136 protein-coding genes and 5 tRNA genes (1 of these 141 only partly in view) are annotated in these 180,315 nt (G+C 61.8%); 62 read left to right on the top strand and 79 right to left on the bottom strand.

Annotated elements, in window-relative coordinates; genetic code table 11:
• Nucleotides 1-214: 214 nt before the first annotated feature.
• The gene (locus KUV86_RS01465) at nt 215-1,249 is read right to left on the bottom strand and encodes a TRAP transporter substrate-binding protein (RefSeq protein ID WP_206939470.1); all 1,035 of its coding nucleotides are present in this window, start codon (nt 1,247-1,249) and stop codon (nt 215-217) included.
• A gap of 315 nt (nt 1,250-1,564) precedes the next feature.
• Here KUV86_RS01465 and KUV86_RS01460 point away from each other — a divergent pair, with 315 nt between their 5' ends.
• The 3 genes from KUV86_RS01460 (at nt 1,565) to KUV86_RS01450 (ending at nt 6,302) form a co-directional block, all read left to right on the top strand.
• Nucleotides 1,565-3,385, top strand: a complete 1,821-nt coding sequence (locus KUV86_RS01460) for an IlvD/Edd family dehydratase (protein WP_224852112.1) — start codon at nt 1,565-1,567, stop codon at nt 3,383-3,385.
• Nucleotides 3,386-3,458: 73 nt separating this feature from the next.
• Nucleotides 3,459-5,261, top strand: a complete 1,803-nt coding sequence (locus KUV86_RS01455; protein ID WP_222483356.1) for an IlvD/Edd family dehydratase — start codon at nt 3,459-3,461, stop codon at nt 5,259-5,261.
• A gap of 114 nt (nt 5,262-5,375) precedes the next feature.
• Complete coding sequence (locus tag KUV86_RS01450; protein ID WP_222483355.1) at nt 5,376-6,302, top strand: Gfo/Idh/MocA family protein; 927 nt, start codon at nt 5,376-5,378, stop codon at nt 6,300-6,302.
• An 88-nt stretch (nt 6,303-6,390) separates the two neighbouring features.
• Here KUV86_RS01450 and KUV86_RS01445 read toward each other — a convergent pair whose 3' ends face one another.
• On the bottom strand, nt 6,391-7,599 hold the full coding sequence (locus KUV86_RS01445) for an ROK family transcriptional regulator (RefSeq protein WP_261397505.1): 1,209 nt from the start codon (nt 7,597-7,599) through the stop codon (nt 6,391-6,393).
• Nucleotides 7,600-7,969: 370 nt separating this feature from the next.
• On the opposite strand from KUV86_RS01445, the gene KUV86_RS01440 reads away from it, so the two are divergent.
• From KUV86_RS01440 to KUV86_RS01430, 3 genes are all read left to right on the top strand, one after another.
• Nucleotides 7,970-8,752 (top strand): SDR family NAD(P)-dependent oxidoreductase, encoded by a 783-nt coding sequence (locus KUV86_RS01440; protein WP_222483353.1) that lies wholly within the window; start codon nt 7,970-7,972, stop codon nt 8,750-8,752.
• 86 nt (nt 8,753-8,838) lie between these two features.
• Nucleotides 8,839-10,266 (top strand): sugar porter family MFS transporter, encoded by a 1,428-nt coding sequence (locus KUV86_RS01435; RefSeq protein ID WP_222483352.1) that lies wholly within the window; start codon nt 8,839-8,841, stop codon nt 10,264-10,266.
• Nucleotides 10,267-11,230: 964 nt separating this feature from the next.
• Nucleotides 11,231-20,632: an immunoglobulin-like domain-containing protein gene (locus KUV86_RS01430; RefSeq protein ID WP_222483351.1), complete on the top strand. Its 9,402-nt coding sequence runs from the start codon at nt 11,231-11,233 to the stop codon at nt 20,630-20,632.
• A gap of 10 nt (nt 20,633-20,642) precedes the next feature.
• On the opposite strand, the gene KUV86_RS01425 is transcribed toward KUV86_RS01430, so the two are convergent.
• From KUV86_RS01425 to KUV86_RS01335, 19 genes are all read right to left on the bottom strand, one after another.
• Complete coding sequence (locus KUV86_RS01425; protein ID WP_222483350.1) at nt 20,643-22,115, bottom strand: phosphatase PAP2/dual specificity phosphatase family protein; 1,473 nt, start codon at nt 22,113-22,115, stop codon at nt 20,643-20,645.
• Nucleotides 22,112-23,887, bottom strand: a complete 1,776-nt coding sequence (locus KUV86_RS01420) for a bifunctional alpha/beta hydrolase/class I SAM-dependent methyltransferase (protein WP_222483349.1) — start codon at nt 23,885-23,887, stop codon at nt 22,112-22,114. The genes KUV86_RS01425 and KUV86_RS01420 overlap by 4 nt, the downstream gene beginning before the upstream one ends.
• Nucleotides 23,884-24,597: a CDP-alcohol phosphatidyltransferase family protein gene (locus KUV86_RS01415; protein ID WP_222483348.1), complete on the bottom strand. Its 714-nt coding sequence runs from the start codon at nt 24,595-24,597 to the stop codon at nt 23,884-23,886. The genes KUV86_RS01420 and KUV86_RS01415 overlap by 4 nt, the downstream gene beginning before the upstream one ends.
• Before the next feature lie 103 nt (nt 24,598-24,700).
• Nucleotides 24,701-25,465, bottom strand: a complete 765-nt coding sequence (locus tag KUV86_RS01410) for a FadR/GntR family transcriptional regulator (RefSeq protein WP_222163727.1) — start codon at nt 25,463-25,465, stop codon at nt 24,701-24,703.
• Nucleotides 25,466-25,554: 89 nt separating this feature from the next.
• Nucleotides 25,555-27,762 carry an HlyD family efflux transporter periplasmic adaptor subunit gene (locus KUV86_RS01405; RefSeq protein ID WP_222483347.1) on the bottom strand — a complete coding sequence of 736 codons (2,208 nt, stop codon included), beginning with the start codon at nt 27,760-27,762 and terminating at the stop codon, nt 25,555-25,557.
• 2 nt (nt 27,763-27,764) lie between these two features.
• Nucleotides 27,765-29,132 carry an HlyD family efflux transporter periplasmic adaptor subunit gene (locus KUV86_RS01400; RefSeq protein ID WP_222483346.1) on the bottom strand — a complete coding sequence of 456 codons (1,368 nt, stop codon included), beginning with the start codon at nt 29,130-29,132 and terminating at the stop codon, nt 27,765-27,767.
• Nucleotides 29,129-29,998 (bottom strand): efflux RND transporter periplasmic adaptor subunit, encoded by an 870-nt coding sequence (locus tag KUV86_RS01395; protein ID WP_222483345.1) that lies wholly within the window; start codon nt 29,996-29,998, stop codon nt 29,129-29,131. Before KUV86_RS01395 ends, KUV86_RS01400 begins: the two co-directional genes overlap by 4 nt.
• Entirely contained in the window at nt 29,988-31,580 is a 1,593-nt protein-coding gene (locus KUV86_RS01390; RefSeq protein ID WP_222483344.1) for a TolC family protein, read from the bottom strand. Before KUV86_RS01390 ends, KUV86_RS01395 begins: the two co-directional genes overlap by 11 nt.
• Before the next feature lie 29 nt (nt 31,581-31,609).
• Nucleotides 31,610-41,491, bottom strand: a complete 9,882-nt coding sequence (locus KUV86_RS01385; RefSeq protein WP_222483343.1) for a VCBS domain-containing protein — start codon at nt 41,489-41,491, stop codon at nt 31,610-31,612.
• A 767-nt stretch (nt 41,492-42,258) separates the two neighbouring features.
• On the bottom strand, nt 42,259-42,999 hold the full coding sequence (locus KUV86_RS01380) for an ABC transporter permease (RefSeq protein ID WP_222483342.1): 741 nt from the start codon (nt 42,997-42,999) through the stop codon (nt 42,259-42,261).
• 1 nt (nt 43,000) lies between these two features.
• Nucleotides 43,001-43,714: an ABC transporter permease gene (locus tag KUV86_RS01375; protein ID WP_222483341.1), complete on the bottom strand. Its 714-nt coding sequence runs from the start codon at nt 43,712-43,714 to the stop codon at nt 43,001-43,003.
• A gap of 81 nt (nt 43,715-43,795) precedes the next feature.
• Nucleotides 43,796-44,638: a transporter substrate-binding domain-containing protein gene (locus tag KUV86_RS01370; protein WP_222483340.1), complete on the bottom strand. Its 843-nt coding sequence runs from the start codon at nt 44,636-44,638 to the stop codon at nt 43,796-43,798.
• 30 nt (nt 44,639-44,668) lie between these two features.
• Nucleotides 44,669-45,481 (bottom strand): amino acid ABC transporter ATP-binding protein, encoded by an 813-nt coding sequence (locus KUV86_RS01365; protein WP_222483339.1) that lies wholly within the window; start codon nt 45,479-45,481, stop codon nt 44,669-44,671.
• A gap of 7 nt (nt 45,482-45,488) precedes the next feature.
• Nucleotides 45,489-46,697, bottom strand: coding sequence for a pyridoxal phosphate-dependent aminotransferase (locus tag KUV86_RS01360; RefSeq protein WP_222483338.1), 1,209 nt, complete (start codon nt 46,695-46,697; stop codon nt 45,489-45,491).
• Nucleotides 46,694-47,431: a class II aldolase/adducin family protein gene (locus tag KUV86_RS01355; protein WP_206939423.1), complete on the bottom strand. Its 738-nt coding sequence runs from the start codon at nt 47,429-47,431 to the stop codon at nt 46,694-46,696. The genes KUV86_RS01360 and KUV86_RS01355 overlap by 4 nt, the downstream gene beginning before the upstream one ends.
• Nucleotides 47,431-48,354, bottom strand: a complete 924-nt coding sequence (locus KUV86_RS01350; RefSeq protein ID WP_409996336.1) for an ABC transporter substrate-binding protein — start codon at nt 48,352-48,354, stop codon at nt 47,431-47,433. The genes KUV86_RS01355 and KUV86_RS01350 overlap by 1 nt, the downstream gene beginning before the upstream one ends.
• 247 nt (nt 48,355-48,601) lie before the next feature.
• Entirely contained in the window at nt 48,602-50,305 is a 1,704-nt protein-coding gene (locus KUV86_RS01345; protein ID WP_222483337.1) for a 5-guanidino-2-oxopentanoate decarboxylase, read from the bottom strand.
• Nucleotides 50,302-50,952, bottom strand: a complete 651-nt coding sequence (locus KUV86_RS01340) for an HD domain-containing protein (RefSeq protein WP_222483336.1) — start codon at nt 50,950-50,952, stop codon at nt 50,302-50,304. The genes KUV86_RS01345 and KUV86_RS01340 overlap by 4 nt, the downstream gene beginning before the upstream one ends.
• Nucleotides 50,949-52,073, bottom strand: a complete 1,125-nt coding sequence (locus KUV86_RS01335) for a TauD/TfdA family dioxygenase (protein WP_222483335.1) — start codon at nt 52,071-52,073, stop codon at nt 50,949-50,951. The genes KUV86_RS01340 and KUV86_RS01335 overlap by 4 nt, the downstream gene beginning before the upstream one ends.
• A 150-nt stretch (nt 52,074-52,223) precedes the next feature.
• On the opposite strand from KUV86_RS01335, the gene KUV86_RS01330 reads away from it, so the two are divergent.
• On the top strand, nt 52,224-53,303 hold the full coding sequence (locus KUV86_RS01330; RefSeq protein WP_222483334.1) for a GlxA family transcriptional regulator: 1,080 nt from the start codon (nt 52,224-52,226) through the stop codon (nt 53,301-53,303).
• Nucleotides 53,304-53,320: 17 nt separating this feature from the next.
• Here the strand turns inward: KUV86_RS01330 and KUV86_RS01325 are convergent, their stop codons facing one another.
• Nucleotides 53,321-54,619 carry a TauD/TfdA family dioxygenase gene (locus KUV86_RS01325; protein WP_222483333.1) on the bottom strand — a complete coding sequence of 433 codons (1,299 nt, stop codon included), beginning with the start codon at nt 54,617-54,619 and terminating at the stop codon, nt 53,321-53,323.
• Between the two features lie 152 nt (nt 54,620-54,771).
• Nucleotides 54,772-55,755: a GlxA family transcriptional regulator gene (locus KUV86_RS01320; RefSeq protein WP_222483332.1), complete on the bottom strand. Its 984-nt coding sequence runs from the start codon at nt 55,753-55,755 to the stop codon at nt 54,772-54,774.
• 550 nt (nt 55,756-56,305) lie between these two features.
• On the opposite strand from KUV86_RS01320, the gene KUV86_RS01315 reads away from it, so the two are divergent.
• Nucleotides 56,306-57,274 carry a GlxA family transcriptional regulator gene (locus KUV86_RS01315; RefSeq protein WP_222483368.1) on the top strand — a complete coding sequence of 323 codons (969 nt, stop codon included), beginning with the start codon at nt 56,306-56,308 and terminating at the stop codon, nt 57,272-57,274.
• A gap of 35 nt (nt 57,275-57,309) precedes the next feature.
• On the opposite strand, the gene KUV86_RS01310 is transcribed toward KUV86_RS01315, so the two are convergent.
• Both KUV86_RS01310 and KUV86_RS01305 read right to left on the bottom strand, forming a co-directional pair.
• Nucleotides 57,310-57,984: a Fe2+-dependent dioxygenase gene (locus KUV86_RS01310; protein ID WP_222163741.1), complete on the bottom strand. Its 675-nt coding sequence runs from the start codon at nt 57,982-57,984 to the stop codon at nt 57,310-57,312.
• Nucleotides 57,985-58,114: 130 nt separating this feature from the next.
• Nucleotides 58,115-58,612 (bottom strand): hypothetical protein, encoded by a 498-nt coding sequence (locus KUV86_RS01305; protein WP_222483331.1) that lies wholly within the window; start codon nt 58,610-58,612, stop codon nt 58,115-58,117.
• Between the two features lie 6 nt (nt 58,613-58,618).
• Between KUV86_RS01305 and KUV86_RS01300 the strand changes: the two genes are divergently transcribed.
• Nucleotides 58,619-59,404 (top strand): hypothetical protein, encoded by a 786-nt coding sequence (locus KUV86_RS01300; protein ID WP_222483330.1) that lies wholly within the window; start codon nt 58,619-58,621, stop codon nt 59,402-59,404.
• Nucleotides 59,405-59,615: 211 nt separating this feature from the next.
• Here the strand turns inward: KUV86_RS01300 and KUV86_RS01295 are convergent, their stop codons facing one another.
• Together KUV86_RS01295 and KUV86_RS01290 are read right to left on the bottom strand one after the other, a co-directional pair.
• Nucleotides 59,616-60,989 carry a BCCT family transporter gene (locus KUV86_RS01295; RefSeq protein WP_224907620.1) on the bottom strand — a complete coding sequence of 458 codons (1,374 nt, stop codon included), beginning with the start codon at nt 60,987-60,989 and terminating at the stop codon, nt 59,616-59,618.
• A gap of 150 nt (nt 60,990-61,139) precedes the next feature.
• A complete protein-coding gene (locus KUV86_RS01290; protein ID WP_224907621.1) occupies nt 61,140-61,850 on the bottom strand; it encodes an alpha/beta hydrolase fold domain-containing protein in 711 nt (236 codons plus the stop codon).
• A gap of 201 nt (nt 61,851-62,051) precedes the next feature.
• Between KUV86_RS01290 and KUV86_RS01285 the strand changes: the two genes are divergently transcribed.
• Entirely contained in the window at nt 62,052-62,225 is a 174-nt protein-coding gene (locus KUV86_RS01285; RefSeq protein WP_222483370.1) for a hypothetical protein, read from the top strand.
• Here KUV86_RS01285 and KUV86_RS01280 read toward each other — a convergent pair.
• The 5 genes from KUV86_RS01280 to argF all read right to left on the bottom strand — a co-directional run bounded on the left by KUV86_RS01280 (nt 62,212) and on the right by argF (nt 66,730).
• The gene (locus KUV86_RS01280; protein WP_222483327.1) at nt 62,212-62,664 is read right to left on the bottom strand and encodes a thioesterase family protein; all 453 of its coding nucleotides are present in this window, start codon (nt 62,662-62,664) and stop codon (nt 62,212-62,214) included. The genes KUV86_RS01285 and KUV86_RS01280 overlap by 14 nt on opposite strands.
• Entirely contained in the window at nt 62,664-63,617 is a 954-nt protein-coding gene (locus tag KUV86_RS01275) for an L-carnitine dehydrogenase (RefSeq protein ID WP_222483326.1), read from the bottom strand. Before KUV86_RS01275 ends, KUV86_RS01280 begins: the two co-directional genes overlap by 1 nt.
• Nucleotides 63,614-64,522: a 3-keto-5-aminohexanoate cleavage protein gene (locus KUV86_RS01270; RefSeq protein WP_206939378.1), complete on the bottom strand. Its 909-nt coding sequence runs from the start codon at nt 64,520-64,522 to the stop codon at nt 63,614-63,616. The genes KUV86_RS01275 and KUV86_RS01270 overlap by 4 nt, the downstream gene beginning before the upstream one ends.
• Before the next feature lie 616 nt (nt 64,523-65,138).
• Complete coding sequence (locus tag KUV86_RS01265) at nt 65,139-65,429, bottom strand: hypothetical protein (RefSeq protein ID WP_222483325.1); 291 nt, start codon at nt 65,427-65,429, stop codon at nt 65,139-65,141.
• A 380-nt stretch (nt 65,430-65,809) separates the two neighbouring features.
• Nucleotides 65,810-66,730, bottom strand: a complete 921-nt coding sequence (argF, locus tag KUV86_RS01260; RefSeq protein WP_206939374.1) for an ornithine carbamoyltransferase — start codon at nt 66,728-66,730, stop codon at nt 65,810-65,812.
• Nucleotides 66,731-66,987: 257 nt separating this feature from the next.
• Here argF and grxD point away from each other — a divergent pair, with 257 nt between their 5' ends.
• Nucleotides 66,988-67,338 (top strand): Grx4 family monothiol glutaredoxin, encoded by a 351-nt coding sequence (gene grxD, locus KUV86_RS01255; protein ID WP_206939372.1) that lies wholly within the window; start codon nt 66,988-66,990, stop codon nt 67,336-67,338.
• Between the two features lie 221 nt (nt 67,339-67,559).
• Here grxD and rnt read toward each other — a convergent pair whose 3' ends face one another.
• Nucleotides 67,560-68,225: a ribonuclease T gene (gene rnt / locus KUV86_RS01250; RefSeq protein ID WP_222238575.1), complete on the bottom strand. Its 666-nt coding sequence runs from the start codon at nt 68,223-68,225 to the stop codon at nt 67,560-67,562.
• A 202-nt stretch (nt 68,226-68,427) separates the two neighbouring features.
• Between rnt and KUV86_RS01245 the strand changes: the two genes are divergently transcribed.
• The 6 genes from KUV86_RS01245 to KUV86_RS01220 all read left to right on the top strand — a co-directional run bounded on the left by KUV86_RS01245 (nt 68,428) and on the right by KUV86_RS01220 (nt 73,536).
• Nucleotides 68,428-69,645, top strand: coding sequence for an argininosuccinate synthase (locus KUV86_RS01245; RefSeq protein WP_206939363.1), 1,218 nt, complete (start codon nt 68,428-68,430; stop codon nt 69,643-69,645).
• Between the two features lie 36 nt (nt 69,646-69,681).
• Nucleotides 69,682-69,984: an HlyU family transcriptional regulator gene (locus tag KUV86_RS01240; protein ID WP_206939361.1), complete on the top strand. Its 303-nt coding sequence runs from the start codon at nt 69,682-69,684 to the stop codon at nt 69,982-69,984.
• A 68-nt stretch (nt 69,985-70,052) separates the two neighbouring features.
• On the top strand, nt 70,053-70,727 hold the full coding sequence (locus KUV86_RS01235) for a glutathione S-transferase (RefSeq protein ID WP_222483324.1): 675 nt from the start codon (nt 70,053-70,055) through the stop codon (nt 70,725-70,727).
• A gap of 192 nt (nt 70,728-70,919) precedes the next feature.
• Nucleotides 70,920-71,885: a sulfurtransferase gene (locus tag KUV86_RS01230; RefSeq protein WP_224907622.1), complete on the top strand. Its 966-nt coding sequence runs from the start codon at nt 70,920-70,922 to the stop codon at nt 71,883-71,885.
• Nucleotides 71,886-72,163: 278 nt separating this feature from the next.
• A complete protein-coding gene (locus KUV86_RS01225) occupies nt 72,164-73,327 on the top strand; it encodes a YeeE/YedE family protein (protein WP_224852108.1) in 1,164 nt (387 codons plus the stop codon).
• A 14-nt stretch (nt 73,328-73,341) separates the two neighbouring features.
• Nucleotides 73,342-73,536 carry a hypothetical protein gene (locus KUV86_RS01220; protein WP_206939357.1) on the top strand — a complete coding sequence of 65 codons (195 nt, stop codon included), beginning with the start codon at nt 73,342-73,344 and terminating at the stop codon, nt 73,534-73,536.
• Between the two features lie 200 nt (nt 73,537-73,736).
• Here the strand turns inward: KUV86_RS01220 and KUV86_RS01215 are convergent, their stop codons facing one another.
• The 11 genes from KUV86_RS01215 to KUV86_RS01165 form a co-directional block, all read right to left on the bottom strand.
• Nucleotides 73,737-74,027 (bottom strand): hypothetical protein, encoded by a 291-nt coding sequence (locus tag KUV86_RS01215; RefSeq protein ID WP_224907623.1) that lies wholly within the window; start codon nt 74,025-74,027, stop codon nt 73,737-73,739.
• A gap of 106 nt (nt 74,028-74,133) precedes the next feature.
• Nucleotides 74,134-74,769, bottom strand: a complete 636-nt coding sequence (gene nth / locus KUV86_RS01210; protein ID WP_206939354.1) for an endonuclease III — start codon at nt 74,767-74,769, stop codon at nt 74,134-74,136.
• Between the two features lie 295 nt (nt 74,770-75,064).
• A complete protein-coding gene (locus KUV86_RS01205; RefSeq protein WP_222483323.1) occupies nt 75,065-75,841 on the bottom strand; it encodes an electron transport complex subunit E in 777 nt (258 codons plus the stop codon).
• Nucleotides 75,834-76,412 carry an RnfABCDGE type electron transport complex subunit G gene (locus KUV86_RS01200; RefSeq protein ID WP_222483322.1) on the bottom strand — a complete coding sequence of 193 codons (579 nt, stop codon included), beginning with the start codon at nt 76,410-76,412 and terminating at the stop codon, nt 75,834-75,836. The genes KUV86_RS01205 and KUV86_RS01200 overlap by 8 nt, the downstream gene beginning before the upstream one ends.
• Nucleotides 76,409-77,410, bottom strand: coding sequence for an RnfABCDGE type electron transport complex subunit D (locus KUV86_RS01195; RefSeq protein WP_222483321.1), 1,002 nt, complete (start codon nt 77,408-77,410; stop codon nt 76,409-76,411). Before KUV86_RS01195 ends, KUV86_RS01200 begins: the two co-directional genes overlap by 4 nt.
• Nucleotides 77,407-79,149 carry an electron transport complex subunit RsxC gene (gene rsxC / locus KUV86_RS01190; protein ID WP_222483320.1) on the bottom strand — a complete coding sequence of 581 codons (1,743 nt, stop codon included), beginning with the start codon at nt 79,147-79,149 and terminating at the stop codon, nt 77,407-77,409. Before rsxC ends, KUV86_RS01195 begins: the two co-directional genes overlap by 4 nt.
• Nucleotides 79,136-79,702 carry an electron transport complex subunit RsxB gene (gene rsxB / locus KUV86_RS01185; protein ID WP_222483319.1) on the bottom strand — a complete coding sequence of 189 codons (567 nt, stop codon included), beginning with the start codon at nt 79,700-79,702 and terminating at the stop codon, nt 79,136-79,138. Before rsxB ends, rsxC begins: the two co-directional genes overlap by 14 nt.
• The gene (gene rsxA / locus KUV86_RS01180; protein WP_222483318.1) at nt 79,699-80,289 is read right to left on the bottom strand and encodes an electron transport complex subunit RsxA; all 591 of its coding nucleotides are present in this window, start codon (nt 80,287-80,289) and stop codon (nt 79,699-79,701) included. Before rsxA ends, rsxB begins: the two co-directional genes overlap by 4 nt.
• A 63-nt stretch (nt 80,290-80,352) precedes the next feature.
• Nucleotides 80,353-82,395, bottom strand: coding sequence for a methionine--tRNA ligase (gene metG / locus KUV86_RS01175; RefSeq protein ID WP_222483317.1), 2,043 nt, complete (start codon nt 82,393-82,395; stop codon nt 80,353-80,355).
• 129 nt (nt 82,396-82,524) lie between these two features.
• Nucleotides 82,525-84,021, bottom strand: coding sequence for a tRNA uracil 4-sulfurtransferase ThiI (gene thiI / locus KUV86_RS01170; protein ID WP_222483316.1), 1,497 nt, complete (start codon nt 84,019-84,021; stop codon nt 82,525-82,527).
• Nucleotides 84,022-84,155: 134 nt separating this feature from the next.
• The gene (locus KUV86_RS01165) at nt 84,156-84,437 is read right to left on the bottom strand and encodes a hypothetical protein (protein WP_206939306.1); all 282 of its coding nucleotides are present in this window, start codon (nt 84,435-84,437) and stop codon (nt 84,156-84,158) included.
• 389 nt (nt 84,438-84,826) lie between these two features.
• On the opposite strand from KUV86_RS01165, the gene KUV86_RS01160 reads away from it, so the two are divergent.
• From KUV86_RS01160 to KUV86_RS01140, 5 genes are all read left to right on the top strand, one after another.
• Complete coding sequence (locus KUV86_RS01160; protein ID WP_224907629.1) at nt 84,827-86,770, top strand: TolC family outer membrane protein; 1,944 nt, start codon at nt 84,827-84,829, stop codon at nt 86,768-86,770.
• A gap of 183 nt (nt 86,771-86,953) precedes the next feature.
• Entirely contained in the window at nt 86,954-89,143 is a 2,190-nt protein-coding gene (locus KUV86_RS01155; RefSeq protein ID WP_222163756.1) for a type I secretion system permease/ATPase, read from the top strand.
• The gene (locus KUV86_RS01150) at nt 89,143-90,561 is read left to right on the top strand and encodes an HlyD family type I secretion periplasmic adaptor subunit (protein ID WP_222163757.1); all 1,419 of its coding nucleotides are present in this window, start codon (nt 89,143-89,145) and stop codon (nt 90,559-90,561) included. The genes KUV86_RS01155 and KUV86_RS01150 overlap by 1 nt, the downstream gene beginning before the upstream one ends.
• Nucleotides 90,561-91,160: a response regulator transcription factor gene (locus KUV86_RS01145; RefSeq protein ID WP_222163758.1), complete on the top strand. Its 600-nt coding sequence runs from the start codon at nt 90,561-90,563 to the stop codon at nt 91,158-91,160. Before KUV86_RS01150 ends, KUV86_RS01145 begins: the two co-directional genes overlap by 1 nt.
• A 388-nt stretch (nt 91,161-91,548) precedes the next feature.
• Nucleotides 91,549-101,820: a retention module-containing protein gene (locus tag KUV86_RS01140; protein ID WP_222483315.1), complete on the top strand. Its 10,272-nt coding sequence runs from the start codon at nt 91,549-91,551 to the stop codon at nt 101,818-101,820.
• Between the two features lie 145 nt (nt 101,821-101,965).
• On the opposite strand, the gene mtnN is transcribed toward KUV86_RS01140, so the two are convergent.
• Nucleotides 101,966-102,673 (bottom strand): 5'-methylthioadenosine/S-adenosylhomocysteine nucleosidase, encoded by a 708-nt coding sequence (gene mtnN / locus KUV86_RS01135; protein ID WP_222483314.1) that lies wholly within the window; start codon nt 102,671-102,673, stop codon nt 101,966-101,968.
• Between the two features lie 178 nt (nt 102,674-102,851).
• Nucleotides 102,852-103,724 carry a bifunctional methylenetetrahydrofolate dehydrogenase/methenyltetrahydrofolate cyclohydrolase FolD gene (gene folD, locus KUV86_RS01130; protein ID WP_222483313.1) on the bottom strand — a complete coding sequence of 291 codons (873 nt, stop codon included), beginning with the start codon at nt 103,722-103,724 and terminating at the stop codon, nt 102,852-102,854.
• Between the two features lie 202 nt (nt 103,725-103,926).
• On the opposite strand from folD, the gene KUV86_RS01125 reads away from it, so the two are divergent.
• The 11 genes from KUV86_RS01125 to KUV86_RS01075 all read left to right on the top strand — a co-directional run bounded on the left by KUV86_RS01125 (nt 103,927) and on the right by KUV86_RS01075 (nt 114,649).
• A tRNA-Pro gene (locus KUV86_RS01125) sits at nt 103,927-104,003 on the top strand.
• Between the two features lie 68 nt (nt 104,004-104,071).
• A tRNA-Arg gene (locus tag KUV86_RS01120) sits at nt 104,072-104,148 on the top strand.
• Between the two features lie 53 nt (nt 104,149-104,201).
• A tRNA-His gene (locus KUV86_RS01115) sits at nt 104,202-104,276 on the top strand.
• A 96-nt stretch (nt 104,277-104,372) separates the two neighbouring features.
• Nucleotides 104,373-104,447 (top strand) — tRNA-His (locus KUV86_RS01110).
• 321 nt (nt 104,448-104,768) lie between these two features.
• Complete coding sequence (tig, locus tag KUV86_RS01105; protein WP_206939052.1) at nt 104,769-106,109, top strand: trigger factor; 1,341 nt, start codon at nt 104,769-104,771, stop codon at nt 106,107-106,109.
• 72 nt (nt 106,110-106,181) lie between these two features.
• Nucleotides 106,182-106,802 (top strand): ATP-dependent Clp endopeptidase proteolytic subunit ClpP, encoded by a 621-nt coding sequence (clpP, locus tag KUV86_RS01100; RefSeq protein ID WP_206939051.1) that lies wholly within the window; start codon nt 106,182-106,184, stop codon nt 106,800-106,802.
• Nucleotides 106,803-106,878: 76 nt separating this feature from the next.
• On the top strand, nt 106,879-108,168 hold the full coding sequence (gene clpX, locus KUV86_RS01095; RefSeq protein WP_206939049.1) for an ATP-dependent Clp protease ATP-binding subunit ClpX: 1,290 nt from the start codon (nt 106,879-106,881) through the stop codon (nt 108,166-108,168).
• Between the two features lie 316 nt (nt 108,169-108,484).
• Nucleotides 108,485-110,893: an endopeptidase La gene (gene lon, locus KUV86_RS01090; RefSeq protein WP_222483312.1), complete on the top strand. Its 2,409-nt coding sequence runs from the start codon at nt 108,485-108,487 to the stop codon at nt 110,891-110,893.
• Nucleotides 110,894-111,069: 176 nt separating this feature from the next.
• The gene (locus tag KUV86_RS01085) at nt 111,070-111,342 is read left to right on the top strand and encodes an HU family DNA-binding protein (RefSeq protein ID WP_206939045.1); all 273 of its coding nucleotides are present in this window, start codon (nt 111,070-111,072) and stop codon (nt 111,340-111,342) included.
• A gap of 184 nt (nt 111,343-111,526) precedes the next feature.
• Nucleotides 111,527-113,347, top strand: coding sequence for a SurA N-terminal domain-containing protein (locus KUV86_RS01080; RefSeq protein ID WP_222483311.1), 1,821 nt, complete (start codon nt 111,527-111,529; stop codon nt 113,345-113,347).
• A 285-nt stretch (nt 113,348-113,632) separates the two neighbouring features.
• The gene (locus tag KUV86_RS01075) at nt 113,633-114,649 is read left to right on the top strand and encodes a CobW family GTP-binding protein (RefSeq protein WP_222483310.1); all 1,017 of its coding nucleotides are present in this window, start codon (nt 113,633-113,635) and stop codon (nt 114,647-114,649) included.
• Between the two features lie 111 nt (nt 114,650-114,760).
• Here KUV86_RS01075 and KUV86_RS01070 read toward each other — a convergent pair whose 3' ends face one another.
• Nucleotides 114,761-115,540 carry a UDP-2,3-diacylglucosamine diphosphatase gene (locus tag KUV86_RS01070; RefSeq protein ID WP_222483309.1) on the bottom strand — a complete coding sequence of 260 codons (780 nt, stop codon included), beginning with the start codon at nt 115,538-115,540 and terminating at the stop codon, nt 114,761-114,763.
• 58 nt (nt 115,541-115,598) lie between these two features.
• Nucleotides 115,599-116,099 (bottom strand): peptidylprolyl isomerase, encoded by a 501-nt coding sequence (locus KUV86_RS01065; RefSeq protein WP_206939037.1) that lies wholly within the window; start codon nt 116,097-116,099, stop codon nt 115,599-115,601.
• A gap of 173 nt (nt 116,100-116,272) precedes the next feature.
• Between KUV86_RS01065 and KUV86_RS01060 the strand changes: the two genes are divergently transcribed.
• Together KUV86_RS01060 and cysS are read left to right on the top strand one after the other, a co-directional pair.
• On the top strand, nt 116,273-117,952 hold the full coding sequence (locus KUV86_RS01060; protein WP_222483308.1) for a glutamine--tRNA ligase/YqeY domain fusion protein: 1,680 nt from the start codon (nt 116,273-116,275) through the stop codon (nt 117,950-117,952).
• Nucleotide 117,953: 1 nt separating this feature from the next.
• Nucleotides 117,954-119,363 (top strand): cysteine--tRNA ligase, encoded by a 1,410-nt coding sequence (cysS, locus tag KUV86_RS01055; protein ID WP_222483307.1) that lies wholly within the window; start codon nt 117,954-117,956, stop codon nt 119,361-119,363.
• Nucleotides 119,364-119,386: 23 nt separating this feature from the next.
• Here cysS and KUV86_RS01050 read toward each other — a convergent pair whose 3' ends face one another.
• Entirely contained in the window at nt 119,387-120,514 is a 1,128-nt protein-coding gene (locus tag KUV86_RS01050; protein WP_222483306.1) for a DUF1853 family protein, read from the bottom strand.
• Nucleotides 120,515-120,602: 88 nt separating this feature from the next.
• On the opposite strand from KUV86_RS01050, the gene KUV86_RS01045 reads away from it, so the two are divergent.
• The 8 genes from KUV86_RS01045 to KUV86_RS01010 all read left to right on the top strand — a co-directional run bounded on the left by KUV86_RS01045 (nt 120,603) and on the right by KUV86_RS01010 (nt 130,533).
• Entirely contained in the window at nt 120,603-121,517 is a 915-nt protein-coding gene (locus KUV86_RS01045) for a glycine betaine ABC transporter substrate-binding protein (RefSeq protein WP_222483305.1), read from the top strand.
• 42 nt (nt 121,518-121,559) lie between these two features.
• Nucleotides 121,560-122,690 (top strand): ABC transporter permease, encoded by a 1,131-nt coding sequence (locus KUV86_RS01040; protein WP_315900951.1) that lies wholly within the window; start codon nt 121,560-121,562, stop codon nt 122,688-122,690.
• Nucleotides 122,687-123,631: an ABC transporter ATP-binding protein gene (locus KUV86_RS01035; protein ID WP_222483304.1), complete on the top strand. Its 945-nt coding sequence runs from the start codon at nt 122,687-122,689 to the stop codon at nt 123,629-123,631. The genes KUV86_RS01040 and KUV86_RS01035 overlap by 4 nt, the downstream gene beginning before the upstream one ends.
• On the top strand, nt 123,624-124,349 hold the full coding sequence (locus KUV86_RS01030) for an ABC transporter permease (RefSeq protein ID WP_206939025.1): 726 nt from the start codon (nt 123,624-123,626) through the stop codon (nt 124,347-124,349). The genes KUV86_RS01035 and KUV86_RS01030 overlap by 8 nt, the downstream gene beginning before the upstream one ends.
• A gap of 335 nt (nt 124,350-124,684) precedes the next feature.
• On the top strand, nt 124,685-125,893 hold the full coding sequence (locus KUV86_RS01025) for a thiamine pyrophosphate-dependent dehydrogenase E1 component subunit alpha (protein WP_222483303.1): 1,209 nt from the start codon (nt 124,685-124,687) through the stop codon (nt 125,891-125,893).
• A 1-nt stretch (nt 125,894) separates the two neighbouring features.
• On the top strand, nt 125,895-126,872 hold the full coding sequence (locus KUV86_RS01020; protein ID WP_222483302.1) for an alpha-ketoacid dehydrogenase subunit beta: 978 nt from the start codon (nt 125,895-125,897) through the stop codon (nt 126,870-126,872).
• A 23-nt stretch (nt 126,873-126,895) separates the two neighbouring features.
• Complete coding sequence (locus tag KUV86_RS01015; RefSeq protein WP_222483301.1) at nt 126,896-128,554, top strand: dihydrolipoyllysine-residue acetyltransferase; 1,659 nt, start codon at nt 126,896-126,898, stop codon at nt 128,552-128,554.
• A 74-nt stretch (nt 128,555-128,628) separates the two neighbouring features.
• A complete protein-coding gene (locus KUV86_RS01010; RefSeq protein WP_222483300.1) occupies nt 128,629-130,533 on the top strand; it encodes a protein kinase domain-containing protein in 1,905 nt (634 codons plus the stop codon).
• Here the strand turns inward: KUV86_RS01010 and KUV86_RS01005 are convergent.
• The 4 genes from KUV86_RS01005 to KUV86_RS00990 form a co-directional block, all read right to left on the bottom strand.
• Nucleotides 130,500-130,712: a hypothetical protein gene (locus KUV86_RS01005; protein ID WP_222238538.1), complete on the bottom strand. Its 213-nt coding sequence runs from the start codon at nt 130,710-130,712 to the stop codon at nt 130,500-130,502. The two genes, KUV86_RS01010 and KUV86_RS01005, sit on opposite strands and share 34 nt — an antisense overlap.
• 301 nt (nt 130,713-131,013) lie before the next feature.
• A complete protein-coding gene (gene csiR / locus KUV86_RS01000; RefSeq protein ID WP_206939004.1) occupies nt 131,014-131,700 on the bottom strand; it encodes a DNA-binding transcriptional regulator CsiR in 687 nt (228 codons plus the stop codon).
• A gap of 134 nt (nt 131,701-131,834) precedes the next feature.
• A complete protein-coding gene (locus KUV86_RS00995; protein WP_222483299.1) occupies nt 131,835-133,547 on the bottom strand; it encodes a SulP family inorganic anion transporter in 1,713 nt (570 codons plus the stop codon).
• A gap of 80 nt (nt 133,548-133,627) precedes the next feature.
• Entirely contained in the window at nt 133,628-134,740 is a 1,113-nt protein-coding gene (locus KUV86_RS00990; protein ID WP_222483298.1) for an NAD(P)/FAD-dependent oxidoreductase, read from the bottom strand.
• 305 nt (nt 134,741-135,045) lie between these two features.
• On the opposite strand from KUV86_RS00990, the gene KUV86_RS00985 reads away from it, so the two are divergent.
• Nucleotides 135,046-137,529 carry an EAL domain-containing protein gene (locus KUV86_RS00985; RefSeq protein WP_222483297.1) on the top strand — a complete coding sequence of 828 codons (2,484 nt, stop codon included), beginning with the start codon at nt 135,046-135,048 and terminating at the stop codon, nt 137,527-137,529.
• Here the strand turns inward: KUV86_RS00985 and rarD are convergent.
• Nucleotides 137,505-138,407, bottom strand: a complete 903-nt coding sequence (gene rarD, locus KUV86_RS00980) for an EamA family transporter RarD (RefSeq protein ID WP_222483296.1) — start codon at nt 138,405-138,407, stop codon at nt 137,505-137,507. The two genes, KUV86_RS00985 and rarD, sit on opposite strands and share 25 nt — an antisense overlap.
• A 150-nt stretch (nt 138,408-138,557) precedes the next feature.
• Here rarD and KUV86_RS00975 point away from each other — a divergent pair, with 150 nt between their 5' ends.
• Nucleotides 138,558-139,370, top strand: coding sequence for an amidohydrolase (locus tag KUV86_RS00975; RefSeq protein WP_206938995.1), 813 nt, complete (start codon nt 138,558-138,560; stop codon nt 139,368-139,370).
• Nucleotides 139,370-140,065 (top strand): pseudouridine synthase, encoded by a 696-nt coding sequence (locus KUV86_RS00970; protein WP_222483295.1) that lies wholly within the window; start codon nt 139,370-139,372, stop codon nt 140,063-140,065. Before KUV86_RS00975 ends, KUV86_RS00970 begins: the two co-directional genes overlap by 1 nt.
• A gap of 22 nt (nt 140,066-140,087) precedes the next feature.
• Here KUV86_RS00970 and KUV86_RS00965 read toward each other — a convergent pair whose 3' ends face one another.
• The 7 genes from KUV86_RS00965 to gloB form a co-directional block, all read right to left on the bottom strand.
• Nucleotides 140,088-142,370 (bottom strand): GGDEF domain-containing protein, encoded by a 2,283-nt coding sequence (locus tag KUV86_RS00965; protein ID WP_222483294.1) that lies wholly within the window; start codon nt 142,368-142,370, stop codon nt 140,088-140,090.
• 371 nt (nt 142,371-142,741) lie between these two features.
• Nucleotides 142,742-144,343: an ABC transporter ATP-binding protein gene (locus KUV86_RS00960; protein ID WP_222483293.1), complete on the bottom strand. Its 1,602-nt coding sequence runs from the start codon at nt 144,341-144,343 to the stop codon at nt 142,742-142,744.
• The gene (locus KUV86_RS00955) at nt 144,340-145,404 is read right to left on the bottom strand and encodes an ABC transporter permease (RefSeq protein ID WP_409995523.1); all 1,065 of its coding nucleotides are present in this window, start codon (nt 145,402-145,404) and stop codon (nt 144,340-144,342) included. Before KUV86_RS00955 ends, KUV86_RS00960 begins: the two co-directional genes overlap by 4 nt.
• A gap of 2 nt (nt 145,405-145,406) precedes the next feature.
• Nucleotides 145,407-146,480: a microcin C ABC transporter permease YejB gene (locus tag KUV86_RS00950; protein WP_222483292.1), complete on the bottom strand. Its 1,074-nt coding sequence runs from the start codon at nt 146,478-146,480 to the stop codon at nt 145,407-145,409.
• 144 nt (nt 146,481-146,624) lie between these two features.
• Nucleotides 146,625-148,451 carry an extracellular solute-binding protein gene (locus KUV86_RS00945; RefSeq protein WP_222483291.1) on the bottom strand — a complete coding sequence of 609 codons (1,827 nt, stop codon included), beginning with the start codon at nt 148,449-148,451 and terminating at the stop codon, nt 146,625-146,627.
• Between the two features lie 45 nt (nt 148,452-148,496).
• Nucleotides 148,497-149,705, bottom strand: a complete 1,209-nt coding sequence (locus tag KUV86_RS00940) for a transglycosylase SLT domain-containing protein (RefSeq protein WP_222483290.1) — start codon at nt 149,703-149,705, stop codon at nt 148,497-148,499.
• 83 nt (nt 149,706-149,788) lie between these two features.
• Nucleotides 149,789-150,571, bottom strand: a complete 783-nt coding sequence (gene gloB / locus KUV86_RS00935; protein ID WP_206938963.1) for a hydroxyacylglutathione hydrolase — start codon at nt 150,569-150,571, stop codon at nt 149,789-149,791.
• A 178-nt stretch (nt 150,572-150,749) separates the two neighbouring features.
• Between gloB and KUV86_RS00930 the strand changes: the two genes are divergently transcribed.
• Genes KUV86_RS00930 through nudC form a run of 4 tightly spaced genes read left to right on the top strand, consistent with a single transcriptional unit; the run spans nt 150,750 to nt 153,589 of the window.
• Complete coding sequence (locus tag KUV86_RS00930) at nt 150,750-151,526, top strand: class I SAM-dependent methyltransferase (RefSeq protein ID WP_224852104.1); 777 nt, start codon at nt 150,750-150,752, stop codon at nt 151,524-151,526.
• Nucleotides 151,527-151,532: 6 nt separating this feature from the next.
• Nucleotides 151,533-151,994, top strand: a complete 462-nt coding sequence (gene rnhA / locus KUV86_RS00925) for a ribonuclease HI (RefSeq protein WP_206938954.1) — start codon at nt 151,533-151,535, stop codon at nt 151,992-151,994.
• Between the two features lie 39 nt (nt 151,995-152,033).
• Complete coding sequence (gene dnaQ / locus KUV86_RS00920; protein ID WP_206938950.1) at nt 152,034-152,810, top strand: DNA polymerase III subunit epsilon; 777 nt, start codon at nt 152,034-152,036, stop codon at nt 152,808-152,810.
• The gene (gene nudC / locus KUV86_RS00915; RefSeq protein WP_222163779.1) at nt 152,810-153,589 is read left to right on the top strand and encodes an NAD(+) diphosphatase; all 780 of its coding nucleotides are present in this window, start codon (nt 152,810-152,812) and stop codon (nt 153,587-153,589) included. The genes dnaQ and nudC overlap by 1 nt, the downstream gene beginning before the upstream one ends.
• A gap of 175 nt (nt 153,590-153,764) precedes the next feature.
• On the opposite strand, the gene KUV86_RS00910 is transcribed toward nudC, so the two are convergent.
• Entirely contained in the window at nt 153,765-154,070 is a 306-nt protein-coding gene (locus KUV86_RS00910; RefSeq protein ID WP_222163780.1) for an SCP2 sterol-binding domain-containing protein, read from the bottom strand.
• Between the two features lie 157 nt (nt 154,071-154,227).
• On the opposite strand from KUV86_RS00910, the gene sohB reads away from it, so the two are divergent.
• Nucleotides 154,228-155,253 (top strand): protease SohB, encoded by a 1,026-nt coding sequence (gene sohB, locus KUV86_RS00905; protein WP_222483289.1) that lies wholly within the window; start codon nt 154,228-154,230, stop codon nt 155,251-155,253.
• Nucleotides 155,254-155,404: 151 nt separating this feature from the next.
• Here the strand turns inward: sohB and KUV86_RS00900 are convergent, their stop codons facing one another.
• Nucleotides 155,405-155,734, bottom strand: a complete 330-nt coding sequence (locus KUV86_RS00900; protein WP_206938942.1) for an ArsR/SmtB family transcription factor — start codon at nt 155,732-155,734, stop codon at nt 155,405-155,407.
• Between the two features lie 742 nt (nt 155,735-156,476).
• Between KUV86_RS00900 and KUV86_RS00895 the strand changes: the two genes are divergently transcribed.
• Nucleotides 156,477-157,163, top strand: a complete 687-nt coding sequence (locus KUV86_RS00895; protein ID WP_222483288.1) for a 7-cyano-7-deazaguanine/7-aminomethyl-7-deazaguanine transporter — start codon at nt 156,477-156,479, stop codon at nt 157,161-157,163.
• A gap of 124 nt (nt 157,164-157,287) precedes the next feature.
• On the top strand, nt 157,288-158,064 hold the full coding sequence (locus KUV86_RS00890; protein WP_222483287.1) for an alpha/beta fold hydrolase: 777 nt from the start codon (nt 157,288-157,290) through the stop codon (nt 158,062-158,064).
• Nucleotides 158,065-158,199: 135 nt separating this feature from the next.
• Here the strand turns inward: KUV86_RS00890 and KUV86_RS00885 are convergent, their stop codons facing one another.
• Nucleotides 158,200-159,501, bottom strand: coding sequence for an ABC transporter substrate-binding protein (locus KUV86_RS00885; protein ID WP_222163783.1), 1,302 nt, complete (start codon nt 159,499-159,501; stop codon nt 158,200-158,202).
• 147 nt (nt 159,502-159,648) lie between these two features.
• Here KUV86_RS00885 and KUV86_RS00880 point away from each other — a divergent pair, with 147 nt between their 5' ends.
• Both KUV86_RS00880 and KUV86_RS00875 read left to right on the top strand, forming a co-directional pair.
• Complete coding sequence (locus tag KUV86_RS00880; RefSeq protein ID WP_206938927.1) at nt 159,649-161,355, top strand: potassium/proton antiporter; 1,707 nt, start codon at nt 159,649-159,651, stop codon at nt 161,353-161,355.
• A gap of 244 nt (nt 161,356-161,599) precedes the next feature.
• Nucleotides 161,600-162,400, top strand: coding sequence for a M48 family metallopeptidase (locus tag KUV86_RS00875; protein ID WP_222483286.1), 801 nt, complete (start codon nt 161,600-161,602; stop codon nt 162,398-162,400).
• 129 nt (nt 162,401-162,529) lie between these two features.
• On the opposite strand, the gene KUV86_RS00870 is transcribed toward KUV86_RS00875, so the two are convergent.
• Nucleotides 162,530-162,730, bottom strand: a complete 201-nt coding sequence (locus tag KUV86_RS00870) for a hypothetical protein (RefSeq protein ID WP_206938923.1) — start codon at nt 162,728-162,730, stop codon at nt 162,530-162,532.
• Between the two features lie 631 nt (nt 162,731-163,361).
• Nucleotides 163,362-163,451, bottom strand: a tRNA-Ser gene (locus KUV86_RS00865).
• Nucleotides 163,452-163,782: 331 nt separating this feature from the next.
• Between KUV86_RS00865 and KUV86_RS00860 the strand changes: the two genes are divergently transcribed.
• The 6 genes from KUV86_RS00860 (at nt 163,783) to KUV86_RS00835 (ending at nt 166,942) form a co-directional block, all read left to right on the top strand.
• Nucleotides 163,783-164,454, top strand: a complete 672-nt coding sequence (locus tag KUV86_RS00860) for a Bax inhibitor-1/YccA family protein (RefSeq protein WP_206938901.1) — start codon at nt 163,783-163,785, stop codon at nt 164,452-164,454.
• A 134-nt stretch (nt 164,455-164,588) separates the two neighbouring features.
• Nucleotides 164,589-164,981, top strand: a complete 393-nt coding sequence (tusD, locus tag KUV86_RS00855; RefSeq protein ID WP_222163787.1) for a sulfurtransferase complex subunit TusD — start codon at nt 164,589-164,591, stop codon at nt 164,979-164,981.
• Nucleotides 164,982-165,024: 43 nt separating this feature from the next.
• The gene (locus tag KUV86_RS00850; protein ID WP_222483285.1) at nt 165,025-165,414 is read left to right on the top strand and encodes a DsrE family protein; all 390 of its coding nucleotides are present in this window, start codon (nt 165,025-165,027) and stop codon (nt 165,412-165,414) included.
• A 131-nt stretch (nt 165,415-165,545) separates the two neighbouring features.
• Complete coding sequence (tusB, locus tag KUV86_RS00845) at nt 165,546-165,836, top strand: sulfurtransferase complex subunit TusB (protein WP_222238508.1); 291 nt, start codon at nt 165,546-165,548, stop codon at nt 165,834-165,836.
• A 153-nt stretch (nt 165,837-165,989) separates the two neighbouring features.
• The gene (locus KUV86_RS00840) at nt 165,990-166,343 is read left to right on the top strand and encodes a TusE/DsrC/DsvC family sulfur relay protein (protein ID WP_206938885.1); all 354 of its coding nucleotides are present in this window, start codon (nt 165,990-165,992) and stop codon (nt 166,341-166,343) included.
• An 8-nt stretch (nt 166,344-166,351) separates the two neighbouring features.
• Nucleotides 166,352-166,942, top strand: coding sequence for an ACP phosphodiesterase (locus tag KUV86_RS00835; protein WP_222483284.1), 591 nt, complete (start codon nt 166,352-166,354; stop codon nt 166,940-166,942).
• On the opposite strand, the gene glp is transcribed toward KUV86_RS00835, so the two are convergent.
• From glp to KUV86_RS00780, 11 genes are all read right to left on the bottom strand, one after another.
• Entirely contained in the window at nt 166,928-168,151 is a 1,224-nt protein-coding gene (glp, locus tag KUV86_RS00830; RefSeq protein ID WP_222483283.1) for a gephyrin-like molybdotransferase Glp, read from the bottom strand. The genes KUV86_RS00835 and glp overlap by 15 nt on opposite strands.
• Nucleotides 168,141-168,668 carry a molybdenum cofactor biosynthesis protein B gene (gene moaB / locus KUV86_RS00825; protein ID WP_206938882.1) on the bottom strand — a complete coding sequence of 176 codons (528 nt, stop codon included), beginning with the start codon at nt 168,666-168,668 and terminating at the stop codon, nt 168,141-168,143. Before moaB ends, glp begins: the two co-directional genes overlap by 11 nt.
• Nucleotides 168,665-169,006: a DUF1244 domain-containing protein gene (locus KUV86_RS00820; RefSeq protein WP_206938875.1), complete on the bottom strand. Its 342-nt coding sequence runs from the start codon at nt 169,004-169,006 to the stop codon at nt 168,665-168,667. The genes moaB and KUV86_RS00820 overlap by 4 nt, the downstream gene beginning before the upstream one ends.
• A gap of 159 nt (nt 169,007-169,165) precedes the next feature.
• A complete protein-coding gene (locus KUV86_RS00815; protein WP_222483282.1) occupies nt 169,166-170,251 on the bottom strand; it encodes a formate dehydrogenase subunit gamma in 1,086 nt (361 codons plus the stop codon).
• A 9-nt stretch (nt 170,252-170,260) separates the two neighbouring features.
• Nucleotides 170,261-170,884 carry a formate dehydrogenase FDH3 subunit beta gene (gene fdh3B, locus KUV86_RS00810; protein ID WP_206938871.1) on the bottom strand — a complete coding sequence of 208 codons (624 nt, stop codon included), beginning with the start codon at nt 170,882-170,884 and terminating at the stop codon, nt 170,261-170,263.
• Nucleotides 170,885-170,957: 73 nt separating this feature from the next.
• Nucleotides 170,958-173,813 carry a formate dehydrogenase subunit alpha gene (locus tag KUV86_RS00805; protein WP_222238504.1) on the bottom strand — a complete coding sequence of 952 codons (2,856 nt, stop codon included), beginning with the start codon at nt 173,811-173,813 and terminating at the stop codon, nt 170,958-170,960.
• A gap of 18 nt (nt 173,814-173,831) precedes the next feature.
• Nucleotides 173,832-174,050 (bottom strand): twin-arginine translocation signal domain-containing protein, encoded by a 219-nt coding sequence (locus KUV86_RS00800; protein ID WP_206938867.1) that lies wholly within the window; start codon nt 174,048-174,050, stop codon nt 173,832-173,834.
• On the bottom strand, nt 174,047-174,727 hold the full coding sequence (locus tag KUV86_RS00795; protein ID WP_222483281.1) for a molecular chaperone: 681 nt from the start codon (nt 174,725-174,727) through the stop codon (nt 174,047-174,049). The genes KUV86_RS00800 and KUV86_RS00795 overlap by 4 nt, the downstream gene beginning before the upstream one ends.
• A complete protein-coding gene (locus KUV86_RS00790; RefSeq protein ID WP_222483280.1) occupies nt 174,724-176,463 on the bottom strand; it encodes a 4Fe-4S binding protein in 1,740 nt (579 codons plus the stop codon). The genes KUV86_RS00795 and KUV86_RS00790 overlap by 4 nt, the downstream gene beginning before the upstream one ends.
• Nucleotides 176,464-176,593: 130 nt before the next feature.
• Nucleotides 176,594-177,394: a DUF3306 domain-containing protein gene (locus KUV86_RS00785; RefSeq protein WP_222483279.1), complete on the bottom strand. Its 801-nt coding sequence runs from the start codon at nt 177,392-177,394 to the stop codon at nt 176,594-176,596.
• Nucleotides 177,391-177,822, bottom strand: coding sequence for a DUF3305 domain-containing protein (locus KUV86_RS00780; RefSeq protein ID WP_315900950.1), 432 nt, complete (start codon nt 177,820-177,822; stop codon nt 177,391-177,393). The genes KUV86_RS00785 and KUV86_RS00780 overlap by 4 nt, the downstream gene beginning before the upstream one ends.
• Nucleotides 177,823-177,970: 148 nt before the next feature.
• Here KUV86_RS00780 and KUV86_RS00775 point away from each other — a divergent pair, with 148 nt between their 5' ends.
• Entirely contained in the window at nt 177,971-178,855 is an 885-nt protein-coding gene (locus KUV86_RS00775; RefSeq protein WP_222483278.1) for a formate dehydrogenase accessory sulfurtransferase FdhD, read from the top strand.
• 70 nt (nt 178,856-178,925) lie between these two features.
• Here the strand turns inward: KUV86_RS00775 and KUV86_RS00770 are convergent, their stop codons facing one another.
• Both KUV86_RS00770 and KUV86_RS00765 read right to left on the bottom strand, forming a co-directional pair.
• Nucleotides 178,926-179,561, bottom strand: a complete 636-nt coding sequence (locus tag KUV86_RS00770; protein WP_222483277.1) for a helix-turn-helix domain-containing protein — start codon at nt 179,559-179,561, stop codon at nt 178,926-178,928.
• A 159-nt stretch (nt 179,562-179,720) separates the two neighbouring features.
• Nucleotides 179,721-180,315 carry the 3' portion of a histone deacetylase family protein gene (locus KUV86_RS00765; protein WP_222483276.1) on the bottom strand. Its footprint extends 353 nt past the window's final position, so 595 of the gene's 948 nt are visible here — the last part of the coding sequence; its start codon lies off the right edge, out of view — the gene reads right to left on this strand; its stop codon occupies nt 179,721-179,723.

Below are 180,315 nucleotides of genomic sequence, written 5' to 3'. Positions count from 1 at the left end.
CCTTGACCACGCCCTGGTCAAAGCGGCTGCGCACCACGTCGGGTGCGCGTTCGGGCGCCTTGTCGGCGTCCTGTCCCGGCAGGTCTGTCATGGGACTTCCTCGACGGCTTGAGGATCGCACCAGGGCACGATCCGGAAATGAGGGGGCGGTGCCGTGGCACCGCCGCAAGGGTGGGTGGAGGTGAGGTCCTGGCGTTGTGCCAGGGCTCCCCGTTTACAGCTGGCCGCGGGCGGTCAGGAAGGCGGTGACCGAGTCGTAGATCTTCTGGGTCATCTCGTTCTTGCCTGACCACTCCTGCCATTCCTGTTCGGCAGCCTGACGGAACGCCTTGCGCTCGCTATCCGGCAGGTCGAAGGGGTGCACCTCGGGGTCGGCCTGAAGACGTGCCAGGGTCTCGATGTCCTGGGCCTTGAGCCGTGCGATCAGGTCATAGGACATGGCGTCGAAGGCGGTTTCCAGGGTGGTCTTGAGATCGTCCGGCAGGCCGTCCCAGATGTCCTTGTTCAGTGATACCGCAATCATCGGCATGGAGTGGAAGCCGGGATACAGCGGGTAGGGGGCAAAGGCGTGCAGGCCCTGGGCGTCGTTGTTCGACAGCACGGTGGAGTCAGCCGCGTCGATGACGCCTTTCTCCAGGCCGGTGTACACCTCGGAGCCCGGCAGGTTCACCGGGGTCGCGCCGACGCGCTCGAAAATGTTGTAGACCATGCCCTGGGGCGCGCGAATCTTGAGGCCCTGGAAATCCTCGAGGGTCTCGATCGGCACGGTGGAGGGAATCGACTCCAGGGTAAAGGTGGCCGCGCTGATCAGGTGGGCGCCATAGGGTTCGACCAGCTCGTTGTAGAGCTCTTCGCCACCAGCGTTATGCATGAACTCGAGAAAGTCGTAGGAGTCGTTCCAGGCGCCTACCAGGTTACCGATCATGCCGAAAGCAGGGTTCTGGCCCGAGAAGTAGCTGGGATCGGTCATGTGGCCTTGAAGAATACCGGAGCTGACCGCTTGCAGGGTCTCGGTCGGGCCGACCACCGCGTTGATCGGCAGTACCTCGATGGCGACGCGTCCATCGGTCATGGTCTGAATGCGTTCTGCCCACTCCTGCTTGATTTTGAAGCTGGGCTCGCCTGCGGTCTCCGACGCCTGGAAGGTCCACTCGTATTCTGCCGCCTGAGCGGTGCTCGCGGCGCCGATGGCGAGGGTCGCGACGCCGACGGCGGCGGCCAGACGAGAAAGCGTGAGGGGTGCTGACATGGTCGATCTCCCTGATGAGAGCGTGATCGTTATTGGTGTGGCGGCAATTCTTGCTCGCTCTCTTTAAATGTTCAACATAGACTTTTGTATGTGTGTACTTTGCCGCCCCTGCTCCGTAAGGTGTCGTCTATCTCGACGCCGCCTTGGCTCGGCACAGCTTTCGTCTCGTCACCGCCCTTGTTGTTTCGACAGGCGCTTTGCGGACAGAGCCGTGGCCGTTGAAGCCGTCGTCGTGCGCGCTGAACTCGCCGGCAACAGGCGCCAGTGCCACCACCACCCTTATTGCTATCCGTGACTGACCCGAGGAACCGACCCATGGCCAACCGCGACCAGGATCTCCCTGCCGACTCTTGTACCGACGCCTCAGGCGACCAGGCGACCCGCTCGGACTCCTCCGACAGCAAGGTCTCGCTGCGTAGCCATCAATGGTTCGGTACCGCCGACAAGAACGGCTTCATGTATCGCAGCTGGATGAAGAACCAGGGGATTCCGGATCATGAGTTTGATGGCCGTCCGATCATCGGGATCTGCAATACCTTTTCCGAGCTGACACCGTGCAATGCGCATTTCCGCAAGCTGGCGGAACACGTCAAGAAGGGCGTGCTGGAAGCGGGTGGCTATCCGGTGGAGTTTCCGGTGTTCTCCAATGGCGAGTCGAACCTGCGCCCGACGGCCATGTTTACCCGTAACCTGGCGAGCATGGACGTGGAGGAAGCGATTCGCGGCAACCCCATCGACGGGGTGGTGCTGCTGACGGGCTGTGACAAGACCACGCCTGCGCTGCTGATGGGGGCGGCGAGCTGTGATATTCCCGCCATCGTGGTGACCGGTGGGCCCATGCTTAACGGCAAGCACAAGGGACGCGATATCGGTTCCGGTACCGTGGTCTGGCAGCTATCGGAAGAGGTCAAGGCCGGCAAGATCTCGATGCACGACTTCATGGCGGCGGAGGCGGGCATGTCCCGTTCGGCTGGTACCTGCAACACCATGGGCACGGCCTCCACCATGGCCTGCATGGCAGAATCTCTGGGCGTTTCGCTGCCTCACAATGCCGCTATCCCGGCGGTGGACTCGCGTCGCTACGTGTTGGCCCACCTGTCCGGCAACCGCATCGTCGATATGGTCAAGGAAGACCTCAAGCTGTCCAAGGTGTTGACCAAGGAGGCCTTCGAGAACGCCATCCGTACCAATGCGGCCATCGGCGGTTCCACCAACGCGGTGATCCACTTGAAGGCCATCGCCGGGCGCATGGGGGTCGAGCTTGCGCTGGATGACTGGAACCGAGTCGGTCGCGGCACCCCGACCATTGTCGATCTGCAGCCATCGGGCCGTTTCCTGATGGAAGAGTTCTACTATGCGGGTGGCTTGCCCGCCGTGCTGCGCCGCCTGGGCGAGGCAGACCGTCTTCCCCACAAGTCGGCACTGACGGTCAACGGCAGGACCCTGTGGGAGAACGTTCAGGATGCGCCTCTGTATAACGATCAGGTCATTCGCGCCCTGGACAACCCCCTTGTCGATGATGGCGGCATGTGCGTATTGCGCGGCAACCTGGCGCCCAAGGGCGCGGTGCTCAAGCCTTCCGCTGCCAGCCCTGAACTGATGCGCCACCGGGGTCGCGCCGTGGTATTCGAGAATTTCGATGACTACAAGGCGCGCATCAACGACCCGGACCTGGAGGTGGACGCCAGCAGTGTTCTGGTCATGAAGCACTGCGGTCCCAAGGGCTATCACGGCATGGCGGAAGTCGGCAACATGGGGCTACCCTCCAAGCTGTTGGCCCAGGGCGTTACTGATATGGTGCGTATCTCGGACGCACGCATGAGCGGCACCGCCTACGGTACCGTGGTGCTCCACGTGGCGCCGGAAGCCGCTGCCGGTGGCCCCCTGGCCGCCGTGGAAAACGGTGACTGGGTCGAGCTGGATGCCTACGAAGGCCGTCTGCACCTGGATGTCAGCGAGGAAGAGCTCAGCCGCCGGCTGGCGGCCAGCGATCCCACCGCCGCGTCGCGCGAGATCGCCTCAACCGGCGGTTATCGCCAGCTCTATATCGAGCACGTGCTGCAGGCCGATGAGGGCTGTGACTTTGACTTCCTGGTGGGCTGCCGTGGCGCCGAGGTGCCGCGTCACTCTCACTGAGGCAAGCACCAACAAGGGCCCACATTCATCTTTGGCCGGTGGTGCGCCACCGGCCTTGGCAGGAGCTGTTGTCATGTCCCATCGTCCACGTCTGACACCCGACCAGCTGCGTTCACGCTGGTGGTTCGACAACCCTGATCATCCGGGCACCACGGCGCTGTGCATCGAGCGCTACATGAACTATGGGGTCACCCTCGATGAGCTGACCTCGGGCAAGCCGATCATCGGGATCGCCCAGTCTGGCTCGGATCTTACCCCCTGCAACCGCCACCACATCGAGCTGGTAAAGCGCGTCAAGGATGGCATTCGTGCCGCCGGCGGGGTGCCGTTCGAATTCCCGCTGCACCCGATTCACGAGAACGTGCGCAGACCCACCGCTGCCCTGGACCGCAACCTGGCCTATCTGGGGCTGGTGGAAGTGCTGCATGGCTACCCGCTGGACGGGGTGGTGCTGACCACTGGCTGCGACAAGACCACCCCGGCCTGCCTGATGGCCGCAGCCACCGTGAACATTCCCGCTATCGTGCTGTCCGGCGGCCCCATGCTCAACGGTTGGCGGGGCAACGAGCGGGTGGGATCGGGCACCATCATCTGGGAGTTGAGAAAGCGTCTGGCCGCAGGTGACATCGACTACACCGAGTTCCTGGCTCGGGCCACCGATTCGGCGCCTTCGGTGGGGCACTGCAACACCATGGGTACCGCATCTACCATGAACTCCATGGCCGAGGCACTGGGCATGAGCCTGCCGGGGTCGGCGATGATCCCAGGGCCCTACAAGGAACGCTCCATGGTGGCCTATCAGACCGGCGAGCGGGCGGTGGAGATGGTCTGGGAAGACCTGCGTCCGCTGGATATCCTGACTCGCCAGGCGTTCGAGAATGCCGTGGTGGTGTGCTCGGCGCTGGGTGGCTCATCGAATGCGCCGATTCACGTCAATGCCATCGCCCGCCATGCCGGTGTCGAGCTCGACAATGACGACTGGCAGCGTCTTGGTCACCAGGTGCCGCTGCTGGCCAACGTGATGCCCGCAGGGGCGTACCTGGGTGAGGAATTCCATCGCGCCGGCGGCGTGCCTGCGGTTCAGCGCGAGCTGCTGGATCGCGGCCTGCTGCACGGTGAGGCGCTGACCATCAATGGACAGAGCCTGTCCGACAATGTCAGCGGCCAGCAGACGCTGGACGAGGAGGTCATCCGCCGCTTCGATAATCCGCTGGTCCAGCATGCGGGCTTCTTGAACCTGAAGGGCAATCTGTTTGAGTCGGCGCTGATGAAGACCAGCGTCATCTCGCCGGATTTCCGCCGTCGCTTTCTCGAGAATCCCGACGATCCCGAGGCCTTCGAGGGCCGGGTGGTGGTCTTCGATGGCTCGGAGGATTATCACGCGCGGATCGATGACCCAGCGCTCGAGATTGATGCCAACACCATCCTGATCATGCGCGGCGCCGGTCCAGTGGGGCATCCAGGCGGTGCCGAGGTGGTCAATATGCAGCCGCCCGAGGCCTTGATTCGCCAGGGTATCGATTCCCTGCCATGCCTGGGTGACGGGCGACAGTCCGGCACATCGGGCTCGCCATCGATCCTCAATGCCTCGCCGGAAGCGGCTACCGGCGGCCCACTGGCACTGGTCCAGACAGGGGATCGCCTGCGAGTGGACCTGGCACGCTGCGAGGTCCGGCTGATGGTGGATGAGCAGGAGCTGGCCGCACGACGCCAGCAGCTTGAGGCCAACGGTGGCTATCCCTATCCGCGTCACCAGACCCCCTGGCAGGAAATTCAGCGGACCCTGATCGAACCGCTGGACCGTGGCATGACTCTGCGCGGTGCCGATGCCTATCGAGATGTGGCGCGCCAGAGTCCGCCCAGGGACAATCATTGAGGGTGTGGTTGCCCGCGAGGGTGATAGCTGACTGGCGAGTCGCGCCTGCCATGGCGTATGCTGAGCGGCTTTTCACCCACGCGGAGGCATTGGCCTCCGCTGCAGGAGTCAGCCATGGGGCACTTCCGACTTGGCGTGGTAGGCGCCGGCAAGATCGTCAGGGATCAGCATGTTGCGGCGATTGCCGCCACGCCGGGACTTGAACTGGTCGCCAGCGCCGACCCTCACGCTCGGTTGGAGGGCATCCCTGGCTATGCTGACCTCGGCGCCATGCTGGAGGCAGATTCGGGCATCGATGCGATCGCCATCTGCACCCCGGCCCATCTGCGCCATCGGCTGGCCCGCCAAGCGCTGGCTGCGGGCAAGGCGGTGCTGCTGGAGAAGCCGCCGGGAGCCACTCTGGCCGAAACCCGTCAGTTGAAGGCGGAGGCTGAAGCACGCGGCCAGGTGCTGTTTGCTGCCTGGCATTCCCGTTTTGCGCCTGGCATCGCCAGGGCGCGGGAATGGCTAGCCGAGCAGCATATCGAGCGGGTGGACATCCGCTGGCACGAGGATGTCAGGGTCTGGCACCCGGGCCAGCCGTGGCTGTGGGAGGCCGGCGGCATGGGGGTGTTCGACCCTGGGATCAACGCGCTGTCGATACTCACCTGCCTAGTGTCGGACCCTTTGCTGCTGGTCCAGGGCGAGCTCGAGATACCGGCCAACGCCCAGACGCCCATCGCGGCGCGTCTGCACTGGCGGACCTTGACGGAGACAGCCGTCAGCGCCGACTTCGATTTTCGTCATGAAGATCCCCCTTGCTGGGAAATGAGCTTCGCCACCACGGCGGGCCGTCTTGTGCTGTCCTGTGGTGGCGCTCGGCTGTCCCTCGATGGCGAGATCCTTGTCGATGCCCCTGAGCGGGAGTATCTGGGCGTCTACCGGCATTTTCACGAACTGCTGACAACCGGTGACAGCGACATGGATCTGGCGCCGCTGGAACAGGTGGCCGACGCCCTGATGTTGAGCCATCGCCGGGTTACCGAGCCGTTTGTCGAGTGACCTGCCTGGTGCCGCAGCTGCTGTCTTATGCGCCGCGGCTGCTGTTTTATGCGGCGCAGGCATTTATGTCGTGTTTCTTAGGGGCGGACTAGGCCGAGACAGTCACGTCATAATGACGGGCCAACGCCTGGCACAGGACCTGGGCTGCCATGCCTCTGGAGGCGATGGAGCGGCTATCTTCCAGAACCTGGACCGTCACCGTCGAGGCCTGGGGCAGTAAATGCTTCTGATGATCGGCGAAGAACCTGAGGGCGGGATCAAGCAGCCGCGGGCCCAGCGATACCAGCGAGCCACCAATGATGATGCGGCCTGGATTCAAGGTGTGGTGGAGGTTCAGCAGCAGCAGGCCGAGGGCCTTGCCGGCCTGGTCAAGGCAGTCCGCCACCGTTGCCTGGTCGGGATGCTGGCCGATGCCCTGGTGAAGCTCGGTATGGTCGTCGATGGCCAGTCGTTCGCGCAGCGCCCAACCCGATACCAGCGTCTCCGCGCAGCCGCGGTTGCCGCAGTGGCAGGCCTTGCCATCCGGTACCAATACCGTGTGTCCAATTTCCCCGGCCAGCCCGTGCACGCCGCGAATCACCCTGGGCGGAGAGCCGTCTTCCACCAGACCACTGCCGATGCCGGTGCCGGCGCTGACATAGAGCAGTGACGCAGGCGTTTCGTCAGTGGCCGATGATCGTGCCAGATACAGCTCGCCGAAGGCGGCGGCCTTGGCTTCGTTGTCCATGGTCCAGATGCCGGCAAGGCCCGGCAGTCGTTGCTTCAACATGTCGAGCAGGGGCAGATCTCGCCAGCCCAGGTTGGGGGCAAGGCTGAGGCGGTGCTGTTGCGGCGAGGTGGGGCCGGGCACGGCCAGTCCGACGCCCAGCAGCTGGCGAGTGCCAAGGGCGTCGTCGATCAGCTCGCGAACCATCTCCGCCAGCGTGTCCAGAGTTGTATCGGGCTGCGACGGGGAAAAGCGCTGATGTCGTTGTGCCAGAATGGCGCCGGAGAGGTCGATGGCCAGCGCGTGAAGGCCGTGCACGCCGATTTCCAGCCCCAGCACCGCATGATGACCAGGATGCAGTGACAGCGCCTTTCCGGGTCTACCGCTGCCGCCGCGAATCGGCGCGCCTTCCCACAGCCATCCGTGTTCCAGCAATTCCTGCACCGCCGCCCCCACGGTGACCTTTGTCAGCTTCGAGCGTTGTGCCAGTTCGGCACGGGTCAGCCCCGGGGTTTGCCGCAAGAGCTCCAGCAGCGAGGCGCGATTGTGCTGTTTAAGAAACCCCAGGTCTCCTGCGGGGCGTGTCGTCATGGCGAGCATCCGGGTTGTTAACCGTCAGTTTTTGTTGGCGTCAGTGTATCAGTCGGCGCGGTGCTTGACTGGAGTTTCCGGCCCCGGGACAGCGCCCGGAATGAGATCCGTCGCCGCCGCGATACAGCAGTGTTTGCTGATAGGTTCGACATAAGTGCAATGGCGCTCCGGTGAGGATTCTACAAGACTCGGCTTTAAGTAAGTTCTGTTAACTAATGGCTCGCACAACCTCGCCTGTAAGGCGCATCCGGATTCTCGTTGCGCATGGCGGGGTGTCTGGTTGCCGTCGGCAAGACCGCCGCAAAGGGCCGGGGGACAGCTAGTCAGACGTATCGCCACTCACTCAGACGATCCGCACCAGAGGACCAACATGAGCAACACGCAAAGAGCAGACGGTATCGCCTATTACCCGGGACTCGCCGGCCAAAGAGTGGTCGTCAGCGGTGGAGGCACAGGCATTGGCGAAGGTCTGGTCACGGCATTCGCCGAGCAGGGCGCCGAGGTGCATTTTCTCGATATCCGCAAAGCCCCGTCCGAGGCCCTGGTTGAGCGTCTGGAAGAGCGTCTTGCCGCGCGGCCCCCTGGGCGGGTGAGCTTTCATGCCTGTGACATCACCGATACCGAGGCGCTGAAGGGAGTCCTTGGCCAGATTGGCGATATCGATGTGCTGGTCAACAATGCGGCCAACGATGATCGCCATCGCCTGGCGGACATCACTCAGGACTACTTCGATGAGCGCATGGCGGTGAATCTTCGCCATCTGGTCTTCGCCAGCCAGGCGGTGGCGCCGGGAATGGCGCGACGGGGCGGAGGGTCGATCGTCAACCTGGGGTCCATCAGCTGGCACCTGGGCCAGCCAGGCCTAGCGCTATACGAGACCGCCAAGGCCGGGATCGAAGGCCTGACCCGGGCGCTGGCCAGCGAACTGGGCGCAGAGGGTATTCGAGTAAACTGTGTCATTCCCGGCAACGTCAAGACCGAGCGGCAGTCCCGCTGGTACAGCGCTGAAGACGAGGCGCAGATCGTTGCCGAACAGGCGCTCAAGGTGCGCATCCAGCCGCACCATATAGCGGCCATGGTGGTGTTCCTGGCCTCTGACGCCGCAGCAGCATGTACCGCACACAACTATTGGGTCGACGCCGGCTGGCTGTAGCCAATGCAGCCAGCCGCAGAGACCCCAGCCACGCCAGCAGTATCGGGGCTCCATCACAACCTACAATAAGATGCCGGGAGGTACCCATGAACGAACATTCCACCACGCCAGACCAGCTCGCTGAGCTCAAGCGACAACGCTATATCCTGGCGATTTGCAGTGTTGCCGCCATCGGCGGTTTCCTGTTTGGCTTTGACAGTGGTGTCATCAATGGCACCGTCGACGGCCTGCAGAGTGCCTTTGGCTCTGACAGTGTCGGTACCGGCTTTAACGTGGCCTCCATGCTGTTGGGGTGCGCCATTGGGGCCTTCTTTGCCGGTCGCCTGGCCGACCGCTTCGGTCGCAAGTCGCTGCTGATCGTGTCCGCGGTGTTCTTCCTGGTCAGCGCCTGGGGCTCCGGCGTGGCCACCGGCTCCCTCGAGTTCGTCGTCTATCGGGTACTGGGCGGCATGGCTGTCGGCGCTGCCAGCGTGATGACGCCCGCCTATATCAGCGAGGTCGCACCGGCAGACCGGCGTGGGCGCTTGGCGACCATTCAACAGGTGGCGATCATTTCTGGTCTGTTCATCGCCTTTCTCAGCAACTACCTGCTGGCCAACCTCGCCGGGGCTTCCACTGCCAGTCTGTGGCTGGGGTTCGATGCCTGGCGCTGGATGTTCTGGATCGAGATCCTGCCTGCCGCGGTGTTTCTGGTGGCACTGCTGGGGATCCCCGAGAGCCCGCGCTTCTTGATCAGTCGCGGTCGCGATGACAAGGCGATACGGGTGCTCGGGCTGTTGATGGGCGAGGCTGAAGGGCGCGCCAAGGCGGAGGATATCCGGGCGTCGCTGGCGGCGGATCACAGCCCCAGTCTGCGGGACTTGATCAACTCGGCAACGGGGCGGGTGCACGGCATCGTGTGGGTTGGTATAGGGCTGGCGGTGTTTCAGCAGCTGGTCGGCATCAACGTGGTCTTCTATTACGGTGCGGTGCTGTGGCAGGCGGTGGGCTTCTCCGAAGGGGATGCTCTGTTGATCAATGTGATCAGCGGTGCGGTGTCCATCGGCGCCTGTCTGATCGCCATCGCGCTGATCGATCGAATTGGGCGCAAGCCGCTTTTGTGGGCGGGATCGGTGGGCATGGCGTTGACCCTGTGCCTGGTGGCCTACGCCTTCTCGACGGCCACGATGGTGGATGGCCGTCTGTCACTGGCCGGGGATATGGGGATCGTCGCCTTGCTGGCCGCCAACGCCTATGTGCTGTTCTTCAATCTCTCCTGGGGGCCGGTCATGTGGGTCATGCTCGGCGAGATGTTCCCCAATCAGGTGCGTGGCTCTGGGTTGGCGGTGGCTGGACTGTTCCAGTGGCTGGCCAACTTCTCGATCACCATGACCTTCCCGATCATGCTTGGCGGCATTGGCTTGGCGGGTGCCTATGGTGTCTACGCCTTCTTCGCCGCCTGTTCGGTGGTGTTCGTGATGAAGTGGGTCAAGGAAACCCGTGGACGGGAGCTCGAGCAGATGGCCTACGAATAGCCCGTATCGCCTCAGCGGTCACGCCTGATAGGCCCACTACCTCGGTAGTGGGCCTTCTTTTTGATGCCACTCCATGTCGCTCCCTTGTTGGAACCTGAACCTCTGTCATGGGCCTCAAGTCGTTGGCGTGTGTCCCTGTCATCTACCGTACCTCGTAACTCATGGCCACTCAGAAGAGGTAGAAAACGGTGCTTCGATGGCACCTTTTCATCTCAATGGAAGCGTGGGAAATGTAAGTCAGTTAGTGGACTGGGCGGTCAGCAGAAGATCGATAAAGCAGAATGTTTTTATATGCAATTATTCGCAATATCTGTTTTGTCTAACACCTCTGGTGGTTAGACATTGCGCAAAGGAGGGAGAGCGTTATTGCCTCTGGTGCTTGCTTTTTCTGCGGCCAGAATTTTCAAGAGAATGATGAGTATGCTGTCTAATTTCTGATCAAGACGCTAGCCATTAAGAGGTAGAAAAATGCAGCTCTCTTATTTTTTTGGTGAGGCATTTCATACTCGCAGTATGTTGTTATTTCTCATGACTTAGATGATGGTGCTTCATTATATCAGGTCAATGACGTGCCCCTACGCCTGCGAGTGAGTCGAGGGTCAACGCCTATAACAATCCTAAACTATCGCGTTGACGTCCCTCGTTATTTATCGAAATCCGATCTTGTCTATCGCTCAAGGCCTTATGCAACACAGTCAACGTCGTACAGAAGGGGTCCTGCACGGATCTTCGGTCGAGGCAATGGTCGATGGCGCTGCTGGCGCTTTTCTCGGCTATTCCTCCATCGTTGTCACTTCTTATCACTTCGCGATGTGGTCCTTATAAGGCGTTGATCGCCGTTGCAAAGGCCGGCCAGTGGCGCAATGCCTTCTTCGACTGTTGCTAGTGACGCAGTGGTGGGGAGGCGAAGCGCGCGGTCGGGCGACAGAGGTGGGACGGGCTTTCCCTTTGCAGGAGGGGCGTCATGGGTGCCTTGGGAAGAATTGTCGAAGTCAACGGTGAGATCTGGGTCCGCGATGAGTCAGGACAGCCCCATCGTTTGACATCAGGGGAATGGGTGTCGACGTCGAGTGTGCTTTCGGCAAGTACTCCTTCGACCCTGGTGCTGGAAGATGCCCCCACGCTGAGGTGGGCGGTGGATCCGAGTGACAGACTGGAAGTGGCCAAGATGCTGGCGCTGTTGTCCAGTGTCGAGGCATTGGGCGACGCGGCCAACAGGGATGTGCAGGGCTCGCCAGACCACACTGGAATAGAGGATGAACCGCGGCCGCCAAGCGTCGATGTGCAAGCCGCGGAAAGCGTTGACGCTGTTGGCGACAGCGATGAATTTAGTGCTGGCGCTGCTAGTGGTCAGTTGGCGGAGTCCGCAGGGGTGGCAGACGTGGTGATCGACAGCGATACCCTTGACGCGCTGTTGGCGAATCTTGAGTCCGAACCGCCGGCCAGCGGTCCAGGGCTCAGCGTGGGCGCAGGGAATGAGGGGCACCCCTTCGTGCGTCTTTTGCGCATCGTCGAGGCGGTGGACCCGCTAGCCTTTTCGTTCGATCAAGCGACGACTGATGATGACGAGACGATCCCCGATGGTGCGATAGGCATCGATGGTGCGATAGGTCTTGATGGCGCCCCGGTCGATCCGCTACCCAGCGTCAGCGTGACCCTCCTGGGGTCGGGGCCTGAAGGCGTCTACTCGCAGAGCGAGATTGGTGCGGACAATAGTGTGACCGCCAGGGTGGTGCTGGGCGGGGACGCTGCGGTGGGCGATCGCCTGCTGGTGGCCGATGGTGTCGGCCGGGTGCTGCTGGATCGACTGCTGACCGCGGTTGACATTGCTGGTGGGCTGGAGCTCGAAGTGCCCACCGGCGGCGTGTCTGACGTCAGTGTTCAAGCGACCCTGCTGGCGGCCGACGGTGACACCGCCAGTGACAGTGACGCCAGGCCCCTTGACCTGCAGGCACCCACGCTGACGGTGACCCTGCTGGGTGCCGGCGAGGACGGGATCTATAACCAGCGTGAGATCGGCAGCGACAACAGCGTGGTGGCGGTGGTCACGCTGGGTCCTGGAACCGAGGTGGGCGACAGACTCGAAGTCACCGATGCACAGGGAGAGCTGCTGCTTGAACGCACCGTCACGGCGCTGGACCTGATCAATGGTGTCGAGGTCACGGTGCCGGTCATCCCCGGTAGCGACAGCGTCAGCGTGACCGCCAGCGTGACGGATCCCTCCGGCAATCGCGGCCGCGACCAGGACAGCAAGGCGGTGGAGGCTCAAGTGCCTGGAGTCGAGGTCGCGCTGACAGGTCACGGTGACGACGGGGCCTTCAGCCAGGGTGAGATTGGGGGTGATGGTCAGGTCACGGCGACGATAGCGCTGACCGCCCAGACCGCTGTGGGCGATATCCTTAGCGTGGTCGATGGCAACGGCACGCTGCTGCTGAGGCGTCCCGTGACCGAGGTTGATCTGGCCGAAGGGATTGAGCTCGGCGTGCCCGTGCCCGCGGGCCAGACTGATGTCCTTGTCGCGGCGACGGTGGTGGATGCGGCAGGCAATACCGCCAGCGCCAGTGATACTGCGCCGGTGGTGTTGGGCATCACGCTCAGCGCCAGCGGGCCAGTGATCGAGGGCGAGCCCATCACCGTGACCGCCACTATCGACAATGTCCTGGATCGTGACGTCGTGCTGACGCTGAATGATGGTTCGACTATCACCATTGTCGAAGGCCAGCAGCAGGGCAGCACCCAGGTGGCCAGTCGTGACGACGATGACGTGATTCAAGGCAGTAACGATCAGATCATTCGTCTGACCGCGGTGTCCCCCACGGGCTTTGATCGGGTCGATACCAGCGGTACCGCCAGTGCCGTGGTCACCGACGATAGCGATCCACGTCACTTGCTGCTCACGGCCAGCCCGCGGGTGGACGAAGGGGGAACCATTACCTACAGCCTGGAGTTGCGCGATGCCGAGGGCCAGCTGCGCGCCGCGACAACGGCGATCAACGTCACCCTGGCCAATGGCGAAACGCTGACGCTGGCTCCGGGCCAGGCCACAGTCTCGCTGAGCGTGGCGGCGCCCGCGGACGATGTGTACGTGGACGCTGGTACGATCGTCAATCGCATCCTCGCGGCTGAACAGGACCAGGCTGGCAGCCCAGGCAGCCTCGAAACCCTGGTAGTCGATACCGCCAGCGTCACCACCCTGGTCGATGACACCCTGGATAGCACCCTGGTGTCACTGCGTCTGCCTGACCAGGTCGCCGAAGGCGGGGCCGTGGAAGTGACTCTCAGCGTCAACGACGCCCCCCGTGGCGGCCCCTTGCAGATCACCTTGAGTGATGGCACATCGGTGCTGATTGCCGAGAACACCACCAGCGCTACCGTCACCCTGCAGGCGCCAAACCACAGCGAAGCGCTGGGAGCGGGCGCCAGCACCGAGAGCAGTTCCGCTTGGACGGTGGGTATCGTCGCGCTCGAAGGTGGCGGCTATGAGCGGCTGGTGGCGGGGGTCGACCAGACCATCAGGGTGCTCAACGATAGTCCTGGGCTGGTGATCGGTGATGACAACGGTCCCACCGTATCGGGGGACAACAGTGTCAGTGAAGCGGGTCTCGACAGTGGATCCCTGGCAGATGGCAGCCATCGAACCGACGGCGTGATATCGCTGGGGTCGGGAGCGGTGGATGACCTGGCGAGGGTGATTTTCGGCAGCCAGACCCAGACACAGACCCAGACCCCAGCGCAACTGAACGCGGCCAGTGTCAGTGATCCCATCGTGATTGATATGAACCACGGGCGGCTATTCATCACCGGCTACGATGCGTCCGCTGGCCAGCTCTCTTATCGCTACGAGCTGACGGCGGCCGTTGATCACTCCGCAGGAGAGGTACTGGACTCCCTGGCGCTGACCGTGGTGGATGGGTCAGGAGACAGTCGCCAGGATGTGCTTGATATTCTGATCACCGACGATACCCCCTCCGCTACCAGCGGCGCACCACTGGTGACCGTCGAGGGCGAGGCGCTACGTGTTGGCGCGAACCTGCTTGGCAATGACGTCGAGGGTGCTGATCAAGCACGAGTTGCCGGTATTCTCTACCTGGATCGTCAAGGCAACGACGCACGGGCTGATATCGAGGCGGGCAGCAGCGTAAGCGTCGACACACGCTATGGGCACCTGAGCGTCGACAGCGAAGGCCGCTGGAGCTACCAGCCGGTGGACAGCGCCGCTCATCCGCCACCCACCGCCGATGATAGCGGCGATATCCTCCACGATGATTTTCACTACCTCCTGGTGGATGGCGATGGAAGCCTTGCCACCGCTGCCTTGCAGACCATCGTGGTGAACGATACCCATCACAGCATTGGCGAGCCGGTCGACGGCCGTCTCGAGGAGCGCCACCTGCCGTCTGGTACAGCGCCTGACAGCGCCAGGCAGGTGGTGTCGGAAAGCCTGGATATCAGTGTGGCCCAGGACAGCACCCAGGCGAGCTTCACCGGCGATACGCTGGCGGCACTGGAAGCACTCAACCTGACCTCGAGTGGCCAAGCGTTGAGCTATGGCCTGTCGGACGCCAACCGCCAGGTGACAGCGCTGGCGGACGACGGCAATGGGGCCGTCTTTGAGGTGTTTACCGTCACCTTGACGTCGCCGGACAGCGCGCATCCCGAGGGGCGCTACCTCTTTACGCTGAGACAGCCCCTGGATCACACCGCGGCGCAAGACACGCTGGCGATCGATCTTCCCTTCCAGGTGGTCGACAGCGACGGTGACAGGGAGGTGGATAGTGTCACTGTCAGCGTGGTCAATGACATCATCGCAAGCGACGTTGAACTGACGGTGGTTGAAGATGGCAGCCAGACGCTGTTCACCCAGGCCAACGCCACCGGAGGGACGCTGTCGATCAGTGCGGCCCCGCAATTTGGTGCGGTCACGATCGATGCAGACGGCAGGATCACCTACACCCCTGATCGTCACTACAGTGGTGCAGACCGCTTCAGCTACACCTTCACAGAAGGTGGTCGGGTGACCGCGGTAGACGTCGACGTCACGGTCATACCGGTGGCGGATGCGCCCTCACTGGAGGCGGTCAGTGTGGTGACCGACGAGGATAGCGCGGTGGCCCTTGGCCTTACGCTACCGGTTCCGACGGATGATCGAGACCTCAATGGTTCCTCGGATGCTGACTCTCCGGAACGGCTGGGAGCGATCACCCTGTCGGGGCTACCCCAGGGTGCCAGGCTGCTGGTTGACGGCGCCGATGACATCCTGGGAGTGGATGGGCGCGGGATCTCGATCAAGATCCAGGGGGGGGCGCACCTGTCCACGTTGGCAGATACCGACGTCGATGTGGTGCTGACCGCTGCGCAGTTCGAGAGCTTGAAAGTGCTGCCAGCGGAGCACGATGGCGGGAATCTCTCGTTGACGCTGGCGGCCACCAGCTTCGAGGTCGATGATGCCGGCGCCCCCCTGGCGGGAGTTGCCGGGGCGACGACCAGCGTCAAGGTTGACGTAGGGGTCAAGTCAGTGACGGATGGCGTGACGCTGACCTTTGATGACGGCACCGACCATCGTGAATTCACGATCGATGAAGATGGAAGCCTCGATCTGAGCGCACGTCTCAAGGCGGCCTTTGGCGATCTGGATGGCAGCGAAGTGCGCGCGCTGCTGATTCAGGGGCTACCGCCAGGCAGCGTGGTGGTGGTCGATGACAGCCGCCGCATCACCGTCGGGGACGGTACTGGGGGCAATAGCGGCGAAGTGAGCATCACGGCTCCTGGATTGAGTAGCGCTATCGGCGGTTTTCCCAGCATCAGCGTGACGCCTCCGCCGGACTTCAGCGGAGTCATCGAAGACGTCATCGTCACCCTGGTGGGACAGGATACCGACGCCGATGGCCCCGCCGGAGCGATTGCCCAACAGCAGGACAGCGTCAGCCTCGACCTGGTGGTATTGCCGGTGGTCGACACCCCGACGCTTGCCGCAAGCGGTATCGAGGACCAGGCCTTTGCCTTCCTCAGCGGGCTGCGGCTGGGTGACAACGATGGCAGCGACGCTGGTGGCTCCATTTCCAGCGAATCGATCACCTCGATACGACTCACGTCCCTGCCCTCTGGCTGGAAGATCTTCGATGCCCGGGGCGTTCTGGTACACACCGGCAACGGCGTCGACGGCTTCAGCCTGCCCGCGACGGACGTTGAGAGTGATGACTTCCGTCAGTACAGCCTGCTTGGCCCTGCCCACGACAGCACGGATCCGACCATCGGGATCGAGGTAGGCATCCGCGATGTCGCCAGCATCCATGGCACCGACGTAGCGAGCTCATCGGTCACGCTGCTGGAGCTCAAGCCCAGCATATCCCCCAAGGCGGAGGTGATCGCCTCGGCGGTGGGCGCACCTGTGCCAGGGGGGGCGGGCGACACCGACCAGGATGGGCTGCCCGATCTGACCATGACGGCAGGGCATGTGTACGGGCCGGACGATGCCGTCGCCGAGGATGGCTGGTTTGCCTTGACCAACGCGGATTTCGACCTGGCCCAGGGCTGGTCGAATCAAGACGCTGATGGGTCCGAGGAAACCTTCGCCCTGCTGACGCCGGAGCGGGTGGCGGGCCAACCGGGGGGACTGGAAGGGTCGAGCTTTCGCTATCTCGACGGGGCGGGCCAGTGGGTGGAGGTGAGCTTCGATGGCCGTCCTGTGGAGGTCCCGGTGGCGTTTCTCTCGTCGCTGGAATTTCGCGCTCCGGAGAATCGCAAGGGCACCTTCCAGCTGAGGGTGCAGGCGAAAACGGTGGATCGTGATGCCGAGGGCAATCTGGATACCGCGGTCTCGGGGGAGGCGCTGTTGCAGGGCATCGTGGTGGACGATCCCCAGGCCGACCGCGTGTCACTGGGCTTTGAGCCTGTGGTGGCGACGGCGGAAGATGTGGCCGTGGCGCTGGATCTGTTCCCCCAGAGCGATGATCCCACCGAGACCTACCGACTTTCCTTTTCCGGCGTGCCGCAAGGCGCGGTGCTGCACTACGATGGCGAGGTGGTGGCCAGGGGCAGCGATGGTCTGTATGTCATCGACGACTTCGACAGTCTGCGCCCGCTGACGCTGACGCCGCCACCCGACAGCAACGAGAACTTCTCGATTCAGGTAACGCCCACCAGCGTCGACACCTTTGGCGGCGGGGTCGACGAATTTATCGGCGATCCGCAGACGATCCTGGTGGTGGTGGGGGGAGTGGCCGACAGGCCGAACATCGACACCCAGGTGGTCAGCCAGCCGGAACGACTGCTGGATGACGGTGCACAGTTGACGGTGCTGGCTGACCTGATTCAGGTCACCAGTGGCGACCGTGACGACTCCGAGTCCCTGGCCTACCGCATCACCGGACTGAGCGCTGACTTTGCGCTGGCCGGGGCGGTCGAGCTCACGGCGCCTGGAACGCTGGGAGAACAGCGGGTGTGGGTGGCCACCTCGTTGGCGGGTATCACCATCGACGGCCCCGCCAACTTCAGCGGTCGCGTCGAGTTGCAGGTGATGTCGGTGGTGACCGAGAACGACGGCAACGCGCGGGAGGTGGTCGAGGTCGTCGCCTTCGAGGTGACCCCGAGCCCCGAGGCGCTGCTGCAGACCACATCGCTGCTGGTGGAAGATGTGGCAGGGCTGCTGGATCTTGGGCTGCTGCCCCAGAACGATGATCTCAACGAAGTCATCTCGGCGGTATGGCTGAATGCGGCCGACCTGGCGGCGGCACCGCTGACCGTGCTCGGTCTGGAGGGGCCAGACGTTATCGACGAAGGCGACTACATCAAGCTGATCAACGGCGCCTGGGACAGCGTGCGTGTGCTGGGAGACCCCAACCTGGGCGATGCGGGAGTCGACATCCGGGTGCGCTATCAGATCACCGACAGCCCCAATGACGGCTTCGAGGGTAACGTGGCAAACACCACCTCCGCACCGATCGACGCCATCCATCATATTGCCTTCCAGGCCATCACCGACCTGCCCACCATCAACATCGCGGCGATTGCCAATAGCGCAGGAAGTCAGGCCGATATCAGCGCTACCCAGGTCACGGCGGCGACTGGGGATAGCGTCCGGATCACGCTGAGGGTGGGCCAATCCCTGGATGCCAATGCCGCTGGCCTGGCCGATGAGGATGGCAGCGAGTCATTGGTGGAGTTGCTGGTGGCGGGGGTGCCCGAAGGCGTGGTGGTGGAAGGCGCCGAGTTCGTCGGTGTGTTGCCGGGAGCCGGCACCGACAGCGGCGGGCATTGGAAGGTGCTGCTGCCATCCTCCCAGAGTTTCCAGGGCGCCGAGCTGACCCATGAACTGGTCTTCACGGTGCTTGAAGGCGGCCTGCACGACGATGACCAGGCTCAGCCGATCACCATCACGGCGGTGACCCAGGATGCCGGCATCGAGGTAGCGCTGCAGAGTGCCAGCACCGAATGGTCGCTGACGACCCTGGGTGCAGGTGGAGGGGGCATCGGCGGGGGCCAGGTCAGCATCGACTGGGAGGACCGGGGCGCGGCGCTGAGTGAAGATACGCAGGCGTCGCTCAGCGAGCTGGTCGGCGGCCGGGTCTTTGGTGCTACCGCTGACAGCACCCTGACCCTCACGCTCTCGGGGCTGCCCGAGGAGACCCTGGTGACGGGTATGCAACTAAGCAACGTCGGCGGGCAACAGGTGTGGTTTGCCAGCGTGCCCAACAGCGGCCCGAATGCCCTGGATGAACTGCTGGCATCGATCACGCTGACCGCGCCGCCGAACAGCAACGATAACAACGCCATGTTCAGCGTCGATGCCAGTCTGACCGTTCGTTCCCCCTCCGGGCGGCTTAGCTCAGCAAGCCTGGCCTTGGCGCCGCCGGTGTCGCCGGTCACCGATGCCATCGAGACGCAGTTGGTGGCCGCAGTGGCCGAGGACGCCCAGAGCATCGAGTTCTCCCTTGCCGTGGCGACGCCTGACGATGCGCCCCACGGGGAGATCGATGGACGTCAGCTGTACCTCAGCCTGCAGGAGGATCAGGTCAGGGATGCCAGCGGACAGCGCACCCCCGGTGGCACGCTGTGGTTCAACGGGCACGAGCTGATCGCCCAGGACGATGGACGCTTTCGCCTTGATGAGGTGAGCCTGGAGGCTCCCCTGAAGCTTGTCTATCAACCTGCCCGGGGCACCTGGGGACAGGTGAGGCTGACGGTGGAGGGGGGGGTGAGGGAAACCGGTGCCGACAATGTGGTCGAGCTAAGCGCAAGCACGGTGGGCGATGTGCCGCCGCCTCCCCCCGAGATCAGTATTGCCGACCTGAGCGGGGAGGAGGACACGCTGATTGTCCTGGAAGGGCTGACGGTGACCTTGCTGGACCCGAACCAGAGTCTTGCCGCCGTGCTGGTCGAGAATGTGCCTGATGGCTGGGTGGTGGTGGCCGGGGATTCGGCGGCGTCGGCCCGTCCTGTCAGTGCCATTGGGCAGGGAGGCTGGTGGATCCTTGGCGAAGACGGCATCTTGCCCGGCTTTGTCGGCCTCATGCCGCCTGCTCACTGGAGTGGTGAACTGGTGGGGGCAGATCAGCTGTCGCTGACGGCGATCGCGAGTCTTGGTGAGGATACGTTCATCAGTCGTGAGTCCTTTACGACCTCGGTGCAGCCCGTGGCCGATCGGGTCAGTGCCGAGCCGCTGCTCAGTTTCGGCGACGAGGGGGAGCGTATTCCCCTGAATTTGAATGTTGCCGTGCTGGACCGGGATGGTTCCGAGACGGTCACGCTCACGCTAGAGGGGCTAGGGCCACATGCCTCGTTCTTCGCCGCCGACAGTCTGCTGTCCGCTGCCTACGACGCCGAGCTTGATCGCTATACCCTGGAGGGCCTGGGGGCCCGCCAGGTGAACGATCTGTCGCTGGTGCAGAAGGCGACCAACGGCAGTGTGATGCTGGATATCAGCCTGATGAGCGTGGATGGCAACGACGTCTCCCCGGTCTTTCAGACTCAGGCGCTACTGGATATTCGCAGCGTAGCGGCGACGACCGGAGACGATATCCTGCTCTACAGTGGCGTGAACATCGACGGGCTCGATGGCTTCGATGTGGTCAGGCTGCGTCTGGATGAGCCACTGGATGTCTCCAGGGTGCAAAACGTCGAGGCAGTGGATCTGGGCGTCATCGGTCAGGACCACAGCCTGACCCTCAGCGCCCAGGATGTGCTCGACGTGGCCGGAGGCGAGGAGCTGTTCATCTTCGGTGATGCCCAGGATCGTGTCAGTCTGGTGGGCGAGCAGTGGTCGGCGACCGATGTGACGGTGGAGCGCGACGGCGTGGTGTTCAACGTCTACGAAGGAGCGAATCACGCGGTGCTGAATATCCAGCAGGATGTCGATGTGGAGATCTGACGATCCCGTCTCACCGCCTGGTGATCGGCTCTTGTAGGGCAGCGCCGTCTTTATCTTCGTTTTCGTTTAACGGCCATGGCGTCTTGTATGGCGTCTCGTATGACGTCTCGTATGGCGTCTCGTCGGCCCGTTCGACCAGCGCCTTGAGCGCTTGCCGGTGGGGGGCTCGCAGCACGCAGATGGGACGGGCCCCCCTGACGATCGAGATAGCGTCATCGACGCTGGCCGCCCGTCCACTGAGGAGCAACCAGGCGGCCACGGCGCTGGCGCTGCGCGATACCCCCAGGGCGCAGCACACCAGCACCGGTCCGTGGTGGCGATGCTGTTCGATGGCCTCTGCCGCCCGGCGCAGCTCGACAGCCGAGGCCACGGTCAGGTCAAGTACTGCCACAGGGGTGTAGGCCCGTCGCTGTGTGGGCGCCGACAGTTCAGCGCACAGATCGACCAGCGCCATGTCGGCAGCGGGCATCTGCCGCAGCGGTAGGCGGCCAATAAAGACCCCATCGCAGACCTCGTCGGGATGGGGCCGCCGCCGGGTCCACAGCCGTGAGTTGATCCAGGCGCCGACCAGATAAGGCGCCAGTAACAGTCGCGCCGCCAGCGACAGGCGGCCATCGTTGTCCTTCTGAAAGCCTGCCACGCCCAGCCACAGGTAGTTGAGGGCCACCAGCGAGAGCGACAGCGCCGGCCACTCTAGCCACCATGCCCAACCGTCCAGCGTACCTGTTCCCAGCGAACTTGTGCCGAGCAGGACCGCCAGTGCAGCGATCACGCCCGCGCCGATGGCGTAGCGTGCCGCCAGGCGTCGACGGGTCCGGTCATGGCTGAGCCTAGCCCGTTGCAGGGGGCCAGCGCCGCGGGATGGCCATAGCCACAGGCTGATGGCGCCGACGAGTGCCCCCGTGGGCACATCGATGAAGTGGTGCTGCCAGGTGGTCAGCACCGACAGGCCGATCAGCACGCACCAGCCGTGCAGCAGCCAGCGCCAGGCGGAGCTCCCCAGGCGCTGGGTGTAGGCGTGCCAGAGCACGACCAGCAGGGCGATGTGCAGCGACGGCGCCTGGTTGTAGGGCTGATCAAAGCTCATCAGCACATCGAACAGGGTGCCAAAGACGCCCTCCAGGGGTGGCCGCTCGAGACTGAAAGTCAGCGGGCAGGCCAGAAAGCCCAGTACGCACAGGGCCTGCACCGTCAGCAGGCGTCGCACCAGAGAGCTGAGCTGGCGGCGATCTTGAGGCAACAGCAGCACGCCCGCGGCGTACATCAGATCGATGGACCAGTAGGGCACGATGGTCCAGGGCAGCAGAGGGATTCCCCGTTCCCAGTCGAACATGATGCTGGGCAACGGCGCGCGCAGAGCGCTCAGGTGGTTGGTGAGGGCGTAGCTCGAGAAGAACACGACGCCCAGCAGCAACAGCCACAGGCCGGCTCTGACACGCAGACCCCAGCCGCTGGGAGCTCTCTGGCAATGTGGGGCGTTCATGGCGATATCCGGCGCGCCAGGATGACCGAGAAGATGCCCCAGGGATCGATCCGCTGGGTGACGATGGCAAAGCCGCAGGCGGCCAGCAGCTGGCGCATTTCGACCTGGCTACGACAGCGCATGACCCAGGGCTGTCCGTCCCGGTGGGAAGACAGCGCCCGGGCAATGAAGGACAGCTGCGGGTGCCAGGGCTGGTTGGTCACCACCAGCAGCGCCCCCGGCGCCATGGCCTCGGCAAGACCGCTGAGGGAGGCTCGCACCCTGGCGTTATCTGGGTACAGCTCGTACAGACCCGATACCACCGCCAGGGTCGGGGCGGGGGTCAGGCTGGCCAGACTGGCGCGGTCGAAGGCGTCGCCAGCCTCGAAGCGGACCCGTTGGGCCAGGGGCTGAGATGGGATCATTTCCTTGATCAGCGCCTGGCCGGCCGCGACATTGGTGGCGCTGTAGTCCCGCAGCAGGACGCTATCTGGCGCCTCGGACGCGTTTGCCAGGGCCGCCAGGGCCGACAGGATGTAGCGCCCGTGACCTGCCGCGATATCCACCAGGTGGACCTGCTGGCCGTTGTGGCGCAGCTCCCGGACGGCCTGCTCGATCAGCGCCTCCAGATGGATACGTCGCTGCCGGATGCCGCGCCAGCCGATGGCGTTCAGGTACACCCGGTCGATCAGCCGGCCCAGTCGGCTCGGGCTATCCGGGCGGTTGCGATAGACCTGGTCGAGCATCGAGCCTGAGTCGAAGCCGTGGTCGACGCCGACCTTGAGACTGTTCGATAGCCTTGCGCCTTGCTGCAGCGCCTTGCGCAGCAGCTGCCAGTAGCCGTGCTTGATCCCGCTCTTGGGCAGCGGTCGAGCGAGGGCCTCCGCCTCGGCGCAGCCGTTGCCGCCGAGATCGGCGTCCAGCCGGCTAAGGGCCTGTGACGGGCGGCTGAACTGGCGGCGAATGAAGCGCTGCATCGGCGCCAGGGCCAAGTGGCGATCCCGCTCACCCAGGGTATCGTGGAAGAACCCCTCTAAGCGGTGACACTCCTTGTCCGGATGGGGCAGGCGGGCGAAGAAGCGTTGTTGAACCTTGCGCTCGACCACCACATCGCGACCCGACAGCAGCAGCTGGATCGGGGTGTCGATGGTGGCGGCATCGGCGACCAGGCGATCGGAGGTGTCGCGCAGCCCGATCAGGATGCGTGCCGAAATCTGGCGGCTGATCAGGGGATCACTGTCGTAGCCTCGGCGACGTTTCAGATCGTGGGTGAGCAGGATTGAGCGAACATAGCTCTTGACGAAGACCCTGTCGCGAAAGCGGGTCGCCAGGCGCAGCGCGGGAAGCGCCAGGGGCACATACAGCTTCACCCGAAAGGCGGGGGCTGCGAGGATCGCGCCGCGCACCGGGGGAGCGTAGTCGTGCAGCCAGCAGGTGGCGACCACCGCGCCCACGCTCTGGGCGACCACCAGCAGATCGGCCACCGGGGTGCCGTGCTGGTCCTCGATATGCTCGACAAGGCTCTGCATATCTCGTGCGTAGGTAGCAAAGTCGGGGGCGTCGCCCCGCTCGCCATCGGACAGGCCGTGACCGCGGGCGTCCCAGGCAAAGAACGCCAGATCCGGCAGGTCGAGCTCCTCGACCAGGTGTGCCATACGCCCGCCGTGCTCGTGGCCCCTGTGAAACAGCAGCACCGCACCCTTGGACACTTCCCCGGTCGCTGGCCAATGGCGGTAGGCGATGCGCTGGCCATCATGGGCGACAAAGGCATGGGACTGTGCGGGGCGGCTCATTGGGCATGACCTTGACGGTCACTGCCTATACGGTCATTGCCTTTACGGTCATCGCCCTGACAGTCATCTGCCTGACGCTTATCAGCTTCGCCGGCGTTTGCCTCGGCGATTCCGCGGCGCACCCGGTGGCTGAGCGATACCAGCATCAGCGCGCTCATCAGCCAGAACACCGTAGCCACGACCCAGGGGGTGGTGAGCCCCAGGGCGATGGCCAGGGCAAGCAGGCCGATGACCAGCGCGCGATCACTCTTGCCCATGGGGCCATCGTAGCGGCGACTGGCGCCTACCAGCGGCCCCATGACGCCGGCGTATTCCACGATCAGGGCCATCACCAAGGCCACCAGCACCGGCAGCGGATGGGCGTCGGGGAGAAGGGCGAAGGGGACGAACAGGGCGGCGTCGGAGACAAGATCGCAGAGCTCGTTGAGGTAGGCTCCCAGGCGCGTCTGCTGGTGGTGTTCCCGGGCCAGCATGCCGTCCACCGCGTTGAAGGCCATGCGCAGCGGCAGCCATAGCGCGATCAGCAGGAACCAGCCCCGCGAGGCGTCGGGCTCTGCCGCCGTCAGGGCAACCACGCCCGCCACCAGCAGCGACAGCAGGGCGGCGGTTAACGTCACCTGGTTGGCGCTGACGCCGCGACCCTGCAGGCGGCGTACCAGCGGGCGCAGGAGCCCCTGAAAGCGGGGCTTCAAATCGTAGACCGAGGCCATGTCAAAGATCCTTTTGACGAAGCGGTGCTACCGGGTTTGGCAGCGTGCCGCGACCGCTTGCCAGCTTAGCATGGAGAGGCCTGGCCGGGGCCGGGGCGCGTGCTCAATCTAGTGGGGGAGGTTCCTGATCGCTGCCCAGTACGCTGTCGCCCGGCTGGATGCCAAGGGCGTCAGCGGTGCCGGCCAGCACTGCCTGGGCGGCACGGAAGGCGGCGTGGGGCTTGCGTGCACGAATCGCTTCCATCAATTCGCGGTGGCGCTCGAGGCTGGCCTCGGGGTCGCTGGCACTCTCGTTGGAGGATTCGATCAGCAGGTAGATCGATGGCCGCAGGATGTGCGACAGCTGGGACCATACGATATTGCGGGTGGCCTTGAAGATGGCCACGTGGAAGGCGATGTCATGGTCGCTGTGCAGCCGTTTGGCATCACCTTCCGCGGCATTCATGGCCCGTTCCATGCCCTCGAAGGCCTCCTCGATCGCGACCAGATCCCGGGCAGTGGCGCGCTTGGCCGCGGTCATCGCCACATAGGGCTCCACGTCCAGGCGGAAGCTCAGGATCTCGCGCTGGATCTCGGGGCTCGGCGAGGCGTAGCGGGTCATCCAGTCGGTGACCAGCGGATCAAGGATGTTCCACTCCTCGACGCTACGCACCTTGGAACCGTGACCTGAGATGCGCTCGATGATGCCGACGTCGACCAGCTGACGAATATCGCTGCGAACCGCTGAGCGGTTCAAGGCGAACTGCTCGGCCAGATCGACTTCCTTGGGCACGAAATCTCCGGGTCGATACTGGCCCGAGAAAATCGCTTCGGCCAGGTAGTCTGCCACGCTGGGGCGCTTGGGGGTGGTGCGGGATGTGACGGCCACAGGGTGACTCCTGGCGAATGTGCTGCTGATCCTAGCGAATGTACAACATAGTGACAATGTCGACGAAGGGCGGAGGGGCTTCTCCGTGCCTAGAATCCGCTCTCGCGAATCGCCACCGCCGCAAGCCAGGTGAAGAACTGGCCGGCCAGGCTCTCTCGTTCGGCGTCGACGTGGACCTGAGCCCGGCTGCGCCTGGCCTCGGGCCAGGGAGAAAGCAGGCGCACCTTTACCGCCACCCGACCATCGGCCAGGCGCAGGGTGTCCTGGGTCTGGTCAGTGGCGGGTTGAGTGCTCAGCGGTCCCCCATGGCGGGCCGCCAGGGACGGATGGGCGAGTTCCGTGGCGCGGGTTGCCCCGACACTCACCAGCTCTCCCTCGAGTGGTGTGAGCTGTCCTTCGGCAAAGATCCGCACCTTGGCGCCAGGGGTCAGCCGGTGGGCGTCATCCTGGGGCAGGTAGGCATCGACGAGCCAGCGGGAAGGATCCAGCAGCAGGCCCAGCGGCTGCTGGGGGGCGACCCACTGTCCCGGCGCCTGTTCGAGGTCGTGGCGTTGCCACACGCCGCTGAACGGTGCCCGCAGGGTGAGGCGAGACAGCTCTTGGCTGGCGGCTGCCTGATGACTCTCGTTGACGCGGTGCTGGGCCAGGGTTGCGGCGTCGCGGTCGAGCCCGTCGTCGGCGGCGAGCAGGCCGGCCAGTTCGGCATCCAGCCAGGCCATGGCCTGTTCACTGGAGCGTAGCTGGTGCTGGATATCCGGCTCCACCAGGCTGGCCAGCGCGGTGCCCTGGCTGACAGCACCTTCCGTCATAAGGCGCTCCAGGCGAGCGGGAAAGGGGGAATACACGGTCAGTTCGTGCTCGGCGTGAAGCAGTCCGGGACCGCTGACGCGAGTCTGCCAGGGCAGGCAAACCAGCACGACGGCCAGCGCCAGCGCCAACAGCCAGCCGAGGCGATGGCGGCGAGGGACGGCGCGGCGAGACGCCCACCAGTGAGAGAGTTCGCGAGACACGGGCATCAGGATAAACCAGGCAATTTCCACGGCGAAAAGGGCAATGCCCAGAGCCTTGAAGAACAGATGATAGACCGCCAGCGCAATCCCCAGGAACAGCAGCAGACGATAGATCCAGGTGGCGAAGGCGAACAGGATCAGGGCGCGGCGCTGGTGGGGCATGAACGGCTCAGGCCAGTCTTCGGACAGACCCAGCAGCCGGCGTCGTAGCCAGGTCCTGGCCTGGCCTCCGGCGCGCTCGTGCAAGTTGGGAAAGTCGAGCAGGTCGGACAGTACGAAATATCCGTCGAAGCGCATGAACGGGCTGGCATTGATCGCCAGTGACAGCACCCAGCTGGTGGTCGCCAGATACAGTAGCGCGCTGTTGAGTGGGCCGGGCTCGGTCAGCACCCAGCCGAGGGTGGCAACACCGGCCAGGCCCAGTTCCACCAGCATGCCCGCCGATGAGATCGCCAGACGCGAGCGACTGCGCCTGAGCTTCCAGCTCTCGCCGGTATCGGTATAGAGCATCGGCCAAAGCACAATGAAGGCGACCCCCATATGCGCCACCCTGACCCCCAAGCGGGTCGCGACCAGGGCGTGGCCGAGCTCGTGACAGGCCTTGGCCACCACCAGGGCCAGGGCGAAGCTGACGATACCGGAGAAGGAAAAGGCGTCCATCACCGCATGGGTGAACAGGTCCCAGCGCTTGATCACCAGGATCAGCCCGATCAGGCTCAGGATAAGCACGGCGCCGACCATGGCTCGGGTGAACAGCCACGGCAGCCGTCTTACCATGGCCTCCAGGAAATGCTGTGGGCGCACCAGCGGCAGGCGAAAGAACAGGTAATGATGCAACCACCAGGACAGGCTTTGCCAGGCGGCGCCGCGTTGCGCCTGCTGGGCGAGGCGTTGGCTGACCTCCGCCGTCGCCCGCAGTAAACGATGGTGATCCAGGAAATCGACCAGCGCCAGGACATCGCCTACCTCGGGCGAGAGCGCCGTGGCGGCGTCGATCTCATCGCAGAGACGACGAGGGCTGTGGCCCCAGCGAGTCAGGCATTCGAACTCCAGCCAACCGATGCGATAGAAGCGATTGGTGACGGGGTCCTGGATCGACCACTGTGGCTCGCCCTGGGCGTCTCGACCAGCGTCGTGCAGCTGCAGATCGTCGCGCAGGGGTGGCACCGGCTGGTGCTCGCGAGGATCTGCAGCCGACAGGCCCGGCGCGGTGGTGCTGAGCGTCACCGCAGCGGCCGAAGGCGTTCCGGCTGGGGCGGCTCCGCTGAAGGGCGGCGATGGGTGCATGACTACCACCCGGTCCAGGCCCGCAGGGTGGCCAGCGGCCGCCTCAGCAGGTAGTAACCCAGGCTGACGCGTTCACCATAGACCTTGGCCGTGCCGTGCAAGCCCAGGCGCGCCGGTGTGGCGTCGGCGTCGTCGAGACGCGCCAGCAGTCGGTAGGCATCGATGCCGTCGGCGTCCGGCTGGGTGGCGTAGCTGGTGCGTGTCAGCGTCGCCTTGAGCGGTGTCAGCGGCTGGGCACTCAGGAATACGGTGACTTCGGCACCCGGCGCCAGCGCGATGGCATCGGCCGCCGCCAGCTGAATCTCTACCGCCGGCTGAGCGGGGTCTGCCAGACGCAAGATGCGCTCGCCGGTGGTGACCGGGCGTCCCTCCCAATCGTCGCGGTCAGAGTAGACGGCGACCCCCGCTGCGGGGGCAACGACAAGGGTGCGTTCGAGGCGGGCCTCGATGGCTGTCAGCTCGGCCTGGCGCTGAGCCTGTTGCCCGCGTAAACGGGTCATGTCAGCCAGTCGGCTCCGATCATCGAAGGCCAGGTTGCCGGCGGCATCGAGCTCGGCCCTGGCGACGTCAAGCTGGCGTCTGAGCACTTCTGCGCGACTCTCCAGCTCGCTGCGGTCCAGGCGCAGCAGTGGCGTGCCGGCGTCGACGGCCTGGTTGGGCTCCACCAGCATGTCAGCGACCACCCCATCCAGCGGGCTGGTAATGGCGGTACTGTCGAGGGAGATGATCTCGGCCGGTGCCAGCGCGGACAGGCGTACTGGCAGCAGCAGGATGGCCACCACCGCCATCAGCACCAGCCACCACAGACGTCGTCTTGGCAGGCGCAGCGCCCGTCGGCGCGGTGCCAATGCTTGCCAGCAGTAGCGCCAGCTGTGGGCGAGCCCGGCCAGCTGCGGCCGCAGCGGTTCAGGCGGGGCCTGCTCGAGCAGAAACAGTGCCCAGGCGCGACCTGCAGGTCCTCGCGAGGTGGCAGGGTCGGCGGGGCTCAATGGCACCAGCCACAGCACCTCAGGCCACCACTGGGCCCAGCCCTCTGCCAGCGATGGAGGAAGGTCCAGCTGCTCGCGCAGCAGCAGCCTGGCCTCACTGGGCGAATAATGCTGGTCGACCCACACGCCCAGTGGCTCGACCCAGTTGAGAAAAGGCGTGCGCTCCTTGGGTGTGGCCAGCCCCGATACGCAATGGACTTGTACCTTGCTGGCGCTGCGCCGCTCCACCACCAGGGCCTGGCGAAAGCGCAGCAGGGGGTAGCTGTCGTTGGCGATGGAAAAGGCTAACTCCGTGCGCGTCGCGGCGGTCATGGCGCGGTCGCGCAGAGCCAGGACCAATGCCGGAAGCGACGCAGGTCGAGGCGTCTCGCTGGCACTCATGGGTTGTCCTGTGGCTCGGGAGTGGTGCTTTCCTGGGTGCTTTGATCGAGGGGGCTCTGGTCTAGAGTGCTCTGGTCGAGGGTGCTCTGGTCAGGAATGTTCGCGTCGGGGGCGTCCAGCAGGGCTCGCCCGGTCATGCCCGCCACCAGTTCCGGGTGGGCCTGGTCAAGCTCGGCTTCCAGCTCGACGGTCTGGGCGACAGCATCGATCCGGGCATTGATGGCGCTGAGAGTGGCGGCGTAGTGCTTGCCGGTCTCGCTGATGTTGAGGGTCAACGGCTGGCCGACGCTGAGCGAGGCCAAACTCGAGGACGGAGCGTTAAGGCGTACCTTGAGCGGCCCGTCGGCTACCAGGTCCAGAATCGGTGTGCCTGCCGACATGGTCTGAAACGGCTTCACATGCACCGCCGCGATGCGACCGCTGAACGGCGCGGTCAAGGTGCAGCGATCGCGCTGTGCAGCGGCCAGGTTGAGGGTGCTCTGGGCCTTCTCCACCTCGGCGCGGGCCAGGGCCACCTCCAGATCACCCACCGCGTCCAGTCGCCGCAGGCGGTCCTTGGCCTGGCTGTTGAGGCGGGCCACGCCCAGCTCGGTATTGGCCACGTTGACTCTGGCTTGCTCAATCCGACAGTCAAAGCGGGCCAGGGTATCGCCCTTCGCGACCTGGACGCCCAGGCTGACCGGCAGCTCTGACAGGGTACCTTCCATCTGGCTGGACAGGGTGGCATCGGTGTGGGGCGCGAGCAGGGCGCGCATGGCGCCCTGGTTGTCACTGGGCTGGGCCCAGGCGCCGCTGACGGTGGTACCCGCCAACAGGGCCGTGGTGATGAGCGCTGACAGCCGCGAGGGATGTCGTCTATACCGCATCGGTGGCACCTCCCTGGCCGTCGACAGCGGGTGCCGGACGCGGCTCGAGGGTCGGCCCCGGGGTGGTCGCCGCGGGTTGTCCTGGATGGGGCGCAATGATGCCCTGGCGCTCATGGGTGGTCATGGTGTTCTCGATCTCTCGCGCCAGGGTCTGAATGTCATGCTGGGCGATGGTCTCGGGCATCACGTCCAGTCCTACCGAATTGAACAGCCGACCCCAGGCCGCCTGGGCACGGGAATAGGCGGCTTCACGCTGATACTGGGACAGCAGGTAGCGGCTCTCGGCGCGGATAACCTCCAATTCGGAGCCGATGGATGAACTGGCGGCTGCCTTGGCGTAGGCCAGCAGATCCTCGTCTACGTCCAGGCTTTCATCGCTGTACTGGAGTTCTTCGCGGGCCAGGTGGTAGCGCAGGGCGCCAACGCGAACCTGGGTCAGCACGGCCATGGACAGCGCGGTACGCCTGAGATCATCGACACCGCCCTGGGTTTGCTGGGCATTGTCCAGATCCGGGTAGGACAGCAGCTTCAACAGATTCAGCGAGACGTTGACGCCGGTCTCGGTCCAGTCGTTGTTGTACAGGTAGTCGTTGGAATCGTACTGCACCCCAGCACTGACGGTGACATTGGGCCACAGGCGCAGCTTGGCCGCCTCCAGATCGTTCTGGTTGACCCGCTTGCGATACCACTCTTCCATGATCTCAGGACGGTGCTGCAGCGCCAGTTGTTCGAGACGCTCGATGTCGGTGACCTCGGGAGGCAGCGGCATCTCTGGCTCGTCGGCCAGGATCAGGCGAGTGCCAGGAGGCAGCGACATCAGCGCCGCCAGCTCGGTCTTGGCCAGCTCCAGGTCCTGGCGGCGTGCGGTCAGCAGGGTGGTGGAATCGAGCAGCGCTCGCTGGTAGGCCAGCACCTCCTGGCGGGGCAGCAGCCCCTGCCGCTGGGCTTCGCGGGCGGCGTCCAGGGCCACCTCGGTGCGCGCCAGCAGGACGTTCAACTGGGGAATCAGGCGCTGGGCGGCCAGCGCTCGCCAGTAGGCGTTGCGCACGTCGCGCAGCACATTCTGGGCGACCTTGCGGCGACGCTCCTCGGCCATCAGCATCTGATCGGCCTTCTGCTGGTTCTCGTAATAGGCCAGGCCGAAATCCAACAGGCTCCAGGACAAGCCGAGACCCGCGGTAGAGCGGTAGCGCTCCTCGGAGGTCGAGGGGCGCAAGCTTTCTTCGCCATCCTCGATACCGATGGAGGTGCCCCCTGAATCGTTGCTGCGGTCGCTGTACCCGGCTTCGGCAACGATCTGCGGCAGCAGCTCGTGACGCGATACGTCCCGCAGGTTCGACGCCAGCGCACTCTCCATCAGCTTGAGGCGATAGTCCAGGTTGTACTTCAGCGCGCGGGCGGCGGCTTCATAGAAGGTGACCGGCTGGTTCAGCGGCTCCTGCAAGCGATACATCTGAGCCTGATCGCTGATCGCCCGCTGGCGGATCTGATCGGCGTCGTAGGGCTGTGGCTCAAGGTTTGCACAGGCGCTGAGACCCAGGCCGGCGGTGACCGCCAGCGCCGGGAGGGTGAGTCGGTACATGCCGTTTCCTTGTCGTGACACTGTCATTGTTACGGGTCTCCGCGCAGTGGCGCAGTGGTGTCCGCCATGGCCAGCAGCTGCTGGCGGAAGCCACTGGCGGTCGCCGGTGCGGCCTCCTGCCGCTTGTCGGTGGCGTCGATGGGGTCGCTAGCCAGAGGAGTGTCGGCCAGCCATTGTGCTCCCTCGGGCAACGGCGGGCGACCGTCGAAGCGCTGTTGTTCGGTGGCTTGCGTGGGCGCTTGCTGTGCTTCCCCGGTGGCAGAGGCAGTGGCCGTGGTAGAGGGTGCGGCCGTGGCAGAGGAAGCGTCGGCATTGCCCAGTAGCTGCTCTCGCGTGGGGGCATACAGCGAGGGATCGGCCAGCAGTCCATCGGCGGTGAGGTCGGTACGGCCGTGTCGGCCCAACAGCTTGATCTGGTCGAGCTCGGCGAAGGCCCGACTGAGCGCCACGCCATAGGACACGTACTGGCCTTGAACCTGGCCCAGGCCTTCTGCCAAGGATGCAATACGCGTCTCGAAGGGGCGCACCAGCAGCGGCTGGCCACCATGGGACAGCCGCAGGTAGTCGGTGACCTGGCGATTGTTACGCTCGACCTCTGGGGTGACAAAGACCACCGGATCCAGGTCACCGAGCCCCTGGGTGCTAGGGGTGAGGCCTTCGCGATGCTGAAAATGGGGCCCGATATCGCCGCTCTTGATCGGGATGTAGGGGGCCGCAATGTCCAGGGTTAGCGTCAGGGTCGCGGTGTCGGTGGCTCCGGCGCGGTCCACCAGGGTGTAGACAAACGCCTCTTCAAGCACCGGGCCAAGGCCGCTGGCCCGCAGTACATCGGGGTTGGTGCGATCAATGAAGTAGCGATAGCTGCCATCGGCCTCGATGATCAGGGTGCCGTAGCGACCCTGCAGCGGCTCGCCGGCCTGGGCCGATACGCCTTGCTGGGAGACCGAGGCGACACGCTGGGTCTCGCCGTTCGCCGTGGCGTCAGGGTCGCTGTCGTTGGGCAGCACATTGCCGACGGCATCAGGTCGGCCAGCCCCACCTCCCGTATCGATGGCCTGACCGGCGTCATCGCGGGCGGTGGGGTCGTCATTGCGACCGTCGATTGTGATGGTCAAGGTGGCACTGCTGGCGCCTCCCCAGCGATCCGTCAGGGCGTAGGTGAAGCTTTCACTCAAGCTCTGGCCGCTGACACGCAGGGCCTGGACCCGTGGATCATCGTCGTCGACCGCATAGCGATAGCTGCCGTCGGCATTCATGATCAGACTGCCGTAACGTCCCTTGAGGGCGTTACCCAGGCTGCCCTCGGTGCCGTCGCCCGTCGCCACACCGGTGACGCTAAGGTTGGGGCCCAGCAGGTCGATGCCCAGATTGATATCACCGTCCACGTCGATATCGTTGGTCAGCACGTTGCCCACCGCATCCTGACCGGTCGTGGCGTTGTCGCGACCGCCGGCTTCCACCGCCAGGCCGCTGTCGTTGACCGGGTCCGGTGCCTGATTCTGGCCGCGCACGAAGACGGTCAGCTCTGCCAGGTCGGTCAGGCCAGCCAGGTCGCGGGCCTGATAGGTGAAGATATCGCGACGGAACTCCAGCGGGCCGAGACCGAGGATCTCGGCGTTGTTCTGGTCCACCTCGTACAGATAGCTGCCATCCCGGTTCAGGGTCAGGGTGCCGTACTGGCCCACCAGCACCACGCTGCCCCCGCTCAAGGCCGCCAGGCTGCCGCCGGAGGCCTCGCTACCAGGGCGGCCGCCGCTGACCGCCAGCCGGTCGCCGGCATCGATATCGCTGTCATTGGTCAGCACATTGCCGCTGGGGTTGCGCGCGCTGCCGTCTTCGTTGCGGGCCACCGCCAGGGCGATGTTATTCGACGCCACCGGGGCGTCGTCGCGGCCCTCGATGGTGATGGTCAAGCGGGCCGAGGTGGTCGCGCCGAGCGGATCGACCGCACGGTAGATGAACACGTCGGTGAGGGTGTCGTTGGCGGTCCTGAGGGCCTCCACCTGCGGGTTGCTGTTGTCGACGACGTAGCTGTAACTGCCGTCGCTATTGAGCGTCAGCGTACCGAAGCGACCCGCCAGCGCCTGCCCGGCAGACACCGTTGTGGTAGCGAAGCGCACCTGATCGACCGTGATGGCCTGGCCGTCGACATCACTGTCGTTGGTTAGCACGTTGCCGCTGGGGTCGGTGCCCAGGGTGCCATTGGCGGTGCCGCCGGCTTCTACCGCAACGGCCTTGTCGGCGACCAGGGTGGGCGGGTCGTTGGCACCCACCACGGTGACCACCAGCTCTGCCAGGTCGGTATTGCCCGCACTGTCACGAACCTGATAGGTGAAGGTCTCATTCAGGGTGTCGCCCACGGCCAGAGCCTGGACAGCGGTGTTGGCGCCATCGACCACGTAGCGATAGCCGCCATCAGCGGTAACGATCAAGCGACCGTACATGCCGTTCACGCTGGCACCGGCGCTGCCGACGACGCTGAGGCTGCCGCCAGCGCTCTCGCTGCCCGCGCGAATCCCGGCCACGCGCAGGGCGCCCTGGTCGACCGTGTCCACGTCACTGTCGACTTCGTCGCCGTCGTTGTCAGTGATCAGGTTGCCGCGGCCATCCACCGCCGCGGTCGACCCGTCGGTGGATGGCGCCTGAGCGCTGGTGCTGTTGTCGGTGGCGATGGGGGCGTCCTGAGCGCCGCGAATGGTGATGGTCAGCACCGCGGCGCCATCCAGGCCCAGGGCATCGGTGACCCGGTAGGTGAAGGTCTCCGACAGGGTGTCGCCGCTTGCCAGCGCCTCGACAGCCGGGACAGTATCATCGATGACGTAGGTGTAGCTGCCGTCGGGGTTGATGGTCAGGATGCCGTATTCACCCTCGATGTCGGTCGCGCCGCCGACGTCCACGAAGGAGCCCAGGATAGTGTCGCCGTTACGGATACCGGTGACGACTTTCGTCTCACCGAAGGCGTCCACGTCGGTATCGTTGTCGAGCACATTGCCTTTGCCATCCTGCCCGCCGGTGGCATTGGCGACGCCGCCTTTTTCGATGGCCACGGCGTTATCATCGACACCCACGGGAGCGTCATTGGCGCCTTCGATGGTGATGGTGATCGTGGCCTGGGACGACACCCCCGCGCGATCGCTGATTTTGTAGACGAAGATTTCGGGGTCGGGCAGCGGATCACCGCTCTGCCTCAGTGCCTCGACGGTGGGGTTGTCGTTGTCCAGCAGGTACTCTGCTGATCCATCGGCCCCGATCACCAGGGTGCCGTAGCGCCCCTGAATGCGGGTGGGCTGGGTCGGGTCGTCGCTGACCGCTTGCAGGGCACCGCCACTGACGCCTGCCTGAACCACCGTCAGCACGTCGGGGTCGGCATCGTTCAGGTCCACGTCGGTATCGTTGGCGACCACAAAGCCGTTGGGATTTACCCCATTGGTATTGAAGCGCCCCCCGGCCTCGATGGCGATGGCGGCATCATCTTTGGCGGTTGGGTCGTCATTGACCGCCAGCACCCTCAGGGTCAGGCGGTCGGTGGTAGTGAGGGCGTCCTCGGGGTCCTCGCCCGGGGTGCCGTTGGGACTGTCAGGGCTGTCTCCGGTGTTGGCGTTGTCGTCTGTGGTGATGGTCAGCGTCACGTCGCCGTTGGCGTCGGTGGCGCCCTGATAGCTCAAGGTGGCAAGGGCCGCGTTGATATCAGCCAGGGTCCCCTCGATGGTGATCGTGGTGCTGCCACTGCCGCTGATATTGGTGCTGATAGTGGCGTTCCCGCCGCCCTGATTCAGGGTCAGAGTGCCAGCGGGTACGCTCAGGGTCGTGGTCAGTACGCTGGCGGCGAGGGCGTCCGGGTCGCTGACGCTGATGCCGGGGATCGCGAACTCGGTGTCTTCATTGCCACTGACCGGCGAGGCCGGCAAGGTGTGCACAGGACCGTCGTTAAGGCTGACGTAGCCGATGTCCGCAGCGCGATTGTTGCTGCCACCGGCGCTGATGCTGACGTCGACCCGGGACAGAGTGCCGTCGCCGAAGCTGCCGTCGTCGGAGTCGATGCGCGCCCGTAGTTCGCCCAGGTCATCGTCGGTCAAGCGCTCGCTGGCCGAGATGCGATAGTTGCCCGAGGGCAGCACCCCGAAGGAGTAGTTGCCGTTTGCATCTGTCAGGGTGGTAAAGGTGAGGTCATCGACGTCGTCGAAGTCGCCGTCGTTGTTGCCATCCCAGGTAAGGGTGACGGTGACGCCAGCCAGGCCGGTACCGTCGGGTGTGGTGCTGGTGTCGGCACTGAGGGTGTCATCCCACAGGGTGCCGCTGATCACGCCTAGGCTGGCGCTGGCCGTCAGCACATAGTCATTGAGTCCACCGCTGCCGTCATCGCCGGTGCGCTCGCCATCTGCCTCGCTGTCGGTACCCACGCTGCTGCCGCCGAAGTCGGTAAAGGCGCCGCCGTCCGCCTCGGCGGCGTCGGGTAGGCTCGACCAGATCAGCTGTGCCTGGGCATCGACGACCTGCGTGTTATTGGGTACCTCGACACGATAGACGATGCTGACCTCGGTGCCCGGATCGAGCTGGGCAAAGGTCACACTGATGCCTGACCCCGAGGCGGTGGCGGTGACGCCATCCGGCAAGTCGGACAGGGAATAGGTCTGGCCGTCGATGACGATGCGGTCGATGACGTAGTTGCTGCCCCATGGAAAGGCGTCGGTCAGCACCACGTCGTAGGCCGGCATGCCGCCGTCCTGCTCGAAGCTGACCTGGACGGTCGCCGAGCCATCACCGCCGCCAATGCTGGGATTGAACGCCTCCACGGTCTTGGTCATGTCGGTAAAGGAAGGCTCGGCGATCACCTGGGTCAAGGTCTGGGAGCCGAAGGCTGCGTCGTCGCGGTTCTCGGTGACGGTCAGACCGAGTTCCGTGCCTGTCTGGTTGGCACTGGCGTTGTCGACGCGGACATTAAACTCCAGCGAGATGCCCTCCCGGTCGCTATCGTTGCCATCATTGATGAGCAGGTTCCCTAGGCTGATCGTCAGGGTGCGTCCACCATTGGTGATGGCATAGAGGCCGCTGGCTAGCTCAGTGTTCAGTCCATTGGAGAGGTCCGGATTGATCAGTCCAGCCTCGGGAGATTGTCCGTTGCCGCTGATCGCATAAGGACTCAGGTCGATGGGGTCGCCGGTGGTGGGATCGGTACTGGTAATGCTGCCATTGTTGGAGAGGACCGCCATCAGGATGTTGTTGGCGGTTTCGGGAAGAATGGTCAGTCCCTCATCGACCTCAATAACGAGCTGATAGTTGGTGATGGAACCTTCCGGCAGCAGCGCCACGACCCGATAGCGGATGATCTCACCTACTGCGACATCTTCGAACTCGGCGTTGGTGGGATCCGCGGCATCTGTGCCCTGCATGCCGCCAACTCTCGACACCAGCAGCGTCTGGGCAATGGGAATTTCCAGGGTATCGACGTTACGGTAATCGTTGATCACACCGGTGAAGATGGCGCCGTCACTGCCGTCGCGCTCTTCCCCGGCGCTGGTGGTGGTCTCGTCATTCAGGCTGGTCCAGTCGACCCGCGCTACCGAGGTCAGGTTGGCCAGGTTGACGGCGGTAGCGCTGGCGGTGCCCTGAATGACCAGGGTGATGGTCTGTGACGAGCGCAGGTCGACGTCACTGCCGGCCTTTAGGCGCAGGCTGGTGCCGATGATCTCGAAGTCGGCGAGACTTGGGCCCGTAGCGTCGCTGAAGCTGACCGAGGCCAGGCTCGGGCTGTCCAGCTCCGTCGGCAGGGCGACCGACAGGTCGAGGTCGAAGGCGCCGAAAATGGAAACGTTGGTCAGCACCACGGTGTACTCGATGGCGTCGCCGGCATCGATACCGAGGCCTGGGTCGGCCGGTATCGTCAGCGTCTGCTCGACGGTGACGGCGGGCTCCACCAGGGTGGTGGTGGGACCTTCACCAGACTGGCTGACGTTGCGCTCCACGGCGGTGCTGCCGTTGACCTCGTCGCCGTCGGCGTCCTGATAGCTCAAGCTGGCCTTGTGCTCGTGGGTAAAGTTGGGGTTGCTATTCTCGCTGTTGTCCTGGTTGTTAAGGGTGTTGGTGGCAATCAGCCGCACGCGCAGCACAAAGGTATTGTTGCCGGCATCGTTATCGGCGCTGGCACTGGCGGCGGTGAAGGTAAACAGACCATCGATACCTTCGCCGCCCAGGGTTCCGCCATCACCGGTGAACCCGCTGATGGTCAGGCTGCCGGCAAAGTCGGCGCTGAGATTGCCGCTGCCGGCGGCGTCGGTGATCAGCAGATAGCCGGCATCGCCATTGAAGGTGGTGTCCAGCGCCATGCCCGGCGGGATCAGGTCGGAGATGCGCAGGTTCTGGGTGCCGCCCTCCGGCAAGGTGACGACGATGTCATAGAGCATGGACTCGCCAACCACCAGGTTGGCGCCGCCGGTGTGGGACTCGCTGGAATCGTCGGCGGTGGCGCTGCCGCCGTCGGCAAAGGTGGTAGTGATGGTCGGTGCCGCCACCTGCTGGGTAGCGTCGTCACTCAGATCGGTGGCGGTGAAGTCGGGACCGCCGTTGGTGCTGGCGTAGTAGTTCAGGGTGGCGGTGGTGCCGAGGGTACGGCTGGCGGCCACCGCCGAGGCCACGATCACATCGTAGGTGATGACGATGATGTTACGGCCGGCGGCGTCGCTGGCGCTACCATCGCGCCCCGCCTGGAGCGTTGCCTGACCTCCGGCGTCCAGCAAGGTAATGGTAGTGCCACTGACGCTGTAGTCCGTGCCTTCGGTAAGCACCGTGCCATCGCCCAGGGTCAGGATCAGATTGGCGGAGGCCAGGCTGCCGCCCACGAATGCCAGGTCGGCGGGGAGCTCGATCGAGGTCGCCACATCGAAGGCGCCGCCGCCGCCGGTGTTTTCCAGCAGGGTGGCCAGGCGCAGGGTGTCACCGGCGTCGATGTCGGTGACGTCGCCGTCCACCGCCGCGGGATCAGTGATGCTGCCGGTGAACGGCGCCCCCGAGGTGCCCGGGGCATTCCAGCTGCCGCTGGTGCCGCTGACGCTGCCGTTGGTCGAGGACACCACTCCGTGGGTGATGGAGACGACCGGCTCGGCCACCGACTGCACCTTCACCACGTCCTGGGAGATCAGTTCGGTCTTGTCGATTGTGGTGGTCTGGCGCGATTCGGCCAGCACATCCAGCGAGCGGCCATCGGCGAAGGGCTGGTTGCCTACCGTCATGGTAAAGCTGACGGCGATGGTGCTGGCCTGGGTGGCGCTGAGATCGTCGAAGGTAAAGATGATCGAGTTGCCAGGGCCACTTTCGACACTGGCGATACTGCCCGTCCAAGTGTTGTCCGGGTGCATAGACCAGGAACCCGGAGGGTTGAGGCCGTTCCAGTCGGTGCCGACCACGCCGGTGTCCAGCAGCGGCAGCGGCAGGTAGGCGATAAGCTGGAATCCCTCGTGGTCGCCGGTGATCAGGTCATAGCTAAGGGTGAAGGTGACCTCATCGCCGGGGGCCAGCTCGGTCACGCCTCCTTCAATGGCAATGTCCACGTCGCTGACCGGAACGGTCAGGTTGGTGCTGGAATTATCGGCTTCACTGAAGCCCGTCAGGTTATTGGCATCGTAGAGCAGGGTGGCATTTACCTGCGCCGAATTGCCGATGCTGTCCCCTTCGTTAATATCTGGATGATCGGTCACGCCGACGTAGGCCTGATCCACCACCGCCCGATAGCCGATGACGGCCCGGGTCGCACCGGCATCGATCACATTGTCGAAGGCCGCGTCGCCCGCCAGCCAGGCCTGGTCGCCAAGGGCCTTCCGGATCGACTCGGCGATATCGAAGACCAGGGTGGTGGTGCCGTCGGTGTTGGTGGTGGAGGTGACGTCCAGCTCGATGGTGGTGGCATTGGTGCCGCTATATAGCGTCAGGGTCGGAGCACCGGTCAGCGTCTGTCCGTCACCGAGTGAGTCGGTCACGATAAACTGACCTTCCAGCTGGGTGTCCTTGCCGAAGGCGAAGTAGTCTGACAGCGCCACCTCCAGCTGGTATTCCAGGGTATCGCCAGGGGTCAGACCGCTGGACCCGGTATCCACCACCACTGACGCACTCTTCTCTACGGTCAGCGACTTGGCGACAAAGCTGATCTCATCGCCGGTACCCGCAAAGCTGACCTTGCCGTCAGGATCGTTGGGGTCCCTGTCTCGGCTATCCAGGGGAAGCCAGACACCGGCGCCGCTGGGGGCGCCGAAGGTGATGGTCTCTTCATTGCCGTTGGCCGGATCCAGGATAGCGTTACCGTCGGCATCGTACTCCGGCACGAAGAAGTCCACCCGACTGGATTGGGCCTCGGTGAGACTGTCGTAGGTCACGGTGTAGGAGGTGATAAAGGCATCGCCATCGATGGCCCGCTGGATCAGGTCAGGACGCACCAGCGTCAGTCCACTCGCCAGGGTGATCGAGGTCAGGGTGCCAGCGCCGGGGTCGATGGCGGTGACTTGCACATTGGTCGGGATCGGCTGGGTGATGACCACGTCGGTCAGGGTCTGAGCGGTAATACCGGCGCCGGCCGGCCGCACCGTGGTGACCAGGCTGTGAGGATAGTTTTCACCGGTGGTGGTATCGCCCTCGCTCATGTTGAGGGTCTGCTCCACCGCGATCACCGTGGGGGTGATGGTAAAGGCGACCGCGCTGCCAAGCAGGGTGGGATCCTGCTCGGGGTTCGACTGGGCATCATTGCCAAGCTCGAAGCCAGCCAGGGCCTGGATCACCAGATCCGGACTGCCATTGGTCTGGGCGGTGTCGGCCAGGGCGCTCAAGCGGCCGGTAAAGGTCACCTCGATATCGGGCTGCTCGGCGGTCAGACTGGCAAAGGGAAGGGCGACGACGATAAGGGTATCGCCGGCGCGAGCACCGAAGTCTGCCGCATTGATGACCAGCGGCTGGCCGTCACTGCCGCGGGCCAGAGGATGCTCTGCCTGGCCGTTGGCGTCGAAGGTGACGCTCAACAGATCCAGCTGGCCTCCCAGGTAACTCGCTGAGGTGATGGTGATCCCGTCATCCACCGCGGCGCCAGCGCCGTCCTTGCCGGTGGCTGGCACCACCAGCTGAACGAAGGGCGCATAGCCTTCCTGGGCACTGGAGGCGTTGGATACGTTGACGCTGAACTCGAAGGTTTCGCCGAGGGGCACCTGAGCGCTGGAGGCCGGTAGGTCGGCCACCGGCTGCGCATCCGCCAGCAGGCCATCGAGGCTTGCGAGGGCCGCGACCGCCACCCCACGGTCGTCGTCTAGTTCGCCCAGCTGACGCTCGAGGACCCAGTCGCCTCCCTCCAGCGCACTGCCGGTATTGTCGCTGGAGGCGCCGACGTCCATGCCGGTGGCCTCGGACAGATTCTCGAGAAAGGCTACGCCATGGTCGCTGGCCGCGACCCGGCAGCCGTACAGCAGCAGGTCAGCGTCGGCGCTGAGGGCATCGCGCCACTGGCCAAGCTGTTGGTTGAAGTCCGACAGGGTCTGGCTGCTGATCAGGGTATTGCCAAGCTGGAACTGGCCATCGCTACCGTGACTGAAGATCTCGATGCTCTGCACCTGATCCATACCGGCCAGGGCGGAGGTGATGGCGGCCACGCCGTTCTCATCGCTATCTACCACGATCCATTCGGCGTCATCGGCAAGGCCGTTGCGAATCGCCTGGCGCTGCTGATCGCTAAGACGGGCATCTAATACCACCAGATGTCGCGCATTCGTGCTGCGTGCCCCCTCGCCATCGCTTTGACTCGCAGGAGTGACGGCGACCTTGTCCTTGTCGCCAGTGTCCTGCTGCTGGTCGCTGTCAGCGTGATCGGCGCTGGCGGCCATGGCGCCGTCGAACAGCAGGCGTGGCTCCAGCGCGATACGTCGTGTACGAGATCCCTTCATACGGTCTCCTGCCGTCTTGGCTGGTCATCTTGCACACTAAAGATGACCATTATGGTGCAGTGCGGATTTATTATGCCGCATTTGGCAGTAAACATAGCGTGATTCGATAGTCCTTTGCCACAACATGCATATGCCGCGAAAGTTATCGGGTGAATGAGCGCTATAGTAGTGCCGTTGCTGTGTCTGCCATGTAGCGCAAATGAGGGATAGGCTGCGTCGAGCAGTTGGTAGGTTGCAGCGCCGACTCCGGCATACTTTGAGAGGGCTGAGCCTATCGTGAAGGGGCTCAGGATAGTTCGAAAGTACAGCGGCTCGGGCACAGCACCTTGTCAGAGATGTGAGTCGTAAGAGAACAGAGTAAATAAATGTGCAGCAGAGGGAGCCAACCGCAAAGAAGAGTCGCCCGTGCTGAGTCTAAAAACAGTATGAATTTTGCACAATAAAATTGACGCGCTGGATAAATCCGTCAAACCGGTGTACGCCCAGCCTACCGTTTATGATGCAGCCGCCAGCGGCAGCCGTATTTTTGCGTTTGATGTCACGCTGGCTACCACGCTTTATTTCACCCCCATGGCGGGGTGAGTGATCTGGGGTGACTGTTAGTAGAAGCGCCGGCGGAAGCGGGCCCGGTGATATGGCATATGGGCAACGTTGCCGGAGCGCTGTCTTCCGTGGTGAACATGCAGGGGCCCAGTTGTCGTGCTCAGGCTGCCCTTAGCCATTGTCTGAGCCATTGTCCGAGCCGCTGTCTGAGCCCCGCTTGAGTCTTACCCGTGTCTTGCCTGTGCCCACCAGCGAAAGCGTCGACGCTGTGGCTGCACGCCGGGGAAATGACGTTCCAGCTGCTGCAGTACCAGGGTCAGAATGATGGTCAGCAGCAGGTAGATGGCAGCGATGAGCAGTAGGGGCTCGTAGGTCAAGAACGTTTCGTCACGGATGATATTGGCAGCCTGCAGCAGGTCCATCATGGCGATGGTCGAGACCAGCGGTATCGATTTCAGCAGAAGAATCATCTCGCTGGTCAGGGTGGGTAGGCACAGCTGCACGGCTCTGGGTAGCCATAGGTGGACGAATACCTGCCATGGATGGAAACCATAGGCGCGTCCCGCCTCCCGCTCTCCCGGCGGTACGTTGAGCAGCGCGCCACGCAGGATTTCGCCGCTGTAGGCACCCACCGACAGGGTAAAGGTCAAGGTGGCGTAGAAGAAGGGATCGCGTAACAGGCCCCAGAAGATGCTGTCCTGGATGCCGGGGATGCCTTCCAGCAGGCGACCCACGCCGTAATAGAAGAAGAACAGTTGCACCAGCAGCGGCGTGCCGCGAATCACCGCAGTGACGCCGGTGGCCAGCCAGGCAAGGGGGCGCGGCCCCTTGATACGCGCCATGGCCATCGCCACCGCCAGGATCAGGCCTGCCACAGCCGATACCAGAAGTAGCCATAGCGTGTTGATCAGCCCTTCCACCAGATATTCCTGATAGAAGGGATCGCTCAGCCAGCTGAAATCCATGTCAATGCTCCTGAAGCTGGGGGAGGCCGCGCCGTGCGCGTCGCTCAACGGCGGCGAAAAGCCAGTTGGACGTCAGTGTCATGGCCAGGTAAAGCGCCCCTGCCGCGGCATAGAACAGGAAGTGAGCCCGGGTGCTGGCAGCTGCCTGTTGAATGGTGAAGAACAGCTCGCTATAGCCGATCACGCTGATTAGCGCGGTGTCCTTGATCAGAATCAGCCACAGGTTGGACATGCCGGGCAGGGCATTAGGCAGCATGGCCGGCAGGGTGACTCGGCGAAAGCGTGCCCAGGGGGAGAAGCCAAAGGCATCGGCGGCCTCAAGCTGACCGCGGGGTATGGCGCTGATGGCTCCGCGAAAGACCTCGGTCATGTAAGCGCCTTGAACGAAGGCCAGCACGCCCACGGCGGTCACGAAGCCGTTGATGGCGACCTGGCCGGAGAGTCCCAGCGCATGAGCCGCGGCGGTCAATGCCTGGGAGCCGGCGTAGTACAGCAGAATGATCAGCAACAGCTCCGGCACTGCTCTGACGCCGGTGGAATAGCCTGCGCCGATGCCGCGCAGCCAGGCTTGCCGGGAGAGCCGGCAGGCGGCGCCGACAAGGCCGAGCAGGACGCCTATGGCATAGGCCAACAGCGCAATCTCCAGGGTGGTGAGGGCTCCTTCAAGGATCGGACCCGCCCAATCGACGAGGCCCTCCTGGGAGGCGATAGACATGAAAAGACTCCTTGGCGTGGCCAGTTTTACAGCCTTGCGGCGGTCCCTGCGTCGCAGCAGGGACCGCCAGGGCCATTGACGTCAGCTGACGCAGACGTCAGTGCCGAAGTACTTCTCGGACAGCTCGGTGCAGGTACCGTCCTGATTGACCTGCTCAATGGCGGCGTTGACGGCCTCGGTAAGGGCATCGTCCTGTTGGCGCAGCCCGATGCCGACGCCTTCGCCGTAGGCCGCATGGTGAGGCGCCGTTGCCTTGATCTCGAAGTCGCCAGCTTCATTACGCTCGGTCAGTTCCACCATGGCGATCTCGTCGGCCAGAATGACGTCCAGGCGACCTGACAGCAGATCCCGGTTCACCTGTTCCGCCTGGTCGTACAGGCGGATGTCGACGCCGGTGTCCCTTAGCGCCCGACGGGCATAGGTGGCGTTGGTGGTGGCGCTCTGTACGCCCAGGACCAGACCATCGAGGCCCTCCGGGGGATCCAGCTCCAGCGAGCGGGCGGCGACATAGGCGCCAGGGGTGTAGTAGTACGGGTCGCTGAAGTCGATGACCTGAAGACGTTTTTCGGTGATCGACATGGAGTTCATGATCATGTCGATACGGCCTGACTTGAGCGAGGGAATGATGCCGCTCCAGCCTGTCGGGGTGATCTCGCATTCCCGAGCCATCTGTTCGCAGATCGCTGCGGCCAGCTCTATCTCGAAACCGGTCCAGTCACCGTCTGAGGAGGTGTAGGTAAAAGGCGGGTAAGGTTCTGCCGAGATGCCGATCTTGAGGGGCTCGCCCGCGGAGGCGGTGTCCGCCTGGTCGGTCGCATGGGCGCTGCCGATGGCTGCGGCACCGAGGGTCGTGGCCAGCGCGACGCCCAGGCCAAGGCGGCGAGCGAGATCGACTGACGGGCGCAGGGAAGGGAAGACGGTCATGGAAACTCCTGGTTGTTGTGGGACGGGCAGTCAGGCGGCAGGGGCGATGAAGCGCCGGCAGCGTTCGTTGTCGCTTTGTTCGAAGATGCGCTCGGGAGAGCCGGCAGCGCCGACCACTCCGCGGTCGAGAAACACGATCTGGTCGGACACGTCGCGGGCGAATGCCATTTCATGGGTGACCATCAGCATGGTGCGCCCTTCATCGGCCAGCCCGCGGATGACGCCGAGCACTTCATTGACCCGCTCTGGGTCGAGCGCCGAGGTGGGTTCATCGAACAGCAGGATCTGTGGCTCCATGGCCAGTGCGCGGGCAATCGCCACACGCTGCTGCTGTCCGCCGGACAGAAAGGCGGGATAGGCGTCCGCACGTTCGGCCATGCCGACACGCTCGAGATAGTGCATGGCCAGGGCGTTGGCCTTGCGTCGACTGACCCCCTTGACCCGCACGGGCGGCTCGCTGACGTTGCCCAGCACGGTCATGTGAGGCCACAGGTTGAACTGCTGAAAGACCATCGCCACCTTGGCGCGCAGGCGCTGCAGCTGGTGGCGGCTGAGGGGCATGTCGGTGTGGCCGCTGCGTGGGCCCTGTGCGGTGAAGCGCATGTGCTCGTCGGCGATGGTCAACTGGCCCTGCTGCGGGCGTTCCAGCAGGTTCATGCACCTGAGCAGGGTGCTCTTGCCGGAGCCGCTGGCGCCGATGATGGTGGTCACAGTGCCTTCGGCGACGGATAGGGACACGTCGCGCAGCACGTCAACGTCGCCATAGCGCTTGACCAGGTGCCGGGCCTCGACCACGGCGGAAGATGGTGGGGTATCGTTACAGTCTGAGGAAGATGGCGTCATAGGCGGCTCATGGGTGGGTGGCAAGACAGGCGTCGGCGAACTCACGAAGCCGTTTCGCGGCATCGGCCAGGGTGTCGGCCTGGTGGGTGAGACCCAGCCGAATGAAGCCAGCGGCCGAGGGGCCGAAGGCCTCGCCAGACAGCACCGAGATGCCGCATTGATCCAGCAGGCGATCAGCAAACTGTGCCGATGACAGGCCGGTGGCGCGAATGTCGACCATCACGAACATCCCGGCGTCGGGGCATACGGCTTTGGCGGCCTGACTGCCCGCCAGAGCGGCACACACGCTGTCGCGCCGAGCTTGGTAGGCGGCGTGCATGGTCGCCAGATCGTCGCCAAGCTGACCCTGCTCGTCCGCGAGAGCGGTGATGGCGGCGTCCTGAACGAAATCCGGGCAGCCGTACAACATGCACAGGGCCAGATGGCTGAGGTGCTCGATCAGCATCGGCGGGGCGATCACCCAGCCGAGTCGCCATCCGGTCATGGCATGTGACTTGGACAGACTCGAGATCACCACGCTGCGCTCGGCCATCTCCGGCAGCGACAGCGGGCAGGTATGGGTGCCATCGAACATCAGCTCCGCGTAGACCTCGTCGGAGATCAACCACAGATCGTGCTGCTGACAGAGTGCCGCCACCTGCTCCCATTGTTCGCGGGTCAGCGACTGTCCCGTGGGATTGTGGGGACTATTGATCAGGATCGCCTTGGTGCGGTGGGTGATGGCCGCCGCCACATCATCCACATTCAGCCGAAAGCCCTGGTCCGCCTGCAGTGGCACACGGGAGAGTGTGGCGCCGGTGGCCTGGATCACCGCTTCGTAGGTGACGTAGCTGGGTTCGGGCACGATGACCTCATCACCAGGATCGAGGAGGCATTGGGCCGCTGCATACAGGCCGCATTGGGCCCCTGCCATCACGATCAGGCGATCCGGCGTCAACTCGACGTGGCCAAGACGCTGGCTGCGACGGTAGTGGGAGACGATGGCTTCACGCAGCGCCAGCTTGCCCTGTACGTCGGCGTAGTGGGTGGCGCCCTGGTCCAGGCTGTGCTTGGCGGCCTCGACGATACTGCGCGGCGTGGTGAAGTCGGGGTCGCCCACCGACAGTACCGTGATGTCCTCGCCATTGGCCTGGCGCGCCAAGGCTCGACTGTGGATATCCCAGGCGGCGGCGCCTTCGCCGGCGATTCGCTGGGTGAGACGGGAGACGCGAGTCATGGGCTGTCCTCGAGCGCGGGAGCATGTAGGCCCAGGCGACGCAGCTCGGCGCGCCAGGCGAGATCGGTGCCTTGTGGGCTGGCGGCCCAGGCGTCGTACTGTCGGGCGACCTTGTCGCACAGGGCATGCGAGGCGCTGACCAGGGGCCGCCCGGTGGACTGAGCGGCCAGCTGTGCCTGGCAGGATCGTTCCAGGTCGCGCATACGCAGGAAGGCATCGCCGACGCTGGTGCCAACCACCAGCACACCGTGCTGGCGCAGGATCATGCTCATATGTGGGCCGAGGTCGTCCACCAGGCGCTGGCGCTCGTCCAGATCCAGCGCGATACCCTCGTAATCGTGGTAGCCGATGCGCTGATAGAACTGCATGGCCCATTGGTTAAGCGGCAGCAGACCCTCTTCGAGGCAGGAGACGGCCACGCCTGCGACGGTATGAGCATGCAGTACGCACAATGCGTCGCTGCGGGCTCCATGGATGGCGCTGTGTATCGTGAAGCCCGCGGGGTTGATGCCAAGCCCGGTGGGGTCATCCAGCACATTGCCTTGCTCGTCCACGCTGATCAGGCTGTCGGCGGTGACTTCTTCGAAACGCAGGCCGAACGGGTTGAGCAGAAACCTGTTGGCGTCAACCCGTACCGAGATATGGGTGGAGATACCGTCGTCCATGCCATCCAGCGCCATCAGTCGATAGGCGGCCGCCAGATCCTGGCGCAGCTGTTGCTGTCGATGGTCCATCAGCGCGTGTCCTTGAAGCTTGCCAGGGCCTCGTCGCCGTCGCGGCTGGTGACGCCGTCAAGAAAGGCGGACACCTTTTCCGGGTGCGAGGTGAGCCATTCGCTGGCGACCTGCTCAAGGTCTTGCTGCTCCAGGCTATACGCCTTGATGAAGTCGCTTTGCTCCTGGGCGCTGAACACCACCTGATCGAGCAGTCGCGTGAGGTTGGGGTTAGCCTCGGCGAACTCCTTGGCGACGACGGTCTTGACATCACTGCTGCCGTTGTCGGGCCCAAACACGTTTTCACTGTCGTCCAGGATGCGCACATCGTATTCGGGAATCATCCAGTGCGGGGTCCAACCGTAGAAGGCGATCCAGCGTCCCTCGTCCACCGCCGCCTTGACCTCACTCAGCATGCCCGGCGTGGAGGAAGACATGACCTCCCAGTCGCCAAGACCATGGGTATTGGCTTTAACGGCGGCGTCGATGAAATCGGTGACGGTAGAGCCGCTTTCGATGGAATAGAAGGTGCGCTCAAAGCGCTCGGCGTTGGCGGCGTCCCCGAGCTGAGCGGCGTCGGTGATGCCGGCGTCCGCCACGTAACCAGGCACGGCAAAGCCCATGCGAGCACCGGTGACATTGTTGCCGAGGTCGATGATGGCGCCCGCTTGCATGGCAGCGTCATAGCTTTCCTGCTGGGCCGGCAGCCAGCCTGCCAGAAAGGCATCACTGTCACCGCTGATCAGGGTCTTGTAGCCCACCGTGGAACTGACCTCCAGGCGCTCGACCTGGTAGCCGAGGGGTTCGGCAAGCTGGGCCAGGATCTCGCTCTTGACGGTGACCCCAGGCCAGGGCGGGACCACCAGGCGAAGACGCTCGTCCCGATCTTCCGCCAGGGCGATAGAGGAGGTGGACAGGGTCGCGACCAGCAACGCTCCGGCCAGCCACGGCGGCAGTGAGCCGGCAGGGATTCCGGGGCGACGCGTCGGCAGCAGCAGGGATGTCGTGTGGTGGGTTCGGGTCACGGGGAACTCCTTCGTTATTATCAGGGTTTGCTGTCCCGGCCAGCTCAGGGCTGGCTAGGCGCTGATCGTCTCTGTAGCGGGGCCGTTGTCGCCGCCTTGACATGTGTCTACAGCGCGCCGCGGCCGGCACGCCAAGGGTTTTCCTCTGTCTCCTCGACACGTCTCCTCAACAGCCGGTGGCAGGCTGCTCCAGTGATGCTTGCCAGGCAAGGGCGTCGACCTCGATGACCAGCGGCGAGGCGGCCTGGTCCAGTGTTGTCAGGGCCTGTCGTAGCGCCTCTGGTGCGTTGACGCTGATATATCGGCAGGCGAAGGCATCACATAGGGGAGCGAAGGACGGCGGCTGCAGGTTGACGCCGATGTGAGCGACGCCATCAGCACTCATGTAGCGCCGGATTTCGTCGTAACCGTCATTGTTCCAGATGATCAGCACCAGGGGCTGGACCTTGTCGGAGGCATCGGGAGCTTGAGCAAGATCGCGCGCGGTGGCGAGTTCGCCGAGCACGAATTGCAGACCACCGTCGCCCACCAGGGCAACGACGGGAAGTTGAGGCTTGGCCAGGGCGGCCCCCAGCGCGGCGGGTAGACCATAGCCCAAGGTGCCGAACCCGGTGGCGGCATTGAACCAGCGGCGAGGCGCCGAGCGTCGAGCGATGACGTTGCCGGCGTACACGGGCCCCGTGGAGTCACCGACGATGATGGCCTCGGGCAAGGCGTCATCGAGGATATCGAACAGGGGCAGATAGGGCTTCAGCTCCGGGTCTTCGTACAGCGCCAGGTCACGACGAACCGCGCGGCAGCGCTCGGCACCCGCGCGGAGCTCGGCAGCCGTACGTAACTGCTCAGCACACTCGGAGCGTGACGGACGACCAGGCGCCGCTGATTCGCTCAGAGCGCCGAGCAGCGCGTCTGCGGCGAGACCGACGTCGGCGACCATCGCCAGCTCCGCGGAGCGGTTACGGGCAAGCTGCTCGACGTCCAGGTCAACACGAATCACGCGGCCCTGAAGGGCGAAGCCATCGTTGAAGACCAGGTCGTAATCGGTTTCGCCAAGCTCGGTACCCAGGGCAAGCACGACATCGGCGTCACGCGCCAGATGGCGTACCGGTGCCAGGCTGGCGGTGGTGCCAAGATCCAGGGGGTGATGACTGCCGAGCACACCACGTGCATTGACCGTGGTCAGCACGGGAGCATCCAGGCGCTCGACCAGGGCCTTGACGGACGCTGCGGCGGAGCAGGCACCACCACCCACCAGGACCAGCGGCCGTTGGGCTTGATCAAGCCAGCGGGCGGCCTCATGCACGGCCTGCGGAGCCGGCGCCGGCGGGAAGACACGGATCGGCCGGCCTGGCGCGCGGCTCACTGGCGCATCAAACAGGTCGATGGGAATCTCGATGTGAACGGGCCCGGGCCGGGCACCCTGGAAGATGGCGAAGGCCCGCGCCAGTACTTCCGGAAGGGCCTCAGGGTCGAGCAGGGTATGACTGAAGCGCGCGACACCGGCAAGCGTCGCGCTCTGCTGAGGCATCTCGTGCAGTCGGCCCTGGCCCCGGCCCAGGGTTGCCACGCGATTGACGCTGGATATCACCAGCATCGGCACCGAGTCGGCCAGGGCCTGGCCCATGGCAGTGGCGATATTGGTCATGCCAGGGCCGGTAATGATAAAGCAAGCCGCGGGCTTGCCGCTGGCTCTGGCGTAGCCATCGGCCATGAAGCCTGCCCCTTGCTCATGGCGGGGTGTGACATGGCGCAGGCCGGCCCCCTCGAGACCTCGGTATAGCTCGACGGTGTGCACGCCGGGAATGCCGAACACGGTATCGACGCCATAGTCTTCCAGCAGCGTGATCAGGGTCTGGGCGCAGGTCCTCATGCGCGCTCCTGTGGATCATCCACGACGTCAGGCAGGCCGCCAAAGGGGGGGCGTTGCATGACCCGCTGAATCATCGGCAGAAACGCTGACAAGGGCAGGGTGTCATAGTCGGGATCGAAGCTGGTCTGATCCCACTCATCGCAGAACCTGACGGTGCGAGCGTAGGCTGGGTGGTCGCGATAGGCCTCACGGGCGTGTCGGTCCTGGCCAAAGAAATGGCGGTAGTGGTAGCCCTGAAACAGCTCATGATGCCGAATCATCCACACGTTGAGGGGATCGACGAAGGGTTCAAGGATCGCAGCCGCAATCTCGGCGTGGTTGGCCGGGGCCAGGTCGTCGCCGATATCGTGAAGCAGCGCACACACGACCATCTCTTCATCGGCACCGTCGCGCAGGGCGCGGGTGGCGGTCTGCAGGCAGTGTTCGTAGCGATCTACCGGATAGCCGTGGGTATCGCCCTTCAGTCGCGCCAGATGATCGAGCACGCGGCGGCAGGCGTCATCCTGGTAGGCGCGGAAATGCTGGTCGATCAGCCGCCACTCGGCGGCAGTGCTCTCATCGAAGCGGGCAAACGTGGCTTGCTCTGTTTGCTTGGCTTGCTCTGCTTGCTTGGCTTGGCTGGAGAGGGTGCTGTCGGTCGCTGTCATGAGGTGACTCCTGCGAGGTGACGGCTCAACACCAGGCGGCGGCTGGCGGTGCTGTCCCGATCGACGTAGCCCTGGCGCAGATGGCGCACGCCACCGTCAAGGGTGAACGAGGTGCGGCCATGCAACAGGCGGTAGTTGTCCATGATCAGCATCTCGCCTGGCGACAGCTTAAGGCGCAGGGTAAGCGCCTCGCTGCGGATCAGATCGTAGAAGGCCTTGCGCGCGGCGTAGTAGCGTCGCAACTCCTGGCTCTCCATGGCATCGACCCGTTCGGTGCGATTGGAGTAGCGCACTCTGACCACCTCGCCGTGGGGGTCACATTCGATCAGCGGCCCGCGGCTTTCCAGGTGGGTGGCGTCGTCCTGATAGCGAAAGCGGGGGCTTACCCGGGTGAGGCAGTCGAAGGCCTCGGGGTCTTGCTGTCGCAGACGGCGTGCCGCCTCGAAACCGTCTACCAGCGTGCTGTCGCCTCCCTCGGCGGCGTTGGTCAGACAGTGCAGCCAGATGTAGCCGGGAATCGGGTCACGATAGGGATTGTCGGTGTGTGGCTCGAGTCCGCGTTGGGTCATGGTCAGGTCATAGGCATTGGCCACCGACTTGACGTCAGCAATGCCGCCCCAGTTGGTGCGCCGCAGAGGGCCGATGCGATCGATCAACGGCTGCATGGCGTCGGTGTCGTCCGGTAGCCCTGACACGTGAACAAAGCCGAAGCGCTCCAGCTTGAGCAGCAGGGTCAGCAGCGCCGCGTCGCTGGTGAGCGCCTCGCTGAAGTCGACGCTGGAGGGGGCCTCGAGAGCAGCATCCCACAGCTCGCGGGGCGGTGTGTCTGCGCTGCCAGTGCTGGCTGACCTGGCCAGCTCCGCAAGAGGGAAGCGCCCCTGCTGACCGTCGGAGAACGCCAGTGCCAGTTCGCCTTTCTCAGCGCTGGCAGCGGTCAGCGCCAGGTCCAGGGGCAGCTCGGCGGCCTCGATCAGCCGCTGACCGGTCTGGGGGTCGAGCGTATCCGCCTGTGGCAGGCGCTCGCGTAGCCATAGCGCATCGAGATGAAGCTGGCCGTTGGACAGGAACAGCTGTAGCTGGCGTCCATTGTCGGCAAGGGCAGGGGGCGTCTGCAGGATCATGGAAAACCGTCTCCGAGGGCCGTCGAACGTGCCGAGTCAGTGCCATCGAAAGGTCTGGCTCAGCGGTTTGTTCAGAGTTTTCCTTAGGTTACTGTGCGGGTTCGGTTATCATTTGATGAAATTCGCCATCTTGTTGATCAAATTCGCCCCATGACGTCCACCGACTGGCCTTCCAGCCATCCCTATCCCCGGCCTGACTCACCCCCGCTGCTCAGCCCTGCTCAGGCCGAGCACACGCTGGACGTGTGGCTGGTGCCCAAGTTCTCGATGTTGACGCTGGTGTGCCTGCTTGAGCCGCTGCGAGTGGCCAATCGGTTTGGCCGGGATCTGTTTGCCTGGCGGCTGTTGTCCAGCAATGGCGAGCCGGTCATGGCCAGCAATGGCGTGCGCATTGATGTGGACGGGCGCCTGGCTGAGGTCACCGAGGCGGACTGGTATCAGGGCATCGCCTCCAGCGGCCGCCTGATGGTGGTGTCGTCCTATGAGCCTGAAGCGATGGTGACCGTGGATGACCTGCTATTGCTGAAACGCCTGTCGGCCTATGGGGTGTGGTTGGGTGGGCTGGATACGGCGCCCTTCATTCTGGCACGAGCGGGGGTCATGGAGGGCTATCCGGTGGCGCTGCACTGGGAGAGTGTGCCGGCATTTCGTGAGGAGTTTCCTGGCCTGGAGGTGCGCCCCGACAGCTATGTGTGGGAAGGGGCAAGACTGACCGGATCCGGAGGCTCAGCCAGTATCGACATGATGCTGGAGTGGGTGACGACCCTTTACGGTCCTGCATTGGCAGAGGCGGTCGGAAGACAGATTATGCACTCCCGCCCCCAGGGCGACGGCCATGCAGCAGGCCACATCGATCCCGTCGACAACCCCGCTGCGGGCGGCGGATTGCCGCGCCCGGTGTTGAAGGCCCTGGCGGTGATGGAAGCCAATCTGACCCAGGCGTTGTCGATTCCCGACGTGTGTCGGCTGGCAGGCCTGTCCCAGCGGCAGCTGACCCGCCGGTTCATGGCAGAGTTTGGCGAAACTCCCAAGCAGTGCTACCTCAATATGCGTCTGGATCAGGCTCAGCGGATGCTCGCGGACAGCCGCATGACCGTTACGGCGGCAGCCGTCGCCGTGGGCTTTACGCATCTGGCGCACTTCTCACGGGCCTACCGTCGGCGTTTTGGGGAAGCGCCCAGTGTGACCGCCCGGCGTGGCTTGGGACCGGGCGGCAGGCAGGACAGCTAGGCGCTTGCTAAAGGGCGTCAGGCGTCGCTGAGGCTGCGCTCTCGTTGACGACGCTGGAGCATACGATAACGGGAGCGGACCTCATCACGTTCGAGGTAGCAGCCCTGTAGCCAGCGATGTCCTGAGTCGCCCTCGAAGGCGTCGCGGGCGTGCAACAGACGCCGGTTGTCGAAGATCACCAGGTCTCCCGGTGCATAGGTAAAGCGCAGCGCGAAGCGGGACTGACGCAATAGCCCCTGCAGCGCCATCAGGGCGCGATAGGCCTCTTCGACCAGGTCGAAGTCAGTCATCAGCGGCCCGCGCAGGAAGTCGGCAATGCGCACTTCGCTGAGCTGGCCCTGATCATCCAGCACGATCATCGGCGAATGCCAGACATAGTCCGTGGTCTTGGCGGTGTTGGCGTAGCGCCAATGTACCTGGGTCAGGGTGGAGAAAGCCTCAGGGTCTTCCTGGCGCAGGGCGTCCGCCACCGCAAAGCCATCGAGCATGACCGCCTGTCCACCGGCGACGCTGTTTTCAAGGCAGTGCAGGCACTGCAGGCCAGGATGGTATTCCCGCGTGGGCAGATCCACGTGGGGAGGAAGCGCAATCGAGGTATAAGCGTTGGAGTCAGGGTCAGGCTTGGCGCGCACGTCGAACAGGGTGCCGAAGTTGGTGGCTCTTACTGGGCCGATACGCTCGGCAACGCTGGCCAGTGTCCCAGGCTCCGTGGGCAGGCCGCGCAGGCGCACCAGGCCCTTGCGCAGCAGTGACTCCAGTGCCGGCTCCAGCGTCGAGGCTTCTTCCGGGCTATCGATGGCGGTGGTGGAAAAGGTGCTGGCGTCCAAGGTGTCAGGCGCCGCGTCCGCTCCTCCCAGCCAGGTCTCCACGGCGACCAGTGGAGCCAGTGGATCCTCGCAGTTGTCATAGTCGTGGGCGCGCAGCCAGCCCGGATGAAAGCGCAGTGTGCGCTGTTCAGGACTCATGATCAGTTCCACGGCTCCGCTGTCATCGAGCCGCGCAGCCGCTATCTGAGGCCAAGCCTCCAGGCACGACAGGTCGAGAATGCGCTCTCGTGTGGCGGGATTGATGGTGCTGTCATCGGCGGCATTTTCTCTCAGCCAGACACTGTGGTAGCGGCTGACGCGGCCATCCTGCCAGGTCACGGTCAGCACCCGAGAGTCGCTAGTCACCTCGGCGATGGCCACCGCTACCGGCCAGCTATCGTAGTCGGGCGTCGGTGGCAGCGCCGACGGCGGTGTGGCGGCGGAGGATGCGGTGGTGGAAACAGAGGACGTAGAGGAGTTAGCGGACGGTCGAGACGTCTGCGCGTGCATGGAGCCTCCTTGAGCTAGCCTGGACGAGTCGTCGGAAAGCGACGTGTGGGTGACGCACCCCAGCGGGCAGGCATTCAGCCCCCTGCAGTGGGTCACGACGATGGCCACAGCATGGCGCCGGTGGGGCTGAAGCATCGTGCAGAAGTCGACAATTATCGTGCAGAATCCGACATCGGAGGGGTGGGCTGACGTCGCAAGGCGCTAGGCGAGGCACCGTGGTGTTGGCGAAAGGCGCGGGTGAAGCTCGAGGCTGAGGCAAAGCCGCTGGCCAGCGCGATATCCATGACACTGTGTCGGGTACTGGTGACCAGTTGATGGGCGAGGCTCAGGCGCCGCTCCAGGTACAGCTGCCCTGGGGTGCGGGACAGATGCTGCTGGCACTCCCGCTCCAGCTGGCGCTCCGATAGTCCGATGGCGGAAGCCAGCTGGGGAATGGATAGGGGGGATTCCAGGTGGGCATCCATGATCCCGATAAGGGTGGCCAGGCGTTGTGGCAGTCGCTCCTGGTAGCGGACGTCACGCTGTCGGCTGGCCGGCAGCCGCCGATGGTCATGCACCAGCTGCTCCTTGACGCGGCGGGTCAAGGCGTCGCCGTGGCGGCGTCGAATGGTGTCCAGTGCCAGGTCGATGGAGGCGCTGGCCCCAGCCCCGAAAAAGCCGCTGGGTGTCACTTCGTAAAGCGACTCCACCGCTTCTATATGGGGGTGCTGGCGCCTGAATTCGGGCAGGCTCTCCCAGTGCAAGGTGACGGTGTCGTCGATCAGTCCGGCGGACGCAAGGCAGAAAGCCCCCGTATCCAGCGCCCCCAGGCAGGTGCGCTGCTCGCGACGTTCCGTCAGCCAGGTGGTCAGGCTGTCATCGACGGCGGCCATGGGCTCAAAGCTGGCGCAGACGGCAAGGCTGGGCAGCCATGGGGTGTCCTCCAGTGCGTGCTCGACCGCCAGGGGAATGCCGTTGCTGGCATGGACCGGCAGCCCATCCCTGCTGATCAGGTGCCAGCGAAATAGCGTCTCACCGGACAGTCGGTTGGCAATGCGCAGAGGATCGATGGCGGAGAACAGCGCCACCATGGAAAAACGAGGCAACAGCAAAAAGCCGATGGCTTCCGGACTCGGTCCCTGGTAGGTCAGGCGCACGACGGCTTCCTCCGCATCGCCTGGGCCTGGGCATGAGCCTGATGCCGACGGGGCGACGAGTCGTGAGAATGGGAGTGGAGCATGGCGCGCCGCCAGGGCCTCTCGATAGGATGGCGTAAAAGCATGACAGCGCAGGCGACCCGGCTCAAGCCCGGCCCTCGCCTTGGGGCTGCGCGCTATGCTGGGGCTTGTACGTAAAGTGTCTGCGCTTGGTGATACGGTGTTAAACATCGGCTGGTACGCCAGCCCGGTTAAAATGCTCAGTTACACCTCGTAAACTGCGCTTTCTCACCGATTTCTGCCTTGTCTAACCTTCGCTCGTCGACGTTTCGGACAACGCCTAGGCTTGGCGATCGGTCGCACACAGTAGAAAGCGTAAAGGAAGATAGCCATGCAGACTTGGCCAGGCCAGGGGCAGATCCACATGGAGGCTAGCGATCAGCCCCATGGGCGGGGCAAGGACGGCCACCCTGATGAGGGCCAGGGGCGTCATCCTCACGCTGACACCACCGCTGACACCACCGCTGATGGCTCAGGCGACAACGAACCCATGTTCTCGGCATCGACCGCCAGCGAACGCATGGGTTTTCTGTTATTGCCCCAGTTTTCGATGATGGCGTTCTTCTCGGCGGTAGAGCCCTTGCGCATCGCTAACCGGATTGCCGGTCGTCCGCTCTACGAGTGGACGGTGATCGGGCTATCTGGTGATCCTGTCACCGCCAGCAATGGCATGACGCTGATGGTGGACCATGCTATCGACCAGGTGCGCCACTTGCCGTCGTTGGCGGTGTGCAGCGGGTTTGATCCAGAGCAGTGGATCGGTCGTGGTCTGAGTGCTTGGCTCAACCGCCTGGACCAGGGAGGCTGTCGTATCGGGGCCCTCGACACCGGTGCGGTGGTGCTGGCCGAGGCCGGGTTGCTGGCCGGAGAGACCGTTACGCTGCATTGGGAGACGCTACCGGCCTTCAACGAGCGTTATCCCACCATTCGCACCTGCGATGAGCTCTTCCTGCTCGGCCAACGACGTTTTTTCTGTGCTGGTGGGGCTGCTGCCATGGACATGACCCTGGAGATGATCGCCAGGCAGCATGGGATGGCGCTGGCGGTAGACGTGTCGGAACAGCTGATTCACGACCGTTTGCGGTCCCGTACCGACCAGCAGCGCATGAGCCTGGTGCGTCGATTGGGGACCCATCAGCCACGCTTGATCGATGCCGTGTCACTGATGGAGAGCCATCTAGAGGCACCCCTTGAGCTTGCCGAGATTGCGCGGCGCAGTCAGATCTCGTTGCGTCAGCTGCAGCGCCTGTTCGCCGACGAGTTAGGGGAGTCGCCCACCGGCTACTATCTGGGACTGCGGCTGAACCGTGCCGCGTCACTGCTCAAGGACACCGATCTGGACGTGCTCGCCATCGGGCTAAGCTGCGGCTTTGGCTCCGCCTCGAGTTTCAGCCGTGCCTTTCGGCGCCACTATGGTTGTTCACCCCTGAGCTATCGACGCCAGGACGAGAGCAGCTGACGCCAGTGGATGGGGCATAGCCCTGGTGCAGGGGATCAGATGTCGGCCCACATGCGCAGCAGGTTGGCCAGGCTCTTGGAAATGGCGTCAAAGTCAGCGGTCTTGCCATCGCGTTCAAATATCTGGCGCCGGGTGGTGTCCAGGTCAAACAAGATCTCCCGTTGTTCCGGCTGACGCACCTGGCTTTGCAGCCATCCCACCGCGGCCAGTCGCTCACCCCGGGTCACAGGGTCCACCCGGTGCAGGGTCGACGACGGATAGAGGATCATGGAGCCCGCCGGTAACTTGTAGCGCTGCTCACCCTGGGGGGTGTCCATGATCAACTCACCCCCATCGTAGTGGGCTGGCTCCTCCAGAAAGAGGGTGAAGGACAGGTCGGTACGCATGGGCCCCTGGGGCGTGGGCATGACCGCATCATCGACATGGTTGCCGTAGGTCATGCCCTGCTGATAACGACTGAACATCACCGGCTTCATGCGTCGGGGCCTGGCGGCGATCTGAAACAGCGTGTGGTTGGCCAACGTCTTCATGACATCGTCGCGCAGGCTGGCGATGGCAGGGTCCTGGCCGCTCGCCTGCTGATTCTGTTTCACCGTGCGTGCGTGCCAGCCCGCTGTTTCCTTGCCGTCGCGGAAACGGGCTTCGCCCAGGGTCTGGCGAATGCGTGCCAGCAGCTCGTTGGAGAGCACTTGGTCGATACATAGAATCATCGTTGCCCCTCGCAAATGGTGAATTGTACCCTAGTGTTAATCATTTGCATTACACTTGGTCACATGTCGCGTCCAGGATCGTCATGGACCATTGGCGGAACCTGCCGCCACCCTTAGCGCGCGTAGCCCCCTAGATGGCAACAGGCGCGTAAAACCGATAGCAGCCACAACGAGGATGTTCATCATGACCCAAGAGACCCGCACCAAACTGTGGATCGGTGTAGGCACCAGCCTTTTGCTCGGAACCGGCGCCGCCTGGGCCGATCATCATGGCGACGAGGAAATGACGCAAGACGGCGTTGTGCACGAAGCGGGGCAAGCTGGCCACGGCGGCGAAGGTGGTGAAGGCGGAGAGCACGGCCACGGTGGTGAAGGTGGCGAAGGTGGCGAAGGTGGAGAGCACGGCCACGGCGGTGAAGGTGGCGAAGGTGGTGAAGGTGGTGAAGGCGGAGAACACGGCCACGGTGGCGAAGGTGGTGAAGGCGGAGAACACGGCCACGGTGGTGAAGGTGGTGAAGGTGGCGAGCACGGCCACGGTGGTGAAGGCGGCGAAGGTGGAGAGCACGGCCACGGCGGCGAAGGCGGCGAAGGTGGCGAAGGTGGCGAAGGTGGCGAAGGTGGCGAGCACGGCTCCTTGGCTAGTGACCCCTACGCGGTATTTGCCTATTTAACTGCTACTGCCGGCGGTGAAGGCGGTGAAGGCGGTGAAGGCGGTGAAGGTGGTGAAGGTGGTGAAGGCGGCGAAGGTGGTGAAGGTGGTGAAGGCGGCGAGCATGGCCACGTAGACGCGGCCAACCCTGGTATCTACACCACAGAACTCGCCCTGATGCTGGGGCACCTTCAGGTGGCCAAGGAGCTCTACACCGAAGGCGCAAAGACCGCTTCCTACCCGCATTTCGGTCATCCCTACCATGAGGTCTATCCGGGCATCGCCAAGGCGTTGGAGACCCGCGGAATCGAGGCCTTCGACGAGACCTTGGAAGACTTTTCTGGCCAGGTCCAGCAGGGCGGAGACTGGAGTGAATACGAGGCAGAGTATGAGTCGCTGCGCGCTACCATCGTGGCCGCCATGGGCGACGTGGACGATGAACTCGAGATGGATGCTGGCTTCCAGGCCAAGGTCCAGCTGGCGTTGTTGCAGACTGCGCTGCACGAGTACGAAGAAGCGGTCGACGACGGTGAGTTCGTCAATGTAGTGGAGTATCAGGATGGCCGTGGATTTGTGCTGACGGCCCGTGAGTCGCTGGAGCGCCACGCCGAGCTGTTTCGCGAAGCAGGCGCTTATGCTGCCCTGGAGGAGGGCTACGAGGGCTTGCTGAAGGCCTGGCCGAGTGCCAAGGCGCCGGCGTCACCGGTCATGAGCGTGGGCGAGCTATCCGCCGCCATGTTTCCGCTCGAGGCTGAGCTGGGCAAGTTCTAATGGCGCTTTGCCGCTAGCGCCTGAGTGAAGGTGTTAGCCAGAGTGCTACAGGGCGCCATGGCACTCGTCATAGGCTGCAGACAGGGCCTGACATCAGGCCCTGTCTGCGTACACGCTGCTCTAACTTGGCACCTGAGCCTCATAGACTTCGGGTTCCAGGTCCCGGGCTCTGGGCGCCTAACGCCGTTCGGCTGATGACGTCAGCGCTTGCTTAGCCGTCGTCCTGAGTGGGCAAGGGGGTGTGCTGGCCTCGAAGTCGCAGCAAGAAGGCTGCTACCAGCGCAAAGATGCCAAAGGCCACCGGAATGGCCGCGACGGAAATCAGGGTCAGGATGACCTTGAAGATGTCACCTTCCAGCCAGTTGATCACGATCGCCAGCAAAGACATGGCCACGATCCAGAACGCTCTGGAGCGTTTGACGGTCAGCATTTCGCAGACCAGGCCAGCGGAATCCGCGCTGGTGACGAAGAACAGCAGGATGTTCAGGGCCAGAATGGCCGAAAGAATGCCATGGCTATCCAGGGTGGCCATCAGCGCAAAGACGTCCTCTGAGCCTGTCTCCAATCCGCCGAGGCCGAAGGTCGTAAACCACAGACACGAGAATAGGCTCGGCACCAGCATGACGCCTAGCACGAGTTGGCGGAGCGTACGCCCCTTGGAGATGCGGGCGATAAACACCCCGGTGAAGATGAACCAACCGTACCAGGCAGCCTCGAAGGCATATAGCCAATCCGCGAGCCAGGCCTTGCGCTCAGGATCTCCCAGGCCAATATCGGTGGCCATCAGCGGATATTTCACCAGGTATTCCGGCAACAGGCGCGCCAGGGTCGAAACGATGTCCCAGGGGGATGTCAGCAGTAACACGCTGGTCAACAGTATCAGCGCGAACAGCGTGTTGTAGTTGCTTAGCCATTTGATGCCCCGCTTGAGCCCCGAGGCACTCGAGGCGATGGCAAAGATGGCCAGCACGCTGATGATCAAGGTGGGACTGGCCTGGATGCCAAAGAACTGCTCCAGGCTTTGCTTGAGGGGATCGGTGGCATAGGAGAACGTCAGCGAAAGCCCGATCACGGTGGAAACGACCAGGCTCACCAGGTTCAACTTGCTGAGGAAACCGCCTCCCAGCAAGGTCTCTGCAGGTTTCTCAATCCTCAGGTTGTACATGCAGTGGGCAAAGATGACGCCGATGGCAAGATAGCCTGCCCAGGCCAGTAGCCCCCAGTGATTGAACGCATATAGCAGCGCTTGATCCGAACTGTTCCCGGCCTCGACGTGATAGCGAGGCTCCAGCACTCCCCAGGTGACCAATCCAATACCCATGCCGGTGGCGAAAAGCATGCCTAGCCAGGCGAGCGTCGAAAATTCAGGCGGCTCATCACCGAATTTCAAGCGGCCCAGTGGGGTAAACATCAGGACGACAAACACGATGGAGGCAATAAAGGCCGGGTAGGTGAAGATGAAGCCCAGGTTACCGATGACATTGACCTTGATGACATCAAGGATGGTCTGAAAGCTACCTGGGGCGATGGCAGCAAAGGCAATAAGCGTAATGACGGTGACCACGGTGGCCACCAATGTGGACATGTTCTGTTTCATTGGTGTCTCGTTGTCTTATTGAAAAAGGAGGGACGGCGATCGATCGGTGGGAACCTCGCTGGAGTGGAGTGATAACGTCGTGACTGTGCTGCTTCTAACCCGATAAGTGCTTATGAATCAGAGGGGTAGTGAGGCACTTCAACGCAAAGAATAGCCTAGGCGTCGCTTGTCGAGGTGACACACGAGAGCACGACAGAACCCACGCCAAGAGATCGACATCGGTGCCAGCTGCGCATGGGCGTGAAGCGCCCCGTGAAACATCCCTTCTGCCGTATGCAGGCCAACCTGCCGCCGCTGCTGACGCCATTGGTCCAGCGTCGCCAGTATCGCTGGGGTCAGGGGGTCGTGTTCCACGACCAGGCATTCCACTGCGCTGCTGACCGGGGGAGCGTCGCCCGCGCGGGCAGCGTCGGAGGCAATCATCGCCCAGGCGGCCTGGGCGTCCCGACGACTCAGCAAGGGCGCATCGGGTCCAAGAGATGTCTCGGACATGTCACCGAGAAGCGGATAGATCATGCCGAGCGGATGTGGGTCCTTGGCGGCACGAGCCACGTCCAGCACCAGGCGACCTCCTGCGCTGTCCCCCACCATGGCACAGGGCTGAAGCCAGCGGCGCACCCGATCGACGTCGTCGAGCTGGTCGCTGTAGCGTGCCTCGGGCAGAAGTCGATACTGCACACTTACCACCTCTCGCCCGAGTGCTTCGGCAAGGCCCGCTGCGACGCCCTGGTGGCTGTCCAGCGAGCCGATGGTGAAGCCGCCACCATGGACGTAGAGCACGGTCTGCTGACCAGTATCGGCGTGAGCGTGAGCGTGGGCGTGAGAAAGAGGGCTGTCTCTTCCTTCCACTCTCCCACTCGCTTTCCCTCTCTCGTTCCCTCTCACTCTCCCTCTCACTCTCCCTGGCCGATATCGGCGCACGGGTACTCCAGCGATCCGCTCGTCGGTAATCCGCATGGTGGTGGGCAACGGCGTGGCGAAACTGGCGCAGAGCCGATCGTAGTCGCCTCTGGCCAGGGCGAGGGGCCTTGATGCCATGGCGTCGAGACCATGTTGGAAGCGCTTGGCAAAGTCATCGATCGTCATCGCTACATCCGGATCCCGCCCGGCGTCGCCGAGCATTCCTGGTGGATGGCGCCCTGGCCCGAGCTGGTCTGGGCGGGCCTGAGCGGGTCTGGCTGGATATGGCCCGGCCAGGACGCCAAGCCTGTCAGCGTCGGCTGATACCGATCCGCCGTCCCAGCCCCTCGGGCGGGGGGGATGACAGGGGGGGCAATGTCGCCAAGGCATCAGAGAGCGCTGCGGGGAAGGCAGCAGGCTTGCCGCTGGTGGTGTCGATGCCCATCAGCATTTGCTCGCTGGTAGCCAGCAGGTCCGCTCCACTGGTGAGTACAAACCACAGGTGCAGGCGCTTGGCATCTTGATCGACGACCTGAACATCGACCTGCAGGTCTTGCCCCTCGTGGGCTTCCTTCAGGTAGCGAAGATGGGTCTCGAGGGTATATAGGGTGTAGCCGAGCCGTTGCCGGCCCTCATCGTCCAGGCCAATGTTCTCCATCAGCCTGTCCACCGCCAGGGAGAATACCCTGGCGTACTCGGCATCGTTCATATGGCCGTTGTAGTCGACCCACTGTGACGCCACCTGGGTGTTGAGCAAGGCCATCAGATACGTCCCTCGAGGCCTTCTGCTTCCGGCCAGTACTTGTTCACCAGGCCCAGCAATTCGACCAGGAAGTCATCGCGACGACGATCCAGCTCGGCCACGCTGCGGCCGGCCGCCTGATGCTCGCAGCCCTCGACCACGCGGTCGATCAGCTCATCGGTAAGCTCGGGCGCTTCCAGTTTGGTCCAGGGTAGCTTCAGCGCAGGTCCGAACTGCTCCAGCATATGGCGCATGCCCTGTTCCCCACCGGCCAGGTGGAAGGTCAGGAAGGTGCCCATCAGCGACCAGCGCAGCCCACAGCCGTAGACCACCGCGGCGTCGATTTCCTCTGTAGTGGCTACGCCGTCATTGACCAGGTGCAGTGACTCGCGCCACAGGGCTTCCATCAGGCGGTCGGCAATATGCCCTTCGATTTCACGACGGACCACCAGTGGACGCATGTCCAGCGCCTGATAGAGGGCCTGCGCCTGCTGAGTTTGCTCGGTGGCTGTCGCTTGTCCTCCAACCAGCTCGACCAGCGGTAGCAGATAGACCGGATTGAAGGGGTGAGCGACGATGATGCGCCCGGGTGACTTGGCACAGTCCTGCTGCAGGTCGGTGGGCTTGAATCCCGACGTCGAGGAGCCCACCAGCACATCGGCAGGCGCCGCGGCGTCGATCTGGGCCAGGATGCTCTGCTTGAGCTCGAGTCTTTCCGGTACGTTCTCCTGGATCAGGTCGGCGCCGTCCACGGCGGCTTCCAGTGAGGAGGCAAAGCGCAGGTGGTCGATGCTGGCGCCGTCGGCCAGACCCAGGCGTTGCAGCGCAGGCCAGGCATTGTCCACAAACGCCCGAGTGCGCGCTTCGGCGGCGGGGTCCGGATCAAAAGCGACTACGCTCCAACCGCTGGCCAGGGCGCGGGCGATCCAGCCGTTGCCGATCACACCGGTGCCGATGACAGATAGCTGTTTCATGCCTGTTCTCCCATGATGGTGCCGGTGTGTGGGTTGCGCAGCTTGAGGAAATCTCGAGTTTCCGCCGGTGTCATGACCTTGCCGCCCAGGTGGTTGATCAGGCTGCCGGCTTTCTCGACCAGTTGAGCGTTGGAGGCCAGCACGCCCTTTTCGAGGTACAGGTTGTCCTCGAGCCCAACCCGGGCATGGCCACCGAGCATCACCGCTTGAGCGGCCATCGGCATCTGGTGCCGGCCAATGCCGAATGCCGCCCAGTTGGCGTTGGCCGGCAGCTTGTTGCGCATCGCCAGCATGGTCTCGGTATCGGCTTCGGCGCCCCACGGGATGCCAAGGCACAGTTGGTAGAGCGGGTCGCCGTCGATCAGGCCTTCAGCCTGCAGTTGGCGGGCGAACCACACATGGCCCAGATCGAAGCACTCCAGCTCAGGCTTGACCCCGGCAGCCTGCACCAGGCGGGCATGTTCACGCAGCCAGTCAGCCGAGTTGACGTAGATCATGTCGCCAAAGTTGAGGCTGCCGCAGTCCAGCGTACACAGCTCGGGCAGCAGTTCCCCGACTGGCTCGTGGCGTTGGGCCGGCGTCTGAATGTCGGTACCCGGTCCGCCCCGAGTGGGGTCCTGGCTGTCAGGGATCCAGTCGCCACCGCCCCCAGCGGTAATGTTCATGACGATATCGGTGTCGGCCTCACGCACCCGCTCCATGACTTCACGGAAGTGGTCGAGGGAGTGGCTGACGCCGCCAGTTTCCGGGTCGCGCACGTGGATGTGCGCAATGCTGGCACCGGCCTTGGCCGCCTCGATGCAGTCGTTGGCAATCTGTTTGGGGGTTACCGGCACCTTGGGACTCTTGCCGGTGGTATCGCCGGCACCGGTCACGGCGCAGGTAAGGATGACGTTACGGTTCATGGAGGGCTCCTCTCGATCTCGGATGACGGGACGTCGGCCGCGGCCCCCATGCCAAGTGGCTCGAAGGCGAGTTTACGCCGCCTGACAGGGCGGCGCCGTGGCGTAGACAGCGTCTCGTCGCTCCGCGGCTGAATGAATCGAGAGGTAGTGTGGCGAAGTGACGGCGGAGCGACTTGGCGTAAAGCGCCATAATTTTGTCTTCAGGCGCCTTTGAGGTAGGGCGGAGTCGGCCCAGGGCAATAGGCAGGGCATCGCCGCCGATAGCCAGCAAGATGAAACGGACTCGGAGGTTCTCCCCTTAGAGCGTGAATCAGTCTGCCCCGCGAAGCGTGAATCAGCCTGCCCCGCAAAGCGGGAATCAGTGAAGAAAAAAGAGGGATCGGACGACGTCGCTGTGTCAACGCACCAAGGGGGAAGGGCCCGTCATCGAGCCTTGGTGTGCGTGTGCGGCTGGTGCCGGCTCAGGCGAGACAGCTCGGGTGACGTTCAGCAGAGGAGGCAGGAACCGGCATCGAGAGAGACAGAATCGAGAAAGAGAATCGAGAGAGACAGAAATGGAGAGCAAAAACGGGAGAGCCAGCAACGGGAGTGCTGGCTACCACCGCTGAAACGGTGCCTAGAGATCGGCGGCGCCCACGCCGTAAAGCTCAAATGCCAGCTTTCGGCCAGCCTGTGTCAGGATCACCCTGCCGCGTGGATTGTGGACGACCAGCGATTGCCGCAGCAGGCGACGCAGCCGGGACGCCTGGGAGCGGGTCCGGGTAAGGGCATCAAGGCGTGTGGCGCTAAGACCACGATCACTGTGGGTCAAGGCCTCAAGGACGTCGCCGTCGCGGTAAAGGTCCTCGATAAAGGCGGTCAGGTCGATGCGCTGAGCGGTGTCATTATGTTCGGCGAGCAGTGCCATGCGGCGATCTCTGACAGAAATATGGCGCAAGTATACGACATTAGTCTGATTAGACCAAAGTCTATTCCTTGTCCGCTTGCGGATACATGCCGCGGGTCATGGCCGGCCGTTGCAGGCGCGGTAGGTGTTTTGGTTCAAGCACTCGTTGACGTGGTGCCTGCTCAGCATGACTCGATGGGGATCTGGCCGCTGAAGCCCGCGTTGGTGTGGGTGGGTCGTAGCGAACGATAGGTAACAAGAGAAAGGTAACGAGAGGAATGAAACGGGAGACGTGGATAGATGGCAGTGATTCCAAGGGGGCGACAGGCCATAGGCGTATCGCCAAGCCCTGCCGCGATACTGCGGCAGGGCCTTGCTGATAAGCAGCGAGCCGCCGGGTATCAGTGACTGACCTGACCCAGCATCAGGAACTCCAGCAGTGCCTTCTGGGCATGCAGGCGGTTGCCGGCTTCCTGCCAGACCACGGCGCGGGGGTCATCCAGCAAGGTTTCGCTGATTTCTTCGCCGCGGTGAGCGGGCAGGCAGTGCAGGAACAGCACGTCCTTGTCCGCCGCATCCAGCATGGCCTCAGTCACCTGGAAGCCGGCGAAGTCGGCTTCTCTGCGCGCCTGCTCCTCTTCCTGTCCCATAGAGGCCCATACATCGGTTGTCACCAGGTCGGCACCTGCGACGGCTGTCATGGGATCGCGGAGGATGGTCACTCGGTCTCCTGCGGCTGCCAGGATATCTTCGCGGGGCTCGTAACCTTCAGGGCAGCAGATGCGCAGGGAGAAGTCGAACTGGCGTGCGGCATTGATCCAGGAGTGGCACATGTTGTTGCCGTCCCCGATCCATACCGCCGTGCGGCCCTTGACGCTGCCCCGCAGCTCGGTCCAGGTCATCACGTCCGCCAGCAGCTGGCAGGGGTGGTAATCATCGGTCAGCGCATTGATGACCGGTACGTCGCTGGCAGCGGCGAACTCTTCAAGCCCCTGGTGGGAGAAGGTACGGATCATCACCGCGTCAACCATCTCTGACAGCACCCGAGCCGTGTCTCCAATGGGCTCGCCACGTCCTAGTTGAGTGTCCCTAGGCGAGAGGAACAGCGCGTGACCACCGAACTGAGCCATGGCGGTCTCGAAGGAGACACGAGTCCGTGTTGACGACTTCTCGAAGATCATCGCCAGGGTGCGGTTGGTAAAGGGCGCGTAGGTCGGGCCCTGGGCCTTGAGCCCATTCTTGATCGTGATCGCGCGCTGGATGAGGTAGCGCAATTCATCCTGGCTCAGGTCCAGTAGGGTCAGGAAGTGGCGGGCGGCCATGGCGTCTCTCCAACGAGGTAAAAAACGACCATCCTAGCCAGCGCGGAGGGGATGCGCAACGCGCCGCTGGGCCGTACAATGCGTTCAAGGAAAGGCCGAGCGTGGCAATCAGGTATTGTCTCGAAAGGGGTATCGATCCCGACGCGCATTGAAAAGTGCGGATGTTGACCCCATCGTATCGGCCGAAAGCGAACCGTAAGGGCATGCATCGTACCGTGAGGACATGCCAGACAAGCCCGAATCATTGAGGAGCCGTGATGAGCACCACCGTCGAGAACATTCAGCGCCAGATCAGCGAAAACCCCATTCTCATTTACATGAAGGGGTCTCCGCAGCTGCCGCAGTGCGGCTTCTCTGCGCAGACCGTGCAGGCGCTGATGGCGTGTGGCGAGCGCTTTGCTTTCGTCAACGTACTGGACAACCCCGACATTCGTGCCGAACTGCCCAAGGTGGCCAACTGGCCGACCTTCCCGCAGCTGTGGGTGGAAGGTGAGCTGGTCGGCGGTTGCGATATCGTGGTCGAGATGCATAACAATGGCGAACTTGAGCCCCTGATCAAGCAAGCCGCTGAACGTGCTCGCCAGAATGAAGAGGGCGGCGCCGAGTAAGGTGCAGCCTAGCAGTCGATTGACCGGTCAGGACCGGCTAGCCGCTGGATCGCCGAGGTGGTGAGGGTGTTACCGCGCCCCGGCGCGACGGATCAAACACGGTCATCTGACGGATCAAACGCAAGGCCCCGCTGGTGTGGACACCAGCGGGGCCTTGTCGTATGTCGAGACTCTCTGTGGTGAGCAGCATCCTGCCGCTCGTAAAAAGGCATGGACCTGTGTCAGTCCTCCTCCATTCCCTGTTCCTGCTGAGCCAGCCGCCAACCGCCCAGGTCCTTGTAGCGATTGACCATTGCACAGAACAGCTCGGCCGTGCGCTCGGTGTCATAGCGGGCAGAGTGGGCGGCGTTGTTGTCGAAGTCGATGCCGGCGGCACGGCAAGCTCGGGCCAGCACGGTCTGGCCGTAGACCAGTCCTGCCAGGGAGGCGGTATCGAAGCTTGAGAACGGGTGGAAGGGGTTGCGCTTGATGTCGCAGCGGTTGGTCGCGGCATTGAGGAAGCCATGGTCAAAGGCAGCGTTGTGGCCTACCAGAATGGCTCTGGTGCAGCCATGAGCCTTGATGGCCTTGCGCACTGGACGGAATATTTCACCCAGCGCCTCGGCTTCAGTCACGGCGACCTGCTGACGCAGGGGGTCGTCGAGACGAATGCCGGTGAAGTCCAGTGCCGACTGTTCGACGTTGGCGCCGGCAAACGGCTCGATGTGATAGGCAAAGGTAGCGTCGGGCAGCAGGTTGCCCTCCGGGTCCATGGTCAGTGTGACAGCGGCGATCTCCAGCAGGGCGTCGCTTTCGGGATTGAAGCCGCCGGTCTCGATATCCACCACCACCGGCAGAAAACTGCGAAAACGTTGCGCCATGAGTTCGCGGGCGATCAGCTCGCTCATGCACCTCTCCTTGTCGGGCCGTGGGGTAATGGGCCTGTGTGATGCAGGCCGAAACGGCGAAAGTCTAGCAGTTTGGCAGCGCGGCGTCCCGTAGCGGTATTCGACACCGGCCATGCGCGCTATACTCGGCCCTCTTCAAGCGCCATTCATGAAGGAATGCGCTGGTCACGTCATGTCTGTCATACAAGAAGGAGCCCCTAGCATGTCCGATGTCAAGAAGGTCGTGCTCGCCTATTCGGGCGGTCTGGACACATCCGTCATCGTCAAGTGGTTGCAGGAGACTTACCACTGCGAAGTGGTGACCTTTACCGCCGACATCGGTCAGGGTGAGGAAGTCGAGCCGGCCCGTGCCAAGGCTGAGGCCCTGGGCGTCAAGGAAATCTACATCGAGGACCTGCGTGAAGAGTTCGTGCGCGACTACGTCTACCCGATGTTCCGTGCCAACACCATTTATGAAGGTGAGTACCTGCTGGGTACCTCTATCGCGCGTCCGCTGATCGCTCGTCGTCTGATCGAGATTGCCAACCAGACCGGTGCCGATGCGATTTCCCACGGTGCCACCGGCAAGGGCAATGATCAGGTCCGTTTCGAACTGGGCGGCTACGCCCTGAAGCCTGGCGTCAAGGTCATCGCCCCGTGGCGCGAGTGGGATCTGAATTCCCGCGAGAAACTGATGGCCTACTGCCAGCAGCACGATATTCCCGTCGACTTCAGCAAGAAAAAGAAGTCCCCTTACTCGATGGATGCCAACCTGCTGCATATCTCCTACGAGGGCGGCATTCTCGAAGATCCCTGGGCGGAAGCCGAAGAGGACATGTGGCGCTGGAGCGTGTCACCGGAAGCGGCACCGGACACTCCGACCTACGTCGAGCTGACCTTTGAAAAGGGCGACATCGTGGCCATCGACGGCGTGCCGATGAAGCCCCACGAAGTGCTGGAGAAGCTGAACAAGCTGGGTGGTGACAACGGTATCGGCCGTCTCGATATCGTCGAGAACCGCTACGTCGGCATGAAATCTCGCGGCTGCTATGAAACCCCTGGCGGGACCATCATGCTGCGTGCTCACCGCGCCATCGAGTCGTTGACCCTCGACCGGGAAGAAGCCCACCTCAAGGATGAGCTGATGCCCAAGTATGCTGAGGTCATCTACAACGGCTACTGGTGGAGCCCGGAGCGTCGCATGCTGCAGGCCGCCATCGACGAGACCCAGAAGAATGTGTCCGGCGTTGTTCGCATGAAGCTGTACAAGGGCAATGCCATCGTGGCAGGCCGTCGCTCCGACGAGTCGCTGTTCGACGAGTCCATCGCGACCTTTGAAGACGACAAGGGCGCCTACGACCAGAAGGATGCGGAAGGCTTCATCAAGCTGAATGCGCTGCGTCTGCGTATCGCCGCAGGCAAGGGCCGTCGTCAGGACTAAGCGCTTGGCGTTCGACCATCAGACCCAGGAGGCGACATGTTCAAGAAGCTGATCGGCAGCCTTTTCAAGGGTGGAGGCGCCGCTGAATCGCGTTCCACGGAGGAGGCCGAGGCCGTGGAGTATCGCGGATTCCTGATCGTGTCTCGTCCGCAGGAGCAGGGCGGTCAGTATCGCGTCAGCGGCTTTATTCGCAAACCCATCGAGGGTGGCGAGACGCTGGAACACGCTTTCGAGCGCTCTGACCTGGTGCCTGGGCGTGAGGCCTGTGATGCGCTGATGCGACAGAAGGCGGAACGCTACATCGATGAAGTCGGTGATGGCATGTTCTCGTCTGATTGAGACGAAGCGATGGAAACGGCGCCCCCTGGGCGCCGTTTCTGTTTCAGCCATGGGGTAAAGGAGACCACATGATCGTATTGCACCATCTCGAAAACTCCCGCTCTCTCAGAGTGGTCTGGCTACTGGAAGAGCTTGGAGTCGACTATGACATTCAGCTCTATCGGCGTGATCCCAAGACCATGCTGGCCCCTGAATCCCTCAAGCAGGTTCATCCGCTCGGCAAGTCGCCGCTGATCACCGACCAGCATCAGGCGGGCAGGGTCGTGGCTGAAAGCGGTGCGATCATCGAGTATCTGCTGCGCCATTACGACAGGGAGCAGGCGCTGTCTCCCCCCGTCGACAGTGAAGCCTACGATGACTATGTGTTCTGGATGCACCATGCGGAGGCCTCGGCGATGCCCCCGCTGGTGATGAATCTGGTGTTTGGCAGGCTCAGCAAGCCCCCTGTGCCGGCTCTGGTGCGTCCTTTGGGCAAGATGTTCGCCAAGGGCGTGAAAGAGCAGTATCTCGGGCCAGAAATACGACGGCTGATAGGCTTTTGGGAGCAGCACCTGGCAGAGCACAGCTGGTTCGCGGGAGAGACGTTCAGCGCGGCGGACATCCAGATGAGTTTCCCGCTCCTGGCGCTGGAAGGTCGGGGCATGTTGTCTGACCATCCGGCGCTCACGCGCTTTCTCGAGCAGGCCCGGACGCGACCCGCCTATGGCCGTGCGACGGAAAAGGGCGGTGAGCTCTCACTCTAGGGCTTGCCTGAAAAGTGCCTGCGCTTGTCGACGTTTCGGACAGAGCCTCGACCGTCGTTATGGGAACAGGTTTGACCCGGTGGCTGATCAGTTTTGGTTATGAGCACGTAAATCATTATTCATGCCAAGCATATTGAGTTTGCAGCTGCGAGCAGGATAATGGGTTGATCTCCTACCCAAGAGGTCAACTTTATGCGCATCTTACTGACGCTTGCGGGGGCGCTGATGATGGCGAGCTCCGCGCATGCAGCCGATGTCGAGCCGCTGGTCAGTCCTGAGTGGCTTGAAGCGAACCTGGATAATGACGATGTGGTGGTGCTGGACATTCGCTCCAGCATCGACAATGGCGGTGACCGGTCAAGCTTCGAGGAAGCCCACATTCCCGGCAGTCTGTATTCGAGTTATACCGAGGACGGCTGGCGGGAAACCCGCGATGGTGTCACCGGCGTCATGCCGCCGGTGTCGAGTCTTGAGCGCTTGATCGGCGGCCTCGGAATCGATAATGACGATACCGTGGTGCTGGTGCCGGCGGGTACCGGCGCGACGGACTTTGGCAGCGCGGCACGGGTGTACTGGACCTTCAAGGTGCTGAGTCACGAGCAGGTGGCGATTCTCGACGGCGGCTTTGCCGGTTGGAAAGCGGCAGGCCTCGAACTGGCCAGTGGCTCGGCAGAGTACCCTGATCCGGTGCGCTTTGAAGGACGTTTGAATGAGGCTCTGCTGGCGACGACTGCAGAGGTCGAAGCGGCCCGCGAGTCCCAGGGGCAGCTGGTCGACGCCCGCCCAGAGGACTACTTCAAGGGCGACAACCAGTCTCCTGCAGCGACTGCTCCGGGCACCATTCCTGGCGCACGTAACCTGCCTCATCAGACGCTGCTGGCCGATGACGACGGCGCCTGGCGGTTGAATACGGCGGAAGTGACCTCGCGTATCCAGGCGGCAGAGCTGGATGCGGATGCCAAGACCGTGGCGTTCTGCAACACCGGACACTGGGCAGCGACTGACTGGTTCGTGCTGAGTGAAATTGCCGGCTTCGACAACGTGGCGTTGTATGACGGTTCCATGGCTGAGTGGACCCAGGATGAGTCACGTCCGCTGGCCGTGGCGAAGCAGGGGCTTGGCAAGGTGCTGGACGCGCTCGGCTTCGGTGACGAGTGACCCTTGGGTCCGTGACCCCTCGATAGGTGTCGTTTAGATAGTGAGCTCCTAGATGGCTATTGGCGATGCCTAGATGACCGCCGCCAGGACGCCGTGAATCAGTGGCGGCACCGGCGGCGGTGATACTCCTTCCTTTGAACAGATGCACTTCCATGACTCAGATGTCTTCACAGGCCGCTTCGGCCACCGCTAGCGATGCTGCTGGCTCCGCGCACAGGGTTCGGCCACCTGGCGCTGAGCTAAGCCCTGGACAAACTCCTGGACAGGCCCCCCTCAAGGTGGATCGTTTCGTCGTCAGCCTGGCGCTGATCGGCATGGTCGTGCTGGGCGGTCTGGTATGGCTTGAGACCGCGCCTTTTCTGGTGGTGTTGTTCGCCATTGGTATCGCGCTCGGCGTGGCGCTTTACCACGGTGCCTTCGGCTTTACCGCCGGTTGGCGAAACCTGGTCACCAAACGCCGCGGGGCCGGTATGCGCGCGCAGCTGATGCTGTTTGCTCTGACCTCGGCATTGATGATTCCTTTGCTTGGCAGCGGCCAGCCCGGTCTGGTCGGCGCGGTTGCGCCCATTGGCACCTCGCTTATCGTTGGCTCGTTTGTGTTTGGTCTGGGCATGCAACTTGGCGGAGGGTGCGGTTCAGGCACCCTGTTTACGGTCGGCGCGGGCAATCTGCGCATGCTGGTGACGCTTGCATTCTTCATCATTGGCGCGGTGGTCGGCTCGATCCACCTGCCTTGGTGGCTGGACTTGCCCAGTCTTGATCCGGTCAGTCTGATCGATAGTGTGGGTGTGCCGGGAGCGATAGCGGTGCAGTGGGTCGGCCTGGGCTTGGTCGCGCTGTGGGTCAATCGCGTGGAGCGTCGCGCTCACGGTGAGCTTGAGCGTTCAGAGTTGCGCCTTCGTCCAGTAGAGGGGAGTGCGTTCAAGGCCCTCGTGCAGGGCCGCTGGCCATTCGTTTGGGCCATATTGGTGCTGGCAGTCGGCAACACCCTGACGCTGCTGGTGGGAGGCGCCCCCTGGGGCATTACCTTTGCTTTCAATCTGTGGGGAGCAAAGGCGCTGCAGGCCATCGGCGTGGACATGAGCCAGTTCGAGTTCTGGACCTGGGACTATCCGGCCATGGCCCTGGCCGACTCTGTGCTGGTCAATATCACCTCGGTAATGAACTTTGGTCTGCTGCTTGGGGCCATGCTGGCAGCGGGCCTGGCCAATCGCTTCAACGAAGCCAGCCGCAAGAAGGTAGAGGGCCGTCAATTTCTGGCCGCGGTGGTGGGTGGCCTGCTGCTGGGCTACGGCGCCAGGTTGGGATTTGGCTGTAATATCGGCGCGCTGTTTTCGGGCTTGGCTTCTGGAAGTCTGCATGCCTGGGTGTGGTTCGCCTGCGCCTTTGTTGGTTCGTTGGTGGGTATTCGCCTGCGGCCCTGGTTCCGTCTGCCCAATTGAACAAGGAGTGCGCCATGCAAGCCGCTTACCGCCGTAGCCGCATCATCGCCATGTTGCTGGCCATCCTGGTACTGATACTTGCGGATCATCTCAGCAGCCCAACCTTTGCCTTCAACATGGGAGACGGTCACGCCCGTACATCCCTGAATCAGCGGGATGCCAACGCCTGCGCGCCCTGCGGAGCGCCCTGTCCGTCGACTCGGGAATAGCCTGGGTAGGCGCTGTCGAGCAGGTGCAAGAGGTGGATGGCAACAACGGAGCAGTAGGTAGAAAAATAGGTAGAGACAGTAGGTAAAGAAAAGGCGCTCCTGCCGTGGCAGGAGCGCCTTTTTCATGGCGTGATCGGGAATGGTGGCTCGTAGGGTCTGGCAGGGTATCTACCGACAGCGCAGCGGTCTGCGAAGGGCGTTCAGTCGCCAGGGGACTGACGCCGCGGCATCTTGGGTCCCAGCGGCCCTAACCAGAGCCACACTTGCAGCACCACCAGCACCGGCAGGAGCCAGGTCGGGGCGCCGACGGTCCACACCAGCACCTGGTGGATCATGAACGCGGTGATACCGCCCAGCAGGCCCAGTACCGGGAACATCAGCGGACGTTCGGACCCGGGGCGGCGGCTCAAGCGGAACAGCGAGCCGGTAAAGGCGCCGAAGCTTGAGGCCATGGCCAGTGGTATCCAGAGTTCTCGCAGCACATCGTTCATGGTTGATCGCTCATATTGCAGCATAAAGCGTCAGCGTAACGTGTCCTGACGGTCTATGCGCTTCAACTTTGGCGTTAGCCGTGCCGTTGACGCGCCGGCTGTCAGGCTACAGATCGACCTTCTCCTTGAACTCGCACAGGTCCTCGATCACACAGCTGCCGCAGCGTGGCTTGCGCGCCACACAGGTGTAGCGCCCGTGCAGGATGAGCCAATGGTGTGCATCCTGGCGAAACTCCTTGGGCACATGCCGCATCAGCCGCTCCTCCACCTCGATCACGTTCTTGCCCTTGGCGATGCCGGTGCGGTTGGAGACTCGGAAGATATGGGTGTCCACCGCGATGGTAGGCTGGCCGAAAGCGGTATTGAGAATCACGTTGGCGGTCTTGCGGCCGACTCCCGGGAGCGCTTCTAGCTCAGGGCGAGTACGGGGTACGTCGCCGCCATGCTGCTGGACCAGCAGATGGCAGGTCTTCATCAGGTTTTCGGCTTTGGTGTTGAACAGGCCGATCGTCTTGATGTGGTCCTTGAGGGCGTCGATACCCAGATCAATGATGGCCTGGGGCGTGTTGGCGACGGGAAATAGCCTTGCCGTGGCCTTGTTGACGCCGACATCTGTTGCCTGGGCAGACAGCAGCACTGCTGCCAGCAGCTCGAACGGGGTCGACCAATGAAGCTCTGTGGTGGGCTCGGGATTATGGGCCCGCAGTCGAGTGAAGATCTCGTGGCGTTTGGCAGCGTTCATGGGACTCCTGTAGCGAGGGTTGCGGTCACGCTGAAGAGCGGCCTGGAAGGTTGGGACTTGAGTCAGTGATGGGTTGGTGCGCTGAACGGATTGACTGAACCCGGCGACTGAACTTGGTGACTGAGCATGGTGATCGATATCAGTGACTGGGCCTAGGCTTTGTCCGAAAAGTCGACGAGCGAAGGTTAGACAAGGCAAAAATCGGTGAGAAAGCGCAGTTTACGAGGTGTAAATGAGCATTTTGACCCGATTTTTAACGCCGTATCACCAAGCGCAGGCACTTTTCGTACAAGCCCTAGTGAATGGTCCCGGTGACTCTAACCCTTCGCTGCTCGGAAGGGGGCGGCGAGGCGGGGCGGCGGCGAGCGGTGTGGTCGTCGATTGCGTTCTTGCCGGCAATCAGCAGGCCGGTTATCAGAAAGGCCCCAGGCGGCAGCGCCATAAACAGCATGTGGCGCTCCCCCGGTAGCTGGATCACCCAGTCAGCCGCGCCGCTACCCAGCAGTAGCTCCATGCCATCAAACAGTGTGCCCTGGCCGAGCGCCTCGCGTAGGGCGCCAATCACTATCAGCACCAGGGTGAAGCCTAGTCCATTCATCAGCGCGTCCAGCAGCGATGGGGCCAGCGGCTGGCGCGAGGCAAAGGCTTCTACTCGGGCAAGGATGGCGCAATTGGTCACGATCAGAGGCAGGAAGATGCCCAGCACCTGATAAAGCTCGTAGGCCATCGCGGCCATGGCGAGTTCTGTGCAGGTCACCAGCGCTGCAATGATCATGACAAAGGCAGGCAGCCGTATCTCGGGGCGGATGTGACCTCTTATGATCGAGGCGCAGCCATTGGCGCCCAGCATGACAGCCAGCGTGGCAAGACCGAGCCCCAGGCCGTTGACGATGGTGCCGGATACCGCCAGCAACGGACATAGCCCCAATAGTTGTACCAGGGCAGGATTGTTGCTCCACAGTCCGTTGGCGGCGATTTGGCGAGCCTGCTGGCGAGTCAGGCAGCTATTTGACGAGCTGTCTGACGAGCTAGGCGAGGAGCTGTCTGACGAGCTATGCGAGTCGTCATTCATCAGGAGTCTCCCGCGGTGAGGTGGTGGCAGATGGGGCTGCTGGCGTGGCGGCGACGACAGCGCGAATCACGGCCTCTGAGGTTATGGTAGCGCCGGTCAGTGCCTCGATGGGACCTGATGGCGTCAACGCCAGGGCATCCTGATGAAGCCTCTCGAACTGATCCACCCAAGGACTCTTGCGTCGTTCGATCTTGTCCCCAAGACCCGGGGTTTCGTGATGCTCAAGCACGCGCACCGCGACGATCTTGCCTTCAGGGGTGAACGCGACCAACAGGCGTATCGCACCTCCGTATCCCATCGCCTTACCGACGTGAACGGTGGCGAGTCGCTGGCCGTTGGGGCCGATGGCTTGCCAGGAGGTAGCGTCGTCGAGGGCAACGATCGATGCTGTCTGGGGCGGTACCAACTGCTTCAGCAGTTGCTGCTGATAGTGCTCGCGATTGGCCGCGATCGGGGCCTCACTCAGCCAGTGCGATATCACGACGCTGGCTAACGTGACGACGGCGAGCAGTAGCAGCGTTGCGACCGCCCCCCGCGGGCTTGGTAAGGGTGGCGCTGTCGGGGCTGTCATGAATTCCCCCTGGGCGCATCGCTGGCTGAGCGGTGCGTCCCTGAGCACAATTGATCGAGCAGCGGGGCCGAGAGGTTCATCAGCAGCACGGCGAAAGCGATGGCGTCGGGGTAGCCCCCGTAGCCCCGGATGAGCATGACCAGTGCGCCGATCGCGGCACCGAACACCCAGCGCGCGCGTCGATGGCCGGGAGCGCTGACCGGATCGGTGATGATAAAGAAGGCGCCCATGATGGTGGCACCATTGAGCAGATGAAACGCCACGGAGCCAGTACCCGACACCTGGTTTAACAGCGCTGCCAGGACTGCCATGGTGCTCAGCATGGCCAGCGGCAGGCGCCAGTCGATGAGACGCTGGGCCAGTAGTACCAGTCCGCCAGCCAGCCAGGCCAGGGAAATGATGGCCCAAGGTGAAGAGAGGTTGGCATCGCCGATGACCGAGGCGCCGGCAGGCTGGCGCAGCGCATCGAGGGGAGTGGCGCCACTGACGGCGTCCAATGTGCTGGCGTCAAGTTGGCCGAGCCAGCCCTGCCACAGGTGGGAGAGGTTCTGGACGTCGCCGGCGCCAAAGCCTGTGGCGTCCGGCCATAGACTCATCGGTACCGGGAAGGACACCAGCAGCATCGCGTAGCCGACCATGGCGGGGTTGAAGATGTTGTGCCCCAGCCCACCATAGAGGTGCTTGGCCACGGCGATGGCGGCCACGGCACCGATCAGAATGAGCCAGACACTGGTGCCAGCGGGCAGCGCCGCGCCGAGCAGAATGCCGGTCAGCATGGCGCTACCGTCGGCCAGTGTTGGGCGCAGTGGACGTGATCTTGCGGCGAGCATCAGGGCTTCCACCAGACAGCAGCACAGGATGCCGGTCAGCACATTGGTGATGACACCGGCACCGAAGTACCAGGTCTGAGCGGCGATGCCGGGCAAGCAGGCCAACGAGACGCTGCGCATCACGCGGGCGCTGCTGGCGATAGGCGCTGTCTGGTGCAAGTAGCTCATGATGTCGGGGCTTCCTGGCGGGCGGCGGCCAGCTGCGCATTGGCAGCCTCTAGATGTTCGCGGGCAGTGCTCTGCTGAGACTCGAGGTCGGCCAGCACCTCGCTGGGTTGCTGCTGCTGAGCGGCACGCTCGAGCGCCTTCTCTGCCTTGCGCAGTGCCGCCTTGGCCGCCGCCTGGGCGATGCGCAGGCTGCGCAGATCGGCGGGAGCCGAGGAGGTGGGCGCGTGGTCATCCGCTGGGGTCTTGGGAGCGGGACGTCGCAGCGCCGCCTTGCGCGCCTGGCGTCTGGCTTCACGCTCATCGTGTTCGCGCTGCATGCGCTCCTTGCGGGCATCGAAGCGAGCTCGGGCCTGGTCCGCCCTGGCCCGTTCGGCGTCGGCAACCCGCAGGCGGCGCTTGGCCTCGCCGAAGGATGCCGCCAGCGGAAGGTGGCTGGGGCATACATAGTCGCAAGCGCCGCACTCGATACAGGCAAGCAGGCCGTGGGCCTTGGCCCGTTCGTCGTCTTCGACCCGGGTGTGCCACCACAGCTGCTGAGGCGCCAGTCCCGCAGGACAGGCGGGCACGCAGTCGTTGCAGCGAATGCAGGGCGACGGCGGGGGCGGGCTGGGCAGCTCTTGTTCGGTGGCCGCGATCAGACAATGGGTCGTGGGGGTTGTCGCTGCACTGGCAAGCGACCGCTGGTGCCCCATCAGCGGGCCTCCATCGATCAACTTGGCGAGCCTGGAGGTATCCAGTCCAGCGTCAGCCAACAGCGTGGCTGCCGGTGTGCCCACTCTGGCCTCAACGTTGCCCGGTGCACTCAACGCCTGACCCGCCAGCGTCACGATGCGGGTGATGGCGGGGAGGCCAAGGATCACCGCGTCGTGGATGGCGGCCAGGGTGGCGGGGTTGTGACACAGCACCCCGACGTCAACCGGCAGTTGCTGCGGCGTCATCCTCCGCGCCAGCAGGCGGTCGATCAACTGACGCTCACCGCCGCTGGGGTAGCGGGTCGGGATGATCACGACGTCGGTCGGCAGTGCAGACATGGCGAGGGCGGCCGATAGCGCCTCGGCCGCCTCTGGCTTGTCATCTTCGATGCCGGCGATGATGCGGGTGGCACCGGTAGCGCGCGCGAGAATCAGCGCGCCGCTCACGACCCTTTCGGCGTCGTGACGCAGCAAGGCATCGTCAGCGGTGATGTAGGGTTCACACTCAGCGGCATTGATCACCAGGGTGTCGATGCCGGCACGGTGGGCGGCTCTGGCTTTCAAGGCGGCCGGAAAGCCTGCGCCTCCCATGCCTGCGATACCCGCCTCTGCGATGCGTTCAAAAATCTGCTCTGGAGATGCCTGCTCGGCTGCCAGCGGCCGCATGGTGAGGATCTGCTGGCTGCCTTCGGCAACGATGACAATGCCAGGTGCATCGCTCGCATGCTCCCGGGTGGAGGTGATGGCCGCGGCGCCAGGCAAATTGACCCGTCCGCTGATGGGGGCATGCATCGGCAGTGCCAAATGTCCCACCGGGCGGGCGATGCGCTGGCCCGCCCGAACCCAGTCACCGTCGTTCACTTCCAGCAGTGTTTCGGCCCACGGCTTGTGGCAGTTGTCATTGAGCGCCAGGGAGACCTGGGGTGGCAGCGGCGCGCGTCGAATGCCGAGATCACGGGTCTGGGCCTTGCGGGTGTCAGGGCAGATGCCTGGCGCACAGGAGCCGCCGAGGCCCAGCCAGCGCTGCAGTTGTTCAAGCGTTGACATGGTGTTCTCCCGATGGGCGGTCCGACGCGATGAGACGAACGGATTCGCCCATCGCCGGTGGTCTCTCCAGCAGGTCGATGCAGTCGACCGGGCAGGGTGCGACGCACAGATCGCAGCCGGTGCACTCGTCGGCAATCACCGTGTGCATCAGCTTCGACGCACCGATAATGGCGTCCACGGGACAGGCCTGTATGCACTTGGTACAGCCAATGCACTCATCTTCCCGAATAAAGGCCACCATGGTGGTGCTGGTCGCTTCGCCATCCAGGGGAACGGGATCACGTCCCAGTAAGGCGGCGAGTTCGGCAATGGTGGTGTCGCCCCCTGGAGGACACTTGTTGATCGCTTCGCCTTGCTCCACTGCCTCGGCATAGGGGCGGCAGCCAGGGTAGCCACACTGGCCACACTGGGTCTGAGGCAGCAGCGCGTCGATCTGCTGGACCAGGCCGTCCTCGCCGGCGTCGAAACGTCGGTGCAGCCATCCAAGCAACAAGCCGCAGCTGCCGATCAGGCTTACCAGCAGCAGCAGACCGAGCAGTGAAGGGGCGGTCACTGGATTGCCCCCTCCGCCAGGCCGGCAAAGCCCATAAAGGCAAGCGACATCAGGCTGGCGGTGACCATGGCAATGGCAGGGCCTCGAAACGGGCGTGGTACGTCTGCCGCAGACAGGCGTTCGCGCATGGCGGCGAGCATGATCAGCACCAGGGAGAAACCCAGCGCTGCACTGAAGCCGTACAGCACAGCATCGAAGAAGCCGCTGTCACGCTGAAGGCTGAGCAGGGCGACACCGAGTACGGCGCAGTTGGTCGTGATCAGCGGCAGGAAAATGCCCAGCACCCGGTGAAGCAGGGGGCTGGTATGCCTGACCATGATGTCCGTGGCCTGAACCACCACGGCGATCACCACGATAAAGGCGATGGTGCGCAGGTACTCCAGCTCAAAGGGGACGAGCAGGTAGCGGTACAGCAGATGGCTGGCGGCGGCCGCCAATGTCAGCACGAAGGTGGTCGCCAGTGCCATGCCCAGGGCGGACTCCAGCTTGGAGGAGACCCCTAGAAAAGGGCATAGTCCGAGGAACTGCACCAAAACGAAGTTGTTGACCAGGGCGGTACTGACGAGAACGAGGAGAACGTCGGTCATGGCATGCACGGTATAGCGGCCGGCGGGCTAGAGCCCGCCGGCAGGGAGTAGCAGAGAACGAGCTTAGCTGACGCGCTGGCCCGGCTCGGCTCCACTGTGGGGTTCCAGCAGGTAGATGCCATCGTCATTGCCGGCGGCCAGCACCATACCCTCAGAGATGCCGAAACGCATCTTGCGAGGCGCCAGGTTGGCCACCATGACCGTCAGCTTGCCTTCCAGGGCTTCCGGGGAGTAGGCGCGACGAATGCCGGCGAACACCTGGCGGCTCTCGCCGCCCAGGTCCAGGGACAGCTTGAGCAGCTTGTCCGCGCCGTCAACGTATTCTGCCTTGGCGATACGCGCAATGCGCAGATCTACCTTGGCGAAGTCGTCGAAGCTGATCTCGTCGGCGATCGGTGTTTCTGCTAGCGGGCCCTTGGGGGCTTCCTTGAGCTTCTGTTCCTCCACCAGGTCCTCCTTGGAGGCCTCGATCATGGCCTGGATACGGTCGCCGTCGACGCGGGTCATCAGCGGCTTGAACTTGTTGATCGGGTGATCGCCCAACCAGGTTTCGCGGCTGTTCCAGTCAAGGCTGTGAAGGTTCATGAACGTCGCTGCCTGCTCGGCCATGGCGGGGACGACGGGCGCCAGATACACCATCAGCTGCCGGAACAGATTGATGCCCATGGAGCAGATGTCCAAGACTTCCTGCTCGCGTCCCGCTTCCTTCGCCAGGGCCCAGGGGGCCTTGTCGGCGATGTAGGTGTTGGCGTCATCGGCCAGCTCCATCACCTTGCGCATGGCACGACCGAATTCACGCTGCTCGTAGTAGTTGGCGATGTCGTCTCCCGCTGCGATGAAACGCGCCAGCATATCTGGCTCCGCGCAGTGGGACGACAGTCGCCCGTCGCCAAGTTTCTTGACGAAGCCGGCGCAGCGGCTGGCGATGTTGACGACCTTGCCGACCAGGTCGGCATTCACGCGCAGGGCAAAGTCCTCGAGGTTGAGGTCAAGATCGTCGACCCGTGACGTCAGCTTCGCAGCGAAGTAGTAGCGCAAGTACTCAGGGTTGAGGTGCTCGGCATAGGTCGCCGCCTTGATAAAGGTGCCACGAGATTTTGACATCTTGGCGCCATTGACGGTGACGAACCCATGGCAATTGACTGCCGTCGGGGTGCGCATTTCAGCGCCGTGCAGCATGGCCGGCCAGAACAGGGCGTGGAAGTAGACGATGTCCTTGCCGATGAAGTGATAGACCTCTGCCTGGGAATCCGGCTGCCAGTAGCTGTCGAAGTCCAGGCCCTCGCGGTCGCACAGGTTCTTGAAGCTGGCCAGGTAACCGATGGGCGCGTCGAGCCAGACGTAGAAGTACTTGCCGGGCGCGTCGGGAATTTCGAAACCGAAGTAGGGCGCGTCGCGGGAGATGTCCCACTCGTTGAAGCCCGACTCGAACCACTCCATCAGCTTGTTGCGGATCTGGGGTTGGACGTGATCGTCCTTGATCCAGGCATTCAGGAAGTCGGCGAAATCCGGCAGCTTGAAGAAGTAGTGGGTTGAGCTGCGAACTTCCGGTGTGGCTCCCGAGATGGCCGACACCGGATCGATGAGTTCGGCAGGGGTGTAGGTCGCTCCGCAGGCCTCACAGTTGTCACCATACTGATCCGCCGTATGGCACTTGGGACAGGTGCCCTTGATGAAGCGGTCGGCCAGGAACAGCCCCTTGACCGGATCATACATCTGTTCGATGTCTCGGGTCGCGATGTGCCCCTTGTCACGCAGGCGTGTGTAGATGAGCTCGCTGAAGCTGCGATTTTCCTCGGAATGGGTCGAATGATAGTTGTCGAAGGCCACTCCAAAGCGGGCAAAGTCCTGCTGGTGCTCGCGGGACACGCGATCGATCAGGGCCTCGGCGCTGATGCCTTCCTGCTCGGCGCGCAGCATGATTGCGGTGCCGTGGGCGTCATCCGCGCAGACATAATGGCACTGGTGCCCCCGACTCTTCTGGAACCGCACCCAGATGTCCGTCTGGATGTACTCCAGCAGGTGACCCAGGTGGATGGCTCCATTGGCGTAGGGCAAGGCACTGGTAACCAGGATCTGGCGCTTGTCGGGTGCGGAAGTGGACATGATGTGACGTGATATCCCGTTGAAAATCAGGCGTCGATTGTAGCCATGATCGAGCGCTAGTGCATCCGCTATCGTGTGTGAACGCCTGAGTTCAGGCAAATGCTGATGGGATGTCGTAAGCGCGCCAGTTTATGCCGCGTCGTGCTTGCTTCGAGCCAGCAGCACGCCTACTCGCGGCAGACCTTGATCCTTGAGGGATAGCGCCTGCAGGCGGCTCATGATGCCCTGGTCGCAGTACAGCAGATAGCGGGAGTCTCGGGACAGCTCAGCCGCTCGGGTCGCCAATTCGTAAAAAGGAACGTGCTCGACCTCGTGGCCCGCAATGGTCAGTGGCCGTCGAGCTGCTTCATCCGGCGAGCGCACGTCGATGACGCGGATAGTGGCGTCAGCTGCGGCGGTGAGCTCTGCGATGGTGAGTTCATCGAGGGGCTGGCATGGCGTTAGCTCAGCCTTACCAGGGTCATCTGCGGAAAACTGGCGCATCCGGCTCAGGGCGTCGTCAAGCAGGTCAGCTGGCAGCCTGGCTTCGGCTTCTTCCAGCGCTGCCAGGGACGTCTTCACCAGTGGTCGAGCTGACATACCCCCACAGTACTCCGGCATCTGGCTTGACGCTTGTGCGGTGCCAATACGCCTGGCTTCGTCGATGATGGACTGTTTGTCTTCTGTCAGCAGGGGGCGCAGCACGGGCAAGTGGCTGGCGTTGTCAATCAGCCCCAGGTTGCTCAAGGTTTGACTGGACACCTGGGCGATCACCTCGCCCGTGACCAGCGCGGGAATCCGGGCGCGCTGGGCCACCCGAGCAGCGGCAGCCACCATGTGGCGTTTCAGTACCAGGGACACCAGGCCGTCGGGCACCTCCTGGGTGAGCTGGTCGACGACTTTTTCAAAGGGCACGCTGGTGAAGCTGACCTTGTGTGACGCGCTGAAGCGTCGCCAGAGGTCATGGGTCAGCTGTCTGACGGCCTGTTCCTGTGCCTCTCCGCCGAAGCGAAACAGAATGAAGTGGCACTTTATCCCGCGCCTGAGCATCCGGTAGGCGGCGACGGGCGAGTCGAAGCCACCGGACATCAGCATCAGTGCCTGATCCTGGGTGCCCAGAGGGAAACCGCCGATGCCCGCCGTAGTAGCCACTTCGTCAATCAATTCAGCGCCGTCGAGCCTCAGTGAAATGGTGAGGTCGGGATGCGTGAGATTGACTTTGGCGTGGCGGGTGTGGCGCAGCAGCTCGGCGCCTAGGAAACGCTCGGCATCGACGGAGTTGAAGGCGTGGCTTCCCTTGCGCCTGACCTTGATTCTGAACGCTCGTCCCTCTACCTGCTCGGCCTTCTCCAGGGCGAGCCTGGCCAGGGTCACTTGCCAGTCCCCCAGCTCACGCCGCTGAATGTGGGCAATCTTCTGAATGCCGGGTGTGTTAGCCAAAGTGTCGAGTGCCCATGTGTGCTGGGCGTCATCCACATGGGACGGGAGTCGTACGACTAGATGGTCATGTGCAGTGACCACCTTTGACGTTGGCAGCTCTCGCCGCAGCGCGTTGCGGACGTTGGTGGCCAGGCAGCGCCCCATATGGCGTCTGACAGAGGCTGACTTGGTAGAAACGTCAGCGGAGAGCGTAAGACGAAATTCCATGGTGTGAAGTTCGGTACGTGAGTGTAAGAATGGTAATAGTGATCTGGATCAATATTTGCGTGGATAGTGGAAAAAAACGCTGACCACCAGAGGGGGAGGTCAGCGATGGTGACTGCTATGCCGTAATGTGTCTGTCAATACAGCGCTTTTTCTTCTTGCACTACCTCTTTGAGGAGTTCGAGGAACAGGCGATCGGCCTCGGAGTGCTCGTCAGCGCTGTCAGGAATGTGAATGCTGGTGGTATCAGAGATTTCGTTGGCGATGTCTGCCATGACGCCGCTGTCACTGCCTTTTTCCAGATGACGCCGTGCGATCTCCAGGGAGGTTTCCAGGATCTTGGGGTCCTGCAGCAGTTTCTTGATGAACCCCGTCAATTCATTGATGACGCGGGTTTTTTGGATTTCGGATGAGGCCATCGGAGACTCCTGAAATGGGTACGTGATGCAGGCTTCTACGATAGCATGTTTGCGTCAGGGAGCGGGATTGGCGACGTTTAGGTGCATCTCATTTGTCTTTGTCAAGCATTCAATCGCCCTTGGGATGAGTGTTTGCGACTTTCGGTGTTACAGAATGTGATCGTTTGTGCGAGTATTGTATCGGGTGATGGGGTGGGGCGAGCGCCAACAAGGGTTGCTGGACGCTTGGCGTCCAAGGAAAAAAAGCTGGCCACCCATACCGGGGATAATGAATCTGGTAGCGCCGAGGCAGCATGACGGGTTCAACGGTGAATTGGGTTGTTGAGCTAGTTCGTTGGTACTAGATTCACTTGTACTGGCTGCGGCCATTGATAATTAAGGGAACACAGATGAACAGTTACAGCCGAGAAGCTCGCTCCGCTCTGTTGCGGCCTTTGGTGCGAGCCATTGCGCTGACCACGTCAGCGATGATGGTGGCGCCTGTTGTACTGGCGCAGGATGCACAGTCATTGCCAGCAGGTACGTCTTCACCGGGCGCTGCGACGTTGCGCGATGTGGTGGAGCAAACGATCAATACCAATCCTGAGGTACTGGCAGCATGGAATGGCTTCCAGGCCGCGGGACACGACGAGCGAGTCGCCTTCGGTGGCTATCTGCCTCAGATCGACGTCAATGCTGGCGTTGGCCTTGAAGACCGGCAGAACGACCAGCAGGGGAGCTACGACACTGATTACGTCGAGATGACGCTGAATCAGATGATTTATGACGGCTTCGCCACGGCCAGTGAGGTGGAACGCCTCAGTCGTGCTGAGCTGGTGCGTTACTACGAACTGCTGGGCGCGAGTCAGGACGCCGCACTTGACGCAACTAATGCCTATCTTGACGTGCAGCGCTACCGCCGTCTGGTCGGACTGGCCCAGGATAACTACCAGAAGCACCTGGAAGTGTACCAGCAGATTGAAGCGAGGGCGCTATCCGGTGCCGGTCGCCGCGTTGACCTGGAGCAGATCAGCGGTCGCTTGGCGCTTGCCGAGTCCAACTTGATCACCGAGGCGTCGAACCTGCACGACGTGTCTGCACGCTTCCAGCGGCTGGTGGGCGAGCTTCCTCCGGAGTCTCTGGCCCCGGCGCCCACCTTCGCCGAGCTGCTCCCGGCTGATGTTGCCCAGGCGCTGCAGCTGGCCTATGACGGCAACCCCGATTTCCACGCGGCCATCGAGAACATTGAGGCTTCCAGGGCCGAGCGTGAAGGCACCAAGGCACCGTTCCATCCTCGGCTGGACCTGGTGGGCCGCACTGGCACCTATAAAGGTAGCGATACGGACGGCGACTTTATCTCTGACAATGAGCATGAAGACCGTCACAGCATCGAGCTGGTAGGTAGCATCAACCTCTATCGTGGTGGCAGTGATCTGGCGTCGTTCCGTGCCGCCAGCGACCGCGTTGAACAGGCTATCAATCTGCGTGACAAGGCCTGTGTGGACATTCGCCAGACGACAACGATCGCGTTCAACGACACCCGCCGTCTGCGTGACCAGCTGGCTTACCTGAACGAGCACCGTCAGACCACTGACCGCGTGCGTGGCGCTTACAAGCAACAGTTCGACATTGGTCAGCGCTCGCTGCTCGACCTGCTGGATATCGAAAACGAATATTTCGAGGCAAGTCGTGCTTACGTGAACGCCCAGTTCGATGTGGCGCTGGCGGATGCGCGTACGCTGCGAGCCACCGGCGAGCTGCTCGAAGTACTCGAGGTTCGCAAGGATGGACTGCCTACCCTGGCCGACCTGGACAGCAACGGCGTTGCGGTGACTCCCGATATCGTGTGCCCCGCGGTGGGACCGCGTGCCTATACCATCGATGAGCTGACCGGTACGACTCGTGCGCCAGATGTTGTGATGTCTGCCGATGCGCTGTTCGAAGTCAACAGCTATGTGCTCAGCGAGCGAGCCCGTCGCGAGCTGGGGCAGCTGGCTGCGCAGCTACGCGAGCGCAACGATCTGGTGCGTATCTTTGTTGCCGGGCACGCTGACAGTACCGGCAATGACGGAATCAACGATCCGCTGTCGCGTAATCGTGCCGCTGCCGTGGGCGACTACCTGATCAGCGAAGGGGTGAACCCTTCACTGATCCAGACGCAGGGTTTCGGCTCTCACCGCCCGGTACAGTCAAACGATACGGTTGAGGGGCGGCGTCAAAATCGACGTGTGGAAATCACCCTTGAGCGCAGCGGCGAGAACCTGGACCTAGGTTCCATTCATTCTGCAGCGGGCAACGATATGGTGTCTCTTGCCTGGGCGAAAGACCATCGTGCAGGTAGCGTAGAGGGCTGATACGGGTTGCGGTGAGCGCGCGGGTGTCATTGTCGTGTTCACCGCTTGGATGTAGAACGCCGTTGGGTGCTGATTCGTTGTTGGTGCTCGGCACAGGGATGATGTGCGTTGCGTGCCTGCTCGACGGCAGGCACGCTACGTTTCAGTTATCGGCAATGCTATCGGCCTACAGAAGAGGTACATGTGGACGATTCTCGAGTCGCAGCGGATGCTGCACCGTCTGAACCGGAAACGCAGGAAGGGAGTGGTTCCCCCGTCAAGGATGAACTTCTGGAAGTGCTGCTGGCGGTAGCTCATTACCATGACCACGACGTCAACGCAGATTCGTTGACCGCTGGTCTGCCCCTGGAAGACGGGGCCCTGACGCCAGGGATCTTTCCCAGGGCCGCAGAACGTGCCGGCCTGACGGCGAGAATTATCAAGAGCCGCCTTGTGCAATTGAATCCGGCACTATTTCCGGTGGTCTTGTTGCTCGAGCCCGGGCGTGCCTGCGCTCTGGTTGATATGAATGTGAAGGCGCGCACGGCAACGGTCGTGTACCCCGAGCTGGGCCAGTCCGCCGTCGAGATCGGCCTGGATGAGCTGCACGAGCGCTACAGCGGGACGGCCATCTATGTTCGCCCCAGATTCCGCTTTGACGCTCGCACCAAGGACGTCAACGAAAAGCGTTCGGGGCACTGGTTCTGGGGCGTCATCAAGGAGAATCGTCGCCTTTACAGGGATGTCATCCTGGGTTCCATCGCCATTAACATCTTTGCGCTGGCGATGCCGCTGTTTGTGCTCAACGTTTATGACCGTGTGGTGCCAAACCATGCCACCGAAACGCTGTGGGTGCTGTCGGTTGGCGTACTGATCGTGCTGGCGTTTGATCTGACGCTCCGCTTGATGCGGTCGAGCTTTGTTGACCTGGCGGCGAGCAGGGCCGATGTAAAGCTATCATCCCGTATCATGGCACGGGTGATGGGTATGCGCATGGAGGCGAAGCCGGCTTCCACGGGGTCCTTCGTGGCCATGTTGCAGTCCTTCGAGTCCGTGAGAAGCTTTATCGGGTCTGCCACTGTCATCGCCATGGTCGATCTGCCGTTTGTGATCATGTTTATTGCGATCATCGGTCTTATCGGCCCGGCGCTGGTCATCCCCATTGTTGCCGGGGTGATCTTTATTCTGCTGTACGCCCTTGGTGCTCAGGGCAAGCTACATGACCTTTCTGACACCACGCTCAAGGTCGGCGCTCAGCGCAATGCCACCCTGGTTGAGTCGGTATCCCAGCTGGAGACCGTCAAGTCGCTGCGCGGCGAAAGCCGGATTCAGGGGCAGTGGGAGCAGGCCAGTGCGTTTCTGTCTCGTACAGGCGCACAGCTGAAGTTTCTGGGAACATCGGTGACCAGCATTGCCCAGTGGACGCAGAACACGGTCGGCATTTGCGTCATCTTGATCGGCGTGTACCTGATCATCGAGGGCGATCTGTCCCAGGGCGGCCTTATCGCCGCCTACATGCTGTCGTCGCGGGCTCTGGCTCCGGTCAGTCAGGCAGCAGCGCTGCTGGCTCAGTACCACCAGTCTGCCACGGCGCTCGAATCGCTGGATCGTGTGATGGAGATGCCGGTCGAGCGCGAGGACAAGAGTTATATCGATCGGCCTGCCGTCAAGGGGCTGGTGAAGTTTGACAAGGTGACCTTTCGCTATCCCCAGGCCGAGAATGACAGTCTGCGCGACATCAGTCTGTCGATCGCTCCGGGCCAGAAAGTCGCGTTGCTGGGGCGCGTAGGCTGTGGCAAGACCACGCTGCAGAAGCTGTTGCTGGGGTTGTACCAACCAACGGCGGGGTCGGTGCTGATCGACGACGTTGATATTCGCCAGCTGGATCCTCTTCAGCTCAGACGGCATATCGGCTATGTCCCGCAGGACGTGCGTCTGTTCTTTGGTTCATTGAAGGAAAATATCGTTGCAGGCGCCGGTAGCGAGGGCGTCGACGACGACCTGCTGCTCAAGGCGATTCGGATCAGTGGCCTGGACAGCCTGGTCAGCACGCACCCCCAAGGGGTGGAGCTGCAGGTCGGAGAAGGTGGCCAGATGCTCTCGGGGGGGCAAAAGCAGGCCGTGGCGATTGCACGGGCTATCGTGCACGACCCCTCGATTCTCCTGCTTGATGAACCGACGAGTGCCATGGACCATGCCAGCGAGGAGGCGTTCAAGCGCAACCTCAAGGAGTTCGCAAGTGGCAAGACCCTGATGGTCGTGACGCATCGTACCTCGCTGCTGTCGCTGGTGGATCGAATCGTGGTTATTGATTCCGGTAAGGTCGTGGCGGATGGAGAGCGTGACAGCGTCATGGATGCGTTGCGCAAGGGCCAGATCGGGAGGGCCAGCTGATGTCTGCCAAGAGCGCTGAGCAGAAAGGATTCGAAGGCGTCGGTCGGGTGTCTCGCTCGGGAGGAAAAGTCTTTCGTCCCTTTATCGACCGTCTGTTTGCCCGTCGGGTCAGTGCCTCGCACTTGAATCGCGATTGGGCCAGCGACGCTGACTGGGCGCGCATGCAGCAGGACCCGCTGCGGGCGCGGCTAATGCTGTATATGGTCGTGGTGGCGATCATCTGCGTGGTGGTATGGGCGTGTTTTGCTCCAATCGACGAGGTGACTCGGGGTAGCGGCAGGGTCATACCCTCCAGTCAGTTGCAGCGAGTTCAGAGCTTCGACGGCGGCGTGGTTCAGGAAATTCAAGTGGCCGAGGGTGACTTCGTGGAGGCCGGTGATCTGTTGATGCGCATCGACCCCACCCGATTCCTCTCCAATTTCAATGAGAACCGTGCCAAGGCCGAAACCCTGCAGGCCAAGGCGGAGCGTCTGCGAGCGCTGGCTACAGGGTCTTCTTTTGATCCTTCGGAGGAGTTGATTGAACAGGCGCCTAACATCGTCTCGAGGGAGCGGGAGCTGTACCAGAGCAGTCTGGAGACACTGGACGAGCAGAAGCAGATTCTGCAGCAGCGCTTGGAGCAGCGCAGGGCAGAACTGAATGAGGCGGCGGCACGCCGCAACGCCGCTAGTCGGGAGCTCAACCTGGCCAGCCAGGAGCTCAATATGACCCGTCCACTGCTGTCGAGCGGCGCGGTATCCGAGGTAGAGGTGCTGAGATTGCAGCGCGAAGTCTCCCGTGCGAGCGGTGAACGCAATCAGGCTGCGGCACAGGTGTCTCGACTCGAGGCCGCTATTGTGGAGGCGCAGGGCGAGCTGCGGGAAGTGGATGCCAAGGCGCGGACGGAATGGCGCCAGGAGCTCTCGGCGACCTTGGGCGAGCTTTCTGCGCTGAATGAATCCAGTGAGGGCCTGCAGGACCGTGTCCGCCTGTCCGAGATTCGTTCACCGGTGGACGGTGTCGTGCAGCGTCTTGCGATTAACACCATCGGCGGGGTCGCCCAGCCTGGCCAGGAAGTGGTGGACATCGTGCCGACCGATGATGCGTTGGTGGTCGAAGCCAAGATTGCGCCTCAGGATATTGCCTTCCTGCGGCCAGGACTGCCGGCGACCATCAAGCTGACAGCCTATGACTTCTCGATATACGGGGGGTTGGACGCAGAACTTGAGCACATTAGCGCCGACACCACGACGGACGAGGAAGGCAATACCTACTATCGAGTTCGTGTTCGCACTCAGGATGAAGAGGCGGCGAGTGAGGTGGAGGTTATCCCGGGCATGACCGCTCAGGTGGATATCTTGACGGGTAAGCGCACCGTCATGCAGTTCTTGCTGAAGCCGGTGCTGCGGGCGTGGGGTAACGCGATGGGAGAGCGGTGATGACGCGATACTTGGTCTATCAAGGAAGTAGTGAGGTGCCGCGTTGGAGCGATACCTTCAGTGATCTGGAGGTCGTGGCGCCCCATAGTGTATTGGATTATGCGACCAAGGGAGATGTCGCCTGGATCGTTGTCGAGGCCGGTGACTGGACGGGACTTTGCTCTCGCCTGACGGCCAAGGGAGTGTTGGTGGCGGTACTGTCGTTCAATCCTTACTCCGCAGAGGCCTATCAGGCCTTCAACGCCGGTGCCAGGGGCTATGTGCACGCGCTGTCCACACCAGAAGTGCTGCGGCAGGTTGATATCGTGGTCCGTCACCGTGGAATTTGGTTATGGCCTGAACTGATGGATAGCCTGGTCGGAGGGGTGTTCAAAGCGATGGGCGGGGCTCCAGCAGTTCATCAAGATGTGCTGGAAGGGCTTACTGAACGCGAGAAGGATGTAGCCCTGGCGGTGGCTGAAGGTCAGAGCAATAAGTTGGTGGCTAGAGAGCTCGGCATCACCGAGCGGACGGTAAAGGCCCATCTTGGTGCCGTTTTCCGTAAGCTTGGGGTCAAGGACCGCATGCAGTTGATTTTGAGGATGTCCCGAGACCGTTGAACTCACGCCTGTGAGATTTCCATGAGGCCCGAAGACCGCGAGGTGTTCGGGCTTTTCTTTGCGATAGTGTAAATATTGCTGCAGCAACGCCTTCCGTAAAAGCGGTTCCAGTCACCACTAAGTTTGACAATCCGGCAGCCATTAATACAAGTGTTTTACACGCTTTAATGAGCGTCGCTGTTCGCTATTGAGCGATGCGTTATTAGCTATCTTACAGCTATTTTATTTCGCCTTCGTTATGTGGCTGATGGACTACCAATTGTGCTTGAAGAGCTTTCTGGTGTCGTATTTGCCTGCCACTGACCATCTAGACACTACCGTCACAAAGCCGCGCGCCCTAGTTTGCTCCTTGAATGACTAATCAACAGCAAGACGCAGGGTAGAAACCATGAATATCACTTCTGTTGAAGGTACGGTCTGGATTATCGATGTGACCGGGGAGCGTACACTCGCACGGTCGGGGGACACCCTGTTGCCGGGCCAACGGCTCATGGCCGGGGAAAATGGACATGCGACAGTGACGAGTCCAGATGGCCAGGGGTCTCTGGACCTGGCGGCAGGTCAGTCGCTGGAGTTTCCGCAGAATGCGGCAGGAGAAGACCTGGTCGTCGAGTTTGATGAAATCCTCCGCTCGCAGGTATCCGCCGACCTTGCCCAGGAAAGCGTCCTCGGTGACAGCCAGCTTGAGGCCTTGCTGACGGCACTGGATGCTGGCGAGGATCCCTTCGATGTCCTTGAAGATCCTGCCGCAGGGCTGGGCGGCGGAGCGGGAGCGAACAACGGGCATTCCTTCGTCCGTTTGCTACGCATCCTCGAGCAGGTATCTCCCCTGGCATACGACTACGGCCTCAACAGTGGTGATAATCAGGAATTCCCTTTGTTTGTCGGGGATATCGTTGACGGCGATACAGATGAAATTCCTGACAATGGGGTGGCGTTGGGTGGTCTGGATGGAGGGCCCGACGGAAGCGGACTGGGTGATGGGCTTGAAGGCACCGACGGCTTGCCGCCTGGCATCGATAGTGCCGAGTTGCTGGTGCGTGAGTCGGGATTGACGGGCGGCAGCGATTCGTCCAGTGGTACTGCCCAGCAGGCCAGCAGCTTCACCTTCAGCAGTGTGGATGGGTTGGGTACGCTTGTGGTCGCCGATGTGACCCTGACTCTAGCGGACTTGCTGGCTTTATCGTCTGGGCCTCAGGCCATCGAGACTCCCCATGGTGTTCTCTGGTTGGACGGATTTGCGGGTGATGCAACAGGCGGAACCGTCTTCTATCACTACGAGTTGTTGACAGCGGTGGACAACGATAGCGCGCCAGGGGCGACCGATGCTGGTCTGATCGAGAGTTTTGTGGTCACGGTCACGGACGCGGATGGAGATACCACCTCAGCAAGTCTGGACGTGCTGATCCTCGATGATGTGCCTGACGTTAGCGTGACAGGCCCCGCCATCGTATCGGAAGGTGACGAGGTTTCAGGGGTCTGGCAAGAGGTAGAAGGCGCCGATGCCATCGTATCGACACAGGTGGTGGTGGCGGGAGTCGACGGTACCTTTGCGCTGGGTGATGAGATTTCCCTCCCGGATGGCGTGCTTGTCGTTAATGCCGACGGCACCTGGACGTTTACGGCCACGGGGGGGCGTGATCAGACGCTTGAGCGCGCCGTGGAATTCTCGATCGTGGCAACGGATGGTGATGGTGATCAGGCCGTGGCAGACCACCGTATCGTGATTCAGGACGCCGCGGTGCCGACCACGCCTGGCGATGGCGGGGATCCTGCATCGGCCCCTGGAGAAGTGGTGCTTGATGAAGAAGGTCTGCCTGGTGGCGTGATCGGTGGTCCTGGGGACGTCGCCGGGGAAGTCGTCAGTGTCAGTGGACAGCTGGGATACGACTTCGGCGAGGATGGGCCCGCCGCCGGTGGTGGCTTCACATGGTCACTGGAGGGGGTGCCCCAGCTGACGTCACAAGGCGAGCCATTGATCTATCGGCTGGATAGTGACGGCCAAGTGCTGCTGGCGGAGACGCCGAATGGCGAAGAAGTGCTGCGCGTTGCGGTGACAGATGTGGCGAGCGGTACTTTTGAGGTGGTCCTGTCGGGACCACTGGACCATCCGCTCGGCGACACAGAGGACGATATCGTCCTGGCGGTGGGGTATACCGTTACTGACATCGATGGCAGCACCGCAGACGGACAGCTGGATCTGCGTCTGGACGATGATTCACCTGTCGTGAATGTCGCGGTTGATGAAGGCGCGACGGTGGTGGATGGTCAGGTGCTTGCCAGTGAAGGCGAGACCGTCACCGGTTCATGGTCGATTGAGCCGGGCGCCGACGGCGTTGGTGTGATCGAGGTGATGGTCAATGATACGCCGCTGACGTTTATCAGCCTGCCGAATACCAGCGATGAAGTGACGGTAGCGCTGCCCCAAGGTGATCTCACCCTGCGAGGCGATGGCAGCTGGTCCTTTACCGCTGCCACGGGGCTCGACAACTCCCAGGAGCAGGCCGTCAATGTGGTGCTGCGGGTCACCGATGGTGATGGCGACGTCAGCGAAGTCGATATCAGCGCGTCGATTCTCGACGCGTCGACACCGACCACGCCGACTGACGGTGGCGATCCTGGCGCTGGGCCTGGTGAAGTGGTGCTTGATGAAGATGGTCTTGCGGGTGGCAATGCTGGCGGCGTGGGAGATGTCGCTGGCGAGCCCATTCGGGTCAGTGGGCAACTGGGTTATGACTTTGGTGATGACGGCCCCGCTGCCACCGGCGCTTTCGCTTGGTCGTTGAGCGGGCTGCCTGCATTGACGTCGATGGGCCAGGAGTTGGTGTATCGCCTGGCCGATGACGGCCAATTGCTTGTGGCTGCCACCGATGCAGGAGTTGAGGTACTGCGTGTGGCGTTGACGGACCTGACAAGCGGGGCCTTTGAGGTGCTCCTCTCCGGCCCCCTGGATCATCCGCAAAACTCTGCGGAAGACGATCTGTCCATGCGCCTCGGCTACACCTTGACCGACATCGATGGCAGTCAGGCAACGGGTGGCCTGGATATCCGTATCGACGACGACACACCGGTCGCGACGGTCGCACCCGAAACTGGCACAACGGTTGTGAACGGCGTGGTGCAGGTAATAGAGGGTGAGGAGGTCTCGGGCATCTGGAGTATCCAGCCTGGTGCCGATGGTCTTGCCAGTATCGAGGTGTTGGTCAATGGCACGCCGTTGCTGTTTGACCGTATTCCCGACGTCAGTGAGCAGGCGAGCCTGACCCTGCCGCAGGGCGAGTTGACCCTGCGAGGTGATGGCAGCTGGGCGTTTACTGCGGCCGAGGGGCTCGATAACTCGGTAGATCAGGTGGTTGACGTGGTGCTACGCGTGACCGATGGCGACGGTGACGTCGTCGAGGTAGATATCAGCGCTGCTGTGCGCGATGCCGCACGCCCAACGACGCCAACGGATGGTGGTGATCCTGACGCTGCACCCGCTGAAGTGGTGTTGGATGAAGACGGCCTGACGGGAGGTATCGCCGGGGGAGCCGGTGACGTAGCGGGGGAGACCACCTCGGTGACAGGCCAGCTCGGCTACGACTTTGGTGATGATGGCCCCGCCTCATCCGGCGCTTTTGCCTGGTCGCTGAGCGGCTTGCCGGCGTTGACGTCCATGGGGCAAGCCGTCGCATTTACCTTGTCCAACGACGGCCAGACGCTGGTGGCCGCCACCCAGGCTGGGGACGAGGTGCTACGCGTCACGCTGACAGACTTGGCGGCGGGCGCCTTTGAGGTACGCCTGTCAGCCCCGGTCGATCACCCTGAAAATTCGGTCGAAGATGATGTATCGCTGAGCCTCGCCTATACCCTGACCGATGTGGATGGCAGTCAGGCGACCGGCGGCCTGGACATTCGTATTGACGATGATATGCCGGTGGCAACGGTGGCGCCTGATACGGGTACCACGGTGATAGACGGTGTGATTCAGGCGGACGAGGGTGAAACGGTCACCGGTCAATGGAGCATTCAGCCGGGTGCCGATGGGCTCGGTAGCATCGACGTACTGATCAATGGTTCGCCGCTATCCTTTGACCGTTTACCCGCTACCAGTGATGAGGTTTCGCTGTCGTTGCCCCAGGGTGAGTTGACGCTGAAAGGGGACGGCAGCTGGTCATTTACGGCAGCTGAAGGGCTCGATAACTCTGTTGATCAGACTGTCGATGTGGTGCTGCGAGTGACGGACGCCGATGGCGATGTGGTGGAGATCGACGTCAGCGGTGCCATTAATGATGCTGCGTCTCCCACCACGCCCACTGACGGTGGCGACCCGAATGCGGCACCTGCCGAGGTCGTGCTGGACGAGGATGGGCTGGCGGGTGGCGTAGCGGGCGGTGATGGTGACGTGCCAGGTGCGGCTACGCTGGTGAGTGGGCAGCTAGGCTACGACTTTGGTGACGATGGCCCTGCTGCCAGCGGGGCCTTTGCGTGGTCACTGACAGGGCTGCCGGCGTTGGCATCCCAGGGGCAGGCGCTGACCTATCGGCTGGCCGATGATGGACAGACATTGGTGGCCGCCACCCAGGCGGGAACCGAAGTACTTCGAGTGTCGGTGACGGACCTGGCACTGGGGACCTTTGAGGTCAGCCTGTCGGCTCCCTTGGATCATCCGGAAAACTCGGTCGAGGACGACCTGTCGCTAAGTCTCGGCTATACCCTGACCGACCTTGATGGCAGTCAGGCGACCGGTGGACTGGATATTCGCATTGATGATGACACGCCTGTCGCTTCTGTGGTGGCTGACGACGGTGTGGACGTGGTCGATGGGGTCATCCAGGCGGATGAAGGCGAGACCGTCTCAGGCCAGTGGAGCATTCAGCCGGGTGCGGATGGCCTTGCAGGGATTGAGGTAGTGATCAATGGGTCACCGTTGGCGTTCGATCGCTTGCCTGAGAGTAGTGCCAGCGAAACGCTGTCCTTGCCACAAGGGCAATTGACGTTGAAGGGGGACGGCAGTTGGACGTTCACGGCGGCCACAGAGCTTGATAATGCGGTGGACCAGCTGGTTGATGTCGTGCTTCGGGTCACCGATGGCGATGGCGATGTGACGGAAGTCGATATCTCTGCGCAAGTGCTTGATGCCGCTAGGCCGACGACACCGACTGACGGTGGTGATCCAGCGGATGGTCCCGGCCAGGTAGTAGTGGATGAGGATGGACTGGCAGGCGGTATTGCCGGGGGCGATGGTGATGTCGCTGGAGAAGCCACCCAGATTTCCGGGCAGTTGGGCTATGACTTTGGCGATGATGGCCCTGCCCGGGATGGTGCGTTCACCTGGTCTCTTGATGGGTTGCCGGTGCTCACTTCCTTGGGTGAAGCGGTGGCGTATCGCCTGGCGGATAACGGCCTGACCGTTATTGCCGAGACAGCGTCTGGCGATGAGGTTCTCCGCGTAGCGCTTACCGACATGACGACGGGAGACTTTGAGGTCACGCTGTCCGCCGTTGTCGATCATCCTCAGAACTCGATCGAAGATAGCCTCTCCCTTGCGGTCGGCTATACGTTGACCGATCTGGATGGCAGTACGGCGACGGGAATGCTCGACGTAGTGGTTAATGACGATACTCCCACAGCGTCCGTGACGACGTCCGATGGCACAGAGGTTTCCGGGGCGATTGAGATCGATGAAGGTGCGACCATTTCTGGCCAGTGGGCTATCGCGGGTGGCGCTGATGGCGTCGCAGCCGTCGATGTTGTGGTGAATGGTACGTCCTTGCCGGTCACGGCTCTTCCTGGTCCAGCTGACGAGGAGGTATTGACGTTACCTCAAGGTAACTTGACGCTCAGGGGGGATGGCAGCTGGTCCTTTACCGCGGCCACAGGATTGGATAATTCCACTCCGCAGGAGGTCAATGTCGTATTGAACGTCACCGACAGCGATGGTGATGTGGTGATGATCGACATTGCTGGACAGATTCGCGATGTGGCTACGCCGACAACGCCGACTGATGGGGGCGACCCTGAAGCGGCTCCCGCCGAGGTGGTCCTGGATGAGGATGGCTTGGTCGGTGGCATCGCTGGTGGTGATGGCGATGTGTCGGGTGAAGCGACGTTGGTCAGCGGCCTGCTCGGGTACGATTTTGGTGATGACGGCCCAGCAACCAGCGGAGCCTTTAGCTGGTCAGTGAGCGGTCTGCCGGAGCTGATGTCTGGCGGCGAAACCCTGGCCTACCGTCTGGATGATGATGGCCAGACGTTGTTCGGGGAATTGCCCAGTGGCGATGCAATCTTGCGCGTCGCGCTGACGGATGTGGCCACAGGAGCCTTCGAGGTCACCCTATCTGGTCCTCTGGACCACCCTGAAACATCGACCGAGGATGATCTGGCCTTTACGGTGAACTACACCGTGACCGATATCGATGGCAGTACCGCGGATGGGCAGCTGGATATTCGTGTTGACGACGATACGCCGGTCGCGTCGGTGACGCCGGGCGCCGGCACGACAGTAGATAATGGCGTCATTCAGACTGAAGAAGGCGACACTGTCACCGGTGTCTGGTCCATCCAGCCGGGTAGTGATGGTCTCGGCGCTATCGAACTGATGGTCAACGGCTCACTGCTCACCGGGGTCACCCTGCCAGGGCCTGGTGAGTCCACGACATTGACCTTGGAGCAGGGTGAACTCACCGTCAATGGTGACGGAGGATGGTCGTTCACCGCCGCGAAGGGGCTCGATAACTCGCTGGATCAGCGTATTGATGTCGTTCTGCGGGTCATCGATGGTGACGGTGATGTGGTGGAAGTCGATATCAGCGCTGACATAGGTGACGCGGTGGCACCGACGACACCTACGGACGGTGGAGACCCAGATGCGGCACCAGCGGAAGTGGTGCTGGATGAGGAGGGGCTTCCCGGCGGCATCGCCGGTGGTCCAGAGGATGTGGCGGGAGAGAGTACCCATTCTTCAGGGCTCCTCGGTTACGACTTTGGTGAGGATGGCCCGGCCACCAGCGGTGCCTTCACCTGGTCACTGTCGGATTTGCCGTCACTGACCTCGGGGGGGCAGGCATTGACCTACCGCCTTGCCGACGGCGGACAGACATTGGTTGCAGAGACCTCTGCGGGAGAGGTGGTTCTCAGTGTTGCATTGACAGACCTTGCCACGGGTGCCTTTGAGGTCACGCTGACAGGCCCGCTGGATCATTCGTTGAGTTCGGTGGAGGATGATCTTGTCTTTACGGTGGGCTACACGCTCACGGATCTGGATGGTAGTACGGCAACCGGCGAGCTCGATCTGCGTATTGATGATGACTCACCAGTGGCATCGGTCACCCCGGATGACGATGTCTCCGTGGTGGACGACGTGATTCAGATGGCTGAGGGCGGCGCCGTCACAGGTAGCTGGAGCATCGATGCTGGAGCGGATGGTCTTGGTGCCATCGAGGTGGTGATAAACGGTTCACTGTCGACATTTACTCGGCTGCCTGCCAGCGATGAAACGACGACGATCAGCTTGCCCGAAGGCGAACTGGTGATCGCTGGTGATGGCCAGTGGACGTTCACGGCCGCCACAGGCCTGGACAATTCAAGCGATCAGGGGATTGATGTCGTATTGCGGGTGATTGACGGCGATGGCGACGTCACCGAAATCGATATTAGCGCAGATATTGCGGATGCGGCTGCGCCGACGACGCCCACGGATGGAGGCGACCCTGCAGCCGGGCCGGGAGAAGTTGTCCTCGATGAGGATGGCCTGGAGGGGGGCATCGCTGGCGGAGACGGTGATGTACCTGGCAGGGTCACCTTGGTAAGTGGCGTCCTGGGCTACGATTTTGGTGATGATGGCGCGGCCAGCACTGGGGCATTCAGTTGGTCGACCTCGGGGCTTCCTGCGTGGACGTCAGAAGGAGAAGCTCTTAGCTATTCACTGGCCGACGGTGAACTGGTACTCCTGGGCTCAACCGCTTCTGGCAGCGAAGTGTTGCGCATCGCCCTGGTAGATCTGGCGACTGGCGCTTTTGAGGTGACCCTCTCAGGGCCGCTCGATCATCCAGTCAATTCGACGGAGGATGATCTTGCTCTGTCCGTCGGCTATGTTGTGACCGATCTGGATGGCAGCACGGCTAGTGGCGAGCTGGAGGTGCGTATCGACGACGATACTCCAGGGCCTATCGTCGCTGAATCCGGCGTTATCAGTGAAGATACCCGTGGGTCACTGGGCCTGGATGGCGGATATGGAGCAGATGGCTCTGGTGAGTCTATCGGTTTTCAGGAAGGGATCGATGGTACGCCCGTTCTCGATATCCAAGGTAACATCATCCTGTTCAATGGCGACGCCTTAGGCTGGCAGCTGTCTGCTGATGGGAAAGAACTGGTTGCCATCACCAGCGGTGGCGCTATCGGCTTCCGTGTGGTGCTGGATGAGGTCAACGATAGATACCTCTTGCAGACCGAGGATGGGGAGCGCTCATTCTTCACGCGTCTGGCTGTGCCTATCGACGGAGTCGACACGATCACGGGGGGCACTGAGGCTATTCTCGATCTTGGAGACCCCGATCTGGACTCTCAGGTGGTGTACTCCGCCACCAACGGTGTGTCTGTGCTGGATGGTGGTCTGGTCGTGGGAACCGGTCAGATCAACGACGGCGATGTGGTTCGCATTGACATGGTGGAGGGTGCCTCACGTGGCTCTTCCGGTGTCTCTTGGGACAGCGCTATCCGTGTCGGCGCGTTCAGTCAGACGATCTATGTCGATGGGGTTGCCAATGCCCGAGCCACGTTGATTCTGACGGCTGAGGAGTTCACTCCCGGCGGCGGAACCCCCAATGATCTCGCGCTGGGATCCGACGATCTACGGATTTTGGATAGCCGCGGGATTGATGTGTCCAATGAGGTTCGTGTGACAGAGACCGCTGAAGGTCTTAGGGTTGAAGGTATCCAAGGTGGTTGGACCTTTGTGTTGGTTCGTCTCGAGGGCATGCAGTCGGTCACGATCAAGGAGGGCAACGGTGAGCCCTTCCGGTTGGGAGACGTCGAGGTTGTTCGTGGTGCTGCACCTGGCGATGCCTACCTCAATCTGGGGCTAACGGCCACTGATGGTGATGGAGATCAGACGTCTGGTGAGCTGGCGCTGGTCGTGCCAGGCGCAGGTGAATTCGTGGTGGCCAGCAATGCCAACAACACCATTACCACCAGTGGTGGGGATGATGTGGTCATTGCCGATACTGGCGGCTCCTTTGTCATTGTGAACCCTGCGGGAAATTACAACCTGTCTTTCATACTTGATTCCTCAGACAGTATGCTTGAAGAGGTTGAGACATTGCGTCCTGATGGAGCGGGTAACTATACACGTCTGGAACTGTTGCAGGCTGCCATGGTACGCCAGCTTGAGACCCTTGCTGACTTCGAGGGTATCGTCAATCTGCAGTTGATTGACTTCGACGGTCGTGTTCGTAATCCTATGATATTTGAGGATTTTGATCGCGATGATCTGCAAGATGCAGTCAGTTATGTGATGGGGATGCAAGCCTCGGGTACTACGAACTTTGAGGCTGGGCTGCGCGCTGGGACAGGATTTCTGGAAGATATGTCGCTGGTGAATAGTTATGAATCCACTGCCATTTTCGTGACTGACGGGCGTCCAGTGGCGTGGGTGGATGATGACGGCGAAATCGTTATTCCCAGCCCGGTCCAGGAGGGATCCCTTACAGCTATGCAGGAGGCTGTGGATGCCTACAAAGACCTCCTTCAATATGCGGATTCCGTCCACGGGATAGGTATTGGCGAAGGCAGCCTTGTCGACTACATACAGTATTTCGATAGTACCGACGTTTCAGGCGAGGATGTCGAGATCACCCTACTGGATGGCAATACTTTCTCCGGTACGGTTGGTGAAGTGGATATCGTGAATACGGAGGAAGGGCTCAATCTAGCATTGGATACCGGTTCCAGTTTTTCTGGGCTGGAGCCTCTTGGCAACGACCGGGTCTTTGCAGGAGCAGGTGATGACCTCGTCATTGGCGACACGGTGAATTCCGACCAGCTGTCTTGGACAGACGGTAATACCGGAGAGGTCTTCCAGGCCGGTGAGCACGACGGAATGGGGTATCTAGGCCTTTATGAGTTCTTGAAATGGTCCCCGGATCATGGCAACGGTGAACCTCTTAACCAGGATGAGATAAAGCGTTATGTCCTGGATAATGTCGACGACCTGATGAACTTGAGTCGGCAGGATGGTGGTAACGACATTCTGTATGGGCAAGGTGGACACGATGTCTTGATTGGGGCCGCGGGGGAGGATGTCCTTGTCGGAGGCCGGGGCGACGATGTGATGGTGGGCGGCTTGGGGCAGGACAGTTTCGTGTGGGAGGAGGGTGACATTGTCCCCGATGTTCCCGAAGTGGACCGTATCGAAGACTTCGTGCTTGGCTCGGGTGACGAGGCCGATAGCCTTGATCTAAGTGGCATTCTAAGCGATGGTGCGGCAGCGGACATTTCGAGCTACCTTGTCGCCATTAACGAAGGAGATACGCTTGTCCTGAAGGTGAAGTCTGATGGTGGCATTGACGCTTCGGGCAGTAATGCCGACCTGACGATTGAGCTGGCAGGACTGGGTGGAAGCGGCTCCGGTGCAGATGTCCTTCAGCAGATGCTGGACGATGGGCAGTTGATTGTCGACTGATCGTCACTAGCTAGTCAGCGTTAAGTAAATAAGGGCCTGATATCGATCAGGCCCTTTTTTTACCATTAACACCTTGGCCGGTGTGAGACCTGCCCCTACAGGAAGGACGTGATGAAATGGCCGACGCCGGTCCCAGGTGGTACTGTCAAGCTACAGATAGACGTTGAATCATATGCGACACCATCCGGCTTGAGTGATCGGCTGCCTGGATCAGGAACTCCTCGAACGACAGGTGATTGTCTCCTTGTCCGGCAATGTCCGACAGCGCGCGAATCACGACGAAGGGGCACTGGTAGAGGTGGCAGGTTTGGGCGATGGCAGCGGCTTCCATCTCGGCTGCCAGCATGGCAGGGAAGCGAGCGCGGGTCCGGGCGACCAGATCGGGGCATGCCATGAACACATCCCCGGTGGCGATCAGCCCTTCAGTGACGTTGACTTCACCCATGGCTTCAATGGACTCTCTGGCAACAGCGACCAACCGTGCGTCGGGAAGGTAGGCCGCCGGCATGCCTGGTACCTGGCCCGCTTCATAGCCAAACACCATCGCATCGACGTCGTGGTGCCTGACTTCACGTGAAATCACGATATCGCCAATCGACAGGCCCTCTCCAAAGCCGCCGGCGGATCCGGTGTTGATGACCGCCTCGGGCGCATACTGTTCCAGCAGTTGGGTAGTACCCACCGCAGCATTGACCTTGCCAATTCCCGATTGCAGCAGGACAACGTTCATACCGTGCAGGCGGCCCGTGTGAAAGGTAGAGCCCGCATGCGACCTGGTCTCCCTGTCCTCCAGTTGGCAGGCAAGCTGCGCGACCTCCTGAGCCATGGCCCCGATGATTCCGATGCGTTGCATGGTAGTCCTTAGTCGTTTGTTCCAATGAAAGGGGATGCGTTGCCAGGAAGTCGGGGCCTGCGTATTCAGCTCATGCAGCACAGATCTTGCTGTCGAGCGCTGGGCGAGGGGGGCGACACCTGCTCCCCAAGCCATTGAGCAAGTCTACGGTCTCTTCCTGGGGCCGTATAAAGTGCGTTCAGCCGTCGTTAGCAGTGTGGCCGTCGTGGATATCGGCTGCCATTAACGTATTTTCCAGCAAGCTTGCCACGGTCATAGGGCCAACGCCGCCGGGCACGGGGGTGATGTGAGCGGCTCTGCGTGCCGCCTCCTCGAAGTCAACGTCACCGACAAGACTGCCGTCATCCTGACGATTGATACCCACATCGATGACGATGGCGTCGTCGCGAACCCATTCGCCTTTCACCAGTCCCGGCTTGCCAACGGCGACCACCAGCAACTCAGCGCTTCGAACGTGCTGCTCCAGGTCACGGGTGAAACGATGGCAGACGGTCGTGGTGCAGCCTGCCAGCATGAGTTCCAGCGCCATGGGGCGTCCGACGATGTTGGACGCGCCAACAACGGTGGCATTGAGACCGCGTACCGACAGGCCGCTATGATGGAGGAGGGTCATCACCCCTTTGGGTGTGCAGGGGCGCAGAAGCGGCAGACGTTGAGCCAGTCTGCCCAGATTGTAGGGATGAAAGCCGTCCACGTCCTTGCTGGGCAAGATGCGCTCCAGAATGGGCCTGGCGTCGAGGTGTTCGGGGAGCGGAAGTTGAACGAGGATGCCGTCGATGGAGCGATCCGCGTTGAGCTGGTCCACCAGGGACTCCAGCTCCTGTTGGCTGGTGGATGCAGGCAACGCGTGCTGAACGGAGGAGATGCCAGCCTGCTCGCAGGCACGATGTTTATTGCGCACATACACATGGGAGGCGGGATCATCGCCGACCAGAACCACTGCAAGGCCTGGCGTCCGCCCGCCGGCTTGGCGGCGTGTCTCGATTTGGCGAGCAACCTGCTGGCGGACGGTGGCGGCAATGGACTTGCCATCGATGAGCTGGGCGGACATTGGCTTCCCTCAAAGTACGAATGAATGGGCGGTGGAAGGAGTGGGCACGGATTTTCGCATGCCGGGGCGGTCAGGCAAAGCAGAAGCCCGTTGGTGGACAGGAAAGTTCAACTAGCGTGTTGACTTGTCAGGAAAGTTCCGTAGAATACGCATCGCTCGCCGGGACAGCTGAAACGGTTTCGGCAGCATTGCAACAGGTCGTCGGGGTGTAGCGCAGTCTGGTAGCGCGCCTGCTTTGGGAGCAGGATGTCGGGGGTTCGAATCCCTCCACCCCGACCACAAGCGATTGTTTAGAAAAGGTTTTTCTTGGCTTTCGGGTTGTGGTTAAGATTTCGGTTGTGTAGAATGCGCCCATAGCTCAACCGGATAGAGCAACGGCCTTCTAAGCCGTAGGTTGCAGGTTCGAGTCCTGCTGGGCGTGCCAGCAAAGCGTGGCGCCTGGTTAGGCTTGGGTTTGATCCGTAGTGCTTGTATGTGGTGGATGTAGCTCAGTGGTAGAGCCCCGGATTGTGGCTCCGGTGGTCGTGGGTTCGATCCCCATCATCCACCCCACTCCATGCATTGCGGTGAGCCTTGAATCTGTCGTCTAGCGGTAAGGTTGCTGGTTGCGCTGGTGTCGGGTTGTAGATGTTAAGCGTTCAGGTTGTGGTGGATGTAGCTCAGTGGTAGAGCCCCGGATTGTGGCTCCGGTGGTCGTGGGTTCGATCCCCATCATCCACCCCACTCCCTGAAGTGCACAAAGTAGTCTGTAGAATATGTTGTTATCGCATCAGCTGACTGCCAAAGGGTGGGTCGGCTTTTCTTGTTGTTGCCTTCTTTACTCTTTCCCACCTTGAACGTCGACCATCTAGCTCTCGTGCGAGCTCGGCCTCCTGTGGTTTGGGGAGCTACCGCGAGCATGGATTGCGCGATTGCCCTTGTAAATTGTCCGAAAAGCCCCATCTAAAGGGCGTTGGCGCTTGCCAGTGCCCTGCGGGATTCTTAGAATCTCCCTTTTGACGTTTTCACAGTTTCAGTACGCCCCCAGTCGGTAGAGGATTTTTCATGCAAGTTTCCGTCGATACGACCTCCCAGATCGAACGCCGCATCAACGTCCAGGTGCCGGCCGCCGAGATTGACGAGGCCGTCGCCGCCCGTCTTAAAGACGCTGCCAAGAACGTTCGTCTCGACGGTTTCCGCAAAGGCAAAGTGCCGATGTCCGTCATCCGCCAGCGTTACGGCAGCGATGTTCGTAACGAAGTGGTGGGCGAAGTGATGCGCGAGCGCTATGTCCGCGCCATCACGGATGAGAAGCTCAATCCGGCAGGCTTCCCGCAGATCGAGGCCAAGGTCAACGAAGCCGGCAAGGATCTCGAGTTTACCGCAGTGCTCGAGGTGTATCCGGAGTTCGAGCTGTCCACCATTGAAGGTACCGAGGTAGAGCGTCCGGTCGTAGAAGTGACTGACGCTGACGTGGACGAGATGATCGAAACCCTGCGCAAGCAGAACGCGTCCTGGGAAGAAGTGGAACGCGCTGCTGAAGACGGCGATCAGGTGAATATTGATTTCCAGGGCTTCCTGGGTGACGAGCCCTTCGAAGGCGGCAGTGCAGAGGGCCACGATCTCGTGTTGGGGTCAGGCAGCTTCATTCCTGGCTTCGAAGACCAGCTGCAGGGTGCCAAGGCGGGTGAGGACAAGGTCATCAACGTGACCTTCCCCGAGGACTACCAGGCCGAGCAACTGGCGGGCCAGGAAGCTACCTTCAAGGTCAAGGTCAATGCCATCAAGGGCCAGGCGCTGCCTGAGGTGGATGCTGCCTTCATCGAAAAGTTCGGAGTCGAAGGCGACGACGTCGATGCCTTCCGCGCCGAGGTCAAGAAGAACATGACGCGCGAAGCTGGCCAGGCGGTGGAGAACCGCGTGAAGCAGCAGGTGCTCGAGTCGCTGAAGCAGGCCAACGACATTCCTGTTCCCGATGCCCTGGTGCAGCAGGAAGTGGACGGCCTGAAGCGTCAGGCAGCCCAGCAGTTCGGCCTTGGCGAAGACTTTGATGTCAGCCAGCTGCCGAATGAGCTGTTTGCTGATCAGGCGCGCAGCCGTGTTCAGGTCGGACTGTTGCTGGCTGAGGTGATCAAGGTCAACGAGCTCGAAGCTTCTGATGATGAGATCAAGGCCAAGGTTGAAGAGCTCGCTCAGCAGTACCAGGATCCGGAGCAGGTCGTTGAGTACTACATGGGCAATGAGCAGATGAAGACCCAGGTCAAGTCTGCACTGCTGGAAGAGAAGGCGGTTGATAAGCTGCTCGATCAGGCGACGGTCAAGGACGTGGAAATGTCCTACCAGCAGGCTCTCGCCGCGGCACAGCAGCAGCCGGGCGAAGAGGCAGAAGAGGGCGAGGACGCTTAAGCGTCTTGCCGAGCCGGCCCGAACGGGCCGGCTTTGTCGTTTTGCCACACACGGATGCGAGGACACATCTCCATGAACACCGAGTTCGATATACATGCTGCTGGCGGCCTAGTGCCCATGGTGGTCGAGCAGAGCGCTCGCGGCGAGCGCGCCTACGACATCTACTCGCGCTTGCTCAAGGAACGGGTGATCTTCCTTGTGGGGCCCGTAGAAGACTACATGGCCAACCTGCTGGTGGCGCAGCTGCTGTTCCTTGAGTCCGAGAATCCCGACAAGGACATCCACCTCTACATCAATTCTCCGGGTGGATCGGTCACCGCCGGGATGTCGATCTACGACACGATGCAGTTCATCAAGCCCGATGTGTCGACGGTCTGCATCGGACAGGCCGCCAGCATGGGTGCTCTGTTGCTGGCCGGTGGTGCCGCAGGTAAGCGCTACTGTTTGCCCAACTCGCGCATGATGATTCATCAGCCGCTGGGTGGCTATCAGGGGCAGGCGTCGGACATCGAGATCCACACCCGTGAAATTTTGGGGATCCGCGAGCGACTGAATCAGATCCTGGCACACCATACGGGCCAGGATATCGAGACCATCGCCAAGGATACCGATCGCGACAACTTCATGAACGGAGCACAGGCTGCCGAGTACGGCCTGATCGACGCAGTGCTGGATAAGCGTCCTGCATCCTGATAGCGTGATAGTTTGCGCGATGACTACGTGATTACCGGTGGCCCTGCGGGGCTGCCGCTGCCAGAGAGGTACGCGAATGGCCGACGGCAAAGGCAAGGACGACAACGGTAAGCTTCTGTATTGCTCATTCTGTGGCAAGAACCAGAATGAAGTGCGCAAGCTGATTGCCGGTCCGTCTGTATATATCTGCGATGAGTGTGTCGATCTGTGTAATGACATCATTCGCGAGGAAGTTCTCGATGCCGATGCCGAGAGCGACGAGGAGCGTCTGCCCGTTCCACGCGAAATTCGACATACTCTCGATGACTACGTGATTGGTCAGGACCGCGCCAAGACGGTGCTGTCCGTGGCCGTCTATAACCACTACAAGCGTCTTCGTCATAGCGGCAAGGACGACGTGGAGCTCGGCAAGTCGAACATTCTGCTGATTGGTCCTACCGGCAGCGGCAAGACGCTTTTGGCCGAGACGTTGGCGCGCCTGCTCAACGTGCCGTTCACCATCGCGGACGCCACCACCTTGACCGAGGCTGGCTACGTTGGTGAAGACGTCGAAAACATCATTCAGAAGCTTCTGCAGAAGTGTGATTATGATGTCGACAAGGCTGAGCGCGGTATCGTCTACATCGATGAGATCGACAAGATTTCTCGAAAGTCCGATAACCCGTCCATCACTCGCGATGTCTCCGGTGAAGGTGTCCAGCAGGCCTTGTTGAAGCTGATCGAGGGCACTACGGCCTCGGTGCCGCCCCAGGGTGGTCGGAAGCATCCGCAGCAGGAATTTCTCCAGGTGGATACCGGTAACATCCTGTTCATCGTTGGCGGTGCGTTCGCCGGTCTGGACAAGGTGATACGTGATCGCGCCGAGACCGGTGGCATCGGCTTCAACGCTGAGGTCAAGAGCAAGGACGAGTCCAAGGGAGTGGGTGATCTGCTGCTCGAGGTCGAGCCCGAGGATCTGGTCAAGTTTGGTCTGATTCCCGAGTTCGTCGGACGTTTGCCGGTGATTGCCACCCTGACCGAGCTGACCGAGGATGCGCTGATACAGATCCTCACGGAGCCCAAGAACTCTCTGGTCAAGCAGTATGCTCGCCTGTTCGATATGGAAGGCGTCGAGCTGGACTTCAGAGAGGACGCCCTGCGCGCCGTGGCGCACAAGGCGATGGCTCGCAAGACCGGAGCACGTGGACTGCGCTCTATCCTCGAGTCCGTATTGCTTGACACGATGTATGAGATTCCCTCCCTTGAGGGCGTCAGCAAGGTGGTCATCGACGCGTCTGTCATTAGTGGCGAGAGCGATCCGCTGCTGATCTACAGCCAGAGCGAAGATACCGAGGAAGCCGCGCGGGTGGATGGTACCGACGGCTAACCTGCCGCTGTCGACTCGCGACGCCGACAAAGGGGCCGCTGATGCGGCCCCTTTGTCTGCCGGGCTTGATATCCGGGCTTGATATCCGGGCATTGCCTTAAGGAGACTGTCTCAAGGGCATGGTCTCAAGGGCATGGTCTTAAGGGCATTGTCTCAAGAGATGTGTCCTGCGAGCCTAGTCTTTCGCTTTCTGGTCGACGGGCTTCGACTGCCGGTGGCAGGTATCACAGCATTCCGGCAGGTGTTTCCCCTTGCAATACCTCGGGGGTGCCCCCATCCCTCAGGTTTCACCCGCTAAGTTTGAGGAACGTCTGCGATGCAGCAGAACGCCGAACAGACTATGAGTCTGCCCCTTTTGCCACTGCGTGACGTAGTGGTATACCCGCAGATGGTCATCCCGTTGTTTGTCGGCAGAGAAAAGTCGATCCAGGCACTGGAAGCTGCCATGGCGGATGACAAGCGGGTCCTGCTGGTTGCTCAGCGCGAGGCCAGCAAGGACGATCCGGACAACGAAGACCTGTTCGCCATTGGTACCGTTGCCGAGATCATGCAGCTGTTGAAGCTGCCCGACGGTACTGTGAAGGTCCTGATCGAGGGTGAGTCTCGCGCAGACATTCGCGACATCTCCCTTGCCGAGGACGGCCACTCTCGGGCTGAGGTCGTGTTACGCTCCAGCGAGCCACTGAGCGAGCGCGAGCAGGAATCGCTGGTACGCGTGCTGCTCAATCAGTTCGAGCAGTACGTCAAGATGTCGAAGAAGGTACCCAACGAGGTGCTGAATTCGCTGTCTGGCATCGAAGATCCCAGCCGGCTTGTGGACACCATCTGTGCCCATCTGTCGTTGAAGATCGGTGACAAGCAGGAGCTACTCGAAATGGATCGCGTGCGCGATCGTATCGAGCACCTGATGGCACTGATCGAGGCGGAAATCGACCTGCTGCAGGTCGAGAAGCGTATTCGCTCGCGCGTCAAGGACCAGATGGAGAAGTCCCAGCGCGAGTACTATCTGAATGAGCAGATGAAGGCCATTCAGAAGGAGATGGGCGAGCTCGAGAACGCGCCGAACGAGGCGGACAAGTACGAGCAGGCCATCAAGGATTCCGGTATGCCGAAAGAGGCTGCCGACAAGGCCAACCAGGAGCTGGGCAAGCTGCGTATGATGTCGCCGTCCTCCGCCGAGGCGACGGTGGTGCGCTCCTATCTCGACTGGTTGGTCTCAGTGCCCTGGAAGAAGCGTACGCGGGTCAAGCACGATCTGCTGAACGCGCAGAAGGTTCTGGATGAAGACCACTATGGTCTTGATGAAGTGAAGGAACGCATTCTTGAGTACCTCGCGGTGCACAAGCGTGTGAAGAAGCTGAAGGGACCGGTGCTATGTCTGGTTGGGCCGCCCGGTGTGGGCAAGACCTCCCTTGGCAAGTCGATCGCTCGAGCCACCAATCGTAAATACGTGCGCTTGGCACTTGGCGGCGTGCGTGACGAGTCCGAGATTCGTGGCCACCGCCGTACCTATATTGGCTCGCTGCCTGGCAAGCCCATTCAGCGTATGGCCAAGGCAGGGGTAAAGAACCCGCTGTTCCTGCTTGACGAGGTCGACAAGGTCGGTATGGATCACCGCGGTGACCCGGCGTCGGCACTGCTCGAAGTGCTTGATCCCGAGCAGAACAACGCCTTCAGCGATCACTACCTCGAGCTCGACTACGACCTCTCTGAGACCCTGTTCATCTGTACCGCGAATTCGATGAACATCCCCGGGCCGCTGCTCGACCGGATGGAGGTGATTCGCCTGCCGGGCTACACCGAGGACGAGAAGCTGGCGATTGCCACCCGTTACCTGGTGCCCAAGCAGCTTGCTGCCAATGGCTTCAAGGAAGACGAGCTGGTGTACAGTGAAGCGTCGCTCCTTGAGTTGATCCGCTACTACACCCGCGAGGCAGGTGTTCGTGAGCTGGAGCGGCAGATTGCCAAGGTCAGCCGCAAGGTGCTGCGTGAGCGTCTCGAGAAAGAAGGCAAGGAAGGGGCGCTGGGCTCCCAGACGCTGGCGGCAGAGGATATCGAGACTTACGCTGGCGTGCGACGCTACAGCTACGGTCTGGCCGACAAGCAGGATCAAGTGGGGCGGGTGACCGGCCTTGCCTGGACATCGGTAGGCGGCGAGCTGCTCAACATCGAGTCGGTAGTAATGCCTGGCAAGGGGCGCATCAACAAGACGGGCTCTCTTGGCGATGTGATGAAAGAGTCCGTCAGTGCTGCCCAGACCGTCGTCAGGGCCCGTGCTGAAGCGCTGGGGATCGATCCGGAGCGTTTCGAGAAGGAAGATCTGCATATCCACGTGCCTGAGGGCGCGACTCCCAAGGACGGTCCCAGTGCTGGCATCGCCATGGTCACCGCGATGGTGTCCGCCTTCTGTAATCGTCCTGTGCGCTGTGATGTGGCCATGACGGGCGAAGTCAATCTCCGTGGCGAAGTCATGCCTATCGGTGGGTTGAAGGAGAAATTGCTGGCCGCCAGGCGTGGTGGTATAAAGACGGTGCTAATACCGGAAGAGAACCGCAGAGATCTCAAGGAAGTCCCTGATAACATCAAGGACGCCCTGACGATTCATCCGGTTCGCTGGATTGATGAGGTGTTGGAGGTCGCGCTGTCAAAAAACACGGATCATAATTCCGATGATTCGGTTTCGACGGATTCGACTGCAACTCACTCAATGGTCAGTACACACTAGTGACATTTTTTCCATGATTCCGGCCTGGAAATGCCGGAATCATGCGGATTGGCAAGGAAGGTTGCTTGACAGGTCTTTCGTCGCATTGCTATAAATTGTCGCCATGCTGCGATCGTGCCTGTCGGCCAAAAAATCGCCGTTTTGTATCTTTTTCTGTAATAGTCAAGGGGTGAAGTGTGAACAAGTCCGAGCTGATTGATGCCATTGCCGCGTCTGCCGATATTCCGAAGGCTGCTGCTTCCCGTGCGCTGGATGCCATGGTCGAGTCCGTGACCGAAACCCTGAAGAAGGGCGACAGCGTTTCACTGGTTGGCTTCGGCACCTTTTCCGTCAAGGATCGTGCCGCACGCACCGGTCGTAACCCGCAGACGGGTCAGCCGATCGAAATCAGCGCTGCCAAGGTGCCTAGCTTCAAGGCCGGCAAGGCTCTGAAGGATTCCGTCAACTGATTGACGAGTGACTGGCCTTGGGCCAATCCTCGCAACGTTGACACGAGCGTAGTGTCATCCGCTGACACTTCTCTCGCCAAGGGCGCATCGCTATCGCGGTGCGCCTTTTTCATGAGTTTGGGTGTGGTACCTTGACCGTTGTTGCCAGGCCAAGCGTAACCCCCAACCTTTCGCAGAGGCTTTCATGCTGCAGAGTATTCGCGACCGATCCCAAAGTTGGATCGCAAAGATCATTATCGGGGCCGTGGTCGTTACCATGGCGCTGTTCGGCGTAGAGTCGCTGATCGGTTTGTTTGGCCAGTCCGGTGACGAAGTGGCCAAGGTCAACGGCCAGCCAATCAATCGTCAGCAGGTCGAGGTTAACGTTCAGCGTGCCATGCGGGCCAACCAGGTGCCGGCTGACCAGGAGAGAGCGCTGCGTCGTGAGGTGCTTGAAGGGTTGATCAGCGATCGCCTGATGATCAGCTACGCGGAGTCCGGTGGTCTTGCGGTGTCCGACAATCAGCTGGATCAGCTGATCGTCAGTCGCCCCGAGTTTCACAATGCCGATGGTCAATTCGACCAGGAGCTATTCCGTCAGCGCCTTGCCAGTGTTGGGTATACACCGCTGTCGTTCCGCGAGCAGCTGAGCCGAGACGTGATGCGTGGCCATATTCAGCAGGGGTTGATCGCCAGCGACTTCACCTTGCCCGCTGAGCAGCAGCGTCTTGCCCAGTTGCAGCGTCAGACGCGTACCTTCCGCTACCACACCATGGATGCTAGTGAACTGGACCAGCAGGTCAGCGTCAGTGATGCTGAGATGTCTGCCTATTACAGTGAGCATCAGCAGGACTTCCTGCGCCCTGAGCAAGTCCAGCTTGCCTACGTGCTGCTTGATCAGGAGGCCATGGCGGCGGACGTGGAGGTCTCCGAAGACGAGCTCCGCGCGGCATGGGAAGCCAGCGCCGAAAACGCGGACCGTCGCGTTTCACACATCATGGTGACGTTTGGTGACGAGCGCACGCGGGATGAAGCCGAAGCGAGAATCGCCGACGTGCAATCGCGTCTGGATCAGGGAGAGGATTTCGAGACCCTGGCCGCAGAGTTTTCCGATGACACCACGACCAGCGATGCCGGCGGTGACCTGGGTGTCATCACCCGCGGCATTTTTGGTGATGAGTTTGAGCAGGCGGCCTTTGCCCTTCAGCAGGGCCAGGTATCTGACGTGGTGGAAACCGACAATGGTCTGCACCTGATCAAGGTGACGGAGCTGGACCGCCCTGACTTCGAGCAAGAGCGTGATCGACTCCGTGATCGCTTGGCTCAAGAGCAGGTCAGGGACGACTTCAACGACAAGGCTCAGCAGCTGATCGACGAGAGTTTTGCCGCAGATGATCTGCAAAGCGTAGCGGACGCCATCGGGGTGGATCTGGTCACCACGGACTGGGTCAGCCGCGATAGCGCCGAGGGCGTGTTGGCGGAGCCCGGCGTCATGGATCAGGCGTTTTCCGAGGAAGTGCTGGACGAAGGCTTCAATAGTGAAGTCATCGAGTTGGACGGCTCGCGTCGCCTGGTTCTGCGGGCGCTGGATCATCGCGATGCCACCACGCTGCCGCTGGAAGAGGTCAGCAGCGACGTCGAGGCGGCCGTTCGTGGCGCCAAGACTCGTGATGCGCTGATCGAGTTGGCATCCGAGCGTGTTGCTCAACTGCAGGGCGGGCAGTCGCTGGAACTTGATTGGCAGCAGGCTGATGCGATCAGCCGGCAGGACGCGCCCAGCGTGCCGGACGCCGTGCTGACGACGGCCTTCAAACTGCCTCATCCCCAAGAAGGTGGTGTCGTTTACGGTCGTGCAGTGGAGGGTGATCAGGTCACCCTGATAGCGCTGGATGCCATCGGCGAAGCACAGGGCAACCCGCAGATGGAGCAGTTTGTCTCCAGCATGGCCGAGCGCCTTCGCGCCCAGGCAATTCTTGATGGGCTGCTCAGCCACCTCGAGGAGGTGGGCGATATAGAGCGCTATTAAGCCAAGGTGGTGGGAGACGGGTGATACGGCCCCCGCCGCAACGCAGAACAAGGAGCACCCTAGGGTGCTCCTTTTCTATGGAGGGTTGATCCATCGAAGAGCATCATCGTCCCGGTGTTTAAACCGTGTGACAGGTGGGTTGTCACGGCGGGCTGTCACCTCGTTGCGGTGGTGCGCTAGCGCGATGGGCCGTGACATGATGACAGTCGTGAGAGGGCTCTGGCCATGCTTTATACCGTTATCTTCGCTGGCTGCCCATGGGTTTGAGGAGACCTTGTGTTAACCATGAAACCACTGAAAAGCGTGCCGACACACGTTGTCACGGGCTTTCTTGGCAGTGGCAAGAGTCAATTGATTCGTCATTGGATCGAGCAGAAGCCCGAGCATGAACGCTGGACCATTTTGGTCAATGAGTTTGGTCAGGTCGGGGTCGATCAGGCGCTGCTTGGTAAGACGCCGGGTGTACATGTCCAGGCAGTACCTGGAGGCTGTCTGTGCTGCCAGGTCGCCACGGTGTTTCGCTCGGTGCTGGTTCAGACACTCCGGCGTGAGCGTCCAGATCGACTGTTGATCGAGCCGTCAGGCCTGGGTCACCCCGCGGGGTTGCTCGAGGTATTGAGCTCCGGTGACTTGGCGGACGCGCTAACGCTGCAGGCAGTGGTGGCGGTCCTAGATCCCCGTCGGGTCGCTGACGCTCGGGTGGTGGCACATGACACCTTCAAGCAGCAGCTGAGCGTGGCCGATGCCTGGGTGCTGTCAATGACGGATCTTGTCCGTTCAGACGATCATGCGGTCTTTGAGCGTTGGCGAGAATGCCAGTCCCAGGTGCCAGGCGTCGTCATCCAGAGTGACCACCACGGGCTGCCGTTGAGTTGGTTGCTGGATCTTGCGCCACGCACTGCGCTTGCGGGTGCGCGTGGGGGAGCGAGGCCCGCTGAACACGCGCTGGTGGCGCGCTTGCCAAGCGAGGATGTCGAGCCAGTCTTGCCCTTGGCGGGTCCTGGGACTCGCCGTGAGGGGCAAGGACTAGGCTATCGTTCGGTCAGTTGGTGCTGGCACCCTGATGAATCTTTTGAGGAGCAAGGTCTGCATGGCTGGTGGCAGGGCTTGCCATCGCCATGTCGGGGCAAGGGGGTCATGCGTACCCTCGCTGGCTGGCTGGTGTTGCCAGCAGGGGAGCAGCGAGAGCGCTGGGGGCAGTGGCAGCAAGACTCGCGGCTAGAGCTCATCTGGCCTGTTGATCTGCCGATGGATATCGACGCCTTGAGCTCGGCGCTTGAGGCCTGTCGCGTGACGAAGTAAGGGAGGGCGTCAGCGTTTCCTGCCCATGGAAGCCGCTGGCGGCGTGTTGGTGCCGCCAGTGGTGTCTCGCCAGTGCAGACAGGCGGGGCCTGCGCACGATCGGTGTCTTGCTCAGAAGGTGAAGCGATTGAGAGCAGGAGCGCCATCGCCGTCGATGCGTACTTCCCACCCTTCGTTGCTCGACCAGTCGCCGATTACCATGCGTTGGCCCTGGGTCTTGCTGCCATCCGCCGCGGTGAGCGTCAGTGGATGCACGTCGGGCCTGTGCGTGTGTCCGTGGATCAGACGCTTTACATCATGCTGCTGCATCGCCGACAGGACTTCGTCAGGTGTCACGTCCATGATGTCGGCGGCCTTCGTGCTATTGGCTTCACCGGACTGCTGACGGAGTTGGCTGGCCAGCGCCAATCGCTCGGGAATCGGCATCGCAAGGATGGAAGCCTGCCACTGGGGATCCCTTGCCTTAACCCGGAAGGCCATGTAGGCCTCGTCCCGGGTGCAGAGGCTGTCACCATGCATCAACAGCGTCGGTTCACCGCCAAGCTCGATCCGCTGAGGGTCATTCAGCAAGGTGGCACCGGCTCGCTCGGCAAAGTCGCTGCCCAGCAGGAAGTCTCGATTGCCGTGCATCAGGTAGATGCGCGTGCCCCGATCGCTGGCTGCCTTGAGCTGGTCGGCGACCGCGCAGGCGAGGCGGGCATGGCCACTGGGGTCAGCATCCCCCAGCAGCATCAGGTCATCGCCGATCCAGGCGTCGAAGATATCGCCAAGCAGATACAGATCGACGTCGGTGCCGCGATTTTCCTCGAGCCACGCCAAAAATCCACGGGTAATGTCAGGGGCACCGGGGTGCAGATGGAGATCCGAGATCAGAAGTGTCGTCTTGCCCATGGCGTAATCCTTGACCCTCCAGGCCAAGCATGGGCCTGGAGAGGGCTGAGGTGGGTGTTTAGGCGTCGTCCTTGATATAGGCGCGCTGAATGATCACATCCTCGGCCGGGACGTCAGCGTGCATGCCGCGACGAGTGGTGGAGACACCCTTGATGCGATTGACGACTTCCATGCCCTCGACCACGCGGCCGAAGACGCAGTAGCCCCAGCCTTGCATGTTCTTGCCGGTATGATTCAGGAAATCATTGTCGGCAACGTTGATAAAGAACTGCGCAGTGGCAGAGTGGGGGTCCTGGGTCCGCGCCATGGCGAGGGTGCCAGTCACGTTCTTCAAGCCGTTGTCGGCTTCATTTTCGATCGGAGCGTGGGTCTGCTTCTGCTCGAAGTTGCTGTCGAAGCCACCGCCCTGGACCATGAAGCCGTCGATCACGCGATGGAACAGGGTGCCATCATAAAAGCCTTCGCGAACGTACTGCTCGAAGTTGGCAGCGGTTTTCGGCGCTTCGTCGTGGTTGAGCTCGATCGTGATGTCGCCGAAATTGGTCTGCAAGATGATCATTGAGTGGTCCTGTTGGGTGTGTTGTGCCTGTCGGCACCTTTCTCGTTCTCTGCACGGCTTGGCGCCGTGCCCTAGCGTGACGCTATAATAGCGGTTTTGCTTCGCAGCGCGAAGTCGGGGGGCGACCGCTAGCCCCTCAACGCCCGTACACCACCAGAGGTTGATCCATCAACATGACCACCGAGACAAGCAGCGCGCCGAATTTCATTCGCAACCAGATTCGCGAGGAAATCGAGAGCGGACAGTCGCAGAAGATCGTGACGCGCTTTCCCCCGGAGCCCAATGGCTTTCTGCATATCGGCCACGCCAAGTCAATCTGTCTCAATTTCGGGCTCGCGGAGCAATTCGGTGGTGACTGTCATCTGCGCTTTGATGACACCAACCCGGCCAAGGAAGAACAGGCCTATATTGACGCCATCAAGGAAGACGTCAGCTGGCTTGGCTTTCAGTGGGCGGGAGACATTCGCTTCGCCTCTGACTACTTCGATCAGCTGTACGCCTGGGCGCAGTATCTGATCCAGGAAGGCAAGGCCTATGTCGACGATCTGTCACCAGACGAGATTCGCGAATACCGCGGTACGCTGACCGAGGCTGGCCGCCCAAGCCCGTATCGCGACCGCAGTGCCGACGAGAATCTTGATCTGCTGGAGCGTATGCGCCAGGGCGAGTTCGCCGAAGGCGAGAAGGTGTTGCGGGCCAAGATCGACATGGCGTCGCCCAACATCAACCTGCGCGATCCGATCCTCTATCGTATTCGGCATGCCCATCACCACCAGACCGGAGACAAGTGGAAGATCTATCCTTCCTATGACTTCACCCACGGTCAGTCCGATGCCATTGAGGGGATTACGCACTCTGTCTGCACCCTCGAGTTCGAGGACCACCGTCCGCTGTACGAGTGGTTCTTGAATCAGCTGCCAGTGCCGACCAAGCCGCGCCAGATCGAGTTCGCTCGACTCAACCTCAACTACACGCTGACCTCCAAGCGTAAGCTCAAGCTGCTGGTGGACAATGGCATCGTCGAGGGCTGGGACGATCCGCGCATGCCGACCATCTCCGGCATGCGTCGGCGGGGCTATACCCCTGCGTCTTTGCGCAAGTTCTGCGAGATGATCGGGGTGACCCGCGCTGACGGCGGCCTGGTCGATATTGCCATGTTGACCCACGCCATCCGCTCGGATCTCGAGGACAATGCGCCTCGCGCCATGTGCGTGCTCAACCCGCTCAAGGTGGTGCTGACGAACGTGGACGAGCACCACGAGGAAGTCTACGAGGTGCCTGGCCACCCCGCCCGTGAAGATATGCCGGTGCGCAAGATCCCGTTTAACCGGGAGCTGTGGATCGACCGCGACGACTTCATGGAAGAGCCGCCCAAGAAGTTCTTCCGTCTGGCGCCCGGGAAGGAAGTCCGCCTGCGCAACAGTTACGTCATACGTTGCGATGAGGTTATCAAGAACGCGGAGGGCGAGATCGAGGAACTGCGCTGCAGTGTTGACTTCGATACCTTGGGCAAGAACCCGGAGGGACGTAAGGTCAAGGGCGTCATCCACTGGGTAAGCGCGCGTCATGGCGTTCCTGTGGAAGTTCGCTTGTACGACAACCTGTTCCTGGTCGAGCAGCCAGACAAGGACAAGGACGCGGATTTCCTCGATCACCTGAACCCAGAGTCGCTGGTGACCGTGAAGGGGATTGGTGAACCGAGCTTGGCCAATGCCGACAATGAAGACCGCTACCAGTTCGAGCGAGTGGGGTACTTCTGCGCCGATCGTCACGACAGCCGTCCAGACCACCTGGTGTTTAACCGCACGGTCGGTCTGAAAGACACCTGGGCCAAGATGCAGAAGAAGGGCTGACATGCAGATCTACAACACGCTGACCCGTACCAAGGAAGTCTTTACACCGATTGAGCCCGGCAAGGTTCGGATGTATGTCTGTGGCATGACGGTGTATGACTTCTGCCATCTTGGCCACGCTCGCGTGATGGTGGCCTTTGACGTCATCAGTCGCTACCTGCGTCATCGTGGCTATGATGTCACCTACGTCCGCAATATCACCGATATCGATGACAAGATCCTGCGTCGCGCCGAGGAGAACGGCGAAAGCATCGGCGAGCTGACCGAGCGCATGATCGATGCCATGCATGAGGACGAGGGCCGCCTGTTCGTTCAGCGTCCTGACCAGGAGCCGCGAGCTACCGGTCATGTTGCCGAGATCATTGCCATGATCGAGGTGCTGATCGACAAGGGCTTTGCTTATGCTCCGGGCAACGGTGATGTCTATTATCGGGTACGCAAGTTCGAGAATTACGGCAAGCTCAACAACCGTAATCTGGATGAGATGCGTTCGGGCGCCCGCGTCGAGGTGGACGAGCACAAGGAAGATCCTCTCGACTTCGTGCTATGGAAAGGGGCCAAGCCCGGCGAGGCCAGCTGGACGTCGCCGTGGGGCGAAGGTCGTCCCGGCTGGCACATCGAGTGCTCTGCCATGTCCACCTGCTGCCTGGGCAATACCTTCGACATTCATGGTGGGGGGCCGGACCTGACCTTCCCTCATCACGAGAACGAAATCGCGCAGAGCGAGGCGGCAACCGGCCAGCGTTACGTCAATACCTGGATGCATGCCGGGGCGGTCAGGGTCGATAGCGAGAAGATGTCCAAGTCCCTGGGCAACTTCTTCACGATCCGCGAGGTGCTCGAGCAACACGACCCCGAGGTCGTGCGTTTCCTGTTGGTGGCAAGCCATTACCGCAGTGCTATCAACTATGCGCCCGACGCCCTGGGTGAAGCGCGCAAGTCCCTCGAGCGCTTTTATACCGCGCTTGATGGCATCGAGCTTCCTGCAGAAATCGAAGTGGGGCCGGGTGACTATGCCGCGCGCTTTACCGCTGCCATGGATGACGATTTCAACACGCCCGAGGCCCTGTCTGTGCTGTTCGAGCTGGTGCGCGAACTCAATCGTGCCCGCAAGGAGGCGGAGCAGAGCGATGCCAGCACCACGAGCGCTGACGTGGCCGGTCTGGCCCTCGAGTTGAAGCGACTGGGGGGAATACTGGGCCTGTTGACGCAGGACCCGGCTGCGTTCTTGAGAGGGGGGGCTGTCGATCTGTCTGACGATGAGATCAATGCCCAGATCACTGCGCGCGCCGAGGCGAAGAAGGCTCGCGATTTCGCTGAGGCGGATCGTATCCGCGATGAACTGGCGGCTCAGGGGATCATTCTCAAGGACTCCCGTGAAGGCACCCACTGGGTGGTGGATCGCGGCTGACTGTCGGCCTGGCGACAATGGCGTCAGGCCGGGCTTCGCGGTGGTAGTGGTACCTGGTGAGGCCAGCTGTCGTCGACCACAAAGATGCGTCGTCCGCTCAACGCGGACGGCGCGTTTTTGTAGGCAGCTTGCCCGCCGCGATCGATGGCAAGAATGTCCTGCTCCACACGGGCAGGGTCATCACACAGCATGACCTGCACGGGAAAGGCGTAGGTGGCGAAGTGGGCGGCCAGGGATCGACTCAGGGTGCTGCGTGGCATCCATTGTGTCGGGGGAGGTGGCGCCAACCAATGGGGCTTGGTCAGGCATGCGCCGAAGCGCAGCGTGGCATGCTGGCGGCATAGCTCGCCCCAGTGACGCCAATGACACCAGATACCCTCGAGAACATGATCGTTCGCCTGTCGAGGAGGCGGCATGTGATGCTGCCATGGGTAAAAAAGCACGCCTGGCATGGCCAGACGGGCCTTGATGGTGTCCTCGATGGGGGGTGGGTTCGGAGCACCGCCTGAATGTCCCTTGCTGCTCGCCAGTGCTTCATTCAACAGCTGTCGCCGGTGTGGTGTGGACAGTAGCGCAAGTTGATGACGCTCCAGGTGGGTCAGCTTCAGGGCCAGGCTGTCGAGCCCCCCGGGGCCGATCCATCTGCTGGTGTCATCCTGGCGGCCTGGCCCTTCTGGCAGGCCGAGAAAATACTTGATGGCAACCTCCAGATGGATCAGGCCGCCGGCGGTATCACGATAGAGCAGGTCCAGCTCGCCAAGGGTTCGGCGGTCCTCTCGAATAGGCACATTGTGTGCCACTAGTTCGGTGCCCGGTGCCGTGGCCAGCAAAAACTGCCAAAGCGCTTCATGATATTGTCCAAGCCGAGGTAATAACCCCAAGTGGGTGTCCGTGGTCGCAATGGGCAGCGGGTCAAGTGCCTGCAACAGCAGCTGGTGGCGGGCTTTGCGGGTGTGAAGGCCGAGCTCGTCAAGGGTCGGGCGGCCACCCCAGCGTGAGCGCACCAGGTCTGGTGCTTCCAGCAACCAGGCCAGATCACGGCCGGTCGGCGTCAGCGAGTTGACCGCACCCGACTGAAGGGAATGCGGCGTTGAGGATTGGCGGGGCGTGTGTCCCGGCCGATTGGCGCTTGCGGTCTGGCGTGGTGGCATGGTGGACTCACGTTGGCAGAACGTCCTGCAGGCGTTGGGTCATCTCCATATACTTCAGCATACATTCACATGGAATCAGGTGAGAATAATGAAGCGTCCCTTAGTGTCGGCCGCAGTGGTGGCCACGATGTTGAGCTCTGCCGTGGCTACGCAGACCTACGCAGATGATGCTCTGGTGGTGTCGTCCAAGATTGATACCGAAGGGTCCGTTCTTGGCCAGATGATCCTGCAGCGTCTGTCGGCGGCAGGCCTGGAGGTCGAGGATCGACTGCAGCTAGGCGGCACCAGCATCGTGCGTGAGGCGCTGCTCAATGGCGAGATCGACATTTACCCGGAATACACCGGCAATGGCGCCTTCTTTCATGACATGACCGACAGCCCCGTGTGGCACGATGCGCAACAAGCCTACGATACGATGAAGGCCAAGGATGCCGAGTTGGGCCTGGAATGGCTTACCCCCGCGTCGGCCAACAATACCTATGCGATCAGCGTGCGCGGCGACGTCGCCAGGGAAAACGGACTCGAGACCCTGGAGGACATGGCGAGCTTTATCAATGACGGCGGCGACTACAAGCTGGCCGCCAGTACCGACTTCGTTGAATCTGCCTTCGCCCTGCCTGCCTTCGAAGCGGCCTATGGATTCTCCCTCGACGATGACGACCTGCTGGTGCTTTCCGGTGGTAATACCGCTGCCACCATGCGGGCTGCGGCGCAACAGACCAGCGGCGTCAATTCAGCGATGACCTATGGCACCGATGGCGGCCTGCAGGCGCTGGACCTGGTCGTGATGACGGACACCAAGGGGGTGCAGCCGGTGTATCAGCCAGCTCCGGTGATTCGGCGTGCCGCCCTGGATAACCACCCTGAGATCGCCGCAGCTCTGGCACCCGTATTCGAGTCGCTGAGCCTGGAAACCTTGCAGCGCCTGAATGGGGATGTGGCCGTCAATGGCCTCGATCCTGCCAAGGTGGCAGCAGATTATCTGGCGACCCTCGAGGACTGATCCATTATCACGACAGTGGCAAGCCGCCGTGGCGGCAATATCGTGTTGCTGACATTGATGGCGCTGGGCCTGATCGCATGGTGGAGCTTGCCGGTGGCCAGCAGCGCTCCCAACCGCATCGTCCCGGGTGACGCTGTCTATGCCTGGCAAGTGGCGGGGCCGGCGATGGCTGTGCTGGCGAGTCTTCCCATGGCCTTGGCGGGCTGGGTCGCGCGCCAGCCCGATCCAGGATGGCGTTCACTGGGACTCGTGCTGCTGGCACTGTTGGGCCTGCCGTTATGGCTAGTGCTGTGCGTTCATCAACTTGTCGACCCGCAGCTGCCACAGGCGCGCTTGGGAATCGGGGCGGGAGCCTGGTGCACGCTGTTCGTGCTGTTGCTGGCGCTGTTGGATCTGAGGACTCGCCAGCGCTGGCCTGCAGGGCTGTATATCGCATGCCTCTGCGTACCGCTGGTTGTCACCGCGCTATGTCTTCCTCTTGGTCTCGATCGTCTCGCCCTGTGGCAGGAGTATCGGGGGCGGGCGGACGACTTCTGGCTAGCGGTGGGGGAACACCTGTTGCTGGTCGGGGCGACGGTGGCGCTTAGCCTGGCATTGGGCGCTGCACTGGCCCTGTTGATGCGTCGCCTTCCAGCGCTGCAGCGCGCCGGGTTTGGGGTGCTCAATTTCATGCAGACGATTCCCAGCCTGGCCCTGTTTGGGCTGCTGTTAGGGCCCCTGGCCTGGGCCGCGCAGCGTTTTCCGTGGCTGGATCAGCTCGGTATCAGTGGCATCGGTTGGGCGCCGGCCTTGGTGGCTCTGGTGACCTATAGCCTGTTGCCGATGGTGCGTAATACCTTTGTGGCGCTGGAGGGTGTCGATCGTGGAGTGATTGAGGCGGCACGAGGCATGGGCATGAGTCGAGGGCAGATGTTCTGGCAGGTGCGCTTGCCATTGGCGCTGCCGGTACTGCTCGAAGGCGTGCGGATTACCACGGTGCAGGCTATCGGCCTGACGGCGGTGGCCGCGCTGATCGGTGCCGGCGGGCTTGGACGTTTTATTTTCCAGGGATTGGGGCAAGCGGCGATGGACCTGGTGCTGCTCGGAGCACTTCCCATCCTGGTCATGGCCATGCTGGCCGATGGTGTGTTGGGTAATCTTTCACGGCGTCTTGGTCGGGGAGTCACACGATGATCGAACTCATTCATATCACTAAGCGGTTCGATCATACCGTGGCGGTCGATGATGTTTCGCTGAAAATAGACGGCGGTGAGTTTTGCTGTCTGGTGGGGACGTCAGGCTGCGGTAAGTCGACCACGTTGAAGATGATCAATCGATTGATTGAACATAGCGAGGGTGAGATTCACATCGACCAAAAGCCCATTCGCAGTTTTCGCGAGGACGTACTCAGGCGCCGTATTGGCTATGCGATTCAGAGCACTGGGCTGTTTCCTCACTGGACGGTCGCTCGCAATATTGGTCTGGTGCCGCGTCTGCTCAAGTGGCCGAAGTCGCGCATCGATGCTCGGGTAGAGGAGTTGATGTCGTTGCTTGGCCTGTCCATGGCCGGCTACGCCGACAAGTATCCGGACCAGCTGTCCGGGGGACAGGCTCAGCGAGTGGGCGTGGCCAGGGCATTGGCAGCGGACCCGGACATTCTGCTGATGGATGAACCCTTTGGCGCCCTGGATCCGATCACCAGGGAGACACTGCAGCTGGAGCTGCGGGATCTCCAGGCGCGGCTGGGCAAGACCATTGTCTTCGTGACTCACGATATGGATGAGGCGCTGCGGCTGGCGGATCGCCTGGTGGTGATGCATGAAGGCCGCATCGTTCAGCAGGGCCATCCGCTGCAGCTACTGCGCGAGCCTGCCAATGACTTTGTCGCTTCGCTGTTGGGTGGGGAAGACCGTGGTCTCAAAGAGGCTGCGCTGTTGCCCGTCAGCGAGCGAATGGTGCCCCTTGGGGCAGGTGGGGTGGCTCGTGAACGCATCGATCAGACCGCTTCGCTTCGCGAGGCACTGTCGGTCATGCTGTGGCGGCGAGTCGAGCGGCTGGCGGTTGTCGATGACGACGACATCCCGATCGGTGAGCTTAACTTCCGGCGCCTGGTGGGAGCCCGCGTCAATGACTGATGTCCTGACACGACGTTGGCTGATGCCTTTCGTATGGTGCGCGCTATTGCTGGTCGGCTGTCTGGCCATGTCCCTGTTCGAACCCGTCTTTCGTTGGCTTGAGCCCGACAGCCGAGACGTGGTTTACGCTCGGGTGGACTTTCTCGTCTTGCTGGGCCGTCATTTGTTGGTGGTGACCATCGCAGCTGCGTTGGCCACGCTGTTGGGCGTGCTAGGCGCGATTGCCGTTACCCGCCCGGCCGGGCGAGAGTTCCTGCCACTGGTCGCGCAAGTGGCATCGCTGGGCCAGACGTTCCCCCCCGTAGCGGTGCTGGCGCTGGCGGTACCGGTACTTGGCTTCGGCACCTTGCCCATCGTGGTGGCGCTGTTGCTTTACGGTTTGTTGCCCATCGTGCGTAACACCCTGGCCGGTATCGAGGGTATCTCACCTTCGGTACTGGAGGCGGCCCGGGGGATGGGCATGACCGGCGGCCAAATCCTACGCCAGGTGGAGCTTCCGCTGGCTGCGCCGGTCATCCTGGCGGGTATTCGCACCTCCGTGACGATCAATATCGCGACGGCAGCCCTGGGAGCCACGGTCGGTTCGAGCAACCTCGGTGATCCCATCATCTCTGGCATCGTGAACGGCAATACGGCTTACATCGTGCAGGGTGCCTTGTTGATCGCACTGCTGGCGTTGGCAGTCGATAGCGTGTTCGCACGACTTTCCTCGCGTTAGACGTTCTACGCTCGTTAGACGTTTCCCTACCGTTCGACGTTCTTCTTCTCCCGCTGGCGCACCGACGGCCTGCCTTGCAGGCTGTTTGGACGGTGCGTCTGTTCGTAGGCTGCCGGAGCTATTGCTGAAGGCTGGGTGGTTCCCAGCATGATGTTCTGGCTATCACGCTAACGACCGCTGTTATCGCCTAGATTTTCGACCAAAGTCGTGGCTAGTCACGTGAATCAGTTTACGTTAACGTCAACAACGTGCGTTGACCCCACTATGGGCGATCCCCTGGTAGGGGGAAGAAATAACGACAACACTGCCCCCATAAGGGGCAAAGGAACAGCGCGATGACAACGACCGCACAAACGCACAGCCCGGACTTTCTGGCTGGCGACGAATATTCGATTGCAACCTATGCCGTTCTTTCTCAGGACGGCACCCTGTACAACGGCGCCGAAGGCCCGGCACTGGAGCGTGACCAGGCATTGCGTATCTATCGTGCCATGCTGGCCACGCGGGTTCTGGACGAGCGTATGTTGGCGGCTCAGCGCCAGGGACGCCTCAGCTTCTACATGCAATGCACCGGGGAAGAAGCCGCTGTCATCGGCAGCGCCGCGGCCCTGGATGACGCTGACATGATCATGGCCCAGTACCGGGAGCAGGGCGCCCTGATGTACCGAGGGTTCAGTTTTGATGAGTTCATGAATCAGCTGTTCGGTAACGAGCTGGACTATGGCAAGGGACGCCAGATGCCGATCCACTATGGGTCGCGCAAGCTGCACTACATGACCATCTCGTCGCCGCTGGCGACTCAGATTCCCCAAGCCACGGGTTTTGCCTATGGGCAAAAGTTGGCCGGCGATGGCCTGTGCACCATTGTCTATTTTGGCGAGGGTGCCGCGTCAGAGGGCGACTTCCACGCAGCCCTAAACATGGCTGCAGTGCATGAAGCGCCGGTCATCTTCTTTTGCCGCAATAACGGCTATGCCATCTCTACCCCATCCGTCGAACAGTTTGCCGCCGATGGGGTGGCACCTCGAGCCCTGGGTTATCGCATGCATGTGATCCGGGTCGATGGCAATGATGTGCTGGCGGTCTACCGGGCCACCGAGCTGGCCAGAAAGATCGCGGTGGAAGACAACAAGCCGGTATTGATCGAAGCCATGACCTACCGTCTGGCGGCCCACAGTTCTTCGGATGATCCCTCCGGCTACCGCTCGCGCAAGGAAGAGGACGCCTGGCGCGCCAAGGATCCGATCCGTCGCATGCAGCTGTGGCTCGAAGCCCAGGGCTGGTGGGACGAAGAGCAGGAGAAGGCGCTGCAGGACCAACTGCGGCGTGAGGTGCTCGACACCATGAAGCGCGCCGAGAAGCGGCCGCCACCTCCCATCGACTCGATGGTCACCGATGTATATGCCGATGTGACGCCTGCCTTGCAGCGTCAGCTTGATGAGTTGAAGCGGCACGTCCGTCGCTATCCCGATGCGTACCCCCGGGGAGCGCGTTCCCTGGATCCTGCGTTAGGCCAGGATGATGACAGCCAGGGAGGAGACTGACATGCCTACCATCAACATGCTGCAGGCCATCAACCAGGCACTCGACATTGCCATGGCCGAAGACGACAACGTGTTGTGCTTCGGCGAGGACGTGGGAGGCTTTGGCGGGGTCTTCCGTGCCACCAGTCATTTGCAGGAAAAGTACGGCAAGGCGCGCTGCTTCAACACCCCGCTGGTCGAGCAGGGGATCATCGGCTTTGCCAACGGTCTCGCTGCCCAGGGCTCGGTGCCAGTGGCCGAAATCCAGTTCGCCGACTACATCTTTCCGGCGTTCGACCAGATAGTGAATGAAACGGCCAAGTTTCGCTTTCGTTCAGGGGACCTGTTCAATGTCGGTGGGATGACCATTCGGACTCCCTACGGCGGCGGCATTTCAGGCGGGCTCTATCACTCCCAGTCCCCTGAGGCTTATTTCGCCCACACCCCGGGGTTAAAGATTGTCGTACCCCGTAATCCCTATGAGGCCAAGGGACTGCTGCTGGCTGCGATCCGGGATCCGGATCCTGTGCTGTTCTTCGAGCCCAAGCGCCTGTATCGCGCCTCGACCGGTGACGTGCCTGAAGGCGATTATCAGCTGCCTATCGGGGAGGCTGAGGTAATCAAGGAGGGAGCCGACGTCACAGTGCTGGGCTGGGGCGCCCAGATGGAGGTCATCGAGCGTGCGGTCGAGATGGCAGAGAAGGAAGGCATCTCCTGTGAGGTCATTGACCTGCGCACCATTCTTCCCTGGGATGAGGACACGGTGGTCGAATCCGTGCTCAAGACCGGCCGGCTGGTGATTACCCATGAGGCGCCTCGCACCGGTGGTTTCGCCGGCGAGATTGCGGCGACGATCCAGGAGCGCTGCTTCCTCTATCTGGAGTCGCCGATTCGACGGGTGACCGGGCTGGATACGCCATTTCCGCTGATCCTGGAGAAAGAGTACCTGCCCGATAACTTGAAGATCTATGAAGCCATCACCGCCTCACTCCACTACTGAGACGGCGCCGGGAGAGTCACGAAATGACGGAATTCAAGCTTCCTGACATCGGCGAAGGGATCGTCGAGTGTGAGGTCATGGAGTGGAAGATCGCCGAGGGCGATCGCATCGAAGAGGATCAGCCGGTCGTCGAGGTCATGACCGACAAGGCGCTGGTGGAGATTACCGCTCCCGAGGCTGGCGTGGTCACTCGCCTGCATGTGGCCAAAGGGGAAATGGCGCGTGTTCATGCTCCGCTTTTTGCCTATCAGGGTGACTCGGAGGCTGCTGCTGGCGATGCCGACGAGGCGGGCGGTGATGCGCTCAATGGACAGCAGGACGCGGCCTGCTCCGCAGAGACTGCGCCTGCTGCCACAGCGTCGAACAGACGCCGGGTGGACTTTGTGCTGCCGGACATTGGTGAGGGCATCGTCGAGTGTGAGGTGGTCGAATGGCACGTGGCTGTCGGTGACTCGATCTGTGAAGACCAGCGCCTGGTCGACGTCATGACCGACAAGGCTATGGTCGAGATCACCGCCCCCGAGGACGGTGTGGTCGAGGCGCTGTATGCAGAGAAGGGCGACATGGCGAAGGTACATGCGCCGCTGTTCGGGTATCTTGCCGATGGCGTGGAAGAAGGGCCCGCTGGGCCAGCCGCGCAGGCAGCTCCCGCTGACAGCGCCGAGTCCCGGCCCACCGCGGAGGGATCGAGCGCATCAGCAACCATCGCTGGCGCGGCCACTCGCGAGCAGCGCGCTCATGAAGCGCGGGGTGCTGGGCGCGGAGCCTTCGGCCGAGTGCCGGCCAGTCCGGCAGTGCGCAGGCTGGTGCGGGAGCATCAACTTCGTCTGGAAGAGGTGCCAGGCAGTGGTCGCGACGGTCGCGTGCTCAAGCATGATGTACTGGCCTTCCTGGAGCAGGGGCAGCAGGTGGACGACCAGCAACACCGTGACGCTTCGCATCAGCCCGTCCAAGCGGACCGCTCTGAGTCGTCGGCGGTGGAGCGCAGCGAGCCATTGCGCGGCGTGCGTGCAGCCATGGCAAAGCAGATGGTCACGGCGGCCAGTACGGTTCCCCATTTTCAGTATGGGGAGGAGATCGATGTCACCGAGCTTCTGGCGCTGCGTGAGAGGTTGAAACCTGTCGCGGAGAAGCAAGAGATACGGCTGACAGTGATGCCATTCTTCATCAAGGCGCTGGCGCTGGCATTGAAGGACTACCCGATTGTGCAGGCGAGACTTGATGATCAGGTCACCCAGATTCTTTACCCCAGCCAGTGCAATGTGGGCATGGCGGTAGATGGCAAGGCCGGCTTGATGGTACCGAATATCAAGGGGTGTGAACGCCTGACGCTGCTCGAGATTGCCGGTGAGGTACAGCGACTTACCTCCGCGGCGCGGGAAGGGCGCGTGTCCGCGTCAGATCTCAAGGGCGGGACCATCAGTATCTCCAATATTGGCGCGATCGGGGGTACCTATGCGGCGCCTATCATCAACGTACCCGAGTCTGCGATTGTTGCCATCGGCAAGACCCAGTGGCTACCGCGTTTTGATGACGCGGGCAATGTGATGCGGCGCGCCATCATGACGGCGACCTGGGCGGGCGACCATCGCTTGCTTGACGGTGGCACCATTGCACGCTTCTGCAACGCCTGGAAGGGGTATCTTGAAGCCCCTGAAAGCATGTTGCTGCACCTGGCCTGATCAGGTTCACTGTAGGCTACCTGGGGCCAGGCGTGAGGCGCGCCTGGCGCCTGGGGTAGGGTGGAGGAAGCACCATGGCCCCAGCACCGTTGCAGCAGTTCTACATTCCGGAAGATCAGTCCATCTACCTGTTGAGTCAGGACGATGCACGCAAGCTGAAGGAATGGGTCGCGCTGTGTCAGCAGCAGCTGGAGCAGCTGGGCTATCGACAGATCGAGCTGATCGGCAAGGGTGCCTACGGGTTTGTCTTCGCCGGCATCAGCGCCGAGCAGCACCACTACGTCTTCAAGTTCACCCGGGTAACCTTGCCCCAGCACCTGCAGGACAGGCTGGAGGAAGAAGCCTTCATGCTTGAACAGGTGGTCCATCCCCGAGTGCCTGCCCTGGTGGCCTATCAGCGGGTGCGGCATCAGCCCATCCTGGTGATGGAACGTGCACCAGGACTCAATCTCGAAGAAGTCTCGCTGCAACAAGGGCGCCTGTCGCCGCGTCTGGTGATACGGATTGCCACTCAGCTGGCCGATATCCTGCGTGAGCTGCGACGGGAGACAACTCCCGCGGGGGCGCCACGGCGGCCAGTCGTGCATGGCGATATCAAACCCTCCAACCTGGTCTTCGATGCCCGCGACGAGACGGTGGCGCTGATCGACTGGGGCTCTTCGGTCTTTGCTCAGCTGGATGCCCGACGCCAGTTTGTCAGCGCCAATGTGATGGAACTGATGTCAGACAACCTGCAGCAGACCAATGCCCGTCTAGGCGACGTCTACTTCATCGGTGAAGAGCAGCTGGGAGGGGCCCTGTCATCGCCGCGATTTGACGAGCAGGGTGCCGCCGGGACCCTTTATGCGCTGGCGTCCGCACAATCCTGCCGGTTTGGTCATCGCGCTATTCCGGCGACCTCGTTGGGTCTTCCGATGGAGTTTGCCAGGACCCTGGATGGCATGCTCGACCCTGACCCAGAGGTCAGGGTCAAGGCGGGTGATCACTTTATCGCCGAGATGCCGCGGATGGGACGCCTGGTCATGCTGGAGCTCCCCTTGCCACAGGAATCACCGCTGGTGCCGGTGTGGAGTCGTCCCGCCCGACGGGAGATTGACACGGTGGTCTACAGCTCACGCAAGGCCTTTCTGCGGGAAGAGGGGGTCGAGGAGACCCTGGCCGACGTCAACGACGTCCAGCTTGACCGCTACTACCGTAACTTCATGCAGGGCATGGGGGAGACAGAGAAGGCGTTTCTGGCAGCGGTCAGCCGGCTGGGCAAATACCCTGTCGTGGGAGGACTCGCCGTTCGTTGGGAAGCGGATGGCGTCTACATCGACTCGTCGCTGAACGTACATGACCCGCAGGTGAAAGTGGCGTTCGTGGCCGCCGTCAACAACATGGTCACGCTGGCGCGCGCGATACACCGCCGGGGCATCTTTAAAAGCTGTCTGTTCAACGCAAGAGACACCTTGCATCTGGAACGCAGCTCTCCCGAACATCCTTTCGTGGTGGACCCGGGGCTTGCCCTGTCCTACGAGGTCAGTGCCGTCCCTGAGCTGGAGGATCGCTCTCGCCTGCACAGCTACTTTGAAGATGGTCCCGATCCTGAAGAGCTACTGGTGTTACCCGACGCCATCATCAGTTCGCTGCAGGCGCTCAATGATATTCATCACACCGGAATGATCATCTTCGAGGTGCTGCCTTCACACCTGAAAATTCATCATCACTACCGATTGCTGGATCCGTCGAGAGAGCAGCAGTTCAGGGACTGTCTGGAAGATATTGTGGATGCGGTGAAACTGATAGAAGGGTTGGGCATCTCAGGATTCATGAAGATGCCGTACAAGGATACCCGGTTCTTCCCCCATGTGGCCCGTCAGCCCGAACGCTACTATCCCCGAGACCCCCGTGCCGCTCTGGCGCGAGCGCAAGAGTCCCGGGAAAGGACGACGCTGGCGAAAGGTCAGGCGCCTAGCCCGCTTTCTCGCAGCAGTTGATCAATGGAGCGTTCGGCGCGCTCGCTGCCGGCGCCCTGCTGTGCCAGCTCTGCCTCAAGTACCTCGGCACCCTCGCTGACCAGACGCTCGATCAGAGCCGCCTTGGTCATGCCCGTGCGCTCTGCCAGTAGGTCCAGGCGAGCCTCCAGCTCCCGTGAAAATCTCAGTAAGTGGGGCATGATGTCTCTCCGGTAGCGACGCAAGCGTCATACATGTTCATGGAAAGCATAGGATTACCCGATGACACTGCGGTGACAAGCCCTAAGGAAACAATGAATGCCTGCACCGCCGATTCGCTGCGTTACGCGCTGCTCGAACTCCCCATCTCTACCGCCTAGGCTCCGGATTCTGCGCTGCGGGCGCCTTTCGCCGCTCAGCTGATGCACGCAGCGCGTCCCTAGCGATGATGGACCTTGCAGCCGCCGCTGTCTTCCTCACCTCCGAGGTAGCAGCGCCGGCCCAGTCGGGGGGAGTCAGGCTTCAGCTCAGTCCACGTTTGGCCATCACGTCGGTGATGATGGGTACCGGGGTCATCAAATGGTCCCGCATCATCTGTCGCGCTTTCTGCGTGTGTCGTGACAGCACTGCCTCGGTCAGTGCTGCGTGCTCATCGCGTTTGGCGGCCAGGGCCTGGCTCGAGAAAACGGTCTCGCGCAGCCACAGGTGTCGATAGCGCTCTACCTGGTCGAACAGTGCTTCGCGCACCTGCATCAGGTGAGGTGAGTTGCAGCCGGCCACAATGGCACTGTGGTACGCCTTGTGGCGCTTGTCCCACAGGTCCAGCAGCTCATCAGAGGAGCTGACGCTTTCCACCTTGGCCAGGGTATGGGCGGTGGCAATGATATTGGCTTCCCAGCGATCATCGCCACGCTGAATGGCCAGTTCGAGCATCAGTCCCTCAAGTTGGGCACGGGCGTCGTAGAGATCTGCCAGCTCCGCCAGGGACATGGGGGCTACGCGATAGCCGCGCTGGCTGATCGCCACCACCAGGCGATCAGCGACCAATTGGGAGAGCGCTTCCCGCAAGGGACCGACGCCCAGCTCATAACGCTCCTTGAGTCCCGCCATGAGGAGTTTTTCCCCGGGCGCGAAGGTGCCCCGAATAATGTCTTGCTTCAGCCAGCGGTAGGCGCTGATGGCGAGGTTCTGCTTGGGTGAGTCTTCCATCTCGTGGCCCGTCCATGTATCACGCCGCCATCTTACCTGAATGGCGCAGCGCTCGACATTCGCCTAAGGCCTTGGGTGTGCCGACGGGTTAGGCATTGGCCCGGGTGTCGTTCAGGGGGCTGGTTCAGAGTGTCTCAGTCTCGCGGGCGCCGCAGTTCGGACCAGGCCGCAAAGGTGCTCAGAAACACTCGCCCGGTCAGGGCATCGAGGAAGTCGGAATGCTTCAGACGGTCCATGACCGGCCCCTTGACCTCGGCCAGGTGCAGCGTGACCCGTGAGTCCTTGAGTCTGGCGTTGATGGCGTCAAGGCTCTCCAGCGCGGAAGCGTCGATCAGGTTGACGGCGGAACAGATCAGCACGACATCGCTGAGCTCCGGGCGTTGGGTCACCAGCGAGTAGAGCGTGTCCTCCAGATAACGTGCGTTGGCGAAGTACAGGCTCTCATCGACGCGAAACAGCGCCAGGTGACTGACAGTCTCGACCTCGTGACGGGTGACCGAGCGGAAATGCTCGCTGCCGGGGATGCGCCCCACGATAGCGCTATGGGGCTTGCTGGTGCGATACAGGAACAAGGCGATGGACAGGCTGACCCCCGCGATGATGCCGGCCTCGACACCTTCCACCAGGGTCAGCAGCATGGTCACCGCCAACGCTGAAAAGTCGCTGCGTGAGTAGCGCCATGTCTGGCGCAGTAGCGGAAGGTCCACCAGCGTGAGAATTGCCACGGTGATGGTCGCGGCAAGCGTTGCAATCGGCAGGTGCTCGAGCAGCGGGGTCAATGCCAGGGTCACCGTGCCAATGCCAAGCGCCGCAAACAGGCCAGCCATGGGCGTGCGGGCACCGGACTCCTGGTTGATGACCGTGCGTGACAGTCCTCCCGTGACCGGCATGCCCGCACTGAAGGCAGCGGCCAGATTGGCTGCCCCCAGGCCGATCAATTCCTGGTTGGGTGCGATACGTTCACGGCGCTTGGCGGCCAGCATCTGGGCCATGGAGATCGATTCGACGAAGCCCACCACGCTGATCAGCATGGCGGGTACCAGCAACGCGTGCCATAGCGGCAGATCAATGTTCGGCATGGCGAGGGAGGGTAGACCAGCGGGGATCTGACCTACGGTGGCGACCCCGTAGCGGGCCAGGTCAAGCTGCCAGCTGAGGAGCGTCGTCACTACCACCGCCACCACCGGACCCGCCTTGACCAGCAACCTGGCCAGGCCCTCAGGTAGCCGCAGCGCGGTCAGGGCGGCCACGCCGTATCCGCGCATCAGCCATAGCGACAGCAGGGTCGAGGCGCCTACCGCCAGGGTCGGCCAGTTGATGTGATCCAACTGCTGTACCTGATGGGTGATCAGCGCCAATGCGGTGTAGCCGCCGGCATCAATGCCGAGCAAGTGCGACAGCTGGCTGATCGCGATCAGCAGGCCTGACGCCGACAGAAACCCTCCGATGACCGGGTGGCTCAGGAAATTGGCGAAGAAGCCAAGACGCAGAAAGCCCATCAGCGTTAGCATGAGGCCGGACAGCAGGGCCAGGACCAAGGCGGCTTCGATATACGCGGATGTCCCCTGGGTTGCCACATTGGACAGCGCCGCCCCCGTCATCAGAGCGATGATGGCGACCGGGCCAACGGCGAGAGAGCGACTGGTGCCGAGCACGGCGTAGGCCACCGCCGGCAGCAGGCTGGCGTAGAGTCCGACGACCGCGGGAAGTCCAGCCAAGATGGCATAGGCGAGTGACTGGGGAATCACCATGACAGTGACGATGATCCCTGCCAGGAGGTCGCTCCCACACAGTCGCGGCGTATAGTGTGGCAGCCAGGCCAGGATAGGAATGTAGCGCTTGAGCATGGGCAGATTGACGTCCTGGTCTTGGTGAAGTGGCGGCGTAGCGACTTGTCTGATCGGCCCTCATCGTCCATGGATGTAGGTTACGCCGGAACCCTGGTCCGCCGCATGAACCCCATGTCCAGATGCCGCTTCCAGCGACTGGCGAGTCGTCCGCCCCACCAGTATGACCCGTAGAGAGCCAAGGCCTCGCCATGGCACAGGTTGATGATCGATAGTGCCCGCTTTGGGGGATGGTAACGCTTGAGTGGCTCCTCGGCGAGGCTGGCCAGCAGGTTGTGCGCAAGAATGGGTCCTTGTCGCACGCCGTGCACCCCAAGACGTGGCAGCGGCTGGTCGATGATGGCGGCGCAGTCGCCCGCGGCGAACTGGGTGGTGCTGCCGTCGATCCTCAGGTCAGCCGCTACCGCGATGCCGCGTCCCGCTAGAGTGGGGAGGCCCAGATGGGCCAGGTTCTGGGGCGGAGCGAGGCCCCTGGCATCGATGATATCGCTGGCCTCGTCATCGACCAGCGGGGGCAGTGAGGTCGTCTCTGCACGGGGATGGACCCGTAGCGTGATGGCGCGCCGATCGAGACAGTCACGGACATAGCGCTGTGCGCCCGCGGACGCCTGTGCCAGGGGGCCGTTACCGCGATGGTGCAGGTGAATGGGCAGCGCCATGTCGGCTACCCCGTGCCGGCGGGCTAGCGCCCTGGTCGCGCAGGCGACTTCAATGCCGCTGGCGCCAGCGCCGAGCACGTGAAGGCTCAGAGGCAGATGATGAAAGCGTCGCTCCAGGCTGCGCCGACACTGCAACAGCCGCGGTATCGGCTTGACTGGCCAATAGTGAGGTGAACCTTTCGTCGTCGAATGCACTGGCAGAGGAGCGAGAGGGGCCGAGCCCAGGTTAAGGCTGAGGTAGTCAAAGGATAGCCAGGAGCCATTGCTCAGCATTCCTCGCTGTTGCTCATGGTCAAGCGCCACGAGCCTGGCACGTATGATGTCCACGCCGTTCTGGCGGCAAAGCAGCGCGGGGTCGATACGGTCTTCCGAAGGCCTGTGGTCGCCGGCCAGCACCCCACTGGCGAGACCTGAATACCAAAACCCACCCGGGTCCACCAAGGTGATTTGAAAACGCTTCAGCAGCGCGTTCTGTCTCAGCAGGTAAAGGTGCGCGTGGCCGGCACCGACCAGCAGTAAGTGGGGTAGGGGCATGGTAGGCAAGACTCCTGGGTGAGCTCAGATGGTGCGCAGTTGTGGGTACGACGTCAAAGTCTGATGCGAATGACGGCGTCACCATTGGCCTTTCGGCTGACGGCTATCCCCTTTGATGATCAGCGTTACCTCGGATGAGAGTGCGAGATTGGTGGTCGTGGGCCCTAAGCTCATGACAGGGCACCACGAGCCGTCTTGTGTGGATAGGTCTTGTGTGGCTAGCCCCTCTCTCGCTGATCCTGTCGATGGACCGGCTCTAAGCAGGCCGCTTTGCTGCTTGCAGTGGACTAACGGAGTTTGTCTCCATGTCAGTCACCTCAGCAATGCCACGGCCAGGGCGACGTCGGATCATGCTGCTGGTCGTCCTGTGGGCGGCCGGGTTGCTGCTGGCGGTAGGTCCTGCCCCGTCACGCGCCAATGAGGCCGCGGGTGACGCCTCGCTGCTGCTGTTGACGTCCTATCATCAGGGGTATCGCTGGAACGACGATATCGTGGCCAGCGTGGAAGCACGCTTTGCTCACGAGACGGCGACGGCCGGCCGGTTCCAGGTGGAGTATCTTGATGCGCTGCGTCTGCCCGGGCACCTGGCCGATGAAGCGCTGTTGGCGAGACTGCAGCAGGCCAGCCTGGATCCCAGGGGGAGTCTGATTCTCACCGACGACCCGGCCATGGCCTTCTATCTTCGCTATAGAGACGCTCTACCATGGCCCGAAAAGGTGGTGGCATTGGGTTTGAACGATGACCTGCTCAGGGTCGAAGCAGAAGCTGCAGGCGTCAAGTCCTTGAAGTCCTATCCCGTCATGGCCCAGTCCCTGAACATGTTGGTGGATACCTTTGGCGCGCCATTGCACCTGATCTTGCTGGGCGAAAATACGGAGCACGCCTACAACGTCATTGATGACATGACCGAGGTGGTCGGCAGTGTGCGCGATGTCCAGCTGGTGGATGTCATCCACGGCTGGACGCCCGAGCTCGTCCTCGACCGACTTGCGCGCAGTCCGCCCGGGACACGGCTTTACATGCAGGGCGGGCGTGACTCCGGTTGGAACGAAGGGCCGGGCAGCACGGCGGAGCGGCTTGAGGCGCTGGCCCGACAGAAGGTACCCGTGTTCTGCCATTTTGCCTTTCAGATGGCGGTGGGGTGCGCCGGTGGCGCCATCCTTGATATCGAGTTCCTGGCCCACGCGGCGGTGGAAGTCGCGCTGACGCCAGCGTTTGAGCTGGTGCCCGCCAGCTCCTCGATCATGGCACAGCGCTATCTTATCCATGCACGCTGGTATCAGCTGTTCGATGGTAAGGAACATGTCGCCTTTCAATGGGTCGGTGTCAGGGGGCGTCTGGAACAGCTGACCCGCGGCTATCAGCAGGCGGTCGTGGGAATGGTGGCGGTCACCCTGACCGGCCTGCTGGTGGCGGTCATGCTGCTGCTGTCTCGCTTTTCATCGCTCAGGCGACGTCGCCGCCTGATGGTGGATGATCGTTTCCAGCTGCCCACGCGGATGGCCCTCGAATCAGACTATCAAGGCCCTCGCTGTGCAGAGATCGAATGGCTATTCCTGCTCGCTGCGCCAGAAGTGATCCGCTATCGGCGGCGCCTGGGCAACATGTGTCTCGAGGCACTGTTACGTTCCAGTCTGGATGCTCTTTCTGCGCACCTGCCCAAGGGCTGGCGCCTGTATATCGGAAAGGATGAGCGCATCATCGGTGCCATACCTGCACACGTTCACGGTCCGGACGTTGAGTCACAGCTCGATAGCTATCTGGCGCTGGTGTGCAAGCGACAGCAGGCGGCGAATGAAAAGGTGTTGCATTGGTATGCCTGTGTGACCCTGGTGCCTGCGCATACCAGTAACCTGAACGCCTGCCTGAGCGCCCTCGATGAGGGCATGCAGCGGTTGGAGGGAGAAGGCTGGGTGCGCCCGATACTGCGGGTGGTGGCCGCTGGTCCCTACCAGGAAACCCATCTACGCTGGCTGTGCCGCCAGGTCGGTGTCTTGATCGAAGAACCCGACACCCAGTGGCGGCTGGTGGCTCAACCCAAACTGGCCCCGCCCAACCGCTCCCTGGTGGGGGTCGAGATGCTGATTCGGTGGCGACACCCCGAGGCCGGAGACATACCACCAGCGGACTTCTTGCCGGTCATTTTGATGCTGGGCTTGGCCGAGCGATTCGACCGCTGGGTGATCAAGCAAGCGCTGGACTGGCTCGCTTCATTGGTGGCCCCGACGGAGTGGTTGCACTGTGTCTCCGTCAACGTGCATCTCAGCAGCCTGCTGGCTGAAGACTTCCCTGACTACGTGTCACAGCAGCTGGCGCTACGCGGGATTGCACCCGAATGTCTGGAGCTTGAGTTGGTGGAACATGAAAATGTCGACGATGTCGAGCAGGTGCAGCGTCAGATGCTGGCGCTACGGGAGCGTGGCATTGGCATCGCCTTGGACGACTTCGGCTCAGGCTACACCGCGTTCAACTTGTTGCAGCGACTGCCGTTGACGTCGATCAAGCTGGACTACTCCTTGCTGCATGCCGCACGTCGCTTCGATCAAGCCCGTCAGGCCTATGCGGCCCTGGTCGGGCTTTGTCACCGCATGGAATTGTGCGTGGTGGCCGAGGGTGTCGAGACCATTGAAGATGCCAGTTGGCTGGTGATGCTAGGCGTCCAGGAAGGTCAGGGATACTTCTTTGCTCCGCCAATGGAATTGGGGGAAGTGGCAGACGTGTACGGCACCTGCCTGCAGCGTCCCTCGTCGGTCAACAGGCTAGCCTACCTGGTGGATCGACGGGGCTGAAACAGGCTTGAGCACGAGTAGAGCAATAGTGCGATCCAGATTAACGCGAAAGTCGTCAGCTGCGCCGGCACGATGGGTTCATGGAACACCCATAGCGCAATCAGGAACTGAAGCGTTGGGTTCAGGTACATCAAGAAGCCCAGGGTGCTCAGGGTCAGCCGTCTCGCCGCCCCGGCAAACGCCAGCAAGGGTAGGGCGGTCAACACACCGGAGGCGACCAGCAAGGCAGTCGTGTAGGGGGGAGCCGCAATGAGCTCAGAGATGAAGTGGCTTGGCTGCAGCGGCAGCAGCAGTAGCGCCAACGGCAGCAGCAGCAGGGTCTCGAGAAACAGCCCCGACAGGCCATCAAAGGCCAGCTGCTTGCGCAGCAAGCCATAGGTGCCAAACGAGGCGGCAAGACTCAGGCTCAGCCAGGGCAACGACCCCAACTGGAACAGCTGAAGTGAGATGGCGGCCACGGCCAGGGCGATGGCGACGCCCTGGACCAGCGTGATCCGCTCTTTCAGGACCAGTACCCCGAGCATCACATTGACCAGCGGCGTCATGAAATAGCCCAGGCTGGCCTGGAGGACCCGATGTGTCTCGACCGAGTAGATGTAAAGCCCCCAGTTAAGCCCGATCAACAGCGCGCAGGCCATCGCTGGCAGCCACTGGCGCGGCGCGTGGCGCAGTCGGGCGATGGCCCCCCAGCGCTTTAGCAGGGTAATGACCAGGGCCAGGAACAGGCACGACCAGATCACGCGATGGGCCAGGATCTCCAGCGCGCTGACCCCATCGAACAAGGCGAAGAACAGGGGGAAGGTGCCCCACATGCCGTAGGCGAGAAGCGCAAAACCGACACCCTGGAGTGATCCGGTAGCGGGGGAGAGTCCTTTCATCGAAAGAGCGTCCATAACACAGGATAGGGATCGATGCAGGGCGTGCATCGGCCAGCCACATTAGCACACTCTTGTCGGCGGCATGGTGGCTTTGGTCTCGGCGGCGATGTCGTTTAGTCTAGGCAGACGAACTTCACTGACGAGATCACCATGTCACAGCTGCGTACCACTCTGGTTCAGTGCGACCTGCGCTGGGAAGACCCCTCCAGCAATTGCCGGATGCTCGAAGACACCTTGGCCGATCTGGGTGGCCGGGAAACCGACATGATTGTGCTTCCCGAGATGTTCGCCACCGGGTTTACCATGAATTCCCGCGACATGGCACAGCCCATGGCAACCAGCGAGGTGGTCCAGTGGCTGCGTGAACAGGCCAAGCAGCGTGACTGTGTGATGACCGGCAGCGTCGCAATAGTGGATGAAGGGCGCTATCTCAACCGTCTGATATGGGCGCAACCCGATGGTGGCCTGCACTGGTATGACAAGCGGCATCTGTTCCGTATGGCGGGCGAACATGAGCGCTATGACATGGGCCGTGAGCGGGTCATCGTTGAGCTCAACGGATTTCGTATCTTGCTGAGCGTCTGCTACGACCTGCGCTTCCCGGTCTGGTTGCGGCAGCAGGCAACCCAAGGTGCACCTTTCGAATATGATGCCCTGCTGTGTGTGGCCAACTGGCCAGCACCGCGGCGTCACCCATGGCGCGTACTGCTGCAGGCGCGGGCGGTGGAAAACCTGGCTGCGGTGATCGGGGTCAATCGTGTGGGTGAGGACGCCAAGGGGTTAAGCTATGCCGGAGATTCGATGCTGATCGATGCCAAGGGAGATGCGCTGATCGATGAGCCCCGTGATCGAGCCTTCGTCCGGACCGGTGTGCTCGACAGGGAAGCGCTGTCGGCCTTTCGCGAGAAGTTCCCGGCATGGCAAGATGCCGACGATTTTACCCTTGACCATGAGACCTACTGATGCGCCTTGACCGTTTTCTCAGCGAAACCACCGATCTCACTCGCAGCCTTGCCAAGCGTGCGCTGATGCGCGAGGAGGTCACGGTGAACGGGGAAGTAGAGAAGAAGGCCGCGCGCCAGTTAGCGCAGGATGACAGCGTCAGTTGGCAAGGCCAGCCGCTGGCGCTAGTGGGGTTGCGCTACATCATGATGCACAAGCCTGTTGGCGTAGAGTGTACGGCCAGGAGAGGCCTGTACCCGCGAGCGGTGGACGCCATTGATCTACCCAAGGCAGAACGGCTCCAGCCGGTGGGGCGACTGGATGTCGACACCACCGGGCTATTGTTATTGAGCGATGACGGCCAATGGTCCCACCGCATCACCTCCCCGCGTCACCGTAGTGGCAAGCGCTACCAGGTGACCTTGGCACGAGACCTGGAAGATCCCGAGCAAGCGATCGAGCGGTTTGCCGAAGGGGTGCTGCTGGATGGGGAGGAGCTTCCCACGCGTCCTGCCACTCTGGTATGTCATGGCCCGCGCCAGGTCGAACTGACCATTGTCGAAGGACGCTACCACCAGGTCCGCCGTATGTTCGCCGCGATCGGCAACCACGTCGAAGCGTTACATCGTCACGCTATTGGAGCACTGACGCTGGATCCTGAGCTCGCTCCGGGTGAATGGCGTGAGTTGACTGACGCGGAACGAGCCCTGTTCTAAGGGCTGTTAGCTGGGAGCGCTCTTACTGAGGGGTGGCCAGAGTGATTCTGGCTCGCCCCGCGTTCTTCGCCTGGTACAGCGCCTTGTCGGCAAGCTCCAGTAGCTCATGGGGATCCTGGGTGGTGGCTGGAAAGCTGGCAATGCCACAGGAGACGGACACCGTGCCCAGGCTGTTTCCTTCATGACGGAAGCTGGCGCTGGCCAGTGCCTCACACATTCGGCGCATGCGGTGTTGAGCATCTTCCGCGGCCGCCCCGGGCAGCAGTACCACGAATTCTTCCCCGCCAAAGCGGCACACCACGTCAATGTCACGGAAGCTGTTGGCGAGCATCCTTCCGACTCCTTCCAGCACGCTATCGCCCGCGGCATGGCCATGCTGGTCGTTAAACTTCTTGAAGTGGTCGATATCCAGGATAACCACCGCCAGCGGACTTTGCTTACGTAGTGATATGGCGCTCTCGTGGGCGAATAGCTCCTCGAAGTAGCGCCGGTTATTGAGCCCGGTCAGGTCATCCCGGTAGGAGAGGGCCGACAGCTCCTCCTGCAAGGCGATACTCGACAGCACCAGCGCCAGTCGGCTCACCCCAAGCTCGATAAAGTGATAGGTGCGATCCCAGTATTGTGGTCGACGCACGAGAGGGCCCTGGGGTATCACACAGATCACGCCGAGGCGACGGGGCTGTCGTCCCGGACCGGTGACATCCAGGGGAAAGGTCCAGCGTGGCAGCTCATCAACGGAGGTCCCGTTCACCGGCACGGTGCGTTCGCTGCGCATTTGCTGAAGCAGGTCCTCGAAGTCCGGCAGATCGTCGTCCCCACGTGCCTCCAGCGGTGGAATAGTCGAGCCATCCAGACACGCCGGAGGACAGTGGCTGGTGGGCCAGAATAGCTCGAGGTGCATGGTGTCGGGTTCGTCCTGGGGCCGATAGAAAGCCCCGCTCATGGGGGCAAGGATGTCCGGCATGGCCCGTTGGGTAAGGTCGAGCGCCTGCTCAAGGGACGTGCAGGCTTGCAGCGAGTCGATCAAGTTGGCAAGACGATGCGTCTTGCTGTGCTCGTTGGCGAGCAACCTGGCTCGCTGACGCTCACGCTCGGCGTAGGTCTCGAGCTGCTGGGTGCGTGCCGTGACCTCTTGCTCCAGCTGGTTGTTGAGGTGCTCCAGCTTGCGCTGCGAGCGTGCGTAGTGGCGTGCCGCGATGACCACCATGGCGAAAATGAAGGCCAGTGCACCAAGGTGCACAGGAACGCTCACCCAGGAGACAAAACCGTGGGCCACGACCATATCGATAACGGTGACCATGCTGAAGATGGCATAGCTGGCGACGATCAGGCGCTGGTTGCCATCGAAGGTCCTGCGGTACCTGAACAGCCAGCGTGACATGTAGGCGAGGGCGGCCAGCAGGAGGATATCGAAGACCGGAAACGTGGTGGGCAGGGTGACGATGTCCAGCATGGCCAGTGCGGGTGCTCCGGCTGCATAGCCGACGAGACACAGCCACAGTCGGCGAAGGCCCCTGCGCGGGATCTGCGGGAACCAGTGCTCCAGGATCAGCGCCATGGCGATTGGCAACGAGAAGTAGGCCAAGGCGGCCACATAATCCCACGCCAGCGGCGCAAATAGCAGTAGCTGGCTGGCATCACTTTCCGCCAGCACCATGGAGCCCGCCGCCAGCGAGAATAGCCCGATACTGCCGAGGCGCCAGCGCTCAGGTTGCGTCAGGATCAGGATCAGCGCGAGCAAAGCAAGGATCAGACAGCTGAGGGCGATGATGATCTCCCCACGTGTCTCCGACAGGATGGTAGGGAGAACATCGGCCCTCTCCATCAACACCACCTTGCCCCACAAGCCGATATCCTTGTAGGTCGACTTGATTCTGAGATACAGCATCTTGTCAGCGACTGGAGTCGGCAGGTCGATGACGTGCCAGGTCCAGCCGGCGAATTCCCCGGCGGCTCCGCCCTCCAGTGAGCCATGGCGATAGATCTGCAAGCCATCGACGTAGGCTTCCCCTACCAGGTTCAAGCTGGAGATGAACAGGACCGGCTGATGCCAGGCCCCGTCAGGTAACTGATGGCGAATCCAGAGGCTGTTGTTGTGGCCGCGCCCCGGCGGATTGCCGACACCCACCAGCGGTTGCCAGGAGGTGTCAGCTTCGTCTAGCCAGACGAGGCGTCCGCTGCTGTCTCGAGGAGAGTCGCCCCAACGGTATTCCCATTGGCTATTGAGCGCCAACGCGTCGCTGAGTGCCTGCCCACTGGCGAGCCACCCGACGGCGAAGAGGAGAACAAGACAAAGGCGGCGCATGGCAGGACCTGTAACGGCTGATCCGGCCAGTATAGAACGAGGTATCCTCTCGTTCACTTGATGAGGCTGACATTCCCATTAACGCTTTTTTACGCTTCTGAAATTTTATACCGTTATCTTGTTTAGTGTTGAAAGGGTTCACGGAACTTTTTTGCCTTCGAACGTCAGCAAGTCGACCGTTACAGCAAGCGATGATGCTGCGGTCTATCCCAGGATGGAGCAGGGCACTCCGTTATCACCGTTGAACGGCACCCGTGGGGTGGTACGGCGACATCATGGCAAGCGAGTGCCGGCCGTCACTGTCGCTCGTTACTGACGCTCGTAGCTGACGCTCGTTACCGTCCGTTCCTGACGCTCGTTACTTAGGGTCGTTACTTAGGGTCGTCACCCGTTGAGAGTCCGGCGGCGTCCACCAGGGCACGAGTATAGGCACTGCTCGGGCGGGAGAGAATGTCGGCACAAGGGCCTTCTTCGACCACCTTTCCCTCCTTGAGTACCATGACGCGATGCGCCATGGCTCGCACTACTGCCAGGTCATGACTGATGAACAGGTAGCTCAAGCCATGTCGCTCCTGAAGTTGTCGCAGCAGATCAATCAGCTGCTTCTGAACGGTTCGGTCCAGCGCCGACGTGGGTTCATCCAGCACGATCAAACGAGGCTCCAGGATGATGGCTCTGGCCACGGCAATACGCTGGCGCTGGCCCCCCGAGAATTCATGGGGGTAACGTCGCGCTACGTCTTGCGGCAGTTCGACCTCCCGTAGCGTTCGGCGAACCCGCTCGGCAACTTCTGTCGGGGAAAGCTCGGGGTGATGGTAGCGCAGCCCCTCACTGACGATGTCGGCCACCGGCATGCGGGGTGACAGGGAACCATAGGGGTCCTGAAACACCATCTGCAGCTGGCGACGCTGCTTGCGCAGGGCGTTGCCGCTCAGCTGATCAAGCCGCTGGTCACCGAACTGGATGGACCCGCTGCTGCGGGTAAGCCTTAGCAGGGCGCTCGCCAGAGTGGTCTTGCCCGAACCCGACTCGCCAACGATGCCCAGGGTTTCACCCTCGGCAATTTCGAGGTCCAGCGGCGCTACCGCCTGAAATCCTGGCCGCGCCCGTTGCAGCAGCCGCCGCGGGCGCTCGAAGGTAACGCTGAGCCCTTCTGCACGCATCAGCAGGCTGGCATCTGCTGCGGTGGGGGCAGGCTGTCCCTCGGGCTCTGCCTCCAGCAGTTCTCTTGCATGTTGGCTACGGGGAGCGCTGAAGACCTCGTCGACATCGCCGGTTTCCTGGGCCACCCCTCGGTGCATGACACAGACGCGATCGGCGTGGCGTTTCACCAGATTCAAGTCATGGGTAATGAACAGCATGCCCATGCCATGGCGATCGCGAAGCTCAGCCAACAGTGTAAGGACATCCTGCTGCACGGTGACATCCAGCGCCGTGGTAGGCTCATCGGCAATCAACAGCTGTGGCTCGTTGGCGATGGCCATGGCGATCATCACCCGTTGGCGCTGCCCCCCGGAGAGTTGATGGGGCCAGGCGTCGAGTAGCTCTTCCGCACGGGGCAGCTGTACCTGTTCGAGTAGTTGATGACAGCGAGCACGTGCCGCACGTCCCTTGATGCCCTGGTGCAATCTCAAGGTTTCGGCCAGCTGGCGACCAATCGTGTGCAGCGGATTGAGTGACGTCATCGGCTCCTGAAAGACGAAGCCGACTCTGTTGCCTAGCAGGCCTTGCCATTGCGCCCGTGTCAGCCTGCTGAGATCGGTCTGCTCGAGGAAGCGGCCCCCAGAGACGCTGGCATTGTCGGAGAGCAGATTGAAGGCGCCGAGTGCGCTGACCGACTTGCCCGAGCCAGACTCCCCGACCAGCGCCAGGGTTTCCCCGCGCCTGACCTCCAGGGACAGCTCATTGACGACATTATGTCCGTCGAAGTCGATGCTGAGGCGATCGAGGGTCAGTAGCGTATCGCTGCTCATGTCTCGCTTCCTTGGGCTGTTCCGCTGCTTGTCGAGGAGGGCACGTGGCGGGGATCGAAGGCATCACGGATGCCCTCACCGATAAACACCAGCAATGACAGCATGATGGCGAGCGTCAGAAAGGCGGTAATGCCAAGCCAGGGAGCCTGGAGATTGTTCTTACCTTGGGCGACCAGCTCGCCCAGGGAAGGGGAGCCCGGTGGTAAGCCAAAGCCCAGGAAATCCAGTGCTGTCAGGGTGGTGATGGCACCGGTGAACAGGAACGGGATGAAGGTCAGGGTGGCGACCATGGCATTGGGCAGGACATGTCGCCACATGATCAGATGCGACGGTAGCCCCATGGCCTTTGCCGCCCGGACATATTCGAGATTGCGCGCACGCAGGAATTCCGCTCGCACGATATCCACCAGGCCGAGCCACGAGAACAGCAGCATGATCCCCAGCAGCCACCACAGGTTCGGTTCGACCAGGCTCGCCAGGATGATCAACAGGAACAGTACGGGCAGCCCGGACCAGATTTCGGTCAAGCGCTGGCCTACCAGGTCGACCTTGCCTCCAAAGTAGCCCTGCACTCCGCCTGCCAGCACCCCCAGCACCAGGGAGCCCAGGGTCAGCACCAGGGCAAAGATGACCGACAGGCGGAAGCCATAGATGACGCGAGCCAGCACGTCCCGCCCCTGGTCATCGGTGCCTAGCCAGTGGCGGGCATCGGGCGGCGAGGGGGCAGGGTGGGTCAGCGCCATATCCAGGGTGTCATAGGAGTAGGGGATGGGGGCCCACAGGATCCAGCCGTCTGCCTCGATGGCGTCCCGGGTAAACGCATCGCGATAGTCGGCGGGGGTAGGCAGGAAGCCACCAAAGGCAGTGTCGGGGTAATCCACGGCCAACGGGAAATACCATTCCTGCTGGTACTTCACCAGCAACGGCTTGTCATTGGCTACCAGCTCCGCGCCAAGGCTCAGGACGAACAGTAGTCCAAAGACCCACAGCGACCACCAGGCGCGGCGCTGGTGACGAAATACGCTGAGTCGGCGTCGGGTGATAGGGGATAGCGTCGGCACGGTCAGGACTCCCGAGTGTCGAAGTCGATGCGAGGGTCCACCCAGACATAGGTCAGGTCGGACACCAGCTTTAACAGGAGGCCTATCAGGGTATACAGATACAAGGTGCCGAAGATGACTGGGTAGTCACGTTGCATCACGGCCTCGAAGCCGAGCAGCCCCAGGCCGTTCAAGGAAAAGATCACCTCGATCAGCAGCGAGCCGGTGAAGAAGATGCCAATCAGGGCGGCAGGCATGCCGGCGATGATGATCAGCATGGCGTTACGAAAGACGTGACCGTACAGCACCCTGCGGTCACCGGCGCCCTTGGCTCTGGCCGTCAGCACGTACTGGCGATGAATCTCATCGAGAAAGCTGTTCTTGGTGAGCATGGTCAGGGTGGCAAAGCTGCCGATGGCCGAGGCGCTGACCGGCAGGATAATGTGCCAGAGATAGTCCTTTACTTTGCCCCAGGTTCCCAGCTCCGCGAAATCCGGTGAGGTCAGCCCACGCAGCGGGAAGACATCGAAGTAGCTGCCACCCGCGAACAGCACGATCAACAGGATGGCGAACAGGAACCCCGGAATGGCATATCCCACGATGACCAGCCCCGATGTCCAGACATCGAAGGCGGAGCCGTGTTTCAGTGCCTTGCGCACCCCCAGGGGGATGGAAATGAGATAGACCAGCAGCGTCGTCCACAGACCGAGCGATATCGACACCGGCAGACGCTCCAGCATCAGTGTGGTGACCGCTTCACCGCGGAAGAAGCTCTCGCCGAAGTCGAAGGTGGCGTAGTCCACCATCATGTCGAAGAAGCGCTCATGGGCGGGCTTGTCGAAGCCGAACTGCTGTTCGAGTTGAGCAATGAACTGCTCGGGCACCCCGCGGCTACCGCGTGACTCACCGCTGCTCAGTGTCTCGCCACCTCCGCCTTGCAGGCGTGTGCTGGCCTCGCTGGAGAAGCCCTCGAAACGGGCCAGAATTTGATCGATGGGTCCGCCGGGGGCGGCCTGAACGATCATGAAATTGAGCAGCATGATCCCCAGCAGGGTGGGAATCATCAACAACAGTCGGCGCAGTATGTAGGCACCCACGGCACTTCCTTGCAGAACAGGTTCTCGTCATGCTGCCACGGTGATGCGTTGAGCGTCACTCAGCAACTCGCCCGAATCAACGTCGGCGCCCCCTTTATGCCGCCTTCATGCTGGGCTTCCAGCGGACGGTATCTCGCCAGCCCGTCAGCGGCTGCGTTGGCGCGCCTCGACGGCCTCTTCGCGCTCGCCATCGACCCACCAGGCACTGAGATCGAGCGTGTACTCGGGAAAGGGCTCCTGCCAGGCGAACTTGTCCCACAGCGCGATACGGTGTGCGGCCAGATGAAACTGCGGAACCACATAGAACCCCCAGCGCAACACCCGGTCGAGGGCATGCGCGGCCGTATCCAGTGCCTCGCGCGATTCCGCGGCGATAAGACGATCCACGAGGGCATCGATGACCGGGTCCTTCAATCCGATGAGGTTGCGGCTCTGGGGGCGATCTGCGTACTCGCTTCCCCAGAACTCGCGCTGTTCGTTGCCGGGACTCAGGGACTGTGGATAGCTGCCCACCACCATGTCGAAATCGAAGTTGCGCAGGCGGTTGAGGTACTGATTGACATCCACTGTGCGAATGTTGCCCTGGATGCCCAGCCTTGCAAGATTGCGCAGCAACGGCTGAGCAATGCGCTCGAACTGGGTGCTGTAGAGCAGGATTTCGATGTTGAGCGGTTCCCCGGTCTGCGCATTGACCATCGTGCCATCTCGGGCTTCGAAGCCGGCTTCGGTCAACAGCTGAAGGGCATAAGCGAGACGTGGGCGTAAGGCCTCGGGTTGCTCCATGGGCAATGGCTGGGTGAAGACCCGCTCGGGTAGCTGGTCACGAAAGGGCTCCAGCAAGGCAAGCTCCTGGGCGGAAGGCAGGCCACTGGCTTCCATCTCGGAATTCTCGAAGTAGCTGTCGGTGCGCTCGTATGCCCCATAGAATAGATTCTGATTCAGCCATGGAAAGTCGAAGCCCATGGTGATGGCCTCGCGCACGCGCACGTCCTGAAACTTGTCCTTGCGCAGATTCATCACGTAGGCCTGCATGCCCGCTGGCTGGCCATCGTGCACCTGCAGCTGTTTGACAAACCCTTCCTTGAGCGCAGGAAACTCGTAGGCGGTCGCCCAGTTGCTGGCGGAGTTCTCCAGTCGAAAGTCGAGGTTACCGGCCTTGAAGGCTTCCAGCGCCACCGTCTGGTCGCGATAGTAGTCAAACACCAGTCGCTGGATATTGTGGCGGCCCACGTTGACCGGAACCTGCCACCCCCAGTAGTCATCGACCCGCTCATAGACGATTCGGCGGCCAGGATCTACCTCGGCGATACGATAGGGCCCCGATCCCAGTAAGGCGTCGCGGGTGACGGCCTCGAAATCACGGTCTTGCCAGAAGTGCTCAGGCAGGATCGGCATCTGCCCCAGGATCAGCGGCAGCTCTCGACTCTCGCTGTCTCCAAGTTCAAAGCGGATAGTATCGCGATCAACCGCGGTCACGCTGGTAACGTCGCTGTAGTAGGCGCGATAGAACGGCTGTCCCTGGGTGGTCAGCGTCTGGAAACTGAAGACAACATCGTCGGCATCAACCGGTTCACCGTCATGAAAACGCGCTTCCGGGCGCAAGTCGAATTCGACCCAGCGCCGATCCGGATCGAGCCTGATGCCTTCGGCCAGCAGCCCATACATGGTAAAAGGTTCACCAGGGTTCGACTCCAGCAGGGTGTCATATATCTGGGTAAGCCCCGAGGCGGGAGTGCCGCGCACGATAAAGGGATTGGTCGAGTCGAAGCTGCCCTGAGCAGCACGAACCAGGCTGCCTCCATGGGGAGCATCGGGGTTGGCATGGGGCAGGTGGTCAAAGTCAGCCGGCAGTGCCGGCTCACCGAACAGAGGTAGGGCATGCACCGTGGGAACGGTTGATACGTCTGCGGCCGCACAATGTCCGGCCAGCAGCACGCTCGCGAGGCTCACGCCAATCGCCACCTGTCGCATCGCGCTGAAATCCTTGTCCTGAGGGACGCCAGAATGGCGTCCGCTTTATCTTCCGGAAAGTGTCAGTTGCTGGCCCGGTTGTAAAGCCTGCGGATTATCGATGCCATTCCATTGGGCAAGGTCACGAGGTGACACAGAGTAGAGCATGGCGATGCGCGTGAGGGTCTCGCCGCTCTCGACCACATGGGTGTCTGCCGAGTCTGCGCTGGCCACCTGAACATCGTTGATGTTGGTGAGGGCGCTGCGCAGGGTCGCTGCGCTCTCGGCAGGGACCAGAATTTGACGGGTGTGGCGAGGATTGACGTTGCGTGACTTCAGCCCAGGGTTCAGCTCGGCCAGCTCGCTTGTGGTCACGCCGGCGAGGGCGGCGGCCTTGCTGAGCGAGATGGGAGCTGTCACCGAGACCTTGGCGAAGGCCGCGGAGCCGCTGATGTCAGGTAACGTCACGCCGTAGCGCTCGGGGTTATCGATGATACGAGAAATCGCAATCAGCTTGGGAACGTAGGCCATCGTTTCGGCGGGAAGATTGAGGTCCCAGTAGTCTCCGGCCAGGCCTCTTGCCTGCGCGGCGCGGCGGGCATTGTTGACCGTGCCAGCGCCAGCGTTGTAGGCAGCCAGAGACAGCATCAGATCGCCTTCGTACCACTGATCGGCCTGCATCTCGATGTAGTCCAAGGCGGCGCGAGTCGATGCCACGACGTCGTTGCGGCCATCCCAGGCACCGTTGCGCTTCAGCCCCAGCGCGTCGCCGGTACGCGGCATGATTTGCCACAGTCCAGCGGCGCCAAAGTGGCTGCGTGCCTTGGGATCAAAGGAGCTTTCCACGAACGGGATCAAGGCGATCTCGCCGGGGAGGCCGCGAGATTCCACCTGTTGGGTGATCCAGGCTAGCCACGGACGGGCGCGTTCGGTGATCTCGGCAACGTTGTGGGGACTTTTCTGGTAGTAGTCGATCCACTCCTGCACACGCGCATTGACGGCCACATCGTTCCACTGAAAATCTCCGCGCAGGCTGGTCCAGGCATCCTGCGGTTCCAGTTCCAGCGCGTCCCAGAAGTGGGTGGTCAAATGCTGGTGCGCCGCAGCGCCGCCCTGCGCGGCCGTAGTGCCGCCGGGGCTGCTGTTATAGGGCAGTGCTCCACCGGGTGGGAGCGGTGAGGCTTGCGAGGTGTAGGCACCGGCCATCAACGAGCCAAGGAGCGCCAGACTACTGGCAGCACCAAGAAGTCGTCTACGGGTCGTGTGAAATGTCATGCGTAAGAGTTCTCCCGGTTCATGAAAGGGTTCACGAACCTGTCATGGGGCGATGTACATGGAACGCCTAGTTGATGGCGACCTTAGAAGTCATCCTTCCAGGCTCTCAACGTGGCAAAGGTGGCGTCCGTGCTGTCGGTCGACCCATGAGCTGATGCAGCGCGCTTGACATCCTCATCATCGCAACGAAGGAAAGGATTGATACGGCGCTCACGTTCCATCGTTGTTGGCAGCGTGGGTCGGTCCAGTTCACGTGCTTTCTGACAGTCGGTCAGGGCACGGGCAACCTCGGGGTTGCCTGGATTGGCCGCCTGCGCAAAGGCAAGGTTGGCCAGGGTGTATTCGTGGGCCGAGAATACCAGGGTTTCGGCTGGTAGCGTATTCAGCCGCTCGAGGGAGCGCAGCATCTGTTCGGGGGATCCTTCGAACAATCTGCCACAGCCACCGCTGAACAAGGTGTCTCCACAAAACAGTAGAGAGGGGATGCCAGCGGTGAAGAAAGCGATGTGGTCGAGGGTGTGCCCTGGAACCGCCATCACCTCGAACAGGCGCCCCATCACGCGTAGTTCATCACCATCACCGACGATCTCGGTAATGCCCTCGACCGTGGGAGCGTCCGAGTCTGATGCTCTGGGTCCGACCACGCGCGGTGAGTAGCGCTCGACCAGTTCGGCGATGCCGCCCGTATGGTCGTGATGGTGATGGGTCACCAGGATGCATCCCAGCGTCAGGTTTTCCCGTTCGAGCAGCTGAATGACGGGCTCGGCGTCGCCTGGATCGACCACGCAGACCTCTTGACTCGAATCCTGGCGCAGTAGCCAGATATAGTTGTCGCTAAAGGCAGGAATCGGTGTCACGCTTAGCATGGTCGTCAGGTTCCTTCGAAAGCCGCAGAGTCGATAGCCACTGGATTTAATGCCGCAGGCGCACACGTCTAGTTAGCTTGCAGGCGCTCTGCTAGTGGCGACAGGCGGCAGCTGATGTCTTCAGTAAACTTCGCTTTTCGCCCTGCAAAATCAGACACTTTGGAGGCACGAGTCCACTATGTCAAATGCGTCGGAGCCGATGGAGCTCGCGCGCCTGATACGGCACGCTCGACGCTACTGGTCCAGTGACAGTGGTCAAGCTGTCCGCCGTTGCGAGAGGGCCTGTCTGGGTCCTCTGGCGGAGCGCTGGTGCGGCCAGCATGGCCTCGAGCTATCTCTGGCCGAACCTTTGGTCGACATGACCGCCGTACGTCACTGGATACGATGGTCTCCGACCAGGGAGTTGGCGGAAAGTTCCAGCACGCTGGTATGCCTGCCCGAGCGCCTCCCGCTACCCGATGGGGCGGTTGATCTAGTAGTGCTCAATCATCTGCTTGAGGTCGTGGCCCATCCTCATCAATTGCTGCAGGAGGCCGTGCGTGTGTTGGCGCCGCAGGGCAGGCTGGTGCTGCTGGGATGGTCTCCCTTGTCGGTGTCCGGGCTGATGAGGCTCAGCCCACGGCAGCGACGCCATCTGCCAGGTCAGGGACACTGGCGAACACCGGGTACGCTCAGGGACTGGCTGGAGTTTGTCGATGTCGAGATCGACCGGTTAGACTACTGCCGCTTTCGTCTGCCGGGGTTGTCCGGGCGCAACACCATGCTGGAAACCCTGGGTCGGCGCTATAACCTGCCGATGGGCGACTGCTACATCATTCAGGCGCGCTGTCGCTCTCAGTTGGCGTGCACACAAGGACGGCGGCCGCTGTTTGGCCTGCAGGTCGGTGGTGCTCACCTGGGTACCACCTGTCTGGAGCCTAGCGTCCGACAACATCAGAAGCAGAAAAAAGGGTGAAATGCGTTGACCACACCGGACTCACTCCCTGTCGTCACTATTTATACGGACGGAGGGTGTCGAGGTAACCCAGGGCCAGGAGGGTGGGGCGCGCTGCTCGAGAGTGGCGACCATCGCAAGGAGCTCAAGGGCGCCGAGCATGACACCACCAATAATCGAATGGAGCTGACCGCCGCGATACGCGCCCTCGGCGTGTTGAAGCGGGAATGCCGAGTCGCGCTGTGGACAGACTCAGAATACCTGCGCAAGGGCATTACCGAGTGGATTCACGGGTGGATCAAGCGTGGCTGGAAGACAGCTGCCAAGCAACCGGTCAAGAATGCTGATCTCTGGCGCGAGCTCTACGCCCAGACCCAGCGTCATCAGATCGAGTGGCACTGGGTCAAGGGGCACAGCGGCCACCCAGGCAATGAAGCTGCCGACAGGCTGGTCAACGAAGCCATCGACGACTTGTTGAGCGGCGCCTGACCCCGCAGGCGCTGGCGTTACCACATTCAGGAAATCCCCATGCGACAGATAGTGCTGGATACTGAGACCACCGGTATCGAGACCCGCGATGGTCACCGAATGATTGAGATCGGTGCGGTGGAGATGATCAATCGTCGCCTCACCGGTAACACCTATCATCAGTACATCAATCCAGAACGTGATATCGATGCTGAAGCCATCGGGATTCACGGTATCACCAATGAGCGAGTCGCCAACGAGCCGGTCTTCGCCGACGTGGCAGCCGAGTTCTGGGACTTCATACGGGGGGCTGAACTGGTTATCCATAACGCACCCTTCGACGTGGGCTTCATCGATCATGAATTCTCGCTGCTGAAGGCGACTCGGCCCGATCTCTATCCTGGTCCGGTCAGGCAGCATTGCGGCGTGCTGGATACCCTTACGATGGCGCGGGAGCTGCATCCCGGCCAACGCAACAGCCTGGATGCGCTGTGCAAGCGCTATGACATCGACAACGGTCACCGGGTGCTTCACGGCGCCTTGCTTGACGCTGAGATTCTGGCCGACGTCTATCTAGCAATGACGGGCGGCCAGACCGCGCTGACGCTGGATGCCGGAGATGACAAGGATCAGCAGGCGGCAGTTCCGGGTGAGTTGTCAGTGCGCCGCTTGTCACTGGATGCAGGGCGGCTGACGGTGATTCGTCCCGATGAGGATGAGCAGCAGGCGCACCTGGCGAAGCTCGACGCCGTGAGGTCCAAGGCGGGCCAGTGTCATTGGGATCACTTGGCACCGGAGTATGCTGGCCTAGGTCAGCCCAAGGAGGAGAGTCACTGATGCTACGTCGGGAGCTGCCGCAGGGAATAGCGCGCGGCCGAGTGATCAGGCTGTCGGAAGGACGCATCGCCCCTGGCGTCGACGATACGCCACTGGGGCTGATTCAGGACTGGGACGACCAGGTGCAACCCCTTTGCTGGTGGAACGACGACCCGATTGGACTGCGTCTGGAATCCGAGCCAGGGGATGACTGGATCGACGGCCGTGGATGGTTGGCTCAGTTACCCGAGTCATGGTTCGCCCTCGTGTCGACCGCGCTTCAGGTGGGGGCCTGGATGGCCAACCACCGCTACTGCGGTCGCTGCGGCCAGGCCGCCACGCGGCTCGAGCACGAATTTGCGATGCACTGCTACCATTGCGGTCATCGCAACTACCCTCGTATTTCACCGTGCATCATTACCCTGGTAACCCATGGCGAGTCGCTGCTGCTGGCTCGCAGTCCCAGGTTTCCCCCTGGGCGGTATTCCACTCTGGCGGGATTCATCGAGCCTGGCGAATCTGCCGAGCAGGCCGTGCATCGTGAAGTGCATGAAGAGGTCGGTATCTCGTTGGGACGGTTACGCTACATTCGCAGTCAGGCGTGGCCATTTCCGCATTCTCTGATGCTTGGCTATCTGGTGGAAGCCTCCACCCGAAGAATCCGGATTGATGGTCATGAAATCCAGGATGCTGCCTGGTTTACACCGCGCACACTACCCCAGCTTCCCCCTCTCTACTCGATTTCCCGCGAACTGATAGAGCTGCACCTGGCTGAGGTGCGCGACGGCCGGGGTGGCTAGGGCCTGAGCCGCTTGGCGGATGAACTCGTTGAGGGGTGAACGGCTTGAGAAATGAGCGGCTTGAGAAATGAACGGCTTTAGGGATGGGCTGTGTAAGCGCCGGTTAGTCCAGGTCGGCGTCGAAGAACGACAGTCGCGCGGAGCGGCCAGCAGCTTGTCTGCTGGCCGCGGGCTATCAGCTCGGGAACAGGTCGGTAAGCCGTGTCGCCAGCATGATGTTGCCGGTTGCCTTTAGTTTACCGGTCATGAAGGCCGTCATGCCGTTGATGTTGCCTTGCATGATTCCCTTGAGCGTCTCACTGCTCATGCTCAGGCTGACAGAAGGGTCGTCATGCTCGCCTTGCTGGATATCCAGCGCGCCATCATCGATGACCACGTAATAGTCTTCGACATCGCTGAAATGGAACTGGAAGACTTCGTTCATGCCCTTGGCAGCATCCGGGTTGAAGCGAGAGCGCAGGGACTCGAGGGTGGTTGACATGTTGCATCCTGGGGTCTGGGAATCTGTACGGAAGCGTATTTCAAACGGATGTTTTAATCAAGGTCGAGATTGTCGTTGCCGAGCATGCTGGTGGTTGTAAAGCATGATTCTGTCTGTTCGGCCTCGTCTCACGTTATAAGTGTCGCAGGAGGATGTCATGGAAGAGTGGTTGGGTGAATTGGTGACGTTTTTTGTTCAGTTGCTGCTGGTCGCGCTGGTTGTCATGGGAGCGATTGCGCTTGGATCACGCGGCCAGAGGAGCGAAGGGCGAGAGCAGCTGCAGATTGTCGACTTGGGCCAGCGCCAGCGCCGGCTGCGGGCGAGGCTTGTTCAGGCCATGTCGCCCAAGCGCCGCCGGGGGCTCTGGCCCTTCAAGAGGTCATCGGACGAGACGAAAGAGGCAGGCCAAGGTGACGATAGCAGGTCTACTGCCTGGGTCCTGGACTTTCACGGTAATCTCAAGGCCAGTGGGGTCGACCGCCTGGCCAGGGAGGTCTCACTGCTGATCGATACTGCCCGTGAGGGGGATGATGTCATCGTTCGTATCGAGAGCCCAGGCGGAGTGGTCCATGCCTACGGGCAAGCTGCTGCAGAGCTGGACAGGCTCAATGCTGCGGGTCTCAATACCACGGTATGTGTCGACAAGGTGGCCGCCAGTGGCGGGTATCTGATGGCCTGCAACGCCAAGCGCATTATCGTGGCACCTTTCGCCGTCATCGGTTCCATTGGTGTCGTGGCACAGGTTCCTAACGTCCATCGACTGTTGAAGCGCCATGACATCGACGTCGAGCTGTTTACCGCCGGTCGCTACAAAAGAACGGTGACGGTGTTAGGCGAAAATACCGATGAGGGACGAGACAAGCTTCAGCAGGATCTCGAGAATATTCACGAGAGGTTCAAGTCCTACGTAGCTGAGCGTCGTACCCATGTGGATATTGAAGCCGTATCCACTGGCGAGGTCTGGTATGGCGAGGAAGCCGTGGCGAAGGGGTTGGCAGATGAAGTGGCGACCAGCGAAGCTTATCTCGCTCAGGTGATGTCCGAACGGCGGGTCTTTAGCGTCAAGCTGTCGTCAGTGCCGACGCTAGCTCAGCGGCTAGGCTTTTCCTCTTCTGCTGTGGTGGACAAGGCCCTTGATAGAGTAGAAGAGCGCCTGGACGCATCCCGCTGGGAGCATCGTTAAAGGGTATTGCTGGAAGGAGACGAGTAACACCCGCCTGCACAAGGCTTGAGTTTTTCGCCACGCTCTGCGTGACAGCGTTGGTCCTCAAGCCTTGTAGCGATACTCAAGACGGTTGGCATCCTGCCTTTTGTCCGTCTCGATCTGACGGCCATCAATCGTCATTGGCGGCGTTCATCTTGACGATCGCGGCGATCATGATGCTCGCACTTTCACCATTGAGTGAGTAGTAGATGGTCTGAGAGGAGCGCCGCGTAGTGACCAGTTCCGCGCGCCTTAAAATGGCCAGATGTTGCGATAGGGCGGATTGGCTGAGGCTAAGTCGTTGATTAAGCTCCGTGACGGAGAGTTCGTGTCCTTCCAGCAGGCAGAGAATTCGTAACCGGTTGTCGTTGGCAATCGCCTTGAGCAGGCCGCTGGCCCTATCGACCACGGCGTCTCCTCCCTCAAGCAGACGACCGGCAACACGTTGTTGGCTGTTCATCAGCACTCTCCACTGCAATGGTGACTGATCATATCGACACCCGGCGCTGGCTTGCGGTCCAGCAGGTTCTGGACGGGTGGGGCGTTGCAAGAGGTTGCAGTGTTTCGCATAAATGTCTTGTCACCCTGATTAAGTGAGCGCGGATGATCAGCGTTGCCATCCCGCTCCCGCTTGGGGCTGCAACACAAGCCCATAGACGTTTTCGCTGTATGCCTGGGGTGCTCTGAACCTAGGTTGCTTCAGGCCTGGGTTGCTCCAGGCTTATGTCGCTCCAGGACGGCTCGCCTTTCAGTGCGTCAGTGATTAAGAAACTCCTCAATTATAGCGCATTGTAGGAGTAAACGCGTCTTAAACGCTTGTTTGTGACCGCTACAGCAGAATTAGCAAATTATTGTCTCGTTAAGTAACCATAGCCTTCGTGTTGTTACCGATATTGACTAAAGAGAATCGATTCGCAACGGGCGCTAACAGACGCTGTCTCATCGTCGTGTGGTGGGGGCGCAGGCGGCCTCCAGGCTGGCTGCCGCGTGGCATGCATGGCATGGCCATGGCGATGTGCGTATAATCCTGCACCCGGCATAAGAGCGCGCGGCAGGCACTTTTGGGGTGTTTGCGTCTCGGGTCTACCTCGGTTTCCCCGAGCAGGGCCTACGTTTGCTGCCTCTCAACACCCTCATGCGCGACGTCTGTCGTCATGACTCGATCACCAGGGTTCCCTCACCCCTTACCAAAAAGGTTCGCTATGTTGACGCTTACGACCGATCAGCGCCGTCGATTGCTGGCACTTATGGTGGCTTTTCATATTGCCGTCATTGCCGCCAGCAACTACCTCGTGCAGTTGCCCTTCACGGTATTTGGCTTGCATACCACCTGGGGCGCCTTCAGTTTTCCCTTCATCTTTCTCGCCACGGACCTGACGGTAAGGCTGTTCGGTAAGGAGCCCGCTCGGGCGATCATCTTGCGGGTCATGCTGCCAGCCCTGGTGATCTCCTATCTGGTGTCGGTGATTTTTCCCAAGGGAAGCTACGTGGGCATGGCTGCCTTCGATGAGGTCAACCTCTTTGTCGCGCGTATTGCGCTTGCCAGTTTTATGGCATATCTGCTCGGCCAGCTGCTGGACGTGCAGGTGTTTGATCGCTTACGGCGCTTGGGCGCCTGGTGGGTAGCCCCAGCAGCTTCCACGCTGCTCGGTAATCTTGTCGATACGCTGGCGTTTTTCGCCATTGCCTTCCATGCGGGGCCTGATCCCTTCATGGCTTTGCACTGGCCGGAAATTGCGGCAGTGGACTACGCCATCAAGCTGGCCATCAGTCTGGCGTTCTTCCTGCCCCTTTACGGGGTGTTGCTCAAGACGCTGACTCAGCGCCTGATCGTCGCCACGGGCAGTGCCGACCGCTGGCCGGAGCGCGCAGCAGATCGGCGTGGCTAGTGGTACGGCCAAGTCAGCCTTGCGGCGCTGGTGCGACGGGGTAAGCTTTGTGCTTACCCCATTTCTTTCCCCCATCGCGGGTGGGGGCTGATCCTAGAATTGCGCAAGAGAAGGAGTTGCAGACATGGCGGTTGCCCTTGAAGTAGCTGACAGCGGTGGGCCGGGAGTGCCCCTGGTGATTGTGCATGGCCTGCTAGGTAGCGCCGACAACTGGCGCTCCCACGTCAAGCACTGGTCGCAACAGCGCCGTGTCATCGCGGTCGATCTTCGCAACCATGGGCGCTCTCCCCACGCAGACGGCATGAGTTACGAGGACATGGCAGAGGACCTGGCCGACGTCATCACGGGATCAGGGGCCGACAAGGTCCACCTGCTGGGGCATTCCATGGGTGGCAAGGTGGTCATGTCTCTTGCTCGCCTGTATCCGGATCTTGTCGCGTCCCTGATGGTGGCCGATATTGCGCCGGTAGCCTACGAGCACCGACATGACAGTGTGTTCGCGGCGCTACGTGCGGTGGAGGCGTCTGCCCCCAAGGACCGCCGAGAAGCTGATGAGCTGATGGCTGCGCATGTGGAGGACAAGCCAACCCGCATGTTCTTGGCGACCAACCTCGTTCGGGGGGAAGGCAATGTACTTTGCCTAAGGGTCAATCTGGATGCCATCGAGGGAAGTTACGAAGACATCATGGCCGAACCCGCCGGTCAGGGTCCCATTCGAGTGCCTTCCATCGTCATTCGCGGTAGTCGCTCGGACTATGTGGCTGACGCCAGGTTGGCGGCGGTTCGTGAAGTGCTGCCGGAGGCTTCGCTGGAAACCCTTGACGCCGGACATTGGCTGCATACCGAGAAGGCCAAGGAATTCCAGCAGTGCATCGATCGCTTTCTTGAACCATTAGCCTAGTCAGTCTAACAGCGACAGGTGCCGCGATAACGGCCAACGCCAGGCGGATAAAAGGCACTCGGTCATTTCGTGGCCCTTGCGACCGGGCTTGGGGCTCGTGGGTTTAGGCTCTGGGCTCTGGGCTCTGACCCAGGTTCAGCCTGGGTCGCGGCCAAGGCGAGACACTGGGGTTATCTCCTTCACTATGCCTTGGTCGTGCAGGTAGCGTTCCACGCGCCGATAGCGACCGTGATCCATGGCCGCCGGGCGGAGGCTGAGTCGGCGCCTGATGTCGGGCCACGCGGCGGCATTTGCTGCGCTGTCCATGGTCGGTTGCTGTTGCACCATGATGTCCCACGCCTCGGTGGGATGTTCGATGATCCAGCGAGTGGCTTCCTCAATCGAGTCAATGAATCTACGAATGGCATCCTGCTGTGACTGATAGTGTTCCTGGTTGGCCACCAGGATGAGCCCATCGTGAATTGGTATGCCCAAGGAGGCTGCCGACATGACTCGCGTCGCCACTCCCAGGTCACCCAATTCGCGTGGTAGCGAGATGCCGTGGCCGCCAACGACCGCATCAACCCAGTTTTCGCTCATGGCGCGAATGATGCTGAAATGCACGTCTTTCGCTTCCACATGTGACAGGTTCAATCCCTCCTGCTGCAGAATGGCTCTAAGCAGGACATCCTTGTCGGATTGCTGGGCGTAGCCGACCCGATGATCGATCAATGACAGCGCTGAGGCGGCGTTGATGTCGTCACGCACGACGAGCGCCGCGAGGGGAAGCTCCACCAGCGTAGCGACCCTCATAATAGGGCGCCCGTCATCGACGGCGGCATGCAGGCTGAGTTGATCTGTCAGGGCAAGATCTGCCTGTGAGGCAGCGACCAGCTTGGCCGCCACGTCCGGATCTGCTGGCGTCTTGAGATGAACGTCAAGTCCGCGGCGCCGGAACAGTCCCTTGTGTTGCGCCACGAGCAGCGCGGCGTGCTGCGGACCCGGGGTCCATTCGAGAATGACGTTGAGAGTGGTCACGGGCGGGGGAGCGATGGGGTCTGCCGGCGCCGCGGTGATCGATGGCGCGATGGCCCGTGACGGCGTATCCACGCTTGGTCCTGTGGGCAGGCCTTCATAGGCTGCCGCGGGATCATGTCGCTCGGCACCGGACGCACTGTTGTTGGCGTGTTCGGCAGCGGGCGGGGTATCCGTGGGGTCGTCCTGAGCGCTGGCGGTGCTCTCGTCGGGCTGCCCTTGCTGCTGCGCTTCCTGCTCCCCAGCATCGTTGTCAGCCTGCGGCTGGATCGCCGTGGCGGCCTCGTTGCTGTCGACTGCGACGGCAGCATCGGTTGAGCCCTGCTCGTCTGCAGCCGGACAGGAAGCGCTAATAAAGCCCAGTGTCAAAGCGGTGGCCATGAGCCAGCCTAGACGATGGCGCCAGGACATTGACTTCGCCATCAAGTGTCTCCCGTGGATCAGGCGTTCGTACCAGCGGGCTAGTGTATACAACGGTAATTTCACCTACCAGCGGCATCCATCAACATCTTGATGGATCAGCGTTTGACCCGCATGAGATACTGTGGTCGAACTTTGCAAGGGACTCGCATGGACTCCATCAATAGCCTTTTTCTGTTATGTGGCACCTTGATCGCGTTGAGCGTGCTGGCGAGCCGACTCTCCGCGTTGGCGGGGGTGCCTCTTCTGGTGCTCTTTCTTGGGCTGGGCATGCTGGCGGGCGAGGATGGTCTGCTTGGCATCGACTTTGACAACTATTCCCTAGCCTTCGTCATTGGTCACCTGGCGCTGGCGATGATTCTTCTCGATGGCGGTCTTCGCACCCGGCTGAAGACCTTTCGAGTGGGTTTCCGGCCGGCCTTGGGATTGGCCACCGCAGGCGTGTTCATCACCAGCGGTCTGGTGGGGCTGTTGGCGATGTGGGTGTTCGACCTGTCGCTGCTGCAGGGGCTTCTTGTCGGAGCCATCGTCGGGTCGACGGACGCTGCTGCGGTGTTTTCCATGCTCAGCGGGCGTGGCCTGAATCTCAATGAGCGTGTTGGTGCGACCCTTGAGATCGAGTCCGGCACCAACGATCCCATGGCGATCTTTCTGACACTGGTGTTGATCGAAGCGCTGGTGGGGGACCTGGGTGGCCCGCTGGACATGCTGCTGTTCTTTATCCAGCAGTTCGCCGTCGCCATTGCACTGGGTCTCGGCGCGGGCTGGCTGATCGGTAGATTGCTGCGCTACCTTGACCTGGCTCCTGGCCTCTACTCGCTGCTGGCCCTGGCCCTGGGATTCTGTGTCTTCGGCCTGACCAGTGCTCTTGGAGGAAGCGGCTTCCTGGCTATCTATCTGGCGGGCCTGATGATCGGTAATCAGCCCGGTCGTCATCTCAACTTCATCTTGCCAGTACACGACGGGCTGGCATGGTTGAGTCAAATAGGCCTGTTTCTGGTGCTGGGGCTTCTGGTTACGCCGTCGGCGCTGTTCGACGTCCTGTTACCCGCATCGGTAGTGGCGCTGGCGTTGATCTTCGTGGCGCGGCCATTGGCGGTGATTCTCACGCTCAAGCCGTTCTTTCATTTTCGCTGGCGTGAGGTCGGCTTTATCTCCTGGGTGGGGTTGCGCGGCGCGGTGCCTATCGTGCTGGCCATCTTTCCCGTCATTGGCGGCGTCGAGCGGGCGGACCTTTACTTCAATGTGGCCTTTGCGGTGGTATTGCTATCGCTGTTGATTCAGGGTGGGACCTTGCCGTGGATGGCCAAGCGGATGAAGGTCATGGTGCCTGACAGCGCAACGCCCAATCATCGCGGCCCGCTTGGCATCTTGCCGGAAAACGACTTCGAGATGTTTGTCTACAAGGTCGAGAACTCTGATCTTGAAGACATCCCGATTCGCTTGCTGCGCTTTCCCTCGGGCTCATTGATTTCGGCGCTGTTTCGTCAGCACGTGATGTTGCATCCCAAAGGCAGTACCCAGCTGCGCATGGACGACATCATCTGTGTCATCGGCAAGAGCGATGACCTGCCTGCGCTGAATCGTCTGTTCAATGGCGACGCGAAGCATCGCCAGCAGCGAGCCTTTTTCGGGACCTTTACGCTGGATGCTGAGGCGCGCATGGGTGACGTGGCCGACGCTTACGGATTGACCCTGAGCCCTGGCGAAGCGTCGTTGACGCTAGGGGAGTTTCTGGGGCTGCGGTTGGGCGGTCATCCTGTCGTGGGCGATGACGTCGACTGGCACGGTATCCAGTGGGTGGTCAGTGACATGGAGGGAAACCATATCACCAAGGTGGGGCTGCGCCTGTACTAGGGCTTGTACGGAAAGTGCCTGCGCTTGGTGATACGGCGTTAAAACATCGGTCTAAATGCTCATTTACACCTCGTAAACTGCGCTTTCTCACCGATGTTTGCCTTGTTTCACCTTCGCTCGTCGACTTGTCGGACAAAACCTGGCGAATAGCCTGCAGCTGGATGGTGAGCAGGCGTCCGAATCATGTTGTCAGAGCCTTGGAGCAATGGGGCGTCGTCCCTGGGAGGCGTGTGGAGAGATGGTCATGCTCAGACGACTATTGCTGTTGTTGCTGCTGGTGGTGCTGAGCGGCTGCGACGAAACGCCGGCTGGTCGCAGCCAGCTGGCTCTTGTGCCGGGTTTCGTCATGAGCGATATGGGCAGGCAGGCCTTTGATCAGCTTCGCCATGAGCTTCCTCTGGATCAGGACGTGTCGCGTAAGGCGCTGGTCCAGTGCATCAGCGCAGCCCTCATCAAGTCAGCTCGCCTGGAATATCCAGAGGTGGAGACACCCGAGGACTGGCAGGTGGTGCTCTTCGACTCCCCTTCACCCAATGCGTTTGCCTTGCCGGGTGGGCGTATTGGGGTCAACACGGGTTTGTTTGAAGTCGCGCAGTCCCCGGACCAGCTGGCCGCCGTCATTGCACATGAAATCGCCCACGTGCTGGCTAAGCATGGTAACGAGCGGTTGACTCAGCAGCTAGGCATCAAGGCGGTGCTGTTGGTGGTGGGTCTGATCAGCGAGGGCGATGTCGGCCAGGAGCCGCTGATGGAAGCTCTGGGGATCGGCAGTCAGCTAGGCATTGCGCTGCCTTTCAGCCGGGTGCATGAGTCAGAAGCAGACCTGATGGGGCTTGCGATCATGGCACGCGCTGGGTTTGATCCTGGCGCCAGCATCACCTTGTGGCGCAATATGGCGGCGCTTGGCGGCAGTCAACCGCCTGAGATCCTGTCCACGCATCCCGGCCATCAGTCCCGCATCAGTGGGCTAAGAGAGCATATGGCCGCTGCCAAGAGACAGTATCAAGAGGCGGTACCATCTCGGTGTTCTGCTCGGCCGCTATAGTGCCACCTCTATATCCTTTCTCTTTGCCTGACAGCTCTGGCATGGGCCCCACGTGGTCTGGCGGGTCTCGTTGCCTGTAGCGATCCTGGGCTGGTCGGCGGTGGCCATACCGCGCCAATAGGGCGCTCTTTACGCTTTATCGTCAGGGCGGGTGGGGAGCCTGTCCTCGAAGGCAAGGGCGGCCGCTGCCGACCGCGCCGCGTCCTGGCTGTCATGGCGTGAGATCACCTGGCGTGTCGCCCCTGGTGATGAGTCAGAAAAGGCGACGACGGCCCAGCGGGTACGTTTGAGCGCCTTGGTCTGGTAGCTCTCGACGCGAAAGTGCTTCATGGGTAATTCTGCTCTTTTTGCGAAGGCGCGCAGTCTACGTGCTGTAAGCAATCAGCATGGTCAAAAGTTTACTGAGCCTTCAACGATGATGTCACGCGCCGTATGCTGAGTAATGATTAGGGTATTCATTAAGCGATATCTTATTGAGCAATAAGAGTATGACGGAACAAAATGGTTCAGTCCGTCCGCATCATTTGCCCCCAGGGGGGGGCGCGGCGCTTCAGCATTCGGACCGATCATTCCCTGGCATCTGCTAATGCCTAGTCTGCTAATGATATCACGTCAGTGCGGTCGCCAGGCGCAGCGCTTGGGAGCGCTATAGGCAGCTGCTGCTCAAACGGCGGGCGTCAACCTGAGTGCCGGCTCAATGGTCGAAGATGAGGGCAGAGACACCGACAAGAAACAACAACAATAAGCAAAGTGGGAAGGGATAAGGGAGAAGAGAGAAGAGAGAAGAGAGTAGCGGCTAGAGACAAAAGACAAGCGCGGGGCACCGCTGAATGCGCGGTCAGTTGGCTCGTAATTCATCAGTATGGTGAGAGTGGGGTTGATCGTGCTGACGATCCAGGTGGGTATACCATCACGAAAACGCCGAATCTGCAGGACAGATTCGGCGTTTGGCAATTCGAGGTGGCGGAGGGACAGGGATTCGAACCCTGGAAGGGCGTTAACCCTTGCCGGTTTTCAAGACCGGTGCATTCAACCGCTCTGCCATCCCTCCGGCTCACGGCGATGTACTTTACCAGCTTTTCTTCTCACGTCAACAGTTGTGTGCGATCAATGTGTTACGGCTTACCCGAGGAGCCCTCGTCAGCCAGGTCTCTAATCTTTGGCTCAGGTGATTGGCAAGGGGGAAACTGCGCAAGAAATGTGCAGCTAAGCAATTTTTTGTCGCCAATAGGAAACGCTGTTCGAGCCAAGTGTGGCGGGGATGCGGCGCCAGTCAGGTGAATTCCCTTCGTTGAAACCGCGCAGGTGGACGTCTTGCGCCGGGAACCTCCCATGGGCATGCTGTGTCGAATGCATGTCCACAAACAGGGAGCTACGGATACATGGCTTATCAAGAGTCACAGGTGAGTCGTCAGACCCAGACGCAGGTAGCTGCGACCAATAAGGTCTTGCGCAATACCTACGGCTTGCTGGCGATGACACTGCTGTTCTCTGCGGTGACAGCGGGGGCGGCAGTGGCCCTCGGCGTTCAGCAGATGAACATTCTGGTGTTCTTCATTGGCGCATACGGCCTGATGTTCCTGGTTCACAAGACCGCTAACTCCGCCATGGGGCTATTGGCGACGTTCGCCTTCACCGGCTTCATGGGCTTCACCCTTGGTCCTATTCTCAGCGCCTACCTGACGCTGTCGAATGGCCCTGAACTGATCATGACCGCGCTGGGCATGACCGGTTTGACCTTCTTCGGTCTGTCGGCGGTCGCGCTGATCACCCGCAAGGACTTCAGCTTCCTGGCCAACTTCATGATGGCGGGTGCCATCGTGCTGATCCTGGCCATGGTTGCCGCGCTGATCTTCAACATTCCTTCGCTGTCCCTGATGGTCTCTGCGGGCTTTGTCCTGTTCTCCTCGGCAGCGATCCTGTATCAAACCAGCGAGATCGTTCATCGGGCCGGTGAAACCAACTATATCCTCGCTACCATTACCCTGTACGTCTCGATCTACAACCTGTTCATCAGCCTGCTGTCACTGCTGGGCGTTGTCAGCCAGGATTGATCCAGACGGGACGGAATGGCACAAGTATCGTAGAATGGTGGCCCCGCTCATGCGGGGCCATTTTTTTGTGCTGGCTCCGTGTCGCCATAGACCCGATGCCAGTGGTTGATGACGCTGTCCAGGGGTAGAGACATATGCGCTACGCCATCCTGTTGCTGGGTGCGCCTTACAGCTCTCAGGCAGCCCATAGTGCACTGCGTTTCGCCCAGGCGGTGATAGCGCGTGGTCACCGCCTGGAAGCCGTGTTCTTCTACGCTGATGGCGTTCACAATGCGGCGAGCCTGGCGACCCCGCCCCAGGACGAGCCGCAGATTGTCGATGGCTGGGTAGATCTTCAGCGTGACCATGAGGTAAGGCTCGAGGTGTGCATTGCGGCGGCTCTTCGACGCGGCATCATCGATGCCGCTGAGGCGGCGCGACATGGCAAGGACGGGCACAGCCTTGCGCCACCTTTCACGCTCACCGGACTGGGGCAGCTGATCGACCTTGGTGTTGACTGTGACCGTCTGATCACCTTCGGCGCATGACGCGACCGGAGTCACGGCCAGGGACAAACCCGGAGGAGTGGGTATGACGGTAACGACGTCAGTCGACGAGGGGGCAGCGGGAGAACTGCTGGTGATTCTTCGCCATGGTCCTCATTCAGGTATCGCGCTGAAGGAAGGGCTTGATGCTGCTCTGGTGGCTGCCGCCTTTGGGCGCCGTGTATCGCTTCTGTTCATGGGCAGTGGCGTGGCCGCCTTGATGCCAGGTCAGGTCAAAGGCCCGCTGGACCAGAAGGGAACTCTGCCGACGCTGGACATGCTCGAGATGTATGACATCGATCGGTGCTATGCCGACAGTGCCAGTCTGGAAGCCCTCGACATGTCGGCAGACGCGCTGGCCATCGACGTCACCGCTGTCGACAGTGGCGGTGTCGCTCAGTTGATGGCATGCCATTCGCTGGTAATGACGTTCTGAGGCCTGCGAGGCGTTCACTGTCTATGGACGACGGAAGCGATCCTGCTGGTTGAGTCACGGCTCATCTATTGCACCCATCGACTTCACCCATCTATTGCACCATTGCCATTTGTCGCCCGTGTGGAGCAACAATGATTCTGCATACCCTCAATCGCTCGCCGCTAGATTCGTCAGTCTACCTTCAGGCGTTGGCCGCCATGACCGAGGCAGATTGCCTGTTGCTCATAGAGGATGGTGTCCTGGGGAGCCTGCCAGCCCAGGCTGGGCGCTGGCCTCAGCTCACTGGCAGAGTGTTCGCGCTACGAGAGGATCTGGCCTCGCGAGGTCTCGTCGATGCCTGTTCCGATAGCATCACCGTCATTGATATCCAGGAGTTTGTCGCCTTGACGGAGCAGGCCACCAAGGTGGTGAGCTGGTACTGAGTCAGGAAGCCTGGTGATAGCCAGCTGCCATCCCTAGCGATTCGCGGGGTTTATGCTCGCTGTCAGTGCCCCCATCTATTGTTATCTAGCGCCATACAGGCATGGCGTTCAGTATTCACCGTCATCAGCGTCGTCCAGCAGGAGAGCGTCATCATGGCAACGACACAGACCGCTGAGGAACTCAACCTTGGCACGGGCACCATCGGACTCGATCCCGAGGGCTACCTTGTCGATCTTAACGACTGGACCCCTGAAGTCGCCGAGGCGCTGGCAGGGCGGGAGGGCCTGGTGCTTACCGAGGAGCATTGGGAGATCCTCCACGTGCTGCGGGAGTTCTACGGACGCTACGAGCAGTCGCCAGCCATGCGCCCGCTGGTAAAGGCGGTGGGCAAGGCCCTTGGCCAGGACAAGGCTAGCTCGATCTATCTCATGCGGTTATTTCCGGGCAGTCCGCCGAAGCTAGGCGCCCGCCTTGCTGGATTGCCTAAACCGACCAATTGCCTCTAGGCTCGGCTGTGAATTTCCTGGCTCATGGCTGGCTGGCCCGCGAGGGCAGTGACGGTTTTCTCCTCGGCAACTTGATTGCCGACGGCGTCAAGGGGACCGACCTGTCTGCGTGGCCAGCGCCAGTCGCGGAAGGCGTGCTCCATCATCGCCAGGTTGATGCCTTTGTCGATCATCACCCCCGAGTCGCTGCCGCACGGGCTCGTGCGCCAGCAGGTGGGCGTCGCGTTGCCGGTATTGCGCTGGACATGATGTGGGACCACTTTCTCGCTGATGAGCTGGGCGGCGATCGGTGGCGCGAGCGGGATGAGCTGATTGATCGCTGCTACAGACTGTTCGAGCGGCATGGTGCGCCGCAGCGGCTGGCCCAGATGGTGCCCGTGATGGTGCGTGAGGACTGGTTGCGGCGCTATTCCAGCCTGGCGTTCACCACCCGCGCGATTGCCGGCATTGGTACGCGTTTATCGGGTCCCAATCGGCTGGCGGAACTGGTGCCGCACCTGGAGCAGGATTACGACGTCCTGCGGGAAGACTTCGCCATCCTGTGGCGGGATACCCGTCGCCACTGGGAAGTCTCCCCACGTCTCTCAGGACGTTCGTAGCCACAGGCATTCGACGGCATCCCCAGGGCTTATCTCGGTGTGCGGTGGAATGACGGCCAAGGCGTCGGCATTGATGCAGGAAGATAGGACGCCTGAGTTCTGGTCGTCGAAGGCTTTCGCCACAATGCCAGTTTGACGGAAGTCGAGGGAAACCCTCATGTAGTGCTGGCGTGGCCCCGTGCCGGTGCTGAAATCGCTTTGTGCCCAAATGCGTGGTAGCTCAGCCATTTGCTGGCAACCCTGCATGCCGCCGAGCAGTGGGCGCAAGAATAGCCAGGCACCGACGTAGCTGGAGACTGGATTGCCAGGTAGACCTACAAAGCGTGTCGCATGTCCTTTTTCATTTGGCAGGTGGCCCAACGCCAGGGGTTTGCCAGGGCGAATGGCGAGGCGCCATAGATCCAGGTGACCCAGCTGTTCCAGGGCTGCCTTGACGTGGTCTTCCTCGCCTACGCTGACCCCACCCGTAGACACCACCAGATCGGCCATCGCGGCAGCTTCAGACAGACACGCGCGAGTACCCTCGGCAGTGTCTGGCACGCTGCGGGTTAGTACCACCTCGGCACCGAACCGCTGCAGCAAGCTGAGTAGCATGGCACGATTGGAGTTGTAGATCTGACCGGGGGCTAGCGTCTTGCCCGGGTCAATGATCTCGTCACCGGTCGACAGCAGGGCGACACGGGGTCGGCGGTGGACAGCCACCTCGACGATGCCTTGGCCTGCCAGGTGCCCCAGGGCAGCGGCATCGAGGCGCGTGCCCGCTGCCAGCAGGGTGTCGCCACTGGTGACATCACGCCCTTGCCTGCGCACGTTGTCGCCGACAGGAATCGTCGCTGGCATGATCGCGATATTGCCGTCACGCTCCACCTTTTCCTGCATCACGACGCAGTCCGCGCCCTGTGGCAGCACGCCACCGGTAAAGATGCGTGCACAGGTGCCTCGTTCAAGCTGCGCCGTGGGCGATCCTGCCGCCATCCTCAGCGCCACGGGTAGCCGCCGGCCGGCATCCTCATGATGCAGGGCATAGCCGTCCATGGCGCTGTTGTCGAAAGGCGGTACGTCCAGCACGGCCTTGACGTCCCTGGCCAGCACTCGGCCGTCGGCGACGTCGCAGCTGACGGTCTCCTCGGGGAGGGCCTTTACGCCCTCCAGGAGGGTGTCCAGGGCGTCCTGCATCGGTGCCAGCCTGCTCGACGGCTCAATGGTCATGCTGTCCGCGCTCCGCAATCACGAGATTGGCAAAATTGCAGGGCTTGTGGCGACTGTCCAGCTGTTCGGCAAGGATGCCATCCCAGGCGGTGCGGCAAGCCCCTGTAGAACCAGGGAGGCAGAAAATGACCGTGCGATTGGCCATGCCGCCCAGGCAGCGGCTCTGGACGGTAGAACTTCCAATCTCCTGCCACGACAGCTGGCGGAAGAGTTCGCCGAAGCCTTCAATTCGCTTGTCGAGCAGTACACTGACGGCCTCTGGCGTCGAATCACGGCCGGTAAACCCGGTGCCGCCCGTGGTCAGCACCACTTGAACCTCCGGGTCCGCGATCCACTGGGACAGCACCGCACGAATACGATAGATATCGTCGATGACGATCTGCTTGTCGGCCAGCTGGTGACCGGCATCTTCCAGGCGCTGGACCAATGCCTGTCCACTGCGATCGGTCGCTTCATCTCGGCTATCGGAGACGGTGAGGACGGCGATCTTCAATCCGATCATGGCATCGTGGCTCATGAGCTCGGGCTCTCCTTGCTCTGCTGCTTGTCACGCTTGGTCTGCTGGCGTGCCTCGAAGGCGGCCATCTGCTCTGGCGTGGCCTTTGCCTGGTAGAGTTCCTTCCATTCGCTGTAGGGCATCCCGTAGACGTACTCGCGGGCGCTTTCATAGTCGATGGTTTCACCGCGCTCATCGGCGGCTGCTACCAGCCACTTGGAAAGGCAGTTGCGACAGAAGTCTGCCAGGATCATCAGATCGATGTTCTGGACGTCCTTGTTGTCATCAAGGTGCTTCAGGAGACGACGGAAGGCTGCCGCTTCCACTTCAGTGCGCGTGTGTTCATCGAGATGTTGCATGAGGTTCTCCAGAAAATATGTCGAGCACAAAGCCGGATGCCATGATGGTAACGCCAAGCCCGCCCGCAAGAAACACGTCGCCCCGAACATGAGTCGGGGCGACGTGTGAAGCGATGTGCAGCTTTGACCGTCACTGCGATGGACAATAGCCCTTGATGATCACGAGGGTGAGGACGAGGAGGGGGCGCTGTCGGCCTGATCGTCGTGGGGCTGTGCCGCTGGTGCTTCACCGGCCTGATCCTTGACCTCCTCGTACCACAAGTTGTGGTGCTGCTTGGCCCATGTCTCGTCGACGTATCCCGTTGTCATGCCTTCCAACGCACCTTCTGTGCCGAGGGTGCCAATGTAGATATGGCCGAAGGAAACGGCGGTCAGAATCAGTGCACCTACGGCGTGAATGATGTTGGCCCACTGCATCGTGTCGCGGCTCTGATCGAAGTTCGGGAAGTCCAGCACCAGTCCGCTGGCAAAGACCACCATGCCCGCCGTCGCCAGCATCCAGAACCACGCCTTCTCCCCGCCATTGGCGAAGCCCGCATCCGGATGCTTGTCCCCGATCATGCCGCCCCCCTGCTTGAACCACTCGATATCATGGCGCTTGATCCAGTTGTGCTTCAGGAATTTCGCCAGCACGAAGATCAGCAGGATGCCGAAGAAGGGGCCGATATAGTTGTGCAGGAACTTGGTGCCACTGATCATGGCCGCCCATACCGCATCCCCGAACAAGGGCTTGAACACAAACTTGCCATACAGAATGTTGAGCCCGGTCAGCGCTAGAATCAGGAACAGGGTGGCCAAGGTCCAATGCAGTGCTCGGCTTAAGACCGACCAGCGCAACAGCTTGCGACCGGTGCGCGGTTCATCGAGCTGGCTGCGCCCCACGATCAGATAGAAGATCGTGATCATGACCAGCATACCGCCCACCGCCACCAGCCCGAATGGCGATACCCATTTGTTGCGCCATTGACGCCAGGTCTCACCACTCTGGTTGATCAGGCTGTAGGTGGAATCATGGCGAGTATCGATGAAGGACTCACCATCCTTCACCTGTCGCCAGGTATCTGCGTCAGCGGCGGGCACGGCGACCGCAATCTCCGCATTGGGGTCGGCAGCCAGTGCAGCGCTACCAAAGGCCAGGGCGACCAGCAGGAGTAAACCGGGCAGGGCTATTCCTGGAAGGGCTACCGCTAGCCGTGGCAAGCGAAACCCCTGGCCCAGCCGGCTCAAGACATCACGCATGTTCATGGGGCCTCCTCACTGGTCTTGAGTCGCATCGTAGGCCATTGCGTCGATCGCCGAGGGCGACCCGTTGCCGATAGCGGACCAGGCGCCGTCCTTGTGGCCGCGACGGACGACCCGCTCGCGGAAGATATCCGCTACGGTCTGGGCATCACCGGCCAGCAGAGCCTTGGTAGAGCACATTTCAGCGCACAGCGGCAGCTTGCCTTCCGCAATACGGTTGGCGCCGTACTTCTCGTACTCTTCTTCCGGGCTGTCCGCGGGACCACCAGCACAGAACGTGCATTTGTCCATCTTGCCGCGTTCGCCGAAGGCATCCTGCTGAGGGAACTGGGGGGCGCCGAAAGGACAGGCGTAAAGACAATAGCCGCAGCCGATGCACAGGTCCTTGTCGTGCAGGACGATGCCGTCATCTGTCTTGTAGAAGCAGTCGGTGGGGCAGACGGCCATGCAGGGGGCGTCATCGCAGTGCATGCAGGCCACCGAGATGGAGACTTCGGAGGGTTCACCATCATTCAGGGTGACCACGCGCCGGCGCTGGATTCCCCACTCGACCTCGTTGGCATTCTTGCAGGCGGTAACGCAGCCGTTGCACTCGATGCAGCGCTCTGCGTCACACATGAATTTCATTTGGGCCATCTTGCAACTCCTGGTTTCCCGGAGGTCGGGACGGGCTGTTCACCGGTCCCGATCTCTTGTTCGATTCGACGGTTCAGCTCGCGAGCTCGATACGACACAGCGTGCACTTGGTTTCCTGCATCTGGGTCACCGAGTCATAGCCGTATGTCGTTGCCGTATTCACCGCCTCGCCGATCACGTAGGGGACCGTGCCTTCCGGGTAGCGGTCGGCCAGACTTTCTCCCTGGAACACGCCACCGAAGTGGAACGGCATGAAGACCACTTCCCTGGCCACCCGCGGCGTGACCATGGCCTTGACCTTGATGCGTCCACCTTCTGCACCTTCGACCCAGACCATGTTGCCGTCCTGGATGCCCAGGTCATTGGCCAGGGCAGGGTTGATCTCGACGAACATCTCCTGTTGCAACTCGGCCAGCCACGACATCGAGCGGGTTTCCTCGCCGCCACCTTCGTATTCGACCAGACGTCCAGACGTCATGATGATGGGGTACTTCTGACTGGCGTCGTTTTCCTGAATGCTCTGGTAGAGCGTCGGCAGGCGATAGTGGGAGGCCACGTCCTCCCAGGTGGGATAGTCCTTGACCAGGTCGCGTCGCGAGGTATAGAGCGGTTCACGATGCTTGGGAATCGGGTCGGGGAAGGTCCACACATTGCAGCGCGCCTTGGCATTGCCGAAGGGGGCGCACTCGTGGGCGATAGCGACACGCTGGATGCCGCCGGACAGATCCGTCTTCCAGTTCCTGCCCTCTGCAGCCTGTTTTTCCTCCGGGGTCAGCTCGTCCCACCAGCCCAGGTCCTTGAGCATGTCGGCACTGAATTCAGGATAGCCATCCTCGAGATCAGACTCGGCGCTGAAGGAGTTGTCCGCCAGAATAGGGGTGCCTTCATGCTCGATACCGAAGCGAGCCCGGAAGGTCAGCCCCCCCTGGGATACCGGCTTGCTGGTGTCATACAGAATCGGAGTGCCTGGATGGCCAAGTTCTGGCGTGCCCCAGCACGGCCAGGGCAGGCCGTAGTAATCGCCATCAGCCGGCCCACCTTCGGCACGCAAGTCACGGAAACTGAAGGTGTGCCAGTTCTGCTGGTGGGCCTTCAGCCGCTCTGGGCTTTGGCCGGTATAGCCGACGGTCCACATCCCGCGGTTGAATTCTCGGGTGATGTCCTCGATCAGTGGCTCATCGCCATTGACCTGGATGTTCTTGAACAGCTCGTCGGCAAAGCCAAGACGTTGGCTAAGCAGATACATGATGGCGTGGTCGGGCTTGGCTTCGAACGCGGGTTCCACCACACGGTCACGCCACTGCACAGAGCGGTTGGTGGCCGTCACGCTACCGTAGCTTTCGAACTGGGTGGCGGCCGGCAGCAGATAGACACCGTCGGTGCGGTCATGCATGACGCCAGCCACAGTGGGATAAGGGTCCACGATGACCATCATCTCCAGCTTCTGCATGGCCTTCTGCATCTCGGTGCCACGCGTCTGGGAGTTGACGGCATGTCCCCAGTAGAACATCGCCTTGAGGCTGGTGCGCTGCGAAATATCGGCATCGTCCTCAAGCACGCCATCAATCCAGCGAGACACCGTGATCCCGCTGGAATTCATCGGGTAGCCGTCGGCGTACTCGGTCTGGTCGAAACGGCTCTTGAGCCACTCGTAGTCCAGCCCCCAGATCTGGGCCCAGTGTTGCCACGCGCCCTCGGCGAGACCGTAGTAGCCGGGCAGCGAGTGGGACATCAGTCCCAGGTCGGTAGCGCCCTGAACATTGTCATGGCCACGGAAAATGTTTGCACCACCACCTGACTTGCCGATATTGCCCAGGGCGAGCTCGAGAATGCAGTAGGCGCGAGTATTGTTGTTGCCGGTGGTGTGCTGGGTGCCTCCCATGCACCAGACGATGCAACCCGGGCGGTTGTCAGCCAATGTCCTTGCGGTATCCCGCATGACATTTTCGGGCACGCCGGTGATTCGCTCTACCTCGCTGGGCGGGAAGTTGGCCACTTCATTGCGCACCTCGTCCATGGCATAGACGCGCTGCTCAATGTACTGACGGTCTTCCCAGCCGTTTTCGAAGATATGCCACAGCAGTCCCCAGATAAAGGCCACGTCAGAGCCGGGACGAATCCGCACGTAGTGATCGGCCTTCGCTGCGGTGCGGGTGAAGCGAGGATCCACCACAATGATTTCGGCCTGGCTGCGCTCCTTGGCGAGCAGCACGTGCTGCATGGCCACGGGATGCGCTTCACTGGGATTGGAGCCGATGAACAGGATCGAACGACTGTTCTGGAGGTCATTGAGCGAGTTGGTCATCGCCCCGTAGCCCCAGGTATTGGCAACGCCCGCCACCGTCGTGGAGTGGCAGATACGGGCCTGGTGATCGGTGTTGTTGGTGCCCGCCAGCGCCGCAAACTTGCGCATCAAGTAGGCTTGTTCATTGCTGAACTTTGCAGATCCCAGCCAGTAGATGCTATCTGGCCCATGCTGATCCGTCAGTTCCAGCACCTTGGCGCCGATCTCGTCGATGGCCTCATCCCAGGACAGCCGCTGCCATTCGCCGGCGACCAGTTTCATGGGGTATTTCAGGCGTCGCGTCGAGTGGCCATGCTGACGCAACGAGGCACCCTTGGCGCAGTGGGCGCCGCGATTGATCGGATGGTCGAAGGCCGGTTCCTGGTGGGTCCAGACGCCTTCCTGAACCTCTGCATAGACGCCGCAGCCGACGGAGCAGTGTGAACATATCGTCCGGCGTGTCTCTACCGGTGCGTCGCTGTACGGGGTTTTCTCGGCGGCTTCGGAGCGACGCATCATCGGGCTGCCAAGTAGACCGAGGCCGGCAACACCGCCGGTGGCGGCTCCACTGCGCTTGAGGAACTGTCGCCGCGAGATACCCAGCCCGGATGCCTTGGGAGTGTGAGAGGTGCGTGTCAGACGCATAGCAGGATCTCCTGGGTATCAGTCGCGTAGAGAGTCATAGAAAGCACGCACGTGCTCTGTCTCCCGGTAATTGCCGGAAGACGCTGGGTCACGCTTGGCCGATGAGGCGTCGGCGTTGTCCTCTGCTGTCGCCTGAGCTGTCTGGCTGACCACGACCGCTGCCCCGGCAGCGGCAATCGTGCCCCCGCCAAGCACCTTCAGGAAGCGACGTCGTTGTGTATCGGGGGTAGCACTCATGCTTGATCTCCTGCTCCTTGGGGCTGGCGACGAACGTCTGGTGTTGCCATGCCGAGGGTCTGGGATGAGGGGGGGGGCGTAGCCTGCAACTGACTGCCTTCGCGTTCGAAGAAGAGTGACGCCAGCGCGCCGATGGCGGCATAGAAGGGCGATGCCACGGCGGCGAGATCCCGTGCACAGTCAGTGGCCCATGGCGCCAGGTGGCGATGGAAGAAACCGGCCTCGCGGGGATGGCTTTCCGCCACCAGCATGGCCATGACTTCGCACAGGGCGGCCAGGTGGTCCTCGGGCTCACTCACGTCGGGAGAACGTTCCAGGTTAAGCGTGCGCAGCTCCTGGCGCAGGGCGACCAATGGCGCTTCCATCAAGCCGCCTTCACGATAGTAGGAGGCGTAAGGCAGCACATCGCCCTGGATGACGCCGACCAGGTGAACGAAGTGAGCGCGTTTCAGCCCTTCGCTGGTACTGTCCGCGGCGGCATTCGCCAGGCGCTGCCAGGCCTGGGCGAAACGTATGTCGTCTGTCGATGTCTCGAGAGAAGCCAGCCATTCACGCAGTGCGTTGTCGGGTGGCGTTCTCAGCAAGGCGGCGAGCAGGGCATAGATGTCCGCTCTGAGGGCCCGGGCCTCATCGTCCTGCCCGGGCGAGATATCGGTGGGCGAGTGTTGAGCCGTCATACCTTGAGCTGAGCCTCCGGGTTGGTCGCCATCTCCTGCCATACATCCTTGACGCGGCAGTCCTGACACATCTCCAGACGGCGTGCCTGATCACCGCTGAAGTACGGATGCTGGGCGAGCTTTTGCTGAATGGCCTCGATGGTGCCGCGATTGGCGAACGCGGTGCCGCAGGAGATGCAGTGAAAGGGGCTGTCTTCGTGGCACACGCGCCAGTCCGCTCGCGCTGAGCTGGCGAAGAATCCGGGCTGCAGCGTGATGGCAGATTCAGGACAGCTCTTTGCGCATAGACCGCACTGCACACAGTCGGCCTCACGAAAGTCGAGCCTAGGTGTGTCCCCGCCCGCGGCGAGCGCGTCCGTGGGACAGCTGGCGACGCAGCCCATGCACAGGGTGCAGGCATCGCTGTTGACGTCGATGCCCCCGAAAGGGCTGCCGCCTGGCATGCTGTGTCGCTGGCCATCCTGCTCGCCATGGAGCGCCAGGTGCTCCAGCACTCGGTTGAGGCGTCGGCGCTTGCCCTGCTCGTCATCGCCGTCACTGTCGGCGTCGTCGTCAAGGCGGCTCAGGCGGGTGGGCAATCCCGCATGGCGGGGCAAAGCATCGCTGCTGAGCGGGTCGCTGGCGGCAAAACGCTGGAGTCGCTGTTCAGAATGTCCAAGTGCCGCGAGCAGTCCGCGAGCCTGAGCCAGCTGATCCTCCAGATGAGCGGCGAGGCGCGGCGGCATGGAGGGGTAGTCGACAATGCGGACTTCACACGCTCCCGCGGCGATCAGCGATAGCCAGTGGTCAGCACCGGCGGCGCCAAGATCTTCCAGGGCCACGTCGATCACGTGAGGCGCGTCAGGTTGTTGATGATCGGTGTAGTCGGCCTGGACGAAGCGCACGACCGGCGACGTGCCGCCAGCGTTGTGATACCCATCGAGCCACGCCAGCAAGGTGTCCTGCTGACGTAGGCTGTGAGGCTGGCGAAACTCGATGGCTCCGGTGGGGCATGCGCTGGAACAGCTACCTACGCCCTGGCACAGCTGAGGGTCAATCTCGATGTGCGCGCCAATCCTTCCAGGAACACTGTGGATAGCATCGGCTGGGCAAACCTCCAGGCAGCGAGTACAGCCTTCAAAGCCACGTGTGGAGTGGGCGCAGCGATCGTTATGAATCTGGAAGTAGCGAGGCTTCTCGAAGTCCCCAACCCAGTCAGCCAGACCATCAATGAGGGTGTCGCGCTGCTCCCCCGCAACAGGGGCGTGAAAGTAGCCGGGAGGAGGAAGCTCTCGAGGCAGGCTGGGCTCTGCACATAGGTCGATGACCAGGTCGTGGCCGTCACGTTCCAGTAGCGCCTTGGCCAGGTTGATAGGCCCATCGGGCGTCGGCAGCCACAACCTGAAGTTGCCCAGGTAGCCCTCGAGGTGCAGGTCCGCAGGGTGTTTGCCCAGCAGTGGTTGCACGAAGACGCGCAGATCGGCATGGGCACGCAGATCAGCATGGGTCGTGAGCGCTTGATGTCCGGCGTCGGTGACGACCAGCGTCAGGCTGGCCAGGGATGATGAGTCTCCCTGGCGGTCCAGCAGGGCGGTCAGGGCACGGCTGTCACCGATGGCCAGCACATGGCCATGACTCTGATAGCCGACGGAGGAGGCTGCCAGGTTGACTGGCCATGAGCTGGCGGCAAGTGCGCGCTCACGGGCTTTCCGGTTGACCTCCTGGTCTACCGGTATCGTCGCAATTCTTTGGTTCATGCTGTTCCACGGTCGAGAACGTATTGGTCGTTATCATTTTTTTCTTATGTGTCTAGGACTCAGTGTGAGCGGTCAATCTCAAATTCGCCAACCGCCCTTGGTCGAAGACGTGGGCCAAACGTTGATAAGGTCAGGGTTGAGGTGTATCTCCCGAGAGGTCCTGGTCGTCGCCCCTCGCTGTGTCTTCGCTGAGCGTCTCGCAGTGAGACTTACTGCATGCTGCGGTAGACGCCTCCCAGCCTGTGCGTGGGCGAGAAGGAGTGGCACCACCCTCGTTGGTAGCTTGGTCCTGCGCATGCCCAGCGGCGTCTTTCTCGGCGATGCCGTGGTCAAAAGCCTGCTGGTCGCCAGCCTCTTGATCAGTTCTGTTCTGACTAGCTCTGTCTTGACCAACGCTGTCGGCATCGGCATCGGTATCGAGAGTCCGATCGTCAGTCGCGTCGTCGACGTTATCCCACCAGCGGCGCAAGCGCTGGGCGGTTTCCTTGGCCAGCGGTGTCAGGCGCTGTCGGAAGTCATCGTCGTAGTCGTCCAGACCGTCGCGAATGCCGTAGCGCTCGGCACTGAAAAGCTGCCGCAGGGCACGCTGCTTCAAGGCTTTGTCGATGCCAGACTCAAGATAGGCGCGTATATCACTGCCTGGAACCAACGTCTCTGGGTCGGGCAGGGCGGTGGCGTCAGTGCCAGCAGCAGACTCGCTGGCGTCGCCCTCTGCAGCTTTCGTCGGTTGCGCTTGCGCCGGGCTTGGCGCTGGGCTTGGCACAGCGGCGTGCCCGGGAGCGTACATACGATCACTGGGGACATCTTCCGGCTCGTTGCCGGCCGCCGTGCCGGCCCCAATGGTTCGCTGCGTTTCATCCACGGACGCTAAGTGGTCAGGTGCTTCGTGATCATCCAGCTTGCGCTGAGACCAGCGCGACAGGCGGCTCATGCAGTGTTCTCCCGGGCACGGCCTGCGCCCTTGCGCTTCTTCTTGCGCCCCTCTGCCGGCGCTTCGCCATGGGCTGCCAGATAGGCCTCGACCCAGGCTTGCAGGGCCAAGGGCATGGGTGTGGCGAGCACTCGGTGTTCACCGTCCATCCAGTTGGCAGCGACATCCTGGCTCGCGGTGACCGCGTCGGGCTTGGGAGGCAGGTCACTGTGGCCAGCGCGAACGAACAGGCGTGGTGTCTGGGACTCGAGGTTGAAGCGGTAGGCGGCACGCTCGGTCATGCTCAGCACCAGCGTCAGCACCCAGGGACCGCTGTTTCCGGGTTCAAGGCCGGTGATTTCCCAGTTGCGCTGGCGAAAGCCTTTGACCATACGGTCGTGGTGACCAAGGTCAAGGCTGAGTTGTCGCCTGTTGGACGTCTCAGTCATGGTGTATTGTCTCCGTGCGGCATCCTTGCCTCTGGGGAACGACAGTATCAGCGAACGCTCATTCAATGATACCCAACATGCATTATGCCGTTAACAGGCATTTGATTCACGCCCATACGATGGCTGCCACCGACCTCCAGGAGTCTGCATGTCATTCAGCAAGCCCAGCAGCCAGCATCAGGTCCAGCATAAGGTCCAGAGAAGCTACGCGCAGTTGCCTGCGACGCTCGAGATCGAGGTTGTCGATGAATTTGGTCATCCCCGTCGCCAGGCGATCGCCGCAGAGCGGGCCTTGACGGTGTACCTCAATCGACGGGAGATCGTCACCCTGATGTCCCTTGGTGCCGACCCTGAGGCCTTGGTGGTTGGGTATCTACGCAATCAGGGCTTGATACAGCGGCGTGAGGACCTGGACGCTGTCATGGTGGACTGGGAGGTAGAGGCTGCGGCCGTGGTGACGCGAGAGGAGCCTGACGATCTTGAGCAGCGCCTTGGCCAGCGTACCGTTACCACTGGCTGTGGCCAGGGCACGGTGTTCGGCCGCCTGCTGGATCAGACCTCGATGGCAGCACTGTCTCGTGAGCCGGTACGTCAATCGGTGATCTACGCCTTGCTGGAGGCACTAGGGGCCTATAACGACACCTACCGCAGTGCGGGCGCGGTACATGGCTGTGCGGTGTGCCGCCAGCAGGAGGTGCTGGACTTCGTCGAGGATGTGGGGCGCCACAACGCCGTGGATACTCTGGCCGGGCGTGAGTGGTTAACGCCGGGGGATGGGCAGGTACCCGACATCTTCTACACCACCGGGCGACTGACCTCCGAGATGGTGCTCAAAGTGGCGCAGATGGGCATTTCGATACTGGTATCCCGCTCAGGCGTTACCCAGAAAGGCGTCGAGCTTGCCGAGAGGTTTGGGGTGCTGCTGATTGCCCGCGCCAAGGGCCGCAAACTGCAGATCATCCATGGGCGAGAGCGGTTTATCCATGATGCCAAGCCTGCACCCCGCCCTGGGGATCTGCAGCGACGCCAATAGGACGGATGCCCGGAGGCGTTGAGGTCATATTGTCATCTGGTGCCTGGCCATTTCCGCCTAGCTGGTGTTGCTAGCCTACCGCTTCTCGTCGTGTACAGACCGACAGGACCGTGGCGTCTTCCTTGCTGGTAGAGACCAGTGCATGGCCCATGTCGCTGTCAAAGTAGATGCTGTCCCCCTCGGCCAACGCCAGCGGCTCATAGAACTCAGAGTAGAGCAGGACTTCTCCGTCCAGCACCATCAAGAACTCTTCGCCGTCATGACGTACCCACTCGGAAAACTCGTCGAACCGACGCGCCCGCACGATCGTCTTGAACGGGATCATTCGCTTCTGGGCCAGTTCGCAGCTGAGCAGCTCGTGCTCGTAGGTCGGCGTTGGGTGGCGCTGACCATCGCCGCGACGGGTCATATCGCGTCGGCCCATGGTGCGCGACTGCTGGCGTGGGGGTGACAGCAGTTGTGGCAAGTCGATGCCAAGCCCACCGATCAGTTTCTGTACGGCGGTGAAGGTCGGGGATATCTGATCATTTTCGATCTTGGAAAGCGTCGAGCGGGCCAGCCCCGTGCGCTGGCTGACATCTTCCAACGTCCATTGGTTGGCAAGGCGTATTTCCTTGAGCCGCTCACCCAGACGGAGGGGTTCAACGAAGGCCTTGCGGCCGGAGGCAATCTCGAGCGCTGCCTCCTGATCGGTATGTTGCGCCATGGCGGTGTTCACGATAGGAAATCTGATTTCCTTTAGGCTAACACAGCCCCCGCCTGTTTCGCTTCTGCCTGTTGTACCCGTAAGACGCCGTTCTTAAGCCACAGCCTGTAAGTCATAGCCCGTAAGTCATGGCCCCGTGAGAGGGAGGGAGGCGCGCCGTCAGGTGGCGGCGGAAGGTGAGTAGGCCAGTCCCAGCAGGGCGCGCATATGGGCTTCAGCGCATCTGCCGAGAGCGATGAGGTCGTAGCCTCCTTCAAGCACTGAGACGACGCGCCCTTCACAATGTTGGCGCGCTATGGCGAGTATGCCCTGGGTAATCCAGTGGTAATCCTGATCGTCCAGGCATAGCTCGGCCATGGGATCGTCGCGATGGGCGTCAAAGCCCGCCGAGATGATCACCAGTTCGGGCTTGAAACGGTCCAGCGCAGGCCACCAGTCACGCTCTATGGCAGCTCGAAACTCAAGACTCTGTGTGCCGGCAGGCAGTGGCGTGTGCACCACATTGGGGTAGGGAGTGTCGAGATACCGCCAGGGATAGAAGGGCGACTGAAAGCTGGTACAGATCAGGGTATCGGGATCATTCTTGAAGATATCGATAGTGCCATTGCACTGGTGCACGTCGAAATCGAGGATGGCGATGCGCTGCACGCCATGGGCCGCTCGGGCGTGGGCCGCACCGACGGCGACGTTGTTGTAGAAGCAGAAACCCATGGCTTCATCGGCTTCGGCGTGGTGTCCTGGCGGTCGCACCGCG

The sequence above is a fragment of the Halomonas sp. DP8Y7-3 genome (assembly GCF_019801675.1).
GTDB classification, from domain to species: domain Bacteria; phylum Pseudomonadota; class Gammaproteobacteria; order Pseudomonadales; family Halomonadaceae; genus Halomonas; species Halomonas litopenaei_A.
Note: the sequence above shows the minus strand (reverse complement) of the source record. Positions and strands in the feature narration are given on the sequence as shown.

What these genes read in the sequence shown, in the direction of transcription:
- dnaQ (WP_206938950.1), top strand. Translation starts at nt 152,034, where the DNA reads ATGCGACAGATAGTGCTGGATACTGAGACCACCGGTATCGAGACCCGC.
- nth (WP_206939354.1), bottom strand. Translation starts at nt 74,769, where the DNA reads ATGAACGCTGCCAAACGCCACGAGATCTTCACTCGACTGCGGGCCCAT.
- KUV86_RS01390 (WP_222483344.1), bottom strand. Translation starts at nt 31,580, where the DNA reads ATGTACCGACTCACCCTCCCGGCGCTGGCGGTCACCGCCGGCCTGGGT.
- KUV86_RS01310 (WP_222163741.1), bottom strand. Translation starts at nt 57,984, where the DNA reads ATGATTCTATGTATCGACCAAGTGCTCTCCAACGAGCTGCTGGCACGC.
- KUV86_RS00820 (WP_206938875.1), bottom strand. Translation starts at nt 169,006, where the DNA reads ATGCAACATCTCGATGAACACACGCGCACTGAAGTGGAAGCGGCAGCC.
- KUV86_RS01240 (WP_206939361.1), top strand. Translation starts at nt 69,682, where the DNA reads ATGTTCAAGAAGCTGATCGGCAGCCTTTTCAAGGGTGGAGGCGCCGCT.
- clpP (WP_206939051.1), top strand. Translation starts at nt 106,182, where the DNA reads ATGAACACCGAGTTCGATATACATGCTGCTGGCGGCCTAGTGCCCATG.
- KUV86_RS01345 (WP_222483337.1), bottom strand. Translation starts at nt 50,305, where the DNA reads ATGAGGACCTGCGCCCAGACCCTGATCACGCTGCTGGAAGACTATGGC.
- KUV86_RS00885 (WP_222163783.1), bottom strand. Translation starts at nt 159,501, where the DNA reads ATGGCGAAGTCAATGTCCTGGCGCCATCGTCTAGGCTGGCTCATGGCC.
- KUV86_RS01140 (WP_222483315.1), top strand. Translation starts at nt 91,549, where the DNA reads ATGAATATCACTTCTGTTGAAGGTACGGTCTGGATTATCGATGTGACC.
- KUV86_RS00785 (WP_222483279.1), bottom strand. Translation starts at nt 177,394, where the DNA reads ATGAGCCGCCTGTCGCGCTGGTCTCAGCGCAAGCTGGATGATCACGAA.
- KUV86_RS00780 (WP_315900950.1), bottom strand. Translation starts at nt 177,822, where the DNA reads ATGACTGAGACGTCCAACAGGCGACAACTCAGCCTTGACCTTGGTCAC.
- KUV86_RS01315 (WP_222483368.1), top strand. Translation starts at nt 56,306, where the DNA reads ATGTTCTCGGCATCGACCGCCAGCGAACGCATGGGTTTTCTGTTATTG.
- KUV86_RS01430 (WP_222483351.1), top strand. Translation starts at nt 11,231, where the DNA reads ATGGGTGCCTTGGGAAGAATTGTCGAAGTCAACGGTGAGATCTGGGTC.
- KUV86_RS00990 (WP_222483298.1), bottom strand. Translation starts at nt 134,740, where the DNA reads ATGCCCCTACCCCACTTACTGCTGGTCGGTGCCGGCCACGCGCACCTT.
- KUV86_RS00850 (WP_222483285.1), top strand. Translation starts at nt 165,025, where the DNA reads ATGACGGTAACGACGTCAGTCGACGAGGGGGCAGCGGGAGAACTGCTG.
- KUV86_RS00795 (WP_222483281.1), bottom strand. Translation starts at nt 174,727, where the DNA reads ATGACGGCTCAACACTCGCCCACCGATATCTCGCCCGGGCAGGACGAT.
- KUV86_RS01325 (WP_222483333.1), bottom strand. Translation starts at nt 54,619, where the DNA reads ATGCACGCGCAGACGTCTCGACCGTCCGCTAACTCCTCTACGTCCTCT.
- KUV86_RS01405 (WP_222483347.1), bottom strand. Translation starts at nt 27,762, where the DNA reads ATGCACCCATCGCCGCCCTTCAGCGGAGCCGCCCCAGCCGGAACGCCT.
- KUV86_RS01285 (WP_222483370.1), top strand. Translation starts at nt 62,052, where the DNA reads ATGTTGGAAGCGCTTGGCAAAGTCATCGATCGTCATCGCTACATCCGG.
- tusB (WP_222238508.1), top strand. Translation starts at nt 165,546, where the DNA reads ATGATTCTGCATACCCTCAATCGCTCGCCGCTAGATTCGTCAGTCTAC.
- KUV86_RS00945 (WP_222483291.1), bottom strand. Translation starts at nt 148,451, where the DNA reads ATGCGACAGGTGGCGATTGGCGTGAGCCTCGCGAGCGTGCTGCTGGCC.
- KUV86_RS00870 (WP_206938923.1), bottom strand. Translation starts at nt 162,730, where the DNA reads ATGAAGCACTTTCGCGTCGAGAGCTACCAGACCAAGGCGCTCAAACGT.
- KUV86_RS00965 (WP_222483294.1), bottom strand. Translation starts at nt 142,370, where the DNA reads ATGCGCCGCCTTTGTCTTGTTCTCCTCTTCGCCGTCGGGTGGCTCGCC.
- KUV86_RS00880 (WP_206938927.1), top strand. Translation starts at nt 159,649, where the DNA reads ATGGACTCCATCAATAGCCTTTTTCTGTTATGTGGCACCTTGATCGCG.
- thiI (WP_222483316.1), bottom strand. Translation starts at nt 84,021, where the DNA reads ATGGAATTTCGTCTTACGCTCTCCGCTGACGTTTCTACCAAGTCAGCC.
- KUV86_RS00930 (WP_224852104.1), top strand. Translation starts at nt 150,750, where the DNA reads ATGTCAAATGCGTCGGAGCCGATGGAGCTCGCGCGCCTGATACGGCAC.
- KUV86_RS01380 (WP_222483342.1), bottom strand. Translation starts at nt 42,999, where the DNA reads ATGGATTTCAGCTGGCTGAGCGATCCCTTCTATCAGGAATATCTGGTG.
- lon (WP_222483312.1), top strand. Translation starts at nt 108,485, where the DNA reads ATGCAGCAGAACGCCGAACAGACTATGAGTCTGCCCCTTTTGCCACTG.
- KUV86_RS00860 (WP_206938901.1), top strand. Translation starts at nt 163,783, where the DNA reads ATGGCTTATCAAGAGTCACAGGTGAGTCGTCAGACCCAGACGCAGGTA.
- KUV86_RS01160 (WP_224907629.1), top strand. Translation starts at nt 84,827, where the DNA reads ATGAACAGTTACAGCCGAGAAGCTCGCTCCGCTCTGTTGCGGCCTTTG.
- KUV86_RS01025 (WP_222483303.1), top strand. Translation starts at nt 124,685, where the DNA reads ATGACAACGACCGCACAAACGCACAGCCCGGACTTTCTGGCTGGCGAC.
- KUV86_RS01045 (WP_222483305.1), top strand. Translation starts at nt 120,603, where the DNA reads ATGAAGCGTCCCTTAGTGTCGGCCGCAGTGGTGGCCACGATGTTGAGC.
- moaB (WP_206938882.1), bottom strand. Translation starts at nt 168,668, where the DNA reads ATGAGCCACGATGCCATGATCGGATTGAAGATCGCCGTCCTCACCGTC.
- KUV86_RS01015 (WP_222483301.1), top strand. Translation starts at nt 126,896, where the DNA reads ATGACGGAATTCAAGCTTCCTGACATCGGCGAAGGGATCGTCGAGTGT.
- KUV86_RS01375 (WP_222483341.1), bottom strand. Translation starts at nt 43,714, where the DNA reads ATGTCTATCGCCTCCCAGGAGGGCCTCGTCGATTGGGCGGGTCCGATC.
- KUV86_RS01215 (WP_224907623.1), bottom strand. Translation starts at nt 74,027, where the DNA reads ATGAACGATGTGCTGCGAGAACTCTGGATACCACTGGCCATGGCCTCA.
- KUV86_RS00770 (WP_222483277.1), bottom strand. Translation starts at nt 179,561, where the DNA reads ATGGCGCAACATACCGATCAGGAGGCAGCGCTCGAGATTGCCTCCGGC.
- folD (WP_222483313.1), bottom strand. Translation starts at nt 103,724, where the DNA reads ATGTCCGCCCAGCTCATCGATGGCAAGTCCATTGCCGCCACCGTCCGC.
- KUV86_RS00975 (WP_206938995.1), top strand. Translation starts at nt 138,558, where the DNA reads ATGTCACAGCTGCGTACCACTCTGGTTCAGTGCGACCTGCGCTGGGAA.
- KUV86_RS01420 (WP_222483349.1), bottom strand. Translation starts at nt 23,887, where the DNA reads ATGAGCCGCCCCGCACAGTCCCATGCCTTTGTCGCCCATGATGGCCAG.
- KUV86_RS01205 (WP_222483323.1), bottom strand. Translation starts at nt 75,841, where the DNA reads ATGAATGACGACTCGCATAGCTCGTCAGACAGCTCCTCGCCTAGCTCG.
- KUV86_RS01425 (WP_222483350.1), bottom strand. Translation starts at nt 22,115, where the DNA reads ATGAACGCCCCACATTGCCAGAGAGCTCCCAGCGGCTGGGGTCTGCGT.
- KUV86_RS01270 (WP_206939378.1), bottom strand. Translation starts at nt 64,522, where the DNA reads ATGAACCGTAACGTCATCCTTACCTGCGCCGTGACCGGTGCCGGCGAT.
- KUV86_RS01415 (WP_222483348.1), bottom strand. Translation starts at nt 24,597, where the DNA reads ATGGCCTCGGTCTACGATTTGAAGCCCCGCTTTCAGGGGCTCCTGCGC.
- KUV86_RS01235 (WP_222483324.1), top strand. Translation starts at nt 70,053, where the DNA reads ATGATCGTATTGCACCATCTCGAAAACTCCCGCTCTCTCAGAGTGGTC.
- KUV86_RS01010 (WP_222483300.1), top strand. Translation starts at nt 128,629, where the DNA reads ATGGCCCCAGCACCGTTGCAGCAGTTCTACATTCCGGAAGATCAGTCC.
- KUV86_RS00900 (WP_206938942.1), bottom strand. Translation starts at nt 155,734, where the DNA reads ATGAACAGCCAACAACGTGTTGCCGGTCGTCTGCTTGAGGGAGGAGAC.
- argF (WP_206939374.1), bottom strand. Translation starts at nt 66,730, where the DNA reads ATGGCCGCCCGCCACTTCCTGACCCTACTGGACCTGAGCCAGGATGAA.
- KUV86_RS01195 (WP_222483321.1), bottom strand. Translation starts at nt 77,410, where the DNA reads ATGAGCTACTTGCACCAGACAGCGCCTATCGCCAGCAGCGCCCGCGTG.
- KUV86_RS01340 (WP_222483336.1), bottom strand. Translation starts at nt 50,952, where the DNA reads ATGACAGCGACCGACAGCACCCTCTCCAGCCAAGCCAAGCAAGCAGAG.
- KUV86_RS01265 (WP_222483325.1), bottom strand. Translation starts at nt 65,429, where the DNA reads ATGGCACTGCTCGCCGAACATAATGACACCGCTCAGCGCATCGACCTG.
- KUV86_RS01145 (WP_222163758.1), top strand. Translation starts at nt 90,561, where the DNA reads ATGACGCGATACTTGGTCTATCAAGGAAGTAGTGAGGTGCCGCGTTGG.
- KUV86_RS00890 (WP_222483287.1), top strand. Translation starts at nt 157,288, where the DNA reads ATGGCGGTTGCCCTTGAAGTAGCTGACAGCGGTGGGCCGGGAGTGCCC.
- KUV86_RS01450 (WP_222483355.1), top strand. Translation starts at nt 5,376, where the DNA reads ATGGGGCACTTCCGACTTGGCGTGGTAGGCGCCGGCAAGATCGTCAGG.
- KUV86_RS01060 (WP_222483308.1), top strand. Translation starts at nt 116,273, where the DNA reads ATGACCACCGAGACAAGCAGCGCGCCGAATTTCATTCGCAACCAGATT.
- KUV86_RS00970 (WP_222483295.1), top strand. Translation starts at nt 139,370, where the DNA reads ATGCGCCTTGACCGTTTTCTCAGCGAAACCACCGATCTCACTCGCAGC.
- fdh3B (WP_206938871.1), bottom strand. Translation starts at nt 170,884, where the DNA reads ATGGCCCAAATGAAATTCATGTGTGACGCAGAGCGCTGCATCGAGTGC.
- sohB (WP_222483289.1), top strand. Translation starts at nt 154,228, where the DNA reads ATGGAAGAGTGGTTGGGTGAATTGGTGACGTTTTTTGTTCAGTTGCTG.
- KUV86_RS01075 (WP_222483310.1), top strand. Translation starts at nt 113,633, where the DNA reads ATGAAACCACTGAAAAGCGTGCCGACACACGTTGTCACGGGCTTTCTT.
- KUV86_RS00805 (WP_222238504.1), bottom strand. Translation starts at nt 173,813, where the DNA reads ATGCGTCTGACACGCACCTCTCACACTCCCAAGGCATCCGGGCTGGGT.
- KUV86_RS00840 (WP_206938885.1), top strand. Translation starts at nt 165,990, where the DNA reads ATGGCAACGACACAGACCGCTGAGGAACTCAACCTTGGCACGGGCACC.
- KUV86_RS01020 (WP_222483302.1), top strand. Translation starts at nt 125,895, where the DNA reads ATGCCTACCATCAACATGCTGCAGGCCATCAACCAGGCACTCGACATT.
- rsxC (WP_222483320.1), bottom strand. Translation starts at nt 79,149, where the DNA reads ATGTCAACGCTTGAACAACTGCAGCGCTGGCTGGGCCTCGGCGGCTCC.
- tusD (WP_222163787.1), top strand. Translation starts at nt 164,589, where the DNA reads ATGCGCTACGCCATCCTGTTGCTGGGTGCGCCTTACAGCTCTCAGGCA.
- KUV86_RS01395 (WP_222483345.1), bottom strand. Translation starts at nt 29,998, where the DNA reads ATGCGGTATAGACGACATCCCTCGCGGCTGTCAGCGCTCATCACCACG.
- KUV86_RS01030 (WP_206939025.1), top strand. Translation starts at nt 123,624, where the DNA reads ATGACTGATGTCCTGACACGACGTTGGCTGATGCCTTTCGTATGGTGC.
- gloB (WP_206938963.1), bottom strand. Translation starts at nt 150,571, where the DNA reads ATGCTAAGCGTGACACCGATTCCTGCCTTTAGCGACAACTATATCTGG.
- KUV86_RS01220 (WP_206939357.1), top strand. Translation starts at nt 73,342, where the DNA reads ATGCAAGCCGCTTACCGCCGTAGCCGCATCATCGCCATGTTGCTGGCC.
- KUV86_RS00790 (WP_222483280.1), bottom strand. Translation starts at nt 176,463, where the DNA reads ATGAACCAAAGAATTGCGACGATACCGGTAGACCAGGAGGTCAACCGG.
- KUV86_RS01070 (WP_222483309.1), bottom strand. Translation starts at nt 115,540, where the DNA reads ATGGGCAAGACGACACTTCTGATCTCGGATCTCCATCTGCACCCCGGT.
- KUV86_RS01465 (WP_206939470.1), bottom strand. Translation starts at nt 1,249, where the DNA reads ATGTCAGCACCCCTCACGCTTTCTCGTCTGGCCGCCGCCGTCGGCGTC.
- metG (WP_222483317.1), bottom strand. Translation starts at nt 82,395, where the DNA reads ATGTCCACTTCCGCACCCGACAAGCGCCAGATCCTGGTTACCAGTGCC.
- KUV86_RS01445 (WP_261397505.1), bottom strand. Translation starts at nt 7,599, where the DNA reads ATGACGACACGCCCCGCAGGAGACCTGGGGTTTCTTAAACAGCACAAT.
- KUV86_RS01245 (WP_206939363.1), top strand. Translation starts at nt 68,428, where the DNA reads ATGTCCGATGTCAAGAAGGTCGTGCTCGCCTATTCGGGCGGTCTGGAC.
- KUV86_RS00895 (WP_222483288.1), top strand. Translation starts at nt 156,477, where the DNA reads ATGTTGACGCTTACGACCGATCAGCGCCGTCGATTGCTGGCACTTATG.
- KUV86_RS00775 (WP_222483278.1), top strand. Translation starts at nt 177,971, where the DNA reads ATGTCATTCAGCAAGCCCAGCAGCCAGCATCAGGTCCAGCATAAGGTC.
- KUV86_RS01400 (WP_222483346.1), bottom strand. Translation starts at nt 29,132, where the DNA reads ATGAGTGCCAGCGAGACGCCTCGACCTGCGTCGCTTCCGGCATTGGTC.
- KUV86_RS01360 (WP_222483338.1), bottom strand. Translation starts at nt 46,697, where the DNA reads ATGACTCGCGTCTCCCGTCTCACCCAGCGAATCGCCGGCGAAGGCGCC.
- KUV86_RS01275 (WP_222483326.1), bottom strand. Translation starts at nt 63,617, where the DNA reads ATGAAACAGCTATCTGTCATCGGCACCGGTGTGATCGGCAACGGCTGG.
- KUV86_RS00940 (WP_222483290.1), bottom strand. Translation starts at nt 149,705, where the DNA reads ATGACATTTCACACGACCCGTAGACGACTTCTTGGTGCTGCCAGTAGT.
- mtnN (WP_222483314.1), bottom strand. Translation starts at nt 102,673, where the DNA reads ATGCAACGCATCGGAATCATCGGGGCCATGGCTCAGGAGGTCGCGCAG.
- nudC (WP_222163779.1), top strand. Translation starts at nt 152,810, where the DNA reads ATGCTACGTCGGGAGCTGCCGCAGGGAATAGCGCGCGGCCGAGTGATC.
- KUV86_RS01080 (WP_222483311.1), top strand. Translation starts at nt 111,527, where the DNA reads ATGCTGCAGAGTATTCGCGACCGATCCCAAAGTTGGATCGCAAAGATC.
- KUV86_RS01455 (WP_222483356.1), top strand. Translation starts at nt 3,459, where the DNA reads ATGTCCCATCGTCCACGTCTGACACCCGACCAGCTGCGTTCACGCTGG.
- cysS (WP_222483307.1), top strand. Translation starts at nt 117,954, where the DNA reads ATGCAGATCTACAACACGCTGACCCGTACCAAGGAAGTCTTTACACCG.
- KUV86_RS01035 (WP_222483304.1), top strand. Translation starts at nt 122,687, where the DNA reads ATGATCGAACTCATTCATATCACTAAGCGGTTCGATCATACCGTGGCG.
- rarD (WP_222483296.1), bottom strand. Translation starts at nt 138,407, where the DNA reads ATGAAAGGACTCTCCCCCGCTACCGGATCACTCCAGGGTGTCGGTTTT.
- grxD (WP_206939372.1), top strand. Translation starts at nt 66,988, where the DNA reads ATGAGCACCACCGTCGAGAACATTCAGCGCCAGATCAGCGAAAACCCC.
- KUV86_RS01200 (WP_222483322.1), bottom strand. Translation starts at nt 76,412, where the DNA reads ATGACAGCCCCGACAGCGCCACCCTTACCAAGCCCGCGGGGGGCGGTC.
- KUV86_RS01370 (WP_222483340.1), bottom strand. Translation starts at nt 44,638, where the DNA reads ATGACCGTCTTCCCTTCCCTGCGCCCGTCAGTCGATCTCGCTCGCCGC.
- KUV86_RS01230 (WP_224907622.1), top strand. Translation starts at nt 70,920, where the DNA reads ATGCGCATCTTACTGACGCTTGCGGGGGCGCTGATGATGGCGAGCTCC.
- KUV86_RS01065 (WP_206939037.1), bottom strand. Translation starts at nt 116,099, where the DNA reads ATGATCATCTTGCAGACCAATTTCGGCGACATCACGATCGAGCTCAAC.
- KUV86_RS01365 (WP_222483339.1), bottom strand. Translation starts at nt 45,481, where the DNA reads ATGACGCCATCTTCCTCAGACTGTAACGATACCCCACCATCTTCCGCC.
- KUV86_RS01355 (WP_206939423.1), bottom strand. Translation starts at nt 47,431, where the DNA reads ATGGACCATCGACAGCAACAGCTGCGCCAGGATCTGGCGGCCGCCTAT.
- csiR (WP_206939004.1), bottom strand. Translation starts at nt 131,700, where the DNA reads ATGGAAGACTCACCCAAGCAGAACCTCGCCATCAGCGCCTACCGCTGG.
- KUV86_RS01295 (WP_224907620.1), bottom strand. Translation starts at nt 60,989, where the DNA reads ATGTCCACATTGGTGGCCACCGTGGTCACCGTCATTACGCTTATTGCC.
- KUV86_RS01460 (WP_224852112.1), top strand. Translation starts at nt 1,565, where the DNA reads ATGGCCAACCGCGACCAGGATCTCCCTGCCGACTCTTGTACCGACGCC.
- KUV86_RS01385 (WP_222483343.1), bottom strand. Translation starts at nt 41,491, where the DNA reads ATGAAGGGATCTCGTACACGACGTATCGCGCTGGAGCCACGCCTGCTG.
- rsxA (WP_222483318.1), bottom strand. Translation starts at nt 80,289, where the DNA reads ATGACCGACGTTCTCCTCGTTCTCGTCAGTACCGCCCTGGTCAACAAC.
- KUV86_RS01005 (WP_222238538.1), bottom strand. Translation starts at nt 130,712, where the DNA reads ATGCCCCACTTACTGAGATTTTCACGGGAGCTGGAGGCTCGCCTGGAC.
- KUV86_RS01330 (WP_222483334.1), top strand. Translation starts at nt 52,224, where the DNA reads ATGACGTCCACCGACTGGCCTTCCAGCCATCCCTATCCCCGGCCTGAC.
- KUV86_RS01440 (WP_222483353.1), top strand. Translation starts at nt 7,970, where the DNA reads ATGAGCAACACGCAAAGAGCAGACGGTATCGCCTATTACCCGGGACTC.
- KUV86_RS00875 (WP_222483286.1), top strand. Translation starts at nt 161,600, where the DNA reads ATGCTCAGACGACTATTGCTGTTGTTGCTGCTGGTGGTGCTGAGCGGC.
- KUV86_RS01050 (WP_222483306.1), bottom strand. Translation starts at nt 120,514, where the DNA reads ATGCCACCACGCCAGACCGCAAGCGCCAATCGGCCGGGACACACGCCC.
- tig (WP_206939052.1), top strand. Translation starts at nt 104,769, where the DNA reads ATGCAAGTTTCCGTCGATACGACCTCCCAGATCGAACGCCGCATCAAC.
- KUV86_RS00800 (WP_206938867.1), bottom strand. Translation starts at nt 174,050, where the DNA reads ATGAGTGCTACCCCCGATACACAACGACGTCGCTTCCTGAAGGTGCTT.
- KUV86_RS01150 (WP_222163757.1), top strand. Translation starts at nt 89,143, where the DNA reads ATGTCTGCCAAGAGCGCTGAGCAGAAAGGATTCGAAGGCGTCGGTCGG.
- KUV86_RS00815 (WP_222483282.1), bottom strand. Translation starts at nt 170,251, where the DNA reads ATGAACATGCGTGATGTCTTGAGCCGGCTGGGCCAGGGGTTTCGCTTG.
- KUV86_RS00910 (WP_222163780.1), bottom strand. Translation starts at nt 154,070, where the DNA reads ATGTCAACCACCCTCGAGTCCCTGCGCTCTCGCTTCAACCCGGATGCT.
- KUV86_RS01165 (WP_206939306.1), bottom strand. Translation starts at nt 84,437, where the DNA reads ATGGCCTCATCCGAAATCCAAAAAACCCGCGTCATCAATGAATTGACG.
- KUV86_RS01435 (WP_222483352.1), top strand. Translation starts at nt 8,839, where the DNA reads ATGAACGAACATTCCACCACGCCAGACCAGCTCGCTGAGCTCAAGCGA.
- KUV86_RS00960 (WP_222483293.1), bottom strand. Translation starts at nt 144,343, where the DNA reads ATGAGCAGCGATACGCTACTGACCCTCGATCGCCTCAGCATCGACTTC.
- KUV86_RS01280 (WP_222483327.1), bottom strand. Translation starts at nt 62,664, where the DNA reads ATGGCCTTGCTCAACACCCAGGTGGCGTCACAGTGGGTCGACTACAAC.
- clpX (WP_206939049.1), top strand. Translation starts at nt 106,879, where the DNA reads ATGGCCGACGGCAAAGGCAAGGACGACAACGGTAAGCTTCTGTATTGC.
- glp (WP_222483283.1), bottom strand. Translation starts at nt 168,151, where the DNA reads ATGACCATTGAGCCGTCGAGCAGGCTGGCACCGATGCAGGACGCCCTG.
- KUV86_RS01335 (WP_222483335.1), bottom strand. Translation starts at nt 52,073, where the DNA reads ATGATCCTGCAGACGCCCCCTGCCCTTGCCGACAATGGACGCCAGCTA.
- KUV86_RS00995 (WP_222483299.1), bottom strand. Translation starts at nt 133,547, where the DNA reads ATGCTCAAGCGCTACATTCCTATCCTGGCCTGGCTGCCACACTATACG.
- KUV86_RS00985 (WP_222483297.1), top strand. Translation starts at nt 135,046, where the DNA reads ATGTCAGTCACCTCAGCAATGCCACGGCCAGGGCGACGTCGGATCATG.
- rnt (WP_222238575.1), bottom strand. Translation starts at nt 68,225, where the DNA reads ATGAGCGAGCTGATCGCCCGCGAACTCATGGCGCAACGTTTTCGCAGT.